The sequence below is a fragment of the Bermanella marisrubri genome (genome assembly GCF_012295615.1).
Taxonomy (GTDB): domain Bacteria; phylum Pseudomonadota; class Gammaproteobacteria; order Pseudomonadales; family Oceanobacteraceae; genus Bermanella; species Bermanella marisrubri.
In genome coordinates this window covers 230,687-457,500 of record NZ_CP051183.1, presented here as the reverse complement: position 1 = coordinate 457,500, position 226,814 = coordinate 230,687, and the positions used below count along the sequence as shown (strand labels likewise).

Annotated in this window: 199 protein-coding genes, 1 tRNA gene and 1 rRNA gene (2 of these 201 running past the window's edge); 95 read left to right on the top strand and 106 right to left on the bottom strand. The window is 44.3% G+C overall.

Annotated elements, in window-relative coordinates; genetic code table 11:
* Positions 1 to 532: ribosomal RNA gene (locus tag HF888_RS02065) — 16S ribosomal RNA — on the bottom strand (it extends 1,001 nt beyond the left edge of the window).
* A 509-nt stretch (positions 533 to 1,041) separates the two neighbouring features.
* Positions 1,042 to 2,334: a tyrosine--tRNA ligase gene (gene tyrS, locus HF888_RS02060; protein ID WP_007018815.1), complete on the bottom strand. Its 1,293-nt coding sequence runs from the start codon at positions 2,332 to 2,334 to the stop codon at positions 1,042 to 1,044.
* A gap of 179 nt (positions 2,335 to 2,513) precedes the next feature.
* Here tyrS and HF888_RS02055 point away from each other — a divergent pair, with 179 nt between their 5' ends.
* Complete coding sequence (locus tag HF888_RS02055) at positions 2,514 to 3,791, top strand: OapA family protein (RefSeq protein ID WP_007018814.1); 1,278 nt, start codon at positions 2,514 to 2,516, stop codon at positions 3,789 to 3,791.
* Positions 3,792 to 3,800: 9 nt separating this feature from the next.
* Positions 3,801 to 4,880 (top strand): anhydro-N-acetylmuramic acid kinase, encoded by a 1,080-nt coding sequence (locus tag HF888_RS02050; protein WP_007018813.1) that lies wholly within the window; start codon positions 3,801 to 3,803, stop codon positions 4,878 to 4,880.
* Between the two features lie 24 nt (positions 4,881 to 4,904).
* Here HF888_RS02050 and erpA read toward each other — a convergent pair whose 3' ends face one another.
* From erpA to argC, 4 genes are all read right to left on the bottom strand, one after another.
* On the bottom strand, positions 4,905 to 5,234 hold the full coding sequence (gene erpA, locus HF888_RS02045) for an iron-sulfur cluster insertion protein ErpA (protein ID WP_007018812.1): 330 nt from the start codon (positions 5,232 to 5,234) through the stop codon (positions 4,905 to 4,907).
* A 79-nt stretch (positions 5,235 to 5,313) separates the two neighbouring features.
* On the bottom strand, positions 5,314 to 5,739 hold the full coding sequence (locus tag HF888_RS02040) for a bactofilin family protein (protein WP_007018811.1): 426 nt from the start codon (positions 5,737 to 5,739) through the stop codon (positions 5,314 to 5,316).
* Positions 5,726 to 6,481, bottom strand: coding sequence for a DUF6776 family protein (locus tag HF888_RS02035; protein ID WP_007018810.1), 756 nt, complete (start codon positions 6,479 to 6,481; stop codon positions 5,726 to 5,728). Before HF888_RS02035 ends, HF888_RS02040 begins: the two co-directional genes overlap by 14 nt.
* 24 nt (positions 6,482 to 6,505) lie before the next feature.
* On the bottom strand, positions 6,506 to 7,540 hold the full coding sequence (argC, locus tag HF888_RS02030) for an N-acetyl-gamma-glutamyl-phosphate reductase (protein WP_007018809.1): 1,035 nt from the start codon (positions 7,538 to 7,540) through the stop codon (positions 6,506 to 6,508).
* 77 nt (positions 7,541 to 7,617) lie between these two features.
* On the opposite strand from argC, the gene HF888_RS02025 reads away from it, so the two are divergent.
* The 4 genes from HF888_RS02025 (at position 7,618) to HF888_RS02010 (ending at position 12,609) form a co-directional block, all read left to right on the top strand.
* Positions 7,618 to 9,372 (top strand): chloride channel protein, encoded by a 1,755-nt coding sequence (locus tag HF888_RS02025; protein WP_007018808.1) that lies wholly within the window; start codon positions 7,618 to 7,620, stop codon positions 9,370 to 9,372.
* 10 nt (positions 9,373 to 9,382) lie between these two features.
* Entirely contained in the window at positions 9,383 to 9,805 is a 423-nt protein-coding gene (hemJ, locus tag HF888_RS02020) for a protoporphyrinogen oxidase HemJ (protein WP_007018807.1), read from the top strand.
* Positions 9,806 to 9,831: 26 nt separating this feature from the next.
* Positions 9,832 to 11,124, top strand: a complete 1,293-nt coding sequence (hemL, locus tag HF888_RS02015; RefSeq protein WP_007018806.1) for a glutamate-1-semialdehyde 2,1-aminomutase — start codon at positions 9,832 to 9,834, stop codon at positions 11,122 to 11,124.
* 132 nt (positions 11,125 to 11,256) lie between these two features.
* Positions 11,257 to 12,609: an MATE family efflux transporter gene (locus tag HF888_RS02010; protein WP_007018805.1), complete on the top strand. Its 1,353-nt coding sequence runs from the start codon at positions 11,257 to 11,259 to the stop codon at positions 12,607 to 12,609.
* Positions 12,610 to 12,625: 16 nt separating this feature from the next.
* Here the strand turns inward: HF888_RS02010 and HF888_RS02005 are convergent, their stop codons facing one another.
* Positions 12,626 to 13,147, bottom strand: a complete 522-nt coding sequence (locus HF888_RS02005; RefSeq protein WP_007018804.1) for a DUF1439 domain-containing protein — start codon at positions 13,145 to 13,147, stop codon at positions 12,626 to 12,628.
* A 185-nt stretch (positions 13,148 to 13,332) separates the two neighbouring features.
* Between HF888_RS02005 and HF888_RS02000 the strand changes: the two genes are divergently transcribed.
* On the top strand, positions 13,333 to 13,731 hold the full coding sequence (locus tag HF888_RS02000) for a hypothetical protein (RefSeq protein WP_007018803.1): 399 nt from the start codon (positions 13,333 to 13,335) through the stop codon (positions 13,729 to 13,731).
* 73 nt (positions 13,732 to 13,804) lie between these two features.
* Here HF888_RS02000 and oadA read toward each other — a convergent pair whose 3' ends face one another.
* On the bottom strand, positions 13,805 to 15,607 hold the full coding sequence (gene oadA, locus HF888_RS01995; protein WP_007018802.1) for a sodium-extruding oxaloacetate decarboxylase subunit alpha: 1,803 nt from the start codon (positions 15,605 to 15,607) through the stop codon (positions 13,805 to 13,807).
* 17 nt (positions 15,608 to 15,624) lie between these two features.
* Positions 15,625 to 17,046, bottom strand: coding sequence for an acetyl-CoA carboxylase biotin carboxylase subunit (locus HF888_RS01990; RefSeq protein WP_007018801.1), 1,422 nt, complete (start codon positions 17,044 to 17,046; stop codon positions 15,625 to 15,627).
* Between the two features lie 127 nt (positions 17,047 to 17,173).
* Between HF888_RS01990 and HF888_RS01985 the strand changes: the two genes are divergently transcribed.
* Positions 17,174 to 18,130, top strand: coding sequence for a LysR family transcriptional regulator (locus HF888_RS01985; RefSeq protein ID WP_007018800.1), 957 nt, complete (start codon positions 17,174 to 17,176; stop codon positions 18,128 to 18,130).
* Between the two features lie 188 nt (positions 18,131 to 18,318).
* On the opposite strand, the gene HF888_RS01980 is transcribed toward HF888_RS01985, so the two are convergent.
* Together HF888_RS01980 and HF888_RS01975 are read right to left on the bottom strand one after the other, a co-directional pair.
* The gene (locus HF888_RS01980) at positions 18,319 to 19,116 is read right to left on the bottom strand and encodes a Crp/Fnr family transcriptional regulator (protein ID WP_007017939.1); all 798 of its coding nucleotides are present in this window, start codon (positions 19,114 to 19,116) and stop codon (positions 18,319 to 18,321) included.
* Positions 19,117 to 19,210: 94 nt separating this feature from the next.
* Positions 19,211 to 19,570 carry a pentapeptide repeat-containing protein gene (locus tag HF888_RS01975; RefSeq protein ID WP_007017938.1) on the bottom strand — a complete coding sequence of 120 codons (360 nt, stop codon included), beginning with the start codon at positions 19,568 to 19,570 and terminating at the stop codon, positions 19,211 to 19,213.
* A gap of 89 nt (positions 19,571 to 19,659) precedes the next feature.
* Here HF888_RS01975 and HF888_RS01970 point away from each other — a divergent pair, with 89 nt between their 5' ends.
* The gene (locus tag HF888_RS01970; protein ID WP_007017937.1) at positions 19,660 to 21,654 is read left to right on the top strand and encodes a diguanylate cyclase domain-containing protein; all 1,995 of its coding nucleotides are present in this window, start codon (positions 19,660 to 19,662) and stop codon (positions 21,652 to 21,654) included.
* A gap of 64 nt (positions 21,655 to 21,718) precedes the next feature.
* The gene (locus HF888_RS01965) at positions 21,719 to 24,106 is read left to right on the top strand and encodes a DNA polymerase II (protein ID WP_007017936.1); all 2,388 of its coding nucleotides are present in this window, start codon (positions 21,719 to 21,721) and stop codon (positions 24,104 to 24,106) included.
* Here HF888_RS01965 and HF888_RS01960 read toward each other — a convergent pair.
* Positions 24,103 to 24,390, bottom strand: a complete 288-nt coding sequence (locus HF888_RS01960) for a hypothetical protein (RefSeq protein ID WP_007017935.1) — start codon at positions 24,388 to 24,390, stop codon at positions 24,103 to 24,105. The genes HF888_RS01965 and HF888_RS01960 overlap by 4 nt on opposite strands.
* A gap of 107 nt (positions 24,391 to 24,497) precedes the next feature.
* On the opposite strand from HF888_RS01960, the gene HF888_RS01955 reads away from it, so the two are divergent.
* Entirely contained in the window at positions 24,498 to 24,767 is a 270-nt protein-coding gene (locus tag HF888_RS01955) for a peptidylprolyl isomerase (protein ID WP_007017934.1), read from the top strand.
* A gap of 10 nt (positions 24,768 to 24,777) precedes the next feature.
* Here the strand turns inward: HF888_RS01955 and trxB are convergent, their stop codons facing one another.
* Positions 24,778 to 25,731 carry a thioredoxin-disulfide reductase gene (gene trxB, locus HF888_RS01950; RefSeq protein WP_007017933.1) on the bottom strand — a complete coding sequence of 318 codons (954 nt, stop codon included), beginning with the start codon at positions 25,729 to 25,731 and terminating at the stop codon, positions 24,778 to 24,780.
* A gap of 375 nt (positions 25,732 to 26,106) precedes the next feature.
* Here trxB and HF888_RS01945 point away from each other — a divergent pair, with 375 nt between their 5' ends.
* The 3 genes from HF888_RS01945 (at position 26,107) to HF888_RS01935 (ending at position 28,959) form a co-directional block, all read left to right on the top strand.
* Complete coding sequence (locus tag HF888_RS01945; RefSeq protein WP_007017932.1) at positions 26,107 to 26,835, top strand: cyclic di-GMP-binding domain-containing protein, MshE-related; 729 nt, start codon at positions 26,107 to 26,109, stop codon at positions 26,833 to 26,835.
* A gap of 187 nt (positions 26,836 to 27,022) precedes the next feature.
* On the top strand, positions 27,023 to 28,396 hold the full coding sequence (locus HF888_RS01940; protein WP_007017931.1) for a PhoH family protein: 1,374 nt from the start codon (positions 27,023 to 27,025) through the stop codon (positions 28,394 to 28,396).
* 119 nt (positions 28,397 to 28,515) lie between these two features.
* Positions 28,516 to 28,959, top strand: coding sequence for a hypothetical protein (locus tag HF888_RS01935; RefSeq protein WP_007017930.1), 444 nt, complete (start codon positions 28,516 to 28,518; stop codon positions 28,957 to 28,959).
* 72 nt (positions 28,960 to 29,031) lie between these two features.
* Here HF888_RS01935 and HF888_RS01930 read toward each other — a convergent pair whose 3' ends face one another.
* On the bottom strand, positions 29,032 to 29,361 hold the full coding sequence (locus HF888_RS01930) for a hypothetical protein (RefSeq protein ID WP_007017929.1): 330 nt from the start codon (positions 29,359 to 29,361) through the stop codon (positions 29,032 to 29,034).
* A gap of 272 nt (positions 29,362 to 29,633) precedes the next feature.
* On the opposite strand from HF888_RS01930, the gene HF888_RS01925 reads away from it, so the two are divergent.
* Together HF888_RS01925 and HF888_RS01920 are read left to right on the top strand one after the other, a co-directional pair.
* Positions 29,634 to 30,593, top strand: coding sequence for a YbgA family protein (locus HF888_RS01925; protein ID WP_007017928.1), 960 nt, complete (start codon positions 29,634 to 29,636; stop codon positions 30,591 to 30,593).
* A gap of 184 nt (positions 30,594 to 30,777) precedes the next feature.
* Entirely contained in the window at positions 30,778 to 32,871 is a 2,094-nt protein-coding gene (locus tag HF888_RS01920) for a TonB-dependent receptor plug domain-containing protein (protein ID WP_007017927.1), read from the top strand.
* Between the two features lie 94 nt (positions 32,872 to 32,965).
* On the opposite strand, the gene HF888_RS01915 is transcribed toward HF888_RS01920, so the two are convergent.
* Both HF888_RS01915 and HF888_RS01910 read right to left on the bottom strand, forming a co-directional pair.
* Positions 32,966 to 33,865, bottom strand: a complete 900-nt coding sequence (locus HF888_RS01915; RefSeq protein WP_007017926.1) for a hypothetical protein — start codon at positions 33,863 to 33,865, stop codon at positions 32,966 to 32,968.
* Between the two features lie 280 nt (positions 33,866 to 34,145).
* Positions 34,146 to 35,633 (bottom strand): OmpP1/FadL family transporter, encoded by a 1,488-nt coding sequence (locus tag HF888_RS01910; RefSeq protein WP_007017925.1) that lies wholly within the window; start codon positions 35,631 to 35,633, stop codon positions 34,146 to 34,148.
* Positions 35,634 to 35,963: 330 nt separating this feature from the next.
* On the opposite strand from HF888_RS01910, the gene HF888_RS01905 reads away from it, so the two are divergent.
* On the top strand, positions 35,964 to 36,899 hold the full coding sequence (locus tag HF888_RS01905) for a LysR family transcriptional regulator (protein WP_007017924.1): 936 nt from the start codon (positions 35,964 to 35,966) through the stop codon (positions 36,897 to 36,899).
* A 32-nt stretch (positions 36,900 to 36,931) separates the two neighbouring features.
* On the opposite strand, the gene HF888_RS01900 is transcribed toward HF888_RS01905, so the two are convergent.
* From HF888_RS01900 to HF888_RS01880, 5 genes are all read right to left on the bottom strand, one after another.
* Positions 36,932 to 38,107 (bottom strand): PleD family two-component system response regulator, encoded by a 1,176-nt coding sequence (locus HF888_RS01900; RefSeq protein WP_007017923.1) that lies wholly within the window; start codon positions 38,105 to 38,107, stop codon positions 36,932 to 36,934.
* A 103-nt stretch (positions 38,108 to 38,210) separates the two neighbouring features.
* Positions 38,211 to 40,904 carry a LuxR C-terminal-related transcriptional regulator gene (locus HF888_RS01895; RefSeq protein WP_007017922.1) on the bottom strand — a complete coding sequence of 898 codons (2,694 nt, stop codon included), beginning with the start codon at positions 40,902 to 40,904 and terminating at the stop codon, positions 38,211 to 38,213.
* 470 nt (positions 40,905 to 41,374) lie between these two features.
* Positions 41,375 to 42,739, bottom strand: a complete 1,365-nt coding sequence (locus HF888_RS01890) for a DUF1329 domain-containing protein (RefSeq protein ID WP_007017921.1) — start codon at positions 42,737 to 42,739, stop codon at positions 41,375 to 41,377.
* Between the two features lie 56 nt (positions 42,740 to 42,795).
* A complete protein-coding gene (locus HF888_RS01885) occupies positions 42,796 to 44,787 on the bottom strand; it encodes a DUF1302 domain-containing protein (protein ID WP_007017920.1) in 1,992 nt (663 codons plus the stop codon).
* Positions 44,788 to 44,840: 53 nt separating this feature from the next.
* Positions 44,841 to 47,555, bottom strand: a complete 2,715-nt coding sequence (locus tag HF888_RS01880) for an Ig-like domain-containing protein (RefSeq protein ID WP_007017919.1) — start codon at positions 47,553 to 47,555, stop codon at positions 44,841 to 44,843.
* A gap of 588 nt (positions 47,556 to 48,143) precedes the next feature.
* Between HF888_RS01880 and HF888_RS01875 the strand changes: the two genes are divergently transcribed.
* The 3 genes from HF888_RS01875 to HF888_RS01865 all read left to right on the top strand — a co-directional run bounded on the left by HF888_RS01875 (position 48,144) and on the right by HF888_RS01865 (position 51,920).
* Positions 48,144 to 49,331, top strand: coding sequence for a thiolase family protein (locus tag HF888_RS01875; RefSeq protein WP_007017918.1), 1,188 nt, complete (start codon positions 48,144 to 48,146; stop codon positions 49,329 to 49,331).
* A gap of 236 nt (positions 49,332 to 49,567) precedes the next feature.
* Positions 49,568 to 51,052 carry a SulP family inorganic anion transporter gene (locus HF888_RS01870; protein ID WP_007017917.1) on the top strand — a complete coding sequence of 495 codons (1,485 nt, stop codon included), beginning with the start codon at positions 49,568 to 49,570 and terminating at the stop codon, positions 51,050 to 51,052.
* 22 nt (positions 51,053 to 51,074) lie between these two features.
* On the top strand, positions 51,075 to 51,920 hold the full coding sequence (locus HF888_RS01865; protein WP_007017916.1) for a universal stress protein: 846 nt from the start codon (positions 51,075 to 51,077) through the stop codon (positions 51,918 to 51,920).
* Positions 51,921 to 52,114: 194 nt separating this feature from the next.
* Here the strand turns inward: HF888_RS01865 and HF888_RS01860 are convergent, their stop codons facing one another.
* Positions 52,115 to 53,008, bottom strand: coding sequence for a DMT family transporter (locus HF888_RS01860; RefSeq protein WP_007017915.1), 894 nt, complete (start codon positions 53,006 to 53,008; stop codon positions 52,115 to 52,117).
* Between the two features lie 108 nt (positions 53,009 to 53,116).
* Here HF888_RS01860 and HF888_RS01855 point away from each other — a divergent pair, with 108 nt between their 5' ends.
* Positions 53,117 to 54,058 carry a LysR family transcriptional regulator gene (locus HF888_RS01855; RefSeq protein WP_007017914.1) on the top strand — a complete coding sequence of 314 codons (942 nt, stop codon included), beginning with the start codon at positions 53,117 to 53,119 and terminating at the stop codon, positions 54,056 to 54,058.
* 6 nt (positions 54,059 to 54,064) lie between these two features.
* Here the strand turns inward: HF888_RS01855 and HF888_RS01850 are convergent, their stop codons facing one another.
* On the bottom strand, positions 54,065 to 55,177 hold the full coding sequence (locus HF888_RS01850; protein WP_168367030.1) for a Fic family protein: 1,113 nt from the start codon (positions 55,175 to 55,177) through the stop codon (positions 54,065 to 54,067).
* 301 nt (positions 55,178 to 55,478) lie between these two features.
* On the opposite strand from HF888_RS01850, the gene HF888_RS01845 reads away from it, so the two are divergent.
* Positions 55,479 to 55,946, top strand: a complete 468-nt coding sequence (locus tag HF888_RS01845) for a DUF4124 domain-containing protein (protein ID WP_007017912.1) — start codon at positions 55,479 to 55,481, stop codon at positions 55,944 to 55,946.
* On the opposite strand, the gene HF888_RS01840 is transcribed toward HF888_RS01845, so the two are convergent.
* Positions 55,943 to 56,476: a hypothetical protein gene (locus tag HF888_RS01840; RefSeq protein WP_007017911.1), complete on the bottom strand. Its 534-nt coding sequence runs from the start codon at positions 56,474 to 56,476 to the stop codon at positions 55,943 to 55,945. The two genes, HF888_RS01845 and HF888_RS01840, sit on opposite strands and share 4 nt — an antisense overlap.
* A gap of 8 nt (positions 56,477 to 56,484) precedes the next feature.
* Positions 56,485 to 57,885 (bottom strand): ATP-dependent RNA helicase DbpA, encoded by a 1,401-nt coding sequence (gene dbpA, locus HF888_RS01835; protein WP_007017910.1) that lies wholly within the window; start codon positions 57,883 to 57,885, stop codon positions 56,485 to 56,487.
* A 570-nt stretch (positions 57,886 to 58,455) separates the two neighbouring features.
* Here dbpA and HF888_RS01830 point away from each other — a divergent pair.
* The gene (locus tag HF888_RS01830; protein ID WP_007017909.1) at positions 58,456 to 59,307 is read left to right on the top strand and encodes an alpha/beta hydrolase; all 852 of its coding nucleotides are present in this window, start codon (positions 58,456 to 58,458) and stop codon (positions 59,305 to 59,307) included.
* A gap of 662 nt (positions 59,308 to 59,969) precedes the next feature.
* On the opposite strand, the gene HF888_RS01825 is transcribed toward HF888_RS01830, so the two are convergent.
* The 3 genes from HF888_RS01825 to HF888_RS01815 form a co-directional block, all read right to left on the bottom strand.
* Positions 59,970 to 60,263, bottom strand: coding sequence for a hypothetical protein (locus HF888_RS01825; RefSeq protein ID WP_007017908.1), 294 nt, complete (start codon positions 60,261 to 60,263; stop codon positions 59,970 to 59,972).
* Between the two features lie 109 nt (positions 60,264 to 60,372).
* Positions 60,373 to 61,122 carry a DNA/RNA nuclease SfsA gene (gene sfsA / locus HF888_RS01820; protein ID WP_007017907.1) on the bottom strand — a complete coding sequence of 250 codons (750 nt, stop codon included), beginning with the start codon at positions 61,120 to 61,122 and terminating at the stop codon, positions 60,373 to 60,375.
* A 7-nt stretch (positions 61,123 to 61,129) separates the two neighbouring features.
* Positions 61,130 to 62,308, bottom strand: coding sequence for an aminotransferase class I/II-fold pyridoxal phosphate-dependent enzyme (locus tag HF888_RS01815; protein WP_040297786.1), 1,179 nt, complete (start codon positions 62,306 to 62,308; stop codon positions 61,130 to 61,132).
* A gap of 227 nt (positions 62,309 to 62,535) precedes the next feature.
* On the opposite strand from HF888_RS01815, the gene dksA reads away from it, so the two are divergent.
* From dksA to HF888_RS01750, 13 genes are all read left to right on the top strand, one after another.
* Positions 62,536 to 62,973, top strand: a complete 438-nt coding sequence (gene dksA, locus HF888_RS01810) for an RNA polymerase-binding protein DksA (protein WP_007017905.1) — start codon at positions 62,536 to 62,538, stop codon at positions 62,971 to 62,973.
* Between the two features lie 45 nt (positions 62,974 to 63,018).
* On the top strand, positions 63,019 to 63,876 hold the full coding sequence (gene gluQRS / locus HF888_RS01805; protein WP_007017904.1) for a tRNA glutamyl-Q(34) synthetase GluQRS: 858 nt from the start codon (positions 63,019 to 63,021) through the stop codon (positions 63,874 to 63,876).
* 285 nt (positions 63,877 to 64,161) lie between these two features.
* On the top strand, positions 64,162 to 67,134 hold the full coding sequence (locus HF888_RS01800; RefSeq protein ID WP_007017902.1) for a sensor histidine kinase: 2,973 nt from the start codon (positions 64,162 to 64,164) through the stop codon (positions 67,132 to 67,134).
* Positions 67,135 to 67,136: 2 nt separating this feature from the next.
* Positions 67,137 to 68,522 carry a sigma-54-dependent transcriptional regulator gene (locus HF888_RS01795; RefSeq protein WP_007017901.1) on the top strand — a complete coding sequence of 462 codons (1,386 nt, stop codon included), beginning with the start codon at positions 67,137 to 67,139 and terminating at the stop codon, positions 68,520 to 68,522.
* Positions 68,523 to 69,663: 1,141 nt separating this feature from the next.
* On the top strand, positions 69,664 to 71,001 hold the full coding sequence (pcnB, locus tag HF888_RS01790; protein WP_007017899.1) for a polynucleotide adenylyltransferase PcnB: 1,338 nt from the start codon (positions 69,664 to 69,666) through the stop codon (positions 70,999 to 71,001).
* Between the two features lie 16 nt (positions 71,002 to 71,017).
* Entirely contained in the window at positions 71,018 to 71,512 is a 495-nt protein-coding gene (gene folK / locus HF888_RS01785) for a 2-amino-4-hydroxy-6-hydroxymethyldihydropteridine diphosphokinase (protein ID WP_007017898.1), read from the top strand.
* Between the two features lie 56 nt (positions 71,513 to 71,568).
* A complete protein-coding gene (gene panB, locus HF888_RS01780) occupies positions 71,569 to 72,366 on the top strand; it encodes a 3-methyl-2-oxobutanoate hydroxymethyltransferase (protein WP_007017897.1) in 798 nt (265 codons plus the stop codon).
* Entirely contained in the window at positions 72,363 to 73,235 is an 873-nt protein-coding gene (gene panC / locus HF888_RS01775; protein ID WP_007017896.1) for a pantoate--beta-alanine ligase, read from the top strand. Before panB ends, panC begins: the two co-directional genes overlap by 4 nt.
* A gap of 81 nt (positions 73,236 to 73,316) precedes the next feature.
* On the top strand, positions 73,317 to 73,697 hold the full coding sequence (gene panD / locus HF888_RS01770) for an aspartate 1-decarboxylase (protein WP_007017895.1): 381 nt from the start codon (positions 73,317 to 73,319) through the stop codon (positions 73,695 to 73,697).
* 182 nt (positions 73,698 to 73,879) lie between these two features.
* Positions 73,880 to 75,496, top strand: a complete 1,617-nt coding sequence (locus tag HF888_RS01765; RefSeq protein WP_040297784.1) for a methyl-accepting chemotaxis protein — start codon at positions 73,880 to 73,882, stop codon at positions 75,494 to 75,496.
* Between the two features lie 70 nt (positions 75,497 to 75,566).
* Positions 75,567 to 76,643, top strand: a complete 1,077-nt coding sequence (gene mtnA, locus HF888_RS01760) for an S-methyl-5-thioribose-1-phosphate isomerase (protein ID WP_007017893.1) — start codon at positions 75,567 to 75,569, stop codon at positions 76,641 to 76,643.
* Positions 76,630 to 77,622: a phospholipase A gene (locus tag HF888_RS01755; protein ID WP_007017892.1), complete on the top strand. Its 993-nt coding sequence runs from the start codon at positions 76,630 to 76,632 to the stop codon at positions 77,620 to 77,622. The genes mtnA and HF888_RS01755 overlap by 14 nt, the downstream gene beginning before the upstream one ends.
* A 100-nt stretch (positions 77,623 to 77,722) precedes the next feature.
* Positions 77,723 to 78,907, top strand: coding sequence for an acetyl-CoA C-acetyltransferase (locus tag HF888_RS01750; protein ID WP_007017891.1), 1,185 nt, complete (start codon positions 77,723 to 77,725; stop codon positions 78,905 to 78,907).
* 94 nt (positions 78,908 to 79,001) lie between these two features.
* Here HF888_RS01750 and rplQ read toward each other — a convergent pair whose 3' ends face one another.
* The 28 genes from rplQ to rpsJ all read right to left on the bottom strand — a co-directional run bounded on the left by rplQ (position 79,002) and on the right by rpsJ (position 92,562).
* Positions 79,002 to 79,394, bottom strand: coding sequence for a 50S ribosomal protein L17 (rplQ, locus tag HF888_RS01745; protein ID WP_007017890.1), 393 nt, complete (start codon positions 79,392 to 79,394; stop codon positions 79,002 to 79,004).
* 26 nt (positions 79,395 to 79,420) lie between these two features.
* The gene (locus HF888_RS01740) at positions 79,421 to 80,422 is read right to left on the bottom strand and encodes a DNA-directed RNA polymerase subunit alpha (protein ID WP_007017889.1); all 1,002 of its coding nucleotides are present in this window, start codon (positions 80,420 to 80,422) and stop codon (positions 79,421 to 79,423) included.
* A 19-nt stretch (positions 80,423 to 80,441) separates the two neighbouring features.
* Positions 80,442 to 81,062 carry a 30S ribosomal protein S4 gene (gene rpsD, locus HF888_RS01735; protein WP_007017888.1) on the bottom strand — a complete coding sequence of 207 codons (621 nt, stop codon included), beginning with the start codon at positions 81,060 to 81,062 and terminating at the stop codon, positions 80,442 to 80,444.
* Positions 81,063 to 81,074: 12 nt separating this feature from the next.
* Positions 81,075 to 81,464, bottom strand: a complete 390-nt coding sequence (gene rpsK / locus HF888_RS01730; protein ID WP_007017887.1) for a 30S ribosomal protein S11 — start codon at positions 81,462 to 81,464, stop codon at positions 81,075 to 81,077.
* A 17-nt stretch (positions 81,465 to 81,481) separates the two neighbouring features.
* Positions 81,482 to 81,838 (bottom strand): 30S ribosomal protein S13, encoded by a 357-nt coding sequence (rpsM, locus tag HF888_RS01725; RefSeq protein WP_007017886.1) that lies wholly within the window; start codon positions 81,836 to 81,838, stop codon positions 81,482 to 81,484.
* Between the two features lie 128 nt (positions 81,839 to 81,966).
* Positions 81,967 to 82,080 carry a 50S ribosomal protein L36 gene (gene rpmJ, locus HF888_RS01720; RefSeq protein WP_007017885.1) on the bottom strand — a complete coding sequence of 38 codons (114 nt, stop codon included), beginning with the start codon at positions 82,078 to 82,080 and terminating at the stop codon, positions 81,967 to 81,969.
* A 25-nt stretch (positions 82,081 to 82,105) separates the two neighbouring features.
* Complete coding sequence (gene secY / locus HF888_RS01715; protein ID WP_168367028.1) at positions 82,106 to 83,437, bottom strand: preprotein translocase subunit SecY; 1,332 nt, start codon at positions 83,435 to 83,437, stop codon at positions 82,106 to 82,108.
* Positions 83,438 to 83,449: 12 nt separating this feature from the next.
* The gene (rplO, locus tag HF888_RS01710) at positions 83,450 to 83,884 is read right to left on the bottom strand and encodes a 50S ribosomal protein L15 (RefSeq protein WP_007017882.1); all 435 of its coding nucleotides are present in this window, start codon (positions 83,882 to 83,884) and stop codon (positions 83,450 to 83,452) included.
* Position 83,885: 1 nt separating this feature from the next.
* Positions 83,886 to 84,065 (bottom strand): 50S ribosomal protein L30, encoded by a 180-nt coding sequence (gene rpmD / locus HF888_RS01705; protein ID WP_007017881.1) that lies wholly within the window; start codon positions 84,063 to 84,065, stop codon positions 83,886 to 83,888.
* A gap of 6 nt (positions 84,066 to 84,071) precedes the next feature.
* Positions 84,072 to 84,581: a 30S ribosomal protein S5 gene (gene rpsE / locus HF888_RS01700; RefSeq protein ID WP_007017880.1), complete on the bottom strand. Its 510-nt coding sequence runs from the start codon at positions 84,579 to 84,581 to the stop codon at positions 84,072 to 84,074.
* An 11-nt stretch (positions 84,582 to 84,592) separates the two neighbouring features.
* Positions 84,593 to 84,943 carry a 50S ribosomal protein L18 gene (gene rplR / locus HF888_RS01695; protein WP_007017879.1) on the bottom strand — a complete coding sequence of 117 codons (351 nt, stop codon included), beginning with the start codon at positions 84,941 to 84,943 and terminating at the stop codon, positions 84,593 to 84,595.
* Between the two features lie 10 nt (positions 84,944 to 84,953).
* Complete coding sequence (gene rplF, locus HF888_RS01690; RefSeq protein WP_007017878.1) at positions 84,954 to 85,487, bottom strand: 50S ribosomal protein L6; 534 nt, start codon at positions 85,485 to 85,487, stop codon at positions 84,954 to 84,956.
* A gap of 13 nt (positions 85,488 to 85,500) precedes the next feature.
* A complete protein-coding gene (gene rpsH, locus HF888_RS01685; RefSeq protein WP_007017877.1) occupies positions 85,501 to 85,893 on the bottom strand; it encodes a 30S ribosomal protein S8 in 393 nt (130 codons plus the stop codon).
* A gap of 55 nt (positions 85,894 to 85,948) precedes the next feature.
* On the bottom strand, positions 85,949 to 86,254 hold the full coding sequence (gene rpsN / locus HF888_RS01680) for a 30S ribosomal protein S14 (RefSeq protein WP_007017876.1): 306 nt from the start codon (positions 86,252 to 86,254) through the stop codon (positions 85,949 to 85,951).
* Between the two features lie 10 nt (positions 86,255 to 86,264).
* Positions 86,265 to 86,804: a 50S ribosomal protein L5 gene (rplE, locus tag HF888_RS01675; RefSeq protein ID WP_007017875.1), complete on the bottom strand. Its 540-nt coding sequence runs from the start codon at positions 86,802 to 86,804 to the stop codon at positions 86,265 to 86,267.
* 10 nt (positions 86,805 to 86,814) lie between these two features.
* Positions 86,815 to 87,132: a 50S ribosomal protein L24 gene (rplX, locus tag HF888_RS01670; RefSeq protein WP_007017874.1), complete on the bottom strand. Its 318-nt coding sequence runs from the start codon at positions 87,130 to 87,132 to the stop codon at positions 86,815 to 86,817.
* Positions 87,133 to 87,142: 10 nt separating this feature from the next.
* Positions 87,143 to 87,511, bottom strand: a complete 369-nt coding sequence (gene rplN, locus HF888_RS01665) for a 50S ribosomal protein L14 (RefSeq protein WP_007017873.1) — start codon at positions 87,509 to 87,511, stop codon at positions 87,143 to 87,145.
* A 30-nt stretch (positions 87,512 to 87,541) separates the two neighbouring features.
* Positions 87,542 to 87,802, bottom strand: coding sequence for a 30S ribosomal protein S17 (gene rpsQ, locus HF888_RS01660; protein ID WP_207798123.1), 261 nt, complete (start codon positions 87,800 to 87,802; stop codon positions 87,542 to 87,544).
* Positions 87,803 to 87,804: 2 nt separating this feature from the next.
* Positions 87,805 to 87,996, bottom strand: a complete 192-nt coding sequence (gene rpmC / locus HF888_RS01655; protein ID WP_007017871.1) for a 50S ribosomal protein L29 — start codon at positions 87,994 to 87,996, stop codon at positions 87,805 to 87,807.
* Positions 87,996 to 88,406, bottom strand: coding sequence for a 50S ribosomal protein L16 (rplP, locus tag HF888_RS01650; RefSeq protein WP_007017870.1), 411 nt, complete (start codon positions 88,404 to 88,406; stop codon positions 87,996 to 87,998). Before rplP ends, rpmC begins: the two co-directional genes overlap by 1 nt.
* Before the next feature lie 14 nt (positions 88,407 to 88,420).
* Positions 88,421 to 89,113 carry a 30S ribosomal protein S3 gene (gene rpsC / locus HF888_RS01645; protein ID WP_007017869.1) on the bottom strand — a complete coding sequence of 231 codons (693 nt, stop codon included), beginning with the start codon at positions 89,111 to 89,113 and terminating at the stop codon, positions 88,421 to 88,423.
* Between the two features lie 4 nt (positions 89,114 to 89,117).
* Positions 89,118 to 89,450: a 50S ribosomal protein L22 gene (gene rplV, locus HF888_RS01640; protein ID WP_007017868.1), complete on the bottom strand. Its 333-nt coding sequence runs from the start codon at positions 89,448 to 89,450 to the stop codon at positions 89,118 to 89,120.
* 6 nt (positions 89,451 to 89,456) lie between these two features.
* Positions 89,457 to 89,732, bottom strand: a complete 276-nt coding sequence (gene rpsS / locus HF888_RS01635; RefSeq protein ID WP_007017867.1) for a 30S ribosomal protein S19 — start codon at positions 89,730 to 89,732, stop codon at positions 89,457 to 89,459.
* Between the two features lie 17 nt (positions 89,733 to 89,749).
* The gene (gene rplB, locus HF888_RS01630; protein WP_007017866.1) at positions 89,750 to 90,574 is read right to left on the bottom strand and encodes a 50S ribosomal protein L2; all 825 of its coding nucleotides are present in this window, start codon (positions 90,572 to 90,574) and stop codon (positions 89,750 to 89,752) included.
* 14 nt (positions 90,575 to 90,588) lie between these two features.
* A complete protein-coding gene (rplW, locus tag HF888_RS01625) occupies positions 90,589 to 90,885 on the bottom strand; it encodes a 50S ribosomal protein L23 (RefSeq protein WP_007017865.1) in 297 nt (98 codons plus the stop codon).
* The gene (gene rplD / locus HF888_RS01620; protein ID WP_007017864.1) at positions 90,882 to 91,484 is read right to left on the bottom strand and encodes a 50S ribosomal protein L4; all 603 of its coding nucleotides are present in this window, start codon (positions 91,482 to 91,484) and stop codon (positions 90,882 to 90,884) included. The genes rplW and rplD overlap by 4 nt, the downstream gene beginning before the upstream one ends.
* A gap of 11 nt (positions 91,485 to 91,495) precedes the next feature.
* Positions 91,496 to 92,134: a 50S ribosomal protein L3 gene (gene rplC, locus HF888_RS01615; RefSeq protein ID WP_007017863.1), complete on the bottom strand. Its 639-nt coding sequence runs from the start codon at positions 92,132 to 92,134 to the stop codon at positions 91,496 to 91,498.
* A gap of 116 nt (positions 92,135 to 92,250) precedes the next feature.
* Complete coding sequence (gene rpsJ, locus HF888_RS01610; protein WP_007017862.1) at positions 92,251 to 92,562, bottom strand: 30S ribosomal protein S10; 312 nt, start codon at positions 92,560 to 92,562, stop codon at positions 92,251 to 92,253.
* A gap of 414 nt (positions 92,563 to 92,976) precedes the next feature.
* Here rpsJ and HF888_RS01605 point away from each other — a divergent pair, with 414 nt between their 5' ends.
* On the top strand, positions 92,977 to 93,213 hold the full coding sequence (locus HF888_RS01605; protein ID WP_007017861.1) for a DUF4266 domain-containing protein: 237 nt from the start codon (positions 92,977 to 92,979) through the stop codon (positions 93,211 to 93,213).
* Positions 93,200 to 94,459: a DUF3570 domain-containing protein gene (locus HF888_RS01600; protein ID WP_007017860.1), complete on the top strand. Its 1,260-nt coding sequence runs from the start codon at positions 93,200 to 93,202 to the stop codon at positions 94,457 to 94,459. Before HF888_RS01605 ends, HF888_RS01600 begins: the two co-directional genes overlap by 14 nt.
* Positions 94,460 to 94,525: 66 nt before the next feature.
* On the opposite strand, the gene HF888_RS01595 is transcribed toward HF888_RS01600, so the two are convergent.
* Both HF888_RS01595 and HF888_RS01590 read right to left on the bottom strand, forming a co-directional pair.
* A complete protein-coding gene (locus HF888_RS01595) occupies positions 94,526 to 96,052 on the bottom strand; it encodes a DUF1501 domain-containing protein (RefSeq protein WP_007017859.1) in 1,527 nt (508 codons plus the stop codon).
* A 10-nt stretch (positions 96,053 to 96,062) separates the two neighbouring features.
* Complete coding sequence (locus HF888_RS01590; protein WP_168367027.1) at positions 96,063 to 97,778, bottom strand: hypothetical protein; 1,716 nt, start codon at positions 97,776 to 97,778, stop codon at positions 96,063 to 96,065.
* Positions 97,779 to 98,182: 404 nt separating this feature from the next.
* Between HF888_RS01590 and fusA the strand changes: the two genes are divergently transcribed.
* The gene (gene fusA / locus HF888_RS01585; RefSeq protein WP_007017857.1) at positions 98,183 to 100,267 is read left to right on the top strand and encodes an elongation factor G; all 2,085 of its coding nucleotides are present in this window, start codon (positions 98,183 to 98,185) and stop codon (positions 100,265 to 100,267) included.
* A gap of 422 nt (positions 100,268 to 100,689) precedes the next feature.
* Here fusA and HF888_RS01580 read toward each other — a convergent pair whose 3' ends face one another.
* Together HF888_RS01580 and rpmE are read right to left on the bottom strand one after the other, a co-directional pair.
* On the bottom strand, positions 100,690 to 101,949 hold the full coding sequence (locus tag HF888_RS01580; RefSeq protein WP_007017856.1) for a malic enzyme-like NAD(P)-binding protein: 1,260 nt from the start codon (positions 101,947 to 101,949) through the stop codon (positions 100,690 to 100,692).
* 325 nt (positions 101,950 to 102,274) lie between these two features.
* A complete protein-coding gene (gene rpmE / locus HF888_RS01575) occupies positions 102,275 to 102,490 on the bottom strand; it encodes a 50S ribosomal protein L31 (RefSeq protein WP_007017855.1) in 216 nt (71 codons plus the stop codon).
* Positions 102,491 to 102,767: 277 nt separating this feature from the next.
* Here rpmE and HF888_RS01570 point away from each other — a divergent pair, with 277 nt between their 5' ends.
* A complete protein-coding gene (locus HF888_RS01570) occupies positions 102,768 to 104,969 on the top strand; it encodes a primosomal protein N' (protein WP_007017854.1) in 2,202 nt (733 codons plus the stop codon).
* A 64-nt stretch (positions 104,970 to 105,033) separates the two neighbouring features.
* Positions 105,034 to 106,911: a putative bifunctional diguanylate cyclase/phosphodiesterase gene (locus HF888_RS01565; RefSeq protein WP_007017853.1), complete on the top strand. Its 1,878-nt coding sequence runs from the start codon at positions 105,034 to 105,036 to the stop codon at positions 106,909 to 106,911.
* Here the strand turns inward: HF888_RS01565 and serB are convergent.
* Positions 106,908 to 108,119, bottom strand: a complete 1,212-nt coding sequence (serB, locus tag HF888_RS01560; protein WP_007017852.1) for a phosphoserine phosphatase SerB — start codon at positions 108,117 to 108,119, stop codon at positions 106,908 to 106,910. The genes HF888_RS01565 and serB overlap by 4 nt on opposite strands.
* A gap of 83 nt (positions 108,120 to 108,202) precedes the next feature.
* Positions 108,203 to 108,373, bottom strand: a complete 171-nt coding sequence (locus HF888_RS01555; RefSeq protein ID WP_007017851.1) for a hypothetical protein — start codon at positions 108,371 to 108,373, stop codon at positions 108,203 to 108,205.
* A 159-nt stretch (positions 108,374 to 108,532) separates the two neighbouring features.
* Between HF888_RS01555 and HF888_RS01550 the strand changes: the two genes are divergently transcribed.
* From HF888_RS01550 to HF888_RS01535, 4 genes are all read left to right on the top strand, one after another.
* The gene (locus HF888_RS01550; RefSeq protein ID WP_007017850.1) at positions 108,533 to 109,897 is read left to right on the top strand and encodes an adenylate/guanylate cyclase domain-containing protein; all 1,365 of its coding nucleotides are present in this window, start codon (positions 108,533 to 108,535) and stop codon (positions 109,895 to 109,897) included.
* Positions 109,898 to 110,031: 134 nt separating this feature from the next.
* Positions 110,032 to 111,030 carry an extracellular solute-binding protein gene (locus tag HF888_RS01545; protein ID WP_007017849.1) on the top strand — a complete coding sequence of 333 codons (999 nt, stop codon included), beginning with the start codon at positions 110,032 to 110,034 and terminating at the stop codon, positions 111,028 to 111,030.
* Positions 111,031 to 111,135: 105 nt separating this feature from the next.
* Positions 111,136 to 112,770: an ABC transporter permease gene (locus HF888_RS01540; RefSeq protein WP_007017848.1), complete on the top strand. Its 1,635-nt coding sequence runs from the start codon at positions 111,136 to 111,138 to the stop codon at positions 112,768 to 112,770.
* Entirely contained in the window at positions 112,767 to 113,768 is a 1,002-nt protein-coding gene (locus tag HF888_RS01535) for an ABC transporter ATP-binding protein (protein ID WP_007017847.1), read from the top strand. Before HF888_RS01540 ends, HF888_RS01535 begins: the two co-directional genes overlap by 4 nt.
* Positions 113,769 to 113,788: 20 nt before the next feature.
* Here HF888_RS01535 and HF888_RS01530 read toward each other — a convergent pair whose 3' ends face one another.
* From HF888_RS01530 to HF888_RS01520, 3 genes are all read right to left on the bottom strand, one after another.
* Positions 113,789 to 115,888 carry a TonB-dependent receptor gene (locus tag HF888_RS01530; RefSeq protein ID WP_168367026.1) on the bottom strand — a complete coding sequence of 700 codons (2,100 nt, stop codon included), beginning with the start codon at positions 115,886 to 115,888 and terminating at the stop codon, positions 113,789 to 113,791.
* Complete coding sequence (locus HF888_RS16525) at positions 115,845 to 117,128, bottom strand: hypothetical protein (protein ID WP_007017941.1); 1,284 nt, start codon at positions 117,126 to 117,128, stop codon at positions 115,845 to 115,847. Before HF888_RS16525 ends, HF888_RS01530 begins: the two co-directional genes overlap by 44 nt.
* A 137-nt stretch (positions 117,129 to 117,265) precedes the next feature.
* Positions 117,266 to 117,622 carry a hypothetical protein gene (locus tag HF888_RS01520; RefSeq protein WP_007017942.1) on the bottom strand — a complete coding sequence of 119 codons (357 nt, stop codon included), beginning with the start codon at positions 117,620 to 117,622 and terminating at the stop codon, positions 117,266 to 117,268.
* A gap of 184 nt (positions 117,623 to 117,806) precedes the next feature.
* Between HF888_RS01520 and HF888_RS01515 the strand changes: the two genes are divergently transcribed.
* Positions 117,807 to 119,045 carry a multidrug effflux MFS transporter gene (locus HF888_RS01515; protein WP_083771910.1) on the top strand — a complete coding sequence of 413 codons (1,239 nt, stop codon included), beginning with the start codon at positions 117,807 to 117,809 and terminating at the stop codon, positions 119,043 to 119,045.
* 31 nt (positions 119,046 to 119,076) lie between these two features.
* Here HF888_RS01515 and HF888_RS01510 read toward each other — a convergent pair whose 3' ends face one another.
* From HF888_RS01510 to doeB2, 5 genes are all read right to left on the bottom strand, one after another.
* Positions 119,077 to 119,868, bottom strand: a complete 792-nt coding sequence (locus HF888_RS01510; protein WP_007017944.1) for a substrate-binding periplasmic protein — start codon at positions 119,866 to 119,868, stop codon at positions 119,077 to 119,079.
* Between the two features lie 39 nt (positions 119,869 to 119,907).
* Entirely contained in the window at positions 119,908 to 121,269 is a 1,362-nt protein-coding gene (locus HF888_RS01505) for an NAD-dependent succinate-semialdehyde dehydrogenase (RefSeq protein WP_007017945.1), read from the bottom strand.
* 10 nt (positions 121,270 to 121,279) lie between these two features.
* Positions 121,280 to 122,566 (bottom strand): ectoine hydrolase, encoded by a 1,287-nt coding sequence (gene doeA / locus HF888_RS01500; protein WP_007017946.1) that lies wholly within the window; start codon positions 122,564 to 122,566, stop codon positions 121,280 to 121,282.
* Positions 122,563 to 123,837, bottom strand: a complete 1,275-nt coding sequence (locus tag HF888_RS01495; protein ID WP_007017947.1) for an aspartate aminotransferase family protein — start codon at positions 123,835 to 123,837, stop codon at positions 122,563 to 122,565. The genes doeA and HF888_RS01495 overlap by 4 nt, the downstream gene beginning before the upstream one ends.
* A gap of 86 nt (positions 123,838 to 123,923) precedes the next feature.
* Positions 123,924 to 125,081, bottom strand: coding sequence for a N(2)-acetyl-L-2,4-diaminobutanoate deacetylase DoeB2 (gene doeB2, locus HF888_RS01490; RefSeq protein WP_007017948.1), 1,158 nt, complete (start codon positions 125,079 to 125,081; stop codon positions 123,924 to 123,926).
* Positions 125,082 to 125,375: 294 nt separating this feature from the next.
* On the opposite strand from doeB2, the gene HF888_RS01485 reads away from it, so the two are divergent.
* Both HF888_RS01485 and HF888_RS01480 read left to right on the top strand, forming a co-directional pair.
* Positions 125,376 to 127,259 (top strand): DUF294 nucleotidyltransferase-like domain-containing protein, encoded by a 1,884-nt coding sequence (locus tag HF888_RS01485; RefSeq protein ID WP_040297790.1) that lies wholly within the window; start codon positions 125,376 to 125,378, stop codon positions 127,257 to 127,259.
* Positions 127,259 to 127,975, top strand: a complete 717-nt coding sequence (locus HF888_RS01480) for a 3'-5' exonuclease (RefSeq protein ID WP_007017950.1) — start codon at positions 127,259 to 127,261, stop codon at positions 127,973 to 127,975. Before HF888_RS01485 ends, HF888_RS01480 begins: the two co-directional genes overlap by 1 nt.
* Positions 127,976 to 128,096: 121 nt before the next feature.
* Here HF888_RS01480 and HF888_RS01475 read toward each other — a convergent pair whose 3' ends face one another.
* The gene (locus HF888_RS01475; protein ID WP_007017951.1) at positions 128,097 to 129,215 is read right to left on the bottom strand and encodes a porin; all 1,119 of its coding nucleotides are present in this window, start codon (positions 129,213 to 129,215) and stop codon (positions 128,097 to 128,099) included.
* 678 nt (positions 129,216 to 129,893) lie between these two features.
* Here HF888_RS01475 and HF888_RS01470 point away from each other — a divergent pair.
* The 5 genes from HF888_RS01470 to HF888_RS01450 all read left to right on the top strand — a co-directional run bounded on the left by HF888_RS01470 (position 129,894) and on the right by HF888_RS01450 (position 135,263).
* Positions 129,894 to 130,859: a TRAP transporter substrate-binding protein gene (locus HF888_RS01470; RefSeq protein WP_007017952.1), complete on the top strand. Its 966-nt coding sequence runs from the start codon at positions 129,894 to 129,896 to the stop codon at positions 130,857 to 130,859.
* 61 nt (positions 130,860 to 130,920) lie between these two features.
* The gene (locus HF888_RS01465) at positions 130,921 to 131,496 is read left to right on the top strand and encodes a TRAP transporter small permease (RefSeq protein ID WP_007017953.1); all 576 of its coding nucleotides are present in this window, start codon (positions 130,921 to 130,923) and stop codon (positions 131,494 to 131,496) included.
* Between the two features lie 11 nt (positions 131,497 to 131,507).
* On the top strand, positions 131,508 to 132,794 hold the full coding sequence (locus HF888_RS01460) for a TRAP transporter large permease (protein WP_007017954.1): 1,287 nt from the start codon (positions 131,508 to 131,510) through the stop codon (positions 132,792 to 132,794).
* A gap of 23 nt (positions 132,795 to 132,817) precedes the next feature.
* Positions 132,818 to 133,255 (top strand): universal stress protein, encoded by a 438-nt coding sequence (locus tag HF888_RS01455; RefSeq protein WP_007017955.1) that lies wholly within the window; start codon positions 132,818 to 132,820, stop codon positions 133,253 to 133,255.
* Positions 133,256 to 133,334: 79 nt separating this feature from the next.
* Positions 133,335 to 135,263, top strand: coding sequence for a sensor domain-containing diguanylate cyclase (locus tag HF888_RS01450; protein ID WP_007017956.1), 1,929 nt, complete (start codon positions 133,335 to 133,337; stop codon positions 135,261 to 135,263).
* On the opposite strand, the gene folA is transcribed toward HF888_RS01450, so the two are convergent.
* Entirely contained in the window at positions 135,260 to 135,763 is a 504-nt protein-coding gene (folA, locus tag HF888_RS01445) for a type 3 dihydrofolate reductase (protein ID WP_007017957.1), read from the bottom strand. The genes HF888_RS01450 and folA overlap by 4 nt on opposite strands.
* A gap of 110 nt (positions 135,764 to 135,873) precedes the next feature.
* Here folA and HF888_RS01440 point away from each other — a divergent pair, with 110 nt between their 5' ends.
* Entirely contained in the window at positions 135,874 to 136,275 is a 402-nt protein-coding gene (locus tag HF888_RS01440) for an acyl-CoA thioesterase (protein WP_007017958.1), read from the top strand.
* 187 nt (positions 136,276 to 136,462) lie between these two features.
* Here the strand turns inward: HF888_RS01440 and HF888_RS01435 are convergent, their stop codons facing one another.
* The 3 genes from HF888_RS01435 to HF888_RS01425 are packed head-to-tail and all read right to left on the bottom strand — an operon-like array spanning position 136,463 to position 138,929.
* A complete protein-coding gene (locus HF888_RS01435) occupies positions 136,463 to 137,314 on the bottom strand; it encodes a thymidylate synthase (protein ID WP_007017959.1) in 852 nt (283 codons plus the stop codon).
* Positions 137,315 to 137,327: 13 nt separating this feature from the next.
* A complete protein-coding gene (gene lgt, locus HF888_RS01430) occupies positions 137,328 to 138,119 on the bottom strand; it encodes a prolipoprotein diacylglyceryl transferase (protein WP_007017960.1) in 792 nt (263 codons plus the stop codon).
* Positions 138,120 to 138,137: 18 nt separating this feature from the next.
* The gene (locus HF888_RS01425) at positions 138,138 to 138,929 is read right to left on the bottom strand and encodes a sulfite exporter TauE/SafE family protein (RefSeq protein ID WP_007017961.1); all 792 of its coding nucleotides are present in this window, start codon (positions 138,927 to 138,929) and stop codon (positions 138,138 to 138,140) included.
* Positions 138,930 to 139,070: 141 nt separating this feature from the next.
* Between HF888_RS01425 and HF888_RS01420 the strand changes: the two genes are divergently transcribed.
* The 3 genes from HF888_RS01420 to mepK all read left to right on the top strand — a co-directional run bounded on the left by HF888_RS01420 (position 139,071) and on the right by mepK (position 142,634).
* Positions 139,071 to 139,877, top strand: coding sequence for an NRDE family protein (locus tag HF888_RS01420; protein WP_007017962.1), 807 nt, complete (start codon positions 139,071 to 139,073; stop codon positions 139,875 to 139,877).
* A 199-nt stretch (positions 139,878 to 140,076) separates the two neighbouring features.
* Entirely contained in the window at positions 140,077 to 141,963 is a 1,887-nt protein-coding gene (locus HF888_RS01415; protein ID WP_007017963.1) for a L,D-transpeptidase family protein, read from the top strand.
* Positions 141,964 to 142,085: 122 nt separating this feature from the next.
* On the top strand, positions 142,086 to 142,634 hold the full coding sequence (mepK, locus tag HF888_RS01410) for a peptidoglycan L,D-endopeptidase MepK (protein ID WP_007017964.1): 549 nt from the start codon (positions 142,086 to 142,088) through the stop codon (positions 142,632 to 142,634).
* Positions 142,635 to 142,978: 344 nt separating this feature from the next.
* On the opposite strand, the gene HF888_RS01405 is transcribed toward mepK, so the two are convergent.
* The 4 genes from HF888_RS01405 to yrfG all read right to left on the bottom strand — a co-directional run bounded on the left by HF888_RS01405 (position 142,979) and on the right by yrfG (position 146,894).
* A complete protein-coding gene (locus HF888_RS01405; protein WP_040297793.1) occupies positions 142,979 to 144,514 on the bottom strand; it encodes a phosphoenolpyruvate carboxykinase in 1,536 nt (511 codons plus the stop codon).
* Between the two features lie 341 nt (positions 144,515 to 144,855).
* Complete coding sequence (gene hslO / locus HF888_RS01400; protein WP_007017967.1) at positions 144,856 to 145,743, bottom strand: Hsp33 family molecular chaperone HslO; 888 nt, start codon at positions 145,741 to 145,743, stop codon at positions 144,856 to 144,858.
* A 57-nt stretch (positions 145,744 to 145,800) separates the two neighbouring features.
* Positions 145,801 to 146,205, bottom strand: coding sequence for a ribosome-associated heat shock protein Hsp15 (hslR, locus tag HF888_RS01395; RefSeq protein WP_007017968.1), 405 nt, complete (start codon positions 146,203 to 146,205; stop codon positions 145,801 to 145,803).
* Between the two features lie 8 nt (positions 146,206 to 146,213).
* A complete protein-coding gene (gene yrfG / locus HF888_RS01390) occupies positions 146,214 to 146,894 on the bottom strand; it encodes a GMP/IMP nucleotidase (protein ID WP_007017969.1) in 681 nt (226 codons plus the stop codon).
* Between the two features lie 62 nt (positions 146,895 to 146,956).
* Here yrfG and nudE point away from each other — a divergent pair, with 62 nt between their 5' ends.
* From nudE to HF888_RS01340, 10 genes are all read left to right on the top strand, one after another.
* Entirely contained in the window at positions 146,957 to 147,508 is a 552-nt protein-coding gene (gene nudE, locus HF888_RS01385; protein WP_007017970.1) for an ADP compounds hydrolase NudE, read from the top strand.
* 30 nt (positions 147,509 to 147,538) lie between these two features.
* A complete protein-coding gene (gene cysQ, locus HF888_RS01380) occupies positions 147,539 to 148,357 on the top strand; it encodes a 3'(2'),5'-bisphosphate nucleotidase CysQ (RefSeq protein WP_007017971.1) in 819 nt (272 codons plus the stop codon).
* 222 nt (positions 148,358 to 148,579) lie between these two features.
* Complete coding sequence (locus HF888_RS01375; RefSeq protein WP_007017972.1) at positions 148,580 to 148,786, top strand: hypothetical protein; 207 nt, start codon at positions 148,580 to 148,582, stop codon at positions 148,784 to 148,786.
* Between the two features lie 132 nt (positions 148,787 to 148,918).
* Positions 148,919 to 149,968, top strand: coding sequence for an ArsR/SmtB family transcription factor (locus HF888_RS01370; protein ID WP_133308472.1), 1,050 nt, complete (start codon positions 148,919 to 148,921; stop codon positions 149,966 to 149,968).
* Positions 149,969 to 149,985: 17 nt separating this feature from the next.
* Positions 149,986 to 151,197: a methionine adenosyltransferase gene (gene metK / locus HF888_RS01365; protein ID WP_007017974.1), complete on the top strand. Its 1,212-nt coding sequence runs from the start codon at positions 149,986 to 149,988 to the stop codon at positions 151,195 to 151,197.
* Positions 151,198 to 151,268: 71 nt separating this feature from the next.
* The gene (gene ahcY / locus HF888_RS01360) at positions 151,269 to 152,648 is read left to right on the top strand and encodes an adenosylhomocysteinase (RefSeq protein WP_007017975.1); all 1,380 of its coding nucleotides are present in this window, start codon (positions 151,269 to 151,271) and stop codon (positions 152,646 to 152,648) included.
* A 99-nt stretch (positions 152,649 to 152,747) separates the two neighbouring features.
* Positions 152,748 to 153,584 carry a methylenetetrahydrofolate reductase [NAD(P)H] gene (gene metF / locus HF888_RS01355; protein ID WP_007017976.1) on the top strand — a complete coding sequence of 279 codons (837 nt, stop codon included), beginning with the start codon at positions 152,748 to 152,750 and terminating at the stop codon, positions 153,582 to 153,584.
* 3 nt (positions 153,585 to 153,587) lie between these two features.
* Positions 153,588 to 153,803 (top strand): CDGSH iron-sulfur domain-containing protein, encoded by a 216-nt coding sequence (locus tag HF888_RS01350; protein WP_007017977.1) that lies wholly within the window; start codon positions 153,588 to 153,590, stop codon positions 153,801 to 153,803.
* A 10-nt stretch (positions 153,804 to 153,813) separates the two neighbouring features.
* The gene (locus HF888_RS01345) at positions 153,814 to 154,539 is read left to right on the top strand and encodes a 16S rRNA (uracil(1498)-N(3))-methyltransferase (RefSeq protein ID WP_007017978.1); all 726 of its coding nucleotides are present in this window, start codon (positions 153,814 to 153,816) and stop codon (positions 154,537 to 154,539) included.
* Positions 154,540 to 154,566: 27 nt separating this feature from the next.
* The gene (locus tag HF888_RS01340) at positions 154,567 to 157,305 is read left to right on the top strand and encodes a hypothetical protein (protein WP_007017979.1); all 2,739 of its coding nucleotides are present in this window, start codon (positions 154,567 to 154,569) and stop codon (positions 157,303 to 157,305) included.
* Positions 157,306 to 157,327: 22 nt separating this feature from the next.
* Here the strand turns inward: HF888_RS01340 and ptsP are convergent, their stop codons facing one another.
* Both ptsP and rppH read right to left on the bottom strand, forming a co-directional pair.
* Positions 157,328 to 159,625, bottom strand: a complete 2,298-nt coding sequence (gene ptsP, locus HF888_RS01335; protein WP_168367025.1) for a phosphoenolpyruvate--protein phosphotransferase — start codon at positions 159,623 to 159,625, stop codon at positions 157,328 to 157,330.
* Complete coding sequence (gene rppH / locus HF888_RS01330) at positions 159,619 to 160,113, bottom strand: RNA pyrophosphohydrolase (RefSeq protein WP_168367024.1); 495 nt, start codon at positions 160,111 to 160,113, stop codon at positions 159,619 to 159,621. Before rppH ends, ptsP begins: the two co-directional genes overlap by 7 nt.
* A 262-nt stretch (positions 160,114 to 160,375) precedes the next feature.
* On the opposite strand from rppH, the gene HF888_RS01325 reads away from it, so the two are divergent.
* Together HF888_RS01325 and HF888_RS01320 are read left to right on the top strand one after the other, a co-directional pair.
* On the top strand, positions 160,376 to 161,032 hold the full coding sequence (locus HF888_RS01325; protein WP_007017984.1) for a histidinol-phosphatase: 657 nt from the start codon (positions 160,376 to 160,378) through the stop codon (positions 161,030 to 161,032).
* 3 nt (positions 161,033 to 161,035) lie between these two features.
* On the top strand, positions 161,036 to 162,337 hold the full coding sequence (locus HF888_RS01320) for an imelysin family protein (RefSeq protein WP_007017985.1): 1,302 nt from the start codon (positions 161,036 to 161,038) through the stop codon (positions 162,335 to 162,337).
* Here the strand turns inward: HF888_RS01320 and HF888_RS01315 are convergent.
* Complete coding sequence (locus tag HF888_RS01315) at positions 162,334 to 163,527, bottom strand: class I SAM-dependent rRNA methyltransferase (protein WP_007017986.1); 1,194 nt, start codon at positions 163,525 to 163,527, stop codon at positions 162,334 to 162,336. The two genes, HF888_RS01320 and HF888_RS01315, sit on opposite strands and share 4 nt — an antisense overlap.
* A gap of 149 nt (positions 163,528 to 163,676) precedes the next feature.
* Here HF888_RS01315 and HF888_RS01310 point away from each other — a divergent pair, with 149 nt between their 5' ends.
* Positions 163,677 to 164,552: an HDOD domain-containing protein gene (locus tag HF888_RS01310; protein ID WP_007017987.1), complete on the top strand. Its 876-nt coding sequence runs from the start codon at positions 163,677 to 163,679 to the stop codon at positions 164,550 to 164,552.
* Between the two features lie 14 nt (positions 164,553 to 164,566).
* On the opposite strand, the gene secB is transcribed toward HF888_RS01310, so the two are convergent.
* Together secB and HF888_RS01300 are read right to left on the bottom strand one after the other, a co-directional pair.
* Complete coding sequence (gene secB / locus HF888_RS01305; protein ID WP_007017988.1) at positions 164,567 to 165,046, bottom strand: protein-export chaperone SecB; 480 nt, start codon at positions 165,044 to 165,046, stop codon at positions 164,567 to 164,569.
* Positions 165,047 to 165,070: 24 nt separating this feature from the next.
* Entirely contained in the window at positions 165,071 to 165,484 is a 414-nt protein-coding gene (locus HF888_RS01300; protein WP_007017989.1) for a rhodanese-like domain-containing protein, read from the bottom strand.
* A gap of 140 nt (positions 165,485 to 165,624) precedes the next feature.
* On the opposite strand from HF888_RS01300, the gene gpmI reads away from it, so the two are divergent.
* From gpmI to HF888_RS01280, 4 genes are all read left to right on the top strand, one after another.
* On the top strand, positions 165,625 to 167,172 hold the full coding sequence (gene gpmI / locus HF888_RS01295; RefSeq protein ID WP_007017990.1) for a 2,3-bisphosphoglycerate-independent phosphoglycerate mutase: 1,548 nt from the start codon (positions 165,625 to 165,627) through the stop codon (positions 167,170 to 167,172).
* A complete protein-coding gene (locus HF888_RS01290) occupies positions 167,165 to 168,313 on the top strand; it encodes a murein hydrolase activator EnvC family protein (RefSeq protein WP_007017991.1) in 1,149 nt (382 codons plus the stop codon). Before gpmI ends, HF888_RS01290 begins: the two co-directional genes overlap by 8 nt.
* Positions 168,314 to 168,408: 95 nt before the next feature.
* Positions 168,409 to 169,752: a S41 family peptidase gene (locus tag HF888_RS01285; RefSeq protein WP_007017992.1), complete on the top strand. Its 1,344-nt coding sequence runs from the start codon at positions 168,409 to 168,411 to the stop codon at positions 169,750 to 169,752.
* Entirely contained in the window at positions 169,700 to 170,635 is a 936-nt protein-coding gene (locus HF888_RS01280; protein ID WP_133308473.1) for a divergent polysaccharide deacetylase family protein, read from the top strand. Before HF888_RS01285 ends, HF888_RS01280 begins: the two co-directional genes overlap by 53 nt.
* On the opposite strand, the gene ppx is transcribed toward HF888_RS01280, so the two are convergent.
* The gene (gene ppx / locus HF888_RS01275) at positions 170,618 to 172,123 is read right to left on the bottom strand and encodes an exopolyphosphatase (protein WP_007017994.1); all 1,506 of its coding nucleotides are present in this window, start codon (positions 172,121 to 172,123) and stop codon (positions 170,618 to 170,620) included. The genes HF888_RS01280 and ppx overlap by 18 nt on opposite strands.
* Before the next feature lie 202 nt (positions 172,124 to 172,325).
* On the opposite strand from ppx, the gene trxA reads away from it, so the two are divergent.
* The 4 genes from trxA to HF888_RS01255 all read left to right on the top strand — a co-directional run bounded on the left by trxA (position 172,326) and on the right by HF888_RS01255 (position 177,012).
* Positions 172,326 to 172,652, top strand: coding sequence for a thioredoxin TrxA (gene trxA, locus HF888_RS01270; protein WP_007017995.1), 327 nt, complete (start codon positions 172,326 to 172,328; stop codon positions 172,650 to 172,652).
* Positions 172,653 to 172,895: 243 nt separating this feature from the next.
* Positions 172,896 to 174,152, top strand: a complete 1,257-nt coding sequence (gene rho, locus HF888_RS01265; protein WP_007017996.1) for a transcription termination factor Rho — start codon at positions 172,896 to 172,898, stop codon at positions 174,150 to 174,152.
* Between the two features lie 357 nt (positions 174,153 to 174,509).
* Positions 174,510 to 175,994, top strand: coding sequence for a 4-hydroxy-3-polyprenylbenzoate decarboxylase (gene ubiD, locus HF888_RS01260; protein ID WP_007017997.1), 1,485 nt, complete (start codon positions 174,510 to 174,512; stop codon positions 175,992 to 175,994).
* Between the two features lie 7 nt (positions 175,995 to 176,001).
* On the top strand, positions 176,002 to 177,012 hold the full coding sequence (locus HF888_RS01255) for a 2Fe-2S iron-sulfur cluster-binding protein (RefSeq protein ID WP_007017998.1): 1,011 nt from the start codon (positions 176,002 to 176,004) through the stop codon (positions 177,010 to 177,012).
* A 17-nt stretch (positions 177,013 to 177,029) separates the two neighbouring features.
* On the opposite strand, the gene HF888_RS01250 is transcribed toward HF888_RS01255, so the two are convergent.
* The 4 genes from HF888_RS01250 to HF888_RS01235 all read right to left on the bottom strand — a co-directional run bounded on the left by HF888_RS01250 (position 177,030) and on the right by HF888_RS01235 (position 180,596).
* Positions 177,030 to 177,827, bottom strand: coding sequence for an SDR family oxidoreductase (locus HF888_RS01250; protein WP_007017999.1), 798 nt, complete (start codon positions 177,825 to 177,827; stop codon positions 177,030 to 177,032).
* A gap of 93 nt (positions 177,828 to 177,920) precedes the next feature.
* Positions 177,921 to 178,292, bottom strand: a complete 372-nt coding sequence (locus tag HF888_RS01245; RefSeq protein WP_007018000.1) for a hypothetical protein — start codon at positions 178,290 to 178,292, stop codon at positions 177,921 to 177,923.
* Between the two features lie 108 nt (positions 178,293 to 178,400).
* Positions 178,401 to 179,513, bottom strand: a complete 1,113-nt coding sequence (locus HF888_RS01240) for a PilT/PilU family type 4a pilus ATPase (RefSeq protein WP_007018001.1) — start codon at positions 179,511 to 179,513, stop codon at positions 178,401 to 178,403.
* Between the two features lie 48 nt (positions 179,514 to 179,561).
* Entirely contained in the window at positions 179,562 to 180,596 is a 1,035-nt protein-coding gene (locus HF888_RS01235; protein ID WP_007018002.1) for a type IV pilus twitching motility protein PilT, read from the bottom strand.
* Between the two features lie 175 nt (positions 180,597 to 180,771).
* Between HF888_RS01235 and HF888_RS01230 the strand changes: the two genes are divergently transcribed.
* Both HF888_RS01230 and proC read left to right on the top strand, forming a co-directional pair.
* A complete protein-coding gene (locus tag HF888_RS01230; RefSeq protein WP_007018003.1) occupies positions 180,772 to 181,488 on the top strand; it encodes a YggS family pyridoxal phosphate-dependent enzyme in 717 nt (238 codons plus the stop codon).
* A 9-nt stretch (positions 181,489 to 181,497) separates the two neighbouring features.
* Positions 181,498 to 182,316: a pyrroline-5-carboxylate reductase gene (proC, locus tag HF888_RS01225; protein ID WP_007018004.1), complete on the top strand. Its 819-nt coding sequence runs from the start codon at positions 181,498 to 181,500 to the stop codon at positions 182,314 to 182,316.
* Between the two features lie 18 nt (positions 182,317 to 182,334).
* On the opposite strand, the gene HF888_RS01220 is transcribed toward proC, so the two are convergent.
* The 3 genes from HF888_RS01220 to radC all read right to left on the bottom strand — a co-directional run bounded on the left by HF888_RS01220 (position 182,335) and on the right by radC (position 186,302).
* Positions 182,335 to 183,174 carry a DUF6279 family lipoprotein gene (locus HF888_RS01220; protein WP_007018005.1) on the bottom strand — a complete coding sequence of 280 codons (840 nt, stop codon included), beginning with the start codon at positions 183,172 to 183,174 and terminating at the stop codon, positions 182,335 to 182,337.
* 65 nt (positions 183,175 to 183,239) lie between these two features.
* Entirely contained in the window at positions 183,240 to 185,543 is a 2,304-nt protein-coding gene (locus tag HF888_RS01215) for a sensor histidine kinase (RefSeq protein ID WP_007018006.1), read from the bottom strand.
* Positions 185,544 to 185,630: 87 nt separating this feature from the next.
* Positions 185,631 to 186,302 carry a RadC family protein gene (gene radC, locus HF888_RS01210; protein WP_007018007.1) on the bottom strand — a complete coding sequence of 224 codons (672 nt, stop codon included), beginning with the start codon at positions 186,300 to 186,302 and terminating at the stop codon, positions 185,631 to 185,633.
* 97 nt (positions 186,303 to 186,399) lie between these two features.
* Between radC and coaBC the strand changes: the two genes are divergently transcribed.
* The 5 genes from coaBC (at position 186,400) to slmA (ending at position 191,299) form a co-directional block, all read left to right on the top strand.
* A complete protein-coding gene (gene coaBC / locus HF888_RS01205; RefSeq protein ID WP_007018008.1) occupies positions 186,400 to 187,602 on the top strand; it encodes a bifunctional phosphopantothenoylcysteine decarboxylase/phosphopantothenate--cysteine ligase CoaBC in 1,203 nt (400 codons plus the stop codon).
* Between the two features lie 38 nt (positions 187,603 to 187,640).
* Positions 187,641 to 188,099: a dUTP diphosphatase gene (gene dut, locus HF888_RS01200; protein ID WP_007018009.1), complete on the top strand. Its 459-nt coding sequence runs from the start codon at positions 187,641 to 187,643 to the stop codon at positions 188,097 to 188,099.
* Between the two features lie 13 nt (positions 188,100 to 188,112).
* Positions 188,113 to 189,510 carry a phosphomannomutase/phosphoglucomutase gene (locus HF888_RS01195; protein WP_007018010.1) on the top strand — a complete coding sequence of 466 codons (1,398 nt, stop codon included), beginning with the start codon at positions 188,113 to 188,115 and terminating at the stop codon, positions 189,508 to 189,510.
* 93 nt (positions 189,511 to 189,603) lie between these two features.
* Positions 189,604 to 190,506, top strand: coding sequence for an acetylglutamate kinase (argB, locus tag HF888_RS01190; protein ID WP_040297846.1), 903 nt, complete (start codon positions 189,604 to 189,606; stop codon positions 190,504 to 190,506).
* Between the two features lie 187 nt (positions 190,507 to 190,693).
* Entirely contained in the window at positions 190,694 to 191,299 is a 606-nt protein-coding gene (gene slmA, locus HF888_RS01185; protein ID WP_007018012.1) for a nucleoid occlusion factor SlmA, read from the top strand.
* A gap of 184 nt (positions 191,300 to 191,483) precedes the next feature.
* Here the strand turns inward: slmA and HF888_RS01180 are convergent, their stop codons facing one another.
* From HF888_RS01180 to HF888_RS01170, 3 genes are all read right to left on the bottom strand, one after another.
* A complete protein-coding gene (locus HF888_RS01180) occupies positions 191,484 to 192,818 on the bottom strand; it encodes a phospholipase C/P1 nuclease family protein (RefSeq protein ID WP_243469381.1) in 1,335 nt (444 codons plus the stop codon).
* 205 nt (positions 192,819 to 193,023) lie between these two features.
* Positions 193,024 to 193,422, bottom strand: coding sequence for a c-type cytochrome (locus HF888_RS01175; RefSeq protein WP_007018014.1), 399 nt, complete (start codon positions 193,420 to 193,422; stop codon positions 193,024 to 193,026).
* Between the two features lie 162 nt (positions 193,423 to 193,584).
* The gene (locus tag HF888_RS01170) at positions 193,585 to 195,030 is read right to left on the bottom strand and encodes a mannose-1-phosphate guanylyltransferase/mannose-6-phosphate isomerase (RefSeq protein WP_040297795.1); all 1,446 of its coding nucleotides are present in this window, start codon (positions 195,028 to 195,030) and stop codon (positions 193,585 to 193,587) included.
* A gap of 135 nt (positions 195,031 to 195,165) precedes the next feature.
* On the opposite strand from HF888_RS01170, the gene HF888_RS01165 reads away from it, so the two are divergent.
* The 3 genes from HF888_RS01165 to HF888_RS01155 all read left to right on the top strand — a co-directional run bounded on the left by HF888_RS01165 (position 195,166) and on the right by HF888_RS01155 (position 198,193).
* A tRNA-Arg gene (locus HF888_RS01165) sits at positions 195,166 to 195,242 on the top strand.
* A 685-nt stretch (positions 195,243 to 195,927) separates the two neighbouring features.
* Entirely contained in the window at positions 195,928 to 197,010 is a 1,083-nt protein-coding gene (locus tag HF888_RS01160) for a hypothetical protein (RefSeq protein ID WP_007018016.1), read from the top strand.
* A gap of 124 nt (positions 197,011 to 197,134) precedes the next feature.
* A complete protein-coding gene (locus HF888_RS01155) occupies positions 197,135 to 198,193 on the top strand; it encodes a hypothetical protein (protein WP_007018017.1) in 1,059 nt (352 codons plus the stop codon).
* A 268-nt stretch (positions 198,194 to 198,461) separates the two neighbouring features.
* Here the strand turns inward: HF888_RS01155 and HF888_RS01150 are convergent, their stop codons facing one another.
* The gene (locus HF888_RS01150; protein WP_007018018.1) at positions 198,462 to 199,310 is read right to left on the bottom strand and encodes a DUF3800 domain-containing protein; all 849 of its coding nucleotides are present in this window, start codon (positions 199,308 to 199,310) and stop codon (positions 198,462 to 198,464) included.
* Positions 199,311 to 199,861: 551 nt separating this feature from the next.
* Between HF888_RS01150 and HF888_RS01145 the strand changes: the two genes are divergently transcribed.
* The 5 genes from HF888_RS01145 (at position 199,862) to dndE (ending at position 206,840) form a co-directional block, all read left to right on the top strand.
* Positions 199,862 to 201,163 (top strand): right-handed parallel beta-helix repeat-containing protein, encoded by a 1,302-nt coding sequence (locus tag HF888_RS01145; protein WP_007018019.1) that lies wholly within the window; start codon positions 199,862 to 199,864, stop codon positions 201,161 to 201,163.
* 724 nt (positions 201,164 to 201,887) lie between these two features.
* Positions 201,888 to 202,985 carry a DNA sulfur modification protein DndB gene (dndB, locus tag HF888_RS01135; protein WP_007018021.1) on the top strand — a complete coding sequence of 366 codons (1,098 nt, stop codon included), beginning with the start codon at positions 201,888 to 201,890 and terminating at the stop codon, positions 202,983 to 202,985.
* Positions 202,982 to 204,520: a DNA phosphorothioation system sulfurtransferase DndC gene (gene dndC / locus HF888_RS01130; RefSeq protein WP_007018022.1), complete on the top strand. Its 1,539-nt coding sequence runs from the start codon at positions 202,982 to 202,984 to the stop codon at positions 204,518 to 204,520. Before dndB ends, dndC begins: the two co-directional genes overlap by 4 nt.
* Positions 204,520 to 206,490, top strand: coding sequence for a DNA sulfur modification protein DndD (gene dndD / locus HF888_RS01125; RefSeq protein WP_007018023.1), 1,971 nt, complete (start codon positions 204,520 to 204,522; stop codon positions 206,488 to 206,490). Before dndC ends, dndD begins: the two co-directional genes overlap by 1 nt.
* 11 nt (positions 206,491 to 206,501) lie before the next feature.
* On the top strand, positions 206,502 to 206,840 hold the full coding sequence (gene dndE / locus HF888_RS01120) for a DNA sulfur modification protein DndE (protein ID WP_007018024.1): 339 nt from the start codon (positions 206,502 to 206,504) through the stop codon (positions 206,838 to 206,840).
* Between the two features lie 148 nt (positions 206,841 to 206,988).
* On the opposite strand, the gene HF888_RS01115 is transcribed toward dndE, so the two are convergent.
* From HF888_RS01115 to HF888_RS01085, 7 genes are all read right to left on the bottom strand, one after another.
* The gene (locus HF888_RS01115) at positions 206,989 to 208,785 is read right to left on the bottom strand and encodes a DUF262 domain-containing protein (RefSeq protein WP_007018025.1); all 1,797 of its coding nucleotides are present in this window, start codon (positions 208,783 to 208,785) and stop codon (positions 206,989 to 206,991) included.
* Between the two features lie 416 nt (positions 208,786 to 209,201).
* Positions 209,202 to 214,319 (bottom strand): DNA phosphorothioation-dependent restriction protein DptH, encoded by a 5,118-nt coding sequence (gene dptH / locus HF888_RS01110; RefSeq protein ID WP_007018026.1) that lies wholly within the window; start codon positions 214,317 to 214,319, stop codon positions 209,202 to 209,204.
* A complete protein-coding gene (gene dptG, locus HF888_RS01105) occupies positions 214,300 to 215,643 on the bottom strand; it encodes a DNA phosphorothioation-dependent restriction protein DptG (protein WP_007018027.1) in 1,344 nt (447 codons plus the stop codon). Before dptG ends, dptH begins: the two co-directional genes overlap by 20 nt.
* Entirely contained in the window at positions 215,640 to 217,211 is a 1,572-nt protein-coding gene (gene dptF, locus HF888_RS01100; protein WP_007018028.1) for a DNA phosphorothioation-dependent restriction protein DptF, read from the bottom strand. Before dptF ends, dptG begins: the two co-directional genes overlap by 4 nt.
* Positions 217,212 to 217,750: 539 nt before the next feature.
* Complete coding sequence (locus HF888_RS01095; protein ID WP_133308475.1) at positions 217,751 to 218,638, bottom strand: hypothetical protein; 888 nt, start codon at positions 218,636 to 218,638, stop codon at positions 217,751 to 217,753.
* A 90-nt stretch (positions 218,639 to 218,728) separates the two neighbouring features.
* Positions 218,729 to 220,093, bottom strand: a complete 1,365-nt coding sequence (locus HF888_RS01090; RefSeq protein WP_007018031.1) for a DUF5666 domain-containing protein — start codon at positions 220,091 to 220,093, stop codon at positions 218,729 to 218,731.
* A gap of 119 nt (positions 220,094 to 220,212) precedes the next feature.
* Complete coding sequence (locus tag HF888_RS01085; RefSeq protein WP_007018032.1) at positions 220,213 to 221,664, bottom strand: S8 family serine peptidase; 1,452 nt, start codon at positions 221,662 to 221,664, stop codon at positions 220,213 to 220,215.
* A 241-nt stretch (positions 221,665 to 221,905) separates the two neighbouring features.
* On the opposite strand from HF888_RS01085, the gene HF888_RS01080 reads away from it, so the two are divergent.
* Both HF888_RS01080 and HF888_RS01075 read left to right on the top strand, forming a co-directional pair.
* Complete coding sequence (locus HF888_RS01080; RefSeq protein ID WP_007018033.1) at positions 221,906 to 222,400, top strand: RNA polymerase sigma factor; 495 nt, start codon at positions 221,906 to 221,908, stop codon at positions 222,398 to 222,400.
* 15 nt (positions 222,401 to 222,415) lie between these two features.
* A complete protein-coding gene (locus tag HF888_RS01075) occupies positions 222,416 to 223,108 on the top strand; it encodes an anti-sigma factor family protein (RefSeq protein ID WP_007018034.1) in 693 nt (230 codons plus the stop codon).
* A gap of 3 nt (positions 223,109 to 223,111) precedes the next feature.
* Here HF888_RS01075 and HF888_RS01070 read toward each other — a convergent pair whose 3' ends face one another.
* The 3 genes from HF888_RS01070 to HF888_RS01060 form a co-directional block, all read right to left on the bottom strand.
* Positions 223,112 to 223,663, bottom strand: coding sequence for a hypothetical protein (locus HF888_RS01070; protein ID WP_133308476.1), 552 nt, complete (start codon positions 223,661 to 223,663; stop codon positions 223,112 to 223,114).
* Positions 223,664 to 223,686: 23 nt separating this feature from the next.
* A complete protein-coding gene (locus HF888_RS01065) occupies positions 223,687 to 226,362 on the bottom strand; it encodes a putative Ig domain-containing protein (RefSeq protein ID WP_007018036.1) in 2,676 nt (891 codons plus the stop codon).
* A gap of 132 nt (positions 226,363 to 226,494) precedes the next feature.
* On the bottom strand, positions 226,495 to 226,814 hold the 3' portion of the coding sequence (locus HF888_RS01060) for a DUF3127 domain-containing protein (protein WP_007018037.1). It continues 61 nt past the right edge of the window; the window shows 320 of its 381 coding nt (coding positions 62-381); the start codon falls outside the window, past its right edge — the gene reads right to left on this strand; its stop codon occupies positions 226,495 to 226,497.

Genomic DNA, 226,814 nt, shown 5'->3' with positions numbered 1-226,814 from the left:
CTCCGTATTACCGCGGCTGCTGGCACGGAGTTAGCCGGTGCTTCTTCTGCAGTTAACGTCACACTTGATGGGTATTAACCAACAAGCTTTCCTCGCTGCTGAAAGTGCTTTACAACCCTAGAGCCTTCTTCACACACGCGGCATGGCTGCATCAGGCTTGCGCCCATTGTGCAATATTCCCCACTGCTGCCTCCCGTAGGAGTCTGGGCCGTGTCTCAGTCCCAGTGTGGCTGATCATCCTCTCAGACCAGCTAGAGATCGTTGCCTTGGTGAGCTCTTACCTCACCAACAAGCTAATCTCACGCAGGCCCATCCAATAGCGAGAGCCGAAGCCCCCTTTCCCCCGTAGGGCGTATCCGGTATTAATCCAAATTTCTCTGGGCTATCCCGAACTACTGGGTAGGTTCCTACGCGTTACTCACCCGTCCGCCGCTCGACGCCTGATAGCAAGCTATCATCGTTTCCGCTCGACTTGCATGTGTTAAGCCTGCCGCCAGCGTTCAATCTGAGCCATGATCAAACTCTTCAGTTTAAAAATTTTACATCCTAAGATGTGCTCAAGTATTAAAACTACTGTTAAAATAAATTTGACAGTGTTTGACTTACTCGAAAAGTCTTTTGTTTGCACCAAGACTTTCGGTAAGCACCCACACGAATTGTCTGAATTCGTTTTTAAAGATCTCGACTTGCCGCTCGGGCTTGTCGTTGCTTCTCTCGAAGCGGGATGCGCATTTTAATGATTCGCATCTTTTTGTCAACAACTTTTTTAAAGTTTTTATTAAGCGTTTCCGCTTAATTTGTTGACTTGCTTGTCGCGTTTGCGTCGAAGCGGGGGCGCATTCTACAGTGTTTCGATTCTCTGTCAACACTTTGTTTTTATTTAATTTTTTATCATTTTACTGAGTAAAAAATGAGCGGTCATCTTCAACCAACTCTGTAAATAAAAACGCGCCTTCTTCTTGGTTGTCATAGACAGTTCCCGAAGAAGAGGCGCGCATTATAGGGACTCTCTTTTTCCCGTCAACACTTATTTAAAATTATTTAAATCTCAAATAGATGATGCTTCTTTTTACCCAGTTTGATGATGAAAAAACGACCATACATCGCTTTCTCTTTACTAAAGATGACAGTCGCATTCATTAAGTCATCCATCCCATAGGCTTGACCATTAACGATCACCGCATTGCGACCCAAGGCGTCTTTAATCTGCTTACCTTGTCCCAAACCCGCTTCTGACAATATAGAAGTTAGCGGTTTATCCGCCAATTCGGATGTGTCCAAATCACTGGATGGCAGACCATCTTGCTTAATTTGCTCTAAATCGTGCTCGCTTAGCTGGGTAGCATCACCAGAGAATAACGCTTCGGTAATACGCTCGGCCGCTGCCAAACCTTCTTCACCATGCAATAGACGGGTAACTTCTTTCGCCAATATACCTTGCGCCGACTTTCTACCCTGCACTTCCGCATCCGCTTTTTCTATGGCTTCTATTTCCTCTATAGAGAGGAAGGTGAAATAACGCAGGAATTTATAAACATCTGCGTCAGCTGTATTCATCCAGAATTGGAAGAAGGCGTAAGGCGAGGTGCGCTTTGGATCGAGCCAGATTGTTCCTGATTCCGTTTTCCCAAACTTAGTACCATCAGCTTTGGTCACCAAAGGTAAGGTCAAACCAAACACTTGATTGCCATGCATGCGACGGGTTAGCTCTGTACCACCTGTGATATTACCCCATTGATCTGAACCACCAATCTGCAATACACAAGACTCTGTCTCGTTCAACTTGGCGAAATCATATGATTGCAACAACATATAAGTGAATTCAGTGAAGCTAATACCGGAACCTTCTCGTTCAATACGTTGCTTTACTGATTCTTTTTGAATCATTTGATTGACAGAAAAATACTTACCCACGTCTCGCAAGAATTCGATGACGTTCATTTCGCCAACCCAGTCTAGATTATTCACGACCTTGGCGCTTTTATCACCCGCATCAAAATCAATAAACGCACTCACTTGAGCTTTTAGCTTTTCAACCCAACCGGCAACGACGTCTGGTCCGTTAAGCTGGCGCTCGGCTGCTTTAAAGCTAGGATCACCGATTAAACCCGTAGCCCCACCCACTAAAGCCAATGGACGGTGGCCAGCTTCTTGGAAGCGCTTTAACACCAATAAAGGCACCAAGGATCCAATATGCAAGCTATCGGCAGTGGGATCGAAGCCACAATAGAGGGTCTGACAACCGCTTTCGAGCTTTTCAATCAGCTCCGCTTCTGCTGTACAGTCGTTAAACAGGCCTCGTGCTTTCAGGTCGTCGATCAGTGCCGCTGTCATTAATCTTTCCAGTTACATATGAATTAAAAAAAGGGGATGAGAAATTAACGGATTTGGCAGATTTTGCAAGTCACATGGCCGTTTACCTGCCAACCAGTGCTGATTGTGCCGAATTAGTGTCTACAATAGGTTATAGGGAATGATATGCTTATTGCATAAAAATTATAGGCAGTAGTGAGATGTATAAGGATTCGGCATTAGAGATCTTGCCCAAGCGCCATTGGATTGCGTTGGGGCTAACCTGTTTGTTTTTAGCAGCGTTACTTATTTTTATACCGGTTCAGCAAGAACTTCAGCGTCGTACTTTTGCGTATCAAGTGCCGTTGCCAGAAAAAACGCAAAGTAAACCTGATCAACCCGAGATCATCTGGGACATGCATGAAATTCGTCCCGGCGAAAATTTAGCGCAGCTTTTCAAAAACCGAGACCTCTCGCCAAAATCTCTGTACTTATTAACGCAAACTGAACACGGCTCGGCTTTAGACCGTTTACATCCAGGTGATGCCATCGGCTTTCAGATAGAAAACGATGAACTCATCGCTTTTCGCTTAGAAAAATCTCTCTATGAAAGTTTTGAATTCCACTTAGTAGACAGCAAATTTAATAGTAAAAAGATCGTTTTAGAACCGGACACCATCGAGTCTTTTGCGCAAGGCACTATTAACACCTCTTTATTTGAAACGGGTATGGACGCTGGACTCAGTAATAGTGTGATAATGCAATTGGCCAGTATTTTTGGTTGGGATGTGGATTTCGCTTTAGATATCCGCGAGGGCGATAATTTTAGCCTGATCTACGAAGAGAAATATCTGGATGGCAAAAAAGTGGGCGATGGTGACATTCTCGTGGCTCGCTTTGAAAACCAAGGTCGCAGCTATACTGCCGTACGCTACGCTGATGACTCTGGCTATAGTCAATATTACACGCCAAGTGGTTTAAGTATGCGTAAAGCGTTTTTGCGCACGCCTGTGGATTTCACGCGCATCAGCTCTCGCTTCAACCTCAACCGTCGCCATCCTATTTTGCATAAAATCCGTGCACACCGAGGTGTAGATTATGCAGCGCGTACCGGCACGCCAATAAAAGCAGCTGGTGATGGCAAAGTCATCTTTGCTGGGCGTAAAGGCGGTTATGGAAAAGTGCTCATTTTGCAGCATGGTAGTTCTTACACCACGCTATACGCCCATTTAAATGCGTTTCATCGGACAATTCGTAGGGGGAAAAAAGTTAAGCAAGGTCAGATCGTCGCATACGTGGGTAGTTCGGGTTTAGCTTCAGGACCCCACTTGCATTATGAATTCCGTGTAAACGGTGTACATCGCAACCCATTAACAGTGAAGCTACCTCACGCCCGTCCGATCGATGAGTCACGCAAGAAAGACTTTATGCATTACGCGCAAGTAATGGTCATGCGATTAGAGAGCCATTTATATGGCGATTACTTTGCTTCGAGATAGAGGATCAACATGAAAATCATCGGCCAAATGTCAGGCACCAGCTTAGACGGCGTGGACAGCGTCTTGGTCGATATCGACGATCACCAGTGCGAGGTACTGGCTCGTCACCATCTACCCTTTGACGACAAGCTAAAGCAACGATTGCTGAGTTTATGCGAAAGTGGCGACGATGAAATCCATCGAGCTGCCACAGTAAGTAATCAGCTATCAAATCTTTACGCAGAATCAGTGAGTGCATTAATAGATGCTTCTGCGTACTCCAGCAAGGATATTGATGCCATTGGCTGTCATGGACAAACCGTTCGGCACATTCCCCCTCATTACAGTATCCAGCTGATTAATGGTGCTCTATTAGCTGAGCTTACGGAAATTGATGTTGTCTGTGATTTTCGTAGTCGTGACATTGCAGCTGGTGGGCAAGGTGCTCCATTAGTACCTGCATTCCACCATGCCCTATTCTCAAAAGCAGATGAAAACGTTGCGGTAGTCAATATCGGAGGTATGGCCAATATCAGCTTACTGCATAGCGATCATAAAATACTGGGATACGATACAGGGCCAGGTAACGTGCTGATGGATGCTTGGTGCAAACTGCATAAGCAACAGCCTTTCGATGAGCTAGGGCAATGGGCGGCCAGTGGTGAAGTCATCCCAGATCTTTTGAACATCCTGTTAGACGACCCGTATTTTGCATTGCCGGCACCTAAAAGCACAGGGCGAGAGCACTTCAATTTGGCGTGGCTCAAGCCCCTACTGAAGGAACACTATGCCAAGCAAGATATACAAGCCACTCTATCAGCGCTTACTGCAAGAACTGTTGCCGATGAAATCAAACGTCACTGGCAGCAAGCTGAAGTAATCGTGTGTGGCGGTGGCGCCAAAAACCGTTGGCTAATACGCCAGCTCGCACAATACCTAGAGGGTTTTGATATTAAGACCAGTGAGCAAAGGGGGGTCAACTCACAAGACATTGAAGCCATGGCGTTCGCTTGGCTAGCAAAGCGTTGTATTGATCGAAAACCTGGTAATGTCTGTGACGTAACGGGCGCTGCAGGAAAGCGCATATTAGGTGCAATTTACCCGGCCTAGGAAAGCCGGGTTTAAGTTAACTAACTAGATCGTGAATGAAGAACCGCAACCACATGTTGTAGAGGCTTGTGGGTTGCTTACTACAAAGCGCGAACCTTCCAAGTTTTCTTGGTAATCCACACTCGCCCCCTCCAAATAAGGGTAGCTTAATGAATCCACAAGCACCTTTACGCCGTCTTGCTGCATTTGCGCATCATCTTCGGCTACTTCAGTATCAAAAGTAAAACCATATTGAAAACCAGAGCAGCCTCCGCCCGTAACAAATACACGCAAGCAAAGGCTATCATCCCCTTCATCCTCGATTAGCGCCTGAATTTTACCCACAGCCGCTGGGGTCAGGGACATTTCACTCATACTGCACTACCTATCTATGGATACACACTGATGGGTATTATGAATAAACCCGAGTATTCTAGTCAACTAATTGCTTGAATTACTCTTTTTCAGCCGTTACTTCTTCTAATGCTGGTTCTTTACCTTTGCGACCCTTCCCTTTTTTTGGGTCCGCCTGATGAATCAAGCTGCCGTTCACTTGTGCACCCATCACCATTTCCATCATGACGTAGTGAACATCACCAGAGACCATGGCTTTTTTCGCCAACTCTAGGTGAGACGCCGAGTAAACATTACCCACGATGCGACCATTGATAATGATGTTCGGTGCTTTTATTTCGCCCTCTACAATACCCGTCTCACTAATACGTACAACAGCATTGCTATCTGCATCGGCAAAGATATTTCCACTTACTTTTCCGTCAATATGCAGGCCACCGCTAAAATGAAGATCACCTTTGATCTCCGCATTGTTTGAGATCAACGTATCGAAATGTCCTGGGTTTTTGTTTTTACTGCTCAGCATTAGCTTGCTCCTTACCTGGCCAAGGGAACGACTTTTCTAAACGCTTAGACCTTGAGCCACTTGATTGTAATATCACTTCAACATATTCCGGTTCGAAACCTTCCGGCAATACCATTTCACCCTCGATTTCTTGGAAATAACGGAAGCGATATTTTATGCCATAGTCTTGCACATCATCTGAGACATCGCGCAAACCATAAGTTTTTTGTTGGCCATTTAATGCACCCACCACATTCACTCCAGCCAAGCCTGATACGAATGTCTGATTGGTGCCAACTTGAGTAACGACAATTTTGTAACGGAATGTACGTTCGGCGAGGGTCTTATCGATTTCCACTTTTTGCACGCGTAAATCTTGCTTGCGACTAGACGGCGCCATGATACCTTTATAGAACGCTACTTCTTCCTGCAAAGTGGCGATTTGCTCGCGCAAATCCACCATATTTTGACGCAACCCCTCTGTAGACCGACGATCCACTTCACCACCTTTCTCGAGCATGATCACGCGCTGACTGTATGATGCGATTTTTTCTTCTGCTTCTTCAAGATCAATGAGCAACTGATCTCGCTCTGCGATCGCCTGAGCTTGAAGTTGTAATGTTTCGTATCGACCATAGAAATAACCCGCTATGGCCAATCCTGTAATGAGGATTAATACCAGTAATCGGCGCCAAAAACGCGACCAAGGGTCATAGCTAACTACCGTTAACTTATTTTGTTTACTGCCTTTAACCACGGCCATGATGCTTTCCTTACTGTCTTATTATTAAGGCAACATAGCAGGCTGTGTCATGCCTGTATGTTCAGGGAAACCAAACATGATATTCATGTTTTGCACAGCTTGCCCTGCTGCTCCTTTCACCAAATTATCAATCACAGAGAGAACCACGATGGTATCGCCATCTTGGGGTCTGTGCAGTGAAATCTGATTGAAGTTACTGCCTTTTACATTGCGCGTTGCCGGGTGACTGCCGAATGGCATGACATCGACAAAGTGTTCATCTTGGTAGAATTCTTCGTATAACTTCTGCAAATCGACGTTCGTATCCGTAAGCTTAGCGTAAAGTGTAGCGTGTATACCGCGTATCATTGGCGTCAAGTGTGGCACAAATGTTAAGCCCACGTCTTTGTTCTGGTTAGCAAACGCCAAACCTTGCTTAATTTCCGGCAAGTGGCGGTGTCCAGATGCTCCATATGCACTAAAGCTCTCACTTGCCTCACAAAGTAAAGTACCAACTTTTGCTTGGCGACCCGCACCGCTAACGCCAGATTTACAATCGGCAATTAAATTTTGGGTATCAACCACGCCGGATTTAATTAAAGGCAAATAACCAAGTTGAACCGCTGTCGGATAACAACCCGGGTTACCCACGACACGCGCATCTTTAATTTGCTCACGATTTACTTCAGGCAAACCATAAATGGTTTCCGCCATAATATCTTTGCAGGTATGCTCTATTCCATACCACTTACTATATTCATCCGTATCATAAATGCGGAAATCAGCCCCAAGGTCAATAATACGCACACCATTAGCGACTAAGTCCGGCGTCATTTCCATAGCTACACCATGAGGTGTTGCAAAAAACACGAGATCACACTCACTTAGTGTTTCAAGCTGGGGTACACTGAAGCAGATATCCGTGTATGGTCGCAGGTTGGGATACATATCAGCAACTGGTTTACCTTCTTCACCGCGTGAAGTCACCACTTTTAAGTTGACTTCGGGGTGTTGAACCAAAATACGCAACAGTTCGACGCCGGTATAACCGGTACCGCCAACCAGACCAACATTGATCACAATATCACCTTCTTGCTTGGTATGAATGTAACAGGCTCCTATGATAGCGCCTTTAGTGAAAAGTAATAGAGTAAACCATGGCATCACTATTAAGCCAGCTTAGAATCAAACTTGCTCACGGCGAAGCATTGCCCGCTCTTGCAATGCTCGGCATTGTTGCTGGCTTATTAACCAGTGGCATCATTTTACTGTTCCGCCTTGCCATTGAGCATTCGCTCAGTGGCTTTTTGGGTATGCCTCATCACGAAGCATTTGAAGCCCTTAATCCTCTCGTGCGGATGACATTGCCAATGATGGGAGCTTTACTTCTCATTGCCTTATTTTACAAGGTTAGCGCCAAAGCTCGACAGGTGGGTATTTCCCATGTTCTTGAGCGATTGAAAAATCACCAAGGACATATGCCAATGAGTAACTTATTCGTGCAGTTTTTCGGCGGTATCATCTGCGCAATAAGTGGCCAAAGTACGGGGCGCGAAGGACCCGCAGTTCACCTTGGCGCAGCTGCTGGCAGTATCATGAGTCGCAAGCTACAAATGACCAGCAGCCACACTCAACTTTTGTTGGCTTGCGGTGTCGCCGCTGCTATTAGTGCATCGTTTAATACCCCCATTGCCGGTGTCATCTTTGCTATGGAAGTCATCGTCATGGGTTACAGTTTTCTCAGTTTAATTCCGGTGATTCTGGCATCCGTCACCGGCGCTCTAGTAACCCGTGCAGTATATGGTTCGGAACCAGCCTTTAATGTGCCGGCTCTACAAATGAATTCTCTGCTAGAAGCGCCGTTCCTGATTGTTGAAGGTTTACTTATGGGTGCATTAGCAGCCATGTTTATATGGGTCTGTGTAAACACGGCGAAAAAAGCACCTCAGTCTTTTACTATTCGTTTATTGCTTATCGGCGTACTAAATGGCGTGCTCGCGCTTTTGATCCCAGCGGTTATGGGCATTGGTTACGACACTGTGAACGCTGCGCTACTAGGAAATCTACCCTGGATTGCATTGTTTATTTTCGCCATGGCTAAACTGCTAATCACCAGTTTGAATTTAGGATTAGGTCAACCCGGCGGTGCCATTGGTCCTATGTTGTTTATTGGTGCTTGTGCTGGTGGAGTGATAGGTGAAATAGGTAATCAGTTTGCACCTGATATCGCAGGATCAACAGGTTATTACGCAATGCTCGGTATGGCCGCTATGATGAGTGCATGCCTTCAAGCTCCGCTTACTGCTCTAATGACACTGTTAGAATTAACCAACAACCCCAATATTTTATTACCCGCCATGTTAGTGGTGGTCATTGCCAATTTAACCGCCAGTGAAATCTTTAAGCAAAAGGCTTTGTTCCCAAGATTACTGCAACTAAGAGGACTCACCGTCGATACCAGTCCTGTAGAGCAAATGCTGCGACAAAACAGTGTATTGAGTGTGGCTGAGAAAAACATCAAAGTAGTCGACAAGATTGCCAGCCTTGAAAGTATTCAGCTCGCGCTGAGTGGCAACCCCATTTATTTATTAATTCAAGAGGACAAGTCCATTATCGCCTGTATACCAGCAGCCGACGTCGCGAATCTATTACTTGATGATGAGGAACTATCCAATTGGTTAGAGAAAGATCTAGAAACACCTCATATTAATATGATGGCCTTGCCTGGTAATCGAGCGCAATGCGCCAGTATTTTCATGCAAGCCAATTTGCAAGAAGCACTGGATACTATGGCCGAGCAACAAGTCGATTGCTTGACCATTCACTTTGGACAACAAACCACTGCAGTCTCTGTTATGGGCATTGTTCAGCATGATAGAATACACAGCTTCTATCGCTATAATCATCAATAGGAATTGCCTCATGCTTTGGGTAAAAGCGTTTCACATTATTGCTGTGGTTTGCTGGTTTGCTGCTATTTTTTATCTGCCACGTCTGTTTGTATATCACGCTATGAGTGAGGATACTGCAAGCATTGAGCGTTTTAAAATTATGGAACGTAAGCTATATCGCGGCATTATGACGCCTAGCATGATTGCCACTGTGATCTTAGGTCTTTGGTTGATTAGCTACAACGTTGATTACTATATGAGCCAAGGTTGGCTTCATGCCAAGCTAAGTTTAGTGGTTTTGTTGATTGGTTTTCATTTTTACTGCGGTCATTTGATGAAGCAGTTTCGCGATGACATGAATACAAAAAGCGACAAGTTTTTTAGAGTATTAAACGAAGTGCCTGTATTCGCCCTTGTTGCCATTGTCATCTTAGCTGTGGTTCGTCCTTTTTAAACATTATCTATCTTCAAAGGTAACTCATGAATTATTCTCGCTCTGAATCCTTATTTAACGATGCCCAAACTCATATCCCTGGCGGCGTCAATTCACCGGTTCGTGCTTTTAAAGGCGTTGGCGGTACTCCCGTTTTTTTCAAGAAGGGCCAAGGCGCTTACATGTATGACGAGGACGGAAATCGCTATATTGATTATGTGAACTCTTGGGGTCCTCTGATTCTCGGCCACAATGCTCCAGAAGTTATGGAAGCGGTGAAAGCACAGCTTGAAAACGGTTTAGGCTTTGGCGCCCCTACAGAGATCGAAATCGAAATGGCTAATAAAGTCTGCGAGATTTATCCAAGCATGAATATGGTGCGCATGGTGTCTAGCGGCACTGAAGCCACCATGAGTGCTATTCGATTGGCTCGCGGTTTTACCGGTCGTGACAAGCTGGTGAAATTTGAAGGCTGCTATCACGGGCACGCCGACTCGCTTCTAGTAAAAGCAGGCTCTGGTGCATTAACCTTAGGTGTACCTAGCTCTCCAGGCGTGCCCTCTGTATTGGCTGACCTTACTGTGACGCTTACCCATAATGATCTTGACGGGGTACGCGAATGCTTTTCTAGAATTGGCAATGAGATAGCCTGTGTCATTGTCGAACCCGTCGCAGGCAACATGAACTGCATTCCCCCTGAGCCCGGTTTCTTAGAAGGCTTGCGCGAACTTTGCGACGTGCACGGTATCGTTCTAATTTTTGATGAAGTTATGTGCGGTTTCCGTGTTGCTAAAGGTGGTGCTCAAGAAAAATATGGTGTTAAACCTGATCTAACGACCCTAGGTAAAGTGATTGGTGGCGGTATGCCAGTGGGCGCGTTTGGTGGCAAGAAAGAAATCATGGAGTACTTGGCACCGCTAGGTCCAGTATACCAAGCAGGGACTTTGTCCGGTAATCCTGTTGCCATGAGTGCCGGTTTAGCCATGCTTAACGCCATCGAAAAGCCTGGTTTTTATGACATGCTTAGCGAGAAAGCGAAAAAGCTTTGCCAAGGTTTAGAAGCACTCGCAGAAAAACATGGTATTGCACTAACCACTAACCAAGTGGGTAGCATGTTCGGTTTCTTCTTTAGCGAAGAGAAAAGCATTAGTCGCTTTGATCAAGTCAGCCGCTGCAACATGGATCAATTTAAAGCATTTTTCCACGGCATGTTGGACGAAGGGGTTTACTTGGCACCAAGCGCCTTTGAAACCGGCTTTATGTGCTCTGCCGTTAGTGATGAAGACATTGAATTCACCTTAGCAGCTGCAGATAAAGTAATGGCAAACTTAGCCAAATAAAAACACCATATAGACCCTGCTCTCTTTTTGGTCTTTTATATTTAGTAAGCAAATGGAACTCTGCATTCATTTGCTTACTGCCTTAGCTTCACCCACAATGTTCACTTCCTAAACATATTTCCCAAGGTCGTTATGGCAAGAGATTTAACCCAAGGCTCTATTGGTCGCTGGCTCTATCGCTTGACGGCACCCATGGTCGTGGGAATCTTGTCCATTTTTCTTTTTAATCTTGTCGATACTTATTTCATCAGTTTGCTGGGCACACAGCCACTAGCAGCGGTCAGTTTCACCTTCCCGATCAATATGTTGGTCATGAACGTGGCTATTGGTTTAAGCATTGCCACTGGTGCAGTGGTCGCTCGCGCACTAGGCCAAAAAAACCATCTACAAGCTCAGTCTTGGGTAACATCAAGTTTGTACTTAACCATATGCATTGGTATCGGTATTGCCATTTTAGGTATCTTATTTCACCCGTTTATTTTTAAATTGATGGGCGCGACCGATGAGCTCATCCCCATAATCAGTGAATACATGGTGTGGTGGTTTAGTGGCAGTACGTTATTGATGGTGATGATTGTCGTAAACGCCAGCATCCGAGCATCCGGCAATACCAAGCTTCCCAGCCTAGCGATGATGGCCAGCGCAGGTATTAATGTCATTCTTGATCCAATACTGATTTTTGGCTTAGGACCGATTCCCGCGCTTGGTGTTCAAGGAGCCGCTATCGCCTCTGTATTAAGCTGGCTGGCTGCTTTTGTTTTCATGTTCCGCTATTTACAACAAAACCGGTTAGTTGAATATCGTTTGCCCGAAGGCTTAATGAGGCTTTGGCAAAAGCTATTCACCTTAGCTGTGCCTGCAGCGATCACCAATATGTTAGGACCCATTGCTAACAGCGTCCTTATCGCGTGGGTCGCAGGCTTTGGTACCGCTGCTGTCGCTGCGTTTGGTGTAGGTATGCGTATCGAACCACTCGCCATGATTGTGGTCATGGCGTTTACCTCTAGCTTGCCGCCTTTTGTGGGACAAAATCATGGAGCCGGTGAGGTAGATCGCATTGGATTGGCGCTAAGGAAAAGCTTAACCTTTATTCTGTTTTGGCAAACCGCTGTGTACTTGTTGTTGATCTTATTGGCAGAACCTCTAAGTCGACAATTCAGTGAAGAGAAAGCCGTTCAGGAAATCATTCAAACGTTCTTGTTTATTGTACCGCTCAGTTATATTGGGGTCGGTTTCACCTTACTTACCACCGCCACTATCAATGCATTGCATAAACCCAAAATTTCAATGAAGATTCATATCTTGCGTCTCTTTGTTTTTTACCTGCCCTTTGCTTGGGTGGGTCAGGCATTTTATGGACTTGAAGGATTGTTCATTGGTTGCGCCTTAGGCAATGTTGCCATTGGTATCAGTGTACTTGTGATGATTCGTCACGTTAAGAAAAGCGATCAATGGCAACAACGTTTACTGACCATACAATCGTGATGAGAAATAATCCGCGTTAATACATGTCTAAGTAAATCGCCAATTGACCTTGCTCTACCGAAACAGTTTTCAAATTCGCTTTTAGAAGTTGCTCTTCAATCACGCCATTCGACAACGTATAAATTGGATTCTGCGCCAACGTTTGTGACAAAACTTGTTGGGTAATGCTTTTTAGTGTGGGTTGTAGTGAGTCGGGCATGCCCTCCACTTGCATGTCTTTCACATGCACATGATCAATGTAAAAGCTCGCATTATTAGCTTGGTACCTAAGATCACCTGTAAGCACAACCAAAGCGTTACCTTGGTACTGGAAGCTATTGATTAAAACATCACAACTTAACTGCAATGGCCGCTCACTTTCTAAGAACTTCACCCATGCTTTACGAACTGTTAGCTGCGCTAAGCCCAAATCTCTGTTTATCGGAAGTTGAGTATTCACTTGTTGCTGAACTTGCTGCTCAGTAAACGTTAGCTTGTAATCAGAGCCATAAGCGCTCAGCCCTATAAATAATAAACATCCGAATATTAGCTGCTTCATTGTCACACCCTTCATTTATCTACAAACTTTGCCGCTGTGCAGCCACTTTTCAATGCGATGGCGGTCACTTGCTGCCGTGAATCATCCAAACAGTGCTTTAAAGTTCATTCTAGTCATAGACCAACACAGATGGAATAAGTTTTGCTGTATTGCACGTCATACATGCTCGTTGAGGAGGCCGAATCATGCAAGTAAGCAACAACCAAACTGGTAATCCCTATTTAACAGCTATCAATAGTCCAGTTAATCAATCCGACAGCACGGATGAACCAAACAAGGCTTCAGCGCAAGACTCCGTAAATCTATCTTCCCCGGCGAAAAAACTACAAAAAATTAGCGCGCAGTTTTTTTCTAGTGGCGCCATATCATCCAAAGATATTCCTGCGCTCGTGGAAGAACTATATAAGGGTGGATTCATCAGTGAATCCGAGCTGAGTAATCTCGGTGTAGATACGTATGATACTAACAAGCAATCTAGGACCTCTGAAGAAGCCTTGATGTTAAGTCAGTACCTAGAGAAAAATCGTGAAAACTTAAGCGAAGAAAAGATTAAACAACTAGAAGACTTAATAGAAGAACTCTAGCTAGCAATCGCGGTTGGCCCCATATACGATAAGCTAGCTAGAGTTAAACAGGTTGCAGTGCATGTCCAGTGCACTATTCAATTTCAATGAGTACTTCTCCCGGCGTTACGCGATCGCCTTTCTGCACGTGAATATGTGTTACCGTGCCATCAATGTTGGCGCTGATTTCTGTTTCCATTTTCATGGCTTCTGCCACGAGTAGTGCTTGACCAGAAGAAACGCTATCTCCCTCTTTAACTAATACGTCGATGATATTACCCGGCATTGCTGCAGTCACATGACCCGGTTCGGATGCACGTTTACGTGCGCTGCCACCCTGCTCATTGATGTATTCGTTTAGCGCTTCGAACTCAACTTCTTCGGGCATGCCATCCAAAGTGATGTAAAGTTTGCGCTTACCGCTACCGCTTTGACCAACACCTGTAACCGCCACATCATAGGACTCACCATGTACGTCGATTTTGAATTCCGTCGCAACAGAGTCCATAGCACGTTCTGCAGATTCTTTAGGTAATAAAGGCTCTGGCTGCAATGCGCCGTCATTGCGTTGTTGTAAAAATTCCTTACCCAGCTCAGGAAACATGGCATAGGTCAAAACATCTTCTTCTGTCTTGGCTAAGTCGCTAATGTCCTTTTTGAGTTTTTCTAACTCTGGCTTAAGTAAATCGGCAGGTCGCGCTTCATTAACACTTTCATTGCCGATAGCTTTTTGCTGAAGCGATTGATTAACCTCTGCCGGCGGCTTGCCATATCCACCTTGCAAATAGCGCTTTACTTCATTGGTGATGGTTTTATAACGCTCACCCGCCAGCACGTTATAAACCGCTTGGGTTCCTACAATTTGTGAAGTCGGTGTTACTAACGGAGGGTAGCCTAAGTCTTCGCGCACTCTTGGAATTTCATTAAAGACATCACGAATGCGATCCAAAGCGTTTTGTTCTTTTAGCTGATTGGCTAAATTCGACATCATACCGCCAGGAACTTGATTAATTTGTACGGAGATATCTTCGCGGGTAAATTCACTTTCAAACTGATGGTATTTTTTGCGCACCTCACGAAAATAGTCCGCAATTTCGGTCAGCAAGTTCAAATCAAGCCCTGTATCGTAAGGTGTACCTTTTAAAGCGGCCACTTGCGATTCGGTAGCGGCATGACTGGTGCCTCCAGCAAAAGAGGAAATCGCTGTATCCATTCTATCGGCACCGGCTTCGATGGCTTTTAACTGACACAAGGCTCCCAACCCAGCAGTCGCATGACTGTGAATCACGAGTGGCAAATCCACTTCGGCTTTAATGGCTTTGGTAATATCATAAGCAGCGTAAGGAGTAAGCAAACCCGCCATGTCTTTGATGGCGATGGAATCCGCTCCCATGCTTTGTAAATCTTTTGCTTGCTGTACAAATAGTTCAGGAGTGTGCACCGGGCTGGTGGTATAGCAAATCGTGCCTTCTGCATGCTTGCCCGCTTTTTTCACGGCAGCCATGGCGGTTTCTAAATTACGCAAATCATTTAGCGCGTCGAAAATACGAAATACATCCATGCCATTATCCGCGGCCTTCTGCACAAAAGCTTGCACGACATCATCAGCATAATGGCGATAACCTAATAAGTTTTGGCCGCGCAATAGCATTTGTAGGCGCGTATTAGGCAAGGCTTCACGTAACTTACGCAAGCGTTCCCAAGGATCTTCTTTCAAAAAGCGCACACAGGCATCGAAGGTGGCGCCGCCCCATGCCTCTAATGACCAATAACCTACTTGGTCGAGTTTATCGCAAATGGGCAACATGTCTTCGGTACGCAAACGCGTTGCTATCAACGACTGATGAGCATCACGCAAGATCAAATCTGTCACTTGTATTTTTTTAGGCTGTGTCATCTTTGCTCTCCTTACCGCTACCAACCAGCATGGGCGGCAATGGCCCCAGCAATGGCTAATGCAATTTCACTTGGGTGACGCTTATTGGAATACTTTAATAAGTCAGGATGATTCGGCACAAAACTGGTATTAAATTCCCCTTGTGCAAAATCAGGATGCTGCAAAATCTGTTGATAATATTCGGCGGTGGTTTTAACCCCTTGCAAGCGCATATCATCAAGTGCGCGCTGACCACGTTTAATGACATCTTGCCAATTAAGTGCCCAAACAATGAGCTTCAAACACATGGAGTCGTAGTAAGGAGGAATCTCGTATCCGGTATAAATGGCCGTATCGACACGTACTCCGGGACCACCCGGTGCGTAATAGTGGCTAATGCGACCAAAGCTCGGTAAAAAATCGTTTTGTGGGTCTTCGGCATTAATGCGAAATTGCAAAGCAAAGCCTCGGTACTGAATATCTTCTTGGCTATAAGCGAGCTTTTCTCCGGCTGCGATTTTTAGTTGCTCACTAACAATATCCACACCCGTGATTTGTTCACTGATGGTATGTTCTACCTGCACTCGCGTATTCATTTCCATGAAATACACATCATCGCCCGTGAATAGAAACTCTACCGTGCCCGCATTTTCATATCCCACGGCTTTGGCGGCTTTTACCGCAAGCTCACCAATGTGCTCTCTTTGCTCATCAGTCAGTTGTGGGCTGGGAGCGATTTCGATGAGCTTTTGATTGCGTCGCTGAATAGAGCAATCTCGCTCATAAAGGTGAATCACATTGCCGTGGCTATCAGCTAAAATCTGAACTTCGATATGTTTCGGATCGACAATGCACTTCTCTATAAAGACATCAGCACTGCCAAAGGCTTTAGTGGCCTCGGAGATCACTCGGGGAAACTGCTGCTTTAATTCTTGCTCACTATCACAGCGTCGAATACCGCGACCGCCACCACCCGATGTCGCTTTAACCATAACCGGGTAACCAATTTCATTGGCTAACTCAATGGCCTCTTCCACTGTCGCAAGGTTACCTTCAGAACCGGGTGTGACCGGCACTCCAGCTTTGCGCATACTGGCACGGGCTTGGGTTTTATCGCCCATACCTTGAATAACATCGGATTTCGGACCAATGAAGCGCACGCCCTTTTGCTCACAAATGCGAGCAAACTCGGCATTTTCCGATAAAAAACCATATCCCGGATGGATCGCATCGCAACCAGTTTCTTTCGCCAAGTTAACAATGCGCGCAGGATCTAAATAACCCGCTAAAGGATCATCCCCTAAGCAATAAGATTCATCGGCGCGCTTAACATGCAAGCCATAGCGATCGGCCTCGGTATAAATAGCGACAGAGCGAATTCCCAGTTCGGCGCACGCTCGGATAATGCGTACGGCTATCTCACCGCGGTTGGCAATCAGGACCTTCTTAAGTTTGGACATTGTGTGTCCCTCCCTCATTGGTCAAATAAGCATAGCCAAACCATACTGATTAGTAATAATTGATTTTTCTTAGCTCAGCGATAACTTATAATTTATAGATAAAATATTTAATGCGGATGAAACATTCATGCCTTTAACCATTCAGCGCCTTATCAGTCGCCTCTCATTGAGACAATTGCAGGTGTTTCAAGCGGTTTATAATCAGCAAGGATATCGTCGCGCTGCCGATGTTTTGGGTTTAACACAACCTGCAGTGAGTGCCCAAATCAAACAATTGGAACAAGCTCTTGGTCAGCCCTTATTTGAATATGTGGGAAGAAAACTCTACTGCACGCAAGCTGGGGAACGAGTTGCTGAAAGTATCGAAAGCATTTTTGGCGAATTAAAAACCCTGCAAACCGATGTGGATGCTCTTAAAGGGCAGCTATCCGGTGATATCCGTCTGACAATTGTGAATACCGCACAACTGGTTTTACCTTACATGCTGACCGAGTTTCTACAGCTACACCCTGCAGTGAATATTAAGGTTAAAGTAGTCAACCGTCGCAAAGCTATTGAGCGCTTGAGCGACAACCGAGATGACTTGGTGATCATGGGTCTAGTTCCGAGCGAGCGACCACTTACTTCACTGCCCTTCCTAGAAAACGAACTGATTCCCGTTGTACATAAAGATCATGCGCTAGCCAATGAAACTAACATCCCTGCTCAGCGCTTCCTCGATGAGCCTGTCATTATGCGGGAGCCAGGCTCCGGAACTCGCTTGGCGTTAGAGCAGTTTTGCTTACAGCAACGATTGCGTTTGATCCCAAATATGCAGTTAGGCTCAAACGAAGCTGTTAAACATGGTGTTTTAGCTAATCTAGGGGTAGCACTATTACCAAAATTGGGAATTCTGCCAGAACTCAAACTCGGCATCCTTAAACAGGCGCATGTCGAGGGATTCCCATTAGTGAGATCTTGGTGTTTGGTTCATCCATCAGCAAGACACCCTAGCCCTGCTAGTGCCGCTTTCGTGCAATATGTGCAAGACAATCTAGAGCGTATTCAGACTAAATTTGCAGATATGGTCAAAATAGAGGTATAAAAAAAGCCACTGGAAATCCAGTGGCTTGCTAAATTAGCAATGTGATTAGCTTGATGAGAGAGTGCATTCACTTTCAACTTGCTGCGTTTTCCGTGACTGCAAGTAAATAATATACATTCTCATTTACCTTGTCAATAATAATTCTCATTTATATTTAGAAAAATACCGCCAGCATGACATTATTCTCTTCAGGCAATTTGATTTTGCTGTCTTAGTACTTGTTCATTCAGTGATTTAATACGACGTGACATATTATCTAACAGAGTGATAGCCGTTTCTGGCTGAGCTCGAATCAAGTCAACAAACTCGTTTTTAGGAATCACCATCAACTGACAATTTTCGCGCGCTGTCACAGTGGCATTGCGCATCTCTCCAGTGAATACTGCCATGGCACCAAAGATCTCTCCGTCTAAAATCTCACCCACGGTAACACCATTAACGGTTACATCGGCACTACCAGACATCAATTGATAAACCGTATCTGCGATATCACCCTCCCTAATGATCACATCACCAGGCTGTAATTGCTGAAAGCCTTTAGGCGTTTGTACTTGAACCTGTACATGAAAGTGAGCCAATACCTCTTGATACAAGGCCACATTGGTCAACAAGTAATTACTCCAGCGGTGTTGGCGAACAGGATCTTCATTGATGTAAGTGACAAAAGTATCTCGGTGAATTAGCTCCACCTCTACTTCATCTTCCACTTTAAGCTGGGCATAGGGCAAACCAAAGACTCGACTAATACCAACAAAGTCGCCAGCCTCATAACAGGCTACTTCCACGCCTTTGCTAACTGCAGTAATCAAGCCAGAACGCAGGATTCCCATGTATTCTTTACCAAAGCTATCAAGCAACTGATTAAGATAGCTAAAGGATTGGACCTCTGAAGGGCCCTCAAACTGCTGCATTAGGTGCTGCGTCAGCAATTGCTGTCGCTCAATCAGGGGTTCAACCTGTGCAGGAACTTTACCTAGAAAAAACATAAATTCTGACTAATCCCACGTTTCTCAGTGGCCGCATAGTATCACGAAACGCTCTGTACACAATCTGACCAATGTCTCAATTGGCAAAAGCCGTCTAAGCAGGAAGTCGGCTATCTGGAGATGGGTGACGCAAGCGTGTTCCATGTTGCACAGACATAAGAATCTCTTGAGCACTGATATTGTCAGGGAAAAAACAGCCACTGATCTTGGCATCCGCTAAACTGGCACCACTAAGCTTCGCTCCTCGGAAATCCACCGATCGCAAATCCGCTCCACGAAAATAAGCGTTACTTAAATCTAACCCTCGCACATCCAAGTCACGAAGATCCAGGCCTCTGAAATCACAACCGGTTAAGTCACAAGCCTTACCTTGAGTCCGTAACTTATTGAATTCTGGTACTTTTTCTTCCCGAAGCAATTGGTACATTGGGTCTTGGGAAATCTTTGGCTTCACCGGGCTCTCCCTTAAAATGATTTATCCCTATCTTTAGCTAAGCTTAAATACGGTATAGGTCAAATAAGCCCTACTCTAATCAGGTTCCAATGAGCATCGACGATAATAGAGCACCTACAGCAACGACCAGCCAGCATACCTCCGTCATCCGTAAGCAGGTCGTAGTCGCGATTAGCACTCTGTTAGCGGTGAGTCTGTTGCTCATTAGTCTTAGTTATGTGCAAAGCTATGCGCTCAATGGAGTGCGGGTGTTCACCAAAGGTGAAGGTACATGGGCAAAAGCTCAAAAGGACGCCATTTTTTATCTTCAAAGATTCGCGAGCTTTGGTTCTGATCACGACTATCAGATGTTTTTATCTGCGCTAGAGGTAACGTTTGGCGATAAACAAGCACGCCTGGCTTTGCTGCAAACGCCACCCGACAGAGCAACGGCCAGCAAAGGCTTTCTAATCGGCCTCAATGATCCTGAGGATATTGAGACCATGATCGGTTTTTTTCTACATTTCAAAAATTTCTATCACGTAAAAAAGGCAACAGCTTTTTGGGAGAAGGCGGATACAAGCATCGAAGAACTACAGCGTTTAGGTAAGAGAATCAAAGCACAGCGAAAGGTTAATCCCACAAGTATTGACCGAAAACAATTACTGGAGCTAGACCGCCTCAATGCAGAACTCACCTCCTACGAAAACGCGTTTTCTAACACACTCGGTGAGGGTGCTCGATGGGTAAAAGATACGACGGATCAAGTATCTATTATCGCCATTGCTTTCAGTATTCTATTCCTCGTTTTTTATCTAAGAAGTATTCTAGCGCACATTAGTCAAACCGAATCCGAACTCAGGCTCAGTGAGAAACGCTTCAACAGCCTGTATGACTCAGGCCTATTAAGCATCATAGAATGGAATGAGAACGGATTAATCACCGATGCCAACGCAAATTTCTTACATCTTTTTGGATTTGATTCAGTCGACATAAGCAACAGAACTCTACAATGGCAAAGTCTGATTCCCCAAGACCAAAGAAAAGTTCTAAAGGAAATCGCAGACAACATTAAATATGGCCGAGGAAACAAGCTGCACTCCATTGAACTTTTTCATAGGACAGGAGAAAGGCTCTCGGTCTATCTAGGTGGTATTCCCTACGACAGCAGCGCTAGCGCCGGATTATTTTTTGCTCTTGATCAAACCCAGAAGCATCAGGCAGAACGTCAATTGAAATTAGCGGCTAGTGTGCTTGATAGCAGCCATGATGGTATTTTAATTTTAGATAAGGATTTGCATGTAATTAGCACCAATCACGCACTGTGTGAACTCACTCATATGAGTGCCAAAAGAATCATTGGTAGCACGTTCTCGTTTTACCACGACTCTGTCGCTACGGAAACCAAAAGCGCGATTCGCAATGCCCTGACTCACCAACTAAATTGGCAAGGGGATACTGAAATAAAGACCTATAGTCAAAAAATCATTCCCGTTCGGCTGAGTATTAGCCATGTTGGAGAACTGGAATCAACAATTGTAGTAATAATTACAGATATCAGTGATCGCAAAGCCCTAGAAAATCGACTTCAGCAGATGGCCCATCATGATGCTTTAACGGGCTTAGCTAATCGCACTCTATTCGAAAATCAACTGAATCAAGCAATTTCTAGGGCCGACCGGCAAAACAAAAAAGTTGCGTTATTATTTATTGATCTTGATCGGTTTAAACCAATAAACGATGAATATGGACATGAAATGGGTGACAAATTACTGCGAATCGTTGCTGAAAGATTGGAGTCACGTACACGAGAGCACGATACCGTAGCACGTATTGGTGGTGATGAGTTTGTTATGATCATAGAAGATATTTCTGATATGAACAGTATTGAGAGTGTTGCCCAGCAGGTGGTCTCTTTACTTTGCTCTCCCATTGTCATAGACGGTATCGAAATTAGTGTTGGTTGTAGTATCGGAATTAGCCTCTATCCCGACCATGGCACGTCATCCATTGAACTCACCCGTAGTGCTGATATCGCCATGTATGCTGCAAAAAGCCAATCAGAAAAACGCTTTTATATTTTCACTCATCCACCTGAACTTTAAGATCTCAACAACATTGATTCACTGATATAATCAAGTGCTAACACATTAATTCAATGAGGTATAAGTGGAAGGGTTCATCCTATCTGAGCACAGCTTTGATCGTGACGAGCAGCTGGTTCTGCGCTATTGGCTAAAAACTCAAAGCGGACCCATCTTTATTGAATTTCCTCAGCATGAGGCTGTTGTATTTTGCCGCCAATCAGATGTGAAAAAACTACCAACATGGCTTGGCCATCGACATTCGAATTTAGCCCTAAAGCATTTTGATGATTCGCCCATCGCTGCGATTTATTGTTCCAGTTTAAAAATACTAAATGCTGTTCGTCGCTATGCTCAACAAAATGGCATCACTCTATGGGAGGATGACATCAAACCAACGAGTCGCTTCTTAATGGAGCGTTCCATTAAAGGCGGTCTCTATTTTGATGAGCAACATACTGCTTTGGAATACAAAAACCCACGAATTCAACCCTACAATTTTATTCCCAACTTCTCTTACATTAGTTTTGATATCGAAACCACTATGCCCACGCGCAAGGTGTCAGAAAAACTTTTGAGTATTGCGTTCGTTTATGAAGATAGTAGCGAGCGTAAAGAAATGGTTTATATGCTGGGCGATCCAAGTAGTAGCACGCAACAACTAATATTTTTTAAAAATATACGAAGTCTATTAATTGCAAGTAATCAACTTATCAGTGAATGGGATCCTGATCTTCTTTTAGGCTGGAATGTTGTTAACTTTGATGTCAGTGTTCTACATCGACTTTATCGTGAGCATGGATTAGAAATGCTTTGGGGTCGCCAACAGTCATCACTTAATATTAGGCAGGGTCAAAACGGATTTAATTTTGTTGACATACCCGGTCGATGCATTCTCGATGGGATCGACTCACTTAAAAATGCCAGCTATCACTTCGAAAGCTTCGCATTAGACTTTGTCGCTCATCAGCTACTAGATAAAGGCAAAATCATTGAAGGCTTTGATGGTGATATGTCTGATCGAGGTCATGCTATAACAGAGCTGTTTCACCACAATAAAGCGGCTCTGGCTCAATACAATATTAATGACTGTCAACTGGTTATTGATGTCTTTAAAGAAACTCAACTGATTGATTATTTAGTAAAACGTAGTTTCCTAACCGGTCATCGCTTAGACCGAGTTGGTGGCAGTGTTGCTGCGTTTGAATTTCTATATTTACCCAAATTGCATCGAGCAGGCTACATAGCGCCAAACTTAGGTGAGGGCTTTGATGGTTTTAAAGCACCAGGTGGCTTGGTATTAGATAGTAAACCAGGTTTATATAAAGATGTATTAGTTTTGGATTTTAAAAGCCTATACCCCAGTATTATTCGTACCTTTAAAATTGACCCTTTAGGATTGATTGAGGGATTAAAAGCGCAACAAGAAGGACATAGCGAGGATTGTATTGCTGGTTTTCACGATGCTTTTTTTCATCGCGAAAAGCACTTTCTTCCTAACATCATCACCCAATTATGGGCAGAGCGTGATCTTGCGAAAAAACGTAATGATGCTGCGCAAAGCTATGCTATCAAAATCATCATGAACAGTTTCTATGGCATATTAGGTAGCACCGGATGCCGCTTTTTTGATGCGCGATTAGCAAGTTCTATTACTGAACGCGGACATTCAATCATCAACCAAAGTGCCACCTGGATAGAGCAGCAAGGCTTCCAAGTGATATATGGTGACACCGATAGCGTATTCGTAAGCCTACATACTGGGAATGGAAACATCATAGATGTAGATCATTCGATTGCGCAGCAAATCGGTAATCAGTTGAGTGACGGGTTAAATCAGTATTGGCGGCATAAGCTACAACACGAATTTGGTCTAGATAGTCATTTAGAGATTGAATTCGAAAATCACTATGGTGATTTTCTTATGCCAACTATTCGCGGAAGTGATAAAGGTAGTAAGAAACGCTACGCCGGTTTATTGAGTTCAGGCGAATTGGTATTTAAAGGGTTAGAAGCTGTAAGGAGTGACTGGACTGAGTTAGCAAAACACATACAAAAAGAACTGTATCGTTTAGTGTTTGAAGGCAAGGACTACCATGTTTTCATTCAATCCACAGTACAGGAATTACTACAAGGAAAATGGGATCATGCGTTGGTTTATAAGAAGCGTATTCGCAAACCGTTAAACCACTATAAGAAAAACATACCACCGCAAATTCAAGCCGCCATAGCAGCAGAGCCTATCTACCAAAAACGCAATCAAATAAATCCGTATGAAAATGGTGGTTGGATTCGCTATGTAATTACCCAGCAAGGCCCAATGGCGTTAGAGTGTGCAAACAATTTACCATTGGACTATGAACATTACGTAGATAAGCAAATTGCTCCTGTGGTCGATAGCATTCTTTATTTTTTAGATGAGCGATTCGAGCAAATCCGTAGCCCACAACAGGATATCTTTGGTGAGTTTTAGCTAAAAGACGCTGGGTCGATCCACTTACCAAGTGAACGTCGATCAATAATCAAACCGTCTTTATGATCAATATAACGAAACACTACCATGTCGCCGAGCTCCACACCCAGATCAGTCGTGTCCGATTCGTAACGGTATTCATTGCCATCAATAGTGAGGTAGTGACGATAGTATTCTGGTTTACCTACCCATTCGATAAATGGTCCTTCGGTTTTAACGGTTTCCAGTGTGCCTTTACCCTGCTGTTTTTGGATTTTATTGCGACGAAAACCACCACGGGCCATAAGTTTCTCCAGTTATTTTGACTGATTTGAATGGGAGGCGCATTCTACCTACTTCAAGCGTTGCTTTATAGTCTAGTCTTGGATGTATCAAAAAGAGAGTTTTTCACATGGAAATCCGACACATTTTGCTGCATACACCACTCCTGGTGGAGCCAATCATTAAAAACCTCGAAGAGGGTGCAGATTTCGCGCAGTTGGCTCAAGAACATAGCGCCTGCCCAAGTGCCAAAGATGGCGGTAAACTCGGCAATATGTCAGAGCAAGACTTTCCAGCAGAAATAAAAGAGGCGCTAGAATCCGCGCCTCTTGGTACCGTGGTTGGTCCAATTGAAACCCACCACGGTATTCACATCTTAAGAAAAGACAATCGAAGTTAAACTATCCAATTTACTTTTCTAGTTCATCGAGATAGCGCTCAGCATCAAGAGCAGCCATACAACCAGTTCCCGCGGATGTAATTGCTTGACGGTAAACGTGATCCATTACATCACCGGCTGCATACACACCCTCTTTACTGGTCAATGTCGCATTACCATGTGAGCCACTTTGCACTTTGATGTAACCATTTTCCATATCTAGTTGACCTTGGAAAATATCAGTATTTGGGATATGGCCGATTGCAACAAACACACCCGCCAGCTCAATTTCCTGCTTTTCGCCAGTCTGGTTGTTTTTCAAGCGCACACCTGTCACGCCCATCTCGTCACCGAGAACTTCATCAAGCTCGTTAAACCAATGAATTTCAACATTACCGTTTTTGGCTTTCTCAAGCAGCTTGTCCGCTAATATCTTCTCTGAACGGAAGCTGTCACGACGGTGAATAACATGAACTTTGGCAGCAATGTTCGATAGATAAAGTGCTTCTTCTACAGCTGTGTTACCTCCACCGATGACACAAACTTCTTTACCTTTATAGAAGAAACCATCACAGGTGGCACACGCAGACACACCTTTACCTTTAAACGCCTCTTCACTTTCCAGACCTAGGTATTGAGCGCTCGCCCCAGTCGCGATAATCAATGCATCACAGGTATAGGTACCTTGATCACCCGTCAAGGTATAGGGTTTCTTGGATAAATCGACGTTATTAATATGGTCGAATAACACTTCCGTATTGAAGCGCTCTGCGTGAGCCTGCATACGCTGCATTAGCTCGGGACCCTGCAGACCATCAACATCGCCAGGCCAGTTGTCCACATCGGTCGTGGTCGTTAACTGACCGCCCATTTGCATACCCGTGATCACAACTGGATTCAGATTCGCGCGAGCCGCATAAACTGCCGCTGTATAACCAGCCGGACCTGAACCCAAGATGAGTAATTTGATGTGACGTGTGGACATGTCGTCTCCTAATTCAAACTAAATAGCCAGTAATATTAAAATTGTCGCGCACTATAGCAAAAACCACCGCGTCGGCCTATTGCACTATAGGGTCTGAAAGACAGTGTTGCTCATAATATTTTTCTATATATTTAGTAGCCAAACGCTATTGATCAAAATGAAGCCATTCTAGGTAGCCTTCGAGGAACAAAAGTACCGGCAATAATTACAATCTGTCACGAAGACACAAAAAGCTTAATAATCAATGACTTATAAGGCTATTTCGAGCCTAACCAAAAACCGACAAAAATCTTTCGTTGCCAGTTTGCGAAGCAAGTACCACTCTTTGACTACGTCATAATCGTTTCTTAGAAACACCGTTTCAGGACACCAGACATGTCTCAATACGAAGCCAAATCTCGCCTAGGCTCACTACTAAAAAGCAAAGGGTTAATCACTCAAACTCAGCTAGATGCCGCACTGCAATTACAGATCACCTCAGGTATGCGCTTGGGTGAGGTGCTGATTGACCAAGGCATACTAACCGACAAACAATTGAATAAAGCTTTGAAGAAGCAGTCACGTCACCGTTTCTTCGCTGGCGTCATGGCCGTAATCTTAGGTCCGCTAAGCATGGGCGCCTATGCCAATACGCAAAGCAGTGATTCATTACAAGATGGTGCTTATTCAAGTCAGGAAGCCGATCAATACAAGGGATTAAAAGCGCTAGATGACGATGGACTTGCCGCAATCAGTGGCCAAGGCATCAGCCATCCAGAATCAGCATTTAACCAGCTGCTCGAACGAGCACAGGGTGGCGATCCAGAAGCGCAAGACGAGCTGGATAAATTAGGGGCGATTGGCGAACTGGCTCAGGTTTTGAACCCGCTCGCCAGCATGCTGGATGCCGATGTCAGTGTGAAAGGTGTAAAATACAACAAAACCAGCAAACAAGTTATCAATGAAGATGGCTCAATTGAGTTGGCACTACCTTCAGAAATTGAAGAAATTGCTTTTCGTAATATGCGCGTAGCGGGCTCAGCAAACGGCGGCAGCTTTGGCGACGTCATTATTTCTAATGTGAAGCTCAGCGACCAATCCAGCATTCGTATTCGACCACACTAAGTGTTCAAAAATCACCCAAAACGACTGTTTTAAATTAGTCGAATTTTTTTCTTGCGCTTCGAAGGAAAGCTCGGTTGAATGGAGATGTGGTTTCCATCCGAGCCGAAGGGTCAATGATGAAGCCAAACAGTTAGTAGTCGTTTAGCCTATATGTTATTGGCCGATGGTTCGCACAAAGGAGTGCTGAATGCCAAACCGTCGTCGTACTAAAGCTTACGTAATCGATACCAACGTCCTCATCCACGATCCCACTGCCATCTACAAATTCGAAGAACATCATGTCGTCATACCCATGACGGTGTTAGAAGAACTGGATAAACTTAAACTCAGTAAATCAGGCGTTTCCCTTGAATGTCGACAAGCCATTCGCAATATCGACAGTGTGTTAGGTGAAGCCTCCCCTGAAGAAATCAGCGAAGGTATCGCTCTTCCCTCTGCAACTAAACAACACGGTCACTTGAGCATTTTAATGGACAAGCCCGTGCAACAAAGCACATTGCTGCCCAATGATCTGAACGACAATAAAATCATCAACAGCCTCATCTTCCTTCAACAGCAACGCCCTAAAACTCAAATCATATTAGTGACGAAAGACATCAATATGCGCCTAAAGGCTCGTGGCTGCGGCATCGCCGCTGAGGACTATCACAATACCCAATTGGTAAGCGATATTGAGTCTCTCACCCAAGGGTTTCATAAATACCCAGGCAGCTTTTGGGAGACAATAGAGAAAGTCGACACTCAGCATGAGCCAGGGCGCACCGTCCATCGCATTGCGCGTCAATCTATGGACCAAGAAGTCTTCACCAACCAGTATATTTTGGATGACCAAAACTTTATTGCGCGCGTTATAGAAGTGGACGATCAACACATAAAACTATGGGATAAAAGCAAAGATGGTCTCATGCAAAACGAAGCTTGGGGGTTAGTACCAAGGGATATATATCAAGCCGCCGCTCTGGATCTACTGCTGGACGAAGACATTGATCTCGTCACCCTCACTGGCAGCGCAGGTTCAGGTAAAACCATTTTGGCTTTAGCTGCAGCAATCGAAATGACCGTTGCGCAAAATCGCTTCAATCGGATTATAGCCACACGTAGTATTCGAGGTTTAGATGAAGACATTGGTTTCTTACCTGGTACGGAGACAGAAAAAATGGAGCCTTGGCTGGGTGCCATAACCGACAACCTTGAAGCGCTTCATATGGACGACGAGAATACCCATGGTTCTATCGACTACATACTGCAAAAAGTCCCACTACAATTTAAGTCACTGAACTACATTCGCGGTCGCAGCTTCCAAAAAAGTCTCATCATCATTGACGAAAGCCAAAACCTCACACCGCATCAAATGAAAACCATTATTACCCGTGCGGGTGCTGGTTCTAAAGTTGTTTGCCTAGGTAATCTTGCTCAAATCGATACGCCTTATCTCAATGCCACCAGTTCGGGGCTAACTTATTTGAATGAACGCTTTAAAGGATTCTCCTTAGGAGGCAGTATTGAATTACAGGGTGTACCAAGATCCGCGCTAGCTGAATATGCAGAAAGTCACCTGTAGAGTGTTTTGTATAGTCCTTTAACGCCACGACGCTTAAAGCCGGTTATTTTTTATAAGTGATTTGACTAATAACCGGTCCTTTCCTAATTTTAAAGGAGGCTTAGCAAAAGGATGTCGCCATGAAATCAGGGCTTCCCAAGATCGCTTCTATGGTCTTTGCTTTGGGGGCAGCATTTGTCTCTCCCCTTACATTGGCTGCCGAAGGTGATCCGATTATTTACGAACTATCGGTTTCTACCGATAGTGATTGGACCAGTATTAAAATCCGTGACGATGCCGAATGGGTTAATGCTCCTCCCGGTAAAACCATCAGCTTAAACGGTCGTGACGGTGTGAAAGCCATGACGATCTCACCAAAAAAGGTTTACTTGCGTGCAGCGGGCCGTGACGAGATCACCATGAATTTATTTGTAGAATCAAAGAATTCGGTCCTAGGACTGGAATTATGTAAAGGTCGCTCCTCAAGCTATGTGTGGATAAGCTCCGAGCAAAGCGTTCAGAAAAACGACACCAAAGAGCGTGAGTATTGTTCGAAATATGCTTTAGTTCTTAAGCTTCACTAACGAATCAAAAATTGAGACATAAAAAAACCAGCTTAGGCTGGTTTTTTTATGTCTCGATTTAATGACCCTATTCTATGCCGTGGGCGTGATATTCTTGACCACTCTTGCAGTAAAATAAACTAAGCCGTCTTTCAGGTCAGATACTTCAATTTGATTTTGTCCAAAAGGCGACAACTTCACAGAACTAATGGCAATGCCTTGAGCGCTTATTAAATTGCGATCCACATCATTAAAGTGAGGGTGCATAAAAGCAAAGCTTTGACGCTCATTGTCCCGCTCAAGGGTGACGATCAATTGAGGGTCAGCAAGCTCATTACCACGATGGTAATTCACATAGCTTACATCGAAGGAGCTATCGAACTGAAAAAGAACCTGTGCGCTTTGCTGATTGCTTAAACTCATAATCTACAACCTAATTAATGAAACCTCATAATTAATGTTTAGTCCGGTTTTTAGCGCTTTGCAAAGAGATGGCAATTATTATTTAACAAATAATTAAAGCCGCTAGACTTATAGCAAAAGCACCTAAATCACTACAATCAGTAACTTGCTTTTTAACAAAAGTAAGCTCAAATTTAAGCTGAGAAAAGGGTCTATTCAGCCATATTGCAATCCATTAAGCTGTTAGATACGTAAACGAGTGAAAGTTTGATCACCTAAGGTTGGAAGGGATAATGAAAATCCAAGTCGCTATTAGCTCCTGTCTTCTCGGAGAGGAAGTTCGCTATAACGGCGGACACAAACGCTCTCGATATATTGAGTCAGTGCTTTCTGAATATTTTAGCTTCACCCCTATTTGTCCAGAAGTCGGCATCGGCATGGGTACGCCAAGACCGCCTATTCATCTCATCACGACCTCTGGTAATAATGAAGAAGGTATCGAAGCTGCTCAAGTAGACGACCACAGCAAACGCTTTACCCAGCAACTGAAAGACTATGCGAAACAACAAGCCGACCAGATTAAAGACGTTCGTGGTTATATCTTCATGCAAAAAAGCCCTAGCTGCGGCTATACCAAGGTAAAGCTATACCATGAAAACGGAAATCCTTTAGATACAGCTCAAGGTATCTATGCCGCCGAGATCGAACGCCTACTACCGTTAATTCCAAAAGAAGAGGCTGGTCGTTTGAGCGACCCCATGCTTCGCGAAAACTTTATTACTCGTGTTATGGCCTATAATGATTGGAAAGAAAACGTTGAAGCAGACCTAAGTAAAAAAGCACTTATGGATTTCCATACGCGTCATAAGTATTTACTAATGGCCCACCATATTCCTAGTTATCAGAACCTTGGCAGATTGATGGCAGACCTTAAAGCTAAACCTCTACAACAAATCGCTGATGAATACATCATGGAGTTTATGTCAGCCATCAAGCATGTTGCCAATCGTAAAAAGAACACCAATGTGCTTCAGCACTTGCAAGGCTATGTAAAGCAACATCTTACATCTCAAGAGCGCCAAGAAATGACCAACGTCATTCATCAGTATCGCCAAGGAATTATCCCGCTTGTGGCCCCCCTAACTTTGCTTAACCATCACATTCAAAAACACACAGAACAGGATGGTTATTTATTGCAGCAAAAGTACTTAAACCCACACCCCTATGAATTGGGATTGCGCAACGCCATTTAAATCCCTAGGCATAGTGTCTTTACTTCAAGACACTATGCGGACTCCTTTCAATATTTAGGCTGTAATACGTATACTTAAGCGAGACCAAAGCGTTTTTTAAATCCGTTGCTAGGTATTTCAATCCTTTCTTTGATAAAGTGCGTAAAGCCTTTTTAACGAATAACAATTTATAATGGGGTTTACCATGCAGCGAAGGATGCTCGCGACGTTACTACTGGCTTCCAGCCTGCCACTGCAAACGGCATACGCTCAGGAAGAGACAAACAAAACAACCGCACAAAAAGATGAAGACGTGGCTGAACTCAATGCGGTTCAGGTTCAAGGGGCTGAAGTTTCTGGTCCTGAGATTACCACTGAAAAACTACTTAAAGTGCCTGGCGCAGGCAATGATCCCCTAAAAGCCATCGAAGCGCTGCCCGGTGTTGTATTAGGCGGCTTTGGTCCTTTCAGTATTCCCGCTATTCGAGGCTCCAGCCCAAGGGACAATATCTACATCACTGACTTCATTCCGGTAGGCTATGTGTTTCATAACGATGGCAATAGTACCTATAACGCCAACCTCGTGGAAAACTTTTCACTCAAGGCTGGTGCCTGGGGGCCAGAATACAGTAACGCTATTGGTGCCGTACTAGCGACAAAATTGCGCGACCCATACCGAGAACCCTTAACCACCACTCTTGATCTAAGTTTTTTGCGCGCAGGGGCCATGATTGAAGGAGCCCTGAGTGAAGACAGTGCGTTTTACTTATCCTATCGTCGCAGCTTGCTTGAGTTTTATGTGGAAAGCTTTATTGACGAAGATGAACTCACTTTTACCGAAGTTCCACGCAACAGTGACTATCAATTTAAATACCACTGGCAACCCACCGCCACTACCAATGTACGACTTATTGCTACTGGTGCAGAAGACTCCGTGGGTATTGAGTTCGGACCAGAAAACGACGCTTTGGAAACTGAGCCTGCACTAGCCGGTGGTTTAGACGCTGACACCTATTATCATAGCCAAGGTATTCTCGTAGATACCTTGTTTGATAATGGCACCAGCTCAATGTTTTCCTTGAGCCGTAAGGAAGAAAAAACCGATTTTGTAGTGGGCACATTATTCGACTTGGATGCAGTGAATTACGAATATCGCTTTAAAAACTACTACAACACGCCGTTAGATAATGGTGATACGCTGCGCTATGGATTTGACTTAAGCCAAACCGATATCGACTATACAGCCGCTGGTTTATATTCTCCTTGTAATGATGAAATAGGTGAGACATGTGACCCTGCATCATTGGGTGAGCCATTTGGACCATTGGGAGAGGTTTTAACAATCAATGGAGCTTATAGCTTTATCGCCTACGATTGGTTTGCTACGCCTTTGTGGGAAATCACTTTGGGTCTTGGTAATAGTTATAATGATTTCAACGAACAAAATATTGTCCAACCGCGTTTATCAACTCGCTATGAGCTTAACCCTGCATGGACGTTGACCGCAGCAGTCGGTCGCCATAGTCAATTTATTCGTGAGTTCCGCTTTATTGCCGATGAGTTAGGTAACCCAGAACTCGAACAGCCGGATGCTATGCACTATGTTGTGGGTTTCGAACACGAAATTGATGAGTCATTAAGCAGCAAGTTAGAAGTCTATTACAAAGATATTGATAAACTAGTAGCGACTAACCCTGCCTATACTTACGACCCCAACAATACTAATAATCCTGAGCAACCTTATCTTAATGAAGCAACCGGCGAGGCCTATGGTATTGAATTTTTGCTCAACAAAAACTTAACAGACAAATGGTATGGCTGGTTTAGCCTTGCGTATAGCCAAACTAAACGTACTAACGAGATCACAGGTAAAGAAATCGATTTCGAATTAGACCGCCCTTGGATTGTCAATTTAGTTGCCAGCTATCAAAAGGACGAACGCACGACTTATGGTTTTAAATGGCGTTACCAAAGCGGGAGTTTGATCACGCCAGTAGAGGGAGCAATTCCATTTGATGAAGACGGTAATGTTATTGCAGGAAACCCAGATCCTGAAACGGTTTATATTTATGATCCTATCGAAGGCGAACCCAACTCTGAACGCCTACCGGCATACCATCGCTTAGACTTCCGCATGGATTACAAATTATCGGCTCGTAGTGATTTCTATTTCGAAATTATCAATCTTTATAACCGAGCCAACGTCAGCGATTACTCTTACAACAAGGATTATAGCGAGCGCGAAAAGGTGGAATCCCTACCAACTATTTTCTCGGTGGGCGCTAAACTCGTTTTCTAGTCAAACTGGAAAGCTCATTTTCAACAATTAAAAAAGGCCCTTGTGTATCAATATGTACAAGGGCCTTTTTTGATCGTACCGATAGCAGAATTTTTTATCGTTTTACCCAAGCCTGAATGCGTTTATCCATGCTCAAACGCAATAAGCGCAAGCCTTCATTCATAACCTTGTAGTGAGCGTCGATTATCGCCGTCGCTAGGGTATAAAACTCATCCGCTGTTGTAACTATATCTCCGCCACTTAATAAATCATTATTAAGTAATTGTGTTAAACGCTCTAGCTTTGGTTCGCACAATAATGCGTCGATGAGTGATGAGGTTATATCGAGCGCTTCTTTGCTCAAACGCTGGGCCTGCTGCTTTACTGTAACCTGCTGCTTTAACATCTGATTCAGTAAAAATTGCAAACGCATTTCAATATCTTTATTCAACTGCCCTGTGACGGCGGTTGATGTACCTAACGCGCGGATTTGACCCAAAAGTTCAATGAACCAAGGTAGATCATGAAACACATAATGACCCAGAGCTTGATATTGAAAGTGTGTCTCAATAAGTGTTTCAGCCGACTCTCCCAAATCCGCAATATACAGCAGAACCAGTTTGACTAGATGACTATGGAGTTCGAAATTTTCAATCACCTCATCTTGATGCCACTGCTGGTGCACAGTACGCCATGCCATTTTTATTTCCTGCCACTGCTCTTCCCTGGCTAGCTCCTCCAAATTATCTTGCTGACGCTCCAGCTCTTTCATCCGAGCATTAATTTCTCGGGATAAAGGTGACGTTTTACTTTCAAAAAACGGGTTGCCTGCCAATGCGGCGTTTGTCGCCGCGCGATGCTGCTGGATTACCCTAACCAGTTCATATAAAGCTTTTATTAGATCTAAAGCCTTAAGCCTAAGTTGCTGGTTGTGGTGCAACTGGGCCAGTGATTCAGCTTGTTGATTTACGCTGTTCATAGGTTGCTTCACAATAGTGCTCAAATCTGTATTCATAAGCTGTTACAGCAAGGGCTGTACCAAGATGATCAAGTCGTCAGGAATTGCGCTCAGGCTGCGTAAGATGGCGCTTAAGAAGCCATAACGATAAAACCATATAAGTTGAGATGGCACTATTTTTGTGCAATCGGATGTGTCTATGCCCAGAATGTTTGATGCTCAAAGTGGCGTATATGGACTTATGAGCAAAAGTGGTGCACAAAAAAGCGCACCCAAAGGTGCGCTAAAAGGGAGACAAGCTCGAAGGCTTGTAATCTGTGACCCTAAATAGGGCTCATTAGAACTGGTAGTTAGCCTGTAGTGCTAAGCCGAATACATCGATTTCGTATTCGCCAGTAACGCTGGCTTTGCTATCTGTAGGAGTATTATCGTTCTGCTTGTTGATTTCAGATAGGTCCATTGGGTACATAAACAAGTAACCCGCCGCCAAATCAAAGGATAGGTTTTGATCTACCTTATAGCCTGCACCAAAGGTTAACCATTGACGATCTGAAGACGGTACACGAGCGGTACGGAATTCATCACGCACCGGTGATTCATCATACGCGTAACCAGCACGTAGTTTAATTTGATCGTTTAGCTGATAGGTTGCACCTACTGCTACAGCCCAAACGTCAACCCAACGTTCGTCGATATGACCGATATACCCAGCGTCTAAACCAGTTACACCATCGCCATAAGAAATATCAGAAATATCAAGGCCATCAGCCTGATTCGGTGTTGCACGCTCAGTAGCGATCACATCGAAGTTTTGGAAAGATGACCAACCAGTCCAAGTCGCGCCCGCTTGCAGCAATAATTTGTCTGTTGCTTGGTGAGTAACAGAAAGCGTCAATGACTCAGGAGTTGTTAGAGGTACTTTAGATGCTTGTGGCTGAACAGGAACTGGTGTGACTGTATCGTCAAATGGATCCGCTGCTGTGCCATTGTTGTTATAAAGTGCAAACGTATTGTCACGGAAAGTACTGTCGCCCTCTAGGTCTACATCAATTTCAGAGCGGTAAGTAACACCTAGGTTAGTTTTTTCAGATAGTTGATAATGCAAAGCAATGTTCCAGCCTACACCCCAGTCGTCGCCTGTTACTTCATAAAAACCCTCAAAACCTTGGTACTCTGGGTTACCAAGAACCACGCCACTCCCAATATTATCATTAACTGCTTGATTATATGGCACAGAGTCGACGGATTTCGACAGCGTACCTTCCATGTAAATAATATCTAAACCACCACCAATGCTTAATTGATCGTTGATTTTATAGGCAATACTTGGCTGAAGCTCTAAACTAATTAGCGATGTTTCATCAGCAAAACCACCACCCACAAAGTTTTCATCGTAATTTGTTTCAGTACCGAAAGGCGTGTAAACACCCAGACCAACAGCTAGCTTGTCGCTGATTGGATTTGCGTAATAGAAGAATGGGATGAATTTTTCGCCAAGGAAGTTACCACCATCATTAAAAGGATCGCTGTCGTTAGCGCCTGTGATTTGATTGCCGGCCACATCAGTACCGTTACCTTCGAACTCACCATAACCATTAATGTAAGTGAAACCGCCACTGATTTGTGCTTTATCTAGTTGCGTCATAGCCGCAGGGTTGTAGAAAACAACAGATGCGTCTTCTGCCATAGCAGCGCGGCCTGCGTGAGCGGTACCCATACCAGCTGCACTTTGTTCGTTAATTTTATAGCCAGAAGCCATTGAAACCGCTGGGGCAACTGCCGCCGCGATAATCGCTGATCTTAGTAGATTTTTTGTGCTGATCACGATATTTACCTTATATTTGTTAACACGCTTTTTTACCGCTACTGGTACTTATCAGGGCAACAACACCTGAGGTTTGCAAAGCACCAATAACCCAGAAATGACCCTGTTATTTTTGTTTTTAGCGGGATTTCGATGTAGTCGAAGTATGCCAGTGGTCTTTATACGCCACCATAGCAATATCGTTAAAAACACATTGTTCTACGATTTTTTATGCTATTACTGTATATAAAATAGCCAACAAAAGTACGTTTGTACCAATAAAAAGACTGGCAAACTCGCTTTGATTGTTCCAAAATAGCAACAGTCAAATGATATTGTCGGGGATTTCCCATGGAACAATTCGATCTCAACGAAATTGCCATCTTTGTAAAAGTGGTCGATGCAGGCAGCTTTACCGGTGCTGCTAAGTCATTAGGCTTACCTAAATCCACGGTAAGCAGAAAGATCACACAACTAGAAGAACGCTTAGGCGTTCGTTTGTTGCAGCGTACTACCCGTACCCTGAGCCTAACCGATACTGGCAGCGCCTATTACAATCAGTGCTCACGCATAATAGGTGATGTAGAAGAAGCCAACATTGCAGTGACAGAAATGCAAAGCAAACCAAAAGGTCTGCTGCGTATTACCGCTCCTATGTTATTTGGTTCTCGTGTATTGAGTGACATGGTTTCTGAGTTCTTACAAAAGAACCCCGAGATTCAAGTAGAAATGATGTTAACCGATCAACAGTTAGACCTAATTCAGGAAGGCATCGACGTGGCGTTCCGTGTGGGCCATCTAGCGGACTCATCTCTAATTGCTCGACCATTAGGTGAAATCAAAACCATTGTCTGTGCCAGCCCGGAATATATCAAGAAGCACGGTAGCCCCAACCACCCAAGTGAACTCATTAATCACAGTACTCTTGGTTGGAGCCCTAAAGGCAATTGGGAATTTGATTCACCGGAACAGTTTAGCGCTGAAATCAATCCTCGAGTTCGTGTAAACGATATTCTCAGTATGCGAATGCTGGCCATCAATGGTGTGGGTATCGCGCGTCTACCTACATTCTTATGCGCAGAAGATATTAATGAAGGACGCTTGAATCCAGTGCTTTGCGATTGGAGTTATAGCGGTGTACCAATCCACGCTCTATATGCCAGCAATCGACACCTTAGCGTTAAAGTTCGTACGTTCGTTGATTTCATTGTGGATGGTCTTAGGCAGAGCCAGCCTTGGGCCGTTGAGTTTGATCAGTTTATTAACTGCAGCGCTTTGCATAAGTAAACAGAAAATCGCCTTCTAGAAACGTCAGCGCCTTACATATCCTCTACAATATTGAGGAGCTTAAGGCGCTGTTCTTTATTCAACTTCACCTTATCGCTGGACAAGAATCCACCCAGTTCTTTTACCACCCCTTTAAATTGCTCATCCAAACGTAAACCGCTACTGAAAACATTGTTGGTCTTATTGATGCCATAATTCATAATTTCTTCGAGGGCCTTTTCTTGATCCTCATGTAAGCCTAGGTTCTGAATGACCATATTAATTCGGTCGGACATATCTTCGACAACATCTGCGATCTCTTTCACAACACCCTGATAGCCTTCATCAATGTCCTCCATCATAGATTGCATGCGTTTTGATAGAGCCTTCATTAATTGTTGCTGGTCTGTAACTTGAGAGATATTTTCTAATGCTTTCAAGCGTGCATCGGCGCCTTGCAACAAGGAGAAGATATTGTCTTTTACCGCACCATACTTTTTATCGTCATCGACTGGCATGTTTTTTACCAATAACGACACCTGTTCGTAATTCATCACACTGCGTTTACCGAAATCCACATAGCGACCGTTATTGCGAAGCTCCCATAGTAAAGTTGCTTCTAAATCCTTAGACATACCTGAAGGGTCCATATTCTTAACACCAAGTTCACTGCGTAATTGCAAACTGGCCTTAAGACCATAACTGCCCACGGCTTGCAACAAGCGCATACCCAGTTCGTCCATGTTATTACAGGTATGTACATCAAGTAGGAATTGAATATTGATACCGAGATCAGAGGTATCAGACATGGCAATAAAGGCCAGTTCGTTGGCCTGTATTACCTGAGCTTGCAGCTGTTCGTTGGCGATACGGTTGAATATTAACTTTTCACAGCGTAAAGCGATCTCGTCATCACTGGCACTCCGATGAATATAGTCATCACAACCCAGCTCAAATGCTTTTACTCGGCTGCTTTCCATATCATCACCAAATAGAACAGCGATGGGGACGTGCTCCAGTTCTGAACGACTGCGAATGCTCTCAATCAGATCGAGGCGCTCATAACCAGTTTGCCTAAAGTCCATAAGCAATAGAGTACAATCTGAGCCTACCTCAGACAGGAGTTTTTCACCGTCCGTAGACCGATGTACAGGGTATTGTTTTCCTAATGTTTCACTAAGAAACCCAGATTCGGAACTCAATATATAAATGGCGTGCTTTACATCCATGGTATCTAAACCTTTTCCTCTTAAATAAGGTTTAGTCGAAATCCCAGAATTATCAACAAAGTTAACATTGCACTCAAAGTCCAGTTACTCAGAACCTGGTTGCTTATAGAATGCCCACTTCCTTGGCTTTTAATATCGCTTGGGTGCGGCTTTTTACATCTAATTTACCGTTGATTCTCCGAGCGTGTGTTTTAACCGTATGTAGGCTTATGAATAATCTCTCTGCTATTTCTTGGTTACTTAAGCCTTCAGCAATTAATTTTAAAACCGCCATTTCCCGCTGACTTAAAACTAAGCGCATTTTGGCGAACTCTTTATTCGGACTGGCATCCTCCGTGAGCTCAATATTTTTTAATATCGCTTGAACAAATGGCTTGTGTTTGTATTGATCTGGTAATTGTTGATACAGCTGCCCCATCCCAGCACTGTATTCAATGAAAGGCATAATGCATTCATCTGGCTCGGCCATCGTCAAAGCTTTACGGAAATCATGCAACGCATCGTCTTCGTGACCCAGTTGATAACGAAGAAGCGCACGCATCAAATAAATAAACAGAAGAGTAAAGCCATGTTGCTCGAGCTTTCCAGACTCAAGAGTTTGATCAAGCAACCTCAGCGCATCTTTGTGCTGCCCTGCAATCGACTTAGCACGGACATAAAAGATATCTAATAGACCTTTTAATGCTGGGAAATGTTCCGGGGTTAAAAGGTAGGGAGCGAGCTCGGCTTGTTGATACAAGTCTTTAATATTGGACAAAGCAACATCGACCTTACCTTGATCAATTAGAAGGTTACAACGAACCGTCGATAACCATGGCATATATATAAAGCTTGGTATATTCCAGCGCTGCATTTGCGCTTCGGCTTCAGCTAGATAATCAAAAGCTTTCTCGATATCGCCACTCTGTCTAAACAACTGACTTTTCAACACAAACGCCATAATGACATAACTGTCATGGGTCGCTTTGCATACACCAAGACCTTTAAGCAGTAACTGTCTTGCCTGCGCAGTTTGGTTTTGCAGCAATAACATATAGCCTTTATAGATAAGCAGTCGTCCATAAGCCGGCGCCATCATACGGTTATCCAAACGATGGCTTAAGTGCAAACCTTCGTCCAACAGCTTAATGGCAAGATTTAAGTTACCTTTTACTTGCTCTAAACGGGCATGTTCGTGAATTGCGAGCATTTCTAGATGAATACTGCCAGCGGCGCGAGCAGTCTCAAACGACAAGCGGTTGTATTTTCTGGCATCAACTAGCGACTGTTGTGTCATACATACATTCGATAAATTGAAATAAGTAACCGCACGCGCAACAAAGTTTCGCTTTGGTAGCTTTTCTAACGCTTGATGAGCCAACGAAGCGGCATTATCAATGTTACCGCGACAGCGCGCAATATAGGCTCGAATTGCAAATAGCTGGCCTGATATTTCATCGGTCATGGTGCCAGGAACACCTTCGATCCTCGCCATCTGAGCCATTAATCGCTCGGAGTCATCTAACTGCAACGCAAGTGCTAATGACCAGCTAAAAATAATGACCAGCCGAGGTGACGCGATAATCACGTCATCTGGGATTTGTCGACGCCACTCTAAAAGTTGAGCTATATCTTGATCTTCTAAAATCGACTCGGCGGTTTGCTGCAAAAGACTGGCAGCTTTGAGTTTGTCTTCGGCTTTTAATGCCATTTCAACGGCGGCCACTTGAAACCCGTTGTCATGTAACCAGTCGCATGCTTGCTGATAAACCGTCTTTACTGATTCTAATCCTTGCCATTGTAAATAAGCTTGCAACATGGGATGTAAACATACCCATGTTTGATAAATGGCAACTGGCATAACCAGCTTATGGCTATTTAGTAAATTCGTCAGTTCATCCTGGATAGCATCGTCTTGATATGCAGCCAATAAGTATTCCGGACTGACCTCTTTAAGCAACGCTATCTGTCTGCACAATTCATACTGGGAATTGCTAAGATGCGGACGCCATTGCTCATGAAAATACTCTTGCATTAGTGTATTTGGACGTGACAGATCAATCTCTTCAAATTGGTCATACAGTGCTTTCAACATGGTCAAGCCAACTGGCCAACCTTGACTTATTGAATGAAACTGTTCTTGCTCGCTACGGTTAAGGCGTACCAACTGTGCTTGCTCAAACCACAATTGCATTTCGTCACTCGTAAACGCCAACTCATTTTCTGTAATCTCTACCACGCCATTGGTATGGCGAAGTTTAGATAAGCTAAACGGCAAACAAACTCGAGATAAAAGATAGAGTCTTAAGTTTTCGGGAGTATAAAGCACCAAAGTCTCTATCCAATCTAGCACTTTTTCGTTGCGGATTTCGTGGCAGTCATCTAACACAAGATGAATTTTGCGCTGTAGTTGTGCTATGGCATCGACAATATTTAAAAACACAGCTTCGCAATCTTCACCGCCTAATAGTTTTTCAAGCGCCTGATTAAAAATCTGATCATCTACACCATGCAAACAGGCTAAAAGATAAGTGAGAAACCGACGTTCATCGTTTTCTTTTGCATCCAGTGAAAGCCAAGCTACCGATTCTTGAATATGTTTTTTGCTGAACATATATTCAGAAAACATCAAACTCTTACCATATCCAGCAGCGGCATAGACTAAAACCACATTGCTTTCTTGACTATCAAGATACTGAATTAATGAAGTGCGCTTTACATGAGCAAGGGGAAGGCTTGGCAGCTGCATCTTCATTGCCAGCACTTTTAGATCAAATTGCTCGAGGGTTTTCACCACAGAATGCTCAATCGTGACCACAAATACGCCTGTTTATTCTTATTAGTGGGACTATTGTAGCACGAACCTATTGAGTGTTGAGTGTTGAGTGTTGAGTGTTGAGTGTTGAGTGGTGAGTGGTGAGTGGTGAGTGGTGAGTGGTGAGTGGTGAGTGGTCACATCGACATTCTTAGCTTGACTGAGAATCCACCTAATTGATTTCAAACAGGAAAATGGATACCCGATCGAGTCGGGTATGACAACGTCGGCAGTCATTCTCAGCTTGACTGAGAATCCACCTAATTGATTTCAAACTGGAAAATGGATACGCGATCAAGTCGGGTATGACAACGTCGGAAGTCATTCTCAGCTTGACTGAGAATCCATCTAATTGATTTCAAACTGGAAGATAGATACCCGATCAAGTCAGGCATGACGTATTTTCTAAATCAGAGTTTAAAACAAAAAAACCCGGAAGAAGCCGGGTTTTTTAGTCGAAATCCGATTAAAGATTAGCGACGACCAGCACGACGCAAAGCAGCTGGAGTGTAGTCTTTTTCTTCACGAGTGAAACCGAAGTCATAAGAATCCGTTTCTTCGTTATCCAAGCCAAGCGCTAGGTAACGACCAGATTGAAGGTCGTAAAGAGTTTCAATAGTGTACCAAGGCACCATCTCATCATAGAAGAAGACATTGTGTGCTTCGGCTACACGCCATAGCTGACCGCGACCGTCATAATGATCGATCTGAGAAGCCTGCCACGTATCTTCATCCAGGTAGAAAGTACGCTTAGCATAGATATGACGCGCGCCATCCTTTAGCGTTGCCTCTACTTTCCAAACACGGTGAAGTTCGTAACGAGTTAGGTCTTGGTTAATATGACCCGCTTTTACGATTTGATCATAAGTAATATCTTTGCTGTTTAGCTTGTAAGAGTTATATGGAATATAAACTTCTTTCTTACCAACTAGTTTCCAGTCATAACGATCTGGCGCACCATTGTACATATCGAAGTTATCCGAGGTACGCAAACCATCAGAAGCTGTACCTGGGCCATCATAAGCTACCTGAGGTGCACGACGTACACGACGCTGACCAGCGTTATAGATCCAAGCCTTACGTGGCTCTTTAACTTGGTTTAGCGTTTCATGTACTAGCAGTACGTTACCCGCTAGACGTGCTGGTGAAACAACGTCTTGCTTGAAGTAGAACAAGATATTGTTGTCAGCCATTGTATTTGGATCGTAATCTGCCAGCTTGTTTTTAAAGGTGAACTCATCGTTAAACTTAACGATGGTGTACTGACCATTTGGCTGAGGAGTTACCTGACCGATAACACGAGAAACCGAACCACCACGATAACGCACGATATGGTTCCAAATCGCTTCTAAACCATCCGCTGGAATTGGGAAAGGTACACCAAGCTCATAGTTTGCCATACCATTACCACCTTCAATCAAAGTGGTGTTAGTCGCGTTCTTTTTAGTTTCGTCATAAACCTTTTGTGGATAACCAGCACTGCGGCGGGTTTGATACACAGGCATTTTATAAGTTTCAGGGTACTTCTTGAACATAGCAATCTGACCATCTGTCAGATTTGCTTTGTACTGTTCATAGTTCTGCGCTGTGATCGTGAACTTCACTTTGTCACCAGCGAATGGATCTACATAATCGCCATCACCTTTATAAGAAGCTGGCACCTTGATCGCACCATTCCACGCTGGAATCGCACCACCATTACCATCTTTTTCTGCACCGATTGGCGTTAGGCTTTTACCTAGTTTTGCTGCCTCGCTGGCAGGCACCGCACCGTGAGCTAGGCCCGCGGATAGGGCCAGCGCGATGGCTGACCCGATAATTTTTTTATTAAGTAACATATAAATTCCTTAATTTCTTACTTGTTCTAAAAATGACATTTAAATCAGTGTAGCAGTTAGAAGGTCACTTTCAGGTTTAAGCTCACGTTGTCACGGTCAGACGTCACGTTATAGTCGCCGCCATCAAACATACTGTACGCAATACCGCCGCTATAACGGTTAAGGTATACAAAATCGAGACCCAAGCTTGCTTGAATACGACCATCGACAAACTGGCTTCCTGGCTCAGGACCATTGTTCATGTCGTAACCCAGTGCAATTTTAGGGCGCAAATTTGCTCCAAAAAATGCATTGTTATAGTCGAGAGAAGCTCTGACACGGATACCGCCAGACGTTTCATCTACGTAGCCATCATTTGTACAATTAGCAGGGTTTTCATTGGAGCCACCAGCTCCGTTGGTACCATTGGTACCATCAGTGCTACCAGCTGTTGTTGGGCCGGCACTTATGTCATTAGCATCACAGGTGTAAAACGCACCGTTTCCAACAGCAATTGGATCAAAAGAACCAACACCATACACCCCTGAACGACCATATCTCGCTTCATCTTTACTACGCAGATCGAGTACATGGGTCATACCGATCTCCGTCGCAAATGTTAAACGACTTGCACCCATGACTTGGTCATAGAACTTAACAAATGTCATCTGCGCTTGAGCAATGTCGTACAAATCGTACCCGTTAAAAGCATTTCCAGCTAAAGCTGCTTTTGCAGCTGCAACTTCTGCAGGATTATTTACATCTAAATCACCGCCTGTTGCTTCATCATAACGTTGCTTAAACATCTTACTGCTTGGCACCAAGTTACCGGCTAATAGAAGTTCTAAGGAGTTATGTTGAACGGGACGATCTTGGGTCAAACTGACTTCGCCGCCCAAAGACCAGCCGCCCGCTGTCGTAGTATTAAAGCTAATACCACTCAGCTTAATATCCTCAGGGAATTGAATCTGATAGCTTGGAAAAGCAGCTGCAGGATTATTAGTATTCGTTACAGAATCATCCACACCGTCATTATCGGTATCAGTATAAGGATTCGCAGCTTTACCAGAAATCAACGGTACACGACTATGAATATTCATGTGATAAAAACCAAATTCAGTGTCACCTAACGCTTCTGAATACCAGCGTAAGGCAATACCATACTGGCCATTGTCACTAGGATCTGCATCTGGCATACGCTCTGCAATTGGGGCTGACCGATCTCCCAGAGGTGCACCTGAAGCTAGTTCGATATCTCGTACGTTCAAATAAGCCTTTTCACCAGCGGGTCCGCCTAAAACTACTGGACCACACCCATCTGCTACGAAGTCAGCAGTCGAGAAAAACGTACCGCAAGGATCAATTCGAGTTTTTTCCCATTCAAGCTGATAGAAGGCTTCAAGGGTTAATTCATAGGTTAGACCGAACGAGGCATAGGCTAAGTTAACAGGCAATAAAACTTCTTTAACCTCAACACCAGGTTTACGAGCAGCTGATGCATCAATCGGGTTAATGGAGTTGATTCCACCTTGAATAAAAGTACTCTCACCCCAACTGATCACTTGACGACCTATACGGGCGGAAACGGGAACACTTCCTATATCAAAGTTATACCAAAGATATGCATCAAGCAGATCATAACCTTGACCAGCAGCATCCTTTGTTGCATCCGTATACTCTTTCCATGCCGGATCACCATCCATAATCGCGCTATCGTAATACGCTTTGGCACGAAAAAACGCACCCGCTTTGTTGTCATAATTGAATTCTAGATCTGCATTGGCCTTGAGCACATTGGTATAGATATCACCTTTCTCATAGTTCAAGTTACCGTCATCAAAGTTATAAGTTGACCCCGATGCATTAGGTACTAGCTCGCTAGTGCCGTGTCGAGCAATGACAGAAGGATCTGGATCTTCTGTGCGGATGGCAACACCGTAACTGATAGATGTACTTACTGTCGTATCCACTGGGCCAATACTCATTTGTAATGCTGATGCATTACCCGCTGTTACTGCCACAGCTAAGGGTAGCAACTTAAATCCTAAAGACTTTGTTATTTTTGTCATACCGTCCTCCAAATCTAGCCTTGTAGATAAGGCTAGATTACTCTTGTTAGATATTACTCTGCGCTTGAAACTACAACGTTTGTATCACTTACGTCCAAAGATGCACCGTCACTGTCAATAAAGCTTCTTAGCTGCACCATCATTTCGTTGAACACAGTCGTAGGGCTACCGTCCTCACCATCATTTGATATGCCCGCAAATGAGCTATGAACCCCATTATTAAAACGAACAATCGCCTTAACTGATTCAGGTCCAGCCGTTATATCAGCCGACGTGCCAGTCAGTTCAAGAGCGGTAGCTAGAGGCTCTGTACCTGCTAATGGAGCAGGAAGCGCTGGTTCTAGACGATTATCTACAGCATCAACAGGAACCGTCTGATCTGACGGATTATCATTATTGCCAGCAATTTCAAATGCTAAAACAGGAGTTCCTGTCGCGTTTAATTTTTCAGCAAAGTTCAAGGGGTCTGCTGAGTCAACGGTTGCCTGGAAAATCTGCAGAGTTAGTTCAAACAGGCTAGATCCTTGACCTAGATCAAGACCCGCTTTAGAACCGAGACCTGCCAAGCCAGGAATGACCAAGTTAGTACCAATATTCGAGTTCTCTAGCAGTTTAGTAACCTGACCACCACCATTAGCGAGTGTCGCGGTAGTGATTTTAGGAAGGGTAAGATTACAGGTGGTACAGCCATTACTGTACGCCTCGGAACCAACTGTGTTATTCACTGCAACAAAACCTGTACCCAGAATCGCACCTAAAGAATGTCCGATAAAATGTACTTCACTTACATCAAAGTCAGTGCCAGCATTCCCGTCAGTGAAATCCATAAACTCCAGCGACGCATTTAGGTTCATCAAGTCCATAATTGCTTGGCGCATATTGTCTCGAGTCCCTTGAAAACTAAGTAGCTGAATAAACAGAGAGCCTGATTGATCGTCCGTTCCTGTCATTGCTTGAGGTTCAAGGGTAAGCGGATTCAATGTTAAACCAAAATGGCGTTGATCCGATTGGCCTTCGGCACTCAACAAGCCAAGAAGCCCAGCATCATCTTCGTTAGTTAAACCGTGCATGGGTAGGTCAATCGCTACTGTCGCATAGCACGGATTTGCAGCAAATAATTGAGCTGCAACACCAAACGATGAACTACGATTAGAAGTTATGCCGTGTTGAAATATAACAGGAGTGTAAGAACCGCCGCAGGCAGTGGAATAAACTACGCTCACGGGTATTTCTAGGTAGCCTTGAGGCTTCGCTATCGGAAATAGACGAGTCACATTGGTAGAACGAGGAGTGAACTTAGCTTGGTTTTCAGCACTCACCTGAGCACCATCAAGCACGTCTCCCAAGTCTGTTTCCAAACTATCATCTGCGTCCCACTTATTAAGAACGAACGCAGCGGTTGCCGGACTTAGTCCAAGATTAGGGATACCACCATAATAGGGCACCTTAATTGTACCATTTGCCACTTTACCTGTTCCGCTTGTGGCGGCCACACCCAGCAGAGTATCCAAGTCTAGTGCGTCACCTGCGCCGTCATCTCCAGCTTCATCAATAGTAGAAGAGAAATCAGACAGGCGTGGAGCTGGTGATGGAATTGCGTTATGAATAGACACAATACCGCCAATTGCTGCTTGCTGCTCAGCAGGGCTACCACCAAGGCTAGGCAAAACTGCGGCAAAGTCACCATCGCTGTATATGGCTCCCACAGCAGCGGTAAGACCAGCAGCATCAAGATTACCATCAGCAGCTCGCTGAGCATCAACATGCTCCTCTACAATATACCGATATTGAGACGGCAACGTAATGTTAAATGCTGCTCCAGCCCCTGTTACCGCCCCTTCAACAAAATTAGCAGGCGCCGCCATTGACTCCAAGACTGTTGTGGTGCCGCCAGTCGTAAACGTAAATGAGTAAACGATATCTTCTTTGTCATATGACAAGCTGGCTACATCAGCATACGCTTCCGCAAGAGACTGAAACTGTTTGAGATTGTTGGACAAATCTATTTTTTGCTGGGTTTCAGCGTCATCACCAATCAAGAACTCGAAATCAGCCGTAAGTGCTTTGTATGTATTTGATCCAGTAACTGGCATACCATAAGCGTCATGAATACCATTGGTTACAACAACCAAGTAACGTGTTGCAGGTAGGAGGGGTTCTGTAGGCGAGATCCTCAATACATTACCTTGGCCTGATTGCGCATTATCATCACCCGAAGCGTAAGCAATTGCAGATGCTTTAATCGCAGCAGGCCCACTTTGCTTAAATTTGCCAGCCTGTAATGAGCCCGTAAGAGGGTCGTCATAATCGAGAGGAATCAATAGAACATTAGCGTCTGTTCCTGATGTGGAGATAGTTGTTTGATCGAGCGCCCCGCTAAACGGAATATCTATTTGGGCTGTTGTACTGAAGCCATCTAAGTCAGCAGCAGCAGAAAAGATCGGGTTGTAGCCTTCGTCTCCTAATCCAGGATCACCTAACGTTAACGGAATCGTACCATCTGTGCCGTCCTCGTCAGCATCACCTTGAAACAAAAGATCAGATATAACAGGCGTCTCACGAAGGCCCACTGGAGTAGCACGTGAAGGGTTAAAGATTGCATAAGTCGTACTGATATTGCCTCTGTTCTCTTCAATATACTCTGGAGTACCAATTTCAAGCGGAGCGGTATCAACCTCGTTGTTATCTGTCGTCGAACTGATATCACAACCACTGACGCCCACCACGGACGCTGCGATAGCAATACTTAAGAGGGATTTTTTAAGCATAGGAGTATTTCCCCTTGGTTTTATTATTCTTTAACTGCTTGGGTGTAGCAGCGCTTTTGAAAGCTTAGACCGCCTCTGACTATAGCCAAGGCCCGCCTGATTAAGATCACTCTAAAGTATGATTAACCGCCTAGCACCTAGGCTTCGAGGCATTTTCTTTCAAACACCCGTTTGAATGAAATACATCTGTACCAACTTTAGAGTTCTAGCACTAATAGCTGAACAATATTGTATGGTCGAACAATAGATCAAGTGATTCTTATCTATGAATTGACATAAATTCGAATAATGGGCGCGTTTTGTCTAAATTAATCTTGTGAATAACACGATTGTCTTGAATTCCCAGTCAAGCTGAGAACGACTTGCATGTGGATCCTCCGGTCAAGCCGGAGGATGACGCGTAAAATGGATTCTCGATCAATCAGGGAATGACTCGCATATAAATCCTCTGGTCAAGCCAGAGGATGACGGAGCCGTGAATTCTCAATCAGGTGGAGAATGACGGCGATCACATTCAACACTCAACACCAATAAGGAACGTGCTACAATCCGCCGCCTGTTTTGACTGACATGAAAAGAGAGAGGCTTATGTCTAAGCAAGATTCTGTGGTTATTGTAAGTGGTGTACGTACGCCAATGGGTGGCTTCCAAGGTAGCTTGGCACCATTATCTGCGCCGGAACTGGGCAGCATTGTGATCAAAGAAGCCGTTGAACGTGCTGGTCTTAAGCCTGAAGACATTCAAGAAGTGATCATGGGGAACGTACTGCCTGCGGGTCTAAAGCAGGGCCCTGCTCGTCAAGCCATGCGTAAAGCAGGTCTACCAGATGCCACTGGCGCAACAACCATCAATAAATTGTGTGGTTCTGGTATGAAAGCCACCATGTTCGCTCACGATCTCATCAAAGCGGGCACTAACGATGTCATGATTGCCGGCGGTATGGAAAGCATGACTAATGCTCCTTACATCCTTCCGAATGCTCGCAGTGGCTACCGTATGGGTCATGGCGATCAGGCTATGGATCACATGTTCCTTGATGGCCTGGAAGATGCCGAAACTGGTCGCTTGATGGGTAGTTTCGCACAAGAAGTGGCAGATAAGCGCAACATCAGCCGCGAAGACATGGATAACTATGCCATTCAGTCTTTGACTCGCGCGAAAGATGCCATCGAAAAAGGCCTATTAAAAGATGAAATCGTTCCAGTTACCGTAAAAACCCGTCGCAGCGAAACTGTGGTTGAGCACGATGAGCAGCCTTTCAATGCCAATATCGATAAGATCCCAAGCTTGCGTCCTGCATTTGCTAAAGACGGCACCATCACCGCAGCAAACGCATCTTCTATCTCAGATGGTGCTTCCGCACTTCTTTTGATGCGCGAAAGCGAAGCAGAAGCTCGTGGCCTTAAGCCGATGGCACGTATCCTTGGCCATGCGACCCAATCTCAACACCCAAGTGAGTTCACTATTGCGCCAGTAGGTGCTGTTGAAAATCTTCTTAAAAAGCTTGAATGGTCCGCTAGCGATGTTGACCTATGGGAAATCAACGAAGCGTTCGCCATGGTTGCTATGATGCCAATCATGGACCTAGGTCTCGATCCTGAAACCGTCAACATCTTCGGCGGTGCATGTGCACAAGGTCACCCTGTCGGTTCTACTGGTTCTCGCTTAATCGTAACTCTAATGAACGCACTGAAACAGAAAGGCAAAAACAAAGGTGTTGCGGCGCTTTGTATTGGTGGTGGTGAAGCCACTGCGATGGCTATTGAGTTGCTATAAGCCTGTCGTGACTTCATTGCGGCTTTATATGAGCAAGTCGTAGTGATAAGTCAGGAGCCCCACCTACCGGGGCTCCTACCTTTCCCCGCTCATTTCATGTACAATTCGCGCCCTTTAATTTTCTGGTAACCCGTCTAATTCATTCTACATTGAAGTGAATACAATGCGCCTGTTCTGATCATTAGGCAGCCCATTTGACGGACATAAAAGCACACCCAAATACTGGTAACCTTTTCATGATAGAAACAATGCAACGAGAGTGGTTCTCGAACATTAAAAACGACCTACTGGCTGGCACAGTGGTCGCCCTTGCCTTAATTCCCGAGGCCATCGCGTTTTCCATCATTGCTGGCGTAGACCCTAAAGTGGGTTTATATGCTTCTTTCTGTATTGCCGTGATTATCGCGTTTGTCGGCGGTCGACCAGGCATGATCAGCGCTGCTACCGGTGCCATGGCACTATTAATGGTGACACTAGTTAAAGAGCACGGCCTGCAATATTTATTAGCGGCCACGCTACTAACCGGTGTCCTGCAGATTGCCGCTGGCTACTTAAAACTGGGCAGTTTGATGCGTTTTGTTTCTCGCTCGGTTGTCACTGGCTTTGTGAATGCTCTGGCGATCTTGATTTTCATGGCGCAACTTCCCGAGCTGACTGATGTGACTTGGCATGTGTATGCCATGACTGCTGCAGGTCTAGGTATTATTTACTTGTTTCCATTGATTCCGGGGATTGGTAAAAGTGTTCCATCACCACTTGTCTGCATTGTTTCTTTGACGGCACTTTCAATGATTGTTGGTTTGGATATTCGCACCGTAGGTGATATGGGTGAGCTGCCAGACACCTTACCGATTTTCCTTTGGCCAGATGTTCCTCTTAATCTAGAAACTCTTATGATCATTGCACCTTATTCAATTGGTCTAGCCATTGTCGGTCTTTTGGAATCCATGATGACGGCGACCATCGTTGATGATTTGACCGATACCGAAAGCGATAAAAACCGTGAATGCAAAGGCCAAGGTATTGCTAACATTGGCTCTGGCCTTTTGGGTGGCATGGCCGGCTGTGCCATGATTGGTCAATCCATCATTAACGTAAAATCAGGTGGACGTGGTCGCTTATCTACATTTACAGCGGGCCTACTGCTACTCATCATGGTGGTCTTCTTAGATGAGTGGATTGGTCAAATCCCAATGGCCGCGCTAGTTGCGGTGATGATCATGGTATCCATCGGTACCTTTTCTTGGGAATCTGTGATCAATCTGAAGAAGCACCCGCTTTCTACCAACATTGTTATGGTATCAACGGTTGCGGTAGTAGTTGCGACTCACAACCTTGCGTTGGGCGTATTCGTTGGTGTGCTATTGGCTTCCCTATTCTTTGCCAACAAAATTAGCCGTTTTATGGTGGTTAAGAGCGTCAACGAAGATAACAAGCGTGTTTACCAAGTTACAGGTCAGGTTTTCTTTGCCTCTGCTGATAAATTTGTGGATGCCTTTGACTTTAAAGAAGCTGCTGAACATGTGATATTAGATCTAAGTCATGCTCACCTTTGGGATATTAGTGCAGTATCGGCATTAGATAAGGTGGTGATTAAATTCCGCCGTGAAGGGGCAAATGTTGAGATCATCGGCATGAACGAAGCAACAGCAACGGTTGTTGATAAGTTCGCTATTCATGATGACCCTGCAGAAGTAGAAAAAATGATGGCTGGACACTAAACGGCTTTAGGGAGACAGCACCATGAAAAAAATTACCGCGTGCATTGATGGCTCAGCGCTTTCCACATCGGTATGTGATGCAGCAGCTTGGGCAAGCAAGCAATTAAACGTTCCGCTAAAGTTGCTACATGTTTTAGAAAAAACAAACATCCCTGCACGAGAAGACTTCTCTGGTGCCATTGGCTTGGGCAGTCGTGAACATCTTTTAGATGAACTGGTTGAGCTGGATGCACAGCGCGGCAAAATCGCGCTAGAGCATGGCAAGCACATGTTGGAAGATGCAGAAGCGCGCGTACGCGAGCACGGTGTTGACCAGGTTGAAAAGCAGCAACGCCATGGTGATTTATTAGAATCTCTGCAAGACCTTCAAGACGAAAATCGTATTTTTGTTTTAGGTCGACTAGGGGAAGGCCATGACCTCAATAGCGGCGCCATTGGTGCTCACATCGAGCGTGTTGTGCGCGGCATCCAAACGCCTTTGCTTTTAAACATTGGTGAGTTTTCCGCTCCGCAAAACTTCATGATTGCCTATGACGGGAGCCAGACCGCTCAGGACGCGTTAAAACGTTTTGCTGATAGTCCTTTGTTAAAAGGCATCAAAGGCCACATCGTCATGGTAGGTTCTGATAAAGAACAAGCCACACTGGATAACGCTGTGGATACCTTAAAGCAAAACGGACTGGATATTGAAGGTCACTTGCTTAATGGTGATGTGCTTGATGCACTGGATGCGTTTAAGCAAAACCATAAGATCGAATTAATGGTCATGGGTGCCTATGGCCATACACGCTTGCGTGAATTCTTTGTGGGTAGCAATACCTCAAAGATGATTGCCAGCAGCAAGATTCCATTATTGGTATTGCGTTAACCTCGATTGAATTAGATGGACCCTCAATCAAGTTGAGGGTGACGGTTCGTCATTAGCAACTCAACATTCAACACTATTTAAGTGGATCCTCCGATCAGGTTTTCGTGTGCTCCCGACGGAGGATGACGAAGGGTCAGTCAAGCTGAGGGTAATGGTTCGTCATTCCCGCGAAGGCGGGAATCCAGTAATCGTCATCAGACAGACACTTGCTCAGTCGCACCATTAAAACCGCGAGCCGGTTGCTTACGGCGACCATGTTGTAAGCCAATCAATAATAACGGCACCACAATCATCAAACTGCCCACTAAGAACCAAATATCCGGTACCTCTGCAAAGAATACCCAGCCAATGGCGACGGCCCAAATTAACCCAGTATATTCTGCGCTGGTCACCTGATTAGCATCCACTTGGTGATACGCCAGCAATACTGTCATGTTGTAACCCAGAATAAACACAGCAGAGCCCAACGCGCTGAGTAGAATCTCTGTACTCCAAGCGGCTCCTTCCCACCATGCCAAGGCACCAGCAGCGGGCAATATCAATAAGTAATTTAAAAACAGTTTATGCGTGGTCGATTGCTCCTTTGGCAAACGACGCACCATCACTGCACTAATCGCCAATGTAAAGGCTGAGCCCAATGCAGCAATGGCGGCCCAATTAAACTCTATTGGACGCAATATCACGATGATGCCTGCAAACCCGCTGAATACCGCGGTTACACTTAGTGGCGTGAGTTTCTCACTGAAAAACACTGCCGATAACACCATGACTAATAGAGGTGCGGCATAGAACACAGCATTGGCCGTAGCTAAAGGTAAATGAGCAAGAGCGATCACCATGCATAAAAGCCCAACCAAATGCACATGAGCCCGCACGATATGAATCTTGAACCCGGCAAACAAGTTGTCTCGGTCTAGCTTGCTCGCCAGCGGCAATAACAACAAAACTGAAATCACACAGCGAACAAAAGCAAACTGAAAAATAGGTGCTCCTGGCTCCAATAACTTAATAAACACATCGGAGATCAATGCCAATGCATTGCCGATGATCAACAACAAAATCGCGCTATTAACGGTTTTACCTGACATATGATCCCTCCTACTTCTATCTGCGGTGTCGGTTTTGCCAGGCACTCTATACTCGTAGTACTATCCGATAAAATGATATTTAATCACTACACATTAGTTTTTTAGATAATGAAATTACCTCCACTAAAAGCCTTGCCAGTGTTTGAGGCCGTGGCCCGACTGAATAGCTTTTCCCTTGCAGCGGATGAGTTGGCCGTTAGTCAAAGCGCCATAAGTCATCAGATCAAGCAGCTAGAAACCTATTTAGGGGAGCAACTGTTTTGGCGCAATGGCCGCACACTTAGCCTTACCGATGAAGGTCGACAGTATTTAGACGGCATTAGCACGGCGCTATTGCAAATCGAACGTGCTAGCGAACAGTTGCTTGGACACGAAGAGTCTCGTCTGCGTCTATCGGTTTTTAGTTCGTTTGCGGTACGCTGGCTGGTACCGCGCTTACCTGATTTGCAACGCTTGCACCCACAAGTGGAGCTTTCCCTAGAAATGAGTATTGAGAGCCCAGTGCTTTCAGATCGTGTGGCGGATTGCTTTATTACCATCCATAAGGAGTCACCTGCCTATAGTTACGAGCTGCTTTATGTGGAGCGTTTATTCCCTGTATGCAGTCAAGACTACTGGCAAAAGATGCGTCGTGAACTAGGCAGAGAGAGCGCAGAGGCCGAAACGCTTCCGCTATCCACCGACGACATTTCCCAGTTCCCATTGCTTTCCACTCATAGCATATTTGATAAAACCGCAGGGGATTGGCAAGCATGGTACAAAGCCGTTGATGCAAGTATTCCCAAGCACGCTAATGTGCAGCACTTTAGTCACATGCTCTTAGCATTGGAGGCAGCGCGCTTTCATCAGGGAATCGTATTAACCAATGATTACATGCTGAGCACTACCAAGGATTCTGAAGATTTTGTCAGATTACCCTGCCATTTAGTCATGACAGGAGATGAGTTTTATTTTGCTTGGAAAACCAGTCGGCGCAAAGAGCGAGGCTTGCAACTCCTAAGAAAATGGTTGCTGGATGAGGCCATCAGCAGTGGTTTACGCAGTGCTTAGTATTGACTAAAGGATCCATCCTTTAATGTGATAGCGAGTGCTTCGTCCCCCACCGGGGAGTTTTTGCAAACACTCACGTCTAACTAAATCAGATAAATGCCTTGTCGCTGTGGCTTTACTCACCTTAGCTACTTTTTGATATTGGCTTGCACTAATACCGTGTTCAAACCCTTTTTCACCACCATCTAACAAACGGTTCAACACTTTTATTTGTTCTTTATTTAAGCCGTGATGAACGTGTTGTTTCCAAAACCGCGCTTTAAACCGACTGCGTTCTATTTGTTTTTCTGAATGCTGAATACTGCTTAATACAGAGTCTAAAAACCACTGTATCCATTCCGATACATCTAAGCCTGACTTTTGACAGCGCTCTAATATCTCATAGTAGCCTTTTCGATCATTCAATATGGACAAAGACAAACTCAACAAGCGAGTAGAGTTTGGGTACGCTTGCCCTAATGCTAAATCCGTCAGTGCTCGCGCGATACGACCGTTACCATCATCAAATGGATGAAGCGTAATAAACCAAAAGTGAACCAAGGCCACACGTACTAGGTCAGGTAACGCATTATCTTGTCTACTCTCTTCAAACCACTTAATAAAAACACTTAAATCTGAAACTAATTGGCTTTTAGGTGGTGCTTCAAAATGAACAACTGGGCGATCCAATCGGCCAGAAACAACTTGCATGGGTTCATCGCCTCTCAATTGCCCCACCCTTAACTTAGCCAAGCTATAGACACTTTCAGGAAAGAGCCACCTATGCCAATGAAACAAGCGATCTAATGTTAGCTCTTCATTTACGTTGTCCACCACATCCATCATCAATTGAGCGACCCCTTCTGAACGATCACTTACCGGGGCATTTGCAGACACATCTAACCTCTTAGCCAATGATGATCGGACCGATTCGGCATTCAAAAACTCCTCTTCAATGGCCGATGAACTCAGAACGTTTTGCAGCAACGTATCTAGCAGTATATCTTCATCCGATAAAGCACCAGCCTTCGAGAGCAAAGACTGCAACTGGGCTTCTGTCTGATTAAGCTTTTCAGCAACTTGATCTTTAGACCATGTAAAATGAGGCCAAGCGGCCTTCTGCCATATCCACTGTTGCATCTATATCTCCATGACCCGCGGACCATGAGCCGAATAAACCTATTATTCGGCTCAATATATGATCCAAATAATAGATTTATTCGGCTCATATATCAAATATCTAGGAGAACTCCTATGCTCAGAATCTAAGCTTATGCACTCTTCTAACTAACCTTATTCTATCATACTTTTGCATTGATAGTCCGAACTCTTTCTCATACGTATTGCTCATTTGCACAAACAAAATCGCCCTCGACCTTTACCTTCCTATAAGCCGCTTTCATTATCTTTCCAAGATTCACATGGAGATAAGGGGTCTCAATTGAAGTATCATGCTGTGTTGATTTTATTATTGAGTTTTCAAGCACACGGCGAAGTTCATAAGTGCGTTGATCCCACGGGGGCTGTGAGCTATCAAGCCAATCCTTGTCAGAGTGACAACAACAGTATTAGCTATCAACCCCAAGCCATAGAAACCGAATACAAAACCATTCCTAACGTTACAATTAAGCAGTCAAAACCAGCTAAGAAAAATCAGAAGCAAAGTACCTGCCCTTTTATTCCCTCTTATGAACTTCGTAATTTACGAGTAAAAGATAAATATAAAGTCGGCATGAAAAAACAGGATATTAGAAAACGTTTAGGCCAGCCCACGTCAATGAAAAGAAACAAGTGGACATATCTGGGCGATCACGTTAATCGCATCTTCAACTTTAAGCACGGCTGTTTAACCCAGTGGAAGGAAAAATGGAAAGGAAAAGAAAGCCAAATCAGTAAGTATCGAAACTAAGGAGATTTACTAGGAAACAACTGCACGATACCAGTTTCTCCTTTAAAGTCTGCGACGACCCAAATTTGTTCAAACACATGACCCAGTGGAACAGATACTTTTTTTAGGTTCTGCGCAATGCAGGATTTTTCCCAAGCGGGATGTGCATTTCGAATAACCAACCACACTCGTTCGCTATCATACTGCTTTTCAGACTTCTTCAGTAAAATTGAATTAAGTGCATCAACCAAGCGCTCATTTAAATCAATGATCGAACTTTGCTGCTCTAATTTGTGCTGTGTATTGCGGGTGATGCCTTGCTTAAGAATCTGACGAGCTTCTTCTTCGCTGCCATAAAGATGGGCGATTTCTAAATCCAATCGCTCATCTTCTAACAAGCAAGACGTATCGGGACGACGGGGTTGGTTATGCCAAATATGGCGAATCTTTTTACCAGTGCGTTTTTCGTAGCAACGCATAAAAAGCTTGGCCGCATCATGCTCTAATAAGTGCTTTTCGTCCTCGCTACTCAGATCACTGGTTCGCACCATATTTTTCCTTAACCGCGAATACGTCTTGCTCTAAACGAACGCCCTTTCAGTTTTCCTTCCGACAACTTCTTCAACGCTGGTTTAGCAGCATCCCGTTCAACTGCAACATAGGCACAGTAATCCAACACCGAAATCTTACCCACTTGCTTACCTGCAATGCCGTTTTTACCAGTAAGGGCCCCCAGAATGTCCCCCGGGCGAACTTTTTGCTTTTTACCACCATCAATTTGTAAGGTGGCCATAGGGGCTTTGAAAGCAGGCTTATCTAATACTGAAAAATCAGGTAGTTTTTGCGCCGTTGCATCGACCGATAAAGTTTCTTCGAGCGCAACCAACTTGTATCCTTCTTTATCGGTATAAAAAGAAAATGCTTTGCCTTTTTTATCCCCACGCCCTGTTCGACCGACGCGATGCACATGGACTTCTGGATCACGAGCTAAATGATAGTTGAATACGGCATCTACACTTTCAATGTCCAAACCTCGTGCTGCAACATCGGTTGCGACCATAATGCTGGCACTTTTATTGGCAAAGCGAACCAACGTTTGATCTCTCTGTCTTTGCTCTAGGTCCCCATGCAAGGCCACTGCCGAAAAGCCCTGACTACGCAATTCATCAGCGATTTCTTGAGCCTCTCGCTTGGTATTGCAAAATACAATGCTGCTTTCTGGTTTCTCTTTTTTAAGCAACAAGGATAAAGCGGTCATTCGTTGTTTGTTATCTTGCAAACGATAAAAAAGCTGCTTAATTTGACTGTGAACGTCGCTCTCTTGGACTTCTACGCGCACAGGTTTATTGGTCACCCAAGCAGCGAGCTTTTCAATGTTTTCGGGATATGTGGCACTAAACAAAAGTGTTTGACGCTGTTTTGGTAGCGCATTGACGATGCTCTCTAGAGAATCTTGAAAACCCATATCCAACATGCGATCCGCTTCGTCTAAAACAAAGCCGGTAATGTCCTTCAAAGGCAGGTTGTTTTTGCGAATATGCTCTTCAATGCGACCTGGAGTACCCACCACTATATGGGCGCCGTGTTCTAATGAGCCCACTTGCGGACCAAATGGCATACCACCGCAAAGTGTCAGCACTTTGATGTTATGAATAGCCCGCGCGAGCTGACGAATTTCTTTTGCTACCTGATCCGCTAGCTCTCGAGTGGGGCATAAAACCAAGTGCTGTACTCGAAAACGCTTTACGTCTAGATGATGCAAAAGACCCAAAGCAAACGCGGCAGTTTTACCGCTACCGGTTTTTGCTTGGCCAATAACGTCTTTCCCTTCAATTATGGCAGGTAAACTTTGCGCCTGAATTGGACGCATTTGCTGATAACCCAAGTCTTCTAGATTCTGGAGTAATGCCGGATCGAGTTTTAGTGAAGAAAAAGCGGTTTGAGACACAGTAGTTGCCATAATCAATCGTAAAACCCTAGTTTAACAGAGATCTCCATTTTCAGCTGCATAGACACTGATAAATAGCTAGTTAGTGTTGAATTCAAAAAGTTGAGTTATAAGTGTCATGCCCGACTCGATCGGGTATCCATTGTGCGGTTTAAAATCAATTGCATGGATTCTCCGGTCTGTCGCTTCGCGACGCCGGAGAATGACACACCAGTACTGTCATACCCGACTTGATCAGGTATCCATCAGATCAGCGTAAAGTAGTGAATGTTAAGTCGAGAGTGTCATGCCCGACTCAATCGGGAATCCATTGTGAGGCTTAAAATCAATTGCATGGATTCTCCGGTCTGTCGCTTCGCGACGCCGGAGAATGACACACCAGTACTGTCATACCCGACTTGATCGGGTATCCATTGTGAGGTTTAAAATCAATTGCATGGATGCTCAGTCAAGCTGAGAATGAAGAAGCTACCACTCACAACTCAATACTTAAATTTCGGTCAACTTTTTGTTCGTTTTGGCTATTTATACTGATTCAGCTTCATGCTCTTATAAGACTAAATCTAGCTACAATCAGAATTTATGACTTTACCCCCTTATATCCACAAAAAAGGCCCCGGCTGCGCTTTGCACTTATATCATGCAAATGGCTTTAGCAACGGTGTTTACGCTCCGCTGCTGGACCGCCTGAGTGAACAGTATAATGTTTATGCAATGGGAAACCGAGCAACCTGGCCTAAAGCCGGATTGCCAAGCCATAAAAACTGGCACGTCTTTGCAGATGACCTAATCGAATTCATTGAGACTAAAGTGGGGGAACCGATCATTGGTGTTGGTCACAGCATGGGGGCAAGCAATACCGTCATCGCTGCTAACAAACGACCTGATCTATTCAAAGCACTGGTTCTCATCGAACCCGCCATGGTCAACTTAAAATTAGCAACATTAGGCAAATTGCTGCCAAAACGCATCTTGCAAAAATCTAACCTATATCAGGGCACACTGCGAAAGCGTCATCGATTCGATAACGTCGAAGAATATTCACAGTACATTCGCCGCTTTAAGGGGTATCAAAAATTTCCTGAAGAGTCCTATAAGGCTTTTGAAGAACATGCCATTCGCGCGCAAAAAAACGGTGACTATTCGTTAGTTTTCCCAAAAGAATGGGAGGCCTACAACTATACGATGCCTGTCTACTTGATGAACGAAATAAGAAAGCTTGGGAGCCGATTCAATAATATCCCAACGGTTGCTATCAAAGGACATAGCAACAACTTATTCGATGATGCACTTTGGGATCGATGGCAAGACATTCAAGATAATGCACTTTTCATTGAGAAAACAGACTACGGTCATTTGATGCCGATGGAAAGCCCAGAGGATACCTATAAGATTATATTGAAAGGCTTAGAAGAGTTGAGTGTTGAGTGTTAAGTGTTAAGTGTTAAGTGTTAAGTGTTAAGTGTTAAGTGTTAAGTGTTAAGTGTTAAGTGTTAAGTGTTAAATGATTGGTACTTTAGCTTTCTAGTCAAGCAAAGTCGTCATTCTCAGCTTGGCTGAGAATCCATGCAATTGATCTTAAACCGCTTGATGGATTCCCGATCGAGTCGGGAATGACGATACTCGCTGTCATTCTCAGCTTGGCTGAGAATCCATGCAATTGATTTTAAACCGCTCAATGGATTCCCGATCAAGTCGGGAATGACGATACTCGCTGTCATTCTCAGCTTGACTGAGAATCCATCCAATTATTTTTAAACCGCACAATGGATTCCCGATCGAGTCGGGAATGACGATACTCGCTGTCATTCTCAGCTTGGCTAAAAATCCATGCAATTGATTTTAAATCGCTTGATGGATTCCCGATCTAGTCGGGAATGACGATACTCGCTGTCATTCTCAGCTTGACTGAGAATCCATGCAATTGATTTTAAATCGCTTGATGGATTCCCGATCGAGTCGGGAATGACGATACTCGCTGTCATTCTCAGCTTGGCTGAGAATCCATGCAATTGATCTTAAACCGCTTGATGGATTCCCGATCGAGTCGGGAATGACGATACTGAAATTCAAAACTCAAAACTAATAACTAAAAGCTAATACTGCCCTACTTGTGTATTTTCTAAATCACAGACTTCGGAACTTAGCATAAACTGCTCAAAACTAGCATTACTATCATCAATACGTTTATCGATGCATTGCCAATACCGATTATCTTCTTTTGCGATTTCGTTAACACAGGTTTTTTTCAGGTCTTGCAGTGCGTCTTTCAAATAGGGCTCTGCACTCATCAGTCGATTAAATAATCGATCACACTGCGCAGAAACGGTAAAGCTCAAAGGCATGAATAAGATGAGTATTAGGCAACGAACCATGTAGCGGGCTGTCATAATGTACCTCCCATTTTTATTATATTTAGAGGTGCTGCACTATTTTTATAGTCCAGTATCACTCATCTCGCAAGAACATTTCGCAATTAAACGTTTGTTTTATCCTATTTTAATCGTCTAAAACCACAGGAATGGATTCAACGAGTTTTATCTCTGTATCTGAAATTTCGCTCTTATAAGCGAGTAGATGCACACCCTTTTGCTTAGCTTCACGCAAAAGTTTGCCATACGTCTTATCTATATGATCGGCGGGACGGACCTGCTTAATGCCGGTATGATTCACACAAAAAAAGATCACGGCTTCGTTACCCTGATCCACCATGCGCATCAATTCTCGTAAATGCTTACTGGCACGATCACTAACACTATCAGGAAAAAAACCAACGCCTTCTTCTAAACTACCATCTCCGTTTGGTTGACCGTTAAGGGTTGCTTCGAGCAGAGTGGTATTCTTTACTTCTACGTAAACGTTTTTATTATTGCCCGTTAAAAAGATATCAATACGACTATTTTCATCGCCATACTTCACTTCCATCTTTAAGGTTTCATAACCCTGCAGCTCTTTAACGGTGCCATTTTCGATAGCTTCTTTAACCAGATAATTGGGTCTCGATGTATTGATACATGCGATATGACCCGATGGCGTTTCCGTTAATTCCAACGAATGCGGATATTTTCGCTTTTCGTTACCGCTATCCCAAAACCAAGCCTTGCCACCTTCAACATAGCAGTTTTTCATAGAACCGGTATTGGCACTATGGACCGTGAGCACATCGGCTTTGCCGATATCCAAATCCACCATAAAGCGTTTATAACGTTTAATCCAAATACCTTGCTGAAGCGGAAAATCAAATTTCATAATCGGTTTACATTAAATAGTGTTTTATTTTATCCATTGCACGCTGCAGCTCACTTATCGGCTGGGTGTAAGCGAAGCGTACATATTCATGACCATGACTTGGAGAAAAATCTACACCAGGGGTTATGGCGACGCCGGTTTTTTCCAATAGGTCTAAGCAAAACGCCATGCTGTCTTTTGCATGTCTATGATTAAAATGACTAATGCGTGCGAAGATATAAAATGCGCCTTCTGGTTCGGCCACCACATCAAACCCTAATTTGATTAACTCGGGAAGCAGAAAATCACGTCGCTTTTGCAATTCTGTTTTACGCTCATCCAACTGCTGTAATGCTTCTTTTTCAAACACCGCTAATGCCGCATGCTGTGCTGGGGTATTCGCGGCAAGAAAGATATTTTGCGCGAGGCGATCTAATCCTTCCATGGCCCACTCCGGCGCCACCATCCACCCTAAACGCCAACCTGTCATGGCAAAGTATTTGGAAAAACTATTGATCACAAATAGATTGGATTGATCACCACTCAGTTGTAATGCAGTGATGTCTTTTGCCGAATCAAAAACCAGACCCTGATAAATTTCATCAACAATTAAAACGCCTCTTTGTTGCTTAATCGCTGTTTGCAAATCTTGTAGTTGCTGCAAATTCATCACAGCACCAGTGGGATTAGACGGCGTAGCCACCATTACAGCCTTGGTTTGCTTCTGCCAATGCTGACTGACTTGTAAAGCCGTCAAATGAAAATCATCTTTTGCAGACGTAACCACTTCTTGTGCTTGCGCATTCACCACAGCAGCAAAATGGCGATTGCAGGGATAACCGGGATCCGCCAGCATTATTTGATCACTTTCGTCTAGTAACAAAGTTGTTACCAACTGCAAAGCACCGCTGGCGCCTGGAGTAATCACAATCCGATTCCAGTCTACGTCAACTTGATAGCGACTCTTATAATACTGAGCGATGACTTGCCTTAACTGCGGTAAACCTAAAGCGGGCGTGTAATGGGTATGTCCGTTCGCCAATGCTTGCTGGCCTGCTGAAATCACGCAAGGCAGACTTGGAAAATCAGGCTCTCCAACCTCTAAATGGATAATATCTCGGCCCTCGGCTTGAAACTGTTTCGCCCTAGCTAACAGGTCCATAACGTGAAAAGGCGATATATTGCTCAGTCTTTTGGCCGTTTTCATTACTATAAACTCAAGAATTTTTGCTGTATTGTCCTGATTTTGCAGCAAAGATCAGCATTTTTTGATATTAATGTGGTCAAAGGCGAGGTTATCTGATAGCTTTTCGCCCGCTTAAAAACCCCTGTCGGGCTGTAAGTACCTATAGTAGGGGGTCCTAAAGATTCGTCCTTAGGATTTAATGGAATCGATATTGGCCATTGTGCCGCCAAAGGGTGAGGCAGAATCTTATGCCAGATAAAGAACATAACGCATTTGCATTGTCTAACTTCGAGCCTTACAAAGAGAAGAAGGGCGAAGAGTACATGGGTGAGCCGATGAAGGCGCACTTTAAAGCGATCCTGAACAACTGGAAACAGGAACTGATGCAAGAAGCGGATCGCACCAAAACCCACATGCAAACCGATGCAGAAAACTACGCAGATCCAAACGATCGCGCTAGTCAGGAAGAAGAGTTTAGCCTTGAGCTTCGAACTCGCGATCGTGAGCGCAAGTTAATCAAGAAAATTGAAAAGACGTTGGAACTTATCGAAAACGATGACTATGGCTACTGTGAAGCCTGCGGCATTGAAATCGGCGTTCGTCGTCTTGAAGCCCGTCCGACAGCCGATCTGTGCATCGACTGTAAGACACTTGCTGAAATTAAAGAAAAGCAAGTGGGCGGCTAGCCCTCAATAGCCCCGTTTTGGCGGGGCATTTACATCAATTTCCCCATGTCCTACATCGGTCGCTTTGCCCCTACACCTACCGGACCACTGCACTTTGGCTCTTTAGTTGCCGCGCTCGCCAGTTATCTAGATGCCAAGGCCCATAACGGAGCTTGGTTATTACGCATTGAAGATCTTGACCCACCAAGGGAAGATCCTAACGCTACTAAACTGATTCAACAGCAGTTAATTGCTCATGATCTGCATTGGGATGGCCAAGTCAGCCTGCAAAGCCAGCATCACAAGCGATATGAAGACGTGCTCGCTCAGCTCAGAGAAAGTGGCGATTTATTTGCCTGCAATTGCTCACGCAAACAATTGGCCGAGCAGCAAGGTAAGCACTTAGGACGTTGCCATAGCAATACTGAACAACCCCATGCATGGCGCTTAGCCATGAAAGACGATCCTATTCACTTTAAAGATCGAGTTTACGGTTCCTATACCGAGACACCTCTGAGTGAAGTGGGAGATCAAGTGCTCAAGCGCAAAGATGGATACTATGCTTATCAATTGGCCGTTGTCGCCGACGATCATGATGCAGGTATCACCCATGTGGTACGCGGTGTCGATCTATTGGATAATACTGCTCGACAAATCTATCTCATGCAGTGCTTGGGATACCCCATCCCTAACTACATGCACATTCCATTGATTACTAACGATCAAGGACAAAAACTGAGTAAGCAAAACCAAGCTAAAGCTTTAGATCTCACGCAACCACAACAGAATCTGCGCCACGCCCTGCATTTTCTGCAACAAGCGGAGCCACCCACTAGCCTACCAACATGCTCAGAGGTTTTGGCGTTTGCCGTCGAAAACTGGCAGCCAAAAACCATACCCGCCAACAAACAAGGGCTTATTTAATCGGTTAAAACTTGCCCTTACCTGTTACCAGCAGTAACATCATCGGCCTAGTTTTGGATTCGGGACGCTCATGTACACCCATAGGCTGATCTTGCTGTTTGTATTTGCTGCCTTTCTGTTTTCGCCCATGATCATTGATTGGTGGTTACAGCCTACGGAAGCTTGGTACCGACCATTCGCCATTTGGCTAATCTTGATCGGGATTTCAATTTTCTTAAACAGCTTCAGTTTGCGCCAAGAACATGTTCAACAGAACGACGGGAATACTGAGGAGCGCGGTCATAAATGAGTTTTAGTTTAAGCGCCCTCATTGCCATTATTTTAGCTTACCTATTCACTTTATTTTTTACCGCCTATGCAGTGGAAAAAAATTGGATACCCAGCAAGTGGGTTCGTAACCCGTTCATCTATGTTTTATCTCTTGGGGTATATGCCAGCGCGTGGGCGTTTTATGGCTCAGTCGGTTTGGCACAGCAATATGGATATGGATATCTCACGTATTATCTAGGAATTAGCGGCGCGTTCGTCTTAGCACCGGTTTTACTTAAACCTATTCTACGTATCACCCGCAACTATCAACTCACGTCTTTGGCCGATTTATTTGCTTTCCGCTTTCGATCAAGGGCAGCAGGCACCGTCACTACCCTAGTTATGCTTGCGGCAATACTCCCATTAATTACCCTGCAAATTACTGCGGTGACGGAAAGTTTCCGACTATTGAATAACGAATTTGGCCGCATTGATATTGCCCTAGGCTATTGCTTTGTCATGACTGTATTTGCCATTTTGTTTGGTGCGCGTCATGTTAGTCCACGAGAAAAACATGAAAGCCTTGTGTTTGCCATCGCGTTTGAGTCCATCATTAAATTGGTCGCTATCTGCATTCTTGGTTTTGTTGCTCTGTACAGCGTGTTCGATGGCCCCGCGGCAATGGACGCATGGCTAGATAATAACCATATGCGCTTATCATCCATGCAAGACCCTATTCAAGAAGGTCCTTGGCGCACACTATTAATGGTGTTTTTTGCCGCTGCTGTGGTTATGCCCCATATGTTCCACATGGCCTTTACTGAGAACTCCTCTAGCCGCTCCCTTATTCATGCAAGTTGGGGCTTGCCTTTGTTCCTATTGATCATGGCGATTATGGTGCCTCCGATCCTGTGGGCGGGGGTCTTTTTAGATGTGCAGACACCGGCCGAATATTACGCTATTGGCATCGGTATGGCCTTGGATGATCCATGGTTATCAGCTATCGCCTTTACTGGCGGCTTGGCTGCAGCTTCCGGTATCGTGATTGTCACCACACTGGCAATGGCAGCCATGACCCTGAACCACATTGTCTTACCAGCATTTCAACCCAACCCAAAAAAAGACATGTACGATTGGCTACTGTGGGTTCGCCGCTGGTTAATCGCTGCGATCTTTATCGCCAGCTATGGTTTTTATCGTTATTTAAGCGCAGATAAAGGTCTCGCTGAATTAGGTATCATCGCTTTCGTCGCCACCTTACAATTTTTACCCGGTGTATTAGGTGTGCTGTATTGGCCCGGAGCCAACCGACAAGGCTTTTTGTCTGGCCTCATGGTTGGGATCTTTATCTGGATTTGGGCTATGCTGCTGCCGTTATTGGATTTCCAGAGCCTATCCTGGCTTGACCAATTATTGCCGCCCACTAATCACGAAAATTGGTATCTAGCAGCCACCCTCTCAGTACTGGCGAATTTCATCGTGTTTGTGATGGTTAGTATTACTAGCACCACACGCCCTATAGAAGAAAGTGCCGCAGAGGCCTGCAGTATCGATACTCTAAGCGCTCCGCAGCGCAAAGAACTGGTGGCCAAAACCGCAGAAGAATTCATTGCCAGCTTAAGTGAACCACTAGGAGAGCAAGCAGCGAAACGGGAAGTGGTGCAAGCGCTTAAAGATTTGAATTTAAATATTTCAGAAAACCGTCCTTATCAATTACGTCGCCTACGTAGCCGCATTGAAATTAATTTGTCGGGTTTGATGGGCCCAAGTGTCGCCCATAGTTTGGTGAGCAAATGGTTACCCTTTAAATACTCCAGTGAACTGCAAGCCAGTCACGACATTCACTTCATCGAAAAAGGTTTAGAGGCCTATCATTCACGTCTAACCGGTTTAGCAGCAGAACTGGATAGTTTACGACGTTTCCACCGACAAACATTGGAACGCTTACCCATGGGCGCATGCAGCCTTGGGGCCGACGGCGAGATTCTGATGTGGAACAGCGCCCTAGCAGAGCAGTCTGGCATCAGTGCAGAGGAAGTAGTTGGAAGCAAAGTCTCCAACCTAGTCGAACCACTGCGTAGTTTGTTATTAGATTTCATTGAGGACGATAATACCCACCTACATAAAAAAGCAATCGAAGTCGAAGGCCGTCCTCGCTGGATCAGCTTGCATAAAGGTGCACTAGAAAACCCGGACAGTCATGAATACGGTGGCCTTGTGATTTTATTGGAAGATCAAACTGACACCCAACTGCTTGAAGAAGAGCTAGTACACAGTGAACGCTTAGCCAGTGTGGGTCGTTTGGCTGCGGGAGTAGCTCATGAAATCGGAAATCCCATTACTGGTATTGCCATGCTGGCTCAAGATTTAAAGTACGAAAGTGATGACCCAACCATCCATGAAATAGGCGAACAGGTACTAGAACAAACACAAAGAGTTAGTCGCATTGTGCAATCCTTGGTGAACTTTTCCCATACGGGTAATCATCTACAACACCAAGAGCAAGGCCCTGTGGATATTCGTCAATGTGCGCAAGACGCCATCGACCTTCTGAAACTCAGTGAAAAAGAACAAGGAGTAATGTTTGAAAACCATTGCCCTGACGACGCCATTGTATTAGGCGACGAGCAGCGCTTGCAGCAAGTCTTTGTGAATTTACTGAGCAATGCTCGAGACGCAAGTCCTGATAATACCTGCATCAATGTCAGTGCAGAATTAGAACAGCATACCGTCACGATCAGAGTTGTTGATGAAGGCGAAGGGATTGCTCCTGAAAAAATAGAACGTATTTTTGAACCCTTCTTTACAACAAAAGAAGTAGGCAAAGGCACAGGCCTCGGTTTGGCACTTGTTTATAGCATTATCGAAGAGCATTACGGACAAATCAGTATTCAGAGTCCTGTGGATAAAACCACACAGACGGGTACCGCTGTGATCATAAACTTACCCAGATTTCAGCTCACTGCCAATGATGAACCTGAAACCCAAGTATCTGACCAGGAGGAATAAGCGTGGCGCACATTTTAATAGTAGAAGACGAAAAAGTAATTCGAAGTGCGCTTCGTCGTTTATTGGAACGCAATGAATATCTGGTAGACGAAGCTGCTAGTCTCACTGAGGCCCAAGAGAAGTCACTGGAAAATTACGATCTAATCATCAGTGACCTACGCCTGCCTGGCGGTAACGGGACTGAACTCATTGAGCAATCAACACAAACGCCGGTCCTAATTATGACCAGCTATGCAAGCTTACGCAGCGCCGTCGATGCAATGAAACTCGGCGCGGTGGATTACATTGCCAAACCTTTTGATCACGATGAAATGCTCATCGCAGTTCAACGCATATTAAAAGAAAGAACACTTGAGCGACAAAACCAAGCACTAAAGCAAGAAATCCAGAAAGTACATCCTACTTCCGGCATTATTGGCAGCTGTCCTCCCATGCAAGATTTGTTTAAGAAAATCAGCAAAGTTGCCCCTACCGATGCCACCGTCCTAATTTTAGGGGAATCGGGAACTGGTAAAGAATTGGTCGCACGCGCTATTCATGATCAAAGTCAGCGTGCAGATGCTCCACTAATAAGTGTTAACTGTGCTGCTATTCCTGAAACCCTGATTGAATCAGAACTGTTTGGTCATGAAAAAGGTGCCTTCACGGGTGCTACTGCCGTACGCCAAGGCTTGGTTGAAGCCGCCGACGGCGGCACCTTATTCTTGGATGAAATTGGCGAATTACCCTTAGAAGCACAGGCGCGACTACTACGTGTATTGCAAGAAAGCGAAATCCGCCGCGTGGGCAGTGTGCACAGTAAAAAAGTGGATGTGCGACTAGTGGCAGCAACACATAGAAACCTAAAAGAGCTGGCACAAAAGAATGAATTTCGTGAAGACCTCTATTATCGGCTTAATGTAGTCGAACTGAAATTGCCGCCTTTACGGGACCGAGGAGACGATGTCTTAGAGCTCGCCGACAAACTACTGGATCGAGCATGCAAAAAGCTCAATCGAGGAGAACTACAGTTCTCGTCGACTTGTCGTCGAGCCATTAGAGAATATAAATGGCCGGGTAACGTTCGAGAATTGGAAAACGCCGTCGAACGTGCGGTCATCCTTAACGATGGCGAAGACATTGAAGCAAGCAACATGGCTATTGATGTTCAAAATGATGATTCGGTCTCACCCGCCATGATGGAATCGTTACAGTCGGGTGCCTCTGAAAAAGAAAGCAGCAATAGCCAAGGTGCCTCTGAGCTGTCCCTAGACGATTATTTTCAACACTTTGTACTAGAAAACGAAGACAAGATGACAGAAACCGAACTGGCACAAAAGTTAGGGATAAGTCGAAAAAGTCTTTGGGAACGTCGTCAACGCCTTGGAATCCCTCGTAAAAAGAAATAACGCATAAGTAAGCGCGTTAAACAACAAGGAGCTGACCAAAGCGTCAGCTCACTGACATATTCCCTTACTGCAACGCTTTTCGTTTTGTTACCGTCAAAATGTTACCTGACGCCCCACGCCTAAGGCACAAAGCGTCAAATAAAGTAACAGAATCACCATCTCTGATTGATAGAATATCAGCCAAAAAAACATAAGCTATTGATTTTAAAATACTTTATTTAAGTGGCACGGCTTCTGCTTTAGTCATAGTAAGTCAGATTTGTGTACTAATAAAAATAACAAAACACGGATCTCCGGCTATCTCAGGGCCTGAACAAAAATAAAAAATCCCCCTGAGCATGTCCGTAGCCCACATAATAAAAACAATAGGGCTTTGAAGCTGATTGCTTTGAGCACTTATCGCTTTAAAAGTGGTAGTGTTTAAAGCAATTGGTTTTATTTCTTCTAACCATCCTTCCCGGCAAGCAAATTTCATCGTTAATTGTTCAAAAAACCAACGCTTTATTCGAGATTAATGCGCTCAGCATAAGAGTATTCGGTGATTGGCAATCCATGCCCAAATAAGAAAGACCAGCTGCGCCAATTTTGTTACTGGCTGTTACCCATCAACCCACGTTAGTCGAATATCAGTGTCACCCAGTAACATATCCATGACACTATGGACCATTTACGAAACCGATAAACCCTAACCTATTGATTTAAAAGGGTTTTTAAAAGTTGGCACGCCATCTGCTTACATTAGGTCAATTGCGAAAGAACACAAATAAAAATAAAAAAGTTCAATCGCACACTCAGGGCAAGACACACGAATAAAAATAAAAAACGTGTCACCCTAAGTGAGCCATAATAATAAATATAACAGGCAACCAGAATTGGAGTTTTGAGTGTTTAGTGACCCACTATTAAAATAACAATTAGGGCTTACCAGATACCCAAAACACAATTCGACCCCAATAATAAGAATAATAAAGCACTCGAATCGAACTGGGCAGCACGAATAAAAATAACAAAGCTGCCCGCGAATTTTGTTCACATAAAGACCAGCAAATAGCCCCATAAACGCGCCCCATCAAGTCCTGCAAGCTTGTCATTTCGCTTAAAGTCTGTACACTCCACAATCCCTTAAAATCCACGACTTACAATGCTCAAACGCCTAATTAATAAGCTTAAAAAGCCGCAAAATAACACTGTGCCTCAGGTAGAAGTCATTGCCCGTTCAGAGCATGGTATTAGCCGCACGGATATTAGTGAAAACGCACTAAAGGTACTTTATCGTCTGAAAAAATCAGGCTATGAGGCGCATCTTGTTGGCGGCGGTGTGCGAGACCTGCTATTGGGTTTACATCCAAAAGACTTCGACGTGGTGACTGATGCATCCCCAGAAGAAGTCCATAAGCTATTTAAGAATTCCCGCATTATTGGTCGCCGCTTTCGCTTGGTTCACGTGACCTTTGGTCGCGATATGATTGAAGTCGCGACCTTTCGTGGCGATCATGGTAATGCTGAAGGTAAACATCAAAGCAAAACCAATGAAGCCGGCATGCTCCTTCGTGATAATGTTTATGGCAGTATTGACGAAGATGCCATGCGCCGTGACTTCACCATTAATGCCCTTTACTACAATATCGCGGACTTCTCGGTGAAGAGTTACGCAGGCGGTATTGATGATATTCACGCCAAGCGCCTAAGACTCATTGGCGATCCGGAAACTCGTTACCGAGAAGATCCTGTTCGTATGTTGCGCGCAGCACGCTTCGCGGCAAAACTAGGCTTTAGCATCGACAAATCTAGTAAAGCCCCAATCAAGGAGTTAGCGCCTCTATTGCGCGATATCCCGCCTGCACGTCTATTTGAAGAGGTACTCAAACTCTTCATGGCAGGTTATGCCAAAGCCACATTTGAGCAACTGCAAGCATTGGGTTTGTTTGAACCTTTATTCCCACATACACAACAATGCATTGACGATAATAAGTTCTATCGTTTAATGGTTATGCACGCCTTAAACAACAGCGATGCGCGCGTAGCCCAAGGCAAGAGCCTAACGCCAGCGTTTCTATTTAGTGTGTTCCTATGGCCATGTGTTTTAGAAACAGCCAAGTTATTGCAACAGCAAGGGGCTACTAAAGGCCAAGCGATGCAACAGGCCATGACGCAAGTCATTAGCAATCAACAGGCGCGCACAGCCATACCTAAGCGCTTTGCCATCCCTATTCGCGAAATCTGGGACTTACAGCATCGCTTAGTAGCACGCAAACCTAAGCAACTGGAAACCATCGCCAGCCACAATCGCTTCCGTGCAGCCTATGACTTTTTGCTATTAAGAGAGCAAAGCGGTGAAAAACTAAATCAAGCAGGCGAATTTTGGACTCAATTCCAAAACGATCATCCAGAGCTGATCCGTAAAGCGGCACCGAAAAAACGCAGTCCACAAAAACGTGGTAGTAGCTACAAAGGCCGTGGGCCTCGTCGTCGCACGTAGCAAATAGGTTCCCGCAGTGAATTACCCTCATACAGTCTATATCGGCTTAGGCAGTAATTTGGATGATCCTATTGATCACGTAAGTCGAGCTATATTGGAACTAGATGCGTTGCAACACTGCCAGTTGCGAGCACAAAGCCCCATCTATCGCAGCAAGCCGGTAGGGCCACAAGATCAGCCTGACTTTATTAATGCTGTTGTATGTCTGAACACGGCACTGTTACCTCATGACTTATTAGACAAACTGCAAGATTTGGAACAACAGCACTTGCGCGTACGCAAGCGCCACTGGGGAGAACGAACACTTGATCTCGATTTGCTGCTATTTGATCAAGCTATTATTCGTACACCAAGACTAACCGTTCCACATAGCCAAATAGCGGTGCGCAGTTTTGTGCTTTATCCTTTGTCCGATATTGCCCCGAATTCAAGCATTCCAGGCATAGGAAGCCTGAATGAACTACTCAATCAAGTTGATTTTGACCTAGAAAAGGTCGAAATTGATAATTGACTTACAAGGTCCAAGTCTGGACTATACGCCCACGTTGAAACGACTGTGAGTGCTTTATGAGCAAAACCACGATTAACACTCTACACAAAATCAAACAAAACCAAGAGAAATTCTCTGTGGTCACAGCCTATGATGCGACTTTTGCAGGACTTGCGTCTACGTCTGGCATAGACGTTCTGCTGGTTGGTGATTCTTTGGGAATGGTACTGCAAGGCAAAGATAGTACCGTACCTGTCACCATGGAAGAGATGTGTTACCACACACAGGCTGTGAAAAACGGCAATCAAGGTTCACTACTAATGGTAGACATGCCCTTCATGAGCTACGCCACACCAGAGCAAGCAATGGCTAATGCAGCTGAGCTTATGCAAGCAGGTGCTGAAATTCTAAAGCTAGAGGGTGGTGCTTGGTTAGTTGATACCGTCGAAATGCTGAGTGAACGCGGTGTTCCGGTATGCGCACACTTAGGTTTAACGCCACAGTATGTTCACAAGTTTGGTGGTTACAAGGTACAAGGTAAAGAACAAGCGGCAGCAGAACAAATGTTAGCCGACGCCAAAGCTATGGAAGCCGCCGGGGCTGATTTAATTCTATTGGAATGCGTGCCTTCCGAATTAGCCAAAACTCTCACCGAGAGTATCAATATTCCAGTTATCGGTATTGGTGCGGGTTCAGATACCACAGGCCAAGTGTTGGTTTGTTACGACATGCTAGGAATGAATTCTGGCCATGTGCCTAAATTCGTTAAGAATTTTTTAATAGATGGTCGCAACATCCAGCAAGCTTTTGCGGCATTCGATCAAGAAGTCAAAAGTGGTGACTTCCCTGGACCGGAGCACGGATTCAAAGCATGAAGACAGTTGAAACCATAGCAGAGCTACAAACCGAAATTAAAGCGGCCCGCGCAGCAGGCAAGCGTATAGGTTTCGTTCCCACTATGGGAAATCTGCACGAAGGTCATATGATCTTAGTGGATGCCGCGGCGGAAGAATGTGACTATGTTGTGGCAAGTATTTTTATTAATCCACTACAATTCAACGATATTGATGATTTAGGCCGTTATCCCCGTACTTTAAGTGCTGACCAAGAACACCTAAAAGACAGAGATTGCGACTTATTGTTTTATCCTTCTGTTGACGAAATGTACCCAGATGGTCAAGAAGCTCAAACGACTGTCAGTGTACCTGTGGTCAGCGAAGGGCTCTGTGGCGATAGCCGTCCAGGTCACTTCGACGGTGTTGCCACTGTAGTGAGTAAACTTTTCCACATGGTCCAGCCAGATGCGGCCTTCTTTGGTGAAAAAGACTTTCAGCAATTGGCTGTTATTCGCAAAATGGTACGTGACTTAAATTTGCCCTTTGATGTATTCGGTGTTCCCACCTGCCGTGAAGAAAATGGCTTGGCGATGAGTTCGCGTAATAACTACCTGTCTGATGATGAGAAGCAAACTGCCGGTCAGATTTACTCTGTTCTTACCGAAATTAAAGATAAAATTCTCGCCGGTGAACGTAACTTCGCTGAGCTTTGTGTGCTTGGTAAACAAACTTTGCTAGAACACGATTTTCAGCCAGATTATGTTGAAGTAAGAGAAGCAAATAGCCTAGCACCAGCCACAGAGGACGATACTGATCTAGTGATCTTAGTGGCTGCCATCCTGGGTAAAGCTCGATTAATTGATAATATGCGAGTCAACTTGGCCCATAGCAAAGTTGGCGACATCTAACCCCTGTGATCATCACAGGAAGTCATAATGCGATATGGTGTTAAACACACCATATCAGGGGGAGATAACAAGGTTTAGCTTATGCAGTCCATTATGCTTAAAGCCAAATTACACCAAGCTCGTGTAACTCATGCCGTTCTTGAGTACGAAGGTTCATGTGCCATCGACGGAAATCTTTTGGATATGGCCGGTATTCAAGAATACGAACAAATCCAAATCTACAACCTAGAAAACGGCGAGCGCTTCACGACCTATGCTATTCGAGGGGAAGAAGGCAGTAATATGATTAGTGTCAATGGCGCAGCTGCTCACTTAGCGGATGTTGGCCATCGCGTTATCATCTGTGCCTACGCAAACTACTCTGAAGAAGAACTAAAAAACTTCAAGCCGCGCATGATCTACATGCAAGAGGGCAATGAAGTAAGCCATACTTCTAACGCGATCCCTGTACAGCTCGCCTAACAGCGGAGTTGAACGCACAGTAAGTCCGTACTTACTGTGCTGCTATCGCGGCGTCTTCCCTTTTTACCATCCTATTTGTAAGAAATTCGCTATTTTTCATTTCACGACTTGATGACCACCCCTTCGTCGTCTAAACCCTAATAATGGGTTTATTTTTTCACGATGATTCATGGATGACGCAAATGGGTTTCGGACGAGTCTCACTTAAATACAAAATCCTCTCCGTAGCATTAATCGGCGCGCTAGGCTTTTGCAGCTACTTGGCTTATACGTGGAAAGCCACACAATCCAATGATGAACGCCTGAGCCTAATTCAAAGCGTGAATTTTCCTACACTTGATAACGTCGGCAAAGCATGGCTTGAGTTGTTTTCAGCCCGAACAAATATGCAAACTGCTATTAGCGAAGGGAATGCAGAACTCGTTAAAGAAGCCAATAAACATCAACAGAACTTAAATATATATTTGGATGAAATAGCCAAACTAGATCCTCAGTATAAGGAAAAAATTGAAACACTGAAGACAGATTTAGAGATGTACATGAAAAGTGCTCGTTCATTGACGCTAGGTTTGATTGATGGCTCTTTGGCACTATCGGAAATGGGCAAGAAAGCTCAAATTATGCACCAGCAATACAACACCTTTACCCAAGATCTAAAAGATTTTCGCCAACAAGCACTAGACGATTTCGCAAGTCGCTTAGACAACGCCAAATCAGAGGGGCAACTCGCATTAGCTACTGGTGTGACTATTGGTCTGGTTATCATTGCTATTGTGTTTCTTACTGGGTTTGCAATCAGTCGCATTGTTACCACAAATATCAACCGCATCATCAAGGAACTCGATGGTATGGCCACAGGTAAAGGTGACCTCACCATACGATTACACACTACAGCTAAAGATGAAGTAGGCTTATTGGTAGAAAAGTTCAACGCCTTTGTAACCCACTTGCAGCTCATGATAAAAGTATTGGCGAATTTATCTCTAGGGGTCACCGACCGTAGTGGAGAAGTCGCAAAAAATGCAGAGCACACGCAAAGTGGCATCATGAGCCAACAGCAAGAAATTCATATGGTCGCCACCGCCATTACTCAAATGGCACAAACAGCCAACGAAGTATCGAGCAGCGCTGGTGAAGCTAGCACCGCCACAGAAAAAGCAAATGAGCATTCTGAAACGGGTAAACAAGCCGTGACCGATAATATCACCAGTATCGGTCAGTTGGCTGAAGAAATCGAAGAAGCACGATCTGTCATAGAAGGCTTGAGCAACGAAGTTCAAAAGATCGCCAATGCCTCGCAAGACATTAACGCTATTGCAGAGCAAACAAATTTACTGGCTCTCAATGCGGCCATCGAAGCTGCTCGAGCTGGCGAACAAGGCCGAGGTTTTGCTGTGGTGGCCGACGAAGTAAGAACACTTGCAGCGCGCACAGGTCAAAGCACCAGTGACATCCAGTCCATTATTGAGCGCCTACTAAAAAGTGCTCAGCAAGCGGTTGATGTCATGGAGCGTAATCATGAACGAGCCAGCGATAGCGTAACGAGGGCGCGTAAAACGGCTGATACTCTGCAGGAAATCATAGATAGTGTCGCAACCATTACAGAAATGAACCTTGTGGTCGCGAGCTCTGCCGAAGAACAAAGTTCCGTCGCAGAAGAAGTAAGCAAAAACATCGAGCGCATTAATGAGTTCTCTGAGCAAACAGTAAATGATGCTAAATCCACTTCTAAGGTGACCATGAGTTTGTCTGAACAAGCTAATCAGCTCAAGGACATCGTTAATGAATTCAAAGTATAATGTCGTCAATGATCAGACATACGATACACTGCTAACATAGGGTACACTTAGGTTTTTGCCTGAACCATCAATGCTGAACGAAAACCTGCACTCCGACAACGCGGCCATTATTTGGCAAGACCACAAACTTCTATTACTCGATCAACGCATTCTTCCTCAAGAAATTAAATACATTGAGTGCTCAGACGCCAGCGCGGTAGCAAATGCTATTAAGAACATGGTCGTCAGAGGTGCTCCTGCTATTGGTATTAGTGCAGCATATGCTCTCGCGTTGGCGGCAAGAAAACTCGGTCCAAGAGGAGACTATAAAAGCATAATAAATGAACTATCAGCTTCTCGCCCCACCGCTATTAATTTATTTTGGGCCATTGAGCGCGTCTCTGAAGAAATTGAACAATCCCGCCAACTTTCCAACGACGCGTTCTATGATCATGTTTTTGATCTTGCTCAGCGCATTCATAAAGAAGACATATTAGCCAATCAGCAAATGGGCCGCTATGGCAGTGATTTCATCGCCAGCAAAACCAATAAACCCATCAACGTTATCACTCACTGCAATGCTGGTGCATTAGCCACCGGCGGCTATGGTACAGCACTTGGGGTTATTCGCTCACTTCACGAAGACAGGCGCCTCAATCAAGCGTATGCCAGTGAAACTCGACCTTGGCTACAAGGCGCACGGCTCACCGCATTCGAATTGATGCAAGAACAAATCAAAACCACTCTGGTGACCGAAGGAGCCATTGGACAACTAATGGCGAAAGAAGATATTCATTGGGTTATCGTGGGGGCTGATCGTATTGCCGCTAATGGTGATGTGGCAAACAAAATTGGTACCTACAACTTGGCAGTATTAGCCAAACACCACGGAGTTAGTGTAATGGTGGTCGCGCCGACATCCACTTTTGATATGTCACTAGCGAACGGTCAAGCCATTCCTATTGAACATCGTCCCATAAGTGAAATCACCGACTTCAAGAATACGGCGATTGCACCAAATGGATGTCATGCTATAAATCCGTCATTCGATGTTACGCCCCATGAATTCATTGATGCTATAGTGTGCGAGCATGGCGTAATAGCACCCCCTAATACTCAGTCCATGAGTCAATTTCTAAAGCATGCGAGTGACCATGATAAAATTTAAATTATCCATTGCTACATTCATTATTAGCTTTTCTTTATTTGCGCAAGGCATAGAAAACAATAAGCAAGATGTGATGAGCAATGAGGAAATCAAAGACATTGATATTCCTCAGTTGAAATCGCAACAGCAAGAACAAGAATTGAGTGAAGAAGAAAGCGCAGAAGCCCTTAATCAAGCACTTGAACGACAGCAAATCATTGAAAAGAAAGCAGCGAAGTTGCCGTTCTTGATACTTCCTCATCGGCCGAATTACTTTATGCCCTTCGCTTACATGCAAAAACCCAGAGATACCTTTTACAAAGAAATACTAGGGGACGAATGGCCAGGCTTTGACAACTACGAAGCGATCTTTCAGCTAAGTGTGAAATATCAAGTAGGCAGTCTTGATGAAGACGATACCCATCGAATTTATCTTGCGTATACCGGAAAGTCATTTTGGCAAGTGTATAACAATCGTCTGTCTCGACCATTTCGAGAGACCAATCATGAACCTGAACTGATACTTCAGATGCAACCTGATTGGGGCTACATCAATCGCTTCGACATTAAGTTTAATCATCAAAGTAACGGACAAGTGCAAGGGCTCTCGCGCAGCTGGAATCGGATCATTTTAGGATTTTACAAAGCGAATGGTGACAGTATTTATGGTTTAGAGCCTTGGTGGCGCATTCCAGAAACAGGAAAAGCGGACCCCGCAGATCCAGAAGATAACGATAACCCGAATATGTATAAATATTTGGGATACGCCAATTTTATATGGTTTCGAAAACGCGGCAGTCATTCATTACTGTTTCGTGCCGGTAACAACCTAAACATTGAAGATAATAAAGGTTGGACGGAATTGGAATGGACTTTTCCAGTAAGCAAGCGTGTAAGAGGCTTCATTCAGTGGTATGAAGGTTATGGTCACAGCCTCATTGAATACGACCAATACCAAAGAAGGATAGGCTTAGGGTTTAAGATTAGTGATTATTTGTAGCGTTTATTTACCGCTTAAGAACAACACTTAAACCGTCAAGGTTCACAACGATAAGGGCAAAATACAGCCCAGAAATAATTAGCACATAACGGAGAGAGATATGAGTACTCGTGACATAGTAATTGTCGCTGCTGGGCGCAGCGCCATCGGTACTTTCCAAGGTGGCCTAAGTAGTTTATCTGCCGTTGATCTAGGCAGCCAAGTCATCAAACACTTATTGACTAAACACCAGATCGACGGTGCCCAGGTCGATGAAGTTATCCTTGGTCAGGTGTTAACTGCTGGCACAGGTCAAAATCCGGCTCGCCAAAGTGCTATTAGGGCTGGGCTACCGAATACAACACCTGCAATGACTATTAATAAAGTGTGTGGTTCTGCTCTAAAAGCACTGCACTTGGGTGCTCAAGCCATTGCTTGCGGCGATGCTGATATGATCATCGCAGGTGGTCAAGAAAGCATGAGCAATGCCCCACACGTCATGCCTAATTCTCGCAATGGTCAACGAATGGGCCCTATCACTATGATTGATACCATGATTACTGACGGCCTTTGGGATGCATTTAACGACTATCACATGGGGATTACAGCAGAGAACTTGGCAGAAAAGTTTGGCATCAGCCGTGAAGAACAAGATACCTTTGCCGCAGCCAGTCAACAAAAGGCAGTGGCAGCGCAAGAAGCGGGTCGCTTCGATGATGAAATCATTCCAATCACAGTGCCACAACGAAAAGGCGATGATCTAGTCTTTGATAAAGACGAGGGTCCGCGCGCAGGCACCACCCCAGAAAAACTCGCAGCCATGCGCCCTGCTTTTAAAAAAGACGGTACTGTAACTGCTGCCAATGCATCTAGCTTAAATGATGGTGCCGCCGCAGTAATTATGTGTAGTCGCGAAAAGGCAGACGAATTAGGTCTACCTGTATTAGCCACGATTAAAGCTTATGCAAACGCAGGAGTAGATCCCAGCATTATGGGAATTGGCCCAGTAAGCGCAACACAACGCTGCTTAAGTAAAGCCGGTTGGGAGCTGAATGATATAGACCTAATTGAAGCCAACGAAGCCTTTGCCGTGCAAGCATTAAGCGTAGGCAAAGAACTTGGCTGGGATAGCGACAAAGTAAATGTTAATGGCGGCGCTATTGCCCTTGGTCATCCTATTGGCGCTTCAGGCTGCCGTGTTCTCGTAACACTATTAAATGAAATGCAAAAACGTGACGTGAACAAAGGATTAGCAACTCTTTGTATTGGTGGCGGTATGGGAGTGTCCATAGCCATTGAACGCTAGCAGGTAGCGTTGTGAAAAATAGTTAATAAAGAGTAAAATCTAAGCATAAAAAAACCCGCAGTCAGCGGGTTTTTTTGGATCGTGGTACTGTAGATTAATCTTCTGCAGATTCATCTACTTCTTCAGCCACTGGACGATCAACAAGCTCTACGTAAGCCATAGGCGCGTTATCACCAGCGCGGAAACCACACTTAAGAATGCGAAGGTAACCACCACTACGCTCTTGGTAACGAGGACCAAGTTCGTTGAATAGTTTACCTACGGCTTCTTTTGAACGAGTGCGTGCAAAAGCCAAACGACGGTTAGCGACAGAATCTTCTTTCGCTAGCGTAATTAAAGGCTCAGCAACACGACGTAGTTCTTTTGCCTTTGGCAAAGTCGTTTTGATAATTTCATGTTCGAACAAAGACACAGCCATGTTTTTAAACATAGCTTTGCGATGCGAACTAGTTCGGTTTAAGTGACGACCACTTTTACGATGGCGCATGTTCTAATTCCTTACCTCAAACCTACTTAGGCAAGTGCCTTGTCATCTTTTTTCAAACTAGCTGGTGGCCAGTTCTCAAGGTGCATACCCAATGACAATCCACGAGAAGCTAACACGTCTTTAATTTCGGTTAGCGATTTCTTACCCAAGTTAGGGGTTTTCAGCAACTCAACTTCGGTGCGCTGAATCAGGTCACCGATGTAGTAAATATTTTCTGCTTTCAAGCAGTTTGCAGAGCGTACAGTCAACTCAAGGTCATCTACCGGACGCAACAAGATAGGATCGATTTCATCTTCTTGCTCTTCTGGCTCTGGCTCGGCTTCATTTTCCAGATCAACGAATACAGCTAACTGCTGCTGTAGGATCGTTGCAGAGCGACGGATCGCTTCTTCTGGCTCAATGGTGCCATTGGTTTCCAGATCGATAACCAATTTGTCTAGGTCAGTACGCTGTTCGACACGGGCATTTTCAACACCGTAAGCTACACGCTTAACTGGGCTGTATGTCGCATCCAACTGCAATTTACCAATTGCCTTAGTCTCTTCTTCGTTTTGATTACGAGACTCAACCGTCTCATAACCGCGACCTGCTGCGACCTTAATGGTCATTTTCAGCTCACCTTTATCGCTTAGGTTAGCGATAACGTGTTCTGGGTTAGCAATTTCTACCCCATGGTCAAGCTGAATGTCAGCAGCTGTCACCTGGCCAGCGCCAGTCTTGTGAAGGGTCAAGAAGGCTTCGTCACGCTCGTGCAAGCGCACGGCAACACCCTTAAGGTTTAGCAGGATTTCGATTACGTCTTCCTGTACACCTTCAATAGTGCTGTACTCGTGAAGTACACCGTCAATTTCCACTTCCACAATGGCTGCGCCAGGCATAGAAGAGAGAAGGATACGACGCAACGCAGCACCTAAAGTGTGGCCGAAACCACGCTCTAGCGGTTCCAGAGTGACTTTAGCCTGTGTATTGCTAACCTGCTCTACTTGAATGTGACGCGGAGTTAGAAATTCGTTCACTGAACGCTGCATAGCTGCCCCTGTTCCTATATTACTTAGAGTACAATTCGACGATTAACTGTTCGTTAATCTCGGCTGATAACTCGGACCGTTCAGGAACTGCTTTGAACGTACCTTCCATTTTCTTGGCATCAACGTCGATCCAAGCGATATCACCACGTTGGGCGGCTAGTTCCAAGGCGCCTTTAATACGTAGTTGCTCTTTCGCTTTTTCACGGATAGACACAACATCGCCAGCTTTAATGTTGTAAGACGGGATATTAACCGTCTGACCATTAACTGCGATAGCCTTGTGTGATACCAACTGACGTGCTTCCGCGCGAGTTGAGCCGAAGCCCATGCGGTAAACAACGTTGTCCAAACGAGTTTCAAGAAGTTTCAGTAGGTTCTCACCAGTTGCACCTTTAACACGTGCAGCTTCTTTGTAATAGCTACGGAATTGCTTCTCTAATACACCGTAAATACGACGTACTTTTTGTTTTTCACGAAGCTGAAGACCATAGTCAGATAGACGGCCACGACCTGCGCCGTGTACACCTGGCTTAGTTTCAACTTTACACTTTGAGTCTAGTGCACGAACACCGCTCTTCAAGAATAGGTCTGTACCTTCTCGACGAGACAGTTTGCACTTAGGTCCAATATAACGAGCCATAGTTCTGTCCCCTTAAACGCGACGTTTCTTCGGTGGGCGACAACCGTTGTGAGGAATAGGAGTCACATCGGTAATGTTGCCAATTTTATAGCCACATGCATTCAATGCACGTACAGCAGATTCACGACCAGGACCTGGGCCTTTAACTTCCACGTCCAAGTTCTTTAAACCATACTCTTTAGCGGCTTCACCAGCGCGTTCCGCAGCAACCTGTGCAGCGAAAGGGGTACTCTTACGAGAACCACGGAAACCAGAACCACCTGCAGTCGCCCAAGATAATGCGTTACCTTGACGATCAGTAATGGTTACGATGGTGTTATTAAATGACGCATGGATGTGCGCCACGCCGTCTACGACGGTCTTTTTAACTTTTTTCTTAACGTTACGTTGTGGCTTTGCCATAAATCAACCCTGCCCTATTAACGCTTAATTGGCTTACGTGGGCCCTTGCGGGTACGTGCGTTGGTTTTAGTACGCTGACCACGTAGCGGCAGACTGCGACGGTGGCGAATACCGCGGAAGCAACCTAGGTCCATCAAACGCTTGATGTTCATAGATACTTCACGACGAAGGTCACCTTCAACAGTGAATTTGCCAACTTCTGAACGCAGTTCATCTAACTTCTCGTCAGACAAGTCAGAGATTTTAGTTGATTCTTCAATACCAACCGCTTTACAGATTTGCTTAGCTGTCGGCAAGCCAACACCGTACACGTAGGTCAATGAAATGACCGCGTGCTTGTTGTCAGGAATGTTTACACCGGCTATACGAGCCATCTTTCACCCCATCACGCATTAAGCGTGTAGATGCTTTTACTATGGATAGGCACCATAATAATCCTCGACCAGAGCTGTTGCCAACTCTGGCCGATTAAGCCTATCCCCCATTTTTTACAACGTCGGAATTAGCCTTGACGTTGTTTGTGCTTAGGATCAGTACAGATCACACGCACACTGCCATTGCGACGAATTGTCTTACAATTACGGCAGATTTTCTTTACTGAAGCGCGTACTTTCATGGAAAGTCTCCAGTTAAACCTCGGATTAGCGTACCAAGCCGCCACCCATACCATTCAAATTCGACTTCTTCATCAAGCTCTCATACTGATGTGACATCAGGTGAGATTGCACTTGTGACATGAAGTCCATGACCACCACAACTACGATAAGTAGTGAGGTGCCACCAAAGTAGAAGGGCACGTCGGCCGCTACCACCATGAATTGGGGCAGCAATGATACAGCAGTTATGTATAAAGCGCCAAATAAAGTTAATCTTCCTAGTACACCATCTACATATTGGGCGGTTTGAATGCCCGGACGGATACCTGGGATAAAGGCCCCAGACTTCTTCAAGTTTTCCGAAATGTCCTTAGAGTTGAACATCAAGGCGGTATAGAAGAAGCAGAAGAATATTACCGCTGCTGAGAACAAGATCAGATATAACGGTTGACCAGGACCCAGTGCCAGAGACACATCCTGCAACCATTCCATTCCCTCAGTACGACCAAACCACTGACCGATCGAAGCCGGGAACAGTAGGATAGACGACGCGAAGATTGGTGGAATTACACCTGCCATGTTGATCTTCAGTGGTAAATGCGAACTTTGAGCCGCAAAAACTTTGCGACCCTGTTGACGCTTAGCGTAATTAATTGCGATACGACGTTGTCCACGTTCAACGAACACAACGAACGCTACAATTAATACTGCAAGCACAGCGATACCCAACAACACTAGGATATTAGTATCACCCTGACGAGCAGATTCAAAAGATTGACCAATGGCACCAGGCAAGCCTGCAACAATACCAGCAAAAATCAGCAGCGAAATACCGTTACCGATACCGCGCTCAGTCACTTGCTCGCCTAACCACATTAGGAATACCGCACCACACACGAATGTGGATACAGCAGTCACGTAATATAGAGGGGTCGCGTCAAATGACACACCTTGGCTGGCCAAGCCCGCGGCAACGCCGAAGGCCTGAACAGTCGCTAACAGCACTGTGCCGTAGCGAGTGTACTGACTGATTTTACGACGACCAGCTTCACCCTCTTTTTTAAGGGCTTCCAGCTGCGGGCTCACCGCCGTTAATAACTGCATGATAATCGATGCAGAAATGTACGGCATGATACCTAATGCGAAGATCGACATACGCTCCAAAGCACCACCTGAGAACATGTTAAATAAACTCAGAATGGTTCCTTGGTTCTGTTCGAACAACGCAGCCAAGCGGTCAGGGTTAATACCAGGTACCGGAATATGAGCACCGATACGGTATACGATAATCGCAATCAAAACGAACTTGATACGTGACCAGAGTTCGCCTAACCCTGCGGGCGCTAGACCTGTTGGTTGTGAGCCTTGCTTTGCCATCTAAAATGGTCCTTATTCTTCGATTTTACCGCCAGCGGCTTCAATAGCAGCTTTAGCACCTTTGGTCACTTTTAGACCTTTAACGGTAACTGCTTTATTGATTTCGCCAGATAGAATCACGCGAGCACGCTTGATTTTGTCACCGATGATGTCGGCTTTTTTCAATGCGTCTAGATCCACTACGTCAACACCAGCAGCTGCTAATTCGTTTAGACGAATCTCTGCAACGTATTGTGCTTGACGAGAGGTAAAGCCGAATTTTGGCAGACGACGCTGCAACGGCATTTGACCGCCTTCAAAACCTGGCTTCACGCGACCACCTGAACGAGACTTCTGACCTTTATGGCCACGACCGCCAGTTTTACCTAAGCCACTACCGATACCACGACCAACGCGTTTACCGGTTGTACGAGAACCAGGTGCCGGGCTAAGAGTATTCAATTTCATTTTACTCTCCCTCCACTTTCACCATGTACTGAACTTTGTTGATCATGCCACGTACTTCTGGCGAATCTTCAAGTTCAACTGTGTGACCAATTTTGCGAAGACCCAAGCCTTTCATCGTAGCGATGTGCTTAGGTAGCTTGCCAATGGTGCTACGAATTTGCGTTACTTTTACTTTTGCCATGTCGGACTACCCCAGAATTTCTTCTACAGATTTACCGCGCTTGGCAGCAACTTGCTCTGGGCTACGCATTTCACGTAGACCTTTAACGGTTGCACGTACAACGTTGATTGGGTTAGTAGAGCCGTAGCACTTAGCCAATACGTTGTGGACACCTACCATCTCTAGTACTGCACGCATCGCACCACCGGCGATGATACCTGTACCTTGAGAAGCGGGCTGCATGAAAATCTTAGAGCCACTATGAGTAGCTTTAACAGGATACTGCAGCGTGTCGCCATCAAGCTGTACATCAATCATGTTGCGCTTAGCTTGTTCCATTGCCTTTTGAATAGCAGTTGGAACTTCACGCGCTTTACCACGACCAAAACCTACTTTGCCTTTGCCATCGCCCACTACTGTAAGAGCAGTGAAACCGAAGACACGACCACCTTTAACTACTTTCGCTACGCGGTTAACTTGTACCAGTTTTTCCTGGAGTTCACCGTCGTTATTGCGATCTACACGTTCATTTGCCATGTTTCCGCCCCTTAGAATTCCAGGCCGCCATCGCGGGCCGCATCAGCTAACGCTTTCAAACGACCGTGGTATTTAAAACCAGAGCGATCGAAAGCAACTTTTTTGATCCCTTTAGCAATCGCACGTTCAGCAATTAGCTGACCTACTTTTGCTGCAGCATCTGCATTACCAGTTTTACCTTCACGTAGATCTTTCTCTACGGTAGAGGCTGTTGCTAATACTTCGGAACCATCGGACGAAATGATCTGGGCGTAAATATGACGTGGAGTACGGTTTACACACAGACGGGTCGCGCCGATCTCGCGCATCTTGATACGAGCGCGGCGAGCACGACGGATACGTGCTATTTTCTTCTCGTTCATAACCTATACCCTACTTTTTCTTGGCTTCTTTACGACGAACATATTCGTCAGCATAACGAACACCTTTACCTTTATACGGCTCAGGCGGACGGTAGCCGCGAATTTCCGCTGCAACCTGACCCACTTGTTGCTTGTCCACACCTTTGATAACAATCTCGGTCTGGCTAGGAGTTTCAGCAGTTACGCCTTCAGGAAGCTCATAGTCAACAGGGTGGGAGAAACCCAAAGATAGGTTCAAGGTTTTACCAGAAGCTTTCGCACGGTAACCAACACCTTGAAGTACAAGTTTCTTCTCAAAACCTTCGCTTACACCAGTAACCATATTGTTTACTAGAGAGCGGAAAGTTCCTGTTAGTGCTGTTGCTTGTTTATCAGCCTTAGTTGGCTCAAGACGCAACACGTTTTCTTCTTGCTTAACAGCAACAAGCTCGTGAAGGTCTAAATCTAGTGATCCTTGCTTACCTTTAACAGTGATTTGCGCGTCAGAAATCTTAACTTCAACGCCAGCTGGTAAGGTAATAGGAGCTTTAGCTATACGAGACATCTCAAACTCCTCCTTAGAATACCGTACAAATCACTTCACCACCGATGCCAGCGGCACGGGCAGCACGATCAGTCATAATGCCTTTAGAAGTAGAAACAATTGCGATACCAAGACCGGCTTCTACTTTTGGCAACTGTGCAACGCTCTTGTACTGACGTAGACCAGGACGAGAAACACGCTTGATGTTTTCGATTACTGGCTTGCCTTCGTAGTACTTAAGCTCAATGCTTAATGTCGGTTTAACGTCACCGTCAACCGCGAAATCAGCAATGTAACCTTCGCTCTTTAGAACTTCAGCTACTGACGCCTTCACTTTGGAAGAAGGCATTGCAACAGAGGCTTTGCCAGCGCCCTGCGCATTGCGGATACGAGTGAACATATCCGCCAAAGTATCTTGCATACTCATAATTTAACCTCAGGTTGTGCAGCGTCCCGCGCAGCCTAAACTACGCGGGGATTGCTTACCAACTGGACTTTTTAAGTCCTGGGATGTTGCCTAACATGCCTTGCTCGCGAATCATGATGCGAGAAAGCTTGAACTTACGGTATACGCCGTGTGGACGACCCGTAATTTGACAACGGTTCTGCTGGCGACTCTTTGAAGAATCACGTGGTAGCTTCTGTAGCGACATTTGCGCATCCCATACTTCTTCTTCAGAAGAGTTTGGGTTTTTGATGATAGCACGTAATGCTTCACGCTTCTCAGCGTATTTAGCAACCAGTTTTGCGCGCTTTAGTTCGCGCTGTTTCATTGCAATCTTTGCCATGGTCTACTCCTTAATTACGGAACGGGAAGTTCAGTGCACGAAGTAGAGCACGACCTTCATCGTTTGTACGAGCAGTAGTGGTAACAGTGATGTCTAGACCACGAACTTTATCCACTTTATCGTATTCGATTTCAGGGAAAATGATCTGCTCTTTAACACCCATGCTGTAGTTACCACGACCATCGAATGACTTAGCATTCAGGCCACGGAAGTCACGTACACGTGGCAAGGCAATGTCAACTAAACGGTCTAGGAATTCCCACATGCGGTCGGCACGTAGAGTTACTTTACAACCGATAGGCCAGCCTTCACGAACTTTAAAGCCTGCTACAGATTTGCGAGCTTTAGTTACCACAACCTTTTGACCAGCTAGGGCTTCTAAATCTGCTACTGCAGCTTCGATTTGTTTCTTGTCACCGATGCCTTCACCAACACCCATGTTTAGGGTGATTTTGGTTACTTTTGGCACTTCCATGACATTTTTGTAGCCAAATTCTTCTTGCAGTTTGGCTACCACTTCGCTTTTGTATAAATCTTTTAAACGAGACATTGTGGCACCCTTATGCGTCTAGTTGTTCGCCAGTGGACTTGAAGATACGAACTTTCTTTCCGTCTTCAAGCACCTTGAAACCAACACGATCTGCTTTGCCAGACTTAGCGTTAAAGATGGCTACGTTAGAAGCTTGAATACCCGCTTCTTTTTCAACGATACCACCAGGCTGACCCAAGTATGGATTTGGCTTTTGGTGTTTCTTAATCATGTTCACACCGGCAACGATCAAACGACCGTCAGGTAGAACGCGATTAACTTTGCCACGCTTACCTTTGTCTTTACCGGCGATAACAATCACTTCATCTTCGCGACGAATCTTTTTCATCTCACGCCTCCTACAGTACTTCAGGAGCCAGTGAAACAATCTTCATGAACTTCTCTGAGCGAAGTTCACGAGTCACTGGTCCGAAAATACGAGTACCGATTGGTGCTTCACTGGCGTTCAACAACACAGCTGCGTTTGTGTCGAAACGGATCAAAGAACCGTCCTGACGACGAACACCAGCTTTAGTGCGAACAACAACAGCATTCAACACTTGACCTTTTTTAACTTTACCGCGAGGAATTGCTTCCTTAACAGTAACTTTAATTAGGTCACCCACACGCGCGTAACGACGATGAGATCCGCCCAGTACTTTAATACACATTACGCGCTTTGCGCCGCTGTTATCAGCGACCTCTAGCATAGTTTGTGTTTGGATCATTGTTTATAGCTCCAATTAATCTCTCTGGGCCTACACCTTCGTTGCACGTTCATCGACGCTTACTAACATCCAAGACTTGGATTTAGATAGCGGACGACATTCACGAACAGTAACGGTATCGCCGATTTGGCATTCGTTACTCTCATCGTGTGCGTGCAGCTTAGTGGAGCGTTTAACAAACTTACCGTAGATTGGGTGCTTAACGCGACGCTCAATCATTACAGTAATCGTTTTATCCATTTTGTCGCTAACGACCTTACCTTGAAGAGTACGTACAATCGCTTCAGCCATAATCATTCACCTGCTTTCTGGTTAATGATGGTTTTAACGCGTGCGATATCGCGACGCACCTCTTTTAGCAAATGGGTCTGACCTAGTTGGCCAGTCGCCTTTTGCATGCGGTACTTAAATTGGTCCGCTAGCATGTCTTTAAGCTCGGCGTTGAGCTCATCGACAGATTTTTCACGTAAATCTTGAGCTTTCATCACATCACCGTCCGAGTAACAAAGGTAGTTGATACTGGAAGTTTCGCAGCAGCCAAGCTAAATGCTTCACGCGCTAGCTCTTCACTTACACCTTCCATTTCATATAGGACACGACCTGGTTGAATCTGACATACCCAGTATTCAACGTTACCCTTACCTTTACCTTGACGAACCTCAAGAGGCTTACTGGTAATAGGCTTATCTGGGAAGATACGGATCCAAATTTTACCACCACGTTTAATCTTACGGTTCATCGCACGACGAGCCGATTCGATTTGACGAGCTGTGATGCGACCACGACCGGTTGCTTTAAGGCCAAATTCGCCGAAGCTTACTTTGTTACCTTTTGCAAGACCACGGTTACGGCCTTTGTGCATCTTACGGAATTTCATGCGTTTAGGTTGTAACATCTTTTACGCTCCCCTTACTTCGCTTGGCGTTGCTTTTTAGCACCGCCGCTTTTAGCGCGGGCACGAACTTCGTCGATGCCACCAAGGATTTCGCCTTTGAAGATCCACACTTTTACACCAATAACACCGTAAGTAGTGTGTGCTTCATAGGTAGCGTAATCGATATCAGCACGTAGAGTATGTAGAGGTACACGACCTTCACGATACCACTCAGAACGCGCGATCTCAGCACCGCCCAAACGACCGCCAACTTGGATCTTGATACCTTCAGCACCACCGCGCATTGCATTTTGTACAGCACGCTTCATGGCACGACGGAACATCACGCGACGCTCAAGTTGGTTAGCTACAGATTGAGCTACCAATTTTGCGTCTAGATCCGGCTTGCGAATTTCTTCAATGTTTAGGTGAACTGGGATACCCATCATGTCAGCAACATCTTTACGAAGTGCATCTACGTCTTCACCTTTCTTACCAATCACGATACCCGGACGAGCAGTGTGAATGGTGATTTTTGCAGTTTGAGCTGGACGCTCAATCGTTACTTTACTTACAGATGCTTTCTCTAGACGTTTTTCAATCATAGAGCGCACTTGAATGTCAGTTAGCAACTGATCTGCATATGTATCTTTGCCCGCATACCAAACAGAATTATGATCTTTGGTAATGCCCAGGCGTATACCTGTTGGATGTACTTTCTGACCCATAACCTTAGACCTCTGCTACCTTAACGGTGATATGACAAGTGCGCTTTAGGATTCGATCAGCACGGCCTTTGGCACGTGGACGAATACGCTTCATAGTCATACCTTCATCAACGAAGACGGTGGACACTTTCAATTCATCAACGTCAGCACCATCGTTGTGCTCAGCGTTGGCAATGGCAGACTCAAGAACTTTCTTAAGTAGATCTGCACCCTTGCGAGGGCTGAAAGTGAGTATGTTTAGCGCTTCTGCTACAGACTTACCGCGAATTTGATCAGCGACCAAACGGGCTTTCTGAGCAGAAATGCGCGCCATTTTTAATTTAGCGACTGTTTCCATCTCAAATTACCTCTTGGCCTTCTTATCCACGACGTGACCTTTGTAGGTACGAGTCAGAGCGAATTCACCCAACTTGTGTCCTACCATCTCTTCGCTGATCAACACTGGCACGTGTTGACGGCCGTTATGTACAGCAATAGTCAGACCAACAAACTCAGGAAAAACTGTAGAGCGACGTGACCAAGTTTTGATTGGTTTACGATCGCCTTTCTCTAGAGCTGTTTCTACCTTAGCCATAAGGTGATGGTCGACAAATGGACCTTTTTTCAATGAACGTGGCATTTAATTCACCCTATCCGTTATTTAGAACGACGACGTACAATCATTCTGGTTGTACGCTTATTCTTACGAGTCTTGTAGCCCTTAGTTGGAACACCCCAAGGAGTAACAGGATGACGGCCACCAGAGGTACGACCTTCACCACCACCATGTGGGTGATCAACTGGGTTCATCGCTACACCACGAACGGTTGGGCGAACACCACGCCAGCGTTTAGCACCGGCTTTACCTAGTTGACGTAGGCTGTGTTCAGAGTTGCTCACTTCGCCAAGAGTTGCGCGACAGTCAGCAAGTACTTTACGCATCTCACCAGAGCGTAGACGCAGAGTAACGTATGCACCTTCTTTAGCGACAACCTGAGCAGAAGCACCAGCAGAGCGAGCCATTTGACCGCCTTTACCTGGTTTCAACTCAACGTTGTGAACCACGCTACCAAGAGGCATGTTACGCACAGCCATAGTGCTACCTACTTTGATAGGTGCTGTTTCACCAGAAATAATCTGATCGCCAGCATTTAGGCCCTTAGGAGCCAAAATATAACGACGCTCACCATCGGCATAACATACAAGTGCGATGTTTGCAGAACGGTTTGGATCGTGTTCTAAACGCTCAACTTTGGCTGGAATGCCATCTTTGTTGCGCTTAAAGTCAATTACACGGTAAAGCTGTTTATGACCACCGCCAGTGTGACGAGAGGTGATGCGACCGTTGTTATTACGACCACCAGACTTACCTTGTTTTTCTACCAGCGCAGAGTGTGGACGACCTTTGTACAGATCTTTGTTCACGACCTGAACAACGTGACGGCGTCCAGCAGAAGTTGGCTTGGTTTTTACTAATGCCATCTTATCTACTCCTATTAATCGACGTCAGCGAAGTCAATGTCGTGACCATCGGCTAGACGAACGTATGCTTTACGCAAATCGTTACGCTGACCCATGCCACGCGCTGTACGCTTGGTTTTACCTTTAATGTTGACCACTTGTACGTTGCGAACTTTCACTTCGAACAATTGCTCAACCGCTTTTTTGATTTCTGGTTTGGTTGCATCAGGCGCGACACGGAAAACGAATTGACCGTCTCTGTCAGCGACTACTGTTGCTTTCTCAGAAATGTGAGGCCCAAGTAGAACCTTGAAGATACGCTCTTGGCTCATCCTAACATCTCCTCTACTTTCTTAAGCGCTGGCACAGTGACAAGCACTTTTTCGAAAGAAACTAGGCTAACAGGATCTACACCCGTGGCTTCAGCAACTGCTACGTGTGGTAGGTTGCGAGACGCTAGGTATACGTTTTGGCTGACTTCAGAATCAACAACCAATACATTTGAAAGATCCATGTCAGACAACTTAGAAGCGAATGCTTTGGTTTTGTGAGATTCCACATCAAAGCTATCAACCACTACTAAACGATCCTGACGAACAAGCTCAGACCAGATTGCCTGCATCGCAGCGCGATACATTTTCTTGTTTAGTTTTTGCTCGTAGTTACGTGGACGTGCGGCAAATGTCACACCACCAGTACGCCAGATAGGACTACGAGAAGTACCAGCACGTGCACGGCCAGTACCTTTTTGACGCCACGGCTTAGCACCACCACCTGATACATCAGAACGGTTTTTCTGTGCTTTAGAACCTTGACGGGCGCCTGCTAGGTAGGCTGTTACTAGCTGATGAACCAATGACTCGTTGTAATCACGAGCAAAAGCCACATCAGATACTGTAACAGTGGAACCACCTTGAACATTGATATCCATTGTTACTCCCCTTATCCGCGTGCCTTAACAGCTGGCTTGATGATCAATTGACCACCTGTCGCACCTGGAAGTGCGCCTTTAACCAGAATTAGGTTGCTTTCCGCGTCGACACGAACAATCTCAAGATTCTGAGTTGTTACGCGCGCTGCACCCATGTGACCGGCCATTTTCTTGCCTTTCCAAACGCGACCAGGCGTTTGACATTGGCCGATAGAACCAGGTGCACGGTGAGATAGGGAGTTACCGTGAGTAGCGTCTTGCGTGCTGAAATTCCAGCGCTTAACACCACCTTGGAAACCTTTACCTTTTGAAGTACCAGTAACGTCTACAACTTGACCCGCTTCAAAGCGCTCAACTGTTAGTTCATCACCGATATTAAAGTCCGCAACTTCTTCGATGCGGAATTCTAGAAGGCTGTCGCCAGCTTCAACGTTCGCTTTCGCAAAGTGACCCGCTTCCGCTTTAGAAACGCGAGACGCCTTTCTAGAACCAGCAGTTACTTGCACAGCGTTGTAGCCATCAGTTTCTGTTGTTTTAACCTGAGTTACACGGTTAGGTGTAACTTCGATAACAGTCACTGGGACAGATGCTCCATCTTCGGTAAATACACGGGTCATACCCGCTTTCTTACCTACTAATCCAAGTGCCATTTTAATACCTCTTGTGTACGGGGCTGAATACCCACTATGGCCGCCCAAAAAAAGCGTTACACTAGATTCAAGATCTAGCCCGTTGTTTAAAGTCTCTTCTCAAAGAAAACTAGGAATTAACCTAGGCTAATTTGAACTTCAACACCGGCAGCAAGATCCAACTTCATAAGGGCATCAACTGTTTTTTCAGTTGGCTCAACAATGTCAAGCATACGCTTATGAGTACGAATCTCGTATTGATCACGCGCGTCTTTATTGACGTGCGGAGAGATCAAAACCGTTAAACGCTCTTTACGTGTGGGCAGCGGTATAGGACCACGAACCTGTGCGCCAGTACGCTTAGCCGTTTCCACGATTTCTTGCGTAGACTGGTCGATCAGGCGATGGTCAAAAGCCTTCAGCCGAATACGAATCTTCTGGTTTTGCATTTACCAAGACTCCGAAATTAAGACAAAAATCCGCTAACCCCTTTTTAAAGGGACGCGAATTGTATGCGCATTAAGTCAAGGTGTCAAGCACGATCACGAGGCGAAAACCCAGTATTTACGGGGGCTCCAAAAAAGGGCGATGAAATTTTACACAGCTTCACGAGCATTCTTTTTGCTTACTAAATAAACAGCACACTTCATTCAATAGTGCACCACAATGAAGCATCGAAATCCAATCTATCGCCAGAGATCACATTATTTTGGTACCCCCCCTTACAAGAGTGCTTTAAAAGCCTATTGATTAGGGTATTTATCAATCGAGTGGGAACGGGATCACACCACACCATACCTTTTGACAGAATAACCAAATACAATTTGGCAACAAAAACAAAACCCCTATTCGAGTACCTCATCATGCTGAAGGCAGTTGCCATGACACTCTTGGCACTATTTATTAGTGCTTGTAGCACTATCGAACCCATGTTTGACAGCCAGCCAGTCAAACCTTGGGAGAAAGGCATTCTTGCCAAACCACAAATGGATATAGGCGGGGATCCCATCGATAAATATGTTGATGACCACATTTATTACAGTAAAGAAGGCAGTACCGGTGGTACAGGTGTAGGAGGCGGCGGTTGTGGCTGTAACTAAGAAAAATATTAAGCAACGTATAGGCGCCGCCACGGCAATACTATTGGGACAAGATGCTGTTGCGCAAGATGGTGAGCTTTACAATAACTGGGATGTAGACCTTGGTTACTTGCGCTATGAAGAGCCCGACAAAATTGAGGTTGATACCTATATGGCCATGATTAATGGCGACTTAAGCCCCACCGATAGCATCAAACTGGGTCTTGTATTCGACACGCTCACTGGTGCAACTCCGTCAGGTGCCCTACCAAGTAATGGCGGAGGCGGCTCAACATTTACTGGTGTATCCGGTGGGCAAACTTCATCTGGCGGTGGCGATACAGGCCTCGTCGAATTTGATGACACCCGTCTTGCATTCGATGCTACTTGGACACATGAGTGGCATCGATTAATACGTTCCAATACAAGCGCATATGTATCCGTAGAAGGAGACTATACTGCTGTCGGTGGCAGCCTTGGCATTGAAAAAGATACCCAAGATCGCGCCTATACCTTTACTGCTGCGGTAGGTTTAGCGACAGATAAAGTGGGTCGCAGTGACGAGACAACGCCAGAGCCGCTAAGCCGCACTGCGGACGCTATATTTAACGGGACGGGCAATAAGAATACCTACGATGCACTACTCGGCATTACACATGTCATTAATAAGCGCACTCTAGCGATGTTAAATTACACCTACAGCACCGCCCTTGGATATCACACTGACCCTTATAAAATCATAAGTGTTGCGGATATAAATGATAACCAACTAGCAAACGGGACGCTCTACGAGAGTCGCCCGGATGAGCGCACTCGACAGATACTCTATACAAAGCTAGTGCATGAACTACCCAGTACTGGGAATCATTTTGCGATTAGTTACCGCTACCATACGGATACCTGGGATCTAAACTCCCACACCATCGAAAGCCATTACAGTAAACGACTAAGCAACAATCATTTAATCGAGCCTTTTTGGCGCATTTACCACCAACAGGCCGCTAACTTTTATCAGCGGACAATCATTTATGACCCAAACACACAAAGCAATTTGTCCGAAGTAGAACTACCTGAACACGTCTCGAGTGATTCGCGATTGGCCGAGCTTCTAAGTAATACGATAGGTATAAAATATCGATACAAGACAAGCGCCTCTGGCTCAATTGACCTTCGAGCGGCCTATATCTATAGAGATTACAGCAATACGATTGTATCTGATGAAGGAAACTACTTTGTGACATTGAGTTTCGGTAAAGGCTTTGAATAAGCCATAAAGCGTCACGAAGTAAAACTAAAAAATGCCCCATCCACACTGTGGATGGGGCGTTTTTCATTAAGAAGACAGCTTACTCGCTAGGGTTTGATCGCCAGACGGATTGTAAGTAGGGTCCGCTGTTAAAATTTCCGGATTACTTGCACCAAAATATCCGTAAATAGAAGCCGCTATGGACATAGGCTCCCAAGTCGGACTGTCGCTATCAGGCACAGTATACTGGTTATTGGTTTTAGTCCGCCCTTCTCGATGAGTGGTACCAATCACGCTACCAAGAGCGCTTGCTTCAGCCGGAGGTCGCACTCCCGCACCACCAAACGTATACAAGTTTTGATTGTTAGCATGATCCCAACCACCTGAGTTGTTTAGATTGACCAAGCGGCCAAAGTCACCAAAGACATTGATAACGATATTATCTGTGCGATTACGAGTTCCGCCTCTTATTGTATCAACACCATTAGAGGCATTGATATGAGCCATACCGGCCTTAATAGCTTCCATCAAGTCATTCATACGATCAGCATAGCGATCAATACCGTTATTGTGATCGTCCCAACCACCTAGACCTGGCGTTCCAACAGCAATATAAAGAGTTTCAGGGTTGTGGATAGCCAGCGTAACAGCCGCTTCTATTTCACGGGCGAAACTTGTATTTGGATATGTAATGCCTAGCTGTTGGGCACTTGATTGATTGCCATTAGCATCCGAGCCATTTAAAAGATCAGAGAGGTTTTCCATACGGCCTTCCATCTCTTCACGCTTATCAAAACCATCAAAGGCTTTGCTGTATTTGTTTCTATCTAATTGTGAAAGTCTGCGACTCAAAAGCGAGTCAATGGTGTCAATTGAACCATCACTTGGATAACCTAAGCTTCTTGTGTAAGGATTATTAAAGCTGTTGTCCATAGTGAGGCCGCGCAGATACAAAGGAATTTTATTGTCTGGATCCTGCGCAAAAGTTTGACTGTCACCCTCAAACGATACGAAAGGCAATGTCATAGTATCAAGACTAATAATACTTGAACCATCAGCGAGTCTTGCTCCAGCATAAGCGTTTTGGTTACTAAGCATCATTAATGCTAACCGTGAGCCAATACCCGGAGAGTTTTCAATGTCTAATGTGCCCTTATGAGACATGAAAATACTCTCTCGGTGAGATCGTGTTGGGCTTTTTTGCTTATAAATCGTCCGATACACAGACATATCGCCAGCAGCCAACATATCCTCCATATGAATGCCGCCTGCATCGCGCCAAAATTCATTTGCGGTAATTTGGCCATTGGCTGCATCTTCAACCATAGTGTCTAAAAAACTACTTCCAAACGCTGATCCTGCTGAATAATCATTTACAGAGTTAGTATTAATATCTGCAATATTACTAAGATTCCCTGCAAGCTCAGAGGCCCCGCCATACATAAAAACGTTAATCACCTGCGGCATTACCGTCGGCGCTGTAACACTTACATTTCCATAGTTGGGACTGGCAGCATAAGCACGTTCTGCTAAAGCTGACATACCAAAACCAACGGGTAGAACTCGGCTTCCAGCGATGGCAGAAGCATATTGTAAAAACTCTCTTCTTTTCATGTTTCTGCTCCTACTGCGTCACTGCGCGATAGTAATAAAATTCTGGGAGACGAGTGATATAGTCCAAGATTATCTCTGCATAGTCGTCTGTGTAGTATTCCCAGAAGCGGTCGCCGTTTGTTTTTCGCATGATGTTATTTCCATCTTCATCGACTTCCACCATGTAACGCTCCAACCCCTCAGCAATCCATGTATCCATCTCATCTTCAGTCGCTCGGCGACCAAGAGCCGAAAGAAATATATAATCAATCATTTCTTCCGCGGTTAAATCTTCTAAAGTTTGTTTTAGGTTTTCGGTTCCGGCCTGATAAAACGCCCCATGCTTGATTTCAAATGGAGCGTCACGGGGCTCTGCAGCCTCGGTGAAATCAGATTCCTCTGGATAACGCTCGCCATCCCAAGCCCTGGTATTAAGCAAAATACTTTCCCTGATGCCTTTATGATATGAAGCGAAACTCAATACATCTAAAGGTACAAACGGCGTTCTCCCAATTTTATACTCCATTGGAGCCCAACCTTTTGCACGTAATGCGACACTAGCACTTGAATTCCGGTGAAACACTGTTTGCAGCGTCCTGTGATCAATCGGCCACTGGCGAGAACGAGGCGACCAGCTCATTGCACCAAGGAATCCAAAAGCATTTTCTTCAAATGTTTTAGGGCGTTCGGAATACAATAAAAAAGCTTCAGAGAAAATGACCGATAAGAAAATATCGTCGAACGTTTGAGGACCCGTCCTTACAATGTCAGAGATGAGACTATTTTTAATTTCAGCCGAAGAGCCATCTAAAAAATAGTTAACGATCACTTCTGTGACTCGCGGCATTAAGTTTGGATGGCCCACTACTGCATCATATAGTTCATCACAAGTAGAAACATATTGGTCGAATACCCGATATGCCTTCACTCCCTCAACAATAAGTGGATCCTTATCTAACTGATAATTGTCTGAAGCATCAGTCAAAGACCAAGGAGCGCAAGCCTTACCACCATTGATCGTATTTTGCTGCTCTTCTTCGGAGTCGTTAAATATACCCAAATACAACTCGAGCATCTCCAAAGCATGATTCTCAGCTGAACGGGAGACACGCCATCGACTCAAGTTATGCAGCCAACCTCTGATCACGGTTTGAACGCTAGAACCTGAATCTATGTGAGTTTGCAAGTAACCGAGTGTACGGCTGATATCTTGATGATCGGTGCTTTCCATCTCGTAAGCAGGACTGAACATAATGGTGTTTGCGAGAAAGTAAGCCATCCAATGAGAAAATTGATCATGACTCAATGGATACCCTAAAAACCTTGCTACATAAATTTGATGTGGCTGGTTATCATCAAAGCTGGTAAACAAAGCTGGTATCGAATCATCTTCTGTGGTTTCTGGATCATCAGGAAAACCAAATACCAGCTGTTCGTTGAGAAGTAGTTCTTCACTAGTCAGTGGTGTTTGTAATTGCGTTTGCAAGCGCGTCCAACTACTGACGTCTCTAACAACTGGGCTGACCAAGCCCTGGCTCGTATCAAAAAACTCATCGGCCGGCATACCGCGCATAAATGTGGACATAGCTTTATTGACCACCATGTACTGATCTTCAGGGGATAGCTGGTCAAACTCGCTCTGTGTGAGGGTAAAGCTGTATGTAATTGGCTTTGCTGTGCTGCGCGATGATCCATCACTAGGCAACCCAGGATCTGGTGTACAACCACTTAGGACCACTAAAGACATGAACAATGTCTTCACTAAGGTCAGGTAATGCATTTTTTTCACTTTTTTATAACCCCGTCTGGATCACGCTTGATGCGCTGGGTGATTTTCGGCCAAATCCAATCAAACTACTGTGATTAAAGCCACAAACCATAGGGATTTGAACAAAGATTTTGTTACAGATCGCAAATACTAAAACATAGGTACAAGAATCTATCACTCAGACTATAAAAATAAGCGACGCCATAACCACACCCTATAACCAAGACCTCATACAGCTATAAACAGGCCGGAACGACGCTGAAAGCTCACTTAAAGCAAAAAAACCTCAATTTAATGCAAATTCGATCATTTTTTAGTTCAAAGTCAGGCCTAAAGCCTTTAAAATCTGCGGCGATTTTTTCCATGCTAATTTTGAGCAAAATATGACTGACTTATCCAAATACAGAAACATTGGTATTTTCGCCCACGTAGATGCGGGTAAAACTACCACTACCGAGCGTATCCTTAAGCTAACCGGTAAAATTCATAAGCTAGGCGAAACACACGAAGGTGAATCAACCACTGACTTCATGGAGCAGGAAGCTGAGCGCGGTATCACCATCCAATCTGCAGCCGTTACTTGTGAATGGAAAAAACATCGTTTAAACGTGATCGATACCCCTGGGCACGTGGACTTTACTGTTGAAGTATATCGTTCTCTTAAAGTTCTAGACGGCGGTATCGGTGTATTCTGTGGTTCTGGTGGTGTTGAGCCTCAATCAGAAACCAACTGGCGCTACGCTAACGAATCTGAAGTTGCTCGTCTGATCTTTGTAAACAAGCTGGACCGCTTGGGTGCTAACTTCTACAACGTAGTAGAGCAAGTTAAGAAAGTGCTTGGCGCGAACCCACTAGTTATGACTTTGCCAATCGGTGAAGAAGATAACTTTGTTGGTGTTGTCGACGTACTAACCAAGAAAGCTTACGTTTGGGATGACACAGGTCTTCCTGAAAACTACGAAGTACAAGACGTGCCTGCTGACATGGTAGACGACGTTGAGATGTACCATGAGCAGCTAATCGAAAGCGCTGTTGAAATGGACGATGACCTAATGATGGCTTACATGGAAGGCGAGGTACCGACCGAAGAGCAAATCAAAGAGTGCATACGTATTGGTACACGCACACTTCAATTCTTCCCAACTTATTGCGGCTCAGCATTCAAGAACAAAGGTATGCAGTTGGTTCTCGATGCGGTTGTTGATTACCTACCATCTCCTACTGAAGTTGACCCTCAGCCTCTTACTGATGAAGAAGGCAACCCAACCGGTGAAGTGGCGACGGTTGATCCTAAAGAACCTCTACGTGCCCTTGCATTCAAAATCATGGATGACCGTTTCGGTGCTCTTACCTTTATCCGTATCTACTCTGGTGAGATGCGTAAAGGCGATACCATCCTTAACAGTGCTACTGGTAAAACTGAACGTATCGGCCGTATGGTTGAGATGCAAGCAGACGATCGTAACGAAATCGATTTCGCACAAGCCGGTGACATCATCGCGGTTGTAGGTATGAAGAATGTACAAACTGGCCATACTCTATGTGATCAGAAAAACCCATGTACTCTTGAAGCCATGGTATTCCCAGATCCAGTTATCTCTATCGCGGTTGCGCCTAAAGATAAAGGCTCTACTGAGAAAATGGGTATCGCCATTGGTAAAATGGTTGCAGAAGATCCATCTTTCCGCGTTGAAACTGACGAAGAATCTGGTGAAACCATCCTTAAAGGTATGGGTGAACTTCACTTAGATATCAAAGTAGACATCCTTAAGCGTACTTACGGTGTTGAGCTAGAAGTTGGTGAACCACAGGTATCTTACCGTGAAACCATCACTCAGCCAGTTGAAGATTCTTATACGCATAAGAAACAATCTGGTGGTTCTGGTCAGTTCGGTAAAATTGATTACCGTATCAAGCCAGGCGAGCAAAACTCTGGCTTCACGTTCACCTCTACTGTTGTGGGTGGTAACGTACCTAAGGAATTCTTCCCCGCTATCGAAAAAGGTTTCGCTGGCATGATGCAAGAAGGTCCTTTGGCAGGCTTCCCAATGCTGGACGTTGAAATCGAACTATTCGACGGTGGCTTCCACGCGGTTGACTCCTCTGCTGTAGCGTTCGAAATCGCAGCAAAAGGTGCATACCGCCAGTCTATGCCTAAAGCCGGCCCTCAACTTCTTGAACCTGTGATGAAGGTAGATGTATTTACTCCTGAAGACCACGTTGGTGACGTTATCGGTGACTTGAACCGTCGTCGCGGCATGATCGAAGGTCAAGAAGCGGGTGCAACAGGTGTTCGTGTTAAAGCCAACGTTCCTCTATCAGAAATGTTTGGTTACATCGGTCACCTACGTACGATGACTTCTGGTCGTGGTCAGTTCTCTATGGAGTTCGCACACTACGCGCCTTGCCCTCAACAAATTACTGAAAAAGTAATTGAGCAGGTTAAAGAGCGTAACGCTAAGAAGTAATCATCTCTTAAACGAGATAGATTAAAAAAGGCTTCCCTCGGGAAGCCTTTTTTTTGGCTACTTGTTGAGTGTTGAGCTTATTTGAGTTTTGAATTGTGAATGCTGAGTGTTGAACTTTCTAGTCAAGCAAAACCGTCATTCTCAACTTGATTGAGAATCCATCCAATTGATTTAAAACTCTACAATGGATACCCGATCAAGTCGGGTATGACGAATCTGGTTGTCATTCTCAGCTCGACTGAGAATCCACTTCAATAGTGATGAACGTCGAGTTATTTGTTCTGAGTGATGGATTCTCCGGTCTGTCGCTTCGCGACGCCGGAGAATGACGATATTGAAAACTAAGCACTAAACATTAAGCACAAAAAAACCGATGCTATTTTCACAGCATCGGCTTTTTATAAAACTTAAAGCAATTCTAATTAGATATCAGAAATCGATTTAAGTGGGTAGTTAGCTGGTAATGGACCATCAGCAACACCAGTATCAATCGCTGCCTGCGCTACCGCGGTAGATACTGCACCCAATAAGCGTGAATCGACGGCTTTTGGAATGATGTAATCTTTACCAAACTCAAGACTATCTAGCTCATATGCATCTAGTACTTCTTGTGTAACTGGCTCACGAGCTAAGTCTGCCAATGCCTTGGCTGCTGCCAACTTCATTTCTTCGTTAATAGCACGAGAACGAACATCCAGTGCACCGCGGAAGATGAATGGGAAGCCCAATACATTGTTCACTTGGTTCGGGAAGTCTGAACGGCCAGTTGCCATAATGGCGTCTGGACGAACTTCAGCAACAATCTCAGGCATGATTTCAGGAACTGGGTTAGCGCAAGCAAATACCACAGGATTTTCTGCCATAGTCTTGATTTGCTCACCAGTTACCATGTCAGGACCGGATAGACCTAGGAAGATATCAGCACCTTCAAGTGCTTCTTCAAAGGTACGCTTGTCCGTATCAACTGCGAACATTGCTTTATACTGGTTTAGATCATCACGACCAGAGTGAATAACACCTTTGCGGTCACACATGAAGATGTTTTCTGGTTTCATGCCAGCAAGAATCAATAGTTTGGCACAAGAGATTGCCGCGGCGCCTGCGCCTAATACAACCATTTTGGCTTCGTCTACTTTCTTACCTTGAATTTCGAGAGCATTCAACATGCCTGCTACGGTTACAATCGCTGTACCGTGTTGGTCATCATGGAATACTGGGATATTACATTGCTCAATCAAAGTGCGTTCAATTTCAAAACACTCAGGCGCTTTAATATCTTCTAAATTGATACCGCCATAAGTGTTCGCGATACGGCGAACAGTATCAATGAAGGCTTGTGGACTTTCAGATTCAACTTCAACGTCAATAGAGTCAATACCCGCAAAACGTTTGAATAATAGAGATTTACCTTCCATCACCGGCTTAGAGGCTAAGGGGCCTAGGTTACCCAAACCAAGAATGGCGCTTCCGTCGGTGATTACTGCTACAAGGTTGCCCTTCGCAGTATACTTGTATGCGTTTTCTGGATCCTCAGCGATGGCCTTGACCGGCTCTGCTACACCTGGGCTGTAAGCAAGAGACAAATCGCGTGCAGAGTCAGCTGCAGTAGTGAGTTCAACGCTGATTTTCCCTGGTTTAGGATTCGCGTGGTAATCAAGAGCGTCTTGTTTAAAATCTGACATTCTGACAATTCCGTTAGTGTTTTAATTTTCACCAACCTGGGGCCAACCAGGCTCGCCTTCTGACGATGGTCGCGTATTATTACGCAATTTAGCCAGTCATAATACCCCGAATCGTAATTAATTCGTCATTCTTTATCCGTTTTTCCATCTAATCCGACGCATATTGTCCAATATCAAATTTTATTCGGAAAACATCTTTTTACTGGCGTTTTATTCCAAAATCGCTTTCGCATAAAACGACAAACAGGATTTAATCACTTTTTTCAGGCATAAAAAAAGGCCCACATAACTGTGAGCCTCTTTTAGATGCGTTAGCAAAAATCGCTTACTTTTTAGTACCACGACCACCGAAACGCTTCTTGAATCGATCGATACGACCACCGGTATCCATCACTTTCTGCTTACCAGTGTAGAACGGATGACAAGCAGAACATACGTCCAAGTGCATAGTACCTGGCTTAGTAGAGCGAGTCTTAACAACGTTGCCACAAGAACAAGTTGCTACCAATTCTTCGTAATTTGGTTGAATATCGTGTTGCATAATAACCTCTTCACCCTTGCCGCCACTTATTCTCAACTGCCTTTCATTATTAAAAAGCACCGAGCCTCATAAGCACCGCAGGACTAGACTGATTTCTAGGGACGGCGAATGATACCAAAGTGAGCCTCATACACAAGTAATGATTTGCTCTAAGAATGAACAATTTTGATGGTTTTTGCTTTCTTTGTTGCAATCTGCAACAGTAGTCAGCTCCAGAGGCCCATATGCAGTTATAATGGGTACTTTGGTTAAGTATTAGGCAGTTTTGAGAACCCACATGTCCACGCCTTTTTATCTACGCATTGCCTTAGACAAACCCCTTAATCAAACCTTTGACTATGAACCTTTGGCCAATTCCCGCATGCATGACTACCAGATAGGAATGCGCGTTAATGTACCATTTGGTCAGCGCAGTGAAGTTGGCCTGATCCTAGATATCCACAATCAGCCCGACATAGCGCCCCATAAGATCAAACCCATCAAAGAACGCATCGATGATTCACCTGTGTTGAGTAGTGAGCTGATGAAGCTTGGGCTTTGGTTGCACGAATATTATCACCAGCCTGTTGGTGAGTGTTTATTTACTCTCTTGCCTGTTTTATTAAGAAAAGGCCAAACAGCAAAAGCGACGCAAGAAAAGCACTATTGCTTGGAGCACTTAGATTGGCAAAAAGTCGAGCGGGCACCAAGACAAAAAGCGTTTTTAGAATGGTTGCAAAAACAAAATCACAAGGTCAGCCACAAGCAAGCATTAGACGCCGGTTTTACACCCAGCATTATAGGACAGCTCATTGACAAGCAACTTGTTAGTGAACTCTGGCAAGATAACTTCAATGCCTTATGTGGCGATTCTGTAGAACAAGCTTTAGCATTGAATAAAGAGCAAGAGCAAGCGCTAAAAGGTATTTCCGAAAAAAACGGGTTTAACCCAGTTTTGCTTGAAGGGGTTACAGGCTCAGGTAAAACAGAAGTGTATTTGCAGGCCATTTCTTCAGCGGTCACACAAAGAAAACAAGTACTGGTATTGATACCCGAAATCGGCCTTACACCGCAAACAGTTCAGCGTTTTCAGCAGCGCTTTAACGCAGATATTTTATTGCTACATAGCGGCCTTAACGACCAACAACGTTTAAACGCTTGGCTACAAGCGTCTAGACATAAGAATGAAAAGGCACAAATTATTATCGGCACTCGTAGCGCCGTTTTTACAGAAATGCCAAACTTGGATTTCATCATTGTAGACGAAGAGCATGACGCCAGTTACAAGCAACAAGAAGGGATTCGTTATCACGGTCGTGATATCGCCGTTATTCGTGCAGCAAAAAGAAATATTCCTATTATTTTAGGCTCGGCAACCCCCAGCCTAGATAGTTTGCACAATGCGCTAGTTAAAAAATACCAACATATCAGGCTAACACAACGAGCAGGAGATGCTTCACCGGCTAATCTTGAAATTTACGATATTCGAAAACAATCTGTCGAGCACGGGATTGCTGACGAGTTGTTACAACATATAGAAGAAACACTAGAACAAGGTGATCAAGCCCTCGTTTTCATTAACCGCCGAGGCTTTGCACCCACCTTATATTGTCCAGACTGTGGATGGATTAGCGAGTGTAAACGCTGTGATGCGCGCATGACACTGCACCAAAAGCCTGCTCATTTGCATTGCCACCACTGTGACCATAAGCAAACCTTACCTCATCAATGCCCTAATTGTCTGAGCACACGCATACAAGCCATGGGCGCGGGAACCGAACGTTTAGAAACCCATTTGGAATACCGTTTCCGTCGACACAAAGTGATTCGTATTGATCGCGATAGCACTCAAGGTAAAGATGCTATGGAGCAGCTATTACAACCTGTACACAATGGCGAGCCATGTATTTTAGTAGGAACACAAATGCTGGCAAAAGGTCATCACTTCCCCAAAGTGAATCTGGTAATCATGCTCAATGTAGATAGTGGATTTTTTAGCGCCGACTTCAGAGCTATGGAAAAAACGGCTCAACTTATTTTACAAGTAGCAGGCCGTGCAGGGCGAGAAAGCCATGGCGGACGTGCAATCATTCAAACTGAATTCGCTGACCATCCGTTACTGCATTTATTAAGTGAAGAAAACTACCACGCTCTTGCATTGGCCTTACTAGAAGAACGAAAACTGCATAGTCTTCCGCCCTATGCCCATCAAGCATTAGTGCGAGCAGATAGTCCCAATCCAAAAGAAGCAGAACAGTATTTACACCGGCTGCTACAAAACATAAAACCCTTAACCGAAAATGGAATAAGTTTTATTGGTCCGCTCCCCTCTCCCATGGAACTTCGAGCTGGTCGATTTCGAAGTCAACTATGGATTAGAAGCCACCAAAGAAGCCGATTACAGAATTTTTTGAAAAACATCGAGCCCCTACTCTACCAGCAGAAGGGCTTTAATAAAGTGAGGTGGAGTTTGGATGTAGACCCAAGCGATCACATTTAAACAAGCCTAGACGTCTAAATTCCTCTGCTACACTCAAAGCTATAACTTCATAGTAGGACAACTCATGGATCGAGAGCGCAGCCTATATTCGGCCATTTTCATCGTAACAAGTATTACGATAGGACTAGCCATTTACGCAGTAATATTGCGTGAGCAAACAACTCAGACCGCTCTTAACGCACAATCCGATGCATACCATGAGATGCTATTGGCCAGAGAAGCTCAAGTCCACTTTAAAAAACAAGTACAAGAATGGAAGAACGTACTTTTACGTGGGCATGATAATAAAGATTATGACAACTATCTTGCACAGTTTCTGGACGAAGAAACCTATGTCCGCACTACCGTCCATGATTTATTACAACGTCTAGAACCTGATTCGCCTGCACATCGTTTAGCCAAGGATTTTTTGAAAGCCCATGATGATTTAGGTGCGGAATATCGAAAAGCACTGATGGTGTTTTTTGAAACCCAGACGGACCGTCACATTGCTACTGACAAACAAGTAAGAGGCATAGATAGAGCGCCCACTGATACATTGGATGCATTAACTGATGCAATAAAGCTAACGGGAGATCAGAAAGTTAATGACACACTAGCAAGACTAAAAACTGCATTCATTAGCATAATACTATTCATTAGTCTATGCATTGTCTTGGCAGTAGGCTTAATTGTGGTGCTAACTAGTCGTCTATCAAAAGAAATTCGTTTTGACCAAGTGACTGGATTTTATAGCCGTCGGGAACTTACTAAGTATCTTAGAACTGTAATTCGCTCCCAGCAATCCATGTTTATGTTCTACATTGACATCGATCAGTTTAAATTGATAAACGAATTGTGTGGACATTCCGGAGCGGATAGTTTTCTAAAACACATTGCAAAACTGCTATCACCTAACAGCCACACTCAATGCTTTCGGTCTAATTCAGATGAATTCATTTTACTTTCATCATTGCGCAATATCGATGACGCGATTAGATATGCAAATACTATTCGTGAAAATATCGAATCCTCATACTTTTCGTGGGCTGAGAACGAGTTTAGTAGTTCATGCTCTATCGCCATTATTGAAATCAATCGTTCCTTTAAATCCATCGAGGACATTTATAGTGCTGCGGACCTAGCCATGCTCGAATGTAAGGAGCAAGGTGGAAACTGTGTTATTACATTCAGTGAATTCAATGACCGAATTATTCAACGTCAACAAGATATGAGGCGAGTACATGAAATAAATCGAGCACTGACCGAAGACCGTTTTACTCTTTATAAGCAGAAAGTCCAACGCATAGCATCGGACAAAAATTACTATTATGAGATATTGCTACGCTTGAAAAATCCAGATGGGAGCATCAGTGCGCCTGGGGCTATTATTGCCGCAGCTGAAAAATACAACATCATGGGTAAAATTGATTATTGGGTACTTCGAAATACGATAGCCTATTTGGCTGATTATCCTGAAGAACAAGCAAGCTTTGCCATTAATTTATCCGGTGCAACACTAAGTGACCCATCGTGCATCAACTATTTGCAGCATCTCATTGACACTTATCAAATAACTCCATCACGATTGCAGTTTGAAATAACGGAAACGGAAGCCGTCAAACACTTAAGCACAACCAATATCATACTTAGCGCTCTTCGAGATATGGGCTGTCGAATTTCGCTTGATGACTTTGGAACAGGCTCCTCATCATTCAGCTATTTGCAACAAATGAAAATACAAAACCTTAAAATAGACGGCGTTTTTATTAAAGACCTACACCATAACAGCGTTAATCAAGCGATAGTTGAATCTGCTGTCAAAGTTGCTAAATCAATGGGGATCAGTACCACAGCAGAATTTGTAGAAACGGAGGAAGTCGTCGCACTGCTCAAAGAGTTGCAGGTTGACTATGTTCAAGGGTTCGGGATTCATAAACCAGAGCCCTTGATACAAGGCTAGATTTCATCGCGATCGCGAATACCCAACAAATAAAGTACACCATCTAAGCCTAAAGTGGAGATGGCTTGCTCTGCGTTTTCACGTACTAGTGGTTTGGCTCGGAAAGCAATGCCTAAGCCCGCTTTACTCAACATAGGCAAATCATTAGCTCCGTCTCCGACAGCGATGGTTTGCTGTAAAGAAATACCTTCACTCTTGGCAATCTCTTCCAATAGATAGGCTTTACGTTCGCCATTTACAATTGTACCCGTCACGTTACCTGTTACTTTGCCATTTTCAATTTCTAGCTCATTGGCATAAACATGATCAATGCCTAGTTTTTGTTGTAAGAACTGACCAAAATACTGAAAACCGCCAGACAAAATCGCCGTTGTATAACCCAGTTTCTTCAATGTCGATACTAAGCGTTCGGCGCCTTCTGTAATCGGCAAGCGATTCGCAATACCTTGCAGCACAGATTCATCTAGCCCTTTAAGTAAAGCAACACGACGACGGAAACTTTCGTCAAAATCAATTTCACCGCGCATAGCACTCTCGGTAATCGCAATCACCTCGTCACCTACTCCGGCTTCTTTTGCTAGCTCGTCAATGACCTCTGCTTCGATCAAGGTGCTATCCATATCGAACGCAACAAGACGGCGGTTGCGACGGAAAGGACTGTCTTCTTGAACCGCAATATCAACACCCAACTCACTAGAGATGTCTAAAAACTCTGCTCGAAGCGCACTTTGATCAACATCGCCACGCACGGAAAATTCTACACAGGCTTTGCTATTATCATCGCCATCGTCTTCCAACTCTACTCGTCCAGACAAGCGAGAGATATTATCGATGTTTAGTTGATGAGCGGCCACAACATGGGTCACTCGGGAGATATGCTCTGCCGTTAAGCGACGGGCTAATAATGTAATAATATGACGCTGCTTACCCTGCGCCGCGACCCAGTGGCTGTATTTTTCTTTAGAAACCGGTGTGAAACGCACCGACATGCCCATTTCATGGCTTTTAAATAATACGTCTTTTAAAACTGCAGCAGATTCACCTTCGCTGCCAATTTCCGCCAATATACCTAAGGATAAGTTATCGTGAATTTCGGCTTGGCCAATATCCAGAATATTCACCCCATACTGGGCTAAAATTCCCGTAATACAGGCGGTGACACCGGGTTTATCTTCACCACTTATTTTTATCAGAACAACTTCTTTCACAGATCAATCCTGGTCATTGGACAGTGCAGAGGAGGTAGCAAAGGTGGCTTAGGCCACCTTTAATATGCAGATCGAAAGCTTGTTTAAGCTTTGCTCACTTCTGCTTTCAATTCTGCAACAACACCGCGCAACTCTTCGATCAAGTCTTCAGTTTCGTGGTTAGACAAAGCACGTTCACGATCTTTGCTCATCAAGAATAAGCCTTTTTCTAGCTTGGCTAATTTTTCTTCTGTTGTAAGGTTGCTATCACTCATGGGGATACCTCTAGGTTAGGGCAAATCTTTGGACTACATCAAAGTCCGCTATGATAAACCATTTCATGCCAGCTAAAAACGCCAATTTGCGTTCTAGACGCTACTAATTCCAAGCATAAGCCATTACCATGAAGCCTTATTTTTAGTTAGCTGTATGCCATGAAACAAGTAAAACAAAATTGGCCTTTTTTACACCGTGCCATTGCTTTAGCCGTCATTTTTTCTATTCTCGCCAGCCTACTAGTGGGGCTTACCGTGGCCAACAGTGCTAAGGCCCATCTACAGCAACAAGCGCAAAACATGCGTTATACCCTGAGCAAGCAAGCCAGCCAGCAAGCTGCCGACGCAATATTTTCCCAAGATCTGTTGAGCCTTAATGTCATCTTAAATGGATTGGTTGAATATGATGATGTGGCCTATGCCGCAGTCTATGATCTCAACAACCAAGTCATTGCAGCCCAAGGACAAGGCGCTAACAGCGAAACCACGCAACCCATGAGCATTCGCTACCAAAATGAGGTCATTGGCTTTCTTGATGTACGCCTAGATCTTTCTGCTTTGGATCAACGTATTGCTCAGATATACGGTTTATGGGCCGTATTGAGTTGCTTGCTGGTGGTAATTTGTTTGACGCTTGCCTGGCTAATTGGCACCCGTTTGGGTCGTGCGATTGAGGATTCGAGCAAAGACGTTTTAAATCTTGGCAAGCAAGGCTATGCCATTACGCAACATAAAACGGCTGAACTCAATCAACTTAGCGAGGCCTTGCAGCAATATCATGGCCAACAACAAGCTAAACAAGCCATGTATCAAGCATTGAATAAATTCATGACACCAAAAATGGAATATATGGATGACACATCACAAGATCGCCCCCTGAGTGAACTCAGTAATCACTATACTCATGGCGCCATCCTATTTATTGATTTTGTTAGTGTACAAGCAGCTCAAACTGAGTTAAATCCAAGCGAACTGGCAGCACTTTTGAATGACTACTACTTTTTCATCAATCAAGCGGCACAACTATATAACGGCCATGTTGATAAATATGCTGGAGATGGCGTTATGGTGGTATTTGGCATTGCACAAAGCGATGATAAAGGCAGCTTCCATGGAACCTGCACAGCATTGTTGATTATCGGTTTGATCAATCAATTTAATGACGAACGGCAAGCGCAGGGATTAACCACTCTGGATTTTCGTCTCGGTCTTCATACTGGCGACTTACTAGCAAGCAGCAGCCAATCTGATGAATTGAGCTATGATGCTGTGGGAGATGCTATTCATATCGCAGCGCAACTGTGTCGTCATAGCCAAGCCAATCGCCTACTGATCAGTGAGCAAGCACTGCAAGATGGCCATCTAGGCAATCAGTTAGTCATCAGCGCTCATCAAACCATGGGCAACGCCATCACAGGCCAAGCGCTGAAGACCTATTGGGCAGAAAACCTTATCCCTAACTACCAAGCATTGATAGAACGTCAGGTCCAACATATCGCATCGCTAGTGAAAAATCCTCAGTGATATAGCGAACCCTTATGTGACGCATGGTATAAGTCATTCACTGTGAAAAAAGCCCAGTCGCGCTTGTCTGTGGACCAGTGCAGAGTTAATATTGATAATAATTATCACTTAGTTTAAATACGACAGGAGCTTTTATGCGCATCGCTGCATTACTCTCTCTACTACTGCTTTCATTTACCTCTATCGCGCAAACTACGGTCAATGTATACAGTTTCCGCCAACCGTTTTTAATTGAGCCTATTCTCAAAACATTTACCGAAGAAACGGGTATTGAAACGCGTGTGGTATTTGCCAAAAAAGGCTTAATTCAACGTCTTAAACGCGAAGGACAATTAAGCCCTGCAGACGTGGTATTAACCTCTAATTTTGCTAAGCTCATGCAATTGAAGCAGGAAGGTCTCACTCAGGCTTATGGCCTTAATGGCATCGAAGAAAATGTACCTAAACAATTTCGGGATAGTGAACAGCAATGGCTAGCGCTAACGAAGCGCGTGCGTAACGTTTATAGCTCCAAAGAGCGCCAAGGTAAATTGAATATTAATTACGAAGATTTAGCCGATGACAAATTCAAAGGTAAAATTTGTACCCGCTCCGGTAAGCACCCATATAACCTTGGCCTAATCGCATCCATGATTGTTCATAATGGCGAAGCGCAAACCAAGCAATGGCTGAAAGATGTAAAAGAAAACCTTGCACGCAAACCACAAGGTAATGACCGCGCTCAAGTTAAAGCCATCAAAGAAGGACTGTGTGATGTATCTTTGGGCAATAGCTATTACTTAGGCAAAATGTTACAAGATGAAAATCAAATCCCTTGGGCTAATGCTGTTGAACTTAATTTTCCAAACCAAGACAACCGTGGCTCTCACATTAATGTCTCAGGTGTGGTAATCGCTAAGTACGCTCCGAATAAAGCCGCAGCGCAACAACTATTGGCGTTCTTAACATCTGACAAAGCCCAATCTCTTTATGCCAAATTGAATATGGAATACCCAGTTAATCCTAGTGTGGAAGCGAGCACATTGGTCAAAAGTTGGGGCGAATTCAAGGAAGACAGTATTTCTCTGGAGAAGATCGCAGCGGAGGTTCCTAACGCTTTAAAGCTAGTAGACGAAGTAAAGTTCGATCTATAAACACCTGATCCCAACATCGCAGTATCGAAAGCCTCTAGCAATAACCTTGCAAGAGGCTTTTTTGATTGGGAGGACAAGTGGCAACGTCAACGTTATAATCCGCCCATGAAAAAATCATCCCTCGCCACTGTTGCCATTGCAAGTTGCATCTCTATCGGTCTGTTCGTCCCGATCGTGGCATTATTTTATGAAGCCTTGTTCAGTGGCGAATCTAATCAAACCTTTCTAGACATCTGGAATACTGTCCTTTGGGACTATGTCAAAAACAGTTTAAGTGTCGTTTCACTCACATTGGTTTTTGCCTGTCTATTTGCCATCGCACCAGCTTGGTGGTGCGCTCGCTATGACTTTTGGGGGCGTCGCTATCTGCAGTGGTTTATGGTGATTCCACTTGCCATCCCAGCCTATATCAGCGCTTATATTTATACGGAATTATTGGATTACGCCGGACCCATTCAAAGCGGTTTAAGAGAACTGTTTAACTGGCAAGCAGGCGACTATTGGTTTTTCGATATTCGCTCCATTACCGGCGCCAGCCTCATGCTCGCATTGGCCCTATACCCATATATTTATCTTCTCATGCGACAAAGTTTTGCTCAACAAAGTGATAATCTTGATCAAGCTGCTCGAATGTTGAGCGCAAACAGCCGCAACATTTTTTTTAATATTCGTCTCCCCTTGGCAAGACCGGCACTAGCGGTGGGGTGCAGTCTAGTGGCCATGGAATCCCTAGCAGACTTTGGCACAGTGCACTTGTTCGCTATCAGTACGCTGACAACTGCCATTTATGATAGTTGGTTGGTTTATGGATCCATGTCTACCGCAGCGAAAATTTCCTGCCTATTATTGTTGTTTGTTGTAACACTGGTATCACTAGAGCGCTGGCAACGACGAGATCAAAAACATTTTGAGTTACGTTCTAATCGAACCCTGAGTCGGATTCCTTGCTCTAAATGGGCAGCTACGTGCATATGGTTTTTTTGCGGTTTGGTATTGCTATTAGGTTTTATTGTTCCTGTCTATTTTTTATTGGATTACAGCATTTTATATTGGGACATTAATGTGCAAGAAGCACTATGGCTCCATGGCAGTAATACGTTCTTATTGGCCGCTATAGCCGCGGTCATCTGCGTGCTGATTGCATTATTATTGAATCACAACATTCGACAGCACAATGCAAAAGCTAAACAATGGCCGCAATGGCAGCTTAATTTCGCTTCTTTGGGGTATGCCATTCCCGGCACGGTTTTGGCCATCGCTATACTGATTCCACTCGGGCAATTAGATATCTGGGCTAATCAGCTGATGAATCCATTATTCGAGACTCGATTGGGGTTGATTTTTTCCGGCACCAGTTTCGCACTGGTATTAGCCTTTGTGATGCGGTTTGCAGCCATTGCTAATGGCAGTATTAACAGCGCTTATGGAAACATAAGCCCCAACTTAGACTTAGCCGCTAAAACTCTCAAGCAAGGCAGTAGTGGAGTTTTTAAACGTATTCACCTACCTTTACTTAGCCCTGCAATTATAAGTGCTGGCTTGTTGGTTTTTATAGAATGTGTAAAAGAATTGCCAGCCGCGCTGCTATTACGACCATTCGATTTTCAAACACTTTCCACCTATGTCTATCAATACGCCAGTGACGAATTACTACATCAAGGTTCATTGGCAGCACTTCTGATCATAGTGGTGAGCCTATTACCCATTGCCATACTCACTCGTAGCCAGAGAATGACATGAGCCAAGAAACAACTGCATTAAACGTTGAACAGCTCGAGGTGAGCTTCGATGAAAAACCTATCTTGCAAGACTTCAGCCTATCTCTAAATCAAGGAGATATTCTCTGTTTATTGGGCCCCAGTGGCTGCGGTAAAACCACGGCATTGAAAGCAATGGCCGGATTGATTAACGTTAAACACGGTAAAATCGAGTTATTTGAACATTTGTTAAAACATAATGCCTACGAAGTCCCGCCAGAAAAACGGGATCTTGGTTTTATCTTTCAAGACTATGCCTTATTTCCTCACATGACTGTAGCGGAAAATATTGGCTTTTCTTTACGGCATCTGAATCGTGAAGCCAAAGAAGCGCATATTCATCAAGCACTGACGCTCGTAAGTTTAGACAACTTGGGCAAACGCTATCCACATGAACTCAGTGGTGGCCAACAGCAGCGCTGTGCTGTGGCGCGGGCTATGGTCAACCGACCAAAACTATTATTAATGGATGAGCCTTTCTCCAACATAGATAGCCAAGTAAAAAACGGCTTGATGAGTGAAATGCGTCATTTATTAAAACGCCACAACATTACCTGTATTTTTGTCACTCATAGTAAGCAAGAGGCATTCAGTTTCGCGGACAAGACTGCAGTGATGAACCAAGGGCGAATTCAGCAAATCGGTAAGAGCCAAGAGGTATTTGAAAACCCCAACAGCGAATATGTGGCGCGTTTTATGGAGGCCGGTAATTTAATCGATACCGCCTTAGTACCCCAAAAGTTGCTTATGCTGCCGCCTAGCAATGCCAATGCATCAAGACTACTACTGAAAGAAAATGGATTTGCACCTTGCCCTGATGGAACACCAGCAAAAGTGATTGATAGCTTGTATATGGGGCATCGTTATCGACATGAAATCTTAGTTGGAGACCTTACCCTCTTCATGGAAAACCAACAGGCTTATGAAGTGGGTAAGGATATTCAAATCCAATATCGCTATGAAGCCATCGGAGTTGAATAAACTCATTTCAAACAGAATGTTTAAAATGAGTAGTTAACGCCTAGTGTAATATTGCGACCAACAATATAGCTATAGTCTTTTAAATAGCTCACATGATTCCGACCTAATTCATCTGTCAAATTATGTGCGCGTACATAAAGCTGTAGCTCTGATTGGCTGAAAGCATGATTGTAAGCACCATAGATATTCAGTAATGAATAGCCATCAGTCTTGCTTTCATTTTCTGCTATATCCGTTTGCTCAGCAAAGTGTTTTGCCTCTGCTCGCATCAGCCATTGCTCACTACTCCATATAACACCGGAAGCAATTGATAAAGGTGGCGTGCGCGGAAGATTTTTATTAGCACCCTGTTTTAGTTGAGCGCGAACATAATCGCCCTTCACAAACCACTGCCAATGATCAGTCACATCATAATCTAATTGCCATTCTGCACCAGCAAACCAAGCATCCCGTTGTTCATTGCGATACACAGGATCATCCGGATGAATAGGATTAATCAATCCTTTCAGATCATTGTATATGTAACCATCAAAATCGTAATAATACACAGCGGAGCTAGCTTCAAATCCCTCTCCTAGATATTGCCAAGTCACATCAATACTATGGGCGGTTTCGACGTCTAACTCCGGATTATCTAGCTGAAAGCTGAACGTCGCATGATGATCCCCGTTCCAATACATTTCATCTGCAGTTGGTGCTCTTTGCGAACGAGATAGACTCAAGCCAAACTTTTGATTGCTCAACCTCCATGTCATCGCTGCACTAAAAGAAGCGGACTCAAAATCTTTATCTGCATAATAAGATGCGTTCTTTCGGTACGACGGCAGAATGGAAACAGGATCTAGCTCGATCTGGCGTTGATCAACACGGGCGCCTAACTCCAACAAGCCATAGGCCCAATGAGTTTCCGCAATCCAGAACACACCTAGATCTTGTGTTTGTGTCAAGGGCATAGGCGTATCATGTGCGAACAACCAGCCACCAGCAGACACTAGATTATCACCTTGGGTACCATCCCAGCTAAGATCCTTATAATTGGGGATACCAGAACAACCACCATGGTCATGGCATACATCCAAGTCTTGCAGAGATGCTTGAACACCCACAACCGATTGCCAACTGGCAATAGGCGACAATTGGAATGTGGATTTAAACTCAGTAGACGTTTTTTCGAATAGACCCACTACTGTGTCATCAAAGTTTTCACCATGCTCATAATCAATATGAGTAAGTTGTAACTTCACTTGCTGAAATAGTGGTACTAGATCATAGAAAACACCCTGTGCATCAAAGCGAGTTTGCGTAGGACTAACTGATGCCGGATCATTATCGGGATTGGGAACCCCATATTCATAATCCAACGAAGATATAGCGATACCAACACTATTCCCGTTATCTTGAATATGATTCACACCCAAGTTAACTCCTTGGCTTTGTGTTGAGGTATTGTCAACGTCTTCACCATTGCCCGCGCGATGGTTTTCTGTCTCACGAGCAAAGCCATCAAGATGCATAACCCAGGGTCCGTTACCCACATCCAAACTGGCGCTAAGATCAGTTCCTTCATCAGCGCTACTCAAGGCACTCTTTATTTGCCCTTCCACGCCTTTCAATTCGGTTTCATGAAAACGTGAATCCGCTACATTGACTACTCCGCCCATTGCACCACTACCGAAGCGTAATGTACTGGGGCCATATATGACTTCCAGTTGGCTGGCATTAGCTGCGTCCACCATAGGTGCATGGTCACTGCTCATGGCAGATACATCCGCCACATCAGTACCATTAATCGCCATCTTTACGCGATTGCCGCCCAAGCCACGAATAACCGGACGACCCACTCCCGCACCAAAACTTGCATTAGAAACGCCTGGCAAGCTGGATAATAAGTCACCAATCGTGTGACCGTTCTGCGCTTGCATCTGTTCTTGAGTGAACACTTGAACTGGCTGAGCTACATCATTCAAAGACTGACCAGAAGCAGTAACGCGCACCTCTTCTAAACGTGTTTCATCAGTAGCGTTGCTTAAAGATGACGCTGCTAGCGTAAAGCCAGCAGCAAATACCCAGTTAACCTTAATGGCCATTCTCACCCTCATGCGCTTCATGTTCCATTTCATGGAAAATAACCATGCTAGAAACATTGCTTACCGTTAGATCAAAGTCTTCATGAACGTGATAGGCGTCTGGGTTTGATTCTGGATCGTCCACGTCAATTTCATAACCCTTCATGGCGTTATTGTCGATCAACAGCGCTGTTTTGTTTGCTGTCGCTAACACGAAATCATTGCATGATGAGTTGGTCGAGAAATCTAAAGTGATGGTCTCTAGTTCTTCACCTTCATGATTTAGCGCAACAAATTTACCATCAGAGGTTACAAACAACACATCACTCGCTTCGCTATCTAGGCCTAGCGCACAAACATTGCCACCTGTATGAGAGTCCTCATTTACTTCTACTTCTGCAGGAGACTGAGTTTCATCTAGCTCAACAATCGCATAGTTGCCCGTGTTAGGTTCGAAGCCTGCAATCACGTGACCTTGCGCACGCCATACGTAATCGGCAGCAGTACCAGATAATGTAAGAGTACCCTTGTCTTCAAAAGCGTGTTCACCTGTATTGTCTTCTTCGATAACGACAGCGATTACACCCGTATTACCACAAGACACAACAACTAGCTCATCAGTTTGACCATGACTAGTTGGTGTTGCACAAGCAAAGCTGGCACCGTCAACCGCCTCACCGTTTTCATAAATTACCGCATTACCGCCAGTGAAGACCATGTGTAAACCATGCCCTTCATCGAGCATAAGAGCAGGGTACGTTTCATTACCTACATTTAATGCATTGGGGGCTGAAGTAAGAGTTGCAAGTTCATCATACCCTACGAATGTGGTGCTATCGCTATTCAAAACCGCAAAGTGACCATTAGTGGAGATTACTTGAGAACCTGTCAAACTGAATTCAAGAACATGAGCTTCTTCATGCTCATGGGCATGTTCTTCTTCATCATGCATCTCTTCTTCAGTATGCTCTTCTTCCTCTTCGTGATGCTCTTCTTCATGCAAACCATGAACAAAATTCACCGTAGTGTTTGCAAGTACCGCTGCATAAGCACCGTTATCACTTAATACCAGCTGCGCGCCATTGCCGGCCGCCGCATCATCTAGCGCTTCCAGTTCACCTTCTTCTAATAACGAAAGTGTATCTGTACCAGTTTGTGAAACTAAAACCGAAAACTCATGATCGTGTTCATGTTCGTCGTGGTCATGATTATCGTTGTCGTCACTGCCACCACAAGCTGCCAGCAACAAAGAAGAAACGGCTACCGCTAACCACTTTTTATTCATAGATTCCATTTATTTATACCTTTTCTACAAAGCAAAAAACTGCGACACATTTCTGCGCAGTAAAGTTAAAACTAATAAAAACAATACAGGTGCAACTAGACCTTGAATTTACATTCAAGGTCTAAATACTATCGGACTAAACTAGACTAGCGTTTCGGTGGCGCGCGAGACTGATGCTTATATAGAAAAGAGAGTACAAACTGGGCTGGAGTATAGGGTGTCGATTCGACAAGCTGCTTGTAAGCAAGGCAGGCTTGAGATTGCTGAGCAAGTGGCTGTTTGCCATCGACCAAAAAGACGGCACATTCCGCAGTGTGCTCGTGATCAATTAGATGGTCGTGAACTACCTGCAAGCTACCGGCAATAATGAGCACAAGACTCATTAAGATGGCTAGATGGCCGTTGTATTTACGCACAAATCGCTTCATAGATGGAAGCATAGCTGGCGCATGTGGTCCAGACCACTTTTTCCCGCCAGTTATGTGCAAATAATCGGTCGCCATAGCACCATATAACCAAGTTAAACGAAAATGACTCTTATCAAGAGATGGGCGTATTTAAACCAAGGCAAGGCCTATTGTCCAGTAATTGACTGTATTTAAATGTCACAACAATGCTGTGTTGCATAAATAGCGCTAGTATTCGCTGGTTGCTTGAACCAAACTACGTGCTTTTGCCAAGGCTATTATGTCTACCCCTGTACATTCAACCGCAACGTCAACACCCGTCAAACATAGCAAAGAGTTCGTCGCTCTTATGGCTATGCTCATGTCTATGGTCGCTTTAACCATTGATTCTATGCTGCCTGCTCTGGCTCAAATTGCGCAAGACTTGAATGCCGATCATGCCAATGATGCACAATTTATTATCGGCGCAGTGTTTCTCGGTATGGCGTTGGGACAGATGATCTATGGCCCCATCAGCGACTCCTTTGGTCGTAAGCCCGCTATTTATTTAGGTGTCAGTATCTTTATTGTCGGAGACATTATTTCTTTAATGGCATCCGATTTTCATACCATGTTGATAGGCAGAGTATTGCAAGGCATGGGAGCGTCTGCATGCCGAGTTGTGTCATTGGCTATGATTCGTGATTGTTTTAGTGGACGCCACATGGCACGAGTCATGAGTCTAATCATGTTGGTATTTATTATGGTACCCGCCATCGCACCTTCCATTGGACAGTTGATTCTTATTTTTGCTGAATGGCATGGAATTTTTTGGGTATTGCTCGGCTTTTCGCTAACAGCTGTCGTGTGGCTGGCACTGCGTCAACCTGAAACCTTGGATATCGAAAAACGTGTCCCTTTCTCTTTAGCCAACATCTGGATCGGTATAAAAGAAACGATCAACCATAACTCTTCACGAAACTACACCATTGCTGGTGGCATCATGTTTGGAGCCTTGGTGGGCTATTTAACATCCTCCCAGCAACTGCTGCAAATTCGGTACGGACTGGGTGATCTTTTTTCCGTTTATTTTGGGTTGTTGGCATTGACCATTGGCTTGGCCAGCTTTGCCAATAGCCGCTTAGTGATGAAAATCAATATGGAAAAACTGTGCATTTATGCATTGTGTTTGATTTCCGTGGCCTCTCTGGCTTTCTTCTTAATGAGTTTATTGTTTAAAGGCTTACCACCATTTCCTATTTTGTTTGCCTACTTGATGATTGCATTTTCTGGCTTTGGCATCTTGTTTGGTAATTTTAATGCTTTGGCTGTGCACGCCTTAGGACACATAGCTGGCGTCGCCAACTCTGTCATCAGTACCATACAAACTCTCATTTCTGTTTTGGTGGGCAGCATCATAGGTCAGCTATTTGACGACACAGTATTTCCATTAGTTATTGGCTTTTTCTTTTGCAGCACACTAGCGCTGGTAATTGTTTTGCGCGTAAGACACAAATACGGCTACAGCGATATGAATTAGTGTTGATAAAGTTTATTGGCAAAGGGAAAGATCAGTATTGGTCTAGTTCTTTCAAGTCCAATTCAAATGGATCGACCAAGCGATGAATAGCAAAACCTTGTATATAAGACTGCCACTCACTAGAAGCCTTTAACTGTTCAATCTGTTGATTCAAAAATGGTAGCAATTCAAAGTAGTCTCTCGAAACGACTAAATGTCTTGAGAATGCATCATGGGCTAAGCCTGCAATATAGACAGGCTGCTCATACGCATTATTCTGCTTCGTGAAGAGTACAGAACTACGACTATCGATATAAGCGTCGATCTCACTATTCATTAAGCTTCTCAGGTTGTCTTTACTACTATTCGAATCGACCCTTTTTATGCGTCCATCAGAAAAACACTCTTCAAGACCTTTGTAATAGTGACCGTCACGGGCACCAAGTCTTAAACCAATCAAGTCATCGAACGTCTGCAACTGAACAGGATTATCTCTCAAGCTAACCACAACATCCGCATCCCAAAACAAAGGTTTTGTCGCTTTTATATTGGTATCTTTAGAGCGAAACCAGAGTGTATTCGCCCACAAGATCATAAAGGGTGATTCTCCCTCCACCCAGTGATTTAACGCTGGGCGAGTTATTTTTTGTATCACAAAGCAATATTGAGATTGTTGAGCGTTCATGGTTTTAGCCCATGCCTGAGAAAGGTCTAGCTCATTGGAATCAAGGTGTAACGGCGCTTCATCGTGATATACGAAAACAGGAAGTGTTACAGGTTGAGCATGTGTCTCCTTTGAAAAAAGAATGACGGCTATACCTACAAAAATTAGGTTTTTAATCATGCTTATCCATTCCTTGATACGCTTAAACAAAATTACCTGCTACTTAACCCATACTTGCTTAGCATTAACAAACTCTTTTATACCATGAGGCCCTAGCTCGCGACCAAAACCCGAACGCTTAACACCGCCACTGGGCAAGCGCGGATCGGTTTTCACTATGCCATTAATGGAAACCTGTCCCGTATACAAGCGCTTAGCAATCAGCTTAGCTTTGGCTTGATCTTTCATCCAAAGCGCCGCTCCCAACCCATACTCAGTATCGTTAGCCAAGGTTATTGCTTCTTCAATATCCGCTACGGGCGTTATGGCCATTACTGGACCAAAGGTTTCTTCTAAAAAGGCGCACGTACCTGGCTTAACGTCGGTAAGCAATGTGGGTGGATAGAAATAGCCTTTATCTTTTGGCATCTCACCACCTAACAAACAAGTCGCACCTTGTTTAATAGACTCCTGAACTTGGCGATGAAGATTCTCTTGTAAGTCTTTGCGTGCAATGGGACCTATGTCCGTATTAATGTCAGTAGGATCACCCATCTTTAATTTTTCCAATCGGCTTTTTACACCTTCTACAAATTGCTCGTAGACCGATTTTTCTACCAGAATACGTTTGGCAGCGATACATGACTGACCAGCGTTAATAATGCGAGACAAGGTCGCTACATCCATAGCTTTTTCTAAATCCGCATCTGACATCACAATGAATGGATCTGAACCACCCAACTCCAATACTGAATGCTTGATTTCCGACGCTGCCATGGACGCCACCTTTGCACCACCGCCGGCAGAACCAGTAAAAGATACCGCCATTATGTGGGGATCACGAATCGCCGCTTCTACGTCTGGTGTCTCCAACGGTAGATTCACCACAATGTTTTCCGGAGCACCTGCGCCACTGATCACGTCGATAATGGCTTGCGCACAGCCAGGCACATGAGGATCATGTTTTAATGTGCAGGTATTGCCCGCCATGAGCGCCGGTGCCAAATATCGTGCTGCCAACCACAACGGCGCATTCCATGGCAAAATACCCAGTAGAGCACCCAATGGTTCGTAACTTACATAGCTCTCACTGGCATCGGATTCGAGATACTCCGTGTCTAAATAACTTTCACCTTTATCCGCATAATGCTCGAAGCAGGTCGCCGCTTTTTCTACTTCTGGCCCACCCTCTTTAATTGGCTTACCCATTTCATCGGCCATTAACAATGCAAGATGATCTTTTTGTTTTCTAAGTTCTGCGGCAATGTCTTTGAGTATTTTTGCGCGCTCACTGAAAGGCTGGTCTCGCCAGGCAGGAAATGCATCATGGGCAAGCTGGATGTGCTCATGAATTTGCGAACCTTTCAATGAAGGGTATTCTGCAATTTTGCTCTCTGTGTAGGGATTGGTCGCAATTAACATGGTCCTCTCCTTATCCGTTTTTCTTACTGCTAGAGTCGTCACCTTTAGAGGTTTCCTTTTGATCCACTCCTTTTACTTTTTTCTTTGTGGTATCCAATTTGGTGACGGATTCGGTAATGGATTTGCTGGACTGATCTGGCTTGATAACGAAATCACGATCTAGAGTAAAGAAGGATTCACAACCTTCTTCCGTGATGCGAATCGTATCTGAAATACCACACGTTTTATTTCCATCTACACCCCACATCCACGGAATAATATGGAAAGTCATGCCCGGCTGCAGGACTTGTGATTCCCCTTGCTTCAAGCTCACAATGTAGCCTTCATCCCAACTTGGCGGGAAAGCAATACCGATGGAATAACCAGAGCGCGTAATTAGAGAGGCCCCAACACTGTTGTCGGTAATAATATTTCGCACTAAGTTATCCGCATCGCTCACCGTCATTCCAGGCTGAATATCACGGTGCAGACAGTCTAAAGCATGCTTCATCTTTTCTTGCGCTTCGTACATGCTGTCCGTCAAGGTGCCCATGACCACGGTTCGCATCATGGCGGTATGATAACGGCGATAACAACCACCCACTTCTAAGAACACGTGTTCGTTTGGCTCAACAATACGCCCTTCCCATGTAGCATGGCCAATCATGGTTCTTGGCCCAGAAGTCACGTACGGCATAACCGCAGGTGGCTCGCCACCTGCACGAAACATGGCATCACTGATTGCTGCGCCGATTTCATTTTCAGTAGCGCCTACCACACTCGCTTCGATGCCCGCTTGCATACCCATTTCTGTAGCATGAGCCGCTTTTTTCATAAGCTCAATTTCAACATCTGACTTACAGATACGACCCTGTTCAACAATACCGAAGCAATCTAATAACTTAGCGTCTCTTAGTGTGGTATGGATGAAATCTTGTTGATACGCGGGAAAGAAATAACTATTGCGCTCATAACCAATGCGCTTTTTAGATAACCCAAACTCACGTAGCGCATCCACCAGCATCTGAATGGCGTCCCCTGTATCTGGATAAGGACGCGTTCGCTCAACCCAAGTACGCGCATGAATGTTTGACGCCTCTAACGCGCGCGTAATCATGAATGGCTCACCTTCTAACGGTACAACCAAAGCCTGAAAAAACGAATAACCTGTGGTTTGGTAATCCGTCAAATACATAATGTTTTCTGGATCTGTGATCACCACGGCATCAAGGTGGCGTTCCATGATGCGGTGACGCAGTTCAGTTATACGGCGCTCGTATTCCTCAAAAGGAAACGTCATGTCATCACGAGGTATCATGCTGCACCTCCCATGACTTCACTAACATGGCGCAAGAGGATAGATAAACCTTCTTTTAGATCTTGCTCAGGAATAGTCAGAGGCGGAATTAACTTCACCACTCGACCACCCGTACCGCAGGCAGAAACAAGCAAACCATCTTCAAAACACTTGGTGACAATGGCTTTTGCGTTTTCGCCGGTAGACACATCCAAACCTAAAATCATGCCTTTGCCGCGCACTTGTACACCATCGAGTTTGTCCTCTAATGGTTGTACTGCGTTCAGCATGGTGCTGGCGTGTCCTTTTACTGTATTCATTAGCTCATCATTCTCGAAATACGATAACGCTTCTGTACCAGCAACAAACGACAACCCTTGACCGCGGAAAGTGCCGGTATGCTCACCGGGATTCCAATGGCTATCAATTTCAGGTTTAACAAGATTCATGGCCAATGGTGTCCCCATACCGCCTATGCCTTTTGCGAGACACACAATATCAGGATCTAAGTCCATGCCATCAAAACTAAAATACGAACCTGTTCGACCACATCCCACTTGAATATCATCAACGATGAAAACGGAGCCTAGTTCCCGTGCCAAATCACTTACTGCTTTTAACCATTCTTCACTGGCAACATTCACACCGCCTTCCGCTTGAATAGTTTCAACCAAGAATGCAGCCGGTGGCTCAAGACCACTAGAAGAATCTTTATAGCGCTCCCCTAGTGCTTTTATGCTTTGCACACCGCAATCCATTTTGCAGCCTTGGCAAGGCTTCTCGCAACCAAATGAATAGTGGGAAACGTGATTGAGTGGAACACCGGCCGCGTTTCGAAAGACAGAGTTCGCAGTACAAGCTAACGCACCTAGCGTCATACCATGGAAACCATGAGTGAATGCAACCACTTCACTTCTGCCAGTGGCACGGCGTGCAATTTTTAATGCGGCTTCAACCGAGTTGGTACCCGTTGGCCCCATAAATTGCATTTTATGTGGCATGCCTCGGGGTTCTAATACGGTTTTTGTAAATCGTTCCATGAATGCTTGCTTGGCTTTACTATGCATATCCAAGCTATGTGTCACGCCATTATTTTGTAAATACTCGATCATGGCGTTTTTCATTCGCTCATTATTGTGGCCAAAATTCAGTACACCGGCACCGGCAAAGAAGTCAATGTACTCATTGCCTTCTGTGTCCTTCTGTCGTGCATTTACAGCGGTATCAAATACCACGGGATAGACACGACAATAACCTCGGACTTCTGATTCCCGTTGCTGAAAAATGCTCATACTCTCTCTCCTTAAAGGCCAATCATTGACCCTAAACATGTCATTGATGTACTACTTTTCGGTTGTTTCAAATCCTCAAATTAGGATTAAGGTAACGTCGCGCCAACAAGTTGCGCATACAATTTGGTCACTGGCTCCACCAGTGAATCATTAAAATCGTAATAAGGACTGTGACAAGGATGGTGATGATCTTCACCGTCATCAGCACCAATCAGAGCGAACGCTCCAGGTACTTCTTTTAAGTAATAACTAAAGTCTTCTGAAGCCATGATGGGAACCGCGATATCATGTTCTAGAGAATGATCATCACTGATTTTTACCCAAGCATCGCGAACGGCTTGAGCCTGTTCATTGTGATTAACCGTGGCCTGGTAGCGTGGAATGATTTGTACTTTAGCTTGCACACCATAGGTCGCCGCGGTTTGCTCGCAGATTTCTTGAATTAGGGAATTGATGGTTTGTCGCGCTTGCTCTGTGGCGATGCGAATACTGCCACCAATTTTAACGCGTTCAGGAATCACTGTGGCAGCACTGGGTGCCTCTATTGAGGTAATGCTTACCACATTAGATTGCTGCGGAGGTAATCGGCGACTGATAATTTGCTGTACGTTAAGCACCATGGCACTGGCTGCCAAAACAGGATCACGACACAGTTCAGGTTGACTAGCATGGCCACCTTTGCCGATGACTTCAATTTCGAAGGTGCCATTACCACACATAACAATTCCTTCAGGGCAAACCAATTGGCCCATCTTCAACGCTGGCCAGTTGTGCCAACCAAAGATCATATCGACGCCATCCAGTGCGCCATCTTCGATCATTTTCTTAGCGCCATGCCCGCCTTCTTCAGCTGGCTGAAACAGCAAGGTAACAGGACCCGGCAAACTATCCTCTACATTTTTAAGCCAACGGGCTGTCGCCATCAAAGTCGCAGTATGCCCATCATGACCACAGGCATGCATACAGCCTTCATGGTTGGACGAATAGGCTTTATCGGTTTTTTCTGAGATGGGTAAAGCATCAATATCACCACGTAAGGCGATGTGCCTCCCGCTACCATTAGGATTTAGAAACCCCAAGGTTCCTGTTTCGGCGCACTCGCGCCATGGGATATTAAGAGAGGATAATGCTTCACGAATTTTGGACGCCGTACGCTGCTCTTGCCAACCCAACTCAGGATGAGCGTGCAAGTCATGACGGAACTGATGGGCACTTGAAAGTGTCTGCTGCCAATAATTTTGCATAGACCTCCCAAAAAAGTTGAGTGTCATAGATCATTCGATCTATTCGCTATTGCCACAAACATACAATATTCATTCCACCTAACGATCATTCACAGTTATTGTGAGAAACAACCTAATCGCTCAAGCAAGAATAAAAATTGTAGTTTCATGAAACATAAAGCTGACCCTCAGCCTAGACCCTTATGAAGCGATCTTCAACCGTTGTAAGAGCTCTAAAAGGAAAAATGCGAAGCAGATTGTTTGCATTCAAACTGCTAAACTTTTACTTTGATGAAAAAGAAGAAGGTGTGCATTTTGCAGGTCGAACAACTAGAAATTGCGAACTTCTTACAAGAACATTCCCCTTTTGATGAATTACCTGAGGATGCATTAAACCGCCTTGCATCATCGGTAGAAGTCGCCTATTACCGTGCCGATAGCGATATTTTAAAGTTCGCTGAGCCCATTCAAGATTTGTACGTTATTCGCAGTGGTTCAGTCGAAACCTATCGTCGCTCAGGAAAACTCTACAACCGTCTAGACGAAGGCAATTGCTTTGGGCAAATGGGTTTGATGATGAACCGCCGCGTGCGTTTCCCAGTTAAGGCGCTAGAGGACACCCTGCTCTATTGCATTCCCGTGGATATATATAATCAATTTTGTGACGAATTTGATGATTTTGCTGAGTTCTTTGGTAGCGATGAAAATGCATCCCTGCGCAGCGCCGTCAACAACCAACAAGATGCCAACGATTTAACCACTGTCAAAATCGCTTCACTATTAGCTCGTGAACCTGTCACGCTGCCGACAAATGCCACAGTGAAACAAGCGGCAGAAGTTATGACAGAGGAACGTGTTTCCTCCGTCTTAATAGTGGACGAATATAAAGAAGTAGAGGATGACACCCGGCAGTTGGTAGGCATCATAACCGATCGCGATCTACGTAAGCGTGTTCTAGCAGTTGGTTTACCCTTAGATACTAATATCTGCGAAGCCATGTCAGAAGAACTCATGGTAATGGACCACAACGCCTATGTATTTGAAGCGACATTAACCATGCTGCGTTTCAACGTCCATCACTTACCTATTATGAAAAAGCGCAAACCCATTGGCGTGGTTTCCTTGTCTGATATTGTACGCCATGAATCACAAAGCAGTATTTTGTTTGTACGTGGTATTTTTACTCAACCAAGCGTACATGATTTAGCACAATACGCTAAAGACCTTCCTTCTGTATTTGTTCGTATGGTAAATGAGGATGCGAACTCGCATATGATCGGCAGCGCTATGGCAGTGATCGGACGCAGTTTCAAGCAACGCTTGCTCGAACTGGCAGAAGAAGAATTGGGACCACCACCGGTTCCGTATTGTTTCTTGGCACTTGGATCCATGGCACGTGATGAGCAATTGGTAGTCACAGACCAAGATAATGCTTTGATTCTTAGCAACGAGTTTGACGCCGAACAGCACAATGAGTATTTTGCGAGGTTATCCAAATTTGTCAGCGATGGTCTCAATGCTTGTGGCTATATCTATTGCAGTGGCGATATCATGGCAACCAATCCCAAATGGCGCATGACGCTCGATCAATGGAAAGAGCAATTTAGCGAATGGATTGAACAGCCTAACCCAGAGGCACTTTTAAATAGCTCGATTTTTTTCGATTTGGATGGAGTATGGGGACGCACTAAATGGGCCGCCAAGTTACAAAGTTTTATTGCGGATAAAGCTCAAGAAAACCGCTTATTCTTATCCGCATTAGCACGCAATGCGTTGAATCGCACACCGCCGCTGGGTTTTTTCAAAGGCTTTGTTATGGAGCAGGACGGTAAGCACCGGAAATCCATTAACTTAAAGCGACGCGGTACCGCACCCTTGAGTGATGTAATTCGAGTGCATGCATTAGCCGTGGCCAGCCGTTCACAAAATTCGTTCGAACGCATTCAAGATATAATGGATGCGAACATCCTACCACCTGGTAAAGCCCAAGACATGAGCGATGCCTTAGAATATATTTCTATGGTGCGAATTCGTCACCAAGCCTTAACCATTGAAGCCGGAGAAGAACCGGACAACAACATTGAACCAGACAAGCTTTCCAGCTTTGAGCGTAGGAATTTGAAAGAAGCATTTCAAGTCTTAGATAAAGCACAAAGCTTCTTAAAATTCTGTTATCACTCTCAAAACAGGCCGCGATAATGTTATTTAAGAAGCCGAAGTTTGATTGGCCACAGCGTTATCAAACATTGCAATTAGAGGCTGAACACCCAGCTGTAAAAGACTTCTACTACAAAGGTATTGTTTCAGGAGAAACGCCTTTAGAGGCGGTTTCTTTTATGGCCTTGGATTTTGAGACAACCGGCCTCAATCCCAATGACGATAGTATAATTAGCATAGGCATGGTGCCATTTAGCTTGCAACGAATATATTGTAACAATGCAGTGTATTGGGTAGTCAGACCGAATACTCCGCTATCAGAGGAGTCAATACTAATTCATCACATTAAACACAGTGAGATACAAAGCGCACCGAGAATTGAGCGATTATTAGAGCCATTGCTTGAGAAACTCAGTGAGCACATCCTAGTGGTTCACTTCCAACGTATCGAAAGACTGTTTTTAAATAATACGCTCAAAGAACATTTAGGAGAGACTTTACAATTTCCTCTCATTGATACAATGGAAATAGAAAAGAAGGCACTGAAAGCAAGACAAGGCCTAACCGGAAGAATTTTAAATAAACCCGTAGGCGGCATCCGTTTGAATAATTGTCGTGAGCGTTATTCGCTACCTCAATATCAGTCTCATAATGCATTAATTGATGCGCAAGCCACAGCAGAATTATTTATTGCTCAGGTTGCTCATCATTTCACTCCGCAAACACCAGTCAAAAATCTATGGCTAGACGATATCTAAATACTTAGTACTCGTTTTTTATTATTCTACTAGCCAAAATTAAACATAAAAAAACCGCATGCCAGAAAGCATGCGGTTTTTTAATAATCTAATTGTTCGCTATATTAACAGTAGCTAATAATTAGAATGATTGACGCAAGTAAACAACGGCTACGGAGTCGTCACCAGAGTTTTTAGTGCTTACTTGTTCAAGCTCTAAACGCACATGGAATGTATCTGAGATATTTTTGATAACTTGAGCATAGATATTGCTCTCTAGCTCAGCACCATTGTCATCTTCACCAAAACCATAACCTGCGTGAACACTTAGATCAGGTGCGACGTTGTACATACCACCAAAAGACATGGAAGTTCTTTCATCGTCAGTGCCGTCATCTTTATCAACAGTTTGATAGTTAAAACCTAGTTCTAACTCTTCAGCTGCACGGTACTTCGCACCTACACTCATCAAAGAAGGAGCAGCTAGTCCACCATTCGCTTTTGCAACATCTGATTCAGTGACAATAGATTGAATGTAAGCAAAGTTTACGGTAGCCGGACCAAATGAAGCAGCACCACCGATAGACATACCGGTAATACCCGCGTCATTCATTGTTTGTTCGTTGCCATCTGCATCTTTGATTGGATTACCATTCACGTCCTCTAACACTCGACCATCTTCGTTAATATGTGCTGCAACAGTGAATGTAAATGGATCAGTGCTATAACCACCACCACCATAGGTGTAGTTGATGGTGCTATCGTTACGGAAACCACAGCTTAAAGAGCCAGGCAATTCACACGCTGTAAAGTAGTAAGCACCATAACCATGACCTTCTGACTTCATGGAATTCCAAGCACTGTATTCGAATAGTGGCGACCATTGACTACCGATAGTGATGTTATGCTTGTCTTTAGACAGAGAAATATAACCTTGACGAGTATTGAAAGAGGCACCGCCATCGTCAAGTGCGTTCACTTCTTGCTCAATGCGATAACCAGTGGTCCAACCATTGGCATGCTCTTCTGAACCAGATACGATAAAGCGAGATACAACTGGGTTATTCATCGCAAGGTTACGTTCATCAGTATTGCTCTGAGGTGAATTAAACCCTTGAGCGATCAAACCAGTGCCATCACCAGAATAATACTCTAAACCCAAATCAACAAAGCCCGAAATATTTACACTTGGGGCTGCCATTGAATTGCCCGCAAAAGCCAGTCCTGCAACTGCTAATGCTAAAGATGTTTTTTTAAACATGCTTTCTCCTCACTATTTTAAGTTTGGACCCCTGCAATTCAATACAGGTGTCTTCGGGCTTTATTGCATAAAGCTACTGTGAAACATACACCATGTGTTATTTAGTTCAACGGTTTATGCACAAAGATGACGCATTTTGTTGAATTGATAATCACCACACAATGGCATTTTTTTATTTTCTTAACGTTTAACGACAGTTTTATTGATATTTTATGATAAAAATAAAACAGTTGTGCAACACAATTGGCGCGAAGTGTAACCGATGCAAAAATAAAAAATAAAGTGTTCGTCGACTTTTTCTGAATTTTTATCTGGTGGCACTCAAAATGCATATAGCAACATTCAATATAAAAATAAACCTAGGTCACAATTCTTAAACCCAAAAACACGCTTAATCCGATTGAGAACAGTGCAGTTGCGAATTCGTTTCAGTTTTGACATGCTGTTAAGGTTCTTACAACTCTGCATTCACTACACAACGAGTTTGATTTGAACAGCAACTCTTGCAGTGGATGTATCGTTGCTCAAATTAGTGTGTGTAAACAACTGTTTACACGTAAACACACAAATTATGTTTTGTTTGAAAAATAAGCAAAACATGTCAAAAATCGGAGGGACATGATGTCCATTTCTAGTCACTTTAAGAAGCTCACCGCTTTAACATGCCTCACAGCTACCATGGGCATGGCCGCTTTTGTCAATGCAGATACTTGGCGCTACGCCCATGAAGAATATGAAGGTGATGTTCAGGACGTTTATGCTCACAAATTCAAAGAATATATCGAAGAAAACTCAGATCACTCGTTAAAGATATATCGTTTCGGCGAACTGGGTGAATCAGATGATATTATGGAGCAAACCCAAGCAGGCATTCTTCAGTTCGTAAACCAAAGTCCAGGCTTCACTGGCTCGCTAATCCCCGAAGCACAGATCTTTTTCATCCCTTATTTAATGCCTACTGATATGGAAACGGTTATCGAGTTCTTCCGTACAAGCAAAGCCATTAACGAAGACTTTGTTGAACTCTATGAAGAGCAAGGGCTTGAGCTTCTAAAAATGTATCCCGAAGGTGAAATGGTAATGACGGTAGACGAACCTATTACCAAACCAAACCAATTAAATGGTAAGAAGATTCGCGTGATGACGAATCCACTTTTGTCCTCTACCTATGAAGCGTTTGGTGCAACCCCAACACCACTACCTTGGGGCGAAGTATATGGCGCACTGCAAACAAATATGATTCAAGGTCAGGAAAACCCAATTTTCTGGATCGAATCTGGTGGTTTATATGAAGTATCACCAAACCTTATCTTTACGAAGCATGGCTGGTTTACGACAGCATCTATGGCGAACAAAGAGTTCTTTGACGACTTATCTAAAGACGAACAAAAAATGATCCGCAAAGCAGCGGATTATGCATTCAATGAAACCATTAAGCATATTGATGGCCTAGCTGATAAGTCGCTCAAGAAAATCACTGATGCTAGCGATAAAGTCACCGTAACTCGTTTGAACGAAAAGCAGATTGAAGCATTCAAAAAACGAGCGCCTAAAGTTGAAAAAACTTTCATCGAAATGACGGGCGATGACGGCAAAGAACTGCTTGAGCAGTTTAAGAAGGACTTAAAAGCCGTCGAAGGCTAACCTAGTTACAGCTTACGCTTGTAAAAAGCGTAAGCTGTCTCTTGATGATTAGGAATACATCATGTCTGATTCAGACTCTCTTCAATATGACTCCGAACTCCCCGGTATACTTGGAAAATTTGATAATATTATCAGCCAAATTGAAGCTTTTATGCTGGCAAGCGGCGTACTGCTTATGGCACTCAATACTTGCGTCAATGTCATTGCCCGATTCGGTTTTGGCCAGGGCTTATTCTTCTCAGGGGAAATTAATCGAATTCTGATCATACTAATTACCTTTGCCGGTATTGGTTATGCGGCACGGCACGGCCGACATATTCGTATGTCAGCCATTTACGACATGTTGCCATATAAGGGTCGCAAAATCGCCATGACTCTGATCGCACTCGTCACTTCTAGCCTAATGTTTTTATTGAGTTACTTTGCTTTTGAATATGTCGCGTCTGTCTACGACAAAGGTCGTATCCTGCCAGCGTTAGGATTCGAGATTTGGTGGATCTATATATGGGTACCATTGGGATTTGCCGTGACTGGTATTCAATATTTACTGACAGCCTATAAAAACGTTACAAGTCCTGATGTTTATCTTTCTACCGGGGTACTTGACGGTTACGCCGATACGGAAAAAGAAGTTTAAAGGGAATTATTATGGCAACAACATTAATGCTCATCATGATTGTGCTGCTTCTAATGGGCTTTCCCATGATGATTCCTCTCATCGTCGCTGCACTCACAGGTTTTTACATGATGTTTGGCGGCATGGGACAAATGGATACGTTTATCCAACAAGTGTTAGGGGGGATTCGGCCTGCCTCACTCATCGCAGTGCCTATGTTTATTCTTGCTGCAGATATCATGACGCGAGGGCAAAGCGCCAATCGGCTGATTGATATGGTTATGACTTTTATCGGCCACATTCGTGGTGGTTTGGCCATTAGTACGGCTACGTCTTGCACACTATTCGGTGCAGTTTCCGGCTCGACCCAAGCGACCGTAGTCGCGGTAGGCTCGGCTCTGCGACCAAAGTTACTTCGCGCCGGATACAGTGATCCGTTTTCACTTGCGCTTATTATCAACGCTAGTGATATTGCCTTTTTAATTCCTCCCAGTATCGGCATGATCATTTATGGCGTTATTTCTGAAACCTCTATCGCCGAATTATTCATAGCCGGTATCGGTCCAGGCTTGATGATTTTATTCTTTTTCTCCATGTACTGCTTAATTTATGCAACGGTTAAGAATGTGCCTACAGAAGAAAAATCATCTTGGTCTGAACGATTGAAAGCTTCACAGCGAGCGATCTGGCCATTGATGTTTCCAATCATTATTGTGGGTGGTATTTATGGAGGTATCTTTAGTCCCACGGAAGCCGCAGCGGTTTGCGTTCTTTATGCGGTAATTTTAGAGTTCATCGTATTTAAATCTTTATCCAGCAAAGACATCTACACCATTGCAAAATCCACAGGCTTAATCACTGCAGTTGTATTTATTTTGGTTGGAGTCGGTAATGGTTTCTCATGGATCATTTCGTTTGCACAAATTCCGCAAACCATCCTAGATGCCGTAGGTATCAATGATATGGGCCCCATGGGTGTACTCGCGGCAATCTCCATTGCATTTTTTATCGCCTGCATGTTCGTTGACCCTATTGTAGTGATTTTGGTTTTAACACCGATCTTTGCTCCGGCCATCCAAGCAACGGGGTTGGACCCAGTACATGTGGGTATCATCATTACCCTACAAGTGGCTATTGGTTCCGCAACACCGCCGTTTGGTTGCGATATCTTTACGGCAATCGCGATATTCAAAAAGCCGTACTGGGAAGTGGTTCGGGGGACTGCACCCTTTATTGGTATATTGCTTCTCTCAGCTACACTGTTAGTTGTATTTCCTGATATTGCTTTGTTCCTTAGGGATATCGCTTTCGCAGACTAAGAAGAAAGGCTGGAGCCAAGCTTATGTTCAAACGTATTCTCGTTGCTGTTGATGGATCAAAAACTGCACTGCATGCGCTAGACAAAGCCATTGAGCTTCAGCAGCTGACGCAAGCCGAGATCTTCTTGCTGTGCGTGTTCAAACACCACAGCTTATTTGAAGCCTCGCTATCCATGGTCCGCCCAGACAATATGCAAATCCCCGATCAGGCACTTACAGAATACGCAAAAAGCGTTGTTGAGCAGGCGAAAGCTTACGCTACAGATAGAGAGGCCACTTGCCGCGGTTTTGTGAAAGGCGGTCGCCCATCCAAGACCATTATCAAATTCGCCAAAGAGAAAGACGTGGATCTGATCGTGATGGGTTCTCACGGTACCCACACAGATGTAGATGGCATGATACTCGGGAGCGTATCGCAACGAGTTGCAGGTCGCGCCCACTGTCCCACATTAGTCGTTTAGCTGCTCCCTAACCAATCCACCTCTTTGACGAATGTGCGGTATGAACTAGCATTAAGTTATTAATGTAATGGATTAAACCATGCCCCGAAAATTGGCGCATCTTGCTGTATTGCTACCAATCATGCTTTGCTGTTCTGCTCTGGCTCACGCTGAAACAGCCGCTGCTCTTCGCTTAGACCCTAACGCTAATATACTCGCCCCGCATATCTGGTTCATTGAAGATGCAGGCAATGACCTACACATCGCCGATATACTTGAAGACAACCAGCGTTCCACCTCCCAACTTCAATGGCAGAAAAATACGTGGCCACAAATTAATTTTGGCTTTAGTGAGAAAGCATATTGGCTAAAAACTTCTATTATTAATCCTCATCCAGCCAATGAAGAATGGGTATTGGAAATAGCCTACCCTTTGCTAGACCGTGTTGAGATCTATGCGGTCAACGAAGCACAGCAAGTAGTTGGATTTTATCACGCCGGTGATAAAGCCATTGGCAAAGAGAAGCAAATCGCCCACCCAAATATTGCGTTTCCGGTGCAATTCCCACATCAAGAACAATATACGCTGTACATTCATGTAAAAAGTGAAGGCTCAACACAAGTACCTTTGACCATTTGGTCTTGGAGCGACTTCATTTCTAATTCCATCATCCACTTTTTATTTCAGGGATTTTTTTATGGCATGGTCCTAATCATGGCCTTGTATAACTTCGTTGTGTGGTTAATTGTGCGGCAACGAGTCTATCTAAGCTATGTAGCTTACATACTATTTTTAACGCTATTTCAGATTAGCCTTCATGGGCTGGGTATGCTTTATGTTTGGAAAGAGTACACTTGGTTAAATGAATACATCACAACCATATCATTAATACTGCTTCTTGCCTCCATTAGCTTCTTTATTCGTGATTTCTTTGACATAAAAAAATATTCGCCAAATCTTAGTCGATTAGTGTTGTGTTCTTTTTATTGGTATCTCTTGCTATCCATTGTCTTTATTTTTATCCCATATTCGATCTCTATTCGTATTGGTGCATTTTTCGCTTGGACACAAATCTTATTAATTATCTACATCACCTTATACATGCTCAATCGTGGCCATCCGAGTTCTAGATACTTTGCAGTAGCTTGGGCCGTATTTCTAATAGGCGCACTACTATTGGCTTTGAATAAATTCGCTTTTCTTCCCATTACCTTAGCTAGCGAATATGGATTACAAATTGGCGCAGGACTAGAGATTATGTTTCTCTCTTTGGCTCTAGCCGACCGAATGGCTAACACACAAAGAGAAAAAATCAGTGCTCAAGCACGTTCGCTTGATCTAGCACATCAAGTTACCCAAGAAAGAGAAAAACTTTATCGAGCAGAAATGGAAAACCTGAAAATTGCTCGGGAGCATAATGAGGTTTTAGAGAAGACCGTAGATGATAGAACTAAAGAATTAAGTGAAGCATTGGAAGAATTAAGTAATGCTCACGAAAAATTAAAAAACATCAGTGTCACTGACGCTTTAACAAAAATACATAATCGTTACTTCTTTGATCAACACTGGCGTTCTGAATTTAAGCGTGCTCATCGACATAAGATGAGCATCGCATTAATTATTCTCGACATTGACCATTTCAAAAAAGTGAACGATAACTTTGGACATCCTGCCGGGGATTTATGCCTACAAAAAGTGGCCCAAAGCATTCGTATACAAGCCAATCGTGAGTCAGATCTTGTCTGCCGTCTCGGTGGCGAAGAGTTTGCCGTTATCTTACCTGGTACAGATGAAATGGGTGCCTATGAAGTCGCGGAAAAGATTCGGCATACCATTGAGAAACGTCATATTAGCTGGGAAGGAAAAACCATTAAAATTACGGTGAGTATTGGCATCAGCGCCATGACTCCCAGAAAAAGTGATGAAAAAATGCGTAATATAATGTTCAACCAAGCCGACCAAGCCCTATATCAAGCAAAGGGCAATGGCCGAAACCGTACCGTTATTTTCGAATCAAACGTAACCTAGATGCGATCATAGATCACAAAGCTATAATCGTAAGGATTCTTGTCATCTGCGAAAAAATCGTCACGAGATATTTCTGTGAATTGATTGAAATCTACTTCAGGAAAGAACGCATCACCATGTACATCCGCGTGAACATGAGTTAAATATAAACGATCCGCTTTTGGTAACGCTAATTCGTAAATAGCGGCACCACCAATCACCATTACCTCGTCGATTCCATTGATCTCGTTGACACTCTCTGCTAATTCAATGGCGTCATCTAAGCTGGACACAATGCGTACACCTTCCAACTGGAAATTAGGATTACGACTAATAACGATGTTGGTACGATTAGGCAGGGGTCTACCAATGCTCTCATAAGTCTTACGCCCCATGATTATGGCTTTTCCGGAGGTAGTGCGTTTAAAGTACTTAAGATCTTCCGGCAAATGCCATGGAAGAGCATTGTTAATACCTACTGTACGGTTTTCTGCCATAGCTGCCATTAATGCGATTTTCATATACGGACCTAATACTCTTTAGAACACTGTTTTGCCTATGGTATCGAAAAGCGCTATTTAACGCACAATAATTAATGTGTACTCTACATCATCACTTATAAGAACGACTCATGCCCATGTTTACCGAGACAGTTGAACCAAGATTTTCTGAAACCGATGCACTAGGACATATCAATAATACCGTATTACCTATTTGGTTTGAGAAAGCTCGAGAGCCTATCTTTCGTTTTTTTACTCCGGATCTTGACCCAAAAAAGTGGGAACTCATCATTGCTCGAATCGAGGTGGATTTTAAAGCGGAAATACTTCTAACTGGCAAAGTGGAATTACGTACATGGTTGGAGCGTATCGGTAGCAGCTCCATGACGGTGGTGCAGCAGGCGGTGCAAAATGATGTGGTTTGCGCTGAGGGCAAAGCCGCCCTCATTCATTATGATTGGCAAGCCCGCAAGCCGTCTCCTATTCAAGATGATATCCGCGACAAGCTGGCAGAACATATTATTAGCCCATAAAAGTCTGCGTTTCCGTCATCCCCGACGCGCGCAGCGCTTTGATCGGGGATCCATCTCTAAATTATGGAATAATTTTCATACTTCACAGTAACTTTAAATCTATGGCCCCCCGCCTTCGCGGAGGTGACTTCAGTTGAAAACTGCGTAGTCAGTTGTGCGCTATGCGGCCTTTTTGATTCAAGGTTATTTATACGGAAAATGGATAAGCAATCGGGTCATGGTATTGATAACCTTCCACTTGGAAGTCATCCACCGTCACCCAAGTTTCTAAATCCTCAAGGGACTTAATATCCGGGTTAATAATCAACTTAGGACTTGGATAAGGTTTACGCTTGAGTTGCACATCACGCATTAATTCAAGTTGATCTTCGTAGATGTGTGCATTAACAATCTTGTGGTACGCCACACCCGGCTTATGACCAGTAATTTGAGCCATAATGGCCAAAAAGAAATAAACCTGAACTTGATTAAAATTCAATCCCAAGGGCACGTCGCAAGAACGCTGGTAACTAGTTAGATATAAGGTGTCACCTAGTAATGAAAAGTTGTGAGTGTGCATGCAAGGACGCAAACAGCCCATATGGAACTCACCCGGATTATAAAACGACATGATCTCACCGCGATCATCAATTCCCTTAGATAAGTTATCGACAATCTTGCGCAACTGGTCAATATGGCCGCCATCTGGCTTCGCCCATCGACGCCCTTGCACGCCATAAACGCGGCCCATATCGTCTTCGCCCTTACGATGAGGATTATCTAACCAAGCATCGTTTAAGTTGGCATTAGCATCCCAAGTTTTGCATCCGATATTGCGGAAATCAGCTGCACTATCATAGCCTCGAATATAACCGAGGAACTCTGCTATAGCCGCTTTATAAAAACTTTTACGAGTGGTCACCAGTGGAAACTCATTTCGATCAACACGATACTCTAAATCTGCATTGACCACGGTCAAACAACGCTTGCCCGTACGTTCGTTGTTTATCCATACACCTTCATCAATAATACGCTGACAAAGATCTAAATACTGTCTCATAATTCCACTCTACTTACGCCTGCTGAGATTGGCGTTTATATGCTAGATAAATGATAGCTAGGCCAAAGAGAACCATAGGCACACATAGAATTTGGCCTCGGGTCATCCAACCAAACAAATCCATACCTATGTGGCTGTCAGGCTGGCGTACAAACTCTACCGCGAAACGGAATACACCATAGCCTACTAAGAACAGTCCGCTAACCGCCATCGTTGGGCGCGGTTTACGGCTGTATATCCACAAAATCAAAAATAGTACTAACCCTTCTAAAAAGGCTTCATAAAGTTGGCTGGGGTGACGTGGTAATGGACCGCCTTTAGGAAACACCATCGCCCAAGGCGCGTCACTTACGCGGCCCCACAATTCTCCACCAATAAAGTTCCCGATGCGACCAAAGAAGAGACCAATGGGAACCATCGGCGCTCCAAAGTCCGTTACCGCGTAGAACGACTTGCCGTATTTGCGTGCGAACAAAATACACGCCGCAATAACGCCCAGTAGCCCGCCATGAAAGCTCATTCCACCTTCCCAAACTGCGAAGAGCCACAGTGGGTCATCGACAAATTTGCCGAAGTTATAAAATAAAACGTATCCAGCACGACCGCCTAATACAACACCCATAGCACTGTAAAAAATAAGATCGCTCACCTGCTCTTTATTCCAACCTGAGTTGGCTTGTTTGGCGCGATAATTCATTAGCACATAGGCCAAGCCAAAACCCAGCAGATACATGAGCCCGTACCAGTGAATACTTAAAGGTCCAATACTAATGGCAACTGGGTCAATATTTGGATATTGCAGCATGTGAAAGTGTCGTCCTGATTAGAGATTTCCAGTTAAAAATTTGATGGCAACCAGCACCAGTAAGATGGCAAATAAACGCTTTAGTTTCTCAGCACTTAACCTGTGAGCCAACTTAGCGCCCAATCGTGCGCATGGAATGCTCGTTATGACTATGCCCAACAAAGCAGGCCAATATACATAACCCACAGCATTCTGTGGTAATGCTTCGTTGCCCCAACCAACAAAAACATTGGTCAGGGCTCCTACCAAGGCAATGGGAAACCCACAGGCAGCCGCGGTAGCAACACTGCGCTGCATTGGATGGTTACACCAAGTCAAAAACGGAACGGTCAATGATCCACCGCCAATACCAAACAAAGCGGAAGCCCAACCTATACCGGTACCCGCTGTAACCATACCTGTCGTTGCTGGTAGCGAGCGCGTCGGTTTTGGTTTTAAACCCAAACCCATTTGTGCGGCCATCAACAAGGCCGAAACACCAATAACGATCTGCAATCCCGATCCCGAAAGCGCATCCGCTGACAATACACCCAAAACCGCACCTAATAATATGCCTACACTGAGCTTGTATACGATGGGCCAATCCACTGCTTGCTTTTGGTGATGAGTCCTGACCGAACTGATCGATGTAAATACGATACTGGCTAGTGAAGTTGCTACGGCCATATGAGTTAGGGTTGCAGGAGAAAACTCCAAAATTTCGAACGTAATCACCAAAACAGGGACGATAATCATGCCGCCGCCAATACCAAACAAGCCAGCCATTAAGCCTGCAACTGCACCAACGGCGAGATAAGTTACTAGCAGCATTATTCCCCACAATCTTGCAATTTTTAACTCACCCAACGACCTGTCGAGCGACTAATAAAAAGCAGCCATTATGCGGTCAGAACGCAGGAATCGCAATTGCCAGAAACCTTCTGACAATCCAGCGCTTGCGTAGGGAGTATTATGCTCCTTACACTGGTGAGTCTTGACGACTTCTTTGGCAGAAATATGTGTTTAATTAGCTTTCAATGGCAACCACTGAGTGATCAACCACTCATGATGGTGGCAAACCGAGACGAGTTTCATGAAAGACCCAGCACACAGTCCCACTGGTGGCCAGAGCACCCTCATGTTTTAGCAGGTAAAGATTTAGAAGCAGGCGGTACCTGGATGGGGGTTACCAAGTCGGGCTATTTTGCAGCACTTACTAATGTTCGACAGTTACCGTCCCATCGCCAAGGGCAAATCAGTCGAGGGCATTTAGTTAAAGACTATTTAATCGCTCAAGAAGATCCACAAACCTACGCTGAAGGTATTGCCGATCAGGCTCATTTATACGACGGCTTTAATCTTATCATTGGCAATCAACGACAATGTATCTTCATTAGCAATCGTAATCAGCACACACAGCCTTTGGCTTTGCATGCAGGTATTTATGGCTTGAGCAATGCTAGCCTCGATACACCTTGGCCAAAAACCTTATACGCCAAAAAACAGTTAGAAATGCATGCTCAGGGTCAAAACATGACCATGCCACTGCTCAATCGACGACAGACTTATCCACAAGTAGAGCAACCGGACACGGGTATTGGCCAGCCATGGGAAACCCTACTAAGTGCGCCCTTTATTGTCAGCCCTAGTTACGGTACCCGTGCCAGTTCCATGCTCACCATTAAACAAAATCACGTCGAGTGGATAGAGCAAAGCTTTGATCACACCGGTTCACTCAATCACGAGGTGAGAGAGTCGTTCTATATAAAAAGTATATAAACCGACAACTTTATGTATTTTTTCGTTATTAAATTGGTGTCGGGTTTTTGTAATACCGACAAGAATTAAAACAAACCGATTACAAGTAATTGATTTAATTAAAGTCAAATTTTTGATTTACAAACGGATACTTTTGGTTACCAAATCCCACTGTAAAGCTTCGTGAATAGCATCACATTTCCCTGCCATACTGCAAGGTATGGACAGTCTATCCATCTACTATTCCGATCGTCATCGAAGCCTTAAACGTCCAACTAAAGCTGGACCCACGACGACGAGCGCAAAAAAGGCACATCTTACTTACACCGAGCGTAAAACTGGTGGAAGCCAAAACGTTATTACCCTAGGACTGGTCGTTAGTTGCTTTGTACTCATCAGCGTTGTGTTGTTCATCAGCAGTACAACACGTCCAGTCATTGCACCTTTAGTCGCCAAAGAGAGCTTGGAACACTGGCTTTACAGCGCCCCAAATAATGTCGCGGGCGGCGCGAGCCTTCGCTACCGAGAAGAATTAGAACAAGTTTATCGTGAAACCCAGCACCAATTAATATGGATGGATCACTATCGCTTAAATTCTGCGGGCAACGCGCTGGTAACCAATCTACGTCATACCGCTAGCGATGAATGGAAAGCTTATGGTTTTCGTATCAGCAAATTACAAACAGAACTGGGACGCCTCGACAACCAACCTAAGCACGCCGCCGCCATTGATGTACTCCTAACCGACGCATACATTGATTTTGCCCGCCAGGTTTTCAATAAAGAGCTACTGCCTAACACAGGTGAGCTTGATCATCCGTCCTTTAGAAAAGTGGCAGCTCCACCAACAACCCGTGTCACTTCACTGGATGTTATTAGCTTGCTTAGCCAAAGTCTTGAACAGGGAAAATTGCACGAGTTGGTTAAGCAGTTAGTCCCTAGCCATCCAGGTTATGAGCGCCTTGGCCAAGAATTAGAACGCTATCAAGACATTGCCGAAAGTGGCCTTTGGTACCCCTTAGAAATTGAGAACCCTCTCAAAGCGGGAGATCATCACGCGCAAATCCCGCGCTTGAAATGGATGCTTAATGCTTATGGCGACTATCAAAAAAGTGCCATGGATTGGTTAGTATCCCAAACACCAAATAGTGAACTTGATCCGCTGGCATTAGAGCGTCAATACCGCAAACAACCAGAACATCAGGTTTATAGAATCGATGAAAACACTGTGCGTGCCCTCAAGCATTATCAGAAGCGTAATGGATTGCTACCAACCGGCCGCTTAGACCAGCAAACACTGGCTCAGCTTAATGAGCCGCCTTATTTCATTGCACAGCGCATCGCCCTGAACATGAAACGTTGGCGTTACCTTCCAAAGGAACTAGGCGAAGACTATATCTTGGTAAATATGGCTGACTTCCGCTTAAATTACTTCGCAAAAGGGAAGCGTCAATTGAACATGAAAGTCATCATTGGCAAAGAGCATTTGCGCACGCCAGTGTTAGCGGAAACCATTAGTTCCGTTATCTTAGCGCCTGAATGGAATGTTCCTCACCGTATTGCGATTCGCGATATCATACCGCAAGCCAAGCGTGACCCAGATTACTTGAGAAAACATAATTTTAAAGTCTACGAAGGCTGGTCAATGCCACCAAAAGAAGTCCCTCTTGAAAACCTAGATTTCAACGGTTTTCAGTCTCGTACAAATACGTACCGATTAGTACAAGCACCAGGGGATGATAACAGTCTTGGTAACGTTAAATTTGTATTTCCCAACGACAAGTCTATTTATTTGCACGACACCAATCACAAAGAGCTTTTTGCACGCGATATGCGAGCACTAAGCAGTGGCTGCATACGCGTTGAACAGCCTATGGCGTTAGCAAAAGCGTTGTTAGGACGTCAGAATTGGGATGAGCAGCTGATCAGTAATGTCATAGAGCGTCGCTACACGCGCCCTGTTCGGTTAAAGGACCCAGTACCAGTCTATCTAATGTATTGGACGACATGGGTAAACGAAGAAGGCACGCTGCAGGTACGCCGCGATGTTTATAACCGTGACCAAATCAACAATCAGAGTCATAAGCTCGATTCGATTGTTCTGTAATTCGTATTCAGTCATGTGAACAAAACGTGACCAAACGCACATAAGCAATCGCTTTGCTTATAACCGGTGAAAGATGGCAAAATCCGCGCCCAGAAGCAGCGTTATTGATTTTTTGAGGCAATATGAGCATTAGTCGCCGTCAACTACTAAAATGGACTTGCCAGTCAGCTCCCTTACTGGCGGCCCCTAGCTTTGTCCAAGCATCTATCCAGCCTAAATCTCAGGATCAATTCCGCGCCTTGAAATTACGCAATCTGCACACAGGTGAACGTGCTGATATCACTTACTGGGAACAGGGTGAGTACCTAATTGATGGCCTAGCCGACATTTTCCTCATGATGCGTGATCACCGCGAAAACGAAGTCGCTTCCCTTGATCTAGCCTTAATTGATCAACTACACCATGTGCAGAGCAAACTAGAAACCAATCGAGAAATCATGCTAGTGAGTGGCTATCGCAGCCCTAAAACCAATGATGATCTTCGTCATGCTCAAGACGGCATAGCCCAAGAAAGCCTCCACATGATGGGCAAGGCTCTGGATTTCTATATCCCTGGCATAAACCATCGCCATGTCCATAAAGCCACGCTAGCGGTGAGCACAGGCGGTGTTCACTACTACCGTAAAAGCGGTTTTATTCACTTGGATACCGGACGTAAGCGTCGCTGGTAATAAGCTCTCTTCTGAAGTTGGAACTCAGCTCGGCCATTAAATGGATACCGAACGTAAGCGTTATTGATAGGGGCACGCCTTTATTCTATCCATCGCTCTCAAGCAATCTTAATTTCTGGTAGCTCGACAACTGTTCAATGGTGTAGTGCACTTGCGCGGCCTCACTTGGCAGGACGCCAAGTGGGAGCGTACATGGATGTATCTACCGCGTCCGCAAAAGTGCATTACAGCGTTGATCTGGTGCCTGATTTGCTCACAACTCGCGGATAGAAAAACCAGAGCAGCGGGCACAAAAAAGCCGACATCACGTCGGCTCTTTCTTAAACACCTAGGGTGATAGGTATTTAAAGCTGAGGACCCGCTGCACGGATCGCTTCAGAAACTTCGTACTTCTGGAAGTTATCAACAAACTGCTGTGCTAAGCCTTTTGCCACTTCATCGTACTTGTCTTGGTCAGCCCAAGCTTGGCGAGGATTCAATAGCTTGCTATCAACACCTTCAACCGCTTTAGGTACTTGTAAACCAAATACAGGAATTGTCTCAGTTTCAGCATTACGCAGGGCTCCGGACTGAATAGCAGAGATCACTGCACGAGTCGTTGGGATGCTGAAACGCTCGCCACCAGCGCCATTTGGACCACCTGTCCAACCCGTGTTTACTAGGTAAACCTGAGAATCGAATTCAGTCACGCGCTTCATAAGAAGCTCTGCGTATTCGCCAGCTGGACGTGGGAAGAAAGGCGCACCGAAGCAAGTAGAGAAGGTTGATTTCAAACCTTTAGAACCACCCATCTCAGTTGAGCCTACAAGGGCAGTGTAACCACTTAGGAAGTGGTAAGCCGCTTGCTCTTTGCTCAGGATAGAAACAGGAGGCAATACGCCGGTCATATCACAGGTTAAGAAGATAACCGCTTTTGGCTCACCTGCACGGTTTTCCTCAACACGTTTTTCAACGTGCTCAAGAGGATACGCACAACGGCCGTTTTCAGTCAGGCTGGTATCAGCGTAGTCAGCTGTGCGAGTTTCGTCATTGATAACAACGTTCTCAACGATTGCGCCAAATTTAATGGCGTCCCAGATAATTGGCTCGTTCTTCTTAGAGAGATCGATGGTTTTTGCGTAGCAACCACCTTCGATGTTGAATACAGTGCCTTTGCCCCAACCGTGCTCATCATCACCAATTAGGTAGCGTGAAGGATCGGCTGAAAGGGTTGTTTTACCGGTACCAGATAGACCAAAGAACAAGCAAGTATCACCCTCATCACCTACGTTGGCTGAACAGTGCATTGGTAGAACGTCTTTTTCTGGTAGTAAGAAGTTTTGTACAGAGAACATGGCTTTTTTCATTTCGCCCGCATAGCGCATACCTGCCAAAAGAACTTTGCGCTTAGCGAAATTGATGATGACACAGCCATCAGAATTAGTACCGTCGCGCTCTGGATCACACTCGAAACCAGCTGCGTTTAGGATTTGCCACTCTTCTTTATCTGCAGGGTTGAAACTATCTGGGCGGATAAACAAATTGCGCCCGAATAGGTTCTGCCAAGCTGTTTGCGTCGTCATTTTAATTGGTAGGTAATGCTGAGGATCGGCACCCACATGCACATTGGAAACAAATTTGTCATGCTGATCAAGATAGCTTTCAACACGGTCCCAAAGTGCATCGAACTTGTCCGCATCAAATGGACGGTTCACTTTGCCCCAATCGATAGCATCCGCTGTGCTTGGCTCTTGCACAATGAAGCGGTCCATTGGTGAGCGACCCGTGCGCTTACCAGTGGTAACAACAAGTGCACCAGTGTCTTGTAAACGGCCTTCGCCGCGCTCTAGTGCCTTTTCTACTAGTTCAGCAGAAGAGAGATCGGTGTAAACGGTGGTCATAATTGCCCAATCCATCATGTTGGGTTATTCAGCTTGTGGCTAAATAACTGAAAAGCTTACCGTTTGCAGCAGACGACTGAGCTACAAACGAATGGAAATTTTTTAGGGGCGCGATTATGCCAGAAAAAGCCTGTGAGGCGAATAGACATGGATAAAAAAGACACATGTGCGTCTTATTGAGACGCTTGCATGCCCCTTGCAGACCAGTATTGGCAAGGGGTATACAACACATTTATGCAGCCTATACTGGCTATAAATTGGAATGATTATCGACAACCATTAGATAGCAAAATACAAAACTCTAATTTATTCGAACAAAGTCCTGCCAAAACGGCGCGCCACTAATGAAGTCCTTTACCCGCCTTAGCACTTTCTAAAGGAAACAAACCATTCACATCACTTTGCGTGAAGCTGTAGTGCTGACCACAAAACTGGCAGTCAGCACGAATTTTACCCTGTTCATCAATAACTTCTTGGCATTCTGCATAACCCAACTGCGTCAGTGCCACAGACAAGCGCTCTTTACTGCAACTGCATTGAAATTTAAGTGGTTGGGCATCGTACAAGCGCACTTTTTCTTCGTGATATAGTCGATGAAGGATGTCATCGTTCGGTAAATGCAACAGCTCATCATTGCGAATCGTATCTGCCAAGTGTGTCAGTCGGCCCCAAGCATCTGGATCCGCTTCAATACCTTGTTGAACCTCTCCCAACTCGGGGAGCTCTTGCAGCAGCATACCGGCCGCAACGCCTTCTTCGTAGCCCAACCAAATTCGTGTCCCCAACTGCTCACTTTGCCTGAAATAGCCCTCTAAGCTTTTAGCAATGTTACCTTCCTCGAGTGCTACCACACCTTGATAACGGCGGCCTTTCTCTGGGTCCATAGTAATGACTAGCTGTCCTTGATCCCCTAGCAAAGAACCATTATCAATACTCTGCTCTGGATCCATGCGTGCAATACCCCGTAAGTGGCCATCATTACTGGTTTCAGCCACAATCGCACGAATCGGCCCATTGCTTTGTACCTGCAAGCTTAATACGCCTTTAATCTTCACAGTTGCACTCAGCAAAGAAGCAGCGACCAATAATTCTGACAACAAGGCCTTTACCGGTTCAGGGTAATCTTGACGCGTGAAGACGTCGCTTAGGGTTTTATGCAAACCCACCAGCTCACCACGGACATGGGTATGATCAAAGGTAAAACGTTGCAAAGTGTCTTTTGTAGCCATGGCTTAACCTAGAATTTGGGGATCAGAAAACAGAAAAGGCGCGCATCATACCTTCATTTATGAAGGCATTGTATCCTTACGCCACTTTTCCATTTGACGGCGCTCTTTTTTATTGGGCTTATGATCGAACAATGGATTGGCTTGCTTAAATTTACGACGGCGCTCAGTTTCATCCATTCTATGCTTGATACTCTCAGCTGTTTCTTCATACAGTAATTGGGCTTCGGGAGCTCCTCGGCGCTGATCACTCAACGCCTTCACCACTACGACTTTATCGTCGAAACCTTGTCGCACTTTTATAGTGGCGCCAAGCTCGACTATTTTACTCACTTTGCTGCGCTGGCCCTCATATTGGACTTTGCCGCCTTCGATTGCGGTTTTGGCCAAAGCGCGGGTTTTATAAAACCTTGCAGCCCATAACCATTTATCCAAACGTATTTTTGCGTTGTCTTTGTCTGCCATAACGACCGTTAATTATCTTCATCAACAGAAGGCTTTGCTGCCGGCATAACATCACTGAAGTGATCAATACTCGCATAACCCTCTACTCGACGCTCTGGTTTCTGACTGTCTGGCTGCGTGATGCACAGCAAATGTTGGATACCAAAACGTTTTGCTGATTCTAACACAGGCACACTATCATCGATTAAAACGCTTCGTTCTAAATCAAAGCCTTCATCATCTAAAAGGTGTTGCCAAAAGTGTTGATCCTCTTTGGCATAACCATAGTCATGGCTGCTTATAATACGATCAACCAAAGCATCCAACCCAGTCTTATGCATTTTTATGTCAACACTACCTCTATGAGCATTGGTGACGATCACACTGCGCTTTCCTGCATCCTTCACCGCCTGCAAAAAATCTGGGACATGAGGACGAAATCGAATCTTATGCTCTAGGTCTCTTTTTAATTCGGCAATGGGTAATGAAGTAACCTCACTCCAATAATCCAAACAGTACCATTGCAACTGACCCTGCTTCTTTTGCATTTTTTTTGTCAGTAATTCGATTGCCTGAAAATGATCGATTCCATGATATTGCGCATATTGAGCTGGAACATGCTCCATCCAGAATGCATTATCAAAATGCAAATCCAGTAAAGTCCCGTCCATATCCAGCAAGACAGTGTCAATTTTGTGCCAAGGAATCATGCAATTCTTGTCCTAATATGGTCTGATAACGTCTGTTTCATCATAGTATCTTGATATCGCGTATGGCACAAAAACCCAAATTACTGCACAGCCACATCATTGCTTCAAGCCGACTTTTTACAGTTGAATCCATGGATCTTGAATTCAGCAATGGCGAGCAACGCACCTACGAGCGTCTAGTACCCGGTGGTGCAGGAGCGGTCATGATGGTTGCAATTAACGCACATCAAGAAGTCATGCTAATTAAAGAGTATGGTGCCGGAATTGAAGACTATACTGTTACGCTGCCAAAAGGTGCAGTTGATTTAGGGGAAAGCTTGAGCGAAGCTGCCAACCGAGAATTGAAAGAAGAAATTGGTTTTGGTGCTCGAGAAATCACTCACTTGAAACAAATGAGCCTTAGTCCAAGCTACATGAAAAGTGGCATCGATGTCATGGTGGCCTTGGATCTATATCCAGAACAATTAGAGGGCGACGAACCGGAGCCCCTTGAGGTCCTAACTTGGCCACTGGCGGATATTGAATCGCTAGTGTGTCGCACAGATTTTACAGAAGGTCGCGCCATTGCAGCACTATTTATGGCGCGAGATTGGTATTTAAAGCAAGCAATTTGATCAGAGTCAGCGATCAATAAGGTTTATAGCATGCAACCGAATTACGAAGCGGTAATGCGCCTAGCCAAATTGGCAGGCGAGGCCATCATTACCATTTACGAGCGCAGTGATTACACCACTGTGACCGAGAAAGAAGATAACAGCCCACTCACAGATGCGGACTTAGCGGCCAATCAAATCATCTGCGATGGCTTACAAAGCATTGCAGATATTCCCATTATCAGTGAAGAAGCACACATCCCAGATCAAGAAGTGCGCAAACAGTGGCAGCGTTTCTGGCTTGTTGATCCTTTAGATGGCACCAAAGAATTCATCGACCGCAATGGCGAATTTACGGTGAATATTGCCCTTATCGAAGAAGGCCAGCCAACGTTTGGCTTGATATACGCACCTGTGCTCGACACGTTCTACTATGGTGGCGATGATAAAGCCTATATGAAAAAAGGCGACGAGCCGGCTGTTTCCATCAAACCCAGCCAACCTTTATCACAAATTCGGGAAAGCAATACCATTCGCATGTTCGTGAGTCGCCGCCATACTGATGATCAAATGGAATTATTGCGTGATCGTCTCGAAGAAAAGCTTGCGCATGTCGCTGCGATACCTTTGGGCAGTTCATTAAAGATTGCTCAATTAGCCAATGGCGAAGGTGAGTTGTATCCACGATTTGGCAATGTCAGCGAGTGGGATATCGCAGCAGGCCATGCCATATTGCGGGCCGCTGGGGGCGAAATTTTGAGTCGTCAATTTGAAGGTATCGAATACGGACGCAAACCCAGCATGATCGTGCCCGGCTTTTTCGCAGTGGGCAGTATCGACTTTGACTGGCGCCCTATTTTGCTCACCTAAGCAAACTTGAACAATTCAACTGAGTCTAATGACTCATACGCTCGTTTAATCAAATACTTCGATCTATCCCTTTAGCGGTTAATAGCTGTTTTAAGGGATTAAGATCTGAGTGATTGCACTCAACTATTTCTCATAAAAAAACGATCCAAAAACGTGATGGCGTTCTCATTTCCTCTACCTATATTAATAGGTACCTCATATCCACATTTACGGATTGCCAAAATGATGTATCACGTTAATCCCAAAGTTTATCGCCTCCAGCATGAGATCCACACCATTGAACGTCATATGCGCAATGCTCAACGTCGTATGGGAATGAATAACCCGGCAATCCTCCATAATTACAGAGACATGATCCGCACTCGTCAGGAGCTTGTAGATCTTCTGCTACAGAAACAGCACTCTTTCGACGCAACCCTAGCACCCTAAAGACCTCACTGATTATCCTCAGTGACGGCATAGAAAAAGGCGAGCAGGAAGCTCGTTTTTTTCTATGGGTGACTGTTATAACTCAAATAAATTCTAACTCGACATCTATATCAAAATATTTTGATATAGATCTTGGCAAGCCTAAACAGCAGTGATACCTTATGCGCCATGCTAGCTGTTAAAGAGGCTTTAGCCTCTCAACAAGACCATAAACTCGATCAACTTGCAGGGCTCAACAAAGCCGCTGCTGATGGGTTGCGCCTGAAGGTTTTGCAGTTGCTAAAGGAAAATAGCTTTGGCGTTTTAGAGTTAGCAGATATTTTTTCCATCAGCCAAAGTCGCTTAAGCCACCATTTAAAGATTCTTGCCAGCGCAGGCCTAGTAACCACACGCCGAGAAGGTAATTCAATTTTTTATCGACGGGCCTTGTCCGATGCTCAAAAAGATGGATTTGAGAACATTCGCCAAACCTTATTCGACTGCATTGATAAGCAAACATTAAGTGGTAAAGACCGACAAGCCGTGGAGCAAATTTATACGGAGCGCGCGCGTCAAAGTCGGAGCTTCTTCGAACGCCATGCGGGTCAGTTTACTGAGGTCCAAGATCTTATTGCCGGTTATGAACAATACGCCGACAGCCTTGACGAAATTATTCAGACGCTAGGCCTTGAATCTCGCTCAACCGTCATGGAAGTGGGCCCTGGCCAAGGCGGGTTCTTAAAACCGTTGAGTCAACGATACGAGCGCGTCATCGCACTTGATAATTCCCCTGCCATGCTTGACCTAGCGAAACAGCAAACGGATAGCAAACAACAGAATATTGATTTCCTTTTAGGTGATCCAGAATGGGCTGTTTCACAGAATATATCAGTGGATTTTTTAGCCTTTAACATGGTGATGCACCACATTCCTTCACCTAAAGATATTCTTCAACAGTGCTCTCAACTGCTCACTGATGAAGGCTACTTACTGATCACAGATTTATGCCCCCATGACCAGGATTGGGTTAAATCCAGTTGTGGCGATTTATGGTTGGGATTGGATCCTCAGGATTTAAAACAATGGGCTAAGTCGGCAGGACTAAGCCACAAGCAACAAATTATTTTGGGTATGCGCAACGGCTTTCAAGTGCAGATCCAAGTATTTCAATTAACGAACCCTATTCTTCACACGCAAGATTAAATAAAAAGGAAAACGGCATGAGTGAATATTCGATTTTTACTTCTGAATCCGTATCAGAAGGTCATCCAGATAAAGTTGCGGATCAAATCAGTGATGCCGTATTAGATGCAATCATCGCGCGCGACGAACACGCACGTGTCGCAGTAGAAACACTGGTTAAAACCGGTATGGCCGTCGTTGCAGGTGAAGTAACAACATCATGCTATGTGGACCTTGAAGACATCGTTCGTGACGTGATTACGGGTATTGGTTACAACAGCTCTGACGTAGGTTTCGATGGTGCTACATGTGCTGTATTAAACGGTATAGGTAAGCAATCGGTGGACATTAATCAAGGTGTAGACCGTGCAAAACCAGAAGATCAAGGTGCTGGCGACCAAGGTTTGATGTTTGGTTATGCAACCAATGAAACTCCTAACCTGATGCCTGCTCCAGTTTATTACTCTCACTTGCTGGTTAAGCGTCAATCCGAGCTACGCCGCAATGGTACTCTACCTTGGTTACGCCCTGATGCGAAAAGCCAAGTCACCATCAATTACGAAGGCGCCTCGCCAAAAGTGGATGCAGTTGTGCTTTCAACTCAACACGACCCAAGTATTTCTCAAGAAGAACTGCGCGAGGCTGTTTTAGAGCACATCATCAAACCCGTATTCCCTGAAGGTTGGTTAACGGCAGATACGCTTTATCACATTAACCCAACTGGTAAGTTTGTGATTGGCGGTCCGGTGGGTGATGCGGGTCTGACAGGTCGTAAGATTATCGTTGATACCTATGGCGGCATGGCTCGTCACGGTGGCGGTGCTTTCTCTGGTAAAGACCCTTCAAAAGTAGACCGTTCTGCGGCTTACATGGGTCGCTATGTTGCGAAAAATATTGTTGCCGCTGGCTTAGCAGATCGCTGCGAGGTGCAAGTTTCTTATGCCATTGGTGTAGCAGAACCGACGTCTATTTCAGCTAATACATTCGGCACAGGTAAAGTTAGCGATATTGAATTGGCGAAAATCATTCGCGAAGTGTTCGACTTGCGTCCATACGCCATTCAAAACCAGCTAAACTTGCTTTACCCAATGTATCAACTAACAGCTGCCTATGGTCACTTTGGTCGCGAACCATTCCAACATACTTATGAGTATAACGATCGCGGCGAATTAAAAACCAAAACATTTGAAGCGTTCACTTGGGAAAAAACCGATAAAGTGGATGCACTAAAACAAGCTGCTGGTCTTTAATAAAGATTACGTTCTAACGAATTAAACAACTGTGCGCCTTTTTTAAATGGCGCCAACGACGAGGAATTATTATGTCATTCACTGACTACAAAGTTGCCGATATTAGTCTAGCTGATTACGGTCGCAAAGAAATCCAAATCGCTGAAAGCGAAATGCCTGCGTTAATGGCGCTGCGTCGCAAGTACAGCGAAAGCAAGCCTTTGGCTGGTGCAAAGATCATGGGTTGCATCCATATGACCATCCAAACGGCAGTATTAATTGAAACCCTAGTTGAACTTGGTGCCGACGTGCGCTGGTCATCTTGTAACATCTTCTCAACGCAAGATCATGCGGCAGCTGCAATTGCGGCGGCAGGCATTCCTGTTTTCGCTTGGAAAGGCGAAACCGAAGAAGAGTTTCTATGGTGCATTGAGCAAACCATTCGTGCGGAAAAAGGCAGTGATGAAGTTTGGGATGCCAACATGATTCTTGATGACGGCGGTGACCTAACAGAAATGGTTCACAGCAAGTTCCCTGATCTCATCAAGAAGATCCACGGTATTTCTGAAGAAACCACCACAGGTGTTCACCGTCTACTCGACATGTTAAACAAAGGCGAACTTAAAGTTCCTGCCATCAATGTAAACGATGCCGTAACGAAATCGAAAAACGACAACAAGTACGGCTGCCGTCATTCTCTTAATGATGCTATCAAACGTGCCACCGACCACCTGTTGAGCGGTAAAAAGGCACTGGTTATTGGTTATGGTGATGTAGGTAAAGGTTCGGCCGCGTCTCTTCGTCAAGAAGGCATGATCGTTAAAGTAACTGAAGTGGATCCTATTTGTGCTATGCAAGCGTGCATGGATGGCTTTGAAGTCGTTTCACCGTTCATTGATGGCGTTAACAAAGGGACGCTTGATGGTATCAACAAAGCACTTCTAGGTAACACTGATTTAATCGTGACGACCACAGGTAACGTCAATGTATGTGACAAGTTCATGCTGCAAGCGCTTAAACCTGGTGCGGTTGTGTGTAACATTGGTCACTTTGACAATGAAATCGATACTGCTTACATGCGTGAAAACTGGGAGTGGGAAGAAGTTAAACCACAAGTTCACCTAGTGCATCGCAATAAAGCCGATAACGATTACTTGATCCTACTTTCCGAAGGTCGTCTGGTGAACCTGGGTAATGCTACTGGCCACCCAAGTCGCATCATGGATGGCTCGTTTGCCAACCAAGTACTGGCTCAAATCTACTTGTATGAGCGCAAGTTTGCCGACCTAATGGAAGAAGAGAAGAAAGAAAGCCTATACGTTAAAGTACTGCCTAAGAAACTTGACGAGGAAGTGGCTAAGGACATGGTAGAAGGCTTTGGCGGTGTGATTACCAAGCTCACCAAAGAACAAGCCGATTACATCCACGTAGATGTTGATGGTCCTTACAAGCCTGAAGCGTATAAATACTAACAATAAGTCGCCGGGCTTTGGCCCGGCAACATTATTGCTGTATTCTATATTTAGCGCTGTCCTAGACTGATTTTGCCAAGATTATTTACCGAGAAAACTATGGAACACTTCCGCTTAAGCTTTGAATTCTTCCCAACTAAAACGGAAGAAGGCACCAAAAAACTATATGCCACGCGCGACAAACTGGCCGAACTTAAGCCGGACTTTTTCTCTGTGACGTTTGGTGCCGGTGGTTCCACTCGCGACCATACTATGGATGTGGTCACCAAAATGAACGGCATGGGTGTTGGTACTGCGCCGCACCTATCTTGTATCGGGCAAAGCAAAGACGAAATTAAACAACTTTTATCGACGTATGCCGATAATAAGGTTGAACGTATTGTGGCATTGCGTGGCGACTTACCATCAGGTATGGCCGTGAGCAGTGGCGAACTCAAATACGCCAATGAATTAGTTGAGTTAATCAAACAAGAACATGGTGATCAATTCCATCTTGAAGTGGCCGCTTACCCGGAAATGCATCCTCAAGCCCCCAACTTCGAAGCGGATCTTGAGAATTTTAAACGCAAAGTAGAAGCCGGTGCCGATAGCGCCATCACACAATATTTCTTCAATCCTGACAGCTATTTTTATTATGTCGATCGCTGCATGGAAATGGGCATTGAGATTCCGATTGTGCCAGGCATTATGCCCATCACTAATTATTCCAAATTAGCACGCTTCAGCGATGCTTGCGGTGCCGAAATCCCACGTTGGATTCGCAAGCAACTAGAAGCTTATGGTGATGACGTAGAAAGCATTCAAAAATTCGGTGAAGAAGTGGTTACACAAATGTGTGAAGACTTGGTCGAGAACGATGTGCCTGGATTACACTTTTATACGCTAAACCAAGCGGATCCGTGCATTAATATCTGGAAAAATTTAGGTCTTTGGTAAACCATGCGTCAACCTATTCGAGTTGAATTAGAAGCGGGAAAAACCTACTACTGGTGTGAATGTGGTCGCAGCAAAGCTCAGCCTTTTTGCGACGGCAGCCACAAAGGCACACCGTATGAACCACGACCATTTACAGTAGACAAAGACCAGACGCGTTTCTTATGTGCCTGTAAAGACACAGAGAACGCGCCATTCTGTGACGGTTCCCATTCACGATAGAAATTTAATAATGCGAATCCCGCGAATATATACGCCCCAGCCATTGGGCGAACATAACTTAATTGATTTAGACGATGCATCTGCCCATCACGTAGGCAAAGTCTTACGCATGGAAGCAGGACGTCAATTAAAAGTATTTAATGGTTCAGGCCATCGCTATTTTGATGCCACCATCGTCCACGCTGATCGAAAAAAAGTGCAAGTTCGCTTAGGCGAAAGCCATGCATCCAGTACTGAATCACCGTTATCCATTCATCTTGGTCAAGTCATGAGCAAGGGTGACAAAATGGAGTTCACCATTCAAAAGGCGGTTGAGTTAGGCGTTACTGACATCACTCCATTATGGAGCGAACACTGTGATGTAAAACTGAACCAAGAACGTCTAGAGAAAAAGCATAAGCAATGGCTCGGGATTATTATAAGTGCCTGCGAACAAAGCGGCCGCGACGTTATTCCTCATCTTCATCCTACCATTAAAATCGAAGACTGGTTGGCCAATATGGAGACGGATGTAAAATGGCTGCTGGACCCTGGCGCCGAACCATTACAATCCAAGGTTGCACCAAAATCTGTAGCCATTGCAGTAGGGCCTGAAGGCGGATTTAGTGAAGGAGAAGTAAAACTCGCGCAACAACAAGGTTTTCAAAGCCAGCTTATCGGGCCACGCGTACTACGTACAGAAACCGCTGCTCTGACAGCAATTACTATTTTGCAAAGCCGTTGGGGTGACTTTTAACTACTCCAGCGTAAAAAAGGACTTGTTATGCGCGGTACGACCTTATTCGCCTTGTGTTTCCCTTTTCTCGTAAGCGCTCAAGAATTAGTAGCGCCGAACAATGCAGTAGTGCCAAATGATCAACCTTATTTCATTAAAAACTCTGAAAGAAGTGAGCTCATTTATACAAAAGGCAATAAAAAGTTCGCAGAGTACACTCTGGGTTTTGAGAAAAAATTATTGCCACTCTACGATCAAACCTTTGGTTACTCGCTAGATAGTAAGCTTAGCGTTGGGCTAATTTCGGAGCAAAATCAAATCGCAAATGGTTTTTCTACGCAATATCCAAATAACCGCCAAATAAACTATATGGGCGGAGCACAGAGTATTGATTACTTTGCCTCTCCATCTTGGTTAGACACGCTATTGATACACGAAACAGCGCATAACTATCAAACCAATGCCAAAGCAAGTCCTGTTTCCAGAGGCGTACACACAATTGCCCGCAATGGTATGTTTTTATTTCCAATTTTTGCGACGCCCAATGCATTCGAATCCAGCTTTATTTTGGAGGGCAATGCCGTATTAAATGAATCTTGGCATGGTGAAGGTGGTAGGCTCTATAGTGGCCGCTATAGGGCAATGTATCATGCTCATGCTCAAGCGGGCTATCTAACCAAATCACGCTTATATAACAATACTTTAAATTTCCCTTATGGCGAAGGGCATTATATTTTTGGTGGTTTCTATCAAGCATTCTTAGCAGAAAAGTATAATCTATTTCCCGTCAACAACTATTTCTGGCAACGCTCTAAAAATTGGTATTTCCCTTTCACCATCAACACACCAAGTCGAAGAACGTTTGGTTGGGACTTCGACACATTGTTCTCACAATGGAAATTACAATCGGAAAATATAAGTGATAATTTTAGGATGGTTAAGGGAGAAATAATTGCCCGCTCACAGTTTTACAGCGATATTAGTAAAACTAATGAGTTCCTTGTTTTCGTTAGTAATGAATCCGGCAATCGTCAGCCTATTTTAAATGAATACAATGCGCTTAATGATGTACTACTTCGAAAGAAGAGTAATTTAAATGGTAGTCGTATTTTCTCTATCGATAACCGATATTATTCCATTGATAGTCGTCACACATCGGCAGAGAAAATTAGCCAAGGATTATTCGATGAAGATGGTTACATCCTGCAAGGTAGTTCTGGAAAAATCGTTCAGGGTTACTTGAAGAATGGTTCTGTCGCCTACTTTAAAACCAGCGAGTCCTATCGCAGCCCTCAACTCTATATCAACGACGAGTTTTACGATGAAGTTCACTCTAGCGTCCTGGTTCAGGAAAATGATCTTTTCTATTTTAAGCAAGTTGACGATCAACGAATACTTTATCGTAATCGAAAAGCGCTCATTGCTTTTCCTGGGTTCTATAGCATCGTTAGCGATGTTGATGAACGCGGCAACATATACTTTATTGCTAACTCGGCTTTAGGCAGCAGCCTCTATCGTTACGGCAAAGCAGGTATCGAAAAAGTCATAGATGCAGATAACGTATTGTCAGCCAAGTTATTAAATGACAATCAAGTGATTGTCACAGCTGTAAATGCCGATGAGTACTATTTCGCTATTACCGATTTAAAAGCAAAGAAGACAAGTCCGTTTATTGTAAATTATTTTTGGGACACCAATAGCGTCGAGCCTGATGTAGATTTAACCGATACAGCGCCTGTAGCCATAGATAGCGATACACACTATGGTTTTGCCAATAGCATACGTTACGCTGCCGGGTCCTTTTTTACACAGAAAGACGACGAAGATAATACGCTGTACACAGCTGCATTTAATTTTTCTGATCCACTAACCTATCACAACCTAAGTCTATTTGCTCAAAGAGATGCTGATCTGACCACACAGGTCGGCATTAGTTACGCGAACAACCAGCACCGTTTGATGTATGGATTACAAGCTTACGGTATCGCAGAGAACGGATTAGAAGAAATCGAAAACAACAACCCACTCTTTGAGACGCGTGACTTTGGATTAGGCTTGGATCTCAGATATCCGCTTATAAAGCAAGGTCACTGGGATATTTATGGACGCAGTGGCTATTTTCAAGACTATAAAAATATTGAAAAAGAACCTCTTAGTTTTTCGTTAAGCGCCAATAACGTACAAGCTTTTGGTACGAGCATGTTTTTAAATAAAGGTATTGAAAGTAAAGTCTATGGCGTTCGTGATCGTCAACAAAATATTCTTGGCGGTCAAATGGGCGTGTATACATCAGGTCTGTGGCAAACCTATGCCAATGCTAAAGTCCAATATTCACATTTCGATGGTGACGTTAATGGATATTATCAAGAAGGTATTTTGCTATCAAAAAGCGTTGCCTTTTTCGGCAATGATCCTAGCGGTTTTTACATGCCATCTTTGTATGAGGATGCCGTAGCATCAAAAGCAGGCAAAGCGGAATTCAATATTAGTAAAGTATTTAATGGTGCTTATTATGGGTTTTGGTTTCCAATTTCCATACGCCGGCAAGCGTTGACACTGAGCTACCGTTATTACGATCTCAGTGATGTTATCAGCTATGTCTCTGATCGATCCGGCTTTGTGAACTTTGGCGATATTAATTTACGGCAAACGGCAGTCAGCGTAGAGTTAGATACACTATTCTTCCATAAATTTTCTATTCGTTTGAAAATCGAAAGTGTATTCAATGATGACGAGCGAGTAACTGAAAAGAATAAAACCTACATGTCTGTAGCCGTGCCGTTTTAAATACGACACGGACAAATTTGAATCAGGCTTGTGGCTCTGTACTGACCGGACCAAATACACGACCTTGGCCAAGGCGGCTAAGAGCGAGTTCAATTTCACTTGCTATAATTTGGCCGTTGTCCATAGTCATAACAGTATCCAATAGATCTTTGGCAAAATCAAAACTAATGCTGCGAATGACCGACTTAACACGCGGTAGATTGGCTGCATTCATAGAAAGCATGTCATAGCCCATGGCCATTAATAAAATGGCACCTGCTGGGGTGCCAGCTAACTCACCACAAACAGAGATCTGACAATTCTGGCTTTTTCCTGCTTCTACCACGCTCTGTAATGCGATCAAAACGGATGGATGTAAGCCTGTATACAATTCAGATACACGAGGATTATTACGATCCACTGCCAACAAATATTGGGTTAAGTCATTACTACCCACAGATAAAAAGTCCACCATACCTGCAAGAGTCTTAGCTTGATACACTGCCGCTGGCACTTCAATCATTACGCCGACTTCAGGCATAACGACATTAATGCCTTCATCTACCAGCTCTTGATGAGCACGATAGATGAGGTGTAATGCTTCCTCTACTTCCGCCACTGATGTGATCATAGGCAACATAATGCGTAAATTATTCAGACCTACACTTGCCTTCATCATGGCCCGGACTTGTAATAAGAAAATTTCTGGGTGATCGAGCGTGACGCGAATCCCACGCCAGCCCAAGAATGGATTGTCTTCTTCGATCGGAAAATAGGTCAAAGATTTATCACCACCAATATCCAGCGTGCGCATAGTCACTGGTTGCGGCGCAAAGGTTTCTAATTGTTTACGATATATTTCTTCTTGCTCTTTTTCTGATGGGAATCGTTCGCGCATCATGAATGGCACTTCAGTGCGATATAGGCCCACGCCTTCAGCCCCTTGATTTAAAGAACGCAATGCGTCCGTCACCAAACCGGTATTGACACAAAGCTTTATGCGATGATTATCAGTTGTCACTGCAGGGAGGTCTCTAATCGCTTCTAAGCCCTGGACCATTTGCTTTTCTTCTTCAACAATTTCTTTAAATTGCTGACGAATATTTTTTGATGGGTGAATATATAAACGACCTCGATAGCCATCGACTACCATGTCCACGCCATCCATTTGCTTTACAGGTAAGTCAGCGGCTCCCATCACAGTGGGTATACCCATAGCACGCGCTAAAATCGCCACATGGGAATTGGGACTGCCTTTAGCACTAACCAAGGCAACCATTTTGTGTTCGGGGATTTCTCCCAGCATAGAGGGAGTTAACTCTTCACTCACCAAAACACAGTCGTTGGGAAAGCTATCGTGATTCGTAAGAGAAATGGTGTCTTGCAACTGAGCTAAAACTCGGGCGCCTAAATCTTTGATGTCTGTCGCACGTTCGCGCAAATAAGCATCGTCCATGCGATCAAAATGATGCACGTATTCTAAAATAACATCGCGCAGAGCCCCTTGTGCCCACTGCCCGTTATTACGAATACGGTTGATGACTTCGTTACCCAGCGCATCATCGTCTAGCATACGGATGTAGACATCGAATAAAGCTTGCTCTTCAGGGCGCAAATCTTTAAGCGCACGACCTACTTGCTTGATTTGTTCTCGCGCGGCTTCAATAGCCGCATTGAAACGCAATACTTCCGATTCAACATCGGATGCTACCTTATCCGGTACATCATTCAGATTAGCGCTCGGCGACATGACAACTACTTGGCCGATTGCAATCCCAGGTGCAGCAGCGGAACCTTTTACTTGAACATCTTGCTTAACTTTTTTTGGTTTACTGTCGACTTGGCGTTCCAGCACTTGTCCCGTTGCTTCAGCATGGGCCAGCACGGCCGCCAACTGTGCAGACATGGTCACCATGAAGGCTTCTTCGCTCTCATCAAAACGACGTGCTTCACTTTGCTGAACGACAAGGACACCTAATATTTGCTTTTGGTGGATAATCGGCACACCTAGAAAGCTATTAAACTTTTCCTCGCCGGTTTCACTAAGATAGCGATACTTAGGATGACTCGAGGCATCATCTAAATTAATCGGTTCTTCTCTAGCCGCAACTAAACCAACTAGACCTTCACCAATGGCAAGACTGACTTTCCCGACCGCCACTGGATTTAAACCTTTTGTCGCACGTAAAACGTAGCGCTTATTGGGTTTATCCAAGACGTAGACAGAGCACACTTGCGTCTGCATAGCTGATTGCACTCGATTGACCAATAAGGTAAGTGCAGAATCTAAATCCTCCGCACCATTGACCTCTTGAACAATCTGTCGCAAAACATTCAGCATGCTTTATTCGCCTGTAAATGAAAAAGTTTGGGCGCTAATTCGCGCATGGCTCGCCTATAAACGTCGCGCTTGAATGGCACCACTTGACCCAGTGGATACCAATAACTTACCCAGCGCCAATCATCGAATTCCGGTTTATGTCCGAACTCAAAGCTGATGCGTTTATCGCTGCTTATGAGTTTAAGCAAAAACCATTTTTGTTTTTGTCCCACACACACTGGTTTGTTGTTATGGCGAACCATACGCTTGGGCAAGCGGTACCGTAACCAACCACGGGTACAGCCTAAGATCTGCACGTCATCGGGCAACAGCCCAATTTCTTCTCTTAGCTCGCGATACATGGCAGCTTCGGCACTTTCGTTATCATTAATGCCACCCTGTGGAAATTGCCATGCATCTTGACCGATTCGCCTAGCCCATAGCACTTGAGCCTTATCATTCACCAGTATGATGCCTACATTAGGACGGTATCCATCCGCATCTATCACTGTTTATTCCACATTAAAAGTCAGTATTGCTTCCATACTATTAAAACATTGCCCCTAGATACCAGTCTTTTTTTATTCCATTTGAATATATCTGCCGAGTTTCACACGGCAAACCGACAATAATGAAGACAGACTAATGCCAAGTAGCTAAAATGGGCGCCAAATTCATCTTTCTGTATGAGTTTTTGGCACACTTATATCAGTGTAGGTCTTAGTTTTCGGCACAGAAACTCAATAATCGTAATTTTCAGTAGGGTACTTCATGGCACTGGCAATTTTTGACTTAGACAATACTCTGATCGCGGGGGATAGCGACCACGGCTGGGGAGAGTTCTTAGTTGAGCAAGGGCTTGTAGACGCCAAGGTTTATCAAGAAAAGAACGATTACTACTTCGAGCAATATCAGTCCGGTGAACTGGATATTCTAGAGTACCTTAGTTTCTCGCTAACGCCGCTGACTGAGTACAGCTTAGATACCTTACATAAGCTGCGCGAACAGTTCGTTAAAGAAAAAATCCTACCTATCATCACGCAAAAATCTCGAGATTTATTAGCAAAACATCGTGCTCAAGGGGATTATTTGCTGATTATTACTGCCACTAACCTGTTTGTTACAGAACCCATTGCACAAGAGCTAGGCGTCGATCATATTATCGCCACAGAACCTGAGTTTAAAAACGGCGAATATACTGGTCGCGTGGCAGGTATACCTAGCTTTCAAGAAGGAAAAGTGAAGCGTTTAACTGAATGGCTTGAGCAAAATGCATTAAGCTTACAAGGCAGCTACTTCTATAGTGATAGTCACAACGACTTACCACTTTTGAAGATAGTTGAACATCCTGTGGCGGTTGATGCAGATGAAACACTTACACAGCACGCACAAGAAAAGAATTGGCCCATCATTAGCCTAAGGGACTAATCGTTGAAATCCATTACTAGATTAACAGCTCGCACGATATTATTTGGCAACCTGATTGTACTGGCCGCGTGTGATCAATTCAAAGACCAACGCCAAGATCAACCGAAAGTGCAAGCTAAGGCGGAGGTGAATAGCGAGCAATTGCTATCTGCCATGAATCTGTATGTGTATACGCAGCTTTCTGACGCGTTAAACAAAGCGCAGACCCTAGATAGCGAGATTACCTCATTATTACACCACCCCAACCCTGTTTCTTTGGAACAGAGTCAAAACGCATGGCAACAAGCCTATGAAGGCTATGTGAAAGTTAGCTTCTTACACAGGGTGCCGCGCTTCGAAAAACCCCAATATTACGAAAACAATCGCACATACGATGATATCCGTCAGCGCATTGATAGCTGGCCCATTGAGCCCGGCTATATCGATTATCTTCCGCAATATCCACTAAGTGGTATTGTCAACGACCTTACTCTGAAAATTAGCTTGGATAACCTCGTTGATCAGCACGGTTTTAGCGATCCTCGTTATGCCAGTATTGGGTTCCATCCATTGGAATTTTTACTATTTGCAGAAAACAGCGAGCGCAGTGCAAAAGACTTTATTCCTCAAGAAAATAGTATGGAAGTGGTCGCTACAGAGCCAGAAATTCAGGCAGAAACGCAAGCTATTAATAGCGATGCTGAACATGTCGATTCAGACATAAAAGATATTCGTCACGCACAACCGGTTATCAATGGTCCGCAAAACCATAATCGACGTCGTGACTACTTACGTATTTTAAGTGCCGACCTCGTTAAACAACTACAAGCGTTGACTGATCGCTGGGATCCTGCAAATGGTTATTACGCTAAGCAATGGCGCCAGCCAGATCATGCAGCGAATGTAGCCAGCCTCTACCAAGGCCTCGTAGACGCTCTGCAAACTGATCTACTAGAGCAACACTTTCAAGTCTTGGCCACGCAAAAGCCGCTGTATGATCTACGCAGCCCATTTGCCCAGCAGGATACGGCCAACATGCAAGCGCTGTTAACGGGTATAGAAAACATTCTGTTGGCTGAAAACGGATTTATTAAAGAGATCCGCCTGCAAGATGCTGAGCTAGCAGATAAAATAAAAGCGCAATTTGAACGCCTTAAATACGACATGAAACAATTGCCCAATAATTGGGAAACATTGGAGCAAGTGCAACGTCATCAAGTGTTGATTGAACCTAAAGATAAAACGTTGCAACTATTAACGCTCATGTATCAAGGAGCAGAGTCGTTAGGCATTCGTCTAAAAGCTCTGCCTGTTTCAACCGATTAGCTACGATAACTTACACGACACAATAAGCTTTTAATATAACGTGTCTCAGGAATCGCAGGATGCACTGGATGATCAGGGCCCTGCGATCCTCGCTCGATAATCTGCACCTGGCGATCAAGATGGCGCCCAGCCTGATTCAAAAGCGAAACCAAACGAGTCTCATCCAGGTGCATAGAACAGCTAGCACTAACTAAAAACCCCTCATGCTTCAAAAGACGCATACCTAATTGGTTCATTTTGCCATAGGCACGCTCGCCTGGACCTATATCTTTACGCTTGGGTATAAATGCAGGTGGGTCCAGAATCACCACATCAAACTGCTCTTGCTGTTCTTGTAGTTGCTCCATAACTTTAAACGCATCCCCTTTAATGGTTGAAACTTTTTCAGCAACACCATTGAGTTCAGCATTGTGCTTGACCCAATCCAGTGCCTGCTGAGACGCATCCACACAGACCACTTCCGCAGCACCATGATGAGCCGCTTGTACCCCCCAGCCGCCGATATAGCTACAGATGTCCAGCACCCGCTTACCTTTCACCAACTGATTCACTCGCTGACGATTCAAACGATGATCATAAAACCAACCTGTCTTTTGCCCTTCAATAACGGGGGCCTCAAAACGTGTACCGTTTTCCATGAGTGGCAGCATATGCGGAATGTCGTCTGCGCATTCAACATATTCATCCAGACCTTCTAGACTACGCATCTTGCCGTCGTTTTTCCAAACAATACCTTTTACATCCAAAATTCTTGTAAGAGCACCCTGAATTTGCGACTTCATTTTTTCCATGCCCGCCGTGCTGATTTGCACTACAAGGTAATCACCGAAACGGTCAACGACTAGGCCAGGTAAACCATCGCTTTCCCCATAAATCAGACGATAATAAGGGCCATCAGTGAAACACGCCTCTCGTAAGGCTAGCGCAGACTCAATACGTTTCATCATATTGCCGCGACCAAAAAGCTTAGATGAGCGACTCAACAGGCGACCACAAATTAAGTTGTTGGGATTGATATGAGCAACACCTAAGCTTTTGCCTTGGCTGGTTTTTACCTCCACCTGCTGACCGGCTTCGAAGCCTTTCAACGGGGTGGCTTTGGTATCTACTTCATTGCTATAGATCCAAATATGCCCCTGACGCAGACGTTTATCTTGCTTGGGTTTTAAAATGAGCGGTGCGAGCGACATGCAACTACCTTATGTATGACATGGCCCGACAACTGCGGCCACGATTAGAAACAAAAATCATATGAAATTATACCTAGTTTCTAGGCAATCTTGTCTAAACTGTTATGAGTTAATCCTTTTTTTATCGCTATTTCAGTGGACGGACTCACGTGTCGGACTTATCCCAAGAGCAAATTGACAAAATATTGCAGGGCATCAGCATACCTCCTCAGCCTCAAATCATGGTGGACTTGCAAATGGAGCAGGTCATGCCAGACCCCGATATTAATCGCATTGCCGAGCTCATTAAGCAGGATGTGGGGCTTGCGGGAACTGTACTCAAAGTAGTAAATAGTCCGTTTTACGGTTTAACCAACAAAATCACCAGTATCGAGCAAGCTGTGGGAATTCTAGGTATGAATTCCGTGGTGAATATCGTCAATGGTATCACCATCAAAAGCTCATTAAGTGATGATGCCATCCGCGCGTTAACACGTTTCTGGGATACCGCCATGGATGTGGCCATGACCTCGGCTACTCTAGCCAAGCAAGTGGGTTATCCCCATGCGGACAATGCTTACACTCTTGGCTTATTCCATAACTGTGGCGTCCCCCTGCTGATGGCAAGGTATCCAAATTACATGGAGATTATGGAAGAAAGCTACGGCGGCAGCCACAATCGCATTATCGATTTCGAGAACACACAACTGCAAACGAATCACGCTGTCATCGGCTATTACACTGCAAAATCTTGGAATTTGCCTAAGTTATTATGCGATATCATTGCTGAGCATCATGACTGCAAGCGCATCTATCGTGATAATCCAAACGAGAACGATAAAACGACTTTGCTCAGCATCTTAAAAATGGCAGAGCACATTTGCGGTAACTATAAGATTTTAGGCCACCAAGATGAGGATCATGAGTGGGATGAAATTGGGGACTATGTATTGGAATATTTAGGCTTCAATGACTACGACCTAAACAACTTCAAAGAAATATTCTCTGAGATGGGTATCAGCCCGAACAATTACGGGCTGAACTAGAGCCTCAACGACGCTTAGTGCGTAGACTCACCCTCTGCTTGTTGCTGTTGTTGACGCTGCAAACTCTGAGCATAGATCGCATCAAAGTTAACAGGTGCCAACATTAATGCAGGGAAACTGCCTTTGGTGACCATATTGTCAATGGCTTCGCGGGCATAAGGGAATAATAGATTCGGACAGAATGCACCAATCGTTTGATGCAGCGCCGCGCCCTCTAAACCTTCAATTTTGAAAATGCCACCTTGCTGTACTTCTACCAAGAACGCAGTCTTATCATCGTTTTTGGCAGTCACTGTAATAGTTAATACAACCTCATAAACATCGTCACCTAGCTTTTCACTCTTGGTGTTTAAATCCATGTTGATTTGAGGCTTCCACTGACTGCGGAAGATGTCCGGTGCATTTGGGCTTTCAAACGAGGCGTCTTTAACAAAGATACGCTGCACACCAAATTGACCTTGTTTCGCTTCGTTGTTTGCCGCTTGTTCAGTCATAATCGTTCTCTAATTATTATAAGTTTAGCTTTTAACCAATGGCAGATTGTTATTTGTCCACTCCATGATGCCGCCACCCAGACGGTACACGTCGAACCCTTGGTCTTTGAGTATTTTGCTCGCCGCCGATGCTGTTTGACCAGACTTGCATACCACAATGATGGGGGCATCTTTGTGCTTTTCTAGTTCAGATACACGATCAGCTACTTGGTTATTCGGAATGTTAACAGAGTCCACAATGCGACCTTTCTTAAATTCCGACTTTTCACGAACATCGAGCACCAAAGCATTTTGCTGGTTAATCAGACGCGTTGCTTCATGAGTCGTGACCTTAGGCCCAGACTTTTGACCACTATCCCAGCCCAGTAAAATCAGCAGCACGACCAGTGCTGAGACCAGCATCCAATGGTTGGTGACAAATTCAAATAACTGTTCCATATCACACCTTTAAAATCGAAGGTGCGCAGTATACTAAACTTTGCGCGGTACAACAGGCCTAATCCACCCTTACCATGGCGTCAAACAATACAAAGTTGTAACATATGAGCTTATTTCGTTAAGTGAATTCGGCTGTTGATATGTCTGCACAACCTAAACCTGTAGCTTTGATCATTCTTGATGGTTTTGGCGAGCGTGATGCCGCCCAAGACAATGCGATCACCACGGCAAATATGCCCACCTGGAATCGGCTAGTAAATGAATATCCCCATGTGCAAATTAATACATCCGGCGCAGCTGTGGGTTTACCCGACGGCCAAATGGGTAATTCCGAAGTTGGGCATATGAATTTGGGTGCTGGGCGTATCGTTTATCAAAACTACACCCGCATTAACAAAGCCATCAGCGATGGCGAGTTCCAGCAAAATGCAGCACTGACCGCAGCCATGGATAAAGCTATTTCAGCGGGCAAAGCTGTGCATCTAATGGGCTTACTTAGCCCAGGTGGGGTTCACAGCCACCAAGATCACATTATGGCACTGGCCTCTATGGCCAAAGATCGTGGCGCTAAACAGATATATGTTCACGCTATCTTGGATGGTCGCGATGTTGCACCGCAAAGCGCTAAACCCTTTTTAGAAACCGTCTCTGAGCATCTTGCCGGTCTAGACATGGGTGACGACGCAAGAATCGTTAACCTAATTGGCCGATACTACGCAATGGACCGCGACAATCGCTGGGAACGAGTGCAACGCGCATATGATATGTACACTCAAGGTAAGGCAGAATATCAAGCCGCCAGTGCGATTGAAGGCTTAGAAGCCTCATACGATCGCGACGAGCATGATGAATTTGTAAAAGACACTATCATTGGCGATGCCGTCACCATCAATGATGGTGACAGTGTCATTTTTGCCAACTTCCGTCCAGACCGTGCCCGTGAAATTACCCGTGCCTTTGTTGAACAGGAATTTAATGGTTTTTCACGTACAGCACATCCAACACTCAGTGACTACGTCATGATGACGGAATATGCTGCGGATATCGAAACCAGCTGTGCGTTTCCCCCAGCCTCTATGAAAAATGATTTGGGTGAATACGTTTCCAACCTAGGCAAAACCCAACTGCGTATCGCCGAAACCGAAAAATACGCGCACGTCACCTTCTTCTTTAGTGGTGGTCAAGAAGCTGTATATCCAGGTGAAGAACGTATCTTAATCAATAGTCCTGATGTAGCTACATACGACTTAAAACCTGAAATGAGCGCACCCGAAGTGACTGACAAACTCGTGGATGCAATTGAAAATCAAAAGTACGATTTAATTGTGTGCAACTTTGCTAATGGCGACATGGTAGGACATACCGGTGTAATGGATGCGGCCGTAAAAGCCTGCGAGGCGTTAGACACCTGTCTAAAACGCGTTACGGATGCCATCATCAAAGTCGGTGGTGAGTGCTTAATCACAGCTGACCACGGTAACTGTGAACAAATGACCGACGCAAATGGCGGTCCCATGACGCAGCACACAACAGGACCTGTGCCACTAGTCCATGTTAGCAAAAAAGGTAAGCAAGTTAGTTTGAAACAAGGTGGCGCCCTCTGCGACATCGCACCTACATTACTGACCATGATGGGCGAAACAGCACCAGAAGAGATGACAGGACAGGTACTTGTCAAATATGAATAACGCTGTGCTGCTCACACTTCTGCTGTGCTCGCTGCTGCTATCGTCGCTCGCCAATGCGAACGACGATAGTCGTCAATTAAGTGAAACTCATTTAAAGAAGCTACGCAGTGACATCACTGAACTGCAAGACTATTTAGCGGAAGTCAAAGACGAGCACGAGCAATTAGTAAAGAGCTTGCGTAAAAGCGATGAAGAAGTGGCGAAAGTCAGTGCTCAAGTTGAAGCGCTCAAGAGCAAATTAGCGGAGGAACGTAGCCGCCTAAAAAAGCTCCAAGCCCAGCAGAGGACGCTGGATCAGAATAAACGAAAACAACAAAATGTGCTTCGAGATATTTTGCTTGCTACCTATAAAATGGGCCAAGAGCCGCAAATCAAAATGCTGCTAAATCAGCAAGACCCAGCACAAGTCACTCGCAATTTAGATCTACTGCGTTACTTTACCCAAGCCCATCAGCAAGAGATTGATTCGTACCGAGATACGCTAGAGCAAGTGGCTAAAAACGCAGAACAGGTGGAGGCAAAACAACAAAATTTGCAAGTGACCTTATCGTCACTTCGGCAGCAGCAACAAAAACTGGAAAGCAAACGCAGTGAGCAGCAAAAGCTAGCGAAAACCCTCAATCAAAAGATCAGTGGCAGTGGTGAAAAGCTGACGCGCTTAAAACAAGATCGACAAAAGCTAATCAACCTATTGGGTAAAGTCGAAGAGGTTTTTCTCCCATACGAACGTAAACAAGAAAGCCGCCCCTTCACCAAACTGAAAGGGCAGCTGCCAAATCCTTTTAATAGCCGCCCTAATAAAATGTACGGCATGTGGCAAAAAAACGGCAAGCAAAAATGGCAAGGTTGGCTTTATAAGGGCAATACGGGTAGCGATATTAAAGCCGTTCACCATGGTCGTGTTGTATTCAGTGGCTGGCTAAGGGGTTATGGTTTGTTGACTATTGTCGATCATGGCGAGGGCTACATGTCACTTTATGCGCGCAATCAATCTTTGCTCAAGGCCGTTGGTGATTGGGTTGAAACCGGCGAGGTCATCGCACGCATGGGACAAAGCGGTGGATATGAAGACACCGCCCTCTATTTCGAAATTCGACATCGCGGTCGTCCGCAAAATCCAGGGCGTTGGCTAAAAAGCTAGTCTATACTTAAGCGGTTGTTCTCAGGAACGCCAAGCTTTTCACTTTCTTCCTCAATCTGTTATAACCTTGTTACAAACACCTATGGATTTGTATTATGTCGTTTATTCGTTATGCAATCGCTTTTGTAGCGCTTTGCTTTGTCCTCCCAGCATCGGCCGATAAAGAGGCAAATAAAGACAGTCAAGCAGTGGAAGGCACAGCCACTGTTAGCCCTTCTCGCCTTCCTTTACAAGAATTACGCGCTTTTGCCGAGATCTTTGAGCGTATTCGTGCAAGTTATGTAGAAGAAGTCGATGATAAAACACTTTTAGAAAACGCCATTCATGGCATGCTCAACGGATTAGATCCCCACTCTTCATATTTAAATGCCAACGACTTTGAAGATTTGCGCACCAATACCAGTGGTAAGTTCGGCGGCCTAGGCATCGAAGTGGGCGTGCAAGATGGTCTCATTAAAGTGGTTAGTCCAATCGACGATACACCCGCACAAAAGGCTGGTGTGCAAGCGGGAGACCTTATTATCAAGTTAGATGATGTGCCTGTGAAAGGACTTGGTCTTAACCAAGCTATTGAAAGAATGCGCGGTGAACCTGGTACAGATATCATCCTTACTATTTTGCGCGAAGGGGAAAACCAACCATTAGAAATCACCCTGACCCGAGCGGAAATAAAAATTACCAGCATCAAACATAAACGAATCGAAGACGACTATGGTTATATCCGTATCACTCAATTTCAAGAAAATACCGGTGCTGATTTAATCGACGCCATTAACAAGTTAGGGCTTGAAAGTGATACGCCTCTAAAAGGCTATATTCTCGATTTACGTAACAATCCAGGTGGTGTTTTAGATGCCGCTGTTGCAGTAAGTGATGTCTTTCTTGAGCAAGGTACCATTGTTTACACTCAAGGCCGCGTAGAAAATGCCGATATTACTTATGATGCAACGGTCGATACCCAAGTACCCGTTGCACCTGTGGTCGTATTGATCAACGGCGGAAGTGCCAGCGCCAGTGAGATTGTGGCCGGCGCCTTACAAGACCATAAACGCGCATTGGTCATTGGTACTACGAGCTTTGGTAAAGGCTCTGTACAGACAGTATTACCACTAGACAGTGAACATGCATTAAAACTCACAACGGCTCGCTACTACACGCCGAAGGGACGTTCCATTCAAGCACAAGGGATTGAACCCGATATTATCGTACAACAAGGTGAATTTACTGCTCAAAAAGAAAATCGTTTCTATAAAGAAGTGGATCTACAAGGTCATTTGGAAAATGACAAAGAGGACGAACAACAAAAAGTGCAAGCTAAAAAAGACGATTCTCTACAACGTGACTACCAGTTAAGCCAAGCATTAACCATATTAAAAGGATTGAGCTTTGCACAAAGTCAATCAAAAGACAGTGAAAGCGATACCCGCGATCCTAGCTAGCATGTTAAGCCTTGTGCTTGCATTACCTGTGCAAGCACAAGGCCTCTCCAATGCCGAACTGTCTGCCTCTTCGCCATCGGTAGCGCAACTGGCCATTATTATTGATGACATAGGAAATAGTTGGCAAAAAGGCTTGGATGCTATCGCACTTCCGGGCAACATTACCTTTGCCGTTATGCCTCATCGTAAACACAGTATTCAACTGGCTGAGCGCGCAGGCCGCTTGGGCAAAGAAGTTATGCTGCACGCCCCCATGGCTACTATGAACAATCGTGAACTGGGTGCTGGTGCCTTACACGAGAATCTTGGCGAAAAGTTATTTAAATTACGACTACGATTTGCCATTGATAACATTCCGTATGTGCGCGGCATCAATAACCACATGGGTAGTCGCTTGACCACGTCAACCAATGCAATGGGTTGGGTCATGGATGTCTTAAAAGAGAAACAGTTATTTTTTGTGGATTCTCGAACTCATGCCAATAGCATTGCCTTTGAACAAGCTCAACAGTACGGACTAGCCAGCGCTAAACGCGATGTGTTTTTGGATCATGAGAGAACTCTGGATGCTGTACACAGACAGTTTAAATTGGCCGTCACCATCGCTAAAGAATATGGCAATGCCATTGCGATTGGTCATCCCCATAACGTCACATTGCGCTACCTAGAACACGTAATTCCACAATTAGAGCAACATCATATTGAAACTATATTTGTCAGTGCTCTCTTGAAAACCGGCAATCAATCGCGACCCAATACTGCACGTTACAATTTGCCCAAACCACAACCAGATTTAGATGAACTGTTTGCGCGATTAGAGAAAAAACGTAACTTATCGCTTAACCAAAACAATCGAAAACCTGAATCAACTGTTCACAATTAAGTTATAACCGAATCCATCTAAATATTGTTTTTCGCTGTCTAAATCCAAACTGGTCATGGGGTGATTTTCTAAATAGCCTTCAGGGAAGGTTAGTTTGATTTGATATTTTTTCGCCTCGATCTGCGGCTCCACAACATCTTCAATACCACGACCATGGTGTAACAACACTGCTAAACGCAACAAAATAGCGATACGAATAAGAATATTGCGCCCACGCTTCGGTAAGTAGTCATAGTCGGAAACGGGGAATTTACGGCGATGACTGCGTACTAACAGGGAAATATTATATTGCGTTTGATTACTGAAGCCGTGCATATCGCTGTAGCGTATAAGGTAAGCACCATGCTTATGATAAGAGTTGTGAGCAATGGCCAATCCCACTTCGTGTAAGTCCGCTGACCAGCGCAACCACTCTTCGTATTCGGGTTCGTTTAGCTTCCAAGACTTAGCGCATTGTTCAAGAAGCTTTAAGGCCGTGGTCTTCACATTTTCTGCCTGCTCGATATCAACGACAAAACGCGCTTGCATGGCATCAACGGTTTTCTCACGCACGTCTTCGTGAGTATTGCGACCAATTAAGTCGTATAAGGCCCCTTCTCTTAGTGCGCCATCGCTATAAGTGAGTGTTTCAATACGCAAGCTTTGAAAAATAGCGATCAAAATGGCGAGCCCCGCAGGGTACACTTGTAGGCGTTGATCGTTGATACCTTGAAGGCTTAAATCATTCACATGCTTTGCTTTGAGAATAATTTTCTTCAAGCCAATCAAGCCCTCTAACGTCACTTCACCATCAGTGAGACCATAGTTTTGCAGCACACGACTGGTGGCACGCATGGTACCTGAGCTACCCACCACGTTTTGCCAACCTAATCGCTGGTAACGGCTTTGGATACTCAATAGCTCGCTTTGCGCAGCGTTAATGGCGCGACGGAAATTATCTTCCGTGAGCTCACCATTGGAGAAATAGCGGTCAGAGAACGTCACGCAACCCATGTGCAAGCTCTCTAGCTCAATAGGCGCGAAACGCTCACCAATAATGAATTCTGTACTGCCACCGCCAATATCAATCACCAGGCGCTTACCTTCATCATCGGCTAGGGTATGAGCCACACCTAAATAGACAAGGCGAGCTTCCTCGATACCGGAAATAACCTCGATGGGAAAACCTAGCATCTCATTGGCTTTTTGCATGAACGCGCGGCTGTTCTTTGCCGCCCGTAACGTATTGGTACCTAACACAGTGACATGAGATCGCGGAATTCCCCGCAGATGCTGACCAAAGCGTTCCAAACAAGCTAATGCACGCTCTTGCGCTGCTTCGCTAATACCTTGTTTTGGGTCTAATCCCTGAGCCAGCTGTACTTTTTCGCCACGCTTATCGATGACCTGAATTTGGCCGTTCACTACACGAGCCACCACCATATGAAAGCTATTTGAGCCTAAATCGATGGCTGCCAATCGAGTTTGAGCTTGAACGCTTTGTTCCATAACCTGCCGTTGAGTTTGGGTTCTAAGGCCCCATTGTGCATGTAAGTCAGGATTTAGTCAGCATTTCTTGGCCAGAAAAACGGTGTATTCACGCCCCAGAAGGCTCTTTACCTCTATTGAGCAAGTGCTATGATTAGCGGCACCGTTTTCTGGTATGATTCGGCTAATCCAGCCAAACGCCAATAACACAAGTGTGAGAATTATGAGCGATAACATTATTACCCTATCTGACGATTCATTTGACGCGGACGTTCTTCAGTCTGACGTGCCAGTATTAGTTGATTACTGGGCAGAATGGTGCGGACCATGCAAAATGATCGCTCCAGTATTGGAAGAAATCGCAGAAGAATACGACGGCAAACTAAAAGTAGCCAAACTGAATATTGACCAGAATGAAGCGACTCCACCAAAATTCGGTATTCGCGGTATTCCAACTTTGATGATTTTCAAAGGCGGTAACGTTGAAGGTACCAAGGTAGGCGCTCTATCTAAGTCTCAGCTAACGGCATTCATCGACAGCACCATCTAAGCTGTGGATAAAAGAAGGGCAGTTTATACTGCCCTTTTCTTTTTATGGTGTATCCAGCACCCTTGATCAATAATCAAACGATCTGCTCGAATATTCATCAAGTTTTTAGCAATAGCTTCTGGACTCACATAATAAAAGAGACTATAGTGATTCAAAATTAAACGAATTCAGAGCAACCCCTGCTCAACCATTAATTCTTATCCCCCATTTAATTTATCTTCAAAAGAATAAATCTCTACCTTTATGAATCTGACAGAACTGAAGAAAAAATCCGTTGCCCAGTTGCTTGAGATCGCAGAAAGCATGGGCATGGAGAACGTAAGCCGAGCTCGTAAACAAGACCTCATCTTCTCAATTTTGAAGCGACACGCTAAAAGCGGTGAAGATATCTATGGCGACGGCGTATTAGAAATCCTACAAGATGGCTTTGGCTTCTTGCGCAGTGCCGACAGCTCTTACTTGGCTGGCCCTGACGACATTTACGTCAGCCCAAGTCAGATTCGACGCTTTAATATGCGTAAAGGTGACTTTATCGCAGGTAAAATTCGCCCACCAAAAGACAGCGAGCGCTATTTCGCCCTGCTTAAAGTGAATGAAGTAAACGGCGAAGCACCAGAAAAATCCAAGAACAAAATTCTTTTTGAAAACCTTACCCCACTATTTCCAACCGAGCGTTACATCCTAGAACAAGGCAATGGTTCTACCGAAGACATCAGTAGCCGTATTATTGATTTGATCGCGCCGATTGGTAAGGGTCAGCGTGGTTTGATCGTTGCGCCGCCTAAAGCGGGTAAAACCATGTTGCTACAGACTATTGCTGGCAGCATCGCACGCAACAACCCTGAATCACACTTAATCGTACTATTGATCGATGAACGTCCTGAAGAAGTAACCGAAATGGCCCGTAACGTGCGCGGCGAAGTCGTAGCGTCTACGTTTGATGAGCCACCAGCACGTCACGTTCAAGTAGCCGAAATGGTTATCGAAAAAGCCAAGCGTATGGTTGAGCACAAGCAAGACGTGGTCATCTTACTTGACTCTATCACGCGTTTAGCCCGCGCTTACAACACCGTTATTCCTTCTTCCGGTAAAGTACTGACTGGTGGTGTTGACGCACATGCTCTCGAAAAACCTAAGCGTTTCTTCGGTGCCGCTCGTAACGTTGAAGAAGGCGGTAGCTTGTCTATCATCGCCACGGCACTGGTTGATACCGGTTCTAAGATGGACGAGGTAATCTACGAAGAATTTAAAGGTACAGGTAACATGGAACTGCACCTTGATCGAAAAGCGTCTGAGAAGCGTATCTATCCTGCTATTAACATACGTCGTTCTGGCACACGTCGTGAAGACCAAATGATGCCAGAAGGTGAATTGCAGCGTCTTTGGATTCTGCGCAAGATCATCGCTGAAATGGAAGACCTACAAGCCATCGAATTCATGGTGGATCGTCTGAAGCAAACCAAGACGAACGAAGAGTTCTTCCTGACCATGAAAGGTTAAGATCGAATTACGTTGCCATAACGACGTTAAACCTTAACGAAAAGCAGTCATTGACTGCTTTTTCTTTAGGGCACCTCTAATAAATCACTTTAAGCTCTGGCCTTGATCGTGTTTCAAGATCAAGGCGTGGTATTGAAGGTCTAACGGGTTAAATCGAAATGCCACAACACAGAGATTGGAACACGAACAAGGCCCCGAAGGGCAAGGCCTGTAGCTCTTTCCTTCGGTGTCAGACTTCTGGGAAAGGACTCGTCATCACGCGGCGAAGCCTTTCTTGAATGAAAGCACTACAGGCGTCTTGCAGAGTCAAATTGACTTGTTAGAGGTGCCCTTTATTTAGAAGATAAGAAAAGCCCGATGAAATACAAGGACTTACGCGACTTCATAGATCAGTTGGAAAAACAAGGCGAGCTTAAACGCATCCCTCAACCTATTGATCCCAATTTAGAAATGACAGAAATAGCTGACCGTACTTTACGCGCCGGCGGCCCCGCCCTGTTATTTGAAAATCCTAAAGGCCATGATATGCCAGTGCTTGCCAATTTGTTTGGTACACCAAAGCGCGTTGCAATGGGCATGGGCGAAGACAATGTAGAAGCCTTGCGTGAAATCGGCAAACTTTTAGCGTATCTCAAAGAACCAGAACCACCCAAAGGCATTAAAGACGCTTGGGAAAAACTACCCATCTTTAAGCAAGTCTTAAACATGGGCCCAAAAGTAGTGAAAAAGGCAGCTTGTCAGCAAGTAGTGCTTGAAGGTGACGATGTCGACCTAGGCAAAATCCCAGTGCAGACTTGTTGGCCTGGTGATGCTGGCCCACTGGTGACATGGCCACTGGTCATCACCAAGGGCCCAAACAAAAGCCGCCAGAACCTAGGAATTTATCGCCAGCAAGTCATAGGTAAAAACCGCTTAATCATGCGCTGGCTAAGTCATCGCGGTGGCGCTCTCGATTTTAAAGAATTCCAACAGCAGCACCCAGGCGAACCTTATCCTGTCAGTGTCGCCCTCGGAGCAGATCCTGCCACTATTTTAGGTGCCGTGACGCCCGTTCCTGATACATTATCTGAATACGCGTTTGCTGGCTTGCTGCGTGGTAGCCGCACTGAGCTGGTCAAATCCATTGGCAATGACCTTCAAGTACCTGCAAGCGCAGAAATCATCTTAGAAGGCTTTATTTATCCTGATGATATGGCCGATGAAGGGCCGTTTGGTGATCATACTGGTTACTACAACGAAGTGGACCAATTCCCGGTATTTACCGTGGAGCGCATTACCCATCGCAAAGATCCGATTTACCACAGTACTTACACTGGCCGTCCGCCCGATGAGCCGGCGATTTTAGGCGTTGCTTTAAACGAAGTGTTTGTCCCGATTTTGCAAAAGCAATTCCCGGAAATTGTAGACTTTTATCTACCGCCTGAAGGCTGTAGTTACCGCATGGCCATCGTCACCATGAAGAAACAATATCCAGGGCATGCTAAGCGAGTGATGCTCGGCGTTTGGTCTTTCTTACGACAATTCATGTACACCAAGTTTGTGATCGTCACTGACGATGATGTGGACGCACGCAATTGGGAAGATGTGATTTGGGCTATTACCACTCGCATGGATCCTACTCGCGATACCACCATGATCGATAATACGCCCATCGACTATCTTGATTTTGCCAGTCCGGTTTCTGGCCTTGGTAGCAAGATGGGCCTTGATGCGACGAATAAATGGCCCGGTGAGACGGACCGAGAATGGGGTGAACCCATTGTCATGGAAGAAACGGTAAAAACCAAGATCGATGCCATTTGGGAAGACCTAGGTATCCTAAACGAGCAAACTGGGGAATAACCCCATCATGGGCCATACTATAACCATACAGCCAAAAGGCTTGGTGTTTCATAGTGATCAAAATGGCCAAAGCATCATGGATGCCGCGATAGCCGCTGGCATCCAAATGCGCAAAAGCTGTGACAATGGTATATGCGAAGTTTGCAAAGCCCGCTTAATCGCCGGCCAAGTGATCAAGCAAACAGGCACATCGTCACAGCCTATCGAACAGGGCAGCGACATCTATCCCTGTGTGACAGAAGCAAACAGCGATATTATTTTGGAGCAGTTAAACGTGCTAGCCCCAGGCGAAATCCCTCAACAACATTTATCAATGCAAATTGAATCGGTAAAACCGCTGAATGATTTTACCTATCAAGTGCAGTTGCTAAGTCCTGCTGGAAAATTACCTCAATACCATGCGGGGCAATACTTAGAACTCTTGATTGATGACAACCAGTATCCATTCACGATTGCCAGCAAACCCAATGGTCGGCATATTGAACTGCACCTTGGCGTAAGTGAAGACAATGCTTCTAGCATCGCCATTCGCAATTATTTGCAAAACCATTCAACCGTACGCGTGAAACTACCGGGCGGTAACGTTTGGCTAAAACCGGGAATGGATAGTTTTAACCTACATGATCCGTTGATTTTTGTTGTGGCCGGAACAGGCTTTGCCCAAGCCAAAGCCATGATCGAAGATCAGCTAGAGCATCAACACAGCGCTATTTATTTATACTGGATTAATCGCGATCAAGACGGCTTTTATAGCAATCTGCCTCAGCAATGGCATGAAGATAAGCTCATTCACTATGTGCCCATGACGCCTGAACAAGTTGATGGCCCCTTCTATAGTGATCAAAACGTAGAAGAACTGGTTCAAAAGCAAGTATCAGATATCAGCCGTATTCGTGTAGTTGCATGCGGCAGTCCGAACTTTGTTTATAGCGTGTTAGACGGTTTAGAGAATAAAGGGTTTGAGCAAAGACAAATGCTAAGCGACGTATTCGCCTATGCCCCTCGCCCATCGAAATAATATTTAAAAGCGTCCTGTTAAGGACGCTTAGCTACCATTTTAAATACCAGTTCAGGGAAGAACCGTTTCAACGTCACCGCCAAAACCGATAAGCCTTCTCCCACTACGATTTCTTTTTTTCCTTTCGCCAGTTGACGCGCAATAATCGATGCGCAGTTATCCACATCCATACCATTTTTGATATCGTCATCGTCTTGGCCAAAGGCTTCACCATTACCAGATACCGCGTTTTTACTCACATCCGTTTTAATGAAACCTGGGGTTATAGTGCTGACCTGAATCCCGTACTGCGTCACTTCCGCGCGAAGCGCATCAAAGAATCCCATGACCGCATGTTTGGCTGCGCAATAGCCGGTGCGCCATTTCACACCCACTTTACCGGCCACACTAGAGGTCACCGCAATATGGCCTGATTTACGCTCTACCATATGCGGTAGCACCGCTTTGGTTAACGCAATCTGACCCAGCACATCCACATCTAATAGTTTTTTGTATACATCCAAATCGGTATCCAAACACAAAGAGCGCTGCGAAATACCGGCATTATTAATCAGCATATCAATCTGTCCGAATGCAGCTAATACCACATCGACTTTACTCGGCATACTTTCTGTATCCAGCACATCCAGCGGTAATACCAAAATATGCTCGGCCTTTAAGCCCAGTTTGATGCATTCATCTTTAACGCGATTAAGCTCGGCCTCACGGCGGGCGGATAATACTAAATAAGGGGAATGAGAAGTTTGACGAGCGTAATATTTTGCAAGTGCTTCTCCAATTCCAGAGGAAGCACCAGTGATCCAGATAACCGACATAAGCAATCCTTATTATTGTTACTCAACACAAGACTGCCATGTTTTTCAATTAAGCAATAGCTAAGTTTTGTAAATGGACTGTTTGAGTGATCACTAAGGCAAACAAGCCTCAGTATCTACAAAGCTTTGCTCTAAAACTTCGGCTTCACGCTGTGGATATACGATCTGTGTTTTCAAACAAGAGTGCTCACCCGCACGAATAAACTTAGAATGATAATGGCGGATAAAGCGATTTTGATCATCCACACTTTGCGTGATTAATTGAGTTTTCAACAAGGTTTTATTTTTATGGGCTTCGGTTTGTAACCAATGACTTGAACCATTGCGAAATGGTTGCTCAATCAATTTAATGTCTGTTGTGACTTGTTGCTCTGCTTGCTGACTAATAGTTTGATATTGATAAAAAAGATAAGCAATGCCTGCCACAAGGCAGACAACCAATAGATAAATAATTCTTTTACGCATAAGGGTACTTCTGTTTCTGGGTAAGGACTCGTCATTACGCTGTAAAACTCGTCGAGCCCGACCGTTTACAGGCTCGCATGAGTTAAAGCTATATCATTAGAGGCGCTATTATTCTTGTAGGGTTAAGCCTTTAGTGGCGCTGGATAACTGATCGGCATCTTCAGACGCAAGTTTAATCATCAAACGTAAGTCGTTTGCACTATCCGCATGGGCAAGCGCTTCTTCATACGTAATCTCACCAGCTTGATACAAGTTATAGAGGCCTTGATCAAAGGTTTGCATGCCTTGCTCTGTGGATTTCGTCATCAATTCTTTAAGTTCATGAACCTCACCTTTGCGAATCATGTCGGCAACCAATGGTGTATTCAATAGTACTTCAACCACGGCGCGACGACCCTTGCCATCTGGGGTTGGAATAAGTTGCTGTGCGACGATCGCTTTTAAGTTAAGACTCAAATCCATCCACACCTGTGAATGTTGTTCTGGCGGGAAAAAGTGAATAACGCGATCCAATGCTTGGTTAGCATTATTCGCATGCAATGTGGCTAAACATAAGTGACCTGTTTCTGCGAAGGTAACCGCATGATTCATGGTTTGCGCACTACGCACCTCACCAATCATGATCACATCCGGTGCCTGACGCAGGGTATTTTTCAGGGCTATCTCAAAGCTTTCCGTATCTAGACCTACCTCTCGTTGCGTTACGATACACCCTTGGTGCTGGTGCATGTATTCGATAGGGTCTTCGATACTGATAATGTGGCCGCGACTATTTTGGTTACGATAACCAATCATGGAGGCCAACGAAGTCGATTTACCCGCACCCGTTGCACCCACAAATAAAACCAAACCGCGTTTACTCATGGCGATATCTTTGATGACATCAGGAAGGCCAAGCTGCTCAATAGTAGGAATACGCGTTTCGATTCGACGTAGCACAACGCCAGCAAGGTTACGCTGAAAAAATGCACTGGCACGGAAACGACCTATACCGCTAGCACTCACCGCAAAGTTCAGTTCTTTTAACTCTTCAAACTCTTCGATTTGTTTTGCGCTCATCATGCCATAGATAATTTCTTTGGTTTGCTCGGGGCTCAAAGGCGCTTTGGTCACCGAATGAATACGTCCATGAACTTTCATGCTAGGTGGCATACCTGCAGTAATGAACAAATCGGATGCGCTTTTTTCCACCATAAGGCGAAGTAGTTTTTCGATTTCCATAGCTTATTCCTTGGAAGTTTGCCGCAGGCAAACTCCACTTTATCATGATTAAAATTGCTCTGGGTTTTTGGCTTTTTCTCGCGCGGATTCTGGTGTCACCAAACCCTTCTGAACCAAGGTTTTTAAACTCTGATCCATTGTAGTCATGCCTAATGAACCACCTGTTTGAATGGCGCTGTACATTTGCGCTACTTTATCTTCCCGAATCAAATTACGAATGGCTGGCGTACCGACCATGATTTCGTGTGCTGCAACACGACCACCGCCTTTTTTCTTCAAAAGGGTTTGAGAAATAACCCCTTGTAGAGATTCTGACAACATAGAACGGACCATGGATTTTTCTTCAGCAGGGAATACGTCCACAATACGGTCAATGGTTTTAGCTGCGCTCGTAGTATGCAAGGTACCAAACACACAGTGACCCGTTTCTGCCGCGGTCAACGCCAAGCGGATTGTTTCTAAGTCACGCATCTCACCAACCAAGATCACATCCGGGTCTTCACGTAGTGCCGAGCGCAATGCTTCGTTAAAACCTAGGGTATCTCGGTGTACTTCCCGCTGGTTAATCAACGACTTCTTGCTTTGGTGAACGAATTCAATAGGGTCTTCTACGGTTAAGATGTGCTTATAGTAGTTGTCATTGAGATAATCCAACATGGCCGCGAGTGTGGTCGATTTACCTGAACCAGTTGGCCCAGTTACCAACACCAAGCCACGGGGTTTCGTGGCCAAATCTTTAAAGATTTGGCCCATACCCAAGTCATCACATGTCAGTACCTTCGACGGGATAGTACGGAACACTGCGCCGGCACCGCGGTTTTGATTAAATGCGTTGACACGAAAACGAGCCACACCGGGAACCTCAAACGAGTAATCGGTTTCGAGGAATTCTTCAAAATCCTTACGCTGTTTATCGTTCATGATGTCATAAACCAGCGCATGCACTTCTTTATGACTTAAAGCGGGAAGGTTTATCCGACGTACTTCGCCATCTACACGGATCATCGGTGGCAAACCGGCCGATAAATGTAAATCCGATGCCCCTTGCTTGGCAGAGAAGGCGAGTAGTTCAGTGATATCCATGAATAGGGTACTCCGTATTGCATATAGCCGTTTGATACCAGTTTAGTTCATCCTGACCCTACTCCATGCCATAATGTCCAAAATGGCAGGCTAACTTTCGGCTTTTGGTATCAGCATTGGCCCTGTCGTTATTATTGATACCTGCATTGTAACCAGAGTTGAGAAGAAAACCACGATGGATTTAGCAACTTCTGAAGCCCTACGCTCACGCTTTGAGCAGGTCCAGCATCAAATCAATGATGCTTGTGCACAATACAAACAAAACACGGTACAACTGTTGGCTGTATCCAAAAGGCACAGTATAGAAGCCATCCGTGCTATCCATGCATTAGGCCAACAGTCTTTTGGTGAAAACTATGTACAAGAGGGTGTGGATAAGATTAATGCCCTATCGGATTTAGCTATTGAGTGGCATTTCATTGGCCCATTGCAATCCAATAAAACCAAAGACGTTGCTGAGCACTTTGCGTGGATGCACACACTTGAGCGCGATAAGATTGCTAAGCGTTTAAGCCAGCAAAGACCATCTCACTTGCCACCACTGAACGTGTTAATACAAATCAACATTAGCCAACAAGAGAGTAAATCAGGTATCAGTCTGCAAGACTTGCCTGCTCTTGCACAACAAGTTAATGATTACGACAACCTGTGCCTACGCGGCTTGATGTGTATTCCGGCACCCCAAGATGAAGCATCTCTAACACAAGATTTTTGTTCAATGTTTCAAGCTTTTGAAAAATTGAAACAGCAATACAGCACGGTAGACACTCTCTCTATGGGTATGTCAGGCGATTTGGAATTGGCCATCGAGCAGGGTTCAACTATGGTGCGAGTAGGTAGCGCAATCTTTGGCCCACGAGACTCAATCATATCCAACGAAAACAACTTATAAGGAATCACTATGACAACCATCGCATTCATCGGTAGTGGTAATATGGCGGGGGCGATTATGGGCGGCCTCATCGAAGACGGCTATCAACCAGACAATATAATTGCTAGTGATCCTAGTGAAGAAAAACTGGCTGAGTTGAAGCAACGCCATGGCATTCAAACTACACAAAACAACATAGACGCCATCAAGCGTTCCGATGTGGTGGTGCTGGCGGTGAAACCACAAGTCATGGAACAAGTGTTGGAACCGTTGAAAGCGACTTTGGAAGAGACACAGCCTTTATTAATCTCAGTTGCTGCAGGTATTAATCAATACAGTCTACAACAATGGGCTGGTGACCTTGCTATCGTTCGCTGTATGCCTAACACCCCATCTCTTGTAGGCAAAGGTGCCAGTGGTTTGTTAGCCAACGATAAAGTAAGCGACCAACAAAAATCCATTACTGAAGATATTCTAGGAGCTGTTGGCCTGAGCGTATGGGTCAATAACGAACAGCAATTAGATTGGGTTACCGCCGTATCTGGTAGCGGTCCAGCTTATTATTTTTTATTTATGGAATGTATGATTCAAGCCGCAAAAAATATGGGCATGGATGAAGAGCAAGCTAAAAAACTAACATTACAAACCGCGTTGGGTGCTGCCACCATGGCACAAAAAAGTGATGTTGAACCCGATCAATTACGCAAAAATGTTACATCACCTAACGGCACCACAGAGCAGGCGATTTTGAGTTTTCAAAATGCCGGCTTAGATAAGATTGTAAAAGATGCCATGGAAGCCGTCGTCAAACGCAGTGAAGAAATGGTCAAAGAATTAGGTGCCAAATAGTCCTTTTTCGGATTGATTTTAGTTATTCTGCAACTCTTTTAAGTCTAATCTCAAATCCGCCAGCTTCTCTATGAGCTGGCGCTTTTGATTTGCCGTTAAACTGGCCTGTAGATCCGCAAATAACTGTGCAACGACTGATCGATTGTGTTGCAGAATATCCCGATACTGCTGCGGCTTGTATTTATCAGTTTGTTTTAAAATATTGGCCAACTGCTTTATACGCGCTTCATCACTGGCAGCTTGCTTAAATACTTGCCTCAATTGCGTTTGGTAATCACGTAAATATTGTAACCTGACTTCAGTGGTTTCTTGCATCTGATCAACCGCCATCTGAATACGATCCAATTGCTGATTTGTTAAATCACCCACAAAGTCTTCAACTTGCTCAGATAAACGCTCATACCTTTTTTCTTTATGCTCTGATGCATTTAAATCCTGCCAGTCTTCTTCTCTGTCTTGGTTGCGCTCTTCTAATTCAGCAAACAATTGATTAACCTGATCTTGCGTCAGTTGAGGCGAGAGCACAACGAGATCATCCACAAATTGATTCCGAATAGTAAGCCAATAACCATATACATGATTAATGACATCAAGCCATTGTTGCTGACTTAAAGGGCCTTGCTCAATTTGCTGCTGAAGCTGATCAATGTCTTTAATATAGATAGGAAGTTGCTGCTGGCGATGCCAGTTTAGGGTTTCGATCAAACGTGCTTTGACAGCACTTTCCTGCTCCCCCTCAAACTCAATATAATCATCGAGGTACCAAGGAATAATCCAATCTAGATTATTGTAAGCAAAGCGAGAACTACAGCCAGTCACAAGGCCGATAATGAGAAAGGCCAGCAGAAATTTACGCATCACGCCCACCCTTTAATTGCGTCTAATCAGTTAATAGTCAGGACTATTACGCTATTTAGAGTCACTTAGTTCAATGTCTTTTCTTTCGCATCATTGAACGTAATCTGTAAAGCAAAGCCATCTTCTTTCAACACATCGATACGTCCATGAAGCACTTGTTTTACGACATTGTAAACACGGTAGAGACCCAGTCCTGTGTGCTTGCTCGCCCCACGCTGTGTTGTAACAAAAGGCTCAAATACATGTTCTGCTACATGTGGATCAATACCTTGACCATTATCTCTGTATTCCCACACATAGTCGTCGCCTAATTGCATTAAGGAAATATCAATGCGTTTATTCTCTTGTTGAGTAAAACCATGTTGCAAAGAATTATTAATTAGAGGCTCTAGCAAGCTATGCCAAACAGCAGGATAAGTATGTACTTTGATGGAGGAATGGCAATGCAAGCGGATATCCAATTCAGGGTGTGTCGCCTGGTATAAATCCACCAGATCGGTGAGATGTTGATGCATCTCTACATGGGCCATGTCGGTTTTCATATGAGATGCACTAACCTGACGAAAACGTTGAATCAGTTGCTTGATAGATTTTAAACTGTTTTTTAGGATTTCTAATATGCTTTGGTTATCTTGCAACCACTCTTTAAAGTCCATTTTGGTCATTTTGTTGCGTAAGAATTTGTCTTCTGCTTTATCCACAACACCTTGCATATGATCTACCGCCACTAAGCCGTTACCCAGTGGCGTATTCACTTCGTGAGATACACCCATAACCAACTGTTCCATACTGGAAAAACGCTCTTCTTCCATTAAGCGTCGCATATTGGCGTGCTGCTTTCTTTCGGTGACGTCTGTTATAAAGCCTTCGATTAAATCTTCATCCAATTCTTTGCGCTGTTTCAACGTAAGATTACAAATACGCTCTTCACCATCTTTACGCACGACTATGGTCTCGTAATCAATGACTTGTCCGCTCTCTTTGATGTGTTGCTCTAACGCTATTTCGTCGCGGAAACGCTTGCGAATTTCCGAAGACTTAGCAAGCACTTCTGACTCATTGTCATAACCCAACAGTTTCACAAACATGGGGTTCACAGCTAACAAAGTGCCATTAAAACGAAAGCGGAAAATTCCCACAGGTGCCTGCTGAAACAAGTGTTCAAAAGACTTACGATTTCGATTCGCTTCTTTTTGTGCCCGTAGCGAATCCTCTACAGCCTGAAGCCGTGCTAGACGCTCTGTTCGTATGCGGCGGGAAAGTGCAAACGATAGAAGTACCGTCTCCAGAACACCACCAATTAAGTTTGCATTGCGCGTAAACAGGTTGTTATCAATGACATCGAGAGAAGACAATGGCAATACAATGAAGCCAACCAATAATAGACTCCATGCAAAGGTATAAATACCCGCCAAAGGTACTCCCCTGTAAGCTAAGTACAGCCCCACAACAAGCATGAACAGCGCGCAAACAAAGCTCACTACGTTTAACAAAGTTATGGACATAGTAATTGGCAGGAAAGCAAGACTCACAATGCATAATGCAACAAAAGTAGCGATGCCCTTCATGGTTATTGCGACTCGAGGAGCATGACTATCAATTCGTAATAAATGATACGGAAATAATAAAGACGGTAAGATTAAGAAAAGCCCTGAAACGGGCAAGGCATAGCGGTTAAATTGAGGACATTCTGGCCATAAGTAATAACCGCCATCACCATTCTGAATCACAATAAAGGCTAAAAAACTAAGAACATACAACACATAGGCGTAATACGCTTTATCCTTGATACTCACTGCCAAACCAAAATTATAAAACGCCATCACCAGCAAGATGCCGTAAACCATTGCGCTGATCATGATGCTGTATTGCATAACTTGACTGTAAGTTTGCAAACTAAATACGTCTAAATCCAATACCATGGCATTGGTGCTACGAATCGCAACATAATAGGTCTGCGTATCTAACGCACTAATATCTACAGGAAAAGCCGCATGTTTTTCTTTTATTTCCCGACGCGGTGTCCGCATCATATCGCCGGCATGCCATTGTTTAACCAAATCGCCATAGCGATCAATTTGATAAGCGTTTACATAGTCATGGGAGGGATAACGAAATCGAAGTATTTTGCTAATAGGATAGATATTGGGATTATGAACTTGAATTCTTAGCCAGTATTCTTTTTTACTGAAACCTTGATTCTCAAAAGTTCGAACTGGCTGCCAATGATCTTCGCTCACTTTAAGTGCATCACGTATGGTGAGAATTTTATCGGTGGAATAGAGCGCGCGATCCAAAACCAAATGATCATGGGCCCATGCAAGCTCGTTAAAACATAACACTACAAAAAAGAGTAAAACGCGGGGCACATCACATCCTGTTTCTGATCAATAATCCATCTGGTTATTCTAACAGTTAGAACCTCAGCTGCCTAATAAGCTTGAGTTATAGGCTCGCTACAGCATGCCTCTTTGCGCAAAACTGATAACTTCATCACCCACAACAAAGTGATCTAACACTCTTACATCCACCAACGCCAAGGCATCCTGTAAACGCTTCGTTATTCGAATATCGCTATCGCTCGGTTCGGCGATACCACTGGGATGATTATGGGCAAAAATCACAGCTGCGGCATTGTGCGCCAACACTTGTTTTACAACCTCCCGAGGATACACACTGGCGCCATCAATAGTACCGCGAAAAAGCTCTTCAAATGCGATCAAGCGATGTTGATTATCAAGATACAAACAAGCAAATACCTCGTGGGGCAGATGCTTGAGCTGATGAGCCAAGTATCGCTCAACGCTATCAGGACTGCTAAAGCCTTCGCCTTTCTCGAGGGACTCGTAAAGATGGCGTTTGGCCATCTCCAAAACCGCTTGCAACTGAACGTACTTGGCAGGACCTAATCCCGGCACTTGGCAAAACTCCTCAAGCGGAGTGCCGAAGAGGTTTTTCAAGCTACCGAAACGTCGTATTAAATCGCGCGCCAGCTCCACAGCTGACAAGCCAGGAATGCCAGTACGCAGAAAAATTGCTAATAATTCGAAATCAGAAAGGGAAGTTGGACCATTGGCTAATAGCTTTTCCCGAGGTTGTTGATCTTGTGGCCAATGTTTGATGCTCACAGTAAAACCATCCTTGTTTTTTCACACTTATTCACAATTATCCGTTAATCCCTACAGACCTTTGTTGTTATACTTCCTATACATTCAAGGAGCAAGTATGTTGAGCCTCAGTAACAAACGAATATTGCTTGGCATTACCGGCGGTATCGCCGCTTATAAAAGCGCAGAATTGGTTCGCGCGCTAAAAGGTTTAGGTGCCCAAGTCCGTGTGGTCATGACCGACGGAGCAAAAGAATTTATCACACCATTAACCCTGCAAGCGTTATCTGGTAATCCCGTTCACCATAGTTTATTGGATCCCGAAGCCGAAGCAGGTATGGGGCACATTGAATTAGCCAAGTGGCCAGACCATATTTTGATAGCACCGGCCAGCGCGAATTTCATCGCACGCTTAGCCAATGGCATGGGTGACGACTTGCTGACCACTATTTGCTTGGCCAGTATTGCTCCTTTAGCCATCGCCCCGGCTATGAATCAAGCCATGTGGGCGGATGCCAATACCCAGAACAACCTACAAAAACTGCAGGAACTCAAAAAAGTAAAAGTTTGGGGACCCGCTAGCGGCGAACAAGCCTGTGGTGATGTCGGTCTAGGACGCATGCTTGATCCACAAGATCTAGTAGCAGAGCTGGGCAAACAGTTTGAGCAAAAAAGCTTGAGTGGGAAAACCGTGACGATTACTGCAGGACCCACCCGCGAAGCCATAGACCCAGTGCGCTATATCAGTAATCACAGTAGCGGCAAAATGGGTTTTGCTCTGGCGCAAGCGGCGGTAGAAGCCGGTGCCAACGTCAATTTAATTTGTGGCCCAGTAACCTTAGCGACGCCAGAACGTGTCAATCGCATAGACGTCGAAAGCTGTCAAAACATGTACGACGCAGTATTCGAAACACTGCCAAACACGGACATATTCATCGGCGCAGCGGCGGTTGCGGACTATCGACCGGCCACTACAGCTGATCATAAAATTAAAAAACAGAGCGATGCCATGAGCATCGAACTGGTACGCAACCCAGATATTATCTCTAGCGTGGCAGCCACTGAGAACAAACCTTTTACAGTGGGGTTTGCCGCCGAAACACAAGACGTTAGCGGTTATGCCAAGGGGAAACTCATTAGCAAAAACCTAGATATGATTATTGCGAATGATGTCAGCGATAAGAGTATTGGTTTTAACAGCGAAGACAATGCTGTGGTGGTCATTGGCCACAACTATGAAACCAGTCATGGCAAAGCCAACAAATACCACTTAGCACGCGTTATTGTTGAGCACATTGCTGAATGCTTAGAAACTCAGTAAATTTCTACGAATAAACGATTACATTAATAAGAGTCACCATGAAGAAAAGCTTCCAAGTTAAAATTCTTGATAACCGTCTAGGCAATGACATTCCCATGCCAAGCTATGGCACAGAAGGCAGTGCCGGCTTAGATCTACGCGCTTGTTTAGAAGAAAACATCACCATTGAACCAGGCGAAACCAAGTTGATCCCAACTGGTATGTCGATTTACATCGAAGACAATGGCCTAGCAGCCATGATCTTACCGCGCAGTGGCTTGGGCCATAAACACGGTATCGTATTGGGTAACTTGGTAGGCCTAATCGACAGCGACTATCAAGGTGAACTCATGGTGAGCTGCTGGAACCGTAGCAATACCAGTTTCACAATGGAAGTAGGCGAGCGCATAGCTCAGCTTGTCATTGTGCCAGTGGTGCAGGCTGAATTCGATTTTGTAGAAGAGTTCGAAGCCACCGACCGCGGCGAAGGTGGTTTTGGTTCGACTGGCAAGCACTAAGATTTAGCTTGTGATGCTCACGGTCGATAAGGACATATTCCGCGAATACGATATTCGCGGGCAATACCCGTTGCAGCTAAACGAATCCACAGCTCGGCTAATCGGTAAAGCCTTGGGCAGCGAAATCCTCATGGCCGGTCAGTACAAGTGCTATATCGCGTGGGATGGTCGACTATCTAGCCCATCTTTGCGCGACGCTCTTGTTAGTGGTTTGGCCAGTACTGGCTGTCATGTCAAACTCATAGGCGCCTGCCCTACTGCCGTGGCGTTTTATAGCATCAAGCAAAACATGGAAAGCTGTGCCATCATCACTGGTAGCCACAACCCCAAACAAGACAACGGCATCAAAATCGCTGTGGCCGGTAAAGCCCGAAGTGGTGAGGATATTCAGGTTTTACTCTCCCGTATTCAGCTGGGGCTTTTTGAACAAGGACTAGGTCTTATAGAGCCGGCTCATCAGTTAATGGATGAGTATCTTGAACGAATAACACAGGGTCTAAAGCTCAAGCGTCCTATCCGCGTAGTATTAGACGCAGGCAATGGCATAGGTGGCCCTATCGCCATGCAAGCACTAGAAAAGTTAGGCGTGGGTATTACACCTATTGCCTGCAATGTCGATGGAGAGTTTCCACTACACCATCCTGATCCTGCTAAAAGTAAAAACCTAAAGTGGCTACAGCGAGCCGTACTCAAAGAAAAAGCGGATTTCGGTATCGCCCTAGACGGTGATGCTGACCGCATCGGTGTTGTGGATAACAAAGGCGAAGTCGTCCTACCTGACCGCCTGAGCTTGCTATTCGTGCGCGATATCTTAAGCAAGCAGCCAGGGCAAACTGTTTTATTTGATGTGAAGTGTACGGATCTGCTCATCGAACTTACCGAACAACTAGGCGGCCATGGAAAAATGATCGCCACTGGCCATACCAGTATGAAGCGGGGAATCCGTGAAGATGGCGCTGCGTTTGCTACTGAACTCAGTGGTCATATTATTTTCAACGATGAACATGGTATTGGCGTCGACGACGGCATCTATGCTGCGTTGCGCTTATGTGAGTTAGCCAGTCGTTTACCCGATGACTTGAATACGAATCTCAAGCAATTCCCTCAAACCTACAGTAGTGAAGAAATCCAAGTTCCTGTAAGCGCTGAAAATAAATTCTCGCTGATGAAAATGATTCAAAGCCACTGTTTTAAAGAACAAGATAGAAACCAAGTGGATGGTATCCGTGTACGTTTTTACGACCAGCAAAAGCAAGCCATTGGCTGGGCCTTGGTTCGCGCCAGCAATACCACCGCCTGTTTGACTCTGAGAACCGAAGCAAAAGGCACAGACGAACTTAATTCGATAAAACACCAACTCATCAAAGAGCTTACTCCATATATCCAGAATATAGCGGACTATATTTCTTAGTATTTCGCTTCAGTGTCATACAAAGCATGTAATTTTCTGTAGTCAAAGTATAATGGCGCAAACTTGAGTTAAAGATTAGACATGCGATTTGCTATGCCCCTATCCCGTGACGATGCATTCAACGTAGCCCGCGTACTGAGCGAGGCACTTCCTTATATTCAGCAATTTGTGGGTAAAACCATTGTTGTGAAATATGGCGGCAATGCCATGACGGAAGAGGCTCTTAAAAACAGCTTCGCCCGCGACATGGTTATGCTCAAGCTAATCGGTATCAACCCTATTGTGGTCCATGGCGGTGGTCCGCAAATTGGCGATCTACTGGAAAAGCTAAAGATCGAAAGCCACTTCGTTAACGGCATGCGCGTCACCAACAGTGAAGCCATGGATGTCGTAGAAATGGTTTTAGGCGGTTTAGTGAACAAAGATATCGTTAATTTAATTAATCAAAATGGCGGACACGCCATGGGCCTAACCGGTAAAGACGGTCACTTAATTGAAGCCCGTAAATTAAAAGTGACACAGCAAACGCCAGAAATGCAAAAGCCAGAAATCATCGATATCGGTCATGTGGGTGAAGTAGCGCATATCAATACAAGCGTGCTAAGCATGTTAACAGAGTCCGATATTATTCCTGTTATTGCGCCCATAGGTGTGGATGACAAAGGCGAGTCCTATAACATCAATGCAGATTTAGTCGCTGGTAAAGTAGCCGAGGCGGTAAAAGCAGAGAAACTTTTATTGCTAACCAACATTGAAGGCTTAAAGGATAAAGAAGGCCATATTCTTACAGGCTTAACCACAACGCAAGTGGATGATCTCATTGCCGATGGCACCATCTACGGCGGCATGTTACCAAAAATTAAATGCGCGCTAGACGCGGTAAAAGCGGGTGTAAATACCGCGCACATTATCGATGGTCGAGTGCGTCACTGTACTATGCTTGAGATTTTCACCGATGAAGGTGTCGGTACCTTGATTACCAACCAAGATGACTAAACGTAAATAAATTTGCTTAAGTTGGTGCAATAGCGCACAAACGCCCAGCCATTGGGCGTTCGTTGCTATTTGTTAACATAATTATCAATAAATCTATAAAACTAGATCACGAAAACCCAGTTTAGTGATTGCACACGCCCTAATCGGGCAGTACGATAGCCTTCATTTTGTGAACGATCACATTCTTATGACGACGGAACAAAAAACCTCCCGCAAGCAGCAGATTCTGCAAGCCCTAGCACACATGCTAGAAGTGAACCCGGGTGCCCGTATTACAACTGCACGTCTTGCTAAAGAAGTAGGTGTGAGTGAAGCTGCGCTTTACCGTCACTTTCCTAGCAAAGCCAAAATGTTTGAAGGTCTTATCGAATTTATCGAAGCGACCATCTTCACTCGCATTAATCGTATTCGCCAAGATCACGATTCTACGCTAGCACGCATGGAACATAGCATGGTTTTAATTTTAACCTTTGCTGAGAAAAATCCTGGTATGTGTCGAATTTTAACGGGTGATGCACTAAGCGGAGAAACCGAACGCTTACGTGCTCGTGTTGCACAGTTTTTTGAACGCTTAGAAACTCAATTCAAGCAAATTTTGCGCGAAGCAGAATTACGCGATGAAAAAAGCCCCCGTATCGACGCCTCACCATTAGCTAATTTACTATTGGCCGTTGTTGAAGGTCGCATCCGTCAATATGTGCGCAGTGAGTTTGAAAACAAGCCTCTAGAAAACTGGCAAGTACAGTGGTCATTCTTATCAAGCAACTTACTAGTAGAAGACGCATTAGTATAAATCCCTAAGCGTGCTACGAGCTATTGTGCAATGAAAACCACATGCACTTGTATCACACGTTACTGCTGCAGTGATTTATAAAGACTGCCTTATAATTATAATCAAGAGTTCGTCATCCCCGACGCGCGCAGCGCTTTGATCGGTGATCCATCTGTACTATTTCGTAGAATGTAAATCAATCATTCTACTTCGCTTGCAAAATATGCTGAACATAAGCACTGCCGTGTCGTGAAAAATCCGCCAGCAAATCGGACACCGTATTGGTTAATTGATTAAAGCCTGCATCACCGGATTCCAACTTTACGGTATCTAATAACTCATCGGTTGCATCCAAATCCGTATACTCCACATTTACATCCATCACATAAGCATGAGGTATAGTATCCGCCAGTACGTGATGAACATGATCCGCCTTGTCTGCACTCACTTTACTAAAAAGGTTCACAGGATCGGTATGACGATACTGATTCACGGGATACTCAACCGCTAACGATTTCAACGTTTCATGTTCGTGATTTCCTTCTTGCAATTGCAGAGTCATTAACTGACTTTGAAACTCCTCTAATACAGTATGTCGATTTGACACCAATTGAGTTGCTTCTTTTTGTGCGTCAGGTAAACCTAGTAAATTTAACAAACCCACCCAAAGCGTGCTTAAAGTACTGTTACCCGGGACCGGTGTCACATGATACGGATTAGAAAAATCACCGATATAGTGCAACCCCAAACCCATAAATCGCCAGCCCCAATAATCATGCCCTTGAGCAAATGCAAAACGCGCAAGGCTTTGATATTGATAGATGCGCATTTCTGGATAGGTGCGCTTTAAGAAACCGCCCAAGGCATAAAGTACTGGTGACTCATGATAGAACGCCATATGAAACGGAGCTTGCGTACCGTACTCTAAATTTGGATTACCGAACGCCTGTTCTCCAAAGCCATATTCTTTGCCGTACGCAGTACCACTATCCGTAAATAAACCAATATCCAACCCATGATCTGGTTCGTCGTTAGCGCTCACAGCCACATGCAAAGGCGCAATCGTTTGACCAGGCTGTAAACGCATAAATTCATCTGGGTTCATGTGGGCAAGATCGTTGAAGACACTAACCTCTTTCAGCGTTATCGGCACCATGTTGTCCAAGCGATACGACGGTGGCAGCTGAGCGTATAAACCTAAGCGCGCTTCAGGGTTAATGCGAATGGCCCGTTTAAACCGCATCACCACATCTTTCTCATTACCTGTCGCTGCAAACGCCAGATCCTGTGGACGTGGCTGATAATTCCACAGATTCTCTTGCATCCATGCTTCATCATTCTGCAAATGGGTCGCAAGGGCTTCTTCGTTAGCCAGTAAAAACGACTGCAACGACTCCACTTTAACTGGCGCAGCGTCGCGCACTTCCGGCATGGATTCTAATAGGGCCCTACTAATCAGGGTATGGTTATCCCAAGCGAAGGTCTGTACGCAAAAGGTGAAAAAACAGCCGAAAATGGCAAGGCGAGAGAATAGTGTCATGTTGTCCCCAGGTTACTGGCTTTGGGTTTTATTATTATGCTGAAACCATACTAATTTCTTAGACCCGTGGACAGGGCCAAAGTGACACAATTTTGTGGTGGTTTAGGCCAGATAAGTAACCAAGTGAAATTTGAGGTGACAAACCGTAGGCACAAAAAAACCGCCAGCGGGGGCGGTTTCTTTTCAGGCAATGATCCGAAACGGATTATTTAGCCATGTATTTGATAGCGCTGGCGATTTCATCATCAGAACAATCCATGCAGGTACCTTTAGGAGGCATAGCATTGATACCGTTGATGGCGTTCGCCAACGTCGCGTCAAAGCCTTTTGCTAGACGGTCATTCCACGCAGACACATCACCAGTCTTTGGTGCACCCATGGCACCAGTGCCGTGACATGCAGTACAGAAGGTATTGTAAACTTCTTCACCAGAGCGAGGACCAGAAGACGCCGTCGCAGCACCTGCCGCCGCATCACACTCAGTACCTTCAACACACACATTACCCACCGGCTTTAGACGCTCAGCGATATCCGCAGTTGCGTGGGCTTGGGAAACCAATACAGACAAGGCCAGAAGCAATGTTGAAGTGATAATCTTAGTCACGGTTGTCCTCTCTCTTTCAGGCACATAATTTTAAAATTTGCTGGATTATACCCACAAAAGCCATGGTCTAAAAACGAAAGTGGTGATTTTTTTAAAAATCAGGGCTTTAGAGTGTCCATACATAGATGTGGGTCAGTATAGCAGGCCACTGATGTTCGTGATTTAAGCGCGCCCATAGCGATCACTAAAGCGCTTAATATCATCTTCGCCCAAGTATTTACCGGTCTGTACTTCAATCACCTCTAGCGGGTGACCCTGCTCATTTCGCAAGCTGTGCGTCACTGTGCTTGGGATATACGTTGATTCGTTTGCAACCAAAGTAAACGACTGCTCGCCTCTCGTCACCGTGGCCGTACCCGATACCACCACCCAATGCTCGGAACGATGTTGATGGCTCTGAAGAGATAAGCCATGACCCGGCTTTACAAATAGACGCTTCACCTTGAACCCCTTACCTACATCCATAGACTGGAAATAGCCCCAAGGTCGATACTCTCTCTGATGGTGCAAGTGCTCACTACGGCCTTGCTCGGACAACTTATCCACAAGCTTTTTGATATGCTGGCTTTGCGAACGATCCGCCACCAACAGCGCATCGTCGGTATCGACAACGATCAGATTCTCAAGACCAACACCCGCCACTAAGCGCTCGCTGCGCACATAGTTGTTACTACTATTTAGCAGCAACCCATCACCATGAATATGATTACCCCACTCATCTTTCTTGCTTTGCTGCCAGAGCGCCTGCCATTCACCTAAATCGCTCCAACCTGCGTCTAGCGAGACCATAAAAGCATTGGATAGCTGCTCCATGATAGCCACATCAAACGGCATGCAGGGCAACAAACTATATTGCTCACTACTTAATCTCAAAAAATCTAAGTCAGCCTGCGCCTGCTGAAGGGTGTTCTTAGCATGCTGCCAAAGCTCGGGCTGATAAACAGTAAACGCAGATTGCCAAGCGCACGCCGTACCCATGAAAATCCCCGCGTTCCAATAATAATTACCTTGCTCTAGATAAGACTGGGCGGTTTGCGCATCGGGCTTTTCTTTAAAGTGTTGGACCTTAAAACCCGCTTTAGGATATTCCTCAGTTGATACAGGCTCACCCGCCTGAATATAGCCATAACCGGTATGAGCACTAGTGGGCTCAATGCCCAAGGTGAGTAAACTCTGCGAATACTCCCGAGCTAACTGCACCGCTTGATTAAGCGACGTAATAAATGCATCGGATTGCTCAATGGCATGGTCCGCAGGTAAGCAACAAAACACAGCGTCTTTGTCGGCTTTGACTGAATCTTGCGCTAATAAAAATGCAACAGCCGAAGCAATGGCGGCGGCCGTATTGCGCGCTTCGGGCTCTAGTAAGATAGGAAAATGCTTTACACCCGTTTGCAGACATTGCTCAGCTACTAAAAACCGATGCTGCTCATGGCAGATCACAGTTATTGGTGCGCAATCTTGCAAACCTTGGGTACGTAACAAGGTTTGTTGCAGCAAAGACCAATGCTCATCATTTAACGGCAAGCATTGCTTGGGATACTCCTCACGGGAAAGCGGCCACAAACGCGTGCCCATACCACCAGCGAGAATAATTGGGTAAATCATAACCATGCCAACTTTATTCGATAGACAAAGTATACCGCACAAAGCCGCGCAGCTAAGTAATTGCTGTGAAAGCAATTTTTTTCTCAAGCCTCATGGGCTATAATGCTCGCCTTCATCAGGCTACGCCTATGACAACCGCCCTTAGCTCAGCTGGATAGAGCGCGGCCCTCCGGAGGCCGAGGCCAGAGGTTCGAATCCTCTAGGGCGGGCCAATCAAAGTTTTTCATTCCAGCAAAAGCTCTCACTTTCCCTAAATATTTCCATAAAGAGAAACCTAAGCCCTAGATGGCATGAGAACCTCTCAGGTTCGACCTAGCGAGGAACGAGCATAGGAGACGAACGAAGTGAGAGTGAGCTCGCGAACGGTCAATCCTCGGCGGGCCAATCGCAATACCTCCACTCATAACAACAACCTCCAAAACTCCATCAGTTTTGATTCAAGCAAAAGCATAGCCCTAGATGTGATGAGAACCTCTCAGGCCGCTCCTGCGCATCCATGCGCTCGCGGCATTTGTACATCCTTGTACTTCGTTCGACCTAGCGAGGAACGAGCGTAGGAGACGAACGAAGTGAGAGTGAGCCTGCGAACGGTCAATCCTCGGCGGGCCAATCAAAGTTTTTCATTCCAGCAAAAACTAACGACTACTCTCAACTTATTCCAAAAGCGAAAGATTCGCCCTAAAAGGACGAGAATCTCTGGTAGGCTCCCCAACCGCATCCTTTCAGTCCTTCCCCGCCAATTTAACCCTTTTTACCTACTTTGACCTGCTTTTACCCGGCGCTTTTACAGCCGTTCTACTACTATGGGACTAATAATAAAAACACGCCTGTGGTGCCTGCCTAGCGATAGATCTCTAGCTTAACCGCAAGGACGTGATTAGAAGTGGTGGTAACAACATGAATAATAAAAAGAAAGCATTGGCCGTGTTCTCGGTTGTTTTAGTTGTCGCAATTATTGTGGTCAACAGCGAACCTCATGTTATGTCTCTCGATACCAATCAAAACCATCGTACACATTTACAATCAGATTCCCTCGCTAGTGACTCACCTAAAATACAAAGCAAACAAGAAAAGCTCATGGAAGACGCTATTGCCAATCAGCTCAAACAAGCCACAGAAGCCTATAAGTTTAATGCGCAATTTCCGCCCTATTCCAAACCGCTTTACAAAGAAAATTGGGATCTACTCAACCCCAGGGCGTTCATCCCCAGAAAACAATCCATCAGTAATAGCCCGGACATAAGCGGCAGCTTGGTATTGGACAAGTACATTATCGCCAAAGAAGACCCGCTAGAGGTCAAAGTGAAAATCAGCACGGCAGAAGAAAACCTGTCTTCCATTCAATCCATTATTGCCAATATCGAAGATTCGGATATTTCACAGTCTTTAACACAAACCTCGTTTGAAAATGGTGTGGCTACGTATTCCGGTCAGGTTTCGATTAGCGACTTGGGTCAAGAGAGTGTTAACGAAGGCTCTATTACTGCGGACATTCAATTGCAAAACGGTGATATCAAAACTCTCAGCGCTCGCTTCAAATACCACACTACAGTAGCCACGGTACAGAACGTGGGTGATGCCTATGTGGATGGCTCTGATTTAAACATCCCTGTGGATATCAATGTCACCGAGCGAGGCAAGTATCGTGTGCAAGCCAACTTGTTTGATGAAAACAATGACAGCCCCGTTGCCCATTTAACCGATGCCTATGAAGCGGATAAAGGCATTAACTCGGTGAACCTAAAAGCCCACATCAATGCATTAAAAGTATCAGGCTCCGCTGGTCCTTATTACTTATCTAATATCACCATTTCTAAAGTATCCACTCATCCAGGTGAGAAACAAGAGTACGGTGTGGCACTTAATGAGCAGTTCCCCATAAAGGGATTTGATTTATCCATTTACGATAAAGACAACTACCGCAACCCGAAATACAAAGACAGTATTCAATTTTTGGAGCGTGTCTCGGGTGCGCAATAAGTGCTAACAACGGAAGCTAAAAAAAATAAAAAGCCAAAGAATTGTTCGCCGCATGACGTCTCCTCATGCAGTGGCAATACGCAGTAAAAAGCAGTTCTAACTACAATAAAAAAAGGAACGAGTAATGGTGCAACTCATCAAAAAGATCAGTGTGGTAATAGGACTCACACTGCTTTCAACCCTATCCTATGCGCAAATCGCTGGGTACAACGTTCTGTTGGTCCATGGCTTTCAGTTCGGTGATTTATCCTCACAACCTTCTGACGCAGAAGTGTACGAACGCCGATTAATCTCTGACTTTTGGGAGCAACGTGCTGAAGGTCGTCTTAACTGGAGTTCTGCCGAACGTGTTGAAGGTAAAATCTCGCAGCAGATTTTTGAACAAGCCAAACGCTACTCTGCCCAAGGCACCTGTGCCCTCGGTTGTGTTGTGGTACTGCACAGTACCGGCGATCAGGTCATGCGTCACTTCTTAGCCAATCAAGAAGAATGGTTACGCAATGCCGGTTACGAGCCACTTAACATTGTTGCCACCATCGACTTTGGCGGTGCGGGCGGCGGTACTGACTTTGCCGACCTTGCGGTAGGAGTGGTGACTAACGAAAGCATTCCACAATGGATCAAAACTACGATTGGTGCCTTCTTGAAGATTGATTTAAGCAATGCCAATACCGAAAGCTTAGGTGTTGTAAACGATTTAACTTACTCAGGTGCTCGCTCCATTGCGCCGCAACCGAATCACATTCCACGCCTGCGTTTCTCGGGCAGTGGCGGCAATACCAACCCACTGAAAGTGTTGCTATCTGGCTACAGTGACGGTGTGGTTCCGGCCTCTTCTTCTTGTGCCGCTGCATCACCTGCCGCGATCGATAGTTGTTCAAACTCCATTGGTTATAGCGGCAAGCTAACCAGCAAAAACGGTCCAAGCGGTTTAATGTACAACCACTTCCCAGTGCTGATGTCGAAACACTATGGCCATGGCCCACTAAAAGAAGATAACCACAAAGGCACCGTGACCTATGTGCAAAACAACTTTAATGTTGGCTTTGATGTGGACTTTGATACCTACCGTAAAAAAGTACCATGGTGGCAGTTCTGGAGAGAAAGCGGCACCTTCCAATTGGTGTCAGGCTCTGACTCTAAATCCATGTCGCGTTTGATTTACGATACGTTTAACCGTTAAGAAAATCATGACGCACAAACCGAATCCTATCGTACCTTACTAGCACTAATGCGATGGATACGACCCCAGCGAAAGCTGGGGTCATACCTTTCCCCAAAGCATCTCTGACTATTATTCGCTCAATTTATAGTTTAAGCGTGCTTAACAGTATTTATTTAGAAATGTCTTGAAGATATAGCAGGCGGTCGACTATACTTTGGTTAAGTGGATTGGGAGTACCCGGTCGGCGTCTTGGCCTCGGTGAGAATCATCGGGGCTTTTCGCTTTCTTAAGAAGGGAAAATCTTCATACCAATGCCTTCAAACCCTTCCCCAACATGTTTACGCCCACCATCACAGTAAAACTTTCTCCTCAGTACATCAAAAGCTCTATTCTCTTGATTCGGTCGTAATAAGTTCAAGCCGATAGGCCGTGCCACTAAATCTGCCAACTGTAAACCTGATGACATAACTTTTTTATCTGAAAAAATAATCTCAAATGGCAGAACCTTATTTAGACGATTATTACCATCACAAACTCGTCTAAATTCCAGCTCTAAATCTTGGTCTTCTTTTTTACCCCGGCACTCAACTACGATATGTGTCTTTTGATTATGCTGATTCTTTTCCTCCAAAAACTCATACAGAGTCTCCATACAAAAACCCAAAGCAAGATGATACGGATTGTCATTTATTTCACCTCGCTTCTTTAAAGCCAGCTTATCAATACTGCAACTCACTAGTATAAAATTACTATATTCAATGATCTGAGCTAGTTGCCCCATAAAAGCTAGTTTGTTTTCTCTACTCTTGAAGATATTGAAGTCACCCTTTTCTTTCCTGATTTCATGCTCATGTAAAACCACCTGATCATGACCAAACCAGTTAAATTTGAATTTTTCGAGTGCGGAAACAATGGCTTCACTGTAATGACGCTTGTGGAAAATACAAAAAGCTAAAACGAAAATAGGATAGTTTTCATCAATGCTTTTCAGACTATGATCACCACTTTCATCGACATAGACGATATAGCGAGAAAAATCCGAAGCGCCATATTTAAAGTCTTCGACCTGATGGGTAGGCCTCTCTAAAGATTCATCGAGTTCAAATAATGGTAATTGCTGCTGTTCTGTGGTCATTCGCCCATGCCTCTATCCTTGTACATTGTGCTAGGCTATCTACCCAAGACATCGGTAGTAGTCATAAACCTAAATAAGTTTTTTCCAACTCAAGTATATGGTTAGAATTTACGCTACTACAAGGCTCACCCTTCAGCCTACTCGTTGCAGTCAGGAATTAGTTTGAATTATTGGACATATTGAACCTTACTAGCACTAATGCGATGGATGCGACCCCAGCGACAGCTGGGGTCATACCTTTTTCTTAATTTTCTGCATTTTTACGTCATTTTGCTAACTGTCACCAGCCTACCTTCAGCAACTGATCTAAGCTCACATCCTAAATAAAATGAGTCGTTGTGAACCGCTCGCAACCCAACCTATTTGTGAAAAGGATGCCACCTATGCACTTTCGAATCGGCCTACTACTAGCAAGTATACTGGCACTTAGCGCCTGTAAATTAGAAATTGAAGTGTAAGAAGACACCGACGAATGCGATACCAGCACCGAGCAAGCCAACTGCCCTGATGGCAATTCGGATGATTCAAACAATGATTCCGATGATAGCAATATGGACGATGACTCTAGTGACGATGCTAGCGATGATGATTCTAGTGACGATACCAGCAAGCTCGATCCGGTAACCTCGAATATCTGTGAAGCCCAAGGGGAAGCAAAATGCTATTACGCCGCCCCCAATGCCACGGGCACAGGCACCATTGAAGAACCGGGTAACTTGCATGCCTTACTACCTAGCTTATCTGCCGGTGATTATCTTTATCTATTCGACGGTGTTTATGATCAATACGCCGATAATGGCGATAGCTCATGGATCATCGATCTCAATAAATACTTTTATTTCACTCAGCCAGAACCCACCGAAGCAGCGCCCGTGACCATCACGGGTTATCCAACTCACGATGCCATCATTCAAGGGGATGATAACCGCCGCTGTATTTTAGTGGATGGACAGTCACACTTGGTCTTTAAAAACATCATCGTCGAGCACTGCTATAACGAAGGCATGCGCCTAGGTTGGGATATCCCGGAGCAAGGCATCGTATTAGATGACGTGGAATTCAGAGAAATCACCTATAACAACAACGCAGGCTTTGTTTATATTCAAGGCTATGAAGATGTCGTGATCCAAAACTCAACGTTTCATGATTATAAAGGCACTCAGGGCAGTGAATGGGGCAACTACCTACAGATATTCCAGGCCATCGATGTAGAAATTAAAGACAACTATTTTTACGGAAAAGGCGGTGGAATTTATTACAAACACGGTGAATCAGAAACCAACCGTGGTGGCTTTACCAAAGTCCATGGCAATCGTTTTGAAAACCTAACGCGCCATGGCATTTATACTAACCAAAACCGAACCGAGATCTACGACAACCTTTTCATTAATACCGACGGCGTGATCGTGCACCAAGAAGACGGCACCCGACCACCCTTCACCCAGGACGTGAACATCCACCATAATACCTTTGTGGATAGCAGCATTATATTAAACCAAGGTTCGAATAACGGCTCTTACATGGATGCCTATGGCCTAGGCGCCAAGCACGCCACCATACGCAATAACCTCATGCAGGACTCCAATTATCGTATTTGGGTATACGGCACAGACGAGCAATATGATGAAGGTATAGATCTAGAATCCAACGACAACTGCTTTTATAACGAAAGCGGCAGCATGACAATTAAATACTTCAGTGCAGATAGCTTTGGCGAAAAAGGCCAAGACTATAACCTAAGCGGATGGCAAAGCGCCGGCTATGATGTGAACTCACTAGAACAGCCACTGCAATTGGATAGTAATTACGAATTGCCTGCAGGTAGTGCGTGTAGCTTTGCGGGAAGGCGGTAGTTCAATCCAGAGCCTCTGATATCCGTCAGAGGCGCGCTCATGTTACAGCTAAGAATTGTTAAGATCGGCTAAGCAGTCTTTACACCAAAGCGTGAGGCCATCCTCTCTTTTATCTGACTCGAAAAACAAATCCCATCTTTTTTTCTTTCTGCAATTTGAGCAAACTTTCATTTGATGTTCTGGAGGTGCCCCAAGGTCGGGACCGTCCTCCAAGATGTAGTTTTCTTCCTTCACCTTATCTATCAAAGCTTGCAACGACGCATGCTCCATACAATTAAACCAAAGAGAAGTTTCCTCCCAATGAGGAGTGGGCTTTGAGACGTGGCTTAACAATCCAATTCGAGAAAAAAGGATATACACCCTTTGAACAGGTAAGTTTATTTTATTCGCAATCAATCTAACCTTATCTTCTGTCGATTTCTCCATTGTTTGCCCCGAAGTTGTGTCGTCAATAAACTCATCTAAATATAGCAAACCGCTTAAAACACGCTTGAGTCGTGCCTTTACTCCAGAAGCATTACAAAATCCACCTACGATTGTTCATTGCAAAATCGATACAAACACACGTAGAATACACGTTCTTTTATACGAACAAACTGATATCCCTCCTAAATACTTGTTAAATTTGACTTCCAAAACACCGCCGCTTGTTAAATTTTGACTTCCTCGTGTTTTTATTTATACTTCCACCATACAACCATAATAAGGAAGGAAAGGACTCTCTATGGTCAAAACACTAATCAAAGAATACAGCCATTCTTTCCCCGCGGTTCGTGGCATGCAAGCAGGGAGACCATGCTATATTGCGATGTGTCCGATGCGAACTATCCCGAAAATCTTCGTATTTGATGAAGATGAAGTACCTCCAGAATTGAGAGCTCAGCGCACACTAAACAAAACTAGAATTCCCGAAATTGCTGAGTATTTAATATCTAATCCAAACGATTACACATTGTCTGCGATCACGGCATCAGTAAGTGAACAAGTTCACTTCGAGCCCATGGCGGATACGGGTCCAGGAATTAACTTAGGTATGCTAACGGTTTCGATGGATGCTCAAATATTGATCAATGACGGCCAACACCGCAGAGCCGCAATTGAGGCTGCTATCCGAGAAGCGCATGAACTTGGTCATGACCATATTCCGGTTTTATTCTTCGTAGACGAAGACCTCAAGCGAAGCCAACAAATGTTTGCTGATCTCAATAAATATGCGGTAAGACCCAATGAATCAATCAGTACATTGTATGATCACCGAGATCCATTATCTGACCTCGCAAGGCACGTAGTAAAAAACGTTGATTGCTTTAAAAATCTTACAGAAATGGAAAAATCAAGCTTATCAAATCGTAGTAGTAAGCTATTTACACTCAGTAGCATCAAGCTCGCGAGTAGAGCCCTGTTAAAAAAGGGCCCAAAGGAAAGTGTGTCCGACAAGGAAAAGGAGTTGGCTACAGAGTTCTGGACAGAAGTTTGTGAAAATATTAAAGACTGGCAAGATGCGAAGTCCAAAAAGGTTAGTACAGCAGATCTTCGACAGAATTATGTACATGCCCATGGTGTAACTTTACAAGCACTCGGCTCCGCTGGCGCTGACCTCTTAGCGCAAAAACCAAAAGCTTGGAGAAAGCACTTAAACAAACTAGGGACAATAGACTGGTCTCGGTCTAACACGGGTATATGGGAAGGAAGAGCATTAATGTACGGCAAATTAAGTAAGGCCCGTGCCAATGTGATGCTTACTTCAAACCTGATCAAACAACATATGGGACTAAATCTTAGCCCTGAAAGCCAAGAATACGAGAAACAGTTTAAATCATGAGTCGCTCTACCCTATATGCAACAATGGATGAAATGATTTCAGCAACTGAAATTGCTGGTCGCCCATTGTCAGATTTAATAATTGAGATCCAAGATTTGTACTTGGATGACGATAAGCCTTGGGTCATTGGATTTAGTGGTGGTAAAGATAGCACCACTATTTTGTCGCTTATATATATTGCAATCGAGAAATTGGAGCTTAAACAACGTCATAAACATATCTACGTGATTTCCTCAGACACACTGGTAGAAACACCAATGGTTGTAGATATGATCGAGGATGTCGTTAATGCAATTAACGAAAAAGCGAAAACCAATAAGCTTCCAATGTCTGCTCACCAAGTTCACCCAAAGATGGATCAGACCTTCTGGACTAATCTATTGGGCAAAGGCTATCCAGCCCCCACACAGAACTTTCGCTGGTGTACAGAAAGAATGAAAATTGACCCTGTTAGTGAATTCATTCTCGACAAAGTAACACGATTTGGTGAAGTGGTTGTAGTCTTGGGTGCACGTAGTGATGAAAGTGCATCACGTGCGCAAGTAATAGCGAAACATAAAATAGATGGTTCATCATTATCACGCCACTCTTCACTACCAGGTGCTTTCACCTACATGCCAATTGAAGATTGGTCTTTCGATGATGTATGGATGTACTTATTAGGCGCACCGGCGCCATGGGGTGGTGATCATTTCGAACTATTTGATTTGTATAAGGATTCAAGTGCTGGCGAGTGTCCGTTGGTGATAGATACAAAAACACCTTCTTGTGGTAACTCAAGGTTTGGCTGTTGGACTTGTACGGTTGTTACAAAAGATAGAGCGATGGAAGGATTAATTGATTCTGGTGAAACTTGGCTACAAGAGCTCAAAGACTTCCGAGACCAGTTGTTTCACTCGACGCTACCCGAGAACAAAGATAAGTATCGAAACTACAAGCGACGTACAGGTAAAGTGCAATACGCTCGAAAGAATTTAGACAGTGAAGCAACAGAAGTGAAGACCATACCAGGACCATACTGGATGGAACGTCGCCAAATTTGGCTGAAAGAGCTTCTAACGATTGAAAAGAAATTAAGGGATTCCGGGAAAGATATTACCTTGATTCATCCTGATGAACTCTACGCTATTCGTCGAGAATGGATGTACGACCCTAACGAACCAGACTGGGCAGACACAGCACCAAAGATATACCGTGAGGTATATGGCAAAGACTTAGACTGGGCTGACCAAGATGCCGGCAGTTTTTCCCAATCTGACGCCGAGATACTCAGTTCTTTAGGGGCAGAGTTTGATGTTCCTTCAGAGCTTGTAATGAAACTCCTAGACCTAGAACAAGCAATGGATGGACTCAGTCGACGTAAAGGCTTGTATAAAAAAATAGATAGCCTCCTAAAACAAGATTGGGGAAGTTACGAGGACATTCGCGAAAAGATGGTGAACCATAAACACCAACACTCATTGGACAAGAATATTGATAAAGGCTACGACGAACGCTTAGGTGAACTGGCCGCGGAACTCGAGAGTCTGAACTAATGATTTTAAATACATTAACCTTACAAGACTTTGGCGTGTTTAATGGTTATCACGAAATTAATCTTGAGCCCAAAGAGAAATACAATAGAAAGCGTCCTATCATCTTATTTGGTGGATTAAATGGTGCAGGCAAAACCACAACACTTACCGCTGTACGACTTGCCTTATATGGGAAGCAGAGTTTAGGGAAATCTGTATCGCAGGCAAAGTACGAACAATACCTCGCTGACAGCATACACAAAGGCAAAGCACAGCTGGTACCTGCGACTAACGCTTCAGTAGGCCTTAGCTTCACCTATGGAAAGCATGGCGTTGTGAATGAGTACAAAGTTATTCGTTCATGGGAAATTAAAGGTTCAACCACGAGCGAAAACCTCGTTGTAGAAAAAGACGGAGAACCACTCAGTGGGTCAACCAATGAGCAGCTACAGAGTTTCTTAAGCGAATTAATTCCAATTGGTGTCGCGGATCTTTTCTTTTTCGATGGGGAAAAAATAGCCGAACTGGCAGAAGATAATGCTAATGAAGCGTTGGCTGATGCAATTAACCGTCTATTAGGTCTCGATATCGTAGAGCGTCTGCGTGCGGACTTGGGTATTTATCTAAGAGAACATGCTCAACAAAAGCTACCAAAAGATATATCCGCTGAAATAAAAAGCCTTGAGAATCAATATCAAGACTCTTACAAAAGTTATCAGGATAAATTAGACCTTGTTAGTGAATTAAAGACAAAAGCAGGCTCGGTCGAAGCCGATATAGAAGCTCTCAACGCTCGTTTAAACGATTTGGGCGGCGCCTGGGCTAAAACAAAAGAGAAAGAAGAGCATAGAGTTGATCGCCTAGTCGAAGAAAAGAATAGGCTTAAATCAGAACTTACAGCGCTATTTAGTGAAGCATTCCCACTATCACTCGCTCCCAACACTTTAAACAATCTAATTAAAAAGCTAGATGCAGAGAAACAAACCAAGTCAAATCAAGCTTCAAGAGCTAAAATAGAACTGAAGGTTCAAGAGTTGAAAGCTCAACTTGGTGAACTAGATAATGCAGGAAAAGTGATTGATGACACCTTTTCCGACGTTTTGGATACATCCGGCGACGTTGATGTTATTCACGATATTTCTGATTCAGATTACATGAATATACAGCAGTTAGCTGTTCATAAACTCCCGGAGCAATTAAAGCGATTTAAAAAGCTTACAAAGGACCTGGAGGAAATTGAGTCTGAAATATCGGCAGCGGCTGACAATATAGCTCGAGCGCCTGATGAAAGTAGACTAAAAGATATCCTAGACGAATTAGGAATCCAACAAAAGGAATTGGGCAAAGTTGACGCAGAAATCCAGCAAGAAAAAGACAATGCAAAGGCGCGCCTAAGAGCAGCTATCGATACAATGCGAAAGCTTAAAGACCTAGATGCTAAGTACTCCACCTCAATGAGTTCCATCCAAGGAGTAAAACTGGCTTCCGATTCACGCGAACTACTACTGGAATTTGGGCGAATAACGAAAGATAGGAAGATAGAATTACTTGAACAAGAATTTATAAAGTCTTTTGGCAAGCTTGCTCGTAAAGACGATATGGAAATCCTAGCCAAGATCGATCCAAAAACGTTCTCAGTAACACTCAAGGATAAACATGGAAAGGAAATCAACAAGAAAAAACTATCAGCAGGCGAAAAACAAATTTTCGCTATTGCCATGCTAGAGGCACTGGGTAGAACTTCAGGTAGAAATCTCCCTGTTATTATTGATACACCATTAGGTAGGCTGGATTCACACCATAGAACTAAACTGGTCAAAAATTACTTTCCGACAGCGAGCCATCAGGTGCTGATTCTCTCTACGGACACGGAAATTGACGAGAGCTTCTATAAAGACCTTTCACCTGAGATATCACATGCCTTTTATGTGGATTATGACCCCAATGAAGGCTCCTCCAAATATACTGAAGGCTACTTCTGGCGTAAATAAGAGATAAGAATATGTTACCAAATGAAATGAAAATCACTGATAATGCCTTTCATTCTCTTAGGCGCTTTCATTCAAATACTGGAATAACGATCAATATAGGAGCTCGACTCGCTTTCTTTAAATCGATTGAAAGCGGGTACACTTATGATGGGCGCGAAATGGAACCCCGCCAAAGATCCCTCAGTAAGCATGTTTGGCTAGGTGAACTAGAGCAAGTAGTTGAGCTACTTCTGAAAGATAAGTATCCAGATATGCATCAAAAAGAATTATACAAGGCTTGGAATGCGCATGTTGAAGATGGATCTGCAAGTATAGAAGGTAAAACAAATCTAAGTTCGTTTTTAGAATAGTTCGTTGAGGTTTTTACAAATGCTATAAAATTTTAAATAAACATTAACTTATTGAAATGAAATTATATAATCAGTTTTTATAAAGCTTTTAAACAAGAAAAGCCAATCCAAGTACCACAGGTTCTGACTTTTCTTATTTAATAGGCTGTCATTCCGGAATATTAGAAGAAAGAGACAATACCTTAGTAATCCTATCTACTATTGATTCTTTTCTTCGCTCTATAGCATTTAAATCCCATACATCTTCACTTTTTAACTCATTACTTATCCTCAATCTTGATTTCTCATAGAAAGGTTTTTTGTCTAAAAAATCTCTGTTGTCAACGTCGACATTTTCCTTATCAAACAAAAGAGAAAGATTCCCTATAGTATCTTTCTTTTCTTCCAATTCTTGATTGAATGTACCTGAATTTGAATAAATATGCTCTATGGTGTAAACATGCATTTCAGCCGAGATATTTTTTTCTTCCATTTTAAATTGCCCAATATGACCTTTAGGGCAACCCTCTTTTAACCAATCATATGATTCTTCAATAGACAATAGCAACAGCTTTAAAAGGCGGTTATCACCATCATGTTTATACTCTAGAGCATTTAAATTAGAGTAAATCTCAGATTTAGTGGTCTTGGTCTCTAGAAAACCTTTTAATTTAGCCAAAAAAGACTTCACCTGATAAGTATCTGAATTTTCATTAATTTTTTCTATATTTTCCAAGTACATACGACTTACGGCGTCAAATCTTTTATCAAGTATAACTTTGTAAAGCGTAAAAAACTTTTCCATGTAGAACAACAATTCATAAAACTTCTTCTCTGGCAGGTTTCTTGATGCGGTATAAAGGAGCGGTATGGCCTGTTTATGTTTCAATGTAACTACGAGATTCTTTAGCTTATTTTTCTGATAAAGGGACTTACTTGACTTTTCATATGGCCAAACGCCATTAGATATTTTTTCTATCGATCTAATTCCATCGCGAATAGCGAAGATATTTTTCTCAATTTTATCACTAGTTCGAAAAAAGAATTTGTTAAAATCCTCAAACAAACTAACTCTTCTTGTGCGACGTCCGCTAGCAGAGATGTAGTAGTCTATTAGTCTTTCATCTACATTATCAAGCCCCGTGATATCGTCCCAAGCCTCAATTAGTTTATTCATTTTCGAATCGGAAATACCCTCTTCTGCGTCTAGATCCCCTAGAGAAGATGCTCGTAAGAGATCACTAGGAGTCAAAATCCGTCCCCGATCATTAATCACCTGAAATAATTTATACGCATCCTTAACATCCGTCATCTTAATGAGAAGAATTTTGCAGTTATTGCTTATAACCTTATACAAAACCTTTAATTTATCTAGATTTTCCGAATCATTATCCGATAGAATTGCATCCAAATATTTATCAATCGTCTTTTTGGCATCATTAAGCAAACGATGTGAGTTATAGTTTGGTTCTATATTTTCATTCGGTTTTGATACTATACTTTGATAGAAATCTTTATCCCGCTTTGAAAGAGTTATCCTAGGTACGCTGACTATTTTATTATTCTCTTCAACTGCAAGATTGATGAACTGCTCTTCATATTCTTTGATCCTTCTTTTGCGTATTTCATTATCATCTTGAGTGAGAACTAAATCATTTAGTCTTTTTATTAGTCTTGAAAAGTATAGAACTAGAGTGGATAACCTCTGTTGTCCGTCGACAAGTTGATAAATATTTCGTTCGTCTAGATCATCTTCGTTTGAAATTTTTACACAAACCACTCCACCTAGGAAATGTTCCGAAGACCCGTGTTCGAGATGCGTCTCGTAAAGCTCATGCATATCTTCACAAAACTGTTTCACATTTACCTTCTTCCAAGAGTATGCTCTTTGATAAGTGGGTACTTTGAATATAGTTCCGTCTGTAAATGCTGTTTTTAATCGACAATAATTTGGCTTTACTTCCACTTCAATATCTCCAAAATGAAGTTATTTATTCTAACTACTAACTTGTTACCAACTATATAAAACCTACTGTGTTTCTCTAGTTCACGAACTTTTTTCATTGAAAACTCTTGAGTATGCTTTTTGTCAAAATTAAATTACGAATTGACAGCATCAACTTTTATATTAAGAAAATCCGCTTACTAGTGATCAACAACATGTGGGTAACACCCTTTATTCATAACATCAATCTCACACCATAATTGGTCATAATTTCTTCTTTAAGGCTTGAGGAGTTGTTGAATATAAAACATGATATATCAACTGAGATAAGTCTACATCCCTACCCAATGCCTTATAAAACTTGCAGCTTGCTTTGCTCTTACATCTTCGAATAAAACTAACCTAGACATACTATGAAAAAGTCAAATTGTATAAATTCAATCATTTGATCTTCGAGACTTCATATCCATTAAGCGTTCATTCATAGAGCTAACCTTTACGAGTTTTGCACTATGCTTGACTTTACCATGCTCATCAGACCACAAACCGACTGAAATGCATTCCCCCTTTTTTAACTCAGATAGACGTTTAATCCACATTTTACGATCAGTATTAGGAACAGACTGCTCTAATAACTTTGCATAAGTATTCACCTCTGTTTCTGCAGGTGCAAAGAATAACTTGTGAGCTGCCTGAAAAATTCGATCTTGTTCTTCTTTGCTAAGCATGCTCAACGTCTGAGTCGCTAATATGAGTGATACTCCATATTTACGCCCCTCTGTCAGCATTTTTCCTAAAGGGCTTTCTAGTCTATGGTCGAGATTCTGTACTTCATCCAAAACTATTGGCAGCGGAATATTCTTGCTTCCGTTAGCGCAGGCATAGGCATACAGATCCCAGAGAATAAACTCAGTAGCGAGCTGCATTATATCTTTAGAGAATGATGCGAGTTGAATGACGTTCACTGCACATTCTTGGGCATTGAAAATATCATCCCAATTTTTGCTCTCTTTTTCATCAAATAGGTTTGACTTAACCATCGTTGAGAGCTTATTTGCTAAAGACTCACCTGTTTTACCTTCTTCATATAGATCATCCAGCATAGAGGAGAAGTTGTAGCTTGCTCCATGACGTGCGACGCCACGTTCAATCACGTTAGTGAGTGTTGCGAACTGTTGTTCGCCTATAGTCGAATAAACCAGATTAAATACTGAAGCAATACGAGAAGCAATGATATGATCTTTTTCTTCTAATTCAACTCCACCAAAGTCTTGGGATTGCTTACGGAAAGGTGATATTGCTAAAGGGGCTTGGGCGAGATACGAAGACCTAGGCTTAGCAAACTCGTTAAATTCAGGTTCAAGATGATTGGGTAGGAAGCCATTCGTATAATCTATAATTAAAGACTTAACTCTTACCTTGGCTAACTCCATAAGCAAGCCTTGAATACAGTAAGTCTTACCCTGACCAGACCTCCCAAAGACAATCATATGTCGATTAGCAAGCTCTGGATGGCCGTATTCCCAATATATTTTCTTACCGCTTGCTTGATCTATTCCAAGTAGAACACGAGCGTCGGAAAGTTGATTGCATTCTTTAAGGCTAAACTCATCAACTGATGATTCAACACTTTTATTTGTTTCGTTCTCATTAATCTCAGTCGGATTACCGTCACTGTTGGCTACTACTTCACTTTTTACAACGTTTTTTTTACTATTTAGGAAGTACTTTTCATCAATGTTAAGCACTCTCCCCGCTAGCACTTCTTTTGTAAGTTCTTTAATAGGGGTGTTAATAAGACTATCCAGTTTTACTAATGGAATTTCAGCCTGCAGGCATCCATCAATTTCTTCATAGCTTTCCTTATAACAGGCCTCTGTATTCAAATGCGCAATGACAATAGCAGTCGGATAGTCCTGCAGCTCCCCTATAGTGAAATCGCCCTCTAACCACACTTCCCGCGCCGATAGTAACGTGTCGAAATACTCATCGCTGAATACTTCATAGAGCCTATATTTATCGACCTGCAATAGAACTTGTCGAACAAACAGCCCACGATACAGCCTGCCAGCCAGGTTGGCCTGCCCAAGCAAATCTTCCATATAGGTTTTTAGTTCGCGTGCTTGCTTACGTGCCTTATCAAAGTTAGGGCGTGCGCCTGCTTTTGACTCGACAGGTAATAAATAAAGCTTGCCATCTTTAAATCCGGCAAAGAGTACATCATCTGAAATTGCACCTTGTTTAATACCTAGATTATGACGGGAGAAGTCTGAGTCACTCATCGCCAAACCCGTATTACCTGCGACCCGAATCATCTCCGCAACTGATAGGGGTACCCAACAGATGTCCGATTTACAAAGCATCGCAGATACAGCTTTATATGAAGCGATGACTCCTTCTTTACCAAGCTTTTCTTTCTGCGGATCATTCACCATTTGTAGCAACCATTCACCATTGAAGGCATTGAATTCGCGAATCAGGCTTTCTCCCGACGCGCCCAATACACTTCTGTAAAGCTTTGATTGCTTGGTAACGGTAATCGCATCATAGCCAGCAGAACTGGTGTACTGATCTGAGTAATGAATCAGAATAACGTGATCTGATTCCGAAAAGAATTTCAGTGTTACTTTCGGATCTACAATGGTTACCCAAACAGAACTATCATATGACTTATTCAATAGCTTTTTCACCGAGTCACTAACTGCAAGACTGATGGCTGAGTACTCTTGGTAAGAATCGCTACTCAGTTTAGAAGGGCGCCACATCGCGCCAAACAATCGGGCGATCTTAAGGTGCGGTTTATCGGCGTAATCAACTCCCCTCAAACCAAACGCTGTGAAGTAGGCTTCGTTCTCGCTCCGCGATGATTCACCATTTAGCAGACCTCCGCATGCGACGCCGGAAAGATGCTTATCGATATTATTATTACGGACATCTACTACTTGGTTGTTCTTAAAGAATGTCAGATGCGCATAAGCTTGCTCATCAGTCTTTCCATTCAAAAATTTACTGAAGGTAAGACGGGTGCGTAGAACGTCAACAATTGTGTCTGTATTACGCTTAGCCTTACCCTTGTCGAGATCATACCTGTCTTTAATATCATCATAAGTCGCCATTTCGGAAAACAGGTCGAACTCGGTTTCTATTTCGACATCGTCATATAAATTTACATGGATATAACGACCTTCTTCCAGGTGCTCCATGTAATACGCCAGTAGACCACGGAAAAGTTCTCGGTTTTCTGCGTTATTGACGGAGTTAATCAACACCGGTGCAGACGATTCGGTATCAAAAAGACGAGAGAAAGTCTCAGTAAATTCCTCAATTTTGTGCCTTACAAGCTTGCTAACGTATTCAAAATTGCTGTCCTCGCGAGGCACAATCTCCAGCCAGAAAGCATTTTCATGGACGGTCTGTGTATAACTGTATTGCTGCTTTTCATCAAACAGATGCGGAATCAGCCCTCGTGCAGTCAAACGCTTTAGAGTCACTTCTGGCAGTTTTCGAAAGCTCAGGTCTTCCCCATCTTTTTGTATACTGTCTATGAGGTATAGGTAGTAGGCAAGTATCAAAGGGTGAAATGGCGTTAGATAGTCTTTAACCCGGTTGTCTTCTGTATCACGTATACTCGCCGTACCGAGTTTCATCACTAACTTCGTTGCCGGGGATAACGTCTTTCCAAGCTCTACTGATTCGAGATAAGAGAGATACTTGTCGACATAGGATTTAGCTAGTTTAACCAGCGAAGGACCCCAACCCTCTAATGAAGGCAGTGTGCGACGGTTGTCGGATTTGAAGTGTGCGAGAAATTCGAGGTAACTCTGATACAGACTCTGTAGCTCTGGAAAGTCTTTCAATTCAGCCGCAGGTAAGCCTCTCTCTTTTGTTGCATCCCAGCAAATCAAATCTGATGCTACGAATTCCCATTCGGCATCCAGTAGCTGTTTGCGCAGGAATAACTGCATGACTTCCTGATTTTCTACTACAACAGTACCTTTAGATTCTTTGTATACACCATAATATTCATCATTAAACATATGACGAGCGCGTGATGTATCCATCAAAAGCGGTAGTATCAGCGATTCTTTAGCAGACTCTCCTTCTACCTGGACAGGTAACTCAGTAGCGCCATTCTTCAGTACAAATCGGACTTCATCAGATTCATCGTAGATCTGCTGATAGTCCAGTGTTCCCACTTCATTCACATCGATGACTTCATCGTTATCTTTCAGAGTAAGCGATGATTCGAGACCAGGATTCATCACAAGCAATTGAATGTCAGACTGAATAACAAGTGACGGAGCACCACGGCCAGTTGCTTTAACCAAGTACTTGTTGATGATATCATCGAAACAGAACTTACCATCTGGCAGTAATAAAAACTGGAACTTGAATTGCTCGCTGGATAACTCCCTTTTGATTCTCACAGAGAAAAACAAGGGCTCCTGCGTCATTGCACCTGATATCGTAAAGGTGGTGTTAGTCCCGTGAGGCTTATGATTTAACTCTAATAATTTCTCTACTTTCTTTGGTTGTATCTCAAATTCGCTCTTTTCTGTCCGAGCGCCGACAAATTTTAAATCAATCTGAAACGTGCTTTGTTCATCGGGTACCTGTAAAAGAACATTTTGCTCCCTCTTCCCCGCTGTCGTTTCTTTTTTACTGCGACGTTGAAGATTCCCATTTAAAGAATAAACATCAACAAACTCTAGCGCCTGCTTCTTTTGTTTTTGGATTTCACAAATAAATTCATCATAGGTACGATTTTTCCAGTTATCGCTGTTTATAAAGTTGTCCTTTACAAACTTACCTCCAAACTGGCTTAAACGATCTTCAAGTTCTGTTGGGTAGTGTTCTATTTCAAACTCAATTTCAGACCTTAGTTTTCGATTATCCTCCAACCGACGTTCGATTTGACGATAATTTGGAGTCGTAGTCGCACCGCCCCATGAATCAGTCAGATGCGGGTCATCAAACAGTCCTAGCTCTTCAAATCTGAGGTCACCATCAGTCATCGACTCGTAGAGACTACGATAGCCGAAGATACTCGCGCCATCAGAGGCAACCATTTTCGATTGATGATCAAGGAGACACCTAGATGTATCACGATTCGCCATACTATTATCGATCAGGCCAGCTAGAAGCTCATGAATTTTAGCGACAGACCAGATAGCACCACTACGCGCAAGATCCAGTGTGCTATTAGTTATTGTATCGAGTGAGCTGTTATGGACCATTATCAGAGCACGTTGATCATCAACTACCCGGTCTCTGAGTTTTGCCAAGTAGTTATCGGTATAGCATCCCTCATTTATCGACTTTTCTTCTGCATGACCGGCAATCAGCAATTTAATGCCATTTACATCCAAATAACTGAGCTCTGTTCCTTCATCATTAACAACGCCATCCGCGGCATCACGCAGTGCGGAAAGTAAACGTACAGTGTTATCTGCGTCAGTTGACCGAAACTGGAAGCGATCACCTGGCTTCAGCCTGACTGCTAACCAATCTTTCAAATGTCGTACGAGAAAGCCTTCAAATTGTTTTTCGGACATATACCGCATCTCCGCTGTCACTCATCCGCTCGAGATTTCCCACTCGCTCGTAAAATTCTATTAGTGCTTGTTGTGATTGCTGATCAAACCAGACGCCCCGGCGCCTAAATTCTTCAATCAGTTTCTGGTACTGGAGTTTATCTCTACTACCTATAGCTAGATTCGTTAGTAGTAATAGATAATCTTGATTCATAATGAGAACACGGCCACCGCGCTTTCGATTTTGAATAAAATGACGTGCGACCTCAGTTTCAAACGAGGCCACTACTTTCCGATTAACCGTCCCTTGATTGGAGCTTTGGTTGAATACCTCTTTTGCTGTCTTGGTAATTGCTTTGAAGATGTCTTCCGTGGTATTTAGTTCTCCACCCCAAGGATCACGGCCTCTGGCATTACGGTATTTCTCCAGAAACTTCTTCAGACCAGAATTAATCTCGTTGATCTCATTAGCGGGCAGGCTCTGTATGTAGTAATAGTGTTTCCATAATGGGTAACGGATAACTTTTTTATTATCTGGTTGGTTTAAATATTCAAGTGCCGATAAGACAGGAAATAGATCTCGAACGCAATCAATTAGAGAACTCAGTGCTTCTCGCACATAGGTTCGTTCACCACTCGCACGTTCCGTATCCATAATAAAGTACAATGGTTTACTGCTAGGTTCTTGGCGCCAACTACGTATATTCATAGCCAGCTGTGCGCTGTAAAGAAAGTTATATAACCCAACAAAAGCCTTCAGGTTATGCATCATGTAACCGGGGTGACGGCACAACAGATCAAGGTCTTCGGCAAATACGTCACCGATAAAAGGCAAGTAGTCTTCTGTAGTTACTGTGGGTGAAAGCTCAGAAACAAATGACTGAAACTCAGCCAGTAGTTCAGCCTCTAGGAAATTTAGACTTTCAGGTGCAGACTGTTTAACTGCGGGCCTAGATAGAAGCATATTCCCTAGGACAGTACCAACGTGCCGGGTATTACCTGAGGAGGCCATCCCATCCTTAAACAGCATAAATTCAGGTGAAACCTGAAAAAGCCCCTCTGCATCGTCTTTGAAATACATATGTCGCAAGAGTGATTCAAACTCATCATCCGCAACTTTGCTGGCTAGTCTCTCCATACAAGCTTCAGTGAACTTCTCGAGAGAGACACGTTTGTTTAAAGATTTCCGCCAGGCAATCGAAAGTAACTCTCCCGCAACCGCCATGAAATCAGGTTCAATAATTCTTTCGCTACGCTTCTGACGAAATGTCAGGAAGTTGTTTACTAGATTTCTATCTTTTATCTCAACTTCCGCTGCAGCCTTGAGGTTTTCCTTAATACTCATTGGCAAGCCTCCACTATGAATTCATCATCCTCAAGTAACAATGACCACTCACGTCCATCTCTAATAAAAGTCAGCGAATCATTATTTGATGCTACGCGAATTACTTCGTCGATTACCTCTTCAAGAATCACAATAGTGTTCTTATCATGTCTGTTTGGTCTGTAACCAAACATGATTCGTTCAGCCAAATCAAGAAATGAAATGGTAACGGGAAAAGGCTTGATCGACTCATCACCAACCTTGATTGCAGCATTGAAGCTCTGAATATGACTAGAGTCTGGCCTTTCCAGAGATTTGGTATCCATGGCTATTCGTAATTTGGTAGTGATATTCACCCCATTGCGCGCGCCAAGAAAAATGGAGTCACTACCAAGGCCGGTAAACATCCGATTAGCAAACTTGATAAGACTCGCGATCAAAATCTTGTCATAAAATTCACGAAGCAGCTTTTTATTATCCAACGTATGATGAAGCTGCCATACATGAATATAGTCTTCGAAGAGCTTACGGCGGAAATCTTCACTGAAAGTTTGATGATAGTTGTTACCTACATCAACGCCTTTCATAACATAAAAAGCCCGAATCCAGGAACTCGGTTCCATGTCAAAGTCGCCGTATTTCTTAATGAATGCGTCTTTGAACTCATCGAATTCAGCATCTGAAACTGCAAGTGAACGCTGAATAACAAATTCGTCGATTCGTTTTGATCGTAGTAAGCATGGATCTAGGCTTTTCAAGCTGTTTGATAAACCATCACCCGGTGACAAGAACAGGTTATCAAACAGAACTGAATCACCTACAAGCAGGTTATAAATGAAGTCTAGTAGCGCTCTCGCGGAGAAAAACTGATCGTATTTTAGTCTAGCATGCAACAAGAGTTGAACTATCAAGGCCTGTATCTCTGGCTCTTGCAGAATACGATAATTCTGATAGATACGCTGCTGATGTCTATCCGCTTCATGTACGTAAGCACGATACAGAGGGTTTCTATCATCAGATTCGGTAACCTTAGCCAAAAGCTGTGCAATAAAGTCTGAGCCAACTTTGCCTTCTTCTAAACTGAATTTAGGATAGTCTTCAAAACTCAGAAACTGATAGTTATCAAACGAACGCTCGCCATCAATAAAACGAGCAATCGCCTGTTTAATTGCTAGATGCCTGTCATCCCCTGAGTTTTGAAAGTTGAATAACATCCCAATGTTAATACCAACAATCAATGGCTTCTCATTAGCTTGATGCCGATCAAACAACTCATTCAACGCTTCGACCGCATTCTGGTCGGGCTTGAAACTATGAGTGGCGTCTAAGTGATATAGAAAGTCGTTTTTATATTTTGAATGATGTCGACGAAGGATCTCGGATTTACCATCACCACTCGACCCGCACAAAAATATGATACTTTCTTTTTTATTAGTTGCTTCAACCGACTCGAGAAACTTTCTCTCAATCTCAGTCTCAACATAGAGATGCGACCTTAGTTCTTCGATCTCATCTGTCGATTTCGATAATGTTGAAACAGCCTGAGCAGAAGACCTGGAAAGTGTGTTTAATAGTTGAAGAAAGTTCATTTCTCTTCCATATATTCAATAACTTTATTGCGATAGATTAGTTTAAAAATATTTCATATCTGAAATTTGAAACTTATTTCGCTAGGTTAAAATGATATTATTATTTTCTTTTATTTTGCCTGACTTCAGTGTTCAGGCTTTCATTAACTTTCTGTTTAACAGAATCAATTCAAAGCACATCAAGCCCACTTGCTAGTCTCGACATATACCATCTTATCGATGTTTGCCTCGCGTTGTTCTGACATGAGACATAGGAAACATTCAACTAATTCGGAGGCTTCGACACTTAGCGCCAATGAGGGGTTTTTAGGAGAGTGGAATTGATTACAATCGCAGTCATGAGCAAACTGTTCTACTTTTACTCGTGTTACTTCCAGCTTATCCATTAATCACAGACTCCATAGCGAAAGAAGAGGCTAGGAGAGCTTGCTTTGGTCAATCCTTAACCTACTTCAAGTAATACTTTCGTACGAAAACTAGTTATACCTGCTTATATGGTCAGTTTCAATGGCAGAAACGTCCCTAGCTATTGATCTGTATCACCACTCGTACTTCAGCTTTAAAAGCCCACGAACTTGATCGTAATTAGAGGATGCTAGGTTGGATTGATTTTCGTCGTAGCCAATTTCGGTTTTGACTGTGAAGTGTTGGCTGACGTTTTGTTGGATTTTAATCTTGGTTCTATAGCGGGTGTCATGGCGTTGGTCAGCAATACTGGGCCATAGGTTGTCGTATTGTTTTTCTTCTATTTCGGTTTCCAGTGTGAGTTTAGTTTCATGGAATTTGTAGTTCCATGAAGCAACGGCGCTATAGCTTTGATAATCGTACTGTTCGTCGTCGATTTTTTCTTGCTTGGTTTCCAGTTGCACTTTGACATAGTGCTGCATTTTATTCATTAACCAATAGGCGCTTGGTTTGATGCCATAAAAGTAGCCATCACGGTTAGTATATTGCGCAAAGGTTTTTTCACCCATGTCGAGTTGAGTGCGTAAATACCAAGATTGGTTGGCAAAGACACTCAGTGCTGGGCTGAGTCGGTTTAAGGTTAAAAAGTCTTGTCCTTCGATTTGTGCTTGTGCATGCAAGAAAATACCTTCGCGTATCCAGGCACCATCGCGATCACTAATGCGTAAAAAGCCGGTATGAATATCGGTATCGTATTGGGACGCTTCTAACCAGCGCGTTTGGCTATATTGGTATTGGCCCTGAACTCGTACGACGTTTTGCCAGTGGTAGTCGGCGTTTAGGGCAATAGAAAGTCGATTACTAAAGTCACTGTCGTAATCGTTATTGAGTTGGTTGTTAGAGAGTACGTTGCTGTCGTATTCTAGCCCCCACTCGAGAGAGGCGCCGATACTGGCTTGGGCTGGCTTATAAAACAATGAGCCGCCAAGCACGAGCAGGCTTGCCCATAATACAAACGACAAAAAGGTCGCATGTTTCCGTGCAACCTCTGTTGTTTTATGTATACGTGTTACCGCTGCATACATTTTTTTGGGGCTCTTGTTAAGTTTTGGTTAGTCGTCTAGCTCGACTTCAGTGGCTGAGACAATGCTACCATTGAATGTACCACCGATTTCTACATTTGCATCCGCTGTCAGTGATGCAGTGCTCGCTAGTGCCGTGATGTCGATATCCAAACCAGCAATGCTAATGATGCCTGAAGCGATTTGGCTGATATCAATAGTACCGCTAATTTCCACTGTTGCATTACCTTGATCATCGGTTTCTGTCTCATCACGCTCTAGGCGAAGCGCACGATAGCTACCATCTGCATTTTGCGTTAAACGCACTTCTACATAGTCGTCCACTGAAATGTCCGCTGCGCTGAAGTATTGTACATCGTCGCGATCGTCTTTGATGCGTGTGCGAGTATCAACTTGTATGTCGATGCCCATGACCGTCACGGTGTTACCCGAAACGCCAGTCACTGGGCCTTCAAGCTCCACCGATACGCTATCGGCGAATTCAATTTCTTCAGCCACTAGCTGGCCCTCTGAGTTAAATTCCCCTTCTACGCTAACGAATAGGTTTAAGTCTAGCTGGCTCATGTCGGCGTCGTCGAATTCTGTATCGCCATTGAAGCTCACTGTGGTATTGGCCACCACCATGGTATTGGCTTCTAGATCGAGCGCTGAAATATAGCCAGAGATATCCACTTCGACGCCCGCTTCTGATTCTTGACGAATGTCTTCTTGTTCGATTTCATTCGCCACCAATACGCCAGCTTCAACACTGCCTTCTACTTCTACCAGCATCCCATTGCGCAGTTCAGCTTCGTCTAATTCTAACGAGGCAACACTACTGTAGTCGATGCTTAGGCCTTCGATGCTAAAGGTTTTGTTAGCGCTATCTAAGTTGGCTACTGTGCCTTTGATTTCTGATTCGGTATCGGTTTCAGCTTCTATAAACGTAGCGATTAGTTGGCCAGTGCCATCTCGGTATCCACTTAGCTCAACCATTTGACCCACTTGAATGGTGGCTAAATCTAAATCAGAAAATACGGTCATTTCGTTGGTGATCACGGCTTGACCCAAGACTTCTAGCTCGCCGGTTTGATTATTTACAGCAGTGACTTGGCCTTTGATATCGGCATCGTAAATAATACGAGTTGCAACGCCTTCTGTTCCATCGTCTTTACCCACAACGGTGACCACCTGACCTACGCGTAATTGACTTTCCGCACCTGCGGTATCGTCAATTTCAAATTCTGTACTGGTGCTTTGATAATGAACACCATCGACGATCACACTGCCAAAGCCATCAATGGTGCCTTGAACCGCGCGGTCTTTGGTGACGACGTCGGTTGATGAGCCACCACATGCAGAGAGTAATGCGGTGCTCGTGCTTAATACGATAGGTAGGGCGATTAGTTTTTTCATTTTACTGCCTCACGTTGCTTATTTTTTGAGTTCGTATTGTTGAACTCTATTTTCCCGTTGGAAGAATTCCTCCGTGTTCTAAGGGTTTAACGCAAGCAGTGAAATTTTATTCCATGAGTCTAAAAATTTGTTTGTAACAATCCGTAACCAAAGATTTTATCTTTACCTTTTTCACCTAAATCTTTTGTATTCGATTTAAGCGATTGCAACGTCTTTCCACTTTGTAAACTATGCAAAATAATCGGCGTCGCAACCGCATTAGCTACCGATGTTCCGGTTTTAATTGTGTATTCGCCATTCGGATCTGCCAATAAAATAGAAACACCTGGTACAGCAAAATCGACATGCGTACCACGCACTGCCTTTTCAAATACGTTTAAATTTTTATCTATAGCAGTGATCGCGATGACACCCGATTGCGCTGCTGGATAACGCGGGAATGCTGCCGCACCTTCATTGCCGACTGATGCAATGATGACGGTGCCGCGCTCCATGACGTTCTTTAATACGCGTGCCAGAACTTGGTTAGGCGGTCCAGAAAGCGATAAATTAATGGCTTGCACTTTCTGTTTCAGCAACCAGTTTAAACCTTTGATTAAATCAGCAGCAGAAGCAATCACCAATCCTTTAGGTGTGCGGGCAAAAACTTCAGCATTGAATAATTCAACACTGCTTAATAGCCCACATTGATTAATGGCAGATGCCATGGCAGTACCATGCTGATAGTCTTGCTGCGCAGCACTTGGTGTGAATGTTTTTTGTTTTACTTTATCTCTTTGAAAACAAATATGATTGCTTTGAATGGCACTATCCATCATGCCAATACGCATGGCCTTATTCGACAATGGTGTGTTTGTCACAAACGCACTGGCTTGCAATAAGCTTAAGCTTTCCGTACTTTTAATATTTGTTGATGGCTGAGCTTGTTCTTCGCTTTGCGCATCTAGCGTGTATATGTGATTGGCTTGGCTCTCGGTTTGTACTTGCGCGGGGGGTTCGTCACCAAACGTAACGAGTAGCTGCCCTAGTTCGTCCATAGCTTCGACTGAGATGATGTTGGCGCCTTGTCGCTTGGCTTCTTCTAAGATGTCTTCATCCATTAGTGCGATGAATTCGTCTTCCATTGCAAAGACTTCTAAGTCCATGAGTGCTTGTTCAATATCCGCTAATTGGCTTTGATCATTGAAGAGATCATCGTATTGACCTGGCAAGGTATTCAACTGCGCTTCGATAAGGCTTTCTATCTGTGATTCTATATTGTGGCCGGCTAGCTGGCCGCGTTCGATCATCTCTTCAAGTTGGTCTTCAAGCGCGTCTTCCATTTCCTCTGTGATGGTCCCTTCTTCCACCATCGCCTCTATGCGGTCTTCTAACTCGTCCTCTAACTTATCTTGTAGTTCTTCTTCTAGATCGTCTTCAAGCTCGATCTCGTCTTCGATTTCATCAGCAATTTCTTCTTCGCGATCCTCGTCTAAGTTCTCTAACCCTTGGTCAAGATCAAGCAAGTCGTCATTGGCGAATAATTTAGGCACCGTAGAAAACAGCATCACTAAGGTCAATATGGCAATCATGCCTATTCGCGCTAACCTCGTGACTATTGCAGTAAGATGGAGCATATCTATTTCGACGCCTCAATGGTGTTGTATCTGCCTCTCACTCGCCGTCCCACTTGCCTTGGGTAGTACGACGCGCTTTACTTACACTATATAACAAAAATTCTCGCGATTTATTCCCTTACGCTCAAATGAGCATTTAACTAGGTACTTGGATAAATATAGGGAATAAAAACAGAATAGGCTCGTTAACCTGTATATGAATCAAGCACACGACGAATTTCGACAAGCATTGCTCGATGTACTACCGCGGTTGCGGAAGTATTGCTATGCCCTCACTAATGATCTTCACAATAGCGAAGATCTTTTGCAGGCCTCCGTACAAAGGGCGCTAGAGAAATGGCAGCAATACCAAGCCGACACCCATTTTGATCGCTGGATGTATCGACTTTGCCGCAACCTTTGGATTGATACCATGCGTAAAGACAAACCAAGTGAAGAGCTGGATCCTGAAATCGAGACCGATAATCGCGTATTAGAAGACACGCTGGTTAACGAAAACCTATTGGCCCAAGTAAAAGAAAAGATGAGTGAGTTGAGTGAAGGCTTGCGCATTGTTCTATATTTGGTAGCAGTAGAGGGTCGTAGCTACCAAGAGACCGCCGAGTTTTTAGATATTCCAAAAGGTACGGTAATGAGCCGTTTAGCCCGCGCTCGTCAACAACTAAGCCAGCATGGTTTTACGCAAGGCTAGGCCTAGGAGATAGATATGCAACACATAGACGATACCCTACTATCAGCCTATATCGATAACGAAGTAGATGCAGATTTAGCGAAGCGCATTGCTATGGCTATTGAAGAAGATACTGAAATCCGTAGCCGCTACCTTTCATTGAAAGCAGCTAATGAGGCTGCGAAACAGGTTTTCTGTGAGTTAGATACATTGCCAATGCGTGATGATTTGACTGAGCTCATCAACAATGCCGACTTAAATAAATCGCCAACTGAAGCCGAAACGAAAGACAATGTTGTGCCTTTGTTTGGCAATAGAAAAAACCAAAAGCAGGTAACTGGTGGTTTTCGATATTGGGCAACCGCAGCCAGTGTTTTCTTGTGTGCATTATTTGTTTATCAGTTAGTGCCGAATCAATCGGATATTCCTTATCCGCATTTAACACAGCAACTGAATACCGAACTAAGCGGAACCATTGCTGAGTACAACGAAGGTCGAAGCGAAGTTGTACAAAGCTGGGAAAATACCCGTGGTGAATTTTGCCGTGAGATTGTTTGGCATACGCAAGTACAATCGCAACCACTCACCGCTTGCTTTAACAATGGCCAATGGAACTGGCAGGAAATAGACGAGAATACCGGTTATCAAACCGCATCGGATGAGGCTTCAGTTAATGGTGTGTTGAGCGAAGATGAGGAGCGTCGAGCTTTGCAAAAACTAGCGCAATAGGCGCTAATTTTGACACTGAATGACAAACTGAGTCTTAAACGCTGCCACATCATTAGATATGCCTTCGGGGACTTGCTTTTGTGCTTCTCTTTTTAGCCTGACTAATTCACAGACTGTCTCTTTAATCACTATCGGTAGCGAAGCGTCATAGGCAATACTAGTTCTGACTCCGGCTTTTCGATCTTCAATTATCAAATTATCTTTCTTATAGGTTAGATGCCAAGGGTCGATAAAATCCCGTCGCTGAAACGAGGTAACTAACAAGGTTGATTGGTCACTTCCAACTATATTAAGCCAAACGGTAGATCCATCGAAATAGTCCTTTCGATTTTTGGAGACTTGGCACACTTTACAATTCAGTTTTACCCCAGGCCAATTGCTTACCTTAAGGGTACCCATCGTCATTTGGTTATTCTGCAAGATGGGGGTTACTTGCTGTTTTGGCCCTAGACCTTCTATAAAGAAAAATTGATCTGGGTTATCGTGAATAACAACTTGATTTTTGCTTGTCTGAGAATCACTGACTGCATTGCAGCCAGTGACTAGAATAAGCAAAATGAGAGAAGCTCTAATATGCATTAGTGACTAGTATGTGCTCTTTGTTGAGATCGCGATCTTGGGGAGAACCCATATTCTTTGGCCACTGGTGAACGATCATCCCCAACTTTATCTGGCATCATTTCAGTATCTTTGTCAGATTCAAGTGAAAGGTTTCTGCTACCTGCAGCATATCGATAAAATCCGAGTTTGATATTACTCCAGTCATCATGATCACTCCATGTGCCATTTAATTCTGGAAAGTTTTGGGCAAAATTCACTTGCGTGTCATCGGAATCACCATCGCAGTTATAGTCAACGCCTGTACTGTCCACGAAACCAAGTCCCAGAGTTTCATTTAGTGAATATGCATTTAGGTTAATAGCATCACCATCAGAAAAATCCATTACAAAGCTATCGCTTTCGAATGAATTTGTAAGGGTACCTGCACAGTCTTCTACATCATCATAAAAATAGTTGTATAGTCGATCACCCTCGTTTTTTCCAATTTCTGGGAGACCATTAAAAGAATACAAGTAATTCATCACACTGACATAATTCGCTTTGTAATTTTTCTCCTCAAATCCACCATGTTGTAAGCCAAGGTTGTGCCCAAGCTCATGCATCAACGTGACCGCTTGGTAATTTATTAGTTTATTCTCTTGTTCAGGTGTTGATGTATTTAAACCCATATCTCCTAAGCTAATAATCATATCATTGCCAAGGATTTCAGCCTGACCACCAATGGTTGATCCGGCCTCAATAGTGTTGGCAAAAAGAGCGTAGTGAAATATTTGAAAGCGCGCATAATCGAAGTGATCAAGCTTGTAGTCGTAGACCGTCGGCTGATTATCAAAATCGACCTGATTCTGGAACGGTACCTCATCTCCTCCGCCCAAATTGAACTCGTCCGGGTTTATTCCTGATCCTGGGTCATACAAATCACCCACATCGAAATGAACTACGATTCCCCGACTTGCAAACACATCCTTCACTTTCTGTAATGCTTCTTTTCTTGGCGTTATACCCGCATCAGCAGGTTGTGCTCCGTTATTGGTCGCATCCATGTAGTCAATTTCTATAAAGATGTCTTTTTGTCCCGCACGAGCGCCCCAATCATAGAGTGGCAAGCCAGCAAAAGTAGAGCCGGGTTGTTCACTACAGTCCGGGATGCCATCTTGATCTAGATCGTCTAGACATTGAACATCGTTAGGACCACCTAAAGTTGCCGTTTCATATCGTGTCCAATCCGCTGCCGTATTCGTATCAGCATTGCTTCCATTACGACCGATACTGCTTCCAAACTTATTAAGCTCAGATCTTGGAGCATTTGCTACAGGACCAACCCAGTTCTCTTCAGAAGGAGAGAATTGATCATTAAATACGATAAGATCCTTGGATACTCCGTCCTTTGTTAGATTGATATACCCGTTGTCTAACCAGAAAGGTGAAAAATCATTATCATGGATATAAAAAACGCGATTATTTTGAGACATTAAATCGCCGTTGCGATCTGATCTAACCACGACATACTGCCCTGGTAAAACAGTTCTATTTGGTAGAGAAAAATCACGGACTCGGTTGTAATAGAAAAAATCAGATTGTGTACGATATGTTGACTGAAGCTGATACGTCGAAAGATCAATAGTGCTCGAGGTTGGATTATAGACTTCAAACCAGCATGGGTAATCAAAATAAAAACACTCACTCACCTCAGTAATTAATAATCCATTTGCCGTTTGGAAACTTGAATCACTCACAATATAGCTGGCATCAAATACGCTTTTAATATCTGAGCTTAATCGAATTTGATATTCAGTATTTTCTTCAAGAGCCTCTATAAACAAAATGCTGACGAAAGTGGCTAGCTTATCCACATTGACATCGCTTATACCAATACAATTGGTAAAACCATCCGATGAAACCTGTAAATAGCCAGTGCAAGCACCTGACACAGAGTTATACGTTAACGTATCCACATCGAATGGATCATCAGACGACAAGATTAACTTTGCAGACGTCGAAACATTGAGAGCCCCTTCTCCCGGCAATGTGGTTATTGAAGCAGGGGTTGTATCTGAAAACTGGATTTGGATCTCGGCTTCATCGGATTCCAGCTCACCATCACTCAGTTTGACTTTAAAACTGTCACCCTCTTTCGCGTTCAATAAATTTGCTTGGTAGGTAACAAGAGAAGCATTTGATGGATTCACCGTTACAGTACCATGAGCTGGCTGATCAGTAATCATCAATTCTAGCTGCGAATTTGTATGATCATTATCGTTGATGGCTAACGACAATGTGTTGGATACGTTGAAATTATCTAAGGTAATGGTTTGGTCTGAAATCTCTGGCGCGTCGTTGATTCCGTTTACGGTAATAGAGAAAGGTCCGTAGCTCGACGAGGATGCAGCATTCGTTGCCGTAACTATAATTCCACTGTGGATACCGACATCATCATCATCGGGTGTTCCACTTAACACACCTGTAGACTGGTCAAAATCCAACCAAGCAGGTTTATTCGCTACGCTGTATGTAATATCACCAGAACCAGATAGTAATGTAGGTGAGAACGAATATGGTGTTTCTTCCGTTGCCACTCGCTCTAGAGACCTGACACTGATGGATACAGGCTCATTTGAATCGGATGATCCACCGCCGCCACAGGCTGAAAGGATAGAAAATAAAGACGTTGTGAATATTATTTTTTTTATCATTACCGCACCCAATCCATTGAGGGTTTTCATCTACAAAGGATGAATTAAGAGAATTCGTGCGGCATTTTACATGATTTGTAGAACAATTGGATACGCAGGGTATTCGATATCCTTATATCGCTTGAGATGTGCCTAAAAAGGCACATCGTCATCAAATCCTTGACCAGGGAATGGCGGGGCATCTGGCATGGGTGTCGTTTGCTGCTGGGCTCCCGCATTTTCAACGCGCCACGCTTGCAAGCTCGTAAAGCATTTTTCTGGTTTGCCCGGTGCGTTCCACAGACGGCCTGACAAGTTGAAATGGACAATGACTTCATCGCCCACTTGATATTGATCCATAATGGAACACTTATCTTTTATCAGTTCAAACGCTACATGGTTGGGATACGCTGGGTTTTCCCCTTCACCGCTTAGTTGAATCACGAACTCACGTTTGGTAAAGCCGTTTTGTC

Bases quoted from the DNA above. Each gene is read 5' to 3' on its own strand.
- tyrS (WP_007018815.1), bottom strand. From the start codon at position 2,334: ATGACAGCGGCACTGATCGACGACCTGAAAGCACGAGGCCTGTTTAAC.
- HF888_RS02055 (WP_007018814.1), top strand. From the start codon at position 2,514: ATGTATAAGGATTCGGCATTAGAGATCTTGCCCAAGCGCCATTGGATT.
- HF888_RS02050 (WP_007018813.1), top strand. From the start codon at position 3,801: ATGAAAATCATCGGCCAAATGTCAGGCACCAGCTTAGACGGCGTGGAC.
- erpA (WP_007018812.1), bottom strand. From the start codon at position 5,234: ATGAGTGAAATGTCCCTGACCCCAGCGGCTGTGGGTAAAATTCAGGCG.
- HF888_RS02040 (WP_007018811.1), bottom strand. From the start codon at position 5,739: ATGCTGAGCAGTAAAAACAAAAACCCAGGACATTTCGATACGTTGATC.
- HF888_RS02035 (WP_007018810.1), bottom strand. From the start codon at position 6,481: ATGGCCGTGGTTAAAGGCAGTAAACAAAATAAGTTAACGGTAGTTAGC.
- HF888_RS02025 (WP_007018808.1), top strand. From the start codon at position 7,618: ATGGCATCACTATTAAGCCAGCTTAGAATCAAACTTGCTCACGGCGAA.
- hemJ (WP_007018807.1), top strand. From the start codon at position 9,383: ATGCTTTGGGTAAAAGCGTTTCACATTATTGCTGTGGTTTGCTGGTTT.
- hemL (WP_007018806.1), top strand. From the start codon at position 9,832: ATGAATTATTCTCGCTCTGAATCCTTATTTAACGATGCCCAAACTCAT.
- HF888_RS02010 (WP_007018805.1), top strand. From the start codon at position 11,257: ATGGCAAGAGATTTAACCCAAGGCTCTATTGGTCGCTGGCTCTATCGC.
- HF888_RS02005 (WP_007018804.1), bottom strand. From the start codon at position 13,147: ATGAAGCAGCTAATATTCGGATGTTTATTATTTATAGGGCTGAGCGCT.
- HF888_RS02000 (WP_007018803.1), top strand. From the start codon at position 13,333: ATGCAAGTAAGCAACAACCAAACTGGTAATCCCTATTTAACAGCTATC.
- oadA (WP_007018802.1), bottom strand. From the start codon at position 15,607: ATGACACAGCCTAAAAAAATACAAGTGACAGATTTGATCTTGCGTGAT.
- HF888_RS01990 (WP_007018801.1), bottom strand. From the start codon at position 17,046: ATGTCCAAACTTAAGAAGGTCCTGATTGCCAACCGCGGTGAGATAGCC.
- HF888_RS01985 (WP_007018800.1), top strand. From the start codon at position 17,174: ATGCCTTTAACCATTCAGCGCCTTATCAGTCGCCTCTCATTGAGACAA.
- HF888_RS01980 (WP_007017939.1), bottom strand. From the start codon at position 19,116: ATGTTTTTTCTAGGTAAAGTTCCTGCACAGGTTGAACCCCTGATTGAG.
- HF888_RS01970 (WP_007017937.1), top strand. From the start codon at position 19,660: ATGAGCATCGACGATAATAGAGCACCTACAGCAACGACCAGCCAGCAT.
- HF888_RS01960 (WP_007017935.1), bottom strand. From the start codon at position 24,390: ATGGCCCGTGGTGGTTTTCGTCGCAATAAAATCCAAAAACAGCAGGGT.
- HF888_RS01955 (WP_007017934.1), top strand. From the start codon at position 24,498: ATGGAAATCCGACACATTTTGCTGCATACACCACTCCTGGTGGAGCCA.
- trxB (WP_007017933.1), bottom strand. From the start codon at position 25,731: ATGTCCACACGTCACATCAAATTACTCATCTTGGGTTCAGGTCCGGCT.
- HF888_RS01945 (WP_007017932.1), top strand. From the start codon at position 26,107: ATGTCTCAATACGAAGCCAAATCTCGCCTAGGCTCACTACTAAAAAGC.
- HF888_RS01940 (WP_007017931.1), top strand. From the start codon at position 27,023: ATGCCAAACCGTCGTCGTACTAAAGCTTACGTAATCGATACCAACGTC.
- HF888_RS01935 (WP_007017930.1), top strand. From the start codon at position 28,516: ATGAAATCAGGGCTTCCCAAGATCGCTTCTATGGTCTTTGCTTTGGGG.
- HF888_RS01930 (WP_007017929.1), bottom strand. From the start codon at position 29,361: ATGAGTTTAAGCAATCAGCAAAGCGCACAGGTTCTTTTTCAGTTCGAT.
- HF888_RS01925 (WP_007017928.1), top strand. From the start codon at position 29,634: ATGAAAATCCAAGTCGCTATTAGCTCCTGTCTTCTCGGAGAGGAAGTT.
- HF888_RS01920 (WP_007017927.1), top strand. From the start codon at position 30,778: ATGCAGCGAAGGATGCTCGCGACGTTACTACTGGCTTCCAGCCTGCCA.
- HF888_RS01915 (WP_007017926.1), bottom strand. From the start codon at position 33,865: ATGAATACAGATTTGAGCACTATTGTGAAGCAACCTATGAACAGCGTA.
- HF888_RS01905 (WP_007017924.1), top strand. From the start codon at position 35,964: ATGGAACAATTCGATCTCAACGAAATTGCCATCTTTGTAAAAGTGGTC.
- HF888_RS01900 (WP_007017923.1), bottom strand. From the start codon at position 38,107: ATGGATGTAAAGCACGCCATTTATATATTGAGTTCCGAATCTGGGTTT.
- HF888_RS01890 (WP_007017921.1), bottom strand. From the start codon at position 42,739: ATGTTACTTAATAAAAAAATTATCGGGTCAGCCATCGCGCTGGCCCTA.
- HF888_RS01885 (WP_007017920.1), bottom strand. From the start codon at position 44,787: ATGACAAAAATAACAAAGTCTTTAGGATTTAAGTTGCTACCCTTAGCT.
- HF888_RS01880 (WP_007017919.1), bottom strand. From the start codon at position 47,555: ATGCTTAAAAAATCCCTCTTAAGTATTGCTATCGCAGCGTCCGTGGTG.
- HF888_RS01875 (WP_007017918.1), top strand. From the start codon at position 48,144: ATGTCTAAGCAAGATTCTGTGGTTATTGTAAGTGGTGTACGTACGCCA.
- HF888_RS01870 (WP_007017917.1), top strand. From the start codon at position 49,568: ATGATAGAAACAATGCAACGAGAGTGGTTCTCGAACATTAAAAACGAC.
- HF888_RS01865 (WP_007017916.1), top strand. From the start codon at position 51,075: ATGAAAAAAATTACCGCGTGCATTGATGGCTCAGCGCTTTCCACATCG.
- HF888_RS01860 (WP_007017915.1), bottom strand. From the start codon at position 53,008: ATGTCAGGTAAAACCGTTAATAGCGCGATTTTGTTGTTGATCATCGGC.
- HF888_RS01855 (WP_007017914.1), top strand. From the start codon at position 53,117: ATGAAATTACCTCCACTAAAAGCCTTGCCAGTGTTTGAGGCCGTGGCC.
- HF888_RS01850 (WP_168367030.1), bottom strand. From the start codon at position 55,177: ATGCAACAGTGGATATGGCAGAAGGCCGCTTGGCCTCATTTTACATGG.
- HF888_RS01840 (WP_007017911.1), bottom strand. From the start codon at position 56,476: ATGGTGCGAACCAGTGATCTGAGTAGCGAGGACGAAAAGCACTTATTA.
- dbpA (WP_007017910.1), bottom strand. From the start codon at position 57,885: ATGGCAACTACTGTGTCTCAAACCGCTTTTTCTTCACTAAAACTCGAT.
- HF888_RS01830 (WP_007017909.1), top strand. From the start codon at position 58,456: ATGACTTTACCCCCTTATATCCACAAAAAAGGCCCCGGCTGCGCTTTG.
- HF888_RS01825 (WP_007017908.1), bottom strand. From the start codon at position 60,263: ATGACAGCCCGCTACATGGTTCGTTGCCTAATACTCATCTTATTCATG.
- sfsA (WP_007017907.1), bottom strand. From the start codon at position 61,122: ATGAAATTTGATTTTCCGCTTCAGCAAGGTATTTGGATTAAACGTTAT.
- HF888_RS01815 (WP_040297786.1), bottom strand. From the start codon at position 62,308: ATGAAAACGGCCAAAAGACTGAGCAATATATCGCCTTTTCACGTTATG.
- dksA (WP_007017905.1), top strand. From the start codon at position 62,536: ATGCCAGATAAAGAACATAACGCATTTGCATTGTCTAACTTCGAGCCT.
- gluQRS (WP_007017904.1), top strand. From the start codon at position 63,019: ATGTCCTACATCGGTCGCTTTGCCCCTACACCTACCGGACCACTGCAC.
- HF888_RS01800 (WP_007017902.1), top strand. From the start codon at position 64,162: ATGAGTTTTAGTTTAAGCGCCCTCATTGCCATTATTTTAGCTTACCTA.
- pcnB (WP_007017899.1), top strand. From the start codon at position 69,664: ATGCTCAAACGCCTAATTAATAAGCTTAAAAAGCCGCAAAATAACACT.
- panB (WP_007017897.1), top strand. From the start codon at position 71,569: ATGAGCAAAACCACGATTAACACTCTACACAAAATCAAACAAAACCAA.
- panC (WP_007017896.1), top strand. From the start codon at position 72,363: ATGAAGACAGTTGAAACCATAGCAGAGCTACAAACCGAAATTAAAGCG.
- panD (WP_007017895.1), top strand. From the start codon at position 73,317: ATGCAGTCCATTATGCTTAAAGCCAAATTACACCAAGCTCGTGTAACT.
- HF888_RS01765 (WP_040297784.1), top strand. From the start codon at position 73,880: ATGGGTTTCGGACGAGTCTCACTTAAATACAAAATCCTCTCCGTAGCA.
- mtnA (WP_007017893.1), top strand. From the start codon at position 75,567: ATGCTGAACGAAAACCTGCACTCCGACAACGCGGCCATTATTTGGCAA.
- HF888_RS01755 (WP_007017892.1), top strand. From the start codon at position 76,630: ATGATAAAATTTAAATTATCCATTGCTACATTCATTATTAGCTTTTCT.
- HF888_RS01750 (WP_007017891.1), top strand. From the start codon at position 77,723: ATGAGTACTCGTGACATAGTAATTGTCGCTGCTGGGCGCAGCGCCATC.
- rplQ (WP_007017890.1), bottom strand. From the start codon at position 79,394: ATGCGCCATCGTAAAAGTGGTCGTCACTTAAACCGAACTAGTTCGCAT.
- HF888_RS01740 (WP_007017889.1), bottom strand. From the start codon at position 80,422: ATGCAGCGTTCAGTGAACGAATTTCTAACTCCGCGTCACATTCAAGTA.
- rpsD (WP_007017888.1), bottom strand. From the start codon at position 81,062: ATGGCTCGTTATATTGGACCTAAGTGCAAACTGTCTCGTCGAGAAGGT.
- rpsK (WP_007017887.1), bottom strand. From the start codon at position 81,464: ATGGCAAAGCCACAACGTAACGTTAAGAAAAAAGTTAAAAAGACCGTC.
- rpsM (WP_007017886.1), bottom strand. From the start codon at position 81,838: ATGGCTCGTATAGCCGGTGTAAACATTCCTGACAACAAGCACGCGGTC.
- rpmJ (WP_007017885.1), bottom strand. From the start codon at position 82,080: ATGAAAGTACGCGCTTCAGTAAAGAAAATCTGCCGTAATTGTAAGACA.
- secY (WP_168367028.1), bottom strand. From the start codon at position 83,437: ATGGCAAAGCAAGGCTCACAACCAACAGGTCTAGCGCCCGCAGGGTTA.
- rplO (WP_007017882.1), bottom strand. From the start codon at position 83,884: ATGAAATTGAATACTCTTAGCCCGGCACCTGGTTCTCGTACAACCGGT.
- rpmD (WP_007017881.1), bottom strand. From the start codon at position 84,065: ATGGCAAAAGTAAAAGTAACGCAAATTCGTAGCACCATTGGCAAGCTA.
- rpsE (WP_007017880.1), bottom strand. From the start codon at position 84,581: ATGGCAAATGAACGTGTAGATCGCAATAACGACGGTGAACTCCAGGAA.
- rplR (WP_007017879.1), bottom strand. From the start codon at position 84,943: ATGAACGAGAAGAAAATAGCACGTATCCGTCGTGCTCGCCGCGCTCGT.
- rplF (WP_007017878.1), bottom strand. From the start codon at position 85,487: ATGTCTCGTATAGCTAAAGCTCCTATTACCTTACCAGCTGGCGTTGAA.
- rpsH (WP_007017877.1), bottom strand. From the start codon at position 85,893: ATGAGTATGCAAGATACTTTGGCGGATATGTTCACTCGTATCCGCAAT.
- rpsN (WP_007017876.1), bottom strand. From the start codon at position 86,254: ATGGCAAAGATTGCAATGAAACAGCGCGAACTAAAGCGCGCAAAACTG.
- rplE (WP_007017875.1), bottom strand. From the start codon at position 86,804: ATGTCTCGTTTAAAAGATTTATACAAAAGCGAAGTGGTAGCCAAACTG.
- rplX (WP_007017874.1), bottom strand. From the start codon at position 87,132: ATGAAAAAGATTCGTCGCGAAGATGAAGTGATTGTTATCGCCGGTAAA.
- rplN (WP_007017873.1), bottom strand. From the start codon at position 87,511: ATGATCCAAACACAAACTATGCTAGAGGTCGCTGATAACAGCGGCGCA.
- rpsQ (WP_207798123.1), bottom strand. From the start codon at position 87,802: ATGGCTGAAGCGATTGTACGTACTCTTCAAGGTAAGGTCGTTAGCGAC.
- rpmC (WP_007017871.1), bottom strand. From the start codon at position 87,996: ATGAAAGCTCAAGATTTACGTGAAAAATCTGTCGATGAGCTCAACGCC.
- rplP (WP_007017870.1), bottom strand. From the start codon at position 88,406: ATGTTACAACCTAAACGCATGAAATTCCGTAAGATGCACAAAGGCCGT.
- rpsC (WP_007017869.1), bottom strand. From the start codon at position 89,113: ATGGGTCAGAAAGTACATCCAACAGGTATACGCCTGGGCATTACCAAA.
- rplV (WP_007017868.1), bottom strand. From the start codon at position 89,450: ATGGAAACAGTCGCTAAATTAAAAATGGCGCGCATTTCTGCTCAGAAA.
- rpsS (WP_007017867.1), bottom strand. From the start codon at position 89,732: ATGCCACGTTCATTGAAAAAAGGTCCATTTGTCGACCATCACCTTATG.
- rplB (WP_007017866.1), bottom strand. From the start codon at position 90,574: ATGGCATTAGTAAAAACCAAGCCAACTTCTGCTGGACGCCGTCACGTT.
- rplW (WP_007017865.1), bottom strand. From the start codon at position 90,885: ATGAGCCAAGAGCGTATCTTCAAGGTTCTACTTGGGCCTCACATTTCT.
- rplD (WP_007017864.1), bottom strand. From the start codon at position 91,484: ATGGATATCAATGTTCAAGGTGGTTCCACTGTTACAGTATCTGATGTG.
- rplC (WP_007017863.1), bottom strand. From the start codon at position 92,134: ATGGCACTTGGATTAGTAGGTAAGAAAGCGGGTATGACCCGTGTATTT.
- rpsJ (WP_007017862.1), bottom strand. From the start codon at position 92,562: ATGCAAAACCAGAAGATTCGTATTCGGCTGAAGGCTTTTGACCATCGC.
- HF888_RS01605 (WP_007017861.1), top strand. From the start codon at position 92,977: ATGCTGAAGGCAGTTGCCATGACACTCTTGGCACTATTTATTAGTGCT.
- HF888_RS01595 (WP_007017859.1), bottom strand. From the start codon at position 96,052: ATGAAAAGAAGAGAGTTTTTACAATATGCTTCTGCCATCGCTGGAAGC.
- HF888_RS01590 (WP_168367027.1), bottom strand. From the start codon at position 97,778: ATGTCTTTAGTGGTCCTAAGTGGTTGTACACCAGATCCTGGGTTGCCT.
- fusA (WP_007017857.1), top strand. From the start codon at position 98,183: ATGACTGACTTATCCAAATACAGAAACATTGGTATTTTCGCCCACGTA.
- HF888_RS01580 (WP_007017856.1), bottom strand. From the start codon at position 101,949: ATGTCAGATTTTAAACAAGACGCTCTTGATTACCACGCGAATCCTAAA.
- rpmE (WP_007017855.1), bottom strand. From the start codon at position 102,490: ATGCAACACGATATTCAACCAAATTACGAAGAATTGGTAGCAACTTGT.
- HF888_RS01570 (WP_007017854.1), top strand. From the start codon at position 102,768: ATGTCCACGCCTTTTTATCTACGCATTGCCTTAGACAAACCCCTTAAT.
- HF888_RS01565 (WP_007017853.1), top strand. From the start codon at position 105,034: ATGGATCGAGAGCGCAGCCTATATTCGGCCATTTTCATCGTAACAAGT.
- HF888_RS01555 (WP_007017851.1), bottom strand. From the start codon at position 108,373: ATGAGTGATAGCAACCTTACAACAGAAGAAAAATTAGCCAAGCTAGAA.
- HF888_RS01550 (WP_007017850.1), top strand. From the start codon at position 108,533: ATGAAACAAGTAAAACAAAATTGGCCTTTTTTACACCGTGCCATTGCT.
- HF888_RS01545 (WP_007017849.1), top strand. From the start codon at position 110,032: ATGCGCATCGCTGCATTACTCTCTCTACTACTGCTTTCATTTACCTCT.
- HF888_RS01540 (WP_007017848.1), top strand. From the start codon at position 111,136: ATGAAAAAATCATCCCTCGCCACTGTTGCCATTGCAAGTTGCATCTCT.
- HF888_RS01535 (WP_007017847.1), top strand. From the start codon at position 112,767: ATGAGCCAAGAAACAACTGCATTAAACGTTGAACAGCTCGAGGTGAGC.
- HF888_RS01530 (WP_168367026.1), bottom strand. From the start codon at position 115,888: ATGAAATGGAACATGAAGCGCATGAGGGTGAGAATGGCCATTAAGGTT.
- HF888_RS16525 (WP_007017941.1), bottom strand. From the start codon at position 117,128: ATGGAATCTATGAATAAAAAGTGGTTAGCGGTAGCCGTTTCTTCTTTG.
- HF888_RS01520 (WP_007017942.1), bottom strand. From the start codon at position 117,622: ATGGCGACCGATTATTTGCACATAACTGGCGGGAAAAAGTGGTCTGGA.
- HF888_RS01515 (WP_083771910.1), top strand. From the start codon at position 117,807: ATGTCTACCCCTGTACATTCAACCGCAACGTCAACACCCGTCAAACAT.
- HF888_RS01510 (WP_007017944.1), bottom strand. From the start codon at position 119,868: ATGATTAAAAACCTAATTTTTGTAGGTATAGCCGTCATTCTTTTTTCA.
- HF888_RS01505 (WP_007017945.1), bottom strand. From the start codon at position 121,269: ATGTTAATTGCGACCAATCCCTACACAGAGAGCAAAATTGCAGAATAC.
- doeA (WP_007017946.1), bottom strand. From the start codon at position 122,566: ATGATACCTCGTGATGACATGACGTTTCCTTTTGAGGAATACGAGCGC.
- HF888_RS01495 (WP_007017947.1), bottom strand. From the start codon at position 123,837: ATGAGCATTTTTCAGCAACGGGAATCAGAAGTCCGAGGTTATTGTCGT.
- doeB2 (WP_007017948.1), bottom strand. From the start codon at position 125,081: ATGCAAAATTATTGGCAGCAGACACTTTCAAGTGCCCATCAGTTCCGT.
- HF888_RS01480 (WP_007017950.1), top strand. From the start codon at position 127,259: ATGTTATTTAAGAAGCCGAAGTTTGATTGGCCACAGCGTTATCAAACA.
- HF888_RS01475 (WP_007017951.1), bottom strand. From the start codon at position 129,215: ATGTTTAAAAAAACATCTTTAGCATTAGCAGTTGCAGGACTGGCTTTT.
- HF888_RS01470 (WP_007017952.1), top strand. From the start codon at position 129,894: ATGGGCATGGCCGCTTTTGTCAATGCAGATACTTGGCGCTACGCCCAT.
- HF888_RS01465 (WP_007017953.1), top strand. From the start codon at position 130,921: ATGTCTGATTCAGACTCTCTTCAATATGACTCCGAACTCCCCGGTATA.
- HF888_RS01460 (WP_007017954.1), top strand. From the start codon at position 131,508: ATGGCAACAACATTAATGCTCATCATGATTGTGCTGCTTCTAATGGGC.
- HF888_RS01455 (WP_007017955.1), top strand. From the start codon at position 132,818: ATGTTCAAACGTATTCTCGTTGCTGTTGATGGATCAAAAACTGCACTG.
- HF888_RS01450 (WP_007017956.1), top strand. From the start codon at position 133,335: ATGCCCCGAAAATTGGCGCATCTTGCTGTATTGCTACCAATCATGCTT.
- folA (WP_007017957.1), bottom strand. From the start codon at position 135,763: ATGAAAATCGCATTAATGGCAGCTATGGCAGAAAACCGTACAGTAGGT.
- HF888_RS01440 (WP_007017958.1), top strand. From the start codon at position 135,874: ATGCCCATGTTTACCGAGACAGTTGAACCAAGATTTTCTGAAACCGAT.
- HF888_RS01435 (WP_007017959.1), bottom strand. From the start codon at position 137,314: ATGAGACAGTATTTAGATCTTTGTCAGCGTATTATTGATGAAGGTGTA.
- lgt (WP_007017960.1), bottom strand. From the start codon at position 138,119: ATGCTGCAATATCCAAATATTGACCCAGTTGCCATTAGTATTGGACCT.
- HF888_RS01425 (WP_007017961.1), bottom strand. From the start codon at position 138,929: ATGCTGCTAGTAACTTATCTCGCCGTTGGTGCAGTTGCAGGCTTAATG.
- HF888_RS01420 (WP_007017962.1), top strand. From the start codon at position 139,071: ATGCTCCTTACACTGGTGAGTCTTGACGACTTCTTTGGCAGAAATATG.
- HF888_RS01415 (WP_007017963.1), top strand. From the start codon at position 140,077: ATGGACAGTCTATCCATCTACTATTCCGATCGTCATCGAAGCCTTAAA.
- mepK (WP_007017964.1), top strand. From the start codon at position 142,086: ATGAGCATTAGTCGCCGTCAACTACTAAAATGGACTTGCCAGTCAGCT.
- HF888_RS01405 (WP_040297793.1), bottom strand. From the start codon at position 144,514: ATGACCACCGTTTACACCGATCTCTCTTCTGCTGAACTAGTAGAAAAG.
- hslO (WP_007017967.1), bottom strand. From the start codon at position 145,743: ATGGCTACAAAAGACACTTTGCAACGTTTTACCTTTGATCATACCCAT.
- hslR (WP_007017968.1), bottom strand. From the start codon at position 146,205: ATGGCAGACAAAGACAACGCAAAAATACGTTTGGATAAATGGTTATGG.
- yrfG (WP_007017969.1), bottom strand. From the start codon at position 146,894: ATGATTCCTTGGCACAAAATTGACACTGTCTTGCTGGATATGGACGGG.
- nudE (WP_007017970.1), top strand. From the start codon at position 146,957: ATGGCACAAAAACCCAAATTACTGCACAGCCACATCATTGCTTCAAGC.
- cysQ (WP_007017971.1), top strand. From the start codon at position 147,539: ATGCAACCGAATTACGAAGCGGTAATGCGCCTAGCCAAATTGGCAGGC.
- HF888_RS01375 (WP_007017972.1), top strand. From the start codon at position 148,580: ATGATGTATCACGTTAATCCCAAAGTTTATCGCCTCCAGCATGAGATC.
- metK (WP_007017974.1), top strand. From the start codon at position 149,986: ATGAGTGAATATTCGATTTTTACTTCTGAATCCGTATCAGAAGGTCAT.
- ahcY (WP_007017975.1), top strand. From the start codon at position 151,269: ATGTCATTCACTGACTACAAAGTTGCCGATATTAGTCTAGCTGATTAC.
- metF (WP_007017976.1), top strand. From the start codon at position 152,748: ATGGAACACTTCCGCTTAAGCTTTGAATTCTTCCCAACTAAAACGGAA.
- HF888_RS01350 (WP_007017977.1), top strand. From the start codon at position 153,588: ATGCGTCAACCTATTCGAGTTGAATTAGAAGCGGGAAAAACCTACTAC.
- HF888_RS01345 (WP_007017978.1), top strand. From the start codon at position 153,814: ATGCGAATCCCGCGAATATATACGCCCCAGCCATTGGGCGAACATAAC.
- HF888_RS01340 (WP_007017979.1), top strand. From the start codon at position 154,567: ATGCGCGGTACGACCTTATTCGCCTTGTGTTTCCCTTTTCTCGTAAGC.
- ptsP (WP_168367025.1), bottom strand. From the start codon at position 159,625: ATGCTGAATGTTTTGCGACAGATTGTTCAAGAGGTCAATGGTGCGGAG.
- HF888_RS01325 (WP_007017984.1), top strand. From the start codon at position 160,376: ATGGCACTGGCAATTTTTGACTTAGACAATACTCTGATCGCGGGGGAT.
- HF888_RS01315 (WP_007017986.1), bottom strand. From the start codon at position 163,527: ATGTCGCTCGCACCGCTCATTTTAAAACCCAAGCAAGATAAACGTCTG.
- secB (WP_007017988.1), bottom strand. From the start codon at position 165,046: ATGACTGAACAAGCGGCAAACAACGAAGCGAAACAAGGTCAATTTGGT.
- HF888_RS01300 (WP_007017989.1), bottom strand. From the start codon at position 165,484: ATGGAACAGTTATTTGAATTTGTCACCAACCATTGGATGCTGGTCTCA.
- gpmI (WP_007017990.1), top strand. From the start codon at position 165,625: ATGTCTGCACAACCTAAACCTGTAGCTTTGATCATTCTTGATGGTTTT.
- HF888_RS01290 (WP_007017991.1), top strand. From the start codon at position 167,165: ATGAATAACGCTGTGCTGCTCACACTTCTGCTGTGCTCGCTGCTGCTA.
- HF888_RS01285 (WP_007017992.1), top strand. From the start codon at position 168,409: ATGTCGTTTATTCGTTATGCAATCGCTTTTGTAGCGCTTTGCTTTGTC.
- ppx (WP_007017994.1), bottom strand. From the start codon at position 172,123: ATGGAACAAAGCGTTCAAGCTCAAACTCGATTGGCAGCCATCGATTTA.
- trxA (WP_007017995.1), top strand. From the start codon at position 172,326: ATGAGCGATAACATTATTACCCTATCTGACGATTCATTTGACGCGGAC.
- rho (WP_007017996.1), top strand. From the start codon at position 172,896: ATGAATCTGACAGAACTGAAGAAAAAATCCGTTGCCCAGTTGCTTGAG.
- ubiD (WP_007017997.1), top strand. From the start codon at position 174,510: ATGAAATACAAGGACTTACGCGACTTCATAGATCAGTTGGAAAAACAA.
- HF888_RS01255 (WP_007017998.1), top strand. From the start codon at position 176,002: ATGGGCCATACTATAACCATACAGCCAAAAGGCTTGGTGTTTCATAGT.
- HF888_RS01250 (WP_007017999.1), bottom strand. From the start codon at position 177,827: ATGTCGGTTATCTGGATCACTGGTGCTTCCTCTGGAATTGGAGAAGCA.
- HF888_RS01245 (WP_007018000.1), bottom strand. From the start codon at position 178,292: ATGCGTAAAAGAATTATTTATCTATTGGTTGTCTGCCTTGTGGCAGGC.
- HF888_RS01240 (WP_007018001.1), bottom strand. From the start codon at position 179,513: ATGGAAATCGAAAAACTACTTCGCCTTATGGTGGAAAAAAGCGCATCC.
- HF888_RS01235 (WP_007018002.1), bottom strand. From the start codon at position 180,596: ATGGATATCACTGAACTACTCGCCTTCTCTGCCAAGCAAGGGGCATCG.
- HF888_RS01230 (WP_007018003.1), top strand. From the start codon at position 180,772: ATGGATTTAGCAACTTCTGAAGCCCTACGCTCACGCTTTGAGCAGGTC.
- proC (WP_007018004.1), top strand. From the start codon at position 181,498: ATGACAACCATCGCATTCATCGGTAGTGGTAATATGGCGGGGGCGATT.
- HF888_RS01220 (WP_007018005.1), bottom strand. From the start codon at position 183,174: ATGCGTAAATTTCTGCTGGCCTTTCTCATTATCGGCCTTGTGACTGGC.
- coaBC (WP_007018008.1), top strand. From the start codon at position 186,400: ATGTTGAGCCTCAGTAACAAACGAATATTGCTTGGCATTACCGGCGGT.
- dut (WP_007018009.1), top strand. From the start codon at position 187,641: ATGAAGAAAAGCTTCCAAGTTAAAATTCTTGATAACCGTCTAGGCAAT.
- HF888_RS01195 (WP_007018010.1), top strand. From the start codon at position 188,113: ATGCTCACGGTCGATAAGGACATATTCCGCGAATACGATATTCGCGGG.
- argB (WP_040297846.1), top strand. From the start codon at position 189,604: ATGCCCCTATCCCGTGACGATGCATTCAACGTAGCCCGCGTACTGAGC.
- slmA (WP_007018012.1), top strand. From the start codon at position 190,694: ATGACGACGGAACAAAAAACCTCCCGCAAGCAGCAGATTCTGCAAGCC.
- HF888_RS01180 (WP_243469381.1), bottom strand. From the start codon at position 192,818: ATGACACTATTCTCTCGCCTTGCCATTTTCGGCTGTTTTTTCACCTTT.
- HF888_RS01170 (WP_040297795.1), bottom strand. From the start codon at position 195,030: ATGATTTACCCAATTATTCTCGCTGGTGGTATGGGCACGCGTTTGTGG.
- HF888_RS01160 (WP_007018016.1), top strand. From the start codon at position 195,928: ATGAATAATAAAAAGAAAGCATTGGCCGTGTTCTCGGTTGTTTTAGTT.
- HF888_RS01155 (WP_007018017.1), top strand. From the start codon at position 197,135: ATGGTGCAACTCATCAAAAAGATCAGTGTGGTAATAGGACTCACACTG.
- HF888_RS01150 (WP_007018018.1), bottom strand. From the start codon at position 199,310: ATGACCACAGAACAGCAGCAATTACCATTATTTGAACTCGATGAATCT.
- HF888_RS01145 (WP_007018019.1), top strand. From the start codon at position 199,862: ATGGACGATGACTCTAGTGACGATGCTAGCGATGATGATTCTAGTGAC.
- dndB (WP_007018021.1), top strand. From the start codon at position 201,888: ATGGTCAAAACACTAATCAAAGAATACAGCCATTCTTTCCCCGCGGTT.
- dndC (WP_007018022.1), top strand. From the start codon at position 202,982: ATGAGTCGCTCTACCCTATATGCAACAATGGATGAAATGATTTCAGCA.
- dndD (WP_007018023.1), top strand. From the start codon at position 204,520: ATGATTTTAAATACATTAACCTTACAAGACTTTGGCGTGTTTAATGGT.
- dndE (WP_007018024.1), top strand. From the start codon at position 206,502: ATGTTACCAAATGAAATGAAAATCACTGATAATGCCTTTCATTCTCTT.
- dptH (WP_007018026.1), bottom strand. From the start codon at position 214,319: ATGTCCGAAAAACAATTTGAAGGCTTTCTCGTACGACATTTGAAAGAT.
- dptG (WP_007018027.1), bottom strand. From the start codon at position 215,643: ATGAGTATTAAGGAAAACCTCAAGGCTGCAGCGGAAGTTGAGATAAAA.
- dptF (WP_007018028.1), bottom strand. From the start codon at position 217,211: ATGAACTTTCTTCAACTATTAAACACACTTTCCAGGTCTTCTGCTCAG.
- HF888_RS01090 (WP_007018031.1), bottom strand. From the start codon at position 220,093: ATGAAAAAACTAATCGCCCTACCTATCGTATTAAGCACGAGCACCGCA.
- HF888_RS01085 (WP_007018032.1), bottom strand. From the start codon at position 221,664: ATGATTGCCATATTGACCTTAGTGATGCTGTTTTCTACGGTGCCTAAA.
- HF888_RS01080 (WP_007018033.1), top strand. From the start codon at position 221,906: ATGAATCAAGCACACGACGAATTTCGACAAGCATTGCTCGATGTACTA.
- HF888_RS01075 (WP_007018034.1), top strand. From the start codon at position 222,416: ATGCAACACATAGACGATACCCTACTATCAGCCTATATCGATAACGAA.
- HF888_RS01065 (WP_007018036.1), bottom strand. From the start codon at position 226,362: ATGATAAAAAAAATAATATTCACAACGTCTTTATTTTCTATCCTTTCA.